This is a genomic window from Enterococcus sp. DIV1316a, assembly GCF_050536915.1.
In the GTDB taxonomy this organism is placed as follows: domain Bacteria; phylum Bacillota; class Bacilli; order Lactobacillales; family Enterococcaceae; genus Enterococcus; species Enterococcus faecalis.
The window spans coordinates 2,478,015-2,675,000 of record NZ_CP172913.1 but is presented as its reverse complement, the minus strand read 5'-3'; the positions used below and the strand labels follow the sequence as shown (position 1 = coordinate 2,675,000).

Below are 196,986 nucleotides of genomic sequence, written 5' to 3'. Positions count from 1 at the left end.
CTTTTTGTTCTAAACATTCGATTAGATTCAATGGGTTCACCTCTCTGTGGTACTTTGTTTCGCTTTCAGTATACCTTAAGCGTATGAATTATGAAACATAGTTACAGAATCAGTTAGTCGTATTTACATCAGAAAGCGGTTTCTTTATGATGAGGATATCACAAAGGATTAAGGAGAGAAGTGAAATGGATAAGTTAACAAACTGGGTGGAGCAAACCGTAGTGCCTAAAGTTTCAAGGATTACAAGTTTACGTTATTTTCAAGCCTTAAGAAATGGTTTTTTTGCAATTATGCCGTTAACAATTATTGGGTCGATTTTTATGTTGATTACAGATTTTCCAGTAGCAGGGTATGGCGATTTTATGGCTGGAATTTTTGGTGCAGGTTGGGCGGATATGATTTCACCCGCTTATCGAGCAACTTTCAATATGATGGGAATTATTTTTGCTGGGACGATGTCCTATAAATTGGCGGAAAGTTACGAAATGGACCGTTTAACTTCATTAATTTTAGGAATTGTTGCTTACGTAGTCGTTTTACCGAAAACGGTGACCACTGAATCAGGCGAAGTTGTGACGAAAGTTTTATCGTTTGATTGGTTAGGAACGCAAGGGGTGATTACGGCCATTATTATGTCAATTCTTTCGGTTGAGTTGACTCGTTTCTGTATTAAGAAAAAATTAGTCATCAAAATGCCTGACAGCGTGCCTTCTATGGTGAGCCAAGCTTTTAGTGCATTGATTCCTGGGATTTTTGTGGTAGCGGTGGCTTTATTGATTAATGGGATTGGGCTTTCGTTTGCGGATTCCTTCCCGCAATTAATTTATGCGGTGATTCAAGCGCCACTGCAAGGTTTAATCGGAACCCCTTTTGCAATTATTATTGTGGCTGGCTTAAATGGATTGTTCTGGTGGTTTGGGATTCATCCAACTGTCATCAATTCCATGCTATATCCTATTTTATATGCGAATGCAGACAAAAACCAAAGCTTAGCGGAATTAGGACAATTAACTGCTCAAAATGGAAACTTTGGCACGGTCCAAATGCTCGATCAATTTGCTACAATTGGAGGCGCTGGTTGCACGATTGGCTTGGCTATTGCAATGGCCATCGTCGGACATTCATCTAGAATGAAAGCCATGTCGAAAATTTCGTTTGTTCCAGCATTTTTCAACATTAATGAACCCTTGATTTTTGGACTCCCAGTTTATTTTTAACCCTTTATTATTGATTCCGATTGCGGTCGCGCCGATTGTATCGGTCTTGATTGCCTTTCTGTCAATGAAAATTGGGTTCATGCCAATGTTTACAAACATTCAAGCACCATGGGCTACGCCCTTTCTGTTTTCGGGCTTTTTAGTGGGAAAATGGCAAGGTGCAGTGACGCAAGTTTTAGCTGTTGCCGCTAGTGTCGTTATTTATTATCCATTTGTAAAAGCCTTAGATCGACAATATCAAAAAGAAGAAGCCCATGAAGTACCAGAAACATTGTAGAGAAAGAGGAGTGAAGGAAATGCATGTTGAGAATGATAAAAATATTTGCTGTGAAGTGGAAAAAGGAATGGAAAAAATGTATCATCCGATGGTGCCCGAGTTGGTTCAAACCTCTTCCTTTTATTTTCCAACTTACGAAGAATTTATGGCAGCGAGTATAGATGAAAAAAATAATTATGTTTACACACGTGGCACCAACCCCACAACAGAAATTTTAGAGAAAAAAATTGCTCGTTTGGAACGTGGAGAAAAATGTAAAGTTTTTGCCTCAGGAATGGGCGCTATTTCGGCAACGCTGTTTACGTTGCTCCAACAAGGTGATCATGTTTTAATGGTCAACACAATTTATGGAGAATCTGTTTCGTTTATGCAATATTTAGAGAAATTTGGCGTATCCTTGACCAAAGTAGACGTTGCAGAAACAGAAGAACTTTTTCAATTTGTTCAGGAAAACACCAAAGTCATTTACTTTGAAAGTCCGTCCTCACAAAAGTTTGAACTGCTAGATTTAGAAAAAATAACTGCGTTAGCACAAAAAATTGGCGCATACACTGTCATTGATAACACGTGGGCGTCACCGTTATTTCAGCATCCTTTATGCCATAATGTGGACCTGGTGATTCATTCTTGTTCCAAATATATTGGTGGTCATTCGGACATTGTAGCAGGGGCTGTCATTGGCAAAGCAGCGCTTGTGGATCAAATTTTTGAACATGGTCATCAAGCTTTAGGAGCAGTCAATAGTCCCTTCAATTCTTGGTTAGCGTTACGTGGTATTCGTACCATGCCTGTTCGGTTGGCGCATCAGTCTCAAGCCATCCAAACGGTGCTGTCGGCTTTGCAAAAGGATCCGCGAATCAGTCGCTTATATCATCCTTTTGTAGGAAATCAACAACAACAAGCGTTAGCAGAAAAATATTTGACAGGTTATGGCTCATTGTTTGCGATTGATTTAAAAGATACCGATTTTGAACGTTTGAAAACATTTGTGAACGCATTGACGCTGGTCACAATTGGGGTCAGTTGGGGTGGCTTTGAAAGTTTGGCCTTGCCTGTATTCAAAGGTAATAACTTGGCGGCTGTTCAGAAAAGAGGCTTGTCGCCAGCGCACATTCGCATGTACGTTGGTTTGGAAGAGCCAACATCTATTATCGAAGATATTCAACAAGCCTTGGATCAAGCCTATGGCGAAGAATCGCTTTTGTGAGACATTAAGATAATCAGCTGAACAAAAGCAACTCCTTCGGAAATAAGCCGAAATTCTCCAAAAATTAAAGAACAATTTTCGGAAATTTCTTCTTATTTCTTGGAGCTAAACACTTTTGTCTCAGCCTCTGTGATTCAATAACATATTTTCAATTTTAGGAGGGGAACTTAAGTCAGTTTGACTGAGGTTGCTCCTCCTGTTTTGCATTTTTTTATTAAAGTCAAAGCGTTCCTCTTTATTTAATAGGCAAAGTTCGATATAATAATGGTCAATATTAGTCAAGAGAGAAGAAGGATGGAAGACTATGAGTAATCAAAATACGTCAGATTTAATCGAGGCTTATTTAAAAAAGATTTTAGAAGAAAGTAATAAAATTGAAATCCGTCGGGCGGAAATGGCTAATTTATTTAATTGCGTTCCTTCACAAATTAACTATGTAATTAATACACGTTTTACCATCCAACGAGGCTACGCAGTTGAAAGTAAACGTGGTGGAGGCGGCTATATTCGCATTGTCAAAGTACAAATTTCAGATAACGATCAATTACTAAAACAAATGGATCAATTGATTGGCGCAACCTTAACAGAAAAAGATGCGCTAACATTTATTCAAACATTGTATGAAGAAGAAGTGATTACGAAAAAGGAAGGCAATTTAATGCTAGCTGCTTTAAGTAAAAGCACATTGAATGGTCTGGGAAATCACGAAGATTTTCTAAGAGCTCAAATAATGCGTTCATTTTTAGAGCGCTTGAGCTATGAGGAGGAATAACTATGGATGAACTATTTACAGAAAGTGCGAAAGCCGTACTGGCGATTGCCCAAGAAGAAGCGAAGTATTTTCGTCACCAATCCGTCGGTTCTGAGCATTTATTATTAGCACTCGTTTTAGAACCGAATGGGATTGCCGGAAAAACATTACGACAATTGAATACTGACACAGAAGACATCCGTGAAGAAATTGAGCATTTAAGTGGCTATGGCACCATGCAAAGTCCAATGGGGAATAACAACTTATACTTGCCTTATTCACCAAGAGCCAAACAAATCTTTGCCTATGCTGGAGATGAAGCGAAACGCTTAGGGGCTCAAAAGATTGGTACCGAGCATTTATTATTAGGCTTGTTAAGAGACGAAGAAATTTTAGCGTCTAGAATTTTAGTGAATTTGGGATTAAGCTTATCCAAAATGCGTCAATTATTATTGAAAAAAATGGGCGTTTCCGAACCCAATGGCGCACAACGTCGTCGGAATGGTCAAAGTAAAAATGCGCCACAAGGGACGCCAACATTGGATTCTTTAGCAAGAGATTTAACCAAGTTAGCACGAGAACAAAGCTTGGATCCAGTAGTTGGTCGCGGTACCGAAGTCCGTCGTTTGATCCAAATTTTGAGTCGCCGTACCAAAAACAATCCTGTCTTAGTCGGTGAACCAGGTGTTGGGAAAACAGCGATAGCAGAAGGGTTAGCCCAGAAAATTGTCAACCGGGAAGTCCCTGAAGATATGCAAGGCAAACGTTTAATGATGCTAGACATGGGTGCCTTGGTTGCTGGAACCAAATATCGAGGTGAGTTCGAAGATCGCTTGAAAAAAGTTGTCGATGAAATCTATCAAGATGGACAAGTCATTTTATTTATCGACGAATTGCATACCTTGATCGGTGCTGGCGGTGCAGAAGGGGCGATTGATGCTTCAAATATTTTAAAACCTGCTTTAGCACGTGGCGAGTTGCAAACAATTGGTGCGACAACTCTGGATGAATACCAAAAATATATTGAAAAAGATGCCGCTTTGGAACGTCGTTTTGCCCGTATTCAAGTAGCAGAACCAACCCCAGAAGAAGCAGAAGAAATTCTAAAAGGCTTGCGTTCCCGCTATGAAAAACATCATGGCGTAGAAATTACAGATGAAGCTCTACATGCAGCGGTTCAATTATCGATTCGCTATTTAAATGACCGCCAATTACCAGATAAAGCAATTGATTTAATGGACGAATCTGCAGCAAAAGTTCGTTTAGATAAGGCAGATCAACCTTCAGAAATTAATGAATTGCGTACCGAAATTTCTCAATTAATTACGGAAAAAGAAGAGGCCATTCAAAACCAATCATTTGAAAGTGCTGCTCGGATTCGTCAAAAAGAAAAACAAGTGATGGAAAAACTAGAAGAATTGATTGCAGTGAAAGAAAAAAGTCTGTCTGGTTACAGTACACAAGTAACAGAAGAAGACGTGGCTGGGGTTGTTTCACAATGGACAGGCGTTCCTTTGCAGCAGCTAGAGAAGAAAGAAAGCGAACGATTGATGGAATTAGAAACCATTTTACATCAACGGGTCGTTGGCCAAAATGAAGCAGTTGAAGCTGTTTCACGCGCTATCCGTCGTGCGCGTAGTGGCTTGAAAGACCCAGCAAGACCGATTGGTTCCTTCATGTTCTTAGGACCAACAGGGGTTGGGAAAACAGAACTTGCCAAAGCCTTAGCCGAAGCGATGTTTGGCAGCGAAGAAGCTTTGATTCGCGTGGACATGTCTGAGTTTATGGAAAAATACAGTACTAGCCGTTTAATCGGTTCTCCTCCAGGTTATGTCGGCTACGAAGAAGGCGGCCAACTAACTGAAAAAATTCGTCAACGTCCTTATTCCGTTATTTTGCTAGATGAAGTAGAAAAAGCCCATCCAGATGTCTTTAATATTTTATTACAAGTCTTAGATGATGGCCATTTAACGGATGCCAAAGGACGAAAAGTCGATTTCCGTAACACGATTTTAATCATGACCTCCAACTTAGGAGCAACAGCGATTCGTGAAGAAAAACATGTGGGCTTCAATGTGAAAGACATTTCTAAAAATCATGAATTAATGCAAAAACGAATCATGGAAGAATTGAAAAAAGCCTTCCGTCCAGAATTCTTAAACCGAATTGATGAAACGGTTGTATTCCATTCCTTGAAACAAGAGGAAATTCATGAAATCGTAAAAATTATGAGTCAATCTGTCGTGAAACGGATGGCCGAACAAGAGGTTAAAGTGAAAATCACACCAGCTGCAATTGAAGTTATTGGTAAAGTCGGGTTTGATCCAGAATATGGCGCACGTCCAATTCGTCGGGCCTTGCAAAAAGAAGTGGAAGATCGTTTAAGTGAAGCCCTTCTTTCTGGTCAAATTCAGTTAGGGGATAAAGTAACTTTAGGCGCTAGCAAAGGCAAAATTACGTTAAATGTGCGGGCACCAAAAGCACCAAAAACAGAAGCGAAAGAATTACAAACTGTATAGATGAGATGCGAAGTCTGGTATAAAAACCATTTAGGGTTTTTATACCAGGCTTTTCTATTTTCCAGTGGCGATTTCTTTTTGAGAATTGCCAGATTGATTTTTCTGTGCTACGTTAATAAGGAGGGGTGATGGAATGGAACAATCTTTTTTTCGAGAATTACTACATTATCAACGTCCAAAGGATAATCCTTTTCGACTAGTGTTTGCTGGCTTGGTTATGTTCAGCATTCTTTTTTTGGGCTATATCAATCATCAATTATTGATTTCAAGCTTTGGCTCGTTAGGTATTTTTACTTTTTTATATTATCAGCCGTTACCATTCAAACAGTTAATGACTCGTTTATCTGTGGTCGGTAGTTACCTTTTTTTAGGAAATTTGTTAGGCATGTTATCGACCCATATTGCATGGCTCATTCCAATTGTTGTTGCCCTGGTCGGTTTTGGTGGCCGCTTTTTCTTTGAAGTCTACGATATTTCAAAACCAGGGGCCTTCTTTGGTGTGATGGTGACAGCGATGGGTGCCAGTACGAGTATTCCGTTAGCAAAAATTCCGTTCATGAGTGGCTGTATGTTATTAGGTATTGGCTTTTCTATTTTGTTTGCACTAGTGTTGCATTTTACAGAGAAGGAAATCAGTGCCCCGCTAGCTAAGCGATCATTACGGGAACGAATTTATCGGCATCCAGAAGCGCCATTAGATAGCATATATTATAGCTTTGTCTTATTTTTTGCTGTATATATCAGCGAAAGTTTACATTTACAGAATCCGTATTGGTTAGTCGTTTCCTGTGCATCCATTTTACAAGGAGACAATTTACGTGCGATTAAGCAGCGAAATATTCAGCGAATTTTTGGCACAACGATTGGATTGGTTATTTCCGCTTTTCTGCTTAATTTAGCTTTGACAACTTTTGAATCGATTGTCGTGATTACAATCTTATTTGTGACCGTTGAGTATTTTATTCGTCGTAATTATGGATTGGCGCAATTTTTCACAACGCCTATGGCTCTGATGCTTTCATTGCTCGTTCGTCAGCAGTACGTGATAACGTTGATTCAATTCCGCTTTTTGGGGATTGTTTTAGGCAGCTTGTTAGGCTTAGCGGCAGCGTGGCTATTCACCGTTGTAGTAACGTTTTATGAACGAAAATATCACTTGAACGAGTGACCAAAGAACAGATGACCAGTAATTAAAAAAAGAGCATTTGGTAGGTAAGCGGATGGCGCTTCTCTACCAAGATTTTTTTCGGAAACATTGTGAAAAATGTACGTTTAATACAGATAGGCTCTTTTAAAGTTTGTGAACGTATGATACTATTAAACGGTCATAAAGAAGGAGGCTATATTTATGATTGAACTGATTGCAACTGCAGAATCTGTTGAGCAGGCTGTAGAATTACTCGCAACAGGTGTGGATACATTATATATTGGAGAAGAAACATTCGGGTTGCGTTTGCCCGTATCTTTTACACGAGATGAACAACGCGAGATTGTGAAACGTGCACATGAAATGGGCAAACAAGTGCTAGTTGCAGTAAATGGCATTATGCACCCTGAAAAAATGAAATTAGTCCCAGAGTATCTGACATTTTTAAAAGAAATCAACGTCGATAAAATTACTTTGGGTGATCCAGGTATTGTGTTTATTATGCAACGAGATGGATTAGAAATTCCTTACGTTTATGATGGTGAAACCTTAGTAACGAGCTCACGTCAAATCAATTTTTGGAGTAAACGAGGAGCCATCGGAGCTGTCCTAGCTCGGGAAGTACCTTTTGAAGAAATGGTCGCAATGGAAGAAAACTTAGCAGTTCCAGCTGAAATTCTTGTCTATGGGGCGACCTGTATTCATCAATCGAAACGCCCATTAATTCAAAATTACTACAATTACACAAAGAACGACAAAGGGGTTACGAAAGACGAAGGGCTGTTTATTTCTGAACCCAAAAAACCAGAAACCCACTATTCCATTTATGAAGATAGTCATGGTACGCATATTTTTGCCAATAACGATGTGAACTTGATGAATGAGTTAACAAACTTGTATGACCATCACTATCGCACATGGAAGCTCGATGGCCTTTACACACCAGGTGAAAATTTTGTCGCGATTGCTCGCTTATTTGCTGAAGCGAAAGCAGCACTTGAAGCGGGAACTTGGTCAGAAGATCAAGCAGCTCATGCAACAGCTGAAATTGAAAAATTACATCCAACAGGTCGTGGCTTAGACAATGGTTTCTTTGATTTAAGTGCCGATGCAATAAAATAAATTGATTCATTTAAGGGGAAGAAGAACATGAAAGTAATGACAGAACGAACATTGAAGCGTCCCGAGGTGTTGGCTCCAGCCGGGACGCTAGAAAAACTAAAAGTCGCAATTCGTTACGGTGCCGATGCCGTTTATATCGGAGGGAATGCCTACGGTCTGCGTAGCCGCGCAGGAAATTTCACGCCAGAAGAAATGGCGGAAGGCGTAGCCTTTGCCCGCGAACATAATGCGAAAGTTTATGTCGCTGCCAATATGGTCACTCATGAAGGAAACCAGGAAGGGGCAGGAGCGTTTTTCAGAGAATTGCGAGACATCGGAATTTCAGCTGTGATTGTTTCCGATCCAGCTTTAATCGAAATTTGTGCGACAGAAGCACCAGGTTTACCCATCCATTTATCGACACAAGCTTCAGCAACTAACTATGAAACATTAGAATTTTGGAAAAATGAAGGCTTAGAACGTGTGGTTTTAGCGCGCGAAGTTTCAATGGAGGAAGTTGCAGTGATTCGTGAAAATACGGACATTGAAATTGAAGCCTTTATTCATGGAGCAATGTGTATTTCTTATTCAGGTCGTTGTACTTTATCCAACCATATGTCGATGCGGGATGCCAATCGTGGCGGTTGCTCTCAATCTTGTCGTTGGAAATATGAGTTATTTGATATGCCTTTTGGGACAGAACGTCGGAGCAAAACCAGCGAAGGGGAAGTTGAAGAAGAGTTTTCAATGAGCGCCGTAGATATGTCTATGATTGAACATATTCCAGAATTAATTGAAAATGGTGTCGATAGTTTTAAAATTGAAGGCCGCATGAAATCCATTCACTATGTTTCGACAGTCGCTAATGTGTATAAAAAAGCCGTCGATTCTTACATGGAAGACCCTGAAAACTATGTCTGCCAACAAGAGTGGATTGATGAATTATGGAAAGTAGCACAACGTGAATTAGCAACTGGTTTTTATTACAATACACCAAGTGAAGATGAACAATTATTCGGCGAACGTCGTAAAATTCCACAATATAAATTTGTTGGTGAAGTGATTGCGTACAACGAAAAGACGCAAGTCGCAACGATTCGTCAACGGAACCTTTTCAGTGTCGGCGATGAAATTGAATTTTATGGTCCCGGGTTTACCCATTTCCACCAAACCGTTAAAGAGATGTATAATGAAGACGGTGAAGCGATCGATCGGGCACCTAATCCCATGATGTTATTAACAATGGAAGTGACGCAACCTGTTGCAGTCGGCGATATGATTCGTAAGAAAAAATAAACCAGCCAAAAGGAGGAGTAAATATGAGTGTCCGCGTGAATGATTTATTAAAATTACCGTCTTTGCGAGAAGCAACGGTACTTTCTGGTAAAAACCAATTGGACACATCTGTTGCTTCTCTTTCTTTTTTAGAAGTCTCTGATATGTCTTTGTTTTCGGAAAAACTTCACAAAACAAATGAATACCATGCTGGCGAAATTTTGATTGGTTCATTTTGTGCCATTCGTCATGATGTGGTGAAGCAATGCGAAACGATTCGGCATCTCCATGAATTAGGCGAAGTAGGCCTAATCTTGTACTACGTTGGGATTATCGTACCGAAAGTTGCAGAGGAAGTGATTCAATTAGCGGATTCTTTAGGTTTTATTTTAATCCAAATGCCTAAAAATGATCCCACATTACGCTACAACGAAGTCATTTATGAAGTCATGAAATTGTTAGTCAATAAAAATAAAATGGCTTCTTTTGCAACGGACCTCTTGGAAAAAGTTTCCCTTTTGCCTGAACAAAACCGCAGTGTGGAAATGACCTTGAAAATCCTATCCGATTTTTTAAAAGTCAACATTGCGTTAACCACATATACCAATGAAATCATCAGCACCATCAATTGGCCGCGAAGCACGAAATTGCCCTTAACCAAGTTACTTTATCAATCACAAGAGAAAGTAGCGCTGGGAGAAACGACCTACTTCATTACCTCGCAAAAACTTCCTCAGAAAGATGGACAAACATTGAAGCTTTACTTCATTCGAGAAGAAGAGCAGTTAACCTCTTTTGAGATGAATCAAGCGGTGGAAGTCGTTCAGATGGCTCTGAATTTATGGGGGAAAAACTATGACGAAGTCAGTGAGTATGCCTTAGTCCAAGCAATCATTAACGATGAAAGTGATAAGATGTACCAATTAGCCAAAAAATTAATGATTGATATTTCTTCTGTCGAAACGATGTGGCTTTTGCCTATTTGGCAACAAGGACAAGAAATCCACGCTATTCAGCAAGATTTGAAAGATTTCCTACGTTACTATTACCAAACAACGATTGTCCAGCAAACAGAAAATTATCTGATTGTTCTCTTAGGTAATTATTTACACAAACAGCCTGAAGCCACGATTAGTAAAGAATACTTGCAAGCCACAGACTATCAGGACTATTTAGGTGAAATCATCCTTTGTCCGAAAGTTCGTAACACGACTGAAGTGCGTGTCAGCTACCAAACCGCTAATCAAGTCGCGCCGTTTTTAAAGCGTGTCTATCCACAAAGAAAAGTGTTATCAATCGCGGAAATTCGTACAGTTCAACAAATGATGACGTGTCTCCAAGCAGGAGAAGAAGCAATCCAACAACGCTTAGCAGTTATCCAACCTCTCTTAAAAGAATCAGAGCAGTTAATGACATTAGGAACGTTTTTACTAGATGCAAGTAGTGATTTTAAAGAATGCGGCGAACGCCTATTTGTTCATAAAAATACGGTCAAATATCGTATCAGTAAAATTAATGAAGCGCTAGGCTATGATATGACTAACGCCGCCGAAGCCTATGAAGTCTATTTGGCGATGATCTTATATCGCTTGGTCACGAATGAATGAAAAAAGCAGACAGCGGTCGGGACAGAAGTGTTTAACTCCGAGAACCACGTAGGTACTGTTCAACACTCTCAAAGGCTCAAATACATCGAGTAATCGCAGATGTCATCTATTTGCTTTGCAAATGGTGTTTCTCAGCAATAAGAAGGAATTTCCGAAAATTGTCATAAAACACAACGAGGTACGAGTTGATGTTGCATGATACCTACCCGGTGTTCTTTAATTTTTGGAGACCAAGTAGGTATTGTTCATCATCGAATCACTACGTTCTTCGTGATTCTCAACAATTTCGGCTTATTGTTTTCTCGCCAAAGGCTCGTCACAGTTTTATCCTTGTAAGTTCCGAAGGACCTTCACCAAGTAGGTACGATGATTTCATCTGTTCATGCTTCACAGTGAAACATCGCAACTCTTAGAGTTGTAGCTCTTTTGAAGGCTGTACTGTGACGAGACGCATGTCGAGAAAATACCTTAGAAGTTGTTGAGATCGGAGCAACGCATAGTGTTGCTTCTGTTTCCGCCGTTTATCAATTTTTAAGCCTGGGACAAAAATCCAAAGTGATTTTTGTCCCAGGCTCTTGTCTGCTTTTTTATTTTAAGCCAAAACTTCCTCGATATTTTTTTCAATTTGAAAAAGACCTATGACTGATTTTTCGTTATAATTGAAAAAATAATTAAGGAGGAATGAGAATGAAATTAAAAAACGAGCAACAACAATCGTGGCTTAGCTTAGCATTTGTTTGGGCGGGCGCAATGATTAGCGTGCCAGGATTAATTATTGGAGGAACGTTAGTTGCAGGCATGCCTTTATGGGAAGCTTTGTTAACAGGATTTATTGGTTACGGTATTATTGTTATTTTAATGATTTTACAAGGAATTCAAAGTTCCGACTTACAAGAACCTTCTGTCAAAGTCGCTTCTCAAGTGTTTGGCATTCAAGGTTCGCAAAAGATCATTTCTATTATTCTAGCGATTGCTTGCTTAGGTTGGTTTGGTTTGCAAGCCAATGTCAGCGGCGGCGCCTTCACGAACTTTTTAAAAATTTACGGCATTGATTTACCTGTGTCGCTTTCTTCCTTAATCTGGGGAATTATCATGCTTATTTCGGCTCTTTATGGCATAAAAATATTGAAAATTCTGAATTATTTTGCGGTTCCTGTGTTAGTTCTGGTTTGTCTTTATGGCTTGGTGGCTTCGTTAAGAAACAACGGTTGGGAAGCTGTTAGTCAATATACACCTCAAACAGCAGGAAGCTTTATGTCAGGTCTTTCAATGACTGTCGGTTCTTTTGCATTAGGCGCAGTAATTGCTGGAGATTACTCTCAATATGTTTCTTCTCGTAAAGATGTGGTTAAAGCGGCCACATTAGGGATTTTACCGACAGGCTTGTTGATGATTGGCGTTGGTGCGGTCTTGACCATTGCTTCGAACACCGCAGATATCACGGAAGTTTTTATGAATCTCGGTTTTCCAGTTTTAGGAATTATTGCGCTAATTTTAGCAACTTGGACCACGAATGCCGTGAATGCTTTTTCTGGCGGACTGGCCTTGATTAATGTCTTTGATATTCCAAAAGAAAAAGAAAAAGTCGCTGTCGGTGCGGCCGGCGCCATTGGAACCTTATTAGCAGTTGTGGGGATTTTAAATTACTTTACACCGATTATGTCTGTCCTTTCTGCGATGGTGCCACCAGTGGCTGGTGTAATGATTGCTGCCTATTGGTTGATTAACAAAGGCGATCGAACCAAATGGCAGCCAACGCCTGGCGTGAATAAATTAGGTGTTTTTTCATGGCTAATTGGTGCTGCAGTGGGGGGCATTCCGGTGATTATGAGTTTCTTTCCCAATGCCCCTCAATTGCCTAACCAACCGCTAATTGGCATTGTTTTATCGTTTGTTATTTATTATTTCGGTGCAAAACGTCAACAGACGAACACCGAATCATTAGAAATGGAATGAAGAAGAGGAGTGTCGGAGAATGCGTTATTTAGATGCAGAAGCAATTGAGAATATAGCTACAGGAGCAGCTTTTTTAGGGACAGGAGGTGGCGGTGATCCCTACATTGGTAAAATGATGGCTTTGTCCGCCATCGAAGAAAACGGACCTGTCAAACTGGTTTCTCCAGAAGAAATTGCCGCGGAGGATTTTTTCCTACCCGCCGCAATGATGGGTGCCCCATCTGTCGCAATTGAAAAATTTCCCAAAGGCGACGAATTCGTCCGTGTCTTTGAGAAGTTAGGAAAATATTTAGACCAAGAAACGATTGCGGGAACCTTTCCAATGGAAGCTGGGGGCGTCAATTCAATGATTCCAATTGTTGTTGCAGCGAAGCTAGGCATTCCCTTGGTGGATTGTGATGGTATGGGTCGGGCCTTTCCAGAATTGCCTATGGTAACGTTCCATTTGAATGGGATGTCAGCGACCCCTATGGCAATTACCGATGAAAAAGGAAATATTGGCATTATGGAAACGATTGATAATACTTGGACAGAACGTCTTGCTCGTGTTCAAACGGTTGAAATGGGCGCCAGTGCTTTAGTGAGCATTTATCCCGCGACAGGCAAACAATTACAAGACTATGGTATTCACAACATCGTGACATTATCAGAAGAAATTGGCAAAGTGATTCGAGGTACCTATGCAGATGAACAAGAAAAACGCCAAGCATTAGTAGAAGTTACGGATGGCTTTGAATTGTTCCAAGGAAAAATTCTAGATGTAGAACGAGAAGTAAAAGGTGGCTTCAATTTGGGACGTGTCAAATTGAGTGGCTTAAACAGTGATGCTGGTTCAGAAGCAGTCGTCCATTTTCAAAATGAAAATTTAATTGCCGAGAAAGATGGTCAGGTGATTGCGATGACGCCTGATTTGATTTGTATGGTAGATTTAGAAACTTTAACGCCTGTGACAACAGAAAGCTTGAAATACGGCAAACGTGTCCAAGTAATGGGCTTGAAAGCGAATGCCGCTTGGCGAACGAAAAAAGGTATCGAAACAGTGGGTCCTCGGTATTTCGGCTACGAAATGGATTATCAACCACTAGAAAACTTAGTAGCGAAGGAGGACAAATAAATGTATAAAATCGGTATCGATGTCGGCGGCACAAATACAGATGCTGTTATTTTAGATCATCAATTAAACTTGATTCATTCAGTGAAAGTTCCAACAACCGATGATATTCAAACAGGGATTGCCGGCGCCTTAAATAAAGTCTTGGCAGAATCAGCAGTGGACCCAACCAAAGTCACACATGCAATGTTGGGCACGACCCAATGTACGAATGCCATTGTTGAGCGAAAAAAATTAGCAAAAGTTGGGGTCCTTCGTTTGGGCTATCCAGCAACCGCTTCGGTCTTGCCTTACACAGCTTGGCCCAAGGATTTAGTGGCCACTCTTTCAGAAACGTATGCTTTAGCACATGGCGGCTACGAATATGATGGACAACCATTGACTGCACTGGACGAAGAAGAATTACGTGGGATTTTGGCCTCTTGGCGAGGAGAAGTAGAGGCAATCGCAGTAATTGGCGTTTTTTCTTCTTTAAAAAATGACCAAGAATTGTTTGTCCAAGCACTTGCGAAGGAAGTGTTAGGGGCAGATGTTCCTGTATCTTGCTCCTCAATGATTGGGTCTGTCGGTTTAATTGAACGGGAAAATGCGACAATTTTGAATGCTGCGTTGCACAAAGTAATTAAAGTGACCAGCGAAGGCTTTGAACAAGCCTTAGAACAAGAAAAAATTCATCACGCCCAAGTGTACTTATGTCAAAATGATGGTACGTTAATGTCGTTAACGTATGCCAAACAGTTTCCTATTTTAACCATTGCTTGTGGACCAACAAATAGTATTCGTGGCGCTTCTTACTTAGCTGGTTTGAAAGATGCGGTTGTTTTAGATGTTGGTGGCACAACGTCAGACATTGGCGTGTTAGTGGATGGCTTTCCAAGAGAATCTTCACTGGCCGTTGATGTTGGCGGGGTACGGACCAATTTTAGAATGCCAGATATCGTGTCAATCGGTGTCGGCGGCGGCAGTCTAGTGCGTGAACAACCAGATGGTTCTGTGACAGTTGGCCCCGATAGTGTCGGCTACCGTATTACACAAGAGGCCCTTGTTTTTGGCGGCACACAATTAACGACCACTGATATCGCGGTTCGCTTAGGCCATGCCCAAGTCGGTGATCCTAGCAAAGTGGCTCATTTAGACCAAACGTTTGCGGAAAAAGTGTACCAAAAAATTGGCGAATTGGTCAGTGAAGCGATTGATCGCATGAAGACCAGTTCCGCAGACGTGACGGTCGTTTTAGTTGGTGGTGGGAGTATTATCATCCCCGAAGAATTGACAGGCGTTAAAGCGCTAATTCGCAACGAAAACGGAGCAGTGGCGAATGCCATCGGTGCCTCTATCGCTCAGATTAGCGGACAATACGAACAAATTTATGTTTATTCAAAAATCCAACGAGACGCGGCGTTGACTGATGCCCAAGAAAAAGCCGTCCAACAAGCTGAACTTGCGGGTGCAGTCCCTGGCACAATCGAGTTAGTCGAGGTGGAAGAAACACCACTCGCCTATCATCCAGAAAATGCAACCCGCTTACGAGTAAAAGTGGTTGGGAATATGTATTGAGGACCAGTGCAAAGCAAAAGTTATAAGAAGAGTTATTTGAAATATGAGGTCGGGCTAGGGCTGTCGATTGAAGTTTTATCCTGAAGAGTACAGAAGAAGCTATATCTGTCTCGCCGTTTATTTTAAAATTCAGAGTTAGGAAGGTAAGTCGAAATGACTTACCTTCCTAAGTTCATTTTTTTGTGTTGACATATTTTTTTAGAAAAGGCAAAATGTTAACATGGTATGTTGTTGGGGTGTTATGAAAAAAGGAGAGAAAATAATGAGTATTTTAAAAGAACATTTAAAAAGAAATTGTGATGCACGAATGGTTGGTGTTTTATCGTTAAGCATAAGAGAAGCATATCGCTACTTAATGGAGCTAACAGAAAGAGAATCTATTTTTCAACGAGCAGAAATGAAAAAAGTTTGGGGACACGTTCGGCATGGATTGGTTGATGTTGGTTTAAAACAAGTGTTAACTTCATCAGCAATCCCACATGAAATAGCTGACAAAGCTAGTAGTCGATATGTCAATGGTCATACGTACTTAATGATTGAAACCAAAGGCGCAATTTTAACGCCAGCGAAAGTTTTATCAGAAGCTTCAGTTCCTAAAAAGGCATTATTTAGAAATCGTGGGAGCTTATTAAATAAGCAGTATAATTTATTTGACAAACCAGAAGATTTAAATGAGTATTATGATGCCAATCAACCGCCATTCTTATTACTAACTTATGGCGGATCGAATCATCAATTACGTTTTGTTCGATTAGGGTTACCAGATATTGGAGTTGGTCGTTGGATTGACCAAATTGATATTACGCAGGCACCAGTTCTTTTAAAAAATCCAGAGGAAGTTCGTAAGGACCTACATTTGACTTTTACGTCAACCGCTGACGAACTGATAAGGAGAGGACTAGAAAATGAACGAGAGGTTGATTTTTAATCCAAAGCAATTAACTTCGGCTCGCATTGCACGAGGATTAACAATGAAAGAATTAGCCGAGAAAGCAGAGCTATCTAGGCAAATGATTTCGAATTACGAATCGGGAAAAACAATTCCTAAAGCAGATAGCATATTAAAACTAATTTCTGTTTTACAATTTCCCCGTAGTTTCTTTTCAGCAGATACATTTGAATTGTATTCAGGCGCAACTTTTTTTAGAAGCCGAAGTGCGGCAACGAAGAAAGTAAGAGATATGCAAAAAGAGCGGTTAAAATATGTGCAAGAAGTGTATAAAGTATTAGCAACATATGTGAACTTTCCCAAAGTTTGTTTACCAGAATTAATTGAAAAGAGTATTTATGAAATCACAGAAGAAGAAATTGTGAAAAAGGCTGAGGAATTACGGAAAATTTGGGGCTTAGACTTGATTTCGCCAGTCCCTAATCTCATTCAGTTGGCTGAACAAAATGGTGTGATTATTTCAGAAGCCAACATGTCCAATCCAACACTAGATGCGGTTTCGCGTTGGATGATTGGTCGGCCGTTTATTATGCTCACAGATAATCATGAATCTGCTGTCCGTCGTCGTTTTAACGTGGCGCATGAACTAGGACATATTTTATTACACAACGGTGTTGAAAGTATTCATGAGTATTCGCAAACAGAATTAAAGAACATTATTGAGTATCAAGCAAATCTATTTGCTGCGCATTTTCTCCTTCCTTCAGCGGCTTTTTCTGATTCGCTCTTGTCTATTTCGTTAGAATACTATATTGATTTGAAAAAGTATTGGAAAGTTTCTCTTCAATCAATGATTCAAAAAACATACACATTAGCGTTAATTAATGATGATCAACGTCTCTATTTAAATAAAAGAATTGCTAAAAATAAATGGAAAACGAAAGAGCCTTACGATGAACAACTGACTATCGAACAGCCAGAAGTTTTCCAAAAAGTTTATCACATGATTTTAGAGCACCAAGTCATTCCTGCAAGTCAACTAAATCAAGCTTTTAAATTACCTAAAGAAGAAATAGAAAAGATATTAGGAACAGCTATTCAAACGGAGCAGGACAAAACAGAAATTGTTCTTGAATTATTACGTTCTAACGAGTAATCAAAAAGAAGGAGGAATAACTATGGCTAAATTATTCGCCTACCAAATTGGTCAAAACCCTCGTATTCAAACGGACCTTTTGGTAGATCCTCAGCTGTTTGAAGATGAGCATGGCTGTATGGGTGCAGTGGGCTTCGGGTTAGCAGATTGTGTTCAAACCGGAATGTTTACAGATATTGAAGTGATAAAACGGTATCTTCACGAAGCAACCTACGTTTTTATTAATGGTGACTTTGACCGACTAAGTTATTTAGAAATTGGGATTGCACTTTCCTTAGGCAAAACACTTTACGTCATTACAATGAACCCAAACGTAACGAAAGAAGATTTAGGAATTCCCTTCGACAATGCTACGATTGAATTCCTTTCCCCCAGTGCTTTTACGGAACGAATCCATAAAACAGAAGCAGCAGAAAACTAAACAAAAGTAAGTAATACGACTGTCTTTTTTTGCTATTTTTTGCGATAATAAGGGAGAAAGTTCAAATTGAAAGGGAGCAGAATAAATGAAAACCTATGATTATATTGTTATTGGTGGCGGTAGTGGCGGGATTGCTTCTGCTAACCGCGCAGGAATGCACGGAGCCAACGTCCTTTTAATTGAGGGCAACGAAATTGGTGGGACCTGTGTCAACGTTGGTTGTGTGCCTAAAAAAGTCATGTGGCAAGCCAGCAGCATGATGGAAATGATGGAAAGAGACACAGCAGGCTACGGGTTTGATGTTGAAATCAAAAATTTTAGCTTTAAACAATTAGTTGAAAATCGTGAAAAATATATTGACTTCTTACATGGTGCGTATAATCGTGGTTTAGACAGTAACAACATTGAACGTATCCATGGTTACGCTACGTTTACTGGGGAGCAAACAATTGAAGTCAATGGGACAGAATATACGGCGCCGCACATTCTAATTGCGACAGGTGGTCGTCCGAAAAAACTAGGTATTCCAGGAGAAGAATATGCCTTAGATTCAAACGGCTTCTTTGCATTAGAAGAAATGCCAAAACGTGTGGTCTTTGTCGGTGCGGGTTACATCGCAGCCGAATTAGCAGGAACCTTACATGGCTTAGGCGCAGAAACACATTGGGCCTTCCGTCATGAACGACCATTACGAAGCTTTGATGACATGCTTTCTGAAAAAGTCGTAGAACGCTATCAAGAAATGGGCATGCAAATTCATCCGAATGCAACACCAGCTAAAATTGAAAAAACGGCGCAGAATGAGTACGTTATTACATTTGAAAATGGTGAATCAATCACGACAGATGCCGTGATTTTCGGGACAGGCCGTCAGCCGAACACGGATCAATTAGGCTTAGAAAATACGAAAGTAGCACTTGATGAAAAAGGCTACGTCAAAGTAGATAAATTCCAAAATACCACGCAAAATGGCATCTACGCAGTCGGCGATGTCATTGGTAAAATCGACTTAACGCCAGTCGCGATTGCCGCTGGTCGGCGCCTGTCTGAACGCTTATTTAACGGACAAACCGATTTATATTTGGATTATAACTTGGTACCAACGGTGGTCTTTACCCATCCACCAGTTGCGACAATTGGTTTGACGGAAAAAGCAGCGCTTGAAGAATATGGTGAAGACCAAGTGAAAATCTATCGCTCTAGCTTTACGCCAATGTATTTCGCTTTAGGAGAATACCGTCAAAAATGCGACATGAAATTAATCTGTGTCGGCAAAGAAGAAAAAATTGTCGGTTTGCATGGCATCGGCATCGGTGTTGACGAAATGCTACAAGGCTTTGCAGTCGCTATTAAAATGGGCGCGACCAAAGCTGATTTTGATAATACTGTTGCGATTCATCCAACAGGATCAGAAGAATTTGTAACAATGCGATAAAAGGCGAATAAACCCCAAAAAAGAGCGTTGCATCAGCAACGCTCTTTTTTGAATACACGAGTTATATTATTTGATTCGTAAAAAGTAATTTTTTATATCATACCAATAACCACTTTTCCATCTTTTAACTACTGACTTTTCCAAGAAATATGCTATGATTAAAAAAATCAGCAAAACAGAGGGTAGGGAGTTAGAGGATGGATAAAATTAGAATTAACAACTTGAAATTTTTCACAAAAAATGGTGTTTTGGCAGAAGAAAAACGTCTAGGACAGCAAGTAGAAATCGACCTTGAAATGCAGTTGTCGCTAGCCGAAGCAGGGCGAACAGATGATGTCACTCAAACTGTCAATTATGCCGAAGTGAATGAATTGATTGCCCAACGAGTAAACAATCACTCGTACGATTTAATCGAAGGGTTAGCGAGTGCTATTTTAGATGATATTTCCGCAGATTATCAAGAACAATTGAACAAAATTATCATTAAAATTAGAAAATATAGTGTGCCGATGCCCGGCCTTTTTGACAATATTGAAATTGAAATGGAGCGAGAAGTATAGATGATTGGCTATGTAGCATTAGGTAGTAACGTCGGCGATCCATACGCAAATTTAGTGAAAGCCCGCAATTATTTAAACGAAGACCCGCAGATTCAGGTCGTGGCTTCTTCAAAACTTTATGAAACGGATCCTTACGGCTATACAGACCAAGATGATTTTTTGAACGCCGTATTGAAAATTGATACTAGCTATACCGCTGAAGAGTTATTGGCTGTTACCCAAGGGATTGAGCAAGCAATGAAACGTAAAAAATTAATTCACTGGGGTCCGCGGATTATTGATATTGATATTTTATTATTAGGGGGGCAGTCAGTCACGTTGCCCCACTTACAAGTTCCTCATCAAGAATTAACAAAACGGTCATTTGTTTTGATTCCCTTAAGTGATGTTTACGCAGAGGAACAACTATTGGGCGCGCCAATAGCTACGTGGATTCAGCGCAGTGGCAATCAAGAAGAAGTGCGAGTAAGCGAAAAGGAATGGTAGAGATGGAGCAGGAAAAACAAGCGCAAATTGAGCAGGCAGTTACCACAATCTTAGAAGCAGTGGGGGAAGATACTCAACGGGCAGGACTCATTGATACACCCAAACGCGTAGCTAAAATGTATGCAGAAGTTTTTAGTGGATTAACCGAACCTGAATTTGACGATTATAAATTATTTGATAGCTTAAATGAAGGCGAAATGGTTCTAGTAAAAGATATTGCCTTTTATTCAATGTGTGAACACCATTTATTGCCATTTTATGGAAAAGTACATGTCGCTTATCTGCCAGAAGGTGGCAAAGTATTGGGACTAAGCAAGTTACCAAGATTAGTAGAACATTGTGCCAAACGTCCCACAGTTCAAGAAGATTTAACAGTGACAATTGCCCGCAAACTCCAAGAAAATATTCCCGTCAAAGGCATTGCAGTAGCCATTGAAGCGGAACATATGTGTATGACGATGCGCGGCGTGAAAACACCACAAAGTAGCACCAAAACATTTCAATTTACCGGACTATTTAAAGAACAAGAGTGGAAAAATCAATTTTTAATGGAGATACGTTAGAAAATGGAAATCATTGTTGGCACGAATAACCAAGGTAAGTTAAAAGAAATGCAATCAGGACTTAAGGACCCCGCTATTCAACTTGTCTCTTATCGAAAGTATACAACCAGTCAAGAACAACCTGCAGAAACTGGCACTACGTATGCTGAAAATGCTTATCTAAAAGCTCGCTTTTTCCAACAATTAATTGGCCGCCCAGTGTTAGGTGATGATGGCGGCTTAACGTTAACTGCTTTTCCTGATTTATTAGGTATTCATACAAGCCGCTTTTTCCATTCAGCCAATCCGGAAGAACAGAACCGCGAACTGTTGCACTTATTTGAAGGGCAACAGTCGACCCGAGAGTTAACCTTATCAGCCACGTTGGTCTATGTACTCGATGACGACAAACTGTTGCAAACGGAAGCCACTTTGACTGGTGAATTAGTTGAACCGCGCGGTACAGGTGGTTATGGCTTTGATCCGATTATTTATTTACCAGATCGAGGCAAAACCTTAGCGGAGTTGTCCACGAGTGAACGAATGAAGATAAGTCCTAGAATGCGGGCTTTACGAAAGATGATTCAGCAGATAAAGGAGCAATGTGACAATGATTGATTTAAAAAAGAATTACCAAATTATGGGGATTGTCAACACGACCCCCGACTCTTTTTCTGATGGCGGTAGCTACACAACGGTCGACGTGGCCTATCAACATGCGCTTCATCTACTAGAAGCGGGGGCCGATATTTTAGACATTGGCGGCCAATCCACACGTCCTGGCTACGAAGAAGTTTCTCCACAAGTTGAGACAGACCGAGTATTACCGTTAATTAAAAAAATACGTGAGACTTCTCTAGCGCCGATTTCTGTGGATACCTACTATCCCGAAGTAGCAGAAGCCGCGATCCAAGCTGGTGCCACAATGATTAATGACATCAAAGGATTAGACACTCCGGGGATGGCAGAAGTCCTCGCACAATATCCTGAAGTCCAAGTTGTGATTATGCATTCCAGAAAACACCAATCCCTTTCTTTAAAAGAAGAGTTGCACCAATTTTATACAGAAAAAATTGAACAATGCCAAAAATATGGGCTTTCCTTAGAAAAAATTTGTTTCGATCCAGGGATTGGCTTTCATAAAACTGTCGCAGAAAACCTTCAACTGTTAAAAGATCCTAACGCCTTTCGCTACCAAGATTATCCGTTACTATACGGCGTTTCTCGCAAACGAACCATTGGCGCTTTAACGAACGAACCAGAACCAGCCAACCGTGATTTTGGCTCAGCCGCTGCTTCCTTGTATGCAGCACAACAAGGCGTAGAAATTTTACGTGTTCATAATGTCCAAGGCTTAAAACAAACATTTGATGTCTGGCGAGCATTGTCGGAGAAGGAGTAAAGGCGGAGCAATAGACTAAACAGACCGACCATCAAAAAAGATGGTCGGTCTGTTTAGTCTAAAAAATTTTAGTTGGCTGAATCGTTTTATCCCAGTAAACGGTGCGCGATTTTTATTACAAAAGAAAGCGGCTGTTGAATAATCAGGAAAGTAAGCGTATTCTAGGAAGGTACAAATATGTTATACTACACAAGTAGGAAGTTTATGACGGTGGCAATTTCTCAAAAAAAGGGGGACTGCCAATGTTTTTGCTTGTTTGCTCTTTCCCTAGAAAGGAATAGTAGTGACTGTCTTTGAAGCATTGATGCTTGCGATTGCTTTCGCAACATTAATTGTCAAAATCAGTAATAAAAACGACAAAAAATAAACCCGTCATAACTTTTAGCGAAGATTGACGGGTTTATTAACCAATAAATTAAAGCTACCGTCTTAAACGGTCTACCCGAGAGCGTATGTCTAGTACGCTCTCTTCGTGTTTATTATAGCAAGTTGAAACGGAAAAGTCGAATAGTAAATAAAAAAGAAAGCGTATTCTAGGAAGGTGCAAATGTGTTATACTACACAAGTAGGAAGTTTATGACGGTGGCAATTTCTCAAAAAAGGGGGACTGCCAATGTTTTTGCTTGTTTGCTCTTTCCCTAGAAAGGAATAGTAGTGACTGTCTTTGAAGCATTGATGCTTGCGATTGCTTTCGCAACATTAATTGTCAAAATCAGTAATAAAAACGACAAAAAATAAACCCGTCATAATCTTTAGCAAGGATTGACGGGTTTATTTATCCACAATTAAAGCTACCGTCTTAAACGGTCTACCCGAGAGCGTATATCTAGTACGCTCTCTTCGTGTTTATTATAGCAAGTTGAAACGGAAAAGTCGAATAGTAAATCATATATGCGTGTTCAGTTGAAGCCGAATTAAACAGCAAAAGAAAAGTTTTGTAAAAACTTTTGAGCAATTTCGTAAAATGTTTCTTCGTCTAACGTATCTACATATTTTATTCTGCGTTGTGCCTGTTCTGTATAGTCGAGTGAATAGACTTGGAGCGTATTCACTTTACTTACTGCATTATCGGAGGTATGAAGTTTTTCGCTATAAATAGGGACAAGAAAAGGACGTTCCTTATCCAACGAGGTTATTGGACAGACAATAACTAAATTTGTTGAAATATTGTAACTGTCTTTGCTCATTACGAGAGCAGGTCGTCGTTTTCTGATTTCATAACCTTTAGAAGGCGCAAAGTCGATAATAACAATATCTCTTTGAGTTGGTTTATAGCCCATCAACTTCTCCTCCGCTAGGTGAATAATCAATCGCTAATTCAGGAAGATAAAACTCTCCTTCAGCAGTATTTTCAAAAAAATCTTCTACTTTTGGAATCAATGCGATGGAGCCATTATTTTTGCGAAGAATAACAAATTCTTCCCCTTCTTTAACTCCTAAAGTAGCAGGAATTGTTATAACTAATGAGTTTCCTTGTTTTCTTGTTTTTGTTGATGTCATAGCTAACACCTCCATTTTTTAATTAGTATAACATGTATTCACTAGGTAATACAAATTAGAGATGGAATGAAGCAACAAAAGTAGTTAAGTTGTATAAGTAACAACATTAATTGTCAAAATCAGTAATAAAAACGACAAAAAATAAACCCGTCATAACCTTTAGCGAAGATTGACGGGTTTATTTCCGTATTAAAATCAAGCTACCGTCTTAAACGGTCTACCCGAGAGCGTATGTCTAGTACGCTCTCTTCGTGTTTATTATACCAAGGTATCACCTAAAAAGCTAGCCGCTAAATCCTCAATAGGATCCAGCGGCTTTTTTAATTTTCTCTTGTCAAAATCGTTTGTGTAATTTCATACAATTGTTCTTTCGCTTGGGCCTTTGTTTCAGGAAGTTTGCTGATTTCTTTCAGCGCTTTTTCTGTGTAATGAGTGGCTAATTGTTGGGCCTTTTCTACGCCACCTAGTTCATGGACAAGACGATAAATTTCCTGTGTTTCTTCATCGGTCAAGGTTTCTTTTTTCATTAAAAGTGGCAACAAGACTTCACGATTGGCTTCAAGTGCATAAATCAAGGGCAAAGAATACACGCCTTGACGTACGTCTTCTAAGACGGGTTTGCCGATGGCATCGGCAGTTTGTGTATAGTCCAAAATATCATCAATAATTTGAAAAGCCAGCCCGATATTTTCGCCGATTTCACCACAACGTTTAGCAAAACGTTGGGAGGTGCCACTTTCATAGGCACCGACAAAACAACTTAGCGCAAACAATTCCGCTGTTTTCCCAGAAATGTTTTTTAAATATTGGTCAATCGTTACCTCGAAATTATAGCGATTGTCCATTTGACCAAGCTCACCAGTCAGGACTTTTTCCATACTGCGCGAATTTAATTGAATGCTTTTTAATGAAGAAGAATAATCAGATAAGAGCTTGAAACAGCAAACAAAAAGATAATCGCCTGTATACACGGCTGTGCTATTTCCAAAGCGCGAACGCAATGTTGGCAAGCCACGACGCGTATCAGCTTCATCGACAATATCGTCGTGAACTAACGTGGCGGTATGCAGTAATTCAATGGAAGCCGCTAACGCTGTCGCCTTTTTAGGGTCCCGCTGTTCACCAAAATAAGAGAACAACAGTTGGTAGGCTGGACGTAGCAATTTGCCGCCAGAATGAATCATGTCATGGACAGCAGCTTGAATCTCTTGATTATCGATTTGAACCGCTTGTTCCATCAAGCGAAGAGTAGTTGTTAATTCTTTTGATAACGTAGGATAGGTATTCCACATAGGATGTATATTCATAAGATGACTCCTTTAATTGTGGCGGACAGGTTTTCAATTAGAAAAATTGACTCCACTTATGTTTCGTTGTTTGTTCATAATTCAGTTGGAATTTTCGTAACGTCTGGACATGTTGTAGTAAATAATTAGCGGCAATCCCAATGGCAATCCCCGAGAGTAACCCAAACAGAGATAAAAATGGTAAGTACAGCATCGGCGCCCACGAATGAGCAAAGAAAGAGGTCGTTAGCAACTGACCAACGTTGTGTAAGAAACCACCAACGGCACTAATCCCAATAATGCTGACCCGTTTTGGCCCCAGCTGCTTGACAAGCAACATGCCGAAATAACTTAATAAGGCACCACTGGCACTATAGAAAAAGGTCGAAAGTGTGCCGCCCAGTAATGTCGTTAAAATCAAACGTAAACAGACCAAGAAAAAACTATCACGCTTACGCATGGTGAAAATCGCAATAATGGTAATTAAATTTGCTAGACCGAGCTTTGCCCCAGGAGCAAATGCGAAAGGGTAAGGAATCATATTTTCGATTAAACCAATAATGACCCCTTGGGCAACGAGCATAGCAATATAAATATTCTTGTGTAATTTGCTCATAGTTGTCGTGCTTAATAAATTAAGCTACCGTCTTCACTCCCATCAGAAGCTTCCACGGTGATAAACAAATTGTGGGGTAGACAGGCAATCGGGGTTTCACCAGGTTTTGAAATCCAGCCTCGTCGAACATCCACTAAGTCAGCACAGTTGGCTTCCTTCACGCGGATACGATCACCATCTACTTCAATCAGGTTGTAATCACCGTCTTTTGCTTCGTATTTATATGTATAATGCGGGCCGTCCTTTTTTAAGTCAAAGACTTTGATTACTTTGTTGTCTACTTTCAAGACTGCTTGATACGTAGCCGCTTCTTGACCACGGTTTTGCATGGCAAAAACAACAAGGGGCAGAAAAGAACCAAGAACTAAAATAGCAATAATAATAACGTCCCATGTTTTCAAGCGACTTTTCTTAATGAATTCTTTGATCGTCATTTTCTTCTCTCTCCTTTGGTGTTTTTTTCTTGTCTATCATAACATAATGAACGGAAAAGAAGTATTCTTTTCCAGTTGAGCCACCATATTATATAAAAGAAAATATGTGGGACAAAAGTCATGCTTGACTGCTGTCCCACATACTAAATCCTATGATAGTCAGCTGGAGACATGTGTCTCAGCTTTTGCTCGTAGTTGTCAATCGATTATCGATTGCTTACTTACCGCCGTATCTAGCTTTCGGGGTACCATACCACGCTTTACCAAGTTTGCGTTGAATCCATGGAATTACCCAGCGGTCTAAACCGACAGCACGGCCTGAACCGTTCATCAAAGCAAAAGCGACAAAGATAAACCAGATATTTACCCAATAGAACATGCCAGATAAACAGAAGGCAATTGTTAAACCAATTGTAGCAGCACTTGATAACCAAGTGAATAAACCAGCAATCAATGCTAAAGCAATACATACTTCAACGATTGTCATGAATTTTTGCATGAACAAAGCAACTTCTTGGTTTGGCATCATAAATTTCATTACGCTTTCGAACCATTTAGGCATGTGATCAAACACTTGCATTGGTGTTTCGCCGTAAGCGTAGCTTAAACCAAAGTGCGCTGCTTGTGTTGCCGCATCGGCACCACCGCTTGCCGCCGCATCCGCCGCACCACTTGCAGCAGTTGTTGCTGTTTCAGTTGCTTGAGAAGCACCTGTTGTTACTTGTTCTTGTAACCAAGGGAATGGGAAAACGACTTTATCTGTGAACCAAGAACCATCACCAAACCAAGTGCTTGGTTTCAAGTAATCGCCGTTGCCGACAATTTTCTTCATTGATTCGACTAACCAAACCATACCATAGAAGACACGTAGCGGAACACTCCACAAGACATTGCCATAACGAGACGTATGTCCGCGAGCAACAGAACGATCATCTTTAATATGGAAGATTTCGTGCATAATGTATTGGAACATGTAGTAACCAGAACGAATATCAAAGAAGTATTTCAAGTTAACGATATGTTTCATAATGATGGCTAAGAAACCACTCAAATGAATTTTATCGAATAAGTTGGCAACGCCCCATTTCGCGCCGATGGAAACCATGAATCCTTGGTAGTTTCCTTTAAAGGCGTGTTTTTCGCCACCTTTAATATCTGCAACGATGTTGGCAGCCGCAGTATGACCTGTTTGTTCAGCTGCTTGAACAATTTGAGGAGTTGGTGTATTTGGTGTTTCTTCGTAATAAACCAAGTCACCAATGATATAAATGTTTTTGTCTTCGTAGCCTTTAGCTTGCATGTATTCATTCGCAACTAAACGACTACCACGGGCTGCTTCTAAACCAAAGTCAGCGGCATCAGAAGTTGCTTTCACACCAGCTGTCCAGATTAACGTATGCGTTGGTACTTCAGAACCATCTTTTAATTTAATGTGATCTGCTGCAACTTCAACGATTGGTGAGTTCAATAATAATTGAACATTTTTCTTTTCTAGATAACGTTCTGCTTTGGCAGCATCGTTACGAGATAACATGTTTAAGATGGTTGGCATTGCTTCAACAACCATTAATGTAATTTCGTCTGGATCAATTTTGGCATCTTTCGCTAAACGATCTTTCCAGTCGATTAATTCGCCGACCATTTCGATCCCAGTAAAACCAGAACCACAGACAACGAATGTTAACATTGCTTTGCGTACTTCAGCATCTGGTTCGATGGCTGCTTTAGCAACGGTTGCTTCAATGTGATGACGAATTTTCACTGCATCATCAAATGACCATAAGGTGAAACCATTTTCTTTCACGCCTGGTGTTCCAAAGTCGTTTGGTTCGCCACCCATACCCAGAATTAACTGGTCAAATGGATAAGAACCTGCTAAAGTTTTCACAACTTTATTTTCTTTGTCGATCCCAGTAACAGTATCTGTTACCAATTTTACGTTTTTCTTGCGTGAGAACAAACGTTGTAAGTCGTATTGAATTGCTTCTGGTTCAACACGTCCGCCTGCTACTTCATGCAATTCGGTCATCATAGTGTGGTAAGAATGGCGATCAATCAATGTGATTGTTACGTCCGTATCTTTTTTAAATTTCTTTGCTAGAAATTTAGTAGCTGAAACGCCAGCATACCCAGCACCTACAACGACAATATTTTGCTTTGTCATTGACAATCCGCTCCTTAATATTGTAAGTAGTAAAATAGTGATAATGATTAATAAGTACACAATCGACTAACATTATATAAGTATTTCACGAATTTGTCTAATATAAATTTTAATTGTCAACAAATTTACTCCAACGATGAGTTTTTGATGAAAAAAAGACCGAAATGTAAATATTTTTAGGGGATGGTCTTGACAACGTTTTTAAAACCATTATAATGTGTAATGTATCACAAACTTTTGATGTTTGTGAAAATCATGAAAGAAAAGGTGACTATCAATGAAAGTGAATAAATTTGTTAAAGGTTTTGCGGCAATTGCATTATTTAGTTTAGTATTAGCAGGCTGTGGCGCAGACAAGAAAGACAACACAACGAACTCTTCTAGCGCAGCATCTTCAGAAACGAAAAAATCAACTGAATCATCAGCACCAGCGAAAAAAGTTGCCGGTGGCGATTTAAAAGATGGTACGTATAAATTAGAAGAAAAAAATGAAAAAAATGGTTACCGTGCAGTCTTTGAAATGACTGTAAAAGACGGCAAAATCACTGAATCTAAATATGACAACATCAATGCTGACGGCAAATCTAAAACAGAAGACACTAAGTATGAAGAAAGCATGAAAGCAAAATCTGGTGTTGGACCAAAAGAATACATCAAACAATTAAACGATTCTTTTGTTAAAGCACAAAGCGCAAGCGGTGTGGAAGTAGTAACTGGTGCGACTCATTCATCTGAATCATTCCAAAACTACGCACAACAATTAATCCAAGCAGCACAAGCTGGTAACACAGACACAATCGAAATCGACAATGGGGCAACATTGAAAGATGGTACGTACTCATTGAAAGAAAAAAATGACTCAAACGGCTACCACACAACATTCTCAATGACTGTGAAAGATGGTAAAGTGACTGAATCTAACTACGATAACGTGAACGCTGACGGCAAATCTAAAAAAGATGACACTGAATACGAAAGCAAAATGAAAGACGTTGCTGGCGTTGGACCAAAAGAATATATCGAAACATTAAACAAAGAATTTGTTAAAGCAATGGGCGAAGAAGACGGCTCACCTGCAGGTGTTGAAGTGGTAACTGGTGCAACACACAGCACACATTCATTCATCAACTACGCACAACAATTAGTGAACGCTGCTGAAAAAGGCGACACAACTGAAATCGTTGTTGACAACATCGTAACAAAATAAGTAATAATAAATGAATCGTGAAGTAGTTCCTGAAACGCTTTTCAGCAATTACTTGACACCATTGAGGGGTTGGGAAAAAGTCGGTTGGCTGACTTTCCCGCCCCTTTTTCTTCGCTAGTTCTGTCCATCATTTCACAAATTTTTTCACAGAAATTTGTGAATTTCCAAGAGAAAGACTTTTCATTTTTTCCAAAAAAGGCTACTATGCAAGAGAACTTATTTTTTAATTAAAGAAGGAAAGAAGAGGGAATCCTATGAAAAAGAAACTTCTGCTCATGATGAGTGTTCTAGCAGTGCTGTTTGTGGCAGCTGCTTGTTCCTCAAAACCAGAAGCGAAAATTAATACAGAACCATACTCTGACCGTCAAACAATGCTTGGTACCTACGTTCAAATTCGCATCTACGATGATGGCAAAGAAGACGTCTTACCGAAAGCCTTTGCCCGCGTCAAAGAACTAGGCGATAAAATCACGGTCAACCAACCAGGTTCAGAAATTGATGAAATCAACCAAGAAGCAGGCGTAAAACCAGTCAAAGTCTCAGATGACCTGTATCCTTTGTTGAAAAAAGCCTATGAATACAGCAAAGACTCCCGCGGCGGCTTCGACATGGCAATTGGCCCAATCACTTCTATGTGGCACATTGGCTTCGATGATGCCCGCAAACCAAGCCAAGCCGAAATTGATCAAGCCTTGAAACTCGTTGATTACACGAAAGTCAAATTCAACGACAAAGAGCAAACCGTTTACCTTGAAGAAAAAGGCATGCAATTGGATTTAGGCGCAATTGCCAAAGGCTTCATCACCGACGAAGTCGTGAAAGTCCTCAAAGACAACGGCGTCACCACCGCTATCGTCGATTTAGGCGGGAATGTTTACGTCTTAGGACACAGCCCACGTGGCAAAGACATGGACTGGACAGTCGGCATTCAAGATCCGAATAAAGCCCGCAACACAGTCTTAGGTCAAGTCAAAGAAAGCAACAAAACCTTAGTCACATCAGGAATTTATGAACGCTACTTAAAAGTCGATGGTAAAACGTACCACCATCTCTTCGATCGTGAAACTGGCTATCCGTTTGATAACGACATCGCGGGTGTCACCATTATCACCGACAAATCCATCGATGGTGATGGTCTCTCAACAGCCGTCTTCTCAATGGGCGTCAAAAAAGGACTAGAATATGTCGAAAGTCTGAAAGGAACCGATGCCATTTTCGTCACAAAAGACGACAAAGTCTACATCAGCAAAGATATCGAAGGCAACTTTGAAATCGGCAAAGACTCTGGCTATACGATGGGGAATCGGGCCGATTTGAAATAAGGAGCGACTAAAAATGTCTTTAAATGTGTTTTTAAAAGTAGTGGAAATTCAGACGAAGCTTGCCAGTCTCTTTCCCTTCATTATCGGGGTCTTGTTTTCAATGACCTATTTCGGGGAAGTTCAGTGGAGCAACACGCTGGTTTTCTTCATTGGCATGGTGGTCTTTGATATGGCCACCACCGCCATTAATAATTACATGGACTTCAAAAAAGCCAAATCTGACGTCTATAAATATGAAGAAAATATTATCGGACAATCAGGCGTTTCACCACAACTAGTTCGCAACATGATTTTCGCCATGATTGCCTTCACTGCCGTTGTGGGTGCGTACTTAACGGTTCAAACCGGCTGGCTCTTCCTCGTATTAGGGGGGATTTGCTGCTTCATCGGGATTTTCTACACGTATGGACCGATTCCGTTATCCCGCATGCCCTTAGGGGAAATTTTCAGTGGCTTCACGATGGGCTTAGGCATCTTCGTCTTAGCCGTTTACTTGAACGTCGTCACCAATCCGCCGTTTTACTTAACGGTCGATTTTGCTAGCGGCGCCTTTCGCTTAGACGGCAATCTCTGGGCGGTGCTTGCGATTGTTGTGGCGTCCTTGCCCTTGGTCTGTTCGATTGCTAACATCATGCTCGCCAACAATTTACGGGACTTAGACACGGATATTGAGAACCACCGTTATACATTAGTCTATTATATCGGGCGCCCAGCAGGGATTGTGCTGTTTCAAGTGTTAGCGCTAGCTGGGTATCTGGTGATTTTATTCGGCTTCATTAGTGGTATTTATCAATGGCCAGTGTTAATTACATTTGCTACTTTGCCTGTCATTTGGAAAAATATTCAAACGTTTAAACAAGAATTGCCGCAGCCGAAAAGTTTCCGTCATTCCATTAAAAACTTAATGGTTTTCAATGGCACCTATGCCTTAGGGCTATTAATTAGTGCGTTGCTTGGCTAGATTCTTAAAAAAGTAGAAGAAAATACGAAAAAAATACTGTTTTTTTTCAAGCGACTTCTTCAAAAGTGTTACACAAAGCTCAAAAAGTTAGTATCAATTACTAACTTTTTGAGCTTTTCTCGTTAAATGGATAGAAACCTTAAACTTTTGTCGGGGATTTTTGATAAAAATTGACTAAAATCGCCTTTTTTTAGTAACGATTATTAAATAACAGGTGTTGTAAACCCTGGTATAACAAGAACTTTCAAAATTTTCGCAAGAGGTGCGAAAAAAACGTCAATTCCTAAGGGGGGGTTCTTTGTTATTATAGAGGTATGAAAAAAGGTTGTTACACATTCCTTGTATAAAAGATCAACGAATACAAGTGAATCTAAAGGAGGTTTTTAAATGAAAAAAAAGCGTTATTTAATGATTGTGTGTCTACTATCTTCTCCTAGTTTTTTTATAAATGTTGAAGCATCTGATGGTGGTTCTAGTTCGGTGGGGATTGAATTTTACCAAAATCCGAGAACACCCGCTCCTAAAGATGCCCCACCGAAAACAGATGCGCCAGCTGCTGATCCCAAGGAACCAGCTGGTCCTCCGCAAGGAGATCAACGAAGTGGTGGTTCGACACAGACCACCACAACTGGCTCGCAGCTCCCTCGTACAGGGAGCAAGAGTCAGGCAAATCTTAGCATTCTCGGCTTAGCCTTAATCGGCTTGGCGGGAATGGTACATAGAAAGAAGGGACGACATGAAGCAAACTAAGTGGCAACGATTAGCAACCATTGGCTTGTGTAGTTCTTTAGTGATTAACGCTTTTTCTGACGTGACCGCAGTTGCGGAAACAATCACGATTGAAAGTAGTCCGACAGTAGCAAGTAGCGCTAAGGAAGCAACATCAGCAAGTAGCGCAACGCCAGCAAGTACGGAAATCAGTCAAGAAACGACTGAAACGAGTCGGGAAGAAGTAACACAGGAAACAGAGAAACCAGAAGTAGTGGAAAAAATAAGTGATGATAAAGAAAAAACTGTAATTAGTGATTATCTTAATAAAGGAGCTAAAACAATTCCAGAAATTAATAAAATTTCTCCTAAGGCTACTTATAATTTTCCAAAAGTGAATTATCAGTTTGGTTTTGTTGATGAGGCAGGAAACTTAATGAACCCAGCCCCGTTTTCTATTCTCTTTGATTACGCCAGAGGGGATAGAACAACTGTGCCAGTTAAATGGACTGTTATATCTGCTAATGAAAAAGCTACCGATTCAGCAGACAATTTAAAAAATATGGTTGTTCCAGCTGTTAGTTTAGCGCAACCTGCTGGAGGAGCAATATATTCAGTACCAAGTAATTTTAGGTTAACAATACCAAAGTATTATAGTTCTATTAGTATTTATAACTCTGATGGTAAGATAAATCCTAAGTATCCAGTGCCTATAGTTAAACAATATGACAGTGGTGTAATAAATAATTGGATTGACGAATTTCATGCCTTAAATTTAACCAAGGATGAAGCCGGATACTATAAAATGTATGATACTAGCGTGGATGGACATGGTTATCCTTTATTAATGCAAAGGTATGTAACACCTCCAGGCAAGATTTCTCATAATGTCTATACATACTTTAGTGGGCCAGTATACTATCACTTAATTAACCGCAAAGTCACCGAAAACTTCGTGGACGACAACGGCACTAAAATCACGCCACCAACAGGCTTCACGCAAGGGAAACAAACCGTTATCGATAGTGACCCATACACCTTTAAACAAAGTGGCACCTTGCCAGAGACTTATAAAGCAAGCAACGGCAAAACCTATAAGTTCAAAGGTTGGTACAAAGGCAAAACCAAGCCAAACACCTTGACCGCCACCAAAGCGCCAAGCTATGCGGTGACTTATGATGATAATGATGATTTGAATGTGGTGTATGAGGAGATTGAAGCTTTTGATTTCCCAGCACTGACCTATCAATTCGGGTTCGTTGGTGAAGATGGAAAATTAGCAAATCCTGCCGATATTAATATCACCTATGATTACAAAACCAGTGCTTATAGAGGAACAGGAGGGGGAGCAGATGATACTGTTTCTTTTGGAACCATTGCCACCAATCAAAGTGCCACAACAGTAGGCAACTTAAAAAACGTTACAATGCCTGCAACATCTATAGCTCGCCCTACTGAAACAGGTTATAATGGAGATGCGTACGCTAATTTCTCAATTAAACTTCCAAGGTACTATCAATCGTTAAATCTTTATGATAAAACAGGCAAAATCAATCCAAGCTATCCATTGCCAGCATATACTAGGAAATATAGTGTCCGCTATGATGATCAGATTCTCCCAGAAGCATCGGTAATTGCTTTTTTAAGATTGACACAGAAACCAGATCAGAGTTATGCGCCATATGAGTCATATTCAGTGGTGGATCCTAGTGTAAAATATCCAGAATTTTTACAGAGAGTAATTTATAGTACTGACATGGTCTCTGGATATGCAAATTATACAACTTTCAGTAGTCCAGTTTATTATCACTTAACTAATCGCAAGGTCACTGAGAACTTCGTCGATGCCAACGGCACTAAAATCACGCCGCCAACAGGCTTTACGCAAGGAAAACAAACAGTAATTAACAGTGACCCATACACCTTTAAACAAAGTGGCACCTTGCCAGACACATACACAACAGGTGGCAAAACCTATAAGTTCAAAGGTTGGTACAAAGGTAAAACCAAGCCAAACACCTTGACCACGACTAAAGCACCAAGCTATGCGGTGACCTATGATGATAATGACGATTTGAATGTTGTGTACGAAGAAGAGACAGTCACAACATTGTATCCATCAATGAATGTAAACTTTGTAGATGAAAAGGGTGTTGGCTTCACGCCTACCTTGACTTTTGGCGGGAAATATCGAGTTCGAAGAACGAGTGATTTATTAGATATCGACTTATACGATGTAACATCAAAAAGTAAAGGGAATGGGCAATATACAATAAGCGCTAATTATGGAATGATGCCGCTGTCTCCAGAGTTGCTTAAAATTTATGGAAATAATATTGCGGTCAATGGGAGAAATCAACTGCACTTCCGCTTCAATCAATTCTCTATAACAAATCAATTGAAATATGTTGATAGTATCGCCTTGGATACGACGAAAACAACCTATAAGGTTACACGGTATGATTATACGCCGAATGCCTCGACAATCTTTGATGTGAATCAGCCACCTATAATAGAGGATGCTAACGTAGGCGGGTTAGACAAGTTCACTAGTACAAATGGCTACTTTGTTCAAGATGCTAGTACTCTTTTATATATGGATATCAGCTCATATATGAACTCAATCCGTATGTTCGGTTTCAATACAACAAATACAATTAACTCTATGGCTGTCTACACAGTCACCCGTAAACAAGTCACCGAAAACTTTGTGAACACAAGTGGCGCTAAAATCACGCCGCCAACAGGCTTTACGCAGGGGAACCAGATTCCCATGACTAGCAACACCTTCAAGTACACAGCCGCAAAAGCCTTGCCAGCAACTTATACCGCAGGTGGCAAGACCTATACTTTCCAAGGCTGGTACAAAGGTAAAACGAAGCCTAATACTTTAACAACCAGCACTACGCCAACATACAATACAACCTTTGATGGCAATGACGACATGACGGCGATGTATAAGGAAGAAGTGCCCAAAGCAAGTGTCGCTTTAACTCGCACTACCGCTGAAACCGTGACTAGCGGCGGCAATGTCACCTGGCGTGCCACAATTACCAATACAAGCCAAGCGCCACTAACCACGGCGACCATCAAGAAATCAACCGCTTGGACAACTGGCTTAGCAGCACCAACTGCCATGATTGTCACGCCAGCTGGCGGCACCGCGAAAACAGTCCCCGTCACAGCAACTACGTGGACCAATGGTGTTAGCTTAGGCACTGACATTCCCGCAGGAAAATCTGCCACGGTTCAGTTCACTACGAAAGCGACGGGAACAGCGGGGCAAGTCTTGCGCGCTGGGATTACCACCAGTGGGAATTACAGTGGTGTTTCTACTTCGGCCACCGTACGTGTGAAAGACAATGATCAAGCAATTGTGACACCAACGGCTGAAGGCTTCATCAGTGTTCCAACCTTCAATTTTGGTCAAGTTGGGGTAGCGGGAAGCACGCAACAGCACAGCTTGAAAAAAGCCGCTGATTACTATGGCAACGGCACACGCAATCCCTATCTGCGGATCAAGAAAACCCAACCGAATTGGAGCCTAACGGCGCAGCTGTCGCAACCGAAATCAGCGACAGACAGCTTGCCTACAGCGACCCGCTTATTATTAGGGGCGGCTCCTGTTTCGAGTTTCTCAAATTACAACCAACCTACCGAGTTGAAAAATGCGGTCGGTACTACGAGTGCCATTAGCTTGAATGCCAACAACACGGCCACTAGGATTATTGCCAACCAGCAATTCACTGGGAGTAATATTTATCAGTTGGACTTCACCTTCAACAATGTCAAACTTGAAGTGCCAGCCAACCAAGGGGTCAAGGGGCAACAATACCAAGCCGCAATTACGTGGAACCTAGTTACAGGTCCTTAAAATAGTTAAGTTATCATGAGGAAAGCTCAAAATGTTAGTGGTTGATACTAACATTTTGAGCTTTTTCTTATAAAAATTAAGGGGTTTGGCTGAGAATCAGAAGCAAAATGGCAGATTTTCTTGGTTTTTCGCGCATTTTTCTAGTAAAAAAGGACTCTTCTACCTTGGTATAATAGGAATCGTCGGAAAAGTCACTTAGCTGTAGCAAAATTTGAAATTTCAAGTCCGCCTTTTTTTGATAGAATGGAGAAAATTAAAAGCTGTACATAAACCAATACATAAAGAAAGAGAATAGCATGAATCAAAATGGTACATAGAAAGAAGGGACAACATGAAGAGAATTAACTGGCAACGCTTAGCAACCATTGGCTTGTGTAGTTCTTTAGTGATTAACGCCTTTTCTGGCGTGACCGCAGTTGCGGAAACAGTCACGAGTGAAAGTAGTCCGACAGTAGCAAGTAGCACAACGCAAGAAAGTACGGAAAGCAGTCAAGAAACGACTGAAACGAGTCGGGAAGAAGTAACACAGGAAACAGAGAAACAAGCAGAAATACCAGAGGTGAAAACTGAAACAACAGAATCGGTACCAGAAAATAGTAGTGAAAATGACCGACAAAAGAGTATTTCGCCACGTTGGGTGCCGAATGATCAAGTGATTTATCCGAGAATGATTTTTGGCTTTACTGATGAAACAGGAAAAGCTTTTGCTGATGAAAACTTAACGTTATCAGGGACGTATTATAAATTAGCTCGCCACACGGCAACTAGTCAGTGGCGACCATACGCTGATAGATATCCAATTGTTTCTTCTAATGCAGGCGGTGGCCAATATCGAGTAGCTGTCAATGCAACGATTCCTATGCCGTACGATTTTCTCACAAATTTACCAGCAGGTTACACTCATAATTTGTACGCAATTGAACAATTAAAGATTGATAACACATTAAAGTATGTCGACAGTATTGTTGCCCCGCCTGGTAGTATAAACATGACCAGATACAGTGAGCAACAAACATCTGAAGCAGCTCAATTTGGTAATTATGTTAAACAGAATTTGACTCAGAGGGATAGAATATTTTCTAAAAATAGTGCAAATATCTTTTCTCTAAATTCATTAGCTTTGGCTCCAGAAATTACTGACGTATTAACGATGCTTCGCACAGATTCTGTAGAACGTGGGCCAATATTAGTAGGTTTTGATGGCACTACCACGTACCGAGAAACACTTAATTACGTAGTCACTCGGAAACAAGTCACCGAAAAGTTCGTAGATACTAACGGCGTAGCCATTACACCGCCAACAGGTTTTACCCAAAACAAGAAAACACCAATGACCAGCAATGACTTCACCTTCAAACAAGCTAGTACTTTGCCAGACACCTATCAAGCAGACGGCAAAACCTACAAATTCAAAGGCTGGTACAAAGGCAAAACCAAGCCAAATACCTTGACCACTACCAAAGCGCCAAGCTATGCGGTGACCTATGATGGGAATGACGATTTGACGGTGGTGTATGAGGAAGAGGCAGTCACAACGTTGTATCCATCATTAGATGTAAACTTTGTAGACGAAAAAGGGGTTGGCTTCACGCCAGCGTTAACTTTTAGCGGCAAATATCGTGTGCAAAGAACGAGTGATAGGCTTTATACAGATTTGTACGATTTAACCTCCAAAAGCAAAGGTAGCGGACAATACACACTAAGTCTTAACAATGGTACGATGCCATTATCACCAGAGCTATTGCGAGTTTATGGGAATGACAAACCAATTAATGGTACGAACAGACTTAATTTTTCTCTAGATAAACTAGCGATCAATCAACAATTAAAATATGTCAATAGTATTGAATTAGATACGGTGAAAAGTGTTATGAAAATGTATGGCTATAACTATACCAGTGGTAGCGCCACAATTATAGATCCTAATCAAGTGCCAACAGAATATAACCTGAGTGCTGGAAATATCGCCTTATTAGGCTTTGATACAGATGGGGTATATTTTTCAAAGGAAAGTAGTGGAGTATTCAATACATTGATGGGTTATGCGAGTGACGGAGGTAAGCCTCTAATTACCATGAATCTTTTTAGTGGAAATCCAGTAAATGCATCCAAATTAGTCTACACAGTCACCCGTAAACAAGTCACCGAAAACTTCGTGGACACCAACGGCACTAAAATCACGCCGCCAACAGGCTTCACGCAGGGGAACCAGATTCCCATGACGAGCAATACCTTCAAGTACACGAGCGCAAGAGCCTTACCAGCTAGTTATACAACAGGTGGTAAAACTTACATTTTCCAAGGCTGGTACAAAGGTAAAACCAAGCCCAGTACCTTAACAACCAGCACTACGCCAACATACAATACAACCTTTGATGGCAATGACGATATGACGGCAGTCTACAAAGAAGCAAACATCAGCGCTAACTTAACGATGCGTGGTGCAGTCGATGTCATTGACAATGGCGCAACCATGGAATATTGGGAAGTGCTCTTAAAAAATACTGGAGAAGCACCTTTAACTTCAGTTAAGATTAAACCAACCACTGACTGGGCGACTGGAATTAGTACGCCCACGGAACTGTTTATTTTAGGTACTGGTCAAAATACGAAAGTTCGACCAATCACGAAAGAGCAGTGGGAAGCAGGTTTTGAGATTCCTTTAGACAGTAGTCTTCCTGTGGGCGGTCAACTAACGATTAATCTCCTAGGAACAAAAGTTACTGGACAACCAAACCAAGTGCTAAAAGCCGCTGTGGAAGTCACAGGGAACTTCAACAAACTGACTGCCTCAGATACGGTCCGGATTAAAGATTTAGATCAAGAAACAAAGGAACCAACTGGGGAAGGCTTCATCAGTGTTCCAACCTTCAATTTTGGTCAGGTTGGGGTAGCGGGAAGCACGCAACAGCATGGCTTGAAAAAAGCCGCTGATTACTATGGCAACGGCACACGCAATCCCTATCTGCGGATCAAGAAAACCCAACCGAATTGGAGCTTAACGGCGCAGCTGTCACAACCGAAATCAGCGACAGACAGCTTGCCGACAACGACCCGCTTGTTGCTAGGAACGGCCGCTGCTGCCAGCTTTACCGATTACAACCAACCAACAGAAACCAAGACACCGCTTGGCAAGACTGGCACCGTGAATTTAACCGCCGACAATACCGCAACAGCGGTGGTCGCTAACCAACAGTTCACAGGTAGTGACGTTTATCAGTTGGACTTCACGTTTGCTAACATCAAACTAGAAGTGCCCGCCAATCAAGGCATGGTTGGCCAACAATACCAAGCCGCCGTTACGTGGAATTTGGTGACTGGTCCCTAACAACCTTCGGGATTATGTGGCGGACTCCTTTTATAAATAGTAAAAATATCATGAGAAAAGCTCAAAATGTTAGTATTTGATACTAATATTTTGAGCTTTTGTTTATGAAAATTAAGGAATTTGGCTGAGAATCAGTAGCAAAATGGCAGATTCTCTTGATTATCAAGCACTTTTTCGATGAAAAAGTGCTCTTCTGCCTTGGTATAATAGGAATCATTGGAAAAGGCACTTAGCTGTAGCAAAATTTAAAATTTCAAGGTCGCCTTTTTTTGATAGAATAATGGAGAAAATTAAAAGGTTTACATATAACAATTAACAATAAAACCAATACATAAAAAGGAGAATAGCATGAATCAAAAATGGCAAAAGTTACTTACAACCGCCTTGTGTTGTTCCTTATTGATAAGTTCACTCAATGGCATCTCAGTACTCGCCGAAACAATAGTTGTTGAAAATGAAACAACCACTGAAACGGGAGAAACAACGGCAAGTGAGGATACCGCTACAAGCGACTCATCGTTAAACGCTAGTCAAGAAAATGAAACAGCCAACACAGTTGCTTCATCAGAAACAACCACAGAACCAGAGACATCAGAATTACCTCAAAAGATGATAGAAGAGCCGCAACTACCATCGGCAGAGGACCAGACTGAAGCAACAGCCGATACAACGACAGCGGCTGTTGAAGCGACTCAGGAGGAGCCGACAAAGCGAGAAAATCGTGCAGTTAAAACGGCTGATATTCCTGAGAAAACCTATAAAATGGCCTTTATTGATGAAAATGGGTTGTTTATTGATCCTGCTAAAGTGACGTTCACAGCCGATGTCACGAAAGTAGAAAGAAAATCAGGTACTCAGACAAAGGTGGGAACCATTACAACTAGTAATCTAGGGAATTTCAAGATGTTGACGGTGCCGAAAGTTACACTTCCTGATGATGACGCCACAGAGGACTACGGTTTTTCGGGACTAACCAATCACAAAATTACGTTGCCAGGGCAATATACTGCCCCCAAGACAACGCCTAATAATTTTTATAAAGGACCAGACACGACAACCTTTCCTTTGGCTGTTTCCCGTCAAGTAACTATAGCTACTGGCAAGGATTATAGTACATACACAACAGGGGAACGTTTTAATATGTTTACTACGTCAACGCCTAAGCAATTTAATTTGCGAACATATTCTTGGGTCCCTGATCCTCAAAAAGTCCAATTTTCTGCTGCTTACAATATGGCCACGACTGCAGGTGAAAATAATTATTTAATAACCGATGATACGATTTATTATTATGTACCCAATAGACGAGTTAGTATTTATTATAATGACATGACATCGACAGTTTTGCCAACCTATCCGACAGGCTATAATGCAGCCCTTTCGAAAACGGTGGTTGAGTCAGACAATTTTCACTATAAAGCCCCAAAAGCATTTCCAAAAACCTATTCTTCTGGGAATCGTCACTTCCAGTTTAAAGGGTGGTATAAAGGATCCGCTCGACCAGATCCTAAAGCCGTTAAGTTGGAAACCACATTGACACCAGAATTTGATGTTACTTACGATGGTAAAGACAATGTGTATGTTTTTTATGAGGAATTAGAAGAAAAGACAACGACAATCCCGGAAATCACTTATAGCTTTGGGTTTGTAGATGAAAAAGGCGCATTAATAGCGCCAGCGAATTTCGGGATGCAGACTAATTTAACATCGATCATGAACGGAATAGCGAAACAAGTAGGAACAGCAACAGGTGTTAATAGTGGGAATCTGAAAAAATTAACCATTCCTAGTCAACAATTAACCTACACGAAAACGATAAATCCTGCCTTTTATGGTAGTACTAATTTTCGCTTAACAATCCCTAAACAATACAAACCACCAACAGTAACACCTGGGCCTCATTATACAGGCTCCAGTACAGCTTATCCTGTTGCAACAAAAAGAATGCGTTTTGTGGACAGTACGATAGCTGACATACGGGTGGAGACAGATGGCAAATATTATAGTTTATATCCTACAACGACAGCCAATCAGTATCGACTGTACTACACTTCTTGGATAGAGGATACGACCAAAACGAGATTTGATTCTATTTTGACTAGTACAAATACAGAAGTAAGTGTGCCAAATTACTATACAACCGATGATACGATGTATTATTTCTTAGAAAATCGGCGCATCACTGAAAATTTTGTAGATGAGAATGGTACGAAGATTACAGCACCGACAGGATTTACTCAGGGAAAGCAAACAGTCATTGACAGCGACACCTACCATTTTAAATTGGCGCAAGAATTACCTTATAGTTACTACGCGAATGACAAAGCCTATCGTTTTAAAGGCTGGTATAAAGGGAAAACGCAACCTCAAAATTTACAAACCACACGAGTGCCGGAATATGATGCCTCCTATGATGATAATGATGATTTAACAATTATATATGAAGAAATTAAATATGGCGGCAATACCGTGCAGTTTGGGTTTGTTGGAGAAAGTGGGCAATTACTCAATCCTGCTGACTTTAAAGTCACCACAGAGGTAGTTCAGATTATCGATGGCGTTAGCACGGTTTTAGATAATATTTCGGCAACGGATCAAACAGGAAACTTAAAAGCCATGACAATTCCACAAAAACAGTACACGTTGACGAATAGCTCGAACTTTTATGGTACAAGGAACTCGTTTATTGAGATTCCTAAATACTATAAGAACCTTTCGTTTCAAAAACCTTCTGGGTATCAAGGACAAGAGTATCCGTTAGCAGGACGAGTAGAAAGGACTTTTGCTGGTAATCCTTATACAGAAGGCGCAAATCCTGTATATTTCACAGTAACGAAGAGTCAGAACCAACGTTATAAACTCCGTGAAATATACTGGGATGATAATCCTGAAAACCTTTTCTCAAGTTTATATAAAACAACACTTATAAGAAATGATAATTCGTTAGCTGGCGTGGAAATGTTTCCTGAAAGCACGTTATATTACTATCTTGTTAATCGCCGTGTAACTGAAAATTTTGTAGATGCATCTGGAACGAAAATTACGCCGCCAACTGGGTTCACACAAGGGAAACAAACAATCATTGATAAGGATAATTTTACATTTACTCAGGCAGGTACGTTGCCTTTTATGTACAAAGTCAATAATCGGCCTTATGTCTTAAAAGGCTGGTATAAAGGCAAAGAAAAACCAGACAAACTAAATGAAATCACCAGAACAAATCGAAATATTAGTTATCCAGTGACTTATGATGACCAAGATGATATCACTATAGTATATGATGAATTTAAGACGGAAGACAAAACGATTAATTTTGGTTTTATCAATGAGACGGGTGACTATGTAGCACCAAGTAATTTCAATATCCGCACAGATATGTCTCAGGTAGTGGGTGGTTTACAAAGCAAGTTGCAAACTATTACCGCGTTACCAACTGGTGATTTTCTACAGTTAAAGCTTCCAGCTGTCAATATTGTGGGAAGTTTTACGTCGGATGAAGAGCTTTATGGAACACGTAATAGCATCGTGACAATTCCTAAGTATTATAAAACGCCGACTATAACCCCGTCGAGTAAATATAATGGTCCGAATTATTCTGGGGTTACGGGAATAATTGCGTATCATAATACGAAAAATAGTGCAGAATTTACTGAAAATCGTTTACAAGTGACACCAATTTCGGGGTCTCAAACGGATTACCGGTTTCCTGAAGTAGGGTGGCAAGGGGAACCCACTCGAACAACCTTCTCTTCTCTTTATAAAATGGATTATAATAGTACAGTGAGCGGGGTGACTGCTCACACAGAAATATACGCAACAGGGACAGTAAATTACTATTTAGAAAATCGGCGCATCACTGAAAACTTTGTAGATGAGAATGGTACGAAGATTACAGCACCGACAGGATTTACGCAAGGAAATCAGCTGGTAATGAACAGTGAAACGTATAAATATACCGCTGCAAAAGCGTTGCCGAAAACCTACCAAGTCGGAGAAAAAACCTATGTATTCAAAGGCTGGTACAAGGGGAAAGAAACAACAACACCTTTAAAAACAACAACAACACCAAGCTTTACTCCAACATTTGATGAGAATGACGACATGACCGCTGTATATCAAGAAGCGGTTCCTACAGCAGAATTAACGGTAAAAGGTTCCGCTGACATAGTCGAAAATGGCGCGACAATGGATCACTGGGAAGTGCTGTTAAAAAATACGGGAGAAGCCCCGTTGACGACCATTAAAATCAAACCAACGGCGACATGGGCCGCTGGCATCAGCCCGCCCAATACTATTTTTGTGTTAGGTACAGGGCAGAATGCTAAGGCCTATCCAGTTACGAAAGAACAGTGGGCAGCAGGTTTTTCTCTGCCATTAAATACGCCCTTACCAGCAGGCGGACAGTTACAAATGAACTTATTAGGAACCGCCGTTACAGGAAATCCTGGTCAAGTTTTAACCGCTGAAGTTGAAGTAACGGGCAACTTTGGCAGCTTAATCGCCAAAGATACGGTCCGTATTAAAGACCTAGACCAAGAAATAACTAATCCTGACGGCGACGGCTTCATTAGTACGCCAACATTTGATTTTGGCAAATTAGCGATTTCAGGAAGTAAGCAACAATATGGTTTGAAAAAAGCCGCTGATTACTACGACAACGGCACACGAAATCCCTATTTACGCCTGAATACTAGCCAAGACAACTGGAGCTTAACGGCGCAACTGTCGCAACCAAAATCAGCCACAGACAGCCTGCCGACAACGACCCGCTTGTTGCTAGGAACGGCCGCTGCTGCCAGCTTTACCGATTACAACCAATCAACAGAAACCAAGACACCGCTTGGCAAGACTGGTACCGTGAATTTAACCGCCGACAATACCGCAACAGCGGTGGTCGCGAACCAACAGTTCACAGGTAGTGACGTCTATCAGTTGGACTTCACGTTTGCTAACATCAAACTAGAAGTGCCCGCCAATCAAGGCATGTCTGGCCAACAATACCAAGCCGCCGTCACTTGGAATTTAGTGACTGGCCCATAAAAATAAAAATGCCCGAGCCTCTTATTTTTCTAAGGCTCGGGCATTTTTATTGATGGTCTTTTGATGGTCGTTGTGCTACAATGGTAATGAAAAGAGAGGTATGCGCCAACATATCTCTCTAGTGTAGAGCCGTTTCAGACGGTAGCGATTTTTAGTGATTTATAAAAAATAACCGTGCTCGCTAAAGTTGACGGTTATTTTTTATTGTTTTCTTTTACAGCCTCTAGGATTCCGAAGATTAACGTTGCGATAAAAGAACCGAAACTAATCATCAGAGCTAAAGCTTCTGCGATAGACAAAAGGCCTCTCCTTTCATAGATTTTAGTACTTACATTCATAAGCACCACCACCTTTCAGATTGGATAGCCGCCGCCATAACTTCTCTACACTTAGATTATACCATGTAAAACAAAAAAATAATTAGTTTCCAATATATTTTTTTAGGTAATTGTGCTATAATGGTAATGAAAAGAGAGCTATGCTGTAACATACCTCTCTGATGTAGAGCCGTTTAAGACGGTGACCTTTTTGATTATTTAAAAATAACCGTACTGGTCAAAGTAGACGGTTATTTTTTCTTGTCATTTTTAAGCAATTTCACAATCAGTGCAATCAAAGCAATGGTAAACATACCAAACCCTAGGATCGTCTGAATTGTTTCATATGTTGTACAGTAAACGATATTTTTATTCGTATTTTTCAGAGAAATATGCTACAATAGAGACGAAAAGAGAGGTATGCTCTAACATACCTCTCTAGTGTAGAGCCGTTTAAGACGGTGACCTTTTTAGTTACAAAAAATAACCGTACTCAGTCAAAGTAGACGGTTATTTTTTCTTGTCATTTTTAAGCAATTTCACAATCAGCGCAATCAAAGCAATGGTAAACATACCAAACCCAAGAATTGTCTGAATTGTTTCATATGCTGACAAAAGGCCTCTCCTTTCATAGATTTTAGTACTTACATTCATAAGCACCACCACCGAAAGGGAAAGTCTCTGCTCCTACGCTTCTCACTTTGTTGCGATTCTCGTCGCAAAGCGCATGTTCCTGTGCGCTTGCCGCCGCCATAACTTCTCTACGCTTAGAGTATACTATGTAAAACAAAAAATAATTAGTTTCCAATATATTTTTTAGGCAATTGTACTATAATGGTAATGAAAAGAGAGCTATGCGCTAATATACCTCTCTGATGTAGAGCCGTTACTAACGGTGACAAAAATTAATATTTTTGAAATGACCGTCTAACTAGCCAAAGTAAGCAGCGCCCCTTTCATTAAGGGGCGCTGCTTTTTAGTCGTTATTGCGATTGTTCAGTGTCTTTCGTAGAGAGGTTCATTTGTTCTTTGATAGCATTTTCGACACGTTGGCGTTCACTCTCTTCAACAAGTTGATAAGAAATACCTTCAATCCCTGTCACGCCATCGCCAGTGTAATCGTAGCCTTTTAATTGATCGGTTTCAATCGTTTTTAGTGCGGGGGTGTATTTTTTTAGCATTGCCATCATTTGGTCAAAGGATAAGTCGGTTTCGCCATGTTCGCCGATTACGTCCAGAATTTCTTGATATTTTAGCAAGCTGTTAAAAGAAAGTAGTTTGTTGGTTAATTCGATTAAAACTTCTCGTTGGCGGCGTTGACGACCATAGTCGCCTTCAGGGTCTTCGTAACGCATGCGCGCGTATTGTAAAGCTTCCCAGCCCCCTAAATGCTGTTTGCCTTTCGGATAATGAATCCCTTCAGCGTCAAAAGCAAAGGCGTTGTCAACAGTGACGCCGCCCACCGCATCGCCAAGGTCCTTCATAGCATCCATATCAATTGAAAAGTAATGATTGATTGGGATGTGCAAGACATTTTCAACCGTTTTAATTTGCATATCGGCACCACCGAAAACGTGGGCCGCATTGATTTTATTGTATTCGCCATTGGTGCCAGCCATTTCCACATAGTAGTCACGCGGGATGCTAGTGATGGTAGTTTTTTGTAATTGATTATTCACTGTAACCACCATTAAGGCGTTGGAGCGGTAATCGGTTTTGCGTTTTGAGTCATTCGCAATTCCCATAATTAAGAAACTAACCGGCTCACCTTTGGCTAAATCGGGACTCTTCGTGGAAGATTTTCTTGGTTTATACATGGTGTTCGCCGTTTTTTGCAAATTGCGATACATGCTGACGCCGTAAGCCGAAACAGAAAGTGTGCCTAAAAATAAAAGGGTTAAACTAAAGACCACGAATAAACTTTTTCTTTTACGAGAATGGCGGCGCCGGCGTTGTGTCGGTACTTCTGCATCCTCTGGTTCAGGTGCCGGCAAATAACGTTGAACAATTTGAAATGAAAAGTTGATCCAGCTATAACTTAGGAGCATCCCAGCGATGACATCACTAGGATAATGAACGCGTAAGATTAAACGACCTAACACAATCAAAACTAAATAAGTGAGTAAGAAAATTTTGATGCCTTTGGTTTTTTCGACATGAAGATAGGCCAAAATAATCAAAATCGTACAGACTAGTGCCATTGCTAATAATGAATGTCCGCTGGGAAAGCTAGCAGAGCTCCGGTCAGCTAAAGCGCCTAGGTTTGGTCGAGCCCGACCCACCACATGTTTAAAAACGCTCCCTAAGAAGCCGACAGCTAATAGGTTACTGACAGCCCAAAAGGCTAGGATTTTTTCTTTTTTGCGTAAAAGGTATACCATCAATAATAAGAAGAATAGCAGCATTGGTCCAATCGTGGCTGTTTTTGCTAACAGATTGACCGCTGTTAAAAGTGGGGCATTTAATTGCCATTTGATGTGATAGATAGCTTCGTCCATTTGTTGAAACCAATTTGGACTAGCCGCCACTAACAAAGTGAGGAAAGTAAAACCAAGCGTTGTTAGGGCATAAAGTGGAAATTTTTTATTCGATGTTTGCATGAGAATCCCTTTCTTTTTCCCTTGAAAGAGTAGACTAAGCCAGCATCGATTGTAAATAAGCGCTTGCGACTAAACAGGACACAGCAAGCCAATCGGTTCTCATCGTCTGAGCTTTAGCACTATCCAACGTAAAGATTTCTCTTAGCTATTTTTAGAAGAGCCTTAATTCGACCATTCCTGTTTTACACATTGGTGTCTTTCGACATTTCTGCGCAATAGCCTATGTTTGGATAGGAGCCTCACCTAACAAGGTTATTTTATCTAACGCTAGAAGTATAGAATTTATGCAGCGGTTCTCACAATGAAGTTTAAGAAAATTTATTGTTTTTTAAATAAATTTAAAGGTGTGGGGAAGTGAAGAAGTTAAAAAAACAGTACTTGAGCATTCTAAAAAAAGTGTACAAGGCTGTTCTCGGTTAACCGCTATAAATAGTTGGTGTTCAATAATGATAAATTAAAAAACAAACATTTTTTATAAGAGTGCTATAAGTTTTTCTCAGTAAAAAAGGCGGACAGTTGCTATTGAATTGCTAGTTCATTTAAAATAAATATGTCGACAATAATTGTGCACAAAGTTGATGGTCGCTATCGAAAAAGTAAAAATGATGTTGTGGAGATTTTACGTTTCAGTTGATTAAGATTACATGTTTTTTGAAGGGTTTTGCTTATAAGGGAGCGATATACATGAAAAAATGATGTTATTCATAATTGCAGTAGGCGCAACGATGATCAGTGTTTTTGCTTTAGGAGATGCACAGCAGAGTTATGCACACGGCTATGTTGATAGCCCAGTCAGTCGAGTCAAAAATGCGGAAGCAAACGGATTTGGATGGGGACCTGGTCAAGACAGCTCACAGCCAGAAATTATCACGACACCCCAAGGAATTGAAGCGCCAACTAAATTATTAGACACGGGTCAATTAAATGGAAGGTTGCCTTCAGCTGGATTAGCAAGCTATTCCAAACTAGATGAACAAACAGCCACTCGTTGGGTAAAAAGTAATATAACAACAGGAGAGAATAATTTTAAATGGGTGATGACGGCAAAACATAAGACCAATCGTTTTAGATACTATATGACGAAACCTGGATGGAATCCTAATGCACCATTAACGATGGACGAAATGGAACTGATTGGCATAGTAGGGCAACCAATCGGTCAAGATTTACCTCCTGGTCAAGGGTTTATGGTCAATGATACAGAAACACACAGAATAAATATTCCCGCTGATAGGAAAGGATACCATGTTATTTATGCCGTTTGGGATATCAATGACACGATTAATTCATTTTATCAAGCGATAGATGTTAATGTTCAATAATCAGGTATCAAGATAATGCGGCTGAAACAAAAGTGCTTAGCGCCAAGAACCAAGTAGGTTCTGTTCATCATCGAATCACTACGTTCTTCGTGATTCTCAACACTTGGAAGGATTAAGATATGCCGAACACTTGTGTGAGAAAGTCAATTTCGGCTTATTTCCGAAGGGGCTGCTTTTGTTCAGCTGATTATCTTCAGAAGTAGAAAGTGGGACATCAGTCAAAACGACTGATGTCCCACTTGATTTTTTCTAAACTTCCCCACTTATCCTCGACGCCATTCACCAATCTGGTCCAAACTAATTTCCCCAGAAGACAACGTTTTGGCCGTGCCATCAGGCAACTGAACAATCAATTCTCCATTTCCATTAATGGTTGTCGCAACGCCGCGGAAGTCTTGCCCGTTTTGGGTAAAAGCGACGTCTTTGCCAATCACAAAGGAGCGTTGTCGGTATTCTTCTAAAAAGTCTTTCGTTGAACGTTTGTCTAAAATTTGATAAAAATGATTCCAAATGTTGGCGACTAATTCATTTCGCGTCGCCGTCGGTTCACCATCTGGGAAAAGGGAAGTCACTTTCTGCCGAATGTCCTCAGGAAATTCGGTTTCTGTAATTGAAAAATTAATCCCCATGCCGATGATGACATTGGAAATTTGCCCTGTTTCCACATTGCTCATGGCTTCCGACAAAATCCCGCAAACTTTTTTGCCGTTTAAATAAAGATCATTGACCCATTTAATTTCTGTGTGAACGCCTGCCAGAGCATCCATTGCTCGAGCGACCGCTACGGCCATAATCACAGTATATTGAGCGATTTCTTCAAAATTTTGGTTCGGTTGAAGCACCATGCTCATGTAAATCCCTTTACCTGGCGTAGCGAAAAATGGTCGGCCGAACCTGCCCCGCGGCATTTCTTGCATGTCAGCAACAATCAATGTATTGTCGGGTGTCTGGTCTAAAATCGCCCGCTTAGCATCGGTCATGGTAGATTCAGATGTTTCTAGGACGGTAATTGTTAAAGGCGGTGTTTGTGGCCATAATGCCAACTGAATGCCTTCTGCAGAAAGGACATCTGATTTCTCAAGGCGATACCCCTTATTTTGCACGCTAGTAATTTGATAGCCATCTTTTTTCAATTCATTAATTGCTTTCCAAATAGCTGTGCGAGATAAGGACAGACGTTGTGCCATCTCTTCGCCCGAAAGGAATGCGGGCGTTTGTTTCATCAATAAAGTTAGGACTTGGCTTTTTGTCGACATATTTTTTCCTCCGATTCGTTATGCTTATTGTAGCGGAAAGGAAAAGGCTTGGTCAACTAGTGAAAAAATCCATCTTAGGATGGAGGAAAATGAAGCAGGCGTTTGCTATACTTATTTTATTGAGAAGGAGTGAGGGGAATGGAAAAGCAACAATATGTTTGTGAGAAATGTGGCAACATGCACTATGTGTCGGACCAATTTCAAGCAACAGGTGGGAACTTTGCGAAAATTTTTGATGTTCAAAATAAAAAATTTATTACAATTAGCTGTACCCAATGCGGCTACACCGAACTTTACCGCAGCCAAACAAGCGGCGGCATGAATGTCCTAGACTTTTTATTAGGTGGCGGTTAGTCAAAAACGAATGCATCTTTGCATTCGTTTTTTTTTTTTGTGAATAGAAGATAGGGGAAAATGCGTAATTATTTATTACGCATTATATAGTAAACTCAGTCACATTAAGTGTGATTTAAAATTCTTTCCATCATTGCAAAGGCATAGTATAATGAATCGAAGGGAGTGATTTCATGCTAACAACTAAATCAAGAAGACAAGGAAGCTCGGTCGTTTTAACTTTACCCACTGATAATGGTAAAAAACCAAAAGTCGACCAAGAATATATTGTGATGTATTCTGACGACGGTACAATTACATTAGTCCCTAAAATTCAGGATCCATTTAGTGAAGGCCCAGAAGGTGAGTATTATGAAAAAGATGAGTGGCATGATCTTGCACCTGAGGGGAGAGAACTTTTTTAATGAACGTTGAAAAGAAGTACATTCCCAAAAAAGGAGATATTGTATGGATTGATTTTGATCCTGCTGCAGGTAAAGAAATTCAGAAGAGACGCCCTGGTTTAGTCGTGTCAAGATATGAATTTAATCGGAAAACCATGTTTGCTGTGATTTGCCCGATTACTTCCACCATTAAAAATATTCCCACTCGATATACGTTGCCCGATGACATAGAAACCCAAGGACAAGTAGTGATCTCACAACTGAAATCTTTGGACTTCACTGAAAGAAAATTAAGTCAAATTGAGCATTTGCCATTAAAAGATATGGCGAAAATTGACCAAATAATTGAATATATTTTCTAGTTGTTGACAAAATGCGTAATTATTTATTACGCATTTTTTCATTAAAACCCTTTACAAAAAAACTCCTTTTTATGAAAAAGAAAACCTTAAAGAAACCCTTGACTTTTCTAGACAAAGGTAGTAGAATCTATAGAGCAAAAACTATCTGAAAGTGACGAAGCAGGAGCGAAATATTGTCCGTTCCGGTTTTTTATAGGAAAACAAAAGTAGAAACGCCAGAAAATTTTTCGGAAGCATGTTCTATTTTTGGTTTTTTTTTGCTTAAAAACTGCAAAAAATGCTTTTTGTTACATATATTTAATATATGTAACGTAAATGTAATTTTTCGGATCGGTGTTTTGATAGACTTATAACTAGAGGGGTGAAGAGCTTGGCTGGACACGTAGTAAAATACGGAAAGCATCGCGAACGTAGAAGTTTCGCACGTATCAGTGAAGTATTGGAATTACCAAATTTAATTGAAATCCAAACAGACTCTTATCAATGGTTTTTAGATGAGGGACTTCGTGAAATGTTTGAAGACATTTTACCAATTGATGATTTCCAAGGAAACTTATCCTTAGAATTTGTTGACTATGAATTAAAAGAACCAAAGTACACAGTAGAAGAAGCCCGCGCACATGATGCCAACTATTCTGCGCCATTACATGTAACATTACGTTTAACCAACCGTGAAACAGGTGAAATTAAATCCCAAGAAGTCTTCTTCGGCGATTTCCCATTAATGACAGAAATGGGTACCTTCATCATCAACGGGGCAGAACGTGTTATCGTTTCCCAATTAGTTCGTTCTCCAGGTGTTTACTTCCATGGAAAAGTGGACAAAAACGGCAAAGAAGGTTTTGGCTCAACAGTCATTCCTAACCGTGGTGCATGGTTAGAAATGGAAACAGATGCGAAAGACATTTCTTATGTTCGGATTGACCGCACACGTAAAATTCCTTTAACTGTGTTAGTTCGTGCTTTAGGTTTCGGTTCAGATGATACCATCTTCGAAATTTTCGGCGACAGCGAAAGCTTACGCAACACAATTGAAAAAGATTTACACAAAAACGCAAGTGATTCTCGTACAGAAGAAGGCTTGAAAGACATTTATGAACGTCTTCGCCCAGGCGAACCAAAAACAGCAGATAGCTCACGTAGCTTGTTAACTGCACGTTTCTTTGATCCAAAACGTTATGATTTGGCAAACGTTGGTCGCTACAAAGTTAACAAAAAATTAGACTTAAAAACACGTCTCTTAAACTTAACCTTAGCTGAAACGCTAGTTGATCCAGAAACTGGTGAAATCATTGTCGAAAAAGGCACGGTTTTAACACACCAAATCATGGAAACATTAGGCGAATACATTGACAACGGCTTAAACAGCGTAACTTACTATCCAAGTGAAGATGCGGTAGTAACTGAACCAATGACAATCCAAGTGATTCAAGTTCTTTCACCAAAAGATCCTGAACGTATCGTAAATGTGATTGGTAACGGCTATCCAGACGACAGCGTAAAAACAGTTCGTCCAGCAGATATCGTTGCTTCAATGAGCTACTTCTTCAACTTAATGGAAGATATCGGCAATGTCGATGACATCGACCACTTAGGTAATCGTCGTATCCGTTCAGTAGGCGAATTATTACAAAACCAATTCCGTATTGGTTTAGCCCGTATGGAACGTGTGGTTCGTGAAAGAATGTCTATTCAAGACACAGAAACATTGACACCACAACAATTAATCAACATCCGTCCAGTGGTAGCAAGTATCAAAGAATTCTTTGGTTCTTCACAGTTATCACAGTTCATGGACCAAACAAACCCATTAGGTGAGTTAACCCATAAACGTCGTCTATCAGCCTTAGGGCCTGGTGGTTTGACTCGTGACCGTGCCGGTTATGAAGTTCGTGACGTTCACTACTCTCACTATGGTCGTATGTGTCCAATTGAAACGCCTGAGGGACCAAATATCGGGTTGATCAATAGTTTATCTAGTTATGCGAAAGTGAATAAATTTGGTTTCATCGAAACGCCTTATCGCCGTGTTGATCGTGCGACAGGCCGTGTTACTGATCAAGTAGATTACTTAACAGCAGACATCGAAGACCATTATATCGTAGCGCAAGCGAACTCACTTTTAAATGAAGATGGCACATTTGCCAATGATGTTGTTATGGCGCGTCTACAAAGTGAAAACTTAGAAGTTGCCGTAGACAAAGTTGACTACATGGACGTTTCACCAAAACAAGTAGTCGCAGTCGCAACAGCATGTATTCCTTTCTTAGAAAACGATGACTCCAACCGTGCCTTGATGGGTGCCAACATGCAGCGTCAAGCGGTGCCGTTAATTCAACCACGCTCTCCGTGGGTAGGTACAGGTATGGAATATAAATCAGCCCATGACTCAGGTGCTGCTTTACTATGTAAACATGACGGTGTCGTAGAATTCGTCGATGCAAAAGAAATTCGCGTTCGTCGCGACAATGGCGCATTAGACAAATATATGGTTACAAAATTCCGTCGTTCTAACTCAGGAACAAGCTACAACCAACGCCCAATTGTTCACTTAGGTGAAAAAGTTGAAAAAGGCGATACTTTAGCGGATGGACCTTCTATGGAAGAAGGCGAAATGGCTTTAGGGCAAAACGTCTTGGTTGCCTTCATGACATGGGAAGGTTACAACTACGAGGATGCCATTATCATGAGCCGTCGTTTAGTTAAAGACGATGTCTACACTTCTGTGCATATTGAAGAATATGAATCAGAAGCACGTGATACAAAATTAGGACCTGAAGAAATTACCCGTGAAATTCCAAACGTTGGGGAAGACGCATTGAAAGACTTAGACGAAATGGGGATTATCCGCATTGGTGCTGAAGTTCAAGATGGCGACTTACTAGTTGGGAAAGTCACACCTAAAGGGGTTACAGAATTATCTGCAGAAGAACGTTTATTACACGCAATCTTCGGGGAGAAAGCCCGCGAAGTTCGTGATACGTCTCTCCGTGTACCTCACGGTGGCGGCGGTATCGTTCATGATGTGAAAATCTTTACTCGTGAAGCTGGCGATGAATTATCACCAGGTGTCAACATGTTAGTTCGTGTCTATATCGTTCAAAAACGTAAAATTCACGAAGGAGATAAAATGGCGGGACGTCACGGAAATAAAGGGGTTGTTTCCCGTATTATGCCGGAAGAAGATATGCCATTCTTACCTGACGGAACACCTGTTGATATCATGTTGAACCCATTAGGGGTACCTTCTCGTATGAATATCGGACAAGTACTTGAATTACACTTAGGTATGGCTGCTCGCCAATTAGGTATTCACGTCGCAACACCTGTTTTCGATGGGGCAACCGATGAAGACGTTTGGGAAACTGTTCGTGAAGCTGGTATGGCTAGCGATGCTAAAACAGTTCTTTACGATGGACGTACAGGTGAACCATTTGATAACCGTATTTCCGTTGGTGTCATGTATATGATTAAATTAGCCCACATGGTTGATGACAAATTGCATGCTCGTTCAATCGGACCTTACTCTCTTGTTACGCAACAACCGTTGGGTGGTAAAGCTCAATTCGGTGGACAACGTTTCGGGGAAATGGAAGTTTGGGCACTGGAAGCTTACGGTGCTGCTTACACATTACAAGAAATCTTAACTTACAAATCTGATGACGTTGTCGGACGTGTGAAAACATACGAAGCCATCGTTAAAGGTGAACCAATTCCAAAACCAGGTGTGCCTGAATCATTCCGAGTATTAGTGAAAGAATTACAATCACTTGGTTTAGACATGCGTGTCTTGGACATTGAGGAAGCTGAGATTGAGTTACGCGATATGGACGATGACGATGATGATTTAATCACCGTTGACGCACTAACCAAATTTGCGGAACAACAATCAGCGAAACAGCTGGAAAAAGAAGCAGAATCAGTCGTGAAAGAAGAAGCACAAGACGTTGTTCAAGAAATTGAAACAGCCGAAGACAGAGACTAATTTGTCGCTACCACTCTGATGAGTTGATTCAACTGCGACTTTGTTGCAACTGCGCAAGTCATTACTTGTTCCAAGTGTCGTCAGACCTTCTTTCAAGTGATGCTTGCCATTTGCTAACAAGTTGCTGACTCAGCTTCTCTAAATAAGGAAATGGAGGGAATTCCTTTTGATCGATGTAAATAAATTCGAAAGTATGCAAATAGGGCTTGCTTCACCAGAAAAGATCAGAAGCTGGTCTTATGGGGAAGTTAAAAAACCCGAAACAATTAACTACCGTACATTAAAACCCGAACGTGAAGGGTTATTCTGTGAACGCATTTTTGGTCCAACCAAAGACTGGGAATGTGCTTGTGGTAAATATAAACGTATCCGTTATAAAGGTATTGTCTGTGACCGTTGTGGCGTTGAAGTCACTCGTTCAAAAGTACGTCGTGAACGTATGGGACATATTGAATTAGCCGCACCAGTTTCACATATCTGGTACTTTAAAGGAATTCCATCTCGGATGGGTCTTGTTTTAGACATGAGCCCTCGTGCATTGGAAGAAGTCATTTATTTTGCTTCATACGTTGTCATCGAACCAGGTGACACAACATTAGAGAAAAAACAATTGTTAACGGAACGCGAATATCGTGAAAAACGTGAACAATATGGCCAAGCCTTCAAAGCTGCTATGGGTGCCGAAGCCGTGAAACAATTATTAGATAACGTCGATTTAGATGGCGAAGTTGCGCAATTAAAAGAAGAATTAAAAACAGCTTCTGGTCAAAAACGGACACGTGCCATCCGTCGTTTAGACATCTTAGAAGCCTTCCGTGCTTCTGGTAACCAACCAAGCTGGATGGTAATGGATGTTATCCCAGTTATTCCACCAGATTTACGTCCGATGGTTCAATTGGAAGGTGGTCGTTTTGCAACAAGTGACTTAAACGACTTATACCGCCGTGTTATCAACCGTAACAACCGTCTAAAACGTTTATTAGACTTAAATGCGCCAAGCATCATTGTTCAAAACGAAAAACGGATGTTACAAGAAGCGGTCGATGCTTTAATCGATAATGGTCGTCGTGGCCGTCCAGTTACTGGACCAGGTAACCGTCCATTGAAATCTCTTTCTCACATGTTGAAAGGGAAACAAGGTCGTTTCCGTCAAAACTTACTAGGTAAACGTGTTGACTATTCTGGTCGTTCCGTAATCGTCGTTGGTCCGTTCTTAAAAATGTACCAATGTGGTTTACCAAAAGAAATGGCGATTGAATTATTCAAACCATTTGTAATGCGTGAATTAGTACAACGTGAAATTGCGACAAACATTAAAAATGCGAAACGTAAAATCGAACGTGGCGAAGATGAAGTTTGGGATATCTTAGAAGAAGTTATCCAAGAACACCCAGTTTTACTTAACCGGGCACCTACGTTGCATAGATTAGGGATCCAAGCTTTCGAACCTGTTCTTGTTGAAGGTCGTGCGATCCGTCTTCACCCATTAGTTTGTGAAGCCTACAATGCCGATTTCGATGGAGACCAAATGGCGGTTCACGTGCCTCTAAATGAAGAAGCACAAGCAGAAGCTCGTATGTTAATGCTTGCTGCCCAAAATATCTTGAACCCGAAAGATGGTAAACCAGTTGTTACACCATCTCAAGATATGGTCTTAGGTAACTACTACCTAACAATGGAAGAAGAAGGCCGTGAAGGGGAAGGCATGATCTTCCGCGACATGAACGAAGCTGTTTTAGCATGGCAAAATGGCTACGTGCATTTACACTCACGGATTGGGGTTCAAACAACACTTTTAGGTGACAAACCATTTACTGATTGGCAAAAAGAACGAATCTTAATCACCACAGTTGGTAAGATCATCTTTAACGAAATCATGCCTGTTGAGTTCCCTTACTTGAACGAACCAACAGACTATAACTTAACTGTTCAAACACCAGATAAATACTTCGTAGAAGCTGGTACAGACATTCCTGCACACATTAAAGAGCAAGAATTAGTTTTACCATTCAAGAAGAAAAATCTTGGAAATATCATTGCTGAAGTCTTCAAGAGATTCCACATTACGGAAACCTCTAAAATGCTTGACCGCATGAAAGACTTAGGTTACAAACACTCAACGTATGCTGGGATGACGGTAGGGATTGCCGATATCATGGTTCTTCATGAAAAACAAGCAATCATTGATGCTGCCCACAAACAAGTTGAAACAATTACTAAACAATTCCGTCGTGGTTTAATTACTGATGACGAACGTTATGAACGTGTAATCGGCGTTTGGAACGGTGCCAAAGACGAAATCCAACAAAAACTGATCGAAAGTATGGAAGCTCGTAACCCAATCTTCATGATGTCTGACTCTGGAGCCCGTGGTAACATCTCCAACTTTACACAGTTAGCTGGTATGCGTGGTTTGATGGCCGCTCCGAATGGACGAATCATGGAATTACCAATCATCTCAAACTTCCGTGAAGGACTTTCTGTCTTAGAAATGTTTATCTCAACTCACGGGGCTCGTAAAGGGATGACCGATACGGCCTTGAAGACAGCCGATTCAGGTTACTTAACACGTCGTTTAGTTGACGTTGCCCAAGACGTAATCATTCGTGAAGACGACTGTGGCACTGACCGTGGTCTTGAAATCGAAGCCATTCGTGAAGGTAACGAAATTATCGAACCATTAGACGAACGTCTATTAGGTCGTTATACACGTAAATCAGTTGTTCATCCAGAAACTGGTGCAATCATCATTGGTGCGGATCAATTAATCACTGAAGATCTTGCAAGAGAAATCGTGGACGCTGGTATTGAAAAAGTAACCATCCGTTCTGTCTTTACATGTAACACAAAACATGGTGTATGTAAGCACTGTTACGGACGTAACTTGGCAACTGGTTCTGACGTTGAAGTCGGAGAAGCAGTTGGTACAATCGCCGCTCAATCTATCGGGGAACCTGGTACACAGTTAACCATGCGTACGTTCCATACCGGTGGGGTTGCCGGTGACGATATCACTCAAGGTTTACCTCGTATCCAAGAAATCTTTGAAGCACGTAATCCGAAAGGACAAGCAGTGATTACAGAAGTAACCGGTGAAGTTATCGATATTTCTGAAGATCCTGCCACACGTCAAAAAGAAGTAACCATCAAAGGAAAAACAGATACACGTACCTATACTGTCCCTTACACTGCACGTATGAAAGTTGCTGAAGGCGACATCATCCACCGTGGTGCACCGTTGACAGAAGGTTCAATTGATCCAAAACAATTATTACAAGTTCGTGATGTTTTATCTGTTGAAAACTACCTATTACGTGAAGTACAACGTGTTTACCGTATGCAAGGGGTAGAAATCGGCGACAAACATATCGAAGTAATGGTTCGTCAAATGTTACGTAAAATCCGCGTAATGGATCCAGGTGACACTGAAATCCTTCCAGGAACATTAATGGACATCGCAGAATTTAAAGACCGTAACTACGACACATTAGTTGCTGGTGGCGTCCCTGCTACTAGTCGTCCAGTCTTACTTGGTATTACCAAAGCGTCATTGGAAACAAACAGCTTCTTATCTGCTGCATCCTTCCAAGAAACAACACGCGTGTTAACAGATGCTGCTATCCGTGGCAAAAAAGATCCATTACTTGGATTGAAAGAAAATGTTATCATTGGTAAAATCATCCCAGCTGGTACTGGTATGGCTCGTTACCGTAACATGGAACCAAAAGAAGTTGGCGTAGCTAGCGAAAACGTTTATAGTATTTCAGACATTGAAGCACAAATGGCTGCTGAAGATGCGATGAAAAACATCAATAAATAAACCCTAAAAAGCCGTAAGGAGCATGCTCCTTACGGCTTTTTTTATTTGCTATAAGCAACTGATTGTGAGTAAGCCCAAACTTAAAAAGGGGACAAAGGGAAGTGTCTGTTCAACTGGATACCCCAAAAATTTACAGCTGTAGCCATAGATTAGGCCATAACTACTGGCAAAAAATAGTAGCATCAGCAACTGAGGTACCTGTAAAAAACAGCCCCACAAACCCAGTAACAAAAGATCCCCTCGCCCCATGGCTTCCGGAAAATAATGTAAGACGGCTCGGAAAAAACAAAAACAAAAAAGACCAGTCAGTAAGTAAAACGAATGCTGACCCGCAATTTTCAGCAAGCAAAGCACAAAAAAACTAGGATAAAGAATCTTCGGTTCAACCACTAAATACCAGTAATCAATCAAGGATAATATGAAAGCGCTCGTCAGCCACCACCAGAGAATCAAAGCATCAATCGTCAGGCCAGCAAAAAAACAACTTGCGGTTAAGCCGCCCATGACAAGTTCTGCTAAAAGATAACTCTTAGCTACTGGCTGTTGACACTTTCGACAACGAAAGCGCTGCAGCAAAATCGAAACAACTGGAATTAATTCATAGAGATGTAGAGGCTGGTGGCAACCTTGACAGTGGGAAGGGGGCCACCACAAAGAACGCCCTACTGGTAAGCGCTCCGCCACTAAGCATAAAAAAGAACCGAAACAGGCACCAATCAAAAAGAGACTTAAGAAAAACATAGGTTACCTCCTTAAAAATAAACTACGCTTTTTTTAAACTTTTTCGTTTGACTAGACAAATCTTTTTTTGTTAGGAATAATAAAAGAAACAAGAAATGAGGGAATCAAATGGAAAAATTAGCGATTGGTGTCGACGTTGGCACTACGCAAGCCAAAGCAGTGGCTTTTCAAGCAAATGGCACAGTCGTAGCTTCTAGCTATGTGCGTTATCCATTAATTCAAGAGACTGAAGGAATGGCGGAGCAAGACCCAGAAACGCTGTTCCAAGCTGTGGTGAACTGTATTCGAACCGTCACACAACAAGTGAAGAATCAACCAATTGGGCTCATTTCTTTTGCTTCAGCGATGCATGGCTTAATTGCCATGGATGCGCAAGGACGCCCATTGACCCAAGTGATTACTTGGGCTGACACACGAGCATCTGATTATGCGGAAGCGTTAAAAGAAACGCCAGCGGCCCAATTGTTTTATCAATTGACAGGCATGCCAGTTCATCCAATGGCGCCTTTGTACAAGATTCGCTGGCTGCAGGAAAATCAGCCAGCCGTTGCGCAGAGCGCGGCCAAGTTTATTGGGATTAAGGACTACATTTTTTACCGTTTCTTTGGCGAATACTGGACAGATTATAGTAGTGCTTCGGGGATGGGTTTATTTAATATTCACACGCGGCAATGGGAATCGTCGATTTTAGCGTATTTATCTATTGAGGAGGAACAGTTGCCAAAAGTTGCCCCGTCAACGTTCATTTTTCCAGCGTTAGCGCCTTCTTGGAAAGAGATGCTTGGTGTTGAGGAGGAAACGGTTTTAGTTCTTGGTGGCGCGGATGGTCCATTGTCTAATTTAGGTTTGGGAGCGCTAGGAATGGGTGTAGCGACTTTGACCGTTGGTACGAGCGGCGCACTTCGGTATATTGTCGAAGAACCTTTTTTGCATCCGCAAGGTGAAACGTTTTGTTTTGCTCTAGATGAACAGCACTGGGTGATTGGTGGTGCAAGTAGTAATGGTGCAGTTGCGTTAGATTGGGCGAGCCAAACGATTTTTGCAGAAGAACGTCAGCAAGCTATCCAAAACGGGACCAATCTCTATGACCCAATTATGGCCCAAATTGCAACCGTGCCAGCTGGGGCAAATGGCTTACTGTTTCATCCTTATTTGCTTGGTGAACGAGCACCGCTGTGGAATGCAGAGGCGAGCGCAAGTTTTATTGGCTTGCGCAAAAATCACCATGCTGGACATTTAGCTCGAGCGGTGGTGGAAGGCATCTGTTTCAATTTAAAAACTATTTTAGAGGATTTGAAACAACTCGGTGGACCCGTTCAGGAGATTCGGGCGACAGGCGGCTTTGCTGATTCCCCTGTGTTCCGTCAAATCATGGCTGATGTGCTGGGAGAAACGTTATCGTTCACTGATAGCACCGAAGCTTCGGCATTAGGCGCTGTTTTGCTAGGTTGGCAAGGCTTAGGGCAGTTACCAAATTTACAAGCAGCGGCGCAACAGGTGCTGATTCATGAAACGGTCACGCCACGAGCGGATCAATTGCTAGTTTATCAAGAACTGTATCCTGTTTTTCAAGAAACCCAACAAGTTTTAGCACAAAGTTATCAAAAATTAGCAGAATTCCGAAAATAATTGATAGTAAATAGCTTTGACAAATGGCTGAGAAGTTGCTTAACTAGAAGAGAGACGAAGACTTGAGGAAATGAGGATGAGGAATGAAGAAGCAGCTATTACCACTATTTCTGTTATTCATTGGGGCGTTAGCAAGCTGCAGTGCGCCGTCTCGTTCCGGCGAAAAAGCAGCGCAACAGTTGGTAGATTACTTTATTTATCAAGAAAAGACAGCGACATTCTCTCAAACTTTTCGTGAACCGAAAGTCTTGGCGGAGCATTTGCAGACGAGCCGTCAACAGTTCCAGAAGCAATTTTTCAATAGCTTAAAAGAAATGAACGATGAAGTCACCGAGACTGAAGCCCAGAAGCTTAGCACAGAATTACTGGCTCAAGTGAAGAAAAAAGCGTCATATCAACTAGTAGCCACAAAAGAATTGAATGGGCAAGCGACAATCACTTTTCAGATTAAGGGCTTAGATTTTGTGACGGCGATTGAAGATACAACCACTGCTCTTCTTCAGCAAACGCAACAGGCAACACAAGCGCTAGACATGCAGCACACGTTAGCCGTTTTAAAAAAAGAAATCCAACAAATCAATGTCAGCCATGAGCCAGTTGAACTGCCATTAACGGTTAAGCAAGTAGAAGGACAATGGTACTTGCCGGCAGCGGAGCAACTGAGACTGAATCAGTTTTTTTTAGCTTTCGTCACAGGAAAAGAAGATACTGACCAGTTGACAGAGGCACTCGACACGATCCTCACTCAAGCGGAACAAAAAGTCGTCACTGCGGATGAAAAAACAGCGATTTCAGGAAATTAATTAGATTCTTAATTATAATTATTATAATTTGATAATAATTTTAAAAAAGAAAGGTTTTCAGTGTACTTTTTTCACAATTCATATTACACTAAGAGTGTAGAAATAATATTTAGGAGGATGACAAAGAATGAAATTTGAAAAAACAAAAGAAATTTTGAACCAACTCGTTGCAGATTTAAGCCAATTTTCCGTGGTAATTCATCAAACACATTGGTATATGCGTGGACCTGAATTTTTAACACTTCACCCACAAATGGATGAATACATGGATCAAATCAATGAGCAATTGGATGTTGTTTCAGAACGTTTAATCACATTGGACGGCTCTCCATTCTCAACATTGCGTGAATTCGCAGAAAATACAAAAATTGAAGATGAAATTGGTAACTGGGACCGCACCATTCCAGAACGTATGGAAAAATTAGTAGCAGGCTACCGTTACTTAGCAGACCTTTACGCAAAAGGAATCGAAGTTTCTGGTGAAGAAGGCGACGACTGCACACAAGACATTTTCATCGCAAACAAAACAGACATCGAAAAAAATATTTGGATGTTACAAGCCAAACTTGGCAAAGCGCCTGGTATTGACGCATAATTTAAAACAACTCCCAAAGCCGCTGACGTTGACGTTGGCGGTTTTTTTTTGTTTAAAAGGCACAAAAAAATAAGTGAAAATCTATTTTCTGAAAGCGCAGAAAAACATTGACTTTATCAGTGATTGAAGGTAAAATATTAAATGGTATTGTTTGCCCCACAATGAGCCCCGGAAACTCAAGTGTATGTCAAACATCGAAAACAAAATTGGAGGAAAGAAACGTGCGTACAACATATATGGCCAAAGCTGGCGAAGTAGAACGTAAATGGTACGTAGTAGATGCAACAGATGTTCCTTTAGGACGTCTATCAGCAGTTGTTGCTTCTGTACTACGTGGTAAAAATAAACCAACATTCACACCACATGTGGATACTGGAGATTTCGTAATCGTAATTAACGCTGATAAAGTAAAATTAACAGGTAAAAAAGCTACAGACAAAATTTACTACCGTCACTCAATGTATCCTGGAGGATTAAAATCAGTGACAGCTGGTGAATTACGCGACAAAAACTCTCGCCGTCTTATCGAAACTTCTGTAAAAGGTATGCTACCTAAAAACACTTTAGGACGTAAACAATTTACTAAATTGAACGTATACGGTGGAGCTGAGCATCCACATGCTGCACAACAACCAGAAGTATTAGATATCACGAACTTAATTTAAGGAGGGAAATTCATTGGCACAAGTACAATATAGCGGCACAGGCCGTCGTAAAAATGCAGTTGCCCGCGTACGCTTAGTACCAGGTACTGGTAAAATTACTGTAAACAAAAAAGACGTAGAAGAATATATTCCACATGCTGACTTGCGTGAAGTTATCAACCAACCATTTGGCGTAACTGAAACAAAAGGCGCTTACGATGTAATCGTAAACGTAAACGGTGGTGGCTATGCTGGACAATCAGGAGCTATCCGTCACGGAATCGCTCGTGCATTGTTACAAGTAGATCCTGACTTCCGTTCTGCTTTAAAACGCGCTGGGTTACTTACTCGTGACGCACGTATGGTTGAACGTAAAAAACCAGGTCTTAAAAAAGCCCGTAAAGCTTCACAGTTCTCAAAACGTTAATTATTTGGAGTCGTTGCGAACGTGTTCGCTTACGCAAACAATCTGGGACGAAGATTTCCTTGGAAATCGAGTGCCACTCAATTATCATTTTGAAAGACACTTTCCAAATGAGGAAACTAAAATTATAAACCGTCCATTTTGGACGGTTTTTTTAAATTAAAGATAGGTGAAAATATGATAGAATCAAAAAAATACCCAATAGTTACACCAATTATGGCATGTATTTTTATAATTGTTCAACGTGTATTATTTTCGGGTACAGCGATTCCACAATATGACCAAAATGGTACGCGTTTTTATCTTTATTCAGTAGCATTAGGATTAGTTGCAGTTGGTGGGAATTTATTGGCTTTATATATGGGGTACCACGGAAAAAAAGCAGTAGGAACCAAGCCGCTAGCTAAATTTGCAAATTTTTATTTATTATATGTTTTTGGAACACTCGTTTTAAATTTGTCTTTGGCTTCTTTTTCATTAAATATACGTGATTATTGGACGATACTCTTTCCAATTAGTCAAAATATTTTTCCATTTGCTACGGCTTACTTGCTTTTGTTTTTATTAAGCCCTTATTTATACGAGTATTTAGATCGGTTAAAGAACGAACAAATCAAATGGACCATGTCACTACTAACATTCTTTTTAATCGCTTTACCAACTTTTTTTGGAAAAGATATTTGGGGAATGGCTAGCGGTAATAGCATTTTACTTTTAATTTATTTTTACTTAGTTGGCTACGCCATTTATCGGTTTAATTTTCTTCCTCGTTATCATTTGAAATTTATTCAGGTGACTTTTGGAATAGTAATATTAGCAAGTTTAGTCTTATTAATGACACATATCTCTCTATTTTTAAACAAAGGAACAAGTACTGCTACTCGATTCAATGTTCCTTGGTCTCTTTTTTCCGTGTACTATTCGATTTCTTTATTTATATTTTTAGAAAATGTAAATAAACGATTTTCCTTATTGCGTTTAAATTTTAATGTGTTATCTACAAGTTTATTGGTTGTACAAATCTTAGTGAACTGGCCAATTGTTACACGTCTAGTTTCTGAGAAATTTGTTCAAACGGAGGTGAAATCTGGTACTGTTTGGGCAAAACAAATTATCTATTTAACTATTGCTTATTTGATAGTAGCACTTCTTTCTAGCTGTGTTGTATTACTTTTACAAAAAATTCCGCTATATCGTAAAATTGAGCAGAATTTAAGAGTAGAAAATTTTTCACAACTAAAATTGAAATTAAGTAAGCTATGGAACTGGGTCTGCGCTTACCGCAGATTATTTTATAGTGCGCTATTTTTCTACTTATTCACGATTATGCAATTGTTATTAATTGCAGATTACGGATCGAAGGATATAGCACTTCGTTCTATTTTTACTATTTTTATCTATAGACAAGCACAAGTTTTCTTAAACGTAATCGTAATCATGGCATTCTTAATGTTAGTTATTTTATTGATTAATAGATTTTGGTATGCGTTTGCGTTTACCTTAGTGATAAATCTTGTTTTAACTATCGCGACAGTTTTGAAAATTAAATATAGACTTGAACCAATTTTACCGGCGGATTTAGCTTTTTTAAACAGTATTAGTGAAATTTTAGATATGCTAAATCCTGTCATTCTTATTATTAGCGTCATTGGTTTAGTTTTAGTAGGAATTTATTCTTGGATTCTACAAAAACGTTTGGAAAGAACCTATCATCTAAAAATAAACATAAAAAAACGAGTATTAGGAATTGTCTCAATTTTAGTGTTTTTTTCAGGGGTCTTTTTCGTTAACCATCAGAACTCGCTGCCTAATTTGGTGTTTAAGCTTTTTCGTATTGATAGTCAATTTTATAATCAAAGACGTGGGACACAGATTAATGGTCCAGTCATCCAATTTTTAAGTAATATTGATGTGAAAATTATGGAGGAACCCTCTGGATACTCACAAGAGAACATTAAAAAAATTATGGCAAAGTATGATGCAGAGGCTAAAAAAATAAATTCAGAGCGTCAGGATTGGCAAAAAGAGCAAACGGTTATTTTTACTCTTAGCGAAAGCTTCAGTGATCCGTCTCGATTGAAGGATATAACTTTGAACAATAATCCATTTCCGTTTATTACACAGTTATCTAAAGAAACAACATCGGGTTTAATGCTTTCCTCAGGTTATGGTGGAGGTACAGCAAACATGGAGTGGCAATCGTTGACAGGGATGGATTTAAGTAACTTGGGGGCTACCTTGCCTGTGCCTTACACTCAGTTAGTGAACAAGCAAAAAAAGACGCCTACTTTTTTAAATTTATTTGATGAAGCTGTGGCAATTCATCCATTTTCTGCAAATACTTATAGTCGTTTAAATGTATTTGAAAAGTTTGGATTTGATAAGTTTCATTATATTGGAAGTCCAGATGGATTGAATTATACACAAAAGATTGAAGCGAATCCGTATATTTCAGATGAAGCAGCCTATCAAGAAACAGTTGATGCGATAAATGCAACGGAAGGTAAGACTCAGTTTATCCAACTATCTACAATGCAAAATCATATGCCATATAACAATTACTACAAAGAAGACACATTTGATTTCGAGGGGGCTGGTGTCTCAGAAAGCAATAGAAATCAAATGAAGACCTATCTTCAAGGTTTAAATTATACAGATCAAGCAACGCAGAAATTTATTGAAGAAATTGATAAAATTGAAAAACCAATTACAATTGTTTGGTATGGAGATCATTTACCAGGTATCTATAAGGAACAAGATTTAGCGAAGTATCCTTTGTTGTATCGAGAAACAGATTATTTCGTATATAACAATAAATATGCACAACAACAAAGAAAACTGCCAAATTATTCATTAGTATCTCCGTATATGTTTTCTTCATTGGCGCTCGAGCAAGCTAATATTAAAGTGACACCATTTTATGCCTTGTTAACAGCAGTGACAAATAATTTACCAGCTACAACAATTGACCCTAATTCTGGTAGTCAAAACGTTCAGAATGGTAAAAAAGTATTTGCTAGTGATCAAAATAAAACGACAGAAGAAAAAGATCTTACTAAGGAGCAAAAAGAGTTGCTTCATGATTATGAATTGATTCAGTATGACCTAGTCGCAGGAAAACAATATTCAGCAGATTGGGCGGAAAAAAAAGTGAATTGATTGGCAATAAAAATGTTATATAAAGAAAGTAGGGCATAAGTCGAAACGACTTATGCCCTACTAGCTATATCTTAAAATAATTAGCTGAACAAAAGCAACTTCTTCAGAAATAAGCCGAATTCTCCAAAAAATGGTATCATTAAGTAATGAAACATAGCCATAAAAAATAACGAATATCGGAGGCAGAAAATGAGTAGTGTGGTTTGTCAAAGTTGTGGGGCGAATGCGTTTAGATGGTACGATACCGCTGATCAAGTGGTGGAATGTAAGTATTGTCATTCCAAGCAAGCTTTTATAAAAGGTATGGGCGTCGAGTCAGCCATAAAAGTTGTTGGGGGAAAAGAAGAAGCGGAGACGGATTCTGAATACCAAGAACGGATTATTCATCAATTTGGCTTGAAAGATCAAGTGATTGAAGTGAAGAATTATTCATTAATCGATATTCCGTTAACATTTATTGTTTGGTTGTATTTGGATATTTTATTAGGAGCATTGTTTATCTGTGGTGGTTTTCTTTCTAAAAACTATCGAGCTTGGTACGCCAATTTACTTCGTTGGCACTTTTATGGTTGGCGTTATACAAAGTCAGCGACTGAAAAAGAGAAGGCAAGTCAACGGATTAGAGGCAGTCTGTTGATTAAATGGCTACTTCAAGAGGACCCCGACAAAACGAAAAAATTAATAATGGTTGGCGTGTCCATCCTGTTCACTGTCCTGTTCGTTTACACTACAGGAAATGGCGCTGCCTAAACGAAATATTTATTGAAACACTTTCTGTTGATAGAAAGTGTTTTTTTGTCTCGATGCATAATTGAAATTGATTAATTTAATCATTCGTATGTCATCAAAATAAGCATTGACCTGTGCTTTTACTTATGTCTATAAAATATTATAGAAGGATAGTTCAAAACATAAAATCATGTGTTTAGCCTAAATAAAATCATAATAAAAAATTACTAATGGGAATGATAGGGGAGTCGTGTTGAGCGGTATATTGAGTAGTTATATGAACAAGAAGAGTCAAGCGAAAAAACTAAAAAAATCTGGCAAAATACTTTGTCCGAGGCTAGAGATATGGAAATAAAGATTTCGTTATCTGAACAAAGAAATACTTTAGCATAGGAGGGAGCGATTGAAATGATTATCCAAAATCAGCCAATTCAACTATATGAAGGAAAATGACAAAAATCGAAAAAAACTAAATGAACTGATTTGTCAACTGAAAAAACAATTGCTAACCAAATAGCGACAAATCAAGAATTAGATCAATTAGCACGGCAAGCACAAAGAAATGCTAAAAAAGCAGAAGTTGAGGGAGGTCTAGAGACTATCAACTGTTTATCGAGTGCTTGAGCAAGCGAAAAATGATGGACAACAAGCCATCCGTCGATCGTTGTTCCAACAGGAAGAAAAGTTAGAAGAGAACAGACAAGTGTATAGAAAGAAAATGAATACATATGAAGAAGAGTGGCAGGGGTTACGACGAAAGGAGAATCAGTAAATGTTTGATGAGGTTATGGAAGATGTAGCAGAAATACTCGCACGTTTACAGGAATAACTTTTACAAATTGAAAAAAACTATCAAAAAATCAACATTAGTAACTATGTAGCAAATAGAGGCCTGCGCCGATCAAAGAAACAGTAAGAAAAAATTAAAAAGAAAGAACAAGCAAAAGTAACAGCTTTAAAATCACAAAGTCAAAAGCTGTGCGCAAGAAGAGTTGAAAAATGCGGTGACGGAGTCGGAAAGTGTATAGCATGAAAAATCGGTATTTTATATCTTTGTTTTATTTACAAAACATTTAATAACTTTAGTCGTGATTGTGTTTTAATTCACAACTTTAAGTGTTATAATTTAAATGTTATAAAATATATTTATATGAAAGGGTTATTTTATGAGAAAGAATAAAAAAATATGGGCGTTTTTAGGGATTTTATTAGTTGTTATGAGCTTTTCTTTTAAATCAGGGGTAGTAAATGCAGAAGATAAAGTAATAGGTGATGATTATCCTGCTAAATGGAAAAATCTGCCTTTAGGTGCAACTACTGATGATTGGGGTATGGCTACAAGATACTGTACTTCCTTTGTGGCAAATCGATTGAGTGTGGAAAATAAGTTTGATATTAGACGTGATGGTTTAGACTGGAATGCTAACCAATGGGGAAATAATGCTAGAAGGCAAGGCTATAAGGTAGATATGATACCCAGAAGAGGATCAGTAGCCTATTGGAACAGTATGTATCATGTAGCTTGGGTAGCGGCAGTTGATGGGGATAGAGTTTTGATTGAAGAATATAATTATGGATATACAGGAAGATATAATTCTAGATGGATTAGTAAAAACTCTGTTGATGGGTATATACATTTTAAAGATATATCCTCTTCTCCTGAAAAACAAGCTATTAATAAATATATTACTATAACTAAAGATGGACAAGATTTTTTTGAAAATATTGAGTGTACTACCAAAAAAGCAAAAACAGTTAGAGGAAGAATTTATTATGTAAAGATAGCGTACAAATTGTCTAACGGACAATTATTGTACTCTGTATATGAAGATGAAAAAGGAACAGCCTGGATTGGATATTTAAGACAAGGATCTTCAGAATTTACACAGTTAGAAACTTTTAACAGAAAAAAAGTTTCTTTAACGAATAATGCGACAACACTTTGGAAAGATTTAAATTATCAAGGGAAATTAGGGATGTCAGTAGCTGGGAATGCATACACGGTAAATCGAGTATTCTATAACTCTACCAATAATGCATCTTATCATGAATTGTATCGAGGGAACACGTTCTGTGGGTATGTGAATAGTGGGGCAGTAAAAGATATAACAACGCAAACAGTTAATAAATATAGCACTATCACAGAGGCTAATCAGGATATTTTTGGTAATATCGAATTGACAAGTACTAAAGGGAAAACAGAGAGAGGAAGAATTTATTATACTACGATAGGCTATAATTTAGGCGACGGTAGTGTTCTGTATTCATTGTACAAAGATGAGACTGCAGCAGAATGGGTAGGTTATGTAAAAGAGAATGTGTTTGAATATACACCAATAGAAACGTTTGATAAAAAACAAGTAATTTTAACAAACAGTACGACAACACTTTGGAAAGATTTAAATTATCAAGGGAAATTAGGGATGTCAGTAGCTGGGAATGCATACACGGTAAACCGAGTATTCTATAACTCTACCAATAATGCATCTTATCATGAATTGTATCGAGGAAACACATTCTGTGGGTATGTGAATAGCGGGGCAGTAAAAGATATAGTTAGTGAATCTATTAAAAAATATGTGACGGTGACAGAAGATAACCAAGAGATTTTTGGTAATTATGAACAAACAAATATCAGAGGAAAGACAGAGCGGGGAAGAATTTATTATTCTAATGTTTCTTACGATCTAGGAAATGGAACAATCTTACATTCATTGTATAGAGACGAGACAATGTCGGAATGGGTAGGTTATGTAAAAGAGAATGTGTTTGAATATACACCAATAGAAACGTTTGATAAAAAACAAGTAATTTTAACAAACAGTACGACAACACTTTGGAAAGATTTAAATTATCAAGGGAAATTAGGGATGTCAGTGGCTGGGAATGCATACACGGTAAACCGAGTATTTTATAACTCTACCAATAATGCATCTTATTATGAATTGTATCGAGGAAACACATTCTATGGGTATGTGAATAGCGGGGCAGTAAAAGATATAGTTAGTGAATCTATTAAAAAATATGTGACGGTGACAGAAGATAACCAAGAGATTTTTGGTAATTATGAACAAACAAATATCAGAGGAAAGACAGAGCGGGGAAGAATTTATTATTCTAATGTTTCTTACGATCTAGGAAATGGAACAATCTTACATTCATTGTATAGAGACGAGACAATGTCGGAATGGGTAGGTTATGTAAAAGAGAATGTGTTTGAATATACACCAATAGAAACGTTTGATAAAAAACAAGTAATTTTAACAAACAGTACGACAACACTTTGGAAAGATTTAAATTATCAAGGGAAATTAGGGATGTCAGTAGCTGGGAATGCATACACGGTAAACCGAGTATTTTATAACTCTACCAATAATGCATCTTATCATGAATTGTATCAAGGAAACACATTCTGTGGGTATGTGAATAGTGGGGCAGTAAAAGATATAGTTAGTGAATCAAAATTTAAGGAAAATCCTGATATGAATCAAACAGACGTACTGAAAACACAAGACAGTATGGATGAATTTATAGATTTTGATAATGATGGAAAAGAAAATAAGGAAAGTTTAAAAGAAGATATTACTGAAAAAAATCTGAGTTCTAAAGAAGAGAGTAACAAGGAGCAGACTGAAATATCTTACTAAACAAAAAACTAAAAAAAGCCACTTTCCTCTGGAAAGTGGCTTTTCCCATCCCCTCTCACCGAGAAGACAAAATTTCATAAATCACATAGAGTTCCCAGTTGGAAATCTCTATTCGATAAAACTGTTCTAGGGTATAGAAAATGTTTTTAGCATTTTGGAAAAATGGTTTTTGGTTAATGGTTAGTTCCTCGAGGTTAGCAGGGATTTCATAGTCTTCAACGCCGAGCATGGTCCGCTCTACCATGAGTGCGTTGTGCATCATTAAGTTAAATTTCATTTTGCCGCTGAGTGTGAGGTCGAAGCGTTTTTCAATGTTTTTTGTAACGTTTTCGACTTGTTTAATAATGACGTCAGGATTTAGAAATTCTAGTTTTTCTGACAAGCCTTCTTTCGAGAAGAAGTGAACAAATTCGTTAATCATGCTATCGATGTTATTGGGATGCATCAAGTTTTGGAAAGGTTCCATCAACTGGGTTCCTGCATCTTCGTCTAACATGTCTAAGAGGTTCACGCTAGCAACATTCGTATGATTGTCTAAGTAGGACGTCGTCAAAATGAGCGAGGTTTCTTTTAAATAATTTTCTTCGGCGTTGGCAATGTCTAACGTGTTCACCAAATCTTTGTATTTTAGGGTAATGACTTTAATATCAGTATACAAGTATTTTTGACAGATTTGTTTGATTTGCTTGGCAATATCCAGACCTGAAATACTAGAGACAATGATATTTTTTTCCACTGAAAAGCCTTCAAAGTACTGTACATCGGTTTTAAATTTTTTTTCAGCGGTTTTAGCAATACCATAGAAAAGTTGTTCGTTCATTAATTGATGACCAATTTCCAACGCATAGGCAGTGGTCAGGTTGTTGATCACCAAAAGTTCTCCAAGAATTTGCGGTTTCAAACTTTTATAAAGTTGTGTCAGGGAACCCATATCGACGAGCATAATGACGCCTTGTGATGTGTCCCGCTGAGAAAGCCACTCTTTAACTTCGGCGACGATATCTCTGACCGAAGAGGTTAAGGGCATGTTAATCGCATCAAAAATATAGGTACCACATAATTTGTTGGCAACGGCTTGAATACTTGTGGCAGTCGATTCACCATGCGCCACGAGGAGCGCTTGGTAAGGAATCGTTTCAGAAATTTCTCCGCTAAGTAATACAGATAAGAGTACCTCTGTCAAGAAACGGTATTCTTCTGGCAGCGGACTGACTAAGTTTTTCACGAGGGAAACCGTTCGCGGATAGTGTTCTTTTAACTGTGCTTGGACTGGAAGGAGCATTGTTTCGTTAAATGTTGGCGGTAAAATTTTCAGCAATTTGGCAACATCTTTCATCGGTTTTTCAGTTTGTTCAGGTTGGTTAATAATTAGTTTGTTTTTGGTTTGGACTTCCGTGACTAGGTTTTGTAAAAAATAATCATTTTCTAAGGTTATTTCATCGTCTAAACAATATTTAATGAATTGTGTCAGTTCAGTTTTTAAGTGGGCCAGTGTTTTTTCTTTTGTAAATAAGGCTTCAAATGTTGCGAAAATATCGGAAGAAAGTGTGTCTTCTTCTAACACTTCTTTGTCTAAAGGAATCGTAATCATTGGTTGAGTCGCATCGCCAATGACGACGGGTTGATTGGGCAAAGTTTTTCGTAATTGCGACGCGCAAAGGAGCTGCACTTTGTTGGATAAACTTCCCACGTTGCCAGGTTCGTCATTTTCTAATAATGCCGTAAAGATTTCTTCGTCCACGTTGATGTCTTTGGTCATTCGTTTCGCTTCTCGGTGAAATAAGTTTTTCAAAATCGCAATCCGTTCTCGAATGGGGCGCTCTTTGAAGTTCGGAAGTGAGACGATTACGGAAATTCGGCGATAAAAGGTTGGTAATAAGACTTTTTTCGGGTTTTCGGTGGTTGCAAATAGTAGCCGGACCTTGGAATGGACCATTTTTCCTTCTTCACCAATAGGGCGGAAGGTCCCTGTATCCATAAACTGAAAGAGTTTTTCTTGGTTTTCGTTGGATAATCGATGTACTTCATCTAAAAAGAGTACGGAATTATTAGCTTGGGCCAAGAGTCCTTGCTTTTCTGATTCAGCTCCAGTAAATGCGCCTTTGGTATGGCCGAAGAGAATGGATGATAGCAATTCGGGATTGTTGGCATAATCGGCACAGTTAAAGGTGTAGAATTTTTCCAGGCCAATGATTTGTTCATTTTTCAGATACTCATAAATCAGCTTTGCCAAAAAGCTTTTGCCGACACCACTGGCTCCATGGATTAATAAAGGCATACCCAATGGGGGATACAACATAGCGGCTTTGCATTGTTCGATGGCTTTTTTGGCGCTGCCTTGGCTACCGATGTATTGTCGAAACACATCGGTCGTGGGGGTTGTTGCACGGGTTAATTGCCAATAAACGGGTTTTTTTCCCGTTTGTTGGACTTCACCTTTTTCCAATAATTTATTTAAGTATAAGCTGGTTACCGAGCGGCTTAATTGAATTTTTGTGGCAATTTCTTGTGTGCTCATCGGGGTGTTGCTGGTTTCTAAAATATCAACTAAGTGTTGGTAGGTCTCCAAGCGCATGATTCATCGTCCTTCCAAAAGAGAGGTCGGGACAGGGGTTGCTTCTGTTCCCGCCGTTTATCAGCTTTTAAGCCTGAGATAAAAATCACTTTGGATTTTTGTCTCAGGCTCTAAGTGTTTAATAATTAAATGTTTATTGTTTCAATTTTAACAGATGCCTAGTAATCCTAGCAAGATGCCTAAGAACATGATACCAAACATCACCACGTTAACATTGACTTTTTTGCGTAATAGCCAGAAAGCAAGTAATGTCACGGCTAATGGTACGATACCGACGAATAGTTGATCCAAATAGTCTTGGATTTTAACTACGTCTTTGCTTCCTTTAACGGAAACTTCAAGAATCGTTTTGAATTTTACATTTGAAGCAGTCATACTGCCCATCATCATTAAGCCTAGCATACTTGATACTTTTGTGAGTATCTTCATTCCGCCTGATTCGTACATTTTTTGGATAAAACTTTCACCGATTGAATAGCCGCTATACAACGCATAATAGTGAATTAAGAACGCAGGAACGTTGTATAAAAGTAAGAAGACAATCGCCCCTAATGGCGAACCAGTGCTGGCTAATGAAATCCCAATCCCAGCAGCAATAACACGTAAGATGCCCCAGAAGAAGGAATCACCGATGCCTGAAAGTGGCCCCATTAATGAGGCTTTAACTGCTGTAATAGAGCTAGCATCAAAATTTTCGTCTTCACTGTTTTGTTTTTCCATCGAAGCAACGAGCCCCATAATGAAGTTATTGATATGCATGGTTGCGTTGAACCAAGTGGTGTGACGCACCAATGCCTCGGCCCGTTCTTCCTTGGTTTTATAAAAACGATTGATAACTGGGAGTAAAGTGTACATGACACCCACTGCGTGGTATTGTGTAGCTCCTGTCCGGCTAGCGTTCATCGTCCAAGAACGCCAGAAAACAGAGCGCATCATTTTTTTCTCTTCTTTAGATAAATTCTCTTTTAACTTCATGCGAAAAAGTCCTCCTCTTCGATTTCTTTCGCGCTGCCTTCAACCGCAGAAGACGCCGCAGGTTTTCTTTTTAGAATGTCGCGAAATTCTACATCCCGTTGGGCACTCACGACACAAATTACTGTCCCGATGACCGCTACCGCAACGGCTGGTAATTGTAGGTACGCGGTTAAAACAAAGCCTAAAATGTAAAAGACGGCTAATTTATTATCCCATAACAGTTTCATTAACATAGCAAACCCAACGGCAGGTAAAAGTCCGCCAGCTGCGCTTAAGCCGTTCATCAAATTTTGTGGAATACTTTCAACAAACAGATTTACTGGCCCGCTTCCTGCTAAAATTCCGATAAATGAAATCGAAGCGATGATTAAATAATAAATAATCCACGTTCCGTAATGCAGTGTCACAACCATTTTTTGGTTGCCTTCACGTGCTGCTTTGTCAAGAGAAGGAGCAAAGATATTCATAAAGACATTTTTTAAAAACATCACCACGAAAGCGGCTAACATCCCAATTGGTACGGCTAACGTCATGGCGGCTTTTTGTTCGACATTTGAAATAATTGCAAACGTTGTGGCTAAAGTAGTCGCAGTTACAGGTTCCGCTGCGATAACACCACCGATATTAACATTTCCTAAGAAAATTGCTTCTAAAGAGGCCCCCATTAAGACCCCTGTTTTCATGTCGCCCATTAAAATTCCTGTGACTAATCCAACGACTAAGGGACGTTCCATCATACTTTGACCAGTTAAATAATTCCCAGCAAAACAGATAAATACAGCTAAGGCTGCCATTGTTGCATGCATAAGCATTGTTCATTTCCTCCTTTTAATTGACGGCTTGTTTTAGACTTAATTTTGAGTTGGTTGGCAGTACTTGGTTATAGCTTTCCACGTGAGTCAAACTGGCTAATTCTTTGGCAGCTTCTAACTCTTCAGGGTTTAATTGGACACTTGGGAAAACCATTGTTTTGGTGGCTGGATCTGATTTATCAAAGCGGCCAGCGTTGGCAACATTCACACTTTCAATATCTGTCACGTTTTTCGCAATTTTAGTAGCATCCGCTACACTGTTCACAATTACAAAAATTCGTTTGTCTTTGCCACGAGGATCATTGAAGACATCAATCGCATCATCAACTGAGCGAATTAATAGTTTCATGCCATTAGGGACAGCCATTTTTAACGTCATTTGCATTACTTCGTTTTTGGCTGCTTCATCATTCGCTACAACTAATAAGGGGGCATTCAATTCTTTGGTCCAAACTACGGCTACTTGGCCGTGAATTAATCTGTCGTCTACTCGTACTTGTGTAATCATTTTAATTTCCTCCTAAAAAAAGTTTTCTTCTTCATTTGATGGGTTTAATTCAACGAATTGAATTTGTGCTTCAGCAATTGCTGCTTGAATATCTTCTTTGGTTAGCTTTTCGCCTTCTTTTAAGAAAATCAGCGACAAGGCAATGGCTAAGTTGGCATTGGAAATGATAAAAACATTGTCTGGTTTTGTCGTCATGACTTCTTGAACAATTTTTTGATTGACACTACCACCATATAAATCTGTTAAAATAATAGCTTGTTCTTCTGCGCCAAGGGACTGAAGAAACGTTTGAATAATTGGCGTGTAGTCCTCAGGAGTCACATAGGCATTGATGACCGCCAGCTCTTTTCCTTTGTCTGCGAGAATATCCAAGGAACTTTGGAAGCCTTTCGCTAAGTTTCCGTGACTAGCAATTAAAAATTTTCTTTTCATTCTTTTCACCTCACTTTTATATAAAGCAAGTTCTGTGCCAAAAAAAGAGAACTCTAAATCCTTGATTTGAAAGGGTTTTAACGCTCTCGAAACTGTTTAAACAGTTTCAAGTCAAAATAAACACGTTAATCGTTGGCTAGTTTGTTGTTGAAAAATAGCTAAGCAAAACTGTGAAATTTAATCAAAATAACCCCCGTTTTTATCGAGAAGTGTTACAATAATATTCATGAATATTTATACATTAAGGAGAGTTACGAATGACTGATGCTCTTGTGATACAAGATTTACGCAAAGTGTACGCTTCAGGTGTTGAAGCGTTGCGGGGGATTGATTTAACAGTCGAAGAAGGCGATTTTTATGCTCTTTTGGGACCGAATGGCGCAGGAAAATCAACGACGATTGGGATTGTGACCTCGTTAGTTAATAAGACTTCGGGGAAAGTCAAAATTTTTGGGTATGATTTAGATACGGAAATGGTGCGGGCGAAGCAACAGATTGGGTTAGTGCCGCAGGAGTTTAACTTCAATCCGTTTGAAACGGTCCAACAGATTGTGGTCAATCAAGCGGGCTATTATGGGGTGTCTCGTAAAGAAGCCATGAAACGGAGTGAAAAGTATTTAAAACAATCCAATTTATGGGAAAAACGGAACGAACGGGCTCGGATGCTTTCTGGCGGAATGAAACGTCGCTTGATGATTGCTCGCGCGCTGATGCATGAGCCGAAGTTATTGATTTTAGATGAACCAACTGCAGGTGTCGATATTGAATTACGCCGTGAAATGTGGGCCTTTTTACAAGAGTTAAATGCGCAGGGAACCACGATTATTTTGACGACCCATTACTTAGAAGAAGCTGAGATGTTGTGTCGCAACATTGGGATTATTCAGTCTGGTGAATTGATTGAAAACACCAGCATGAAGCACTTGTTAGCCAAATTACAATTTGAAACGTTTATTTTTGATTTAGCACCTTATACGCAGGCACCAGTTATTGAAGGCTATCAAAGCGTATTTGAGGACGAGTTAACGTTAGCGGTGGAAGTAGAACGAAACCAAGGAGTCAATCACTTGTTTGAACAGCTAAGTCAACAAGGAATCAAAGTATTGTCAATGCGGAATAAGTCCAACCGTTTGGAAGAGCTCTTCTTGAAGATTACCGAGGATACGTACCAAAGGGAGGATCAACATGTTTAGTCTGTATTTTACTGCTTTAAAAAGTTTAGCTGTGAAGGAAACCAACCGTTATTTACGGATTTGGGTCCAAACACTGGTACCGCCAGTAATTACGACGTCCTTATATTTTGTGATTTTTGGGAAAATGATTGGCGGGCGAATTGGCGACATGGGCGGTTTTTCTTATATGGAATTTATCGTGCCAGGTTTAATTATGATGTCAGCCATTACAAGTTCGTACGCCAATGTTTCATCTTCCTTTTTCTCACAAAAATTCCAGAAAAATATCGAAGAAATTCTCGTGGCGCCAGTTCCAACTCATGTGATTATTTGGGGATTTGTGATTGGTGGCGTTGGTCGTAGTATTTTGGTCGGTGCGTTAGTCACCATCATTTCTCTATTTTTTGTGCCATTGCACGTTGTTTCTTGGCTGATGGTCATCATGACTTTATTGATGACAGCGATTCTCTTTTCTTTAGCTGGTTTGTTAAATGGTATTTTTGCGCAATCCTATGATGATGTATCGATTGTGCCGACCTTTGTGTTACAGCCTTTAACCTATTTGGGTGGGGTTTTCTATGCCATTTCCATGTTGCCGCCATTTTGGCAAGCTGTTTCAAAAGTTAATCCGATTGTTTACATGATTTCTGGGTTCCGCTACGGTTTCCTAGGGGTTCAAGATGTGCCAATTGGTATTTCTATGACCATTTTAATCTTATTTATTGTCGTTTTATATGGCATTTGTTGGTACCTTGTAGAAACAGGGCGTGGCTTACGTAGTTAAGCCGTAAAAAGATTAAACTGTCTGAATCACTCATTCTAGCGAGCAGATTCAGACAGTTTTCTTGTTTCTAAGTATGCTTTTTTGATTCTTCGTGCATTTCCCTGTATAATAGCAATGTTTCGCACCAGAATATGTCGACAAGTTGTCGTTGAAAATAAAGAAAAAGTCAGAAACGGAGTATATGAAGATGAGCAAGAATTTTTGGGCAACATTGCCAAAGCCCTTTTTTGTTTTAGCACCAATGGAAGATGTCACTGATGTGGTCTTTCGTCATGTCGTGAAAGAAGCTGGGGCACCAGATGTGTTTTTTACAGAGTTTACTAATTCAGATAGTTATTGTCATCCTGAAGGGAAAGACAGTGTGCGCGGGCGCCTCGTTTTTACAGAAGATGAACAGCCGATGGTGGCACATATATGGGGGGATAAACCGGAATTTTTCCGTGAAATGAGTATCGGCGTAGCGGAGATGGGCTTTCAAGGGTTAGACATAAATATGGGCTGTCCTGTGCCCAACGTGGCTGAGCGTGGAAAAGGCAGCGGGTTAATTTTGCGCCCAGAAGTCGCGGCTGAATTGATTGACGCCGCCAAAGCAGGTGGCTTACCTGTTAGTGTCAAAACACGCATTGGGTTTACTGAAATGGCGGAAATGGAGGCATGGATCACGCATTTATTAGAGCAAGACATTGCGAATCTATCCATTCATTTGCGAACACGAAAAGAGATGAGCAAAGTGGATGCTCATTGGGAGGTCATTCCGCAAATTATGGCTATTCGGGACCGTGTCGCACCGCAAACGACAATTACGATTAATGGGGATATTCCCGATCGTCAAAAGGGCCTAGAATTAGCAGAACAATATGGTGTAGATGGCATCATGATTGGCCGGGGGATTTTTAAAAATCCTTATGCCTTTGAAAAAGAACCCAAAACGCATACGCCACAAGAATTGCTGGGCTTGCTACGTTTACAATTGGATTTGCAAGACAAATATGCAGAATTGGTGCCTCGTTCCATCGTTGGGCTGCATCGCTTCTTCAAAATTTATGTCAAAGGCTTTCCAGGTGCCAGTGATTTAAGAGCACAATTAATGAATACAAAATCAACGGATGAAGTGCGCCAGTTGTTAGCGACGTTTGAAGCAGAACATGGTGTGCTTGACTAAATAAAAAAAGAGAGGAGGTAGCATTAGCTAAAATGCTACCTCCTCTCTTTTGAATGCTTAATGCGCAATCATTTCTTGGGCAATTTCTTGTTTGCTTAAGTCGTTTGGATAATACGTTGGCCAGTTGTCCATTTCATTGAACAGACTTTCTTGGCTATCGCCGCCGAAGAAGATGTGGAAATGAGCGGCTTTCGTTGGTGCGATGTTGTGGTCACTAAATTGGACGTATTTAAACCGCCCAGCATTGGCATCGTCTGTTTCAAAAAGGAAACGGACGCCACGGTTGCCTTTTGCATAGTTTAAAATTTTATAACCGGCTGCTTTATAGGTGAATTTTTGTGGTTTGCCATCGACCAGAAATTCAATGGTGGAATCAGTGATGTTGATATGGTCGACATCGGTTTGATAGCCGGCATCATAGTAGGTTTTGTATTCGGCTGGTGTTTTATCTTTTTTCAGTTTCGCTTTGTAATCGAAGACTTGGTCTAATGTGCCATCTTTTAATAAAGGATAGACGGATTGCCAATTTCCAGCGTAATCTGCCAGTGTTCTCTCAGCCACCTCACTGTCTTTGAAATAGCCGTTAGCCACGGTTTTTTCTGTTTTTTCAGAGGTTTCTGGCTGAACCTCTTTCCCAGCTGTATCTGTTGTTTTTTTCAAAGCAGTTAAGTTTTCTTTCATTACAGAAAGATAATCTTCGCCATTGTCCATTTGTTTTTGTGTCAAACTTTCTAGCGGGTTTAGGACCTCCAATTGAACATTTGCTTCGTCAGCTAACGTTTTAGCAATTTTATCGTTGGCATTTTTTTCAAAATAAATATAGCGAATTTGGTTGTCTGTGACATATTTTTTCAACTCTGCCAAGCGCCCTGCAGTTGGCTCTTGTTCAGGTGTTAAACCAGCTATTGGCACTTGTTTTAAGCCGTAATCTAAGGCAAGATAACCAAATGCAGCATGTTGGGTAACAAAACTTTTTTGCTTAGCGTCTTTCAAAGCTGTTTGGAACTCTTTGTCTAAGGCCGTTAATTTTGTTAAGTATTTTTCTGCGTTTGTTTCAAATGTTTTGGCTTTTTTAGGGTAAAGTTTGACTAATTGTTCTTTGATGTTTGTGACTTCTTGGATGGCACGATGGGGCGAAACCCAAGTATGCGGGTCTAATTCATGGTGGTGTCCTTCTTCGCCATGTTCGTGGTCATGGTCGTGTCCGTCTTCGTCACTGCCAGGAAGTAAGACCATGTTTTCGGTACCTTTAATGACGTTCGGGGCTCCTTTTTTCCAGCCTTTAGCAGCTTTTGGTACCCAAGATTCCATATTTTCATTGTGGTAAACGAAAACATCCGCATCATGGATGGTAGCCATATCTTTGGCGGATGGTTCATAATCGTGAGGTTCAGAACCAGCAGGGATTAACAATTTGACGTCTCCTTCATCGCCTACAATATTTTTAGTGAAATCGTACATAGGATAAAAAGTCGTGACAATGGATAGTTTTTCTTTACCGTCAGCGGTTTTATCAGAGGTGTTTGTTTTGCCGCAAGCGCCGAAAAGGATTAGCGATAAGGCGGCTAACAGGGGAAGAGTAAATTTTTTCATAGGTGTGCTCCTTTAGTGAATTACGCAATTTTCTTTTGTTTATTGCGCTTATGTTCTTTAATGATTTTAAGTGCGCGTTTTCGTGTTTTGATGTTGGGACTTTTCAGTCGACGATAAGCGCTAGATAAGTCAGTTTTTTCCATTATATATAGGACCTCCATTTCGTAAAAAATAATTTACGGAGTAGCTATTTTGTTGAGGGTTTGAAAGGTTTCTTGAATTTTTTTTGTCTCTAATTCTTTGCCAATCAGAACAATTGTCGTTTCTTGAGGGGGTTGATTCGTCATTTGAAAGGCCACTTGCTGGTTGACGCCTTGCATGGCAATGGCCAAGTCATGCTCCTGTAAGGCGAGAATCCCTTTGAAACGGTATAACTTTTCCTGATGTGTATACATTAACCAATCAAGCCAACGAGTGAAAAGAGGTTCGTTGAGGGCTGAGGACGCCGTTAGCGTGAGGGAGTGAAAGGTATGGTGATGATGCTCGTGGGCGTGCTCATGCGGGGAATGAGTCATTTCGTGTTCTGTAAGTGTTGCCGTAAACTTATTTAATTGAAAAAAGTCACTAGCCAAAAGAGGCTCGTTGGCTTGAAAGGATAAAATATCAGCAAAAGGATTAATGGTACGAAGGGTTTCTTGGAACGTTGGTAGCTGAGTGATGTCTGCTGGTTCCTTGACAGAAAAAAAGAGGCGATCTGCTAAGGCCAGTTGTTTGATGGCTTCGGCTTCTTGAAGCTGCTGTTGCCAATGATGCCCATCAACGACCGTTAAGAGACTGTCTATATAGAAATGATTTTTGATATGCGGGGTCGTTAAAATTGTTTGAATGATTGGTTGCGGATCAGCAATGCCCGTTGTTTCTAAAATGACTTGGGCAATGGGTTGTTGTTCTTCTTGGTACACTTCTAAGATTGCTGATAAAGAGGCAAGAAGATCTCCTCGTAAGCTGCAACACATGCAACCGTTATTTAATTGAATAATTCGTTCCGTGGTTTGTAAAAGTAATGCGTGGTCAACGCCTGTTTGACCAAATTCATTTTCAATAATAATAATTTCTTCTTTAGGAAACGGTGATTGCGCAAGCGCATGGTTAATTAAGGTTGTTTTTCCTGCGCCTAAAAAGCCAGAAACAATGGTGATTGGAATGCCCATCAAGTTTTCCTCCTGTTATTTGACTTCAGTGAAAAGTGCGCGGCGCCGTAGTTTTGGTGAATATTTTTTCAGCTGTAATTTTTCTGGTGTATTTCGTTTGTTTTTACTTGTTAAGTAAAGGCGCTCGCCAGTTTCAGCGCAAGCTAACGTAATGGTTTGGCGCATAGTGCCGTCCTCCAATTTGATTTTTTTAATTGCGTATAAAAGATAAAGGGGGCTGCGAGGTCAGCCCAAATGCGACTGTCCTCGCTAGTTGTCTTTATCGAAATAATGAGTTACCAGCTTGCTTTTTTGACGCCAGGAATCAAGCCTTGGTGAGCCAATTCACGGAAACGAATCCGAGACATGCCAAATTTACGCATGTAGCCACGTGGGCGCCCATCTGTTTGATCGCGGAGTTTTAAGCGACTTGGATGAGCATCTTTTGGCAATTTGCTAAGACCTTCATAATCGCCAGCTTCTTTTAAGGCTTGGCGAATAGGCGCATATTTTGCAATCATTGCTTGTTGTTTTTTTGCTTTAGCAATTTTTGATTTTTTAGCCATAAGGCACTTCCTTTCTTTTTGGATTTATAAAATCTAAATCGTAATGGTTACGATTTGAACGGAAGTATATTATCAGGTGTTACGTTGTTTGTCAAGTGAGAATTTTGTTTTTTTTAGGACTTGCTAAGTTGAGAAGTTAGAAATGTTTGTTTTAGCGCTGTTTTGTAGTATCTTTTAAGAAAGAGTAAAAAGGAGTGAAGATGGCAATGGTAGAACGTTTGACGATTATTCGTGGTGTGGAAAAATTTGAATTACAAACGAAAACAGCGCGCTGGGTGTTAGCAAAAGAAGAGGGATATTCGCCAGTTCAAATGCTCGTTTCGGCAATTGGCGCTTGTGGGGGGTACGTGTATCAATCCGTTTTGGAAAATTCGCACATTCCCTTTGAGTTTGAAAAAATAGAAGTCACGTATTCAAGAGAAGTAGAGAGACGCGCACAACCATTAAAACAGGTGACGATTATCTTTTATGTGTCTGTTCCAGAAGCCTTTCAAGAACGGGCGACACGGTGTTTGAAGCTTGTCTCCCCAAACTGTCCAGTGATTCAATCATTGGCTGAAAGAATTACTGTCGAAGAAACAGTTGTATTTAAAAAGTAAACTATTAGAGACATTATCGTTACGAGCGCTTTTCCCTTTTTGGATGCCTCGTTTCTGAGAATGTCTTTTTTTAGAGGAGCGTGGGGAAATAGCTGTAGAAACAGAAAATTTTTAATTCATTTGTACAAAATAATACAGACAAAAAACAGATAGTGTTTTTTTCACAAATAAAAAGGTTGCTTTTTTTTCTGTTTTAGTAGATGATGTAAGTAGTTACATCTCTGATATAACGCTGTTTTTTGAAACGTGTGTTATTTTTTAATTCGTAATAGTTTTTTTAAATCGTTTCACAGAATTACTTTAATTGTTATACAGTTTTTTTAGTTGTTATAGTTTGTTTGTCGGCCTTTAGGAGGTAATCATGATTGAGTTAGTGAATGTGTCGAAAGTCTATCAAGAGACACACGCGTTAAAAAATATTCACTTTTCTGTCCAACCAGGAGAAATCGTTGGGATTGTTGGGAAAAGTGGCTCTGGCAAGTCCACGTTGTTACGTTTGTTGAATTTAATGGAACAACCGAGTGAAGGGGAGATTCGTATTGATGGCAGAAATGTTCAAACCTTCTCTAAAAAAGAAGTTCGCCAGCAGCAACAACAAATGGGGATGGTGTTTCAGCATTACAATTTGTTAGAAAATTTGAAAATTTATGATAATGTTGCGTTGCCTTTGAAACTTTTAAAAGAGAAACAGCCTGAAAAAATTGAGCGTTTATTAACGTTTGTTGATATGGCCCATAAGGCAGAAGCGTATCCTGCTCAGCTTTCTGGTGGAGAAAAACAGCGTGTCTCTATTGCTCGAGCGTTGAGCCGTAATCCAAAATGGTTATTATGTGACGAGGCAACGAGTTCATTAGATGAAGAAAATACAGAAAGTGTCGTTCGACTATTACATAAGACGCATCAGGAATTCCGACCGACTATTTTCTTTGTTAGTCACGAATTAGAAACCGTGAAGCGCTTATGTAATCGTATCTTAGTGATGGAAAAAGGTCAGTTAATTGGCGAATTTCTGAATAATCCTCAGCAATATGAGGAAGAACCGCTTTCCTATTTAGAAAAAGTGGAAAGGAGTTTGCGTCCATGACTTTTTCAGAAACCTTTGCCGAATATTGGCCATCTATGCTGATTGGTTTAAAAGAAACAGGGATTATGATGTCGATTTCGATGGCTATCTGTTTGCTTGTTGGCTTGCCTTTAGGCTTAGGACTATTTTTGGCTAATCCGAAAGTCAAAGGGCATCAACCTTGGCTGTACTGGGTTTTAAATTTCATTGTAACTGTTATTCGCTCGTTTCCTTATTTATTATTTGTGATTGCGTTGATTCCAGTTACTCGTTCTGTTTTAGGAAAGGCGTTTGGCCCAATTCCTTCATCTGTGCCATTGAGTATTGTTGCGATCGCGATTTTTGCTCGCTTGGTTGAACAAGTGCTGTTGGATGTTCCAGAAGAAATTTATTTTTTAGCTAATTCGTTAGGTACCTCGAAAGTCCAATACATTTGGCACTTTTTATTGGTGGAAGCACGTAGCGGATTGGTCCTTGCTTACACAACCACGACAGTGAGTATGGTTTCATATTCCACGGTGATGGGTGTTGTTGGTGGCGGCGGGATTGGCGATTTTGCAGTTCGTGTCGGCTATCAACGGTATGAATACGGTATTATGTATGTTGCCATTGTGATTATGATTGCACTGGTCTTCATTTTACAAATGCTTGGGAACTTCATTGCCCAAAAACTAGACAAAAGAAAGTAGGAGGACAAAAGAATGAAGAAGTTTTATTTAGCAACATTCGCTGTTATTGCAACAGTTATTTTAGCTGCCTGTGGGGGAAATAAACAAGCAGACCAGAAAGAAGACAAGGAGATTACCGTTGCCGTGCAATTGGAATCTTCAAAAGATATCTTGGAGATTGCCAAGAAAGAAGCTGAGAAAAAAGGGTACAAAATTAACATTATGGAAGTGAGCGACAATGTTGCCTACAACGATGCCGTGCAACATGACGAAGCGGATGCTAATTTTGCGCAACATCAACCCTTCATGGAAATGTTTAACAAAGAGAAAAAAGCTGATTTAGTGGCTGTGCAACCGATTTATTATTTTGCTGGTGGTTTCTATTCAAAAGAATACCAAGATGCGAAAGATTTACCTGAAAATGCCAAAGTGGGGATTCCTAGCGATCCAACCAATGAAGGTCGTGCTTTAGCAATTTTAAATGCAAACGGCGTGATTAAATTAAAAGAAGGTGTCGGCTTTAACGGCACGGTGGCAGATGTCGTGGAAAATCCTAAAAACATCACTTTTGAAAGCATTGATTTACTGAATTTAGCTAAAGCCTATGATGAAAAAGACATCGCTATGGTGTTCTGCTACCCAGCCTACTTAGAACCTGCTGGTTTAACAACGAAAGATGCGATTTTGTTAGAAGATGAAGAAGCAAGTAAACATTACGCATTGCAAGTTGTGACACGTAAAGGCGAAAAAGATAGCGAAAAAATCAAGGTTTTAAAAGAAGCGATGACAACAAAAGAAGTTGCTGAATACATCAAGAAAAATTCTAAAGGTGCCAATATTCCTGCGTTTTAATGAATAGAAAAAATGAAGCTTCTTTTTTGAGAAGCTTCATTTTTTTCTTTTCCTTGATTTATAGTATAGTTAATAGGAAGGAGGTGCCGGTGTGGTCGAATTATTTATTTTAATGATGGAACGGGTAGGCTTAATTATTTTACTGGCCTTTCTTTTAGTGAATGTGCCTTATTTTAAGCGTGTTTTATTAAGTCGTGAAAAAATGTCTTCAAAAGTTCAATTGATTTTGATTTTTGGTTTATTTGCTATTATTTCTAATTTTACAGGTATCGAAATCGCTAAGAATCAGATTGTTCCCAATAATTTACTAACCTATTTAAGCAGCAATGCTTCCATTGCGAATACGCGTACGTTAGTAATTGGCGTTTCTGGATTAGTGGGTGGTCCGATTGTCGGCAGTGCGGTTGGTTTAATTGCTGGCTTTCATCGGGTTATTCAAGGCGGGGGGCATAGTTTCTTTTATGTGCCTGCTTCTTTAATTGTTGGCTTAATTGCCGGTTTTTTAGGGAGCCGCATGGCAAAGCAAACCGTTTTTCCGTCTGCCGGCTTTTCTGCCATTGTCGGAGCGTGCATGGAAATGATTCAGATGATTTTTATTTTCTTTTTCAGCGGTGATCTATCGGATGGGGCCACGTTGGTTCGTTTTATTGCGCTGCCGATGATTTTGTTAAATAGCGTAGGAACGTTCATTTTTATGTCGATTCTAACGACGACATTGAAACAAGAAGAGCAGGCCAAAGCGGTTCAGACGCACGATGTTTTGGAATTAGCAGCGGAAACACTGCCATATTTTCGAGAAGGCCTCAATAAAAATTCCAGCAAAAAAGTTGCGGAGATTATTAAGCATTATACAAAAGTCAGTGCGATTAGCATGACAAACAGTCATCAAATTTTAGCTCATGTTGGCGCAGGAAGCGATCATCATATTCCAGAGCTAGAAGTCATTACAGAGCTTTCTCGGGAAGTGTTACGGACGGGCCGAATGACCATCGCACATGCCAAAGAAGAAGTCGGTTGTTCGGACCCTAATTGTCCGTTGCAAGCGGCGATTGTGATTCCATTATTTTCCCATCAGCAAATTGTTGGCACCTTAAAAATGTATTTTACGGATCCAGCGCAGTTAACGCATGTCGAGGAACAGTTAGCAGAAGGTCTTGGGACAATTTTTTCTTCACAAATTGAATTAGGGGAAGCGGAAGTACAATCAAAATTACTTAAAGAAGCTGAAATTAAATCCTTGCAAGCGCAAGTGAACCCGCATTTCTTCTTTAATGCCATCAATACTATTTCCGCATTAATGCGGAAAGACAGTGAAAAAGCGCGGAAACTATTGCTCCAATTAAGCAAATACTTTCGAGGTAACTTGCAGGGAGCCGTGCAAACTACGATCCCAGTTTCACAAGAACTAGAACAAGTAAAAGCCTATTTGTCATTAGAACAAGCACGGTTTCCGAATCGTTATCAAGTAACATTTGACGTGGAAGAAGCGGTTGCTTCAGAAAAAGTACCGCCGTATGCGATTCAGGTGTTAGTGGAAAATACCATCAAGCATGCATTTGGCAGCCGGAAGGAGAACAATCAAGTTCGGGTAGTGGTCAAAGCAAAACAACATAAATTACATGTGGATGTGTATGACAATGGGCAAGGGATTCCTGAAGAACGCCGCTTGCTATTAGGAAAGACGACAGTGACTTCGGAAAAAGGCACCGGCACGGCACTGGAAAACTTGTCCCGCAGAATGGCGAACCTTTATGGATCAGAAGGTTGTTTTTTAATTGAAAATTTAGAGACAGGCGGGAGCCATGTTCATTTAGAAATCCCGATGGAACAGGAGGAATTAGATGCACGTATTAATCGTTGATGATGAGCCCTTAGCACGAGAAGAATTGAGCTATCTTGTTTCCCAACATCCGCAAGTGACGAGCGTTGCAGAAGCGGATTCTGTGGCGGAGGCAATGGAAGAGATGATGGATCAAAAGCCAGATCTGTTATTTTTAGATATTCATTTGACTGATGAAAGCGGGTTTGATTTAGCGGAAAAATTAACCCATCTTAAAAAAGCGCCCTACTTGGTCTTTGCAACCGCCTATGATCAATATGCGTTAAAGGCCTTTCAAGTGAATGCAAAAGATTATATTTTGAAACCTTTTGAAGAAGAAAAAATAACACAAGTCATTGAAAAAGCATCGAAAGAAATGGCTCAAGCTGTCCCAGAAAACACTGCCGAAAAAGGACCAAAATCTGAAGCAATACCTATTCAAGGGGAAGACCGCATTTATCTTGTGGCGCCAGAAGATATTTACCTCGTTTCTGTCGAAGAACGGCAACTGAGCATTTTTGTAGATCAACAGGTCTATAAGATGACAGGGACCCTCAACAGTATCGAACAGAAATTACCTGCCACGCTCTTTATTAAAACGCACCGAAGTTTCATCTTGAATCGAACAAAAATTCAAGAAATCCAGCCGTGGTTTAATAACACGTTGCAAGTAATTTTAACCAACGGCTCAAAAGTACCTGTTAGCCGTTCATACGTCAAAGAATTTAAAGAAAAACTTGGCTTAAGTTAAAAAATCACCACTTGAAATGTCGAATGCATTTCAAGTGGTGATTTTTGCATTTGGTGAAGAAATTCTGGCATTTCATGAAAAAAAGCCCTTAAAAAAACGTTTTCTTTATATACTTAACCCATAGAAAACAGACAAAAGGGAGCGAAGAAGAATGGAAAAGAAAGTATATTCATTTTTACAACAAGCAGCAGTTTTTGCCATTATTATGTTAATCGCCAACGGCTTGGCGTTCATTTCTCCAATACCAATGCCTGCTTCAGTAATTGGCATGGTGTTATTGTTCATTGGTTTATGTACAAAAGTTGTTAAATTGGAGCAAGTGGAAGGGCTAGGTAATAGCTTATCAACGGTTATTACATTTTTATTTGTTCCTTCAGGGATTTCCTTAGTTAATTCTTTAGGGATTATGCAACAATTTGGCGTTCAAATTGTTTTTGTTATTTTAGTAGCAACATTAGCGTTACTAGCAACGACTGGTTGGACGGGCGCCTTTTTATTGCATATGAAAGATGCTCGAAAAGAAAAAGAACCCGCAGCAACGAAGAAAGCGAAAGGAGAGGTTCGCGCATGAATCCGTATGTTGGCATTATTATTTCATTAGCTGTATTTGGCATAGGTACTTGGTTGTTTAAAAAAAGTAAAGGTTTCTTCTTATTTACGCCATTATTCGTTGCGATGATTTTAGGCGTTGTCGTTTTAAAAGTAACAGGAATTAGTTACGAGCAATACAATGAAGGTGGCAAATATATCAGCTTCTTTCTAGAACCTGCGACAGTAGCGTTTGCGATTCCTTTATATAAAAAGAGAGACGTGTTGAAAAAATATTGGTTAGAAATTTTAACGGCGTTAACAATTGGTTCTTTTGGTTCGCTAGTGGCTGTTTATTTTGCAGGAAAAGTGATTGGCATGGATAATCATTTAGTGGCCTCAATCTTACCACAAGCAGCTACAACAGCGATTGCCGTACCTATTTCTCAAACTGTTGGCGGCATTGCTTCTATTACGGCGTTTACCGTAATCTTCAATGGTGTACTAACCTATGCCTTGGGTCGAATTGCATTGAAATGGTTTAAGATTAACAATCCAATCGCCAAAGGTTTAGCTTTAGGTGCGGCCGGACATGCCCTAGGTGTGGCAGTTGGCATGGAAATGGGCGAAACAGAGGCTGCTATGGCTAGTATTTCTGTCGTAGTGGTTGGCGTAGTTACTGTTTTAGTAGTTCCTTTCTTTGCAACGGTCATTGGTCTATAAAAAAGTAGGCTTCCCCACTTTTTTATGAGTAGCTAATTTCTATCAGCTAGCAGTCTCTGCTTATTCTGTTCCCGCCGTTTATCAATTTTTAAGCCTGGGACAAAAATCCAAAGTGATTTTTGTCCCAGGCTCTTTTGTGTTGTTTACACGATTTTTTGAGTATAGATAGGGCGCGTGGAAGGATTGACCAGTCTTTTTATAGAATGGTTGCTCCTAAAGTTTGTTTAAAGTGGCGTAACGCCCATTCGTGTCCTTGTTCATCAAAACTAGCAACGGCGCGTTCAGGAATCATTAATTGATAGCCTAAATTATAGGCATCAACAGCCGTATGCAACACGCAAATATCTGTACAAACACCAGTTAAACAAAGCTCTGTAATTCCTCGTTCTCGTAACCGAATGTCCAAATCCGTGCCACTAAAAGCAGAATAGTGCCGTTTGTCCATCCAATAAACGCTTGCCTCATTTTTGTGAGCTTGATAAAAATCAGCTAGCGAGCCAAACAGATTACGCCCGTCAGTTCCTAAGACATTGTGGGGCGGGAAAAGTTTATTTTCAGGATGATAGCGATCTAGGGGGTCATGCCCATCAATGGCAAAAACCACAAAATCGCCATTGTCAAAATAGTGCTTTGTTTGTTGAACAAGGGCCGTTTCAATAGCTTGTCCAGCGGCACCAGTGGTTAGTTTTCCGTCTGTGGCGACAAAATCATTCGTATAATCAATGGAAATCAGAGCTTTCATTTGGCAACCTCCTAAAGGTTAAAGTCATTTTGTTCATTTTACAGCTTTTAAGAAAGCATTTCAAATGATAAAAGTACATCAAATTCTAAAAAAGCTGTTTCAAAATAAACGCTTTGGCTAAAAAACATGCTATAATTTTGCTACAAATTAAAGCAGGTGAATAGAGTGAAAAGAAAAATCGTACGTTTTATCCTTTGGTTGTTAGGAATCATTGTGGTTATTTGCTTAGGCGTGTTTCTCGCCTTTCAATTATCCCCTAAGCCAGGCGCTTGGGTCATCAACCAGTTATTCGCAGGCGAAGTTGAAATAAAAGATTCAGCTTCCTATGATAAAGCATTGCCCAATGTTCAATTGCAAGAAAATCAAACATACCCTTCTTCAAGAAAAAAGAATACCTTTGATTTGTATTATCCCCAAACGTCAAAACAAGCGGTACCAGTCGTTTTATGGGTCCATGGTGGTGGCTATGTGGGAGGAGATAAGTCTGGGATGAAAGAGTTTGCGACACGTTTAGTGGCTGATTCCTCAGTTGCCTTTATTTCAATGAATTATGAATTAGCACCAGACGCACCTTATCCAAGCCAGCTCCAGCAGGTCGATGAACTTGTTCAATTTTTATTAGAAAAGAAACAAGCATATCCCATGTTAGATTTATCTAAGCTTTTTATTGGCGGGGACAGTGCGGGTGCACAGATTGCTCTACAATATGCAACAGTTCAAACCAATGCCAACTATGCCAAAGAACTAGGGATGACTGCAGCATTGCCGGCTAGCCATTTAAAAGGCACGCTCTCGTATTGTGGTCCGGTGGATTTGAAACAAATGGCCAACCAACAAAGTGATAATCGTTTTATGAAATTTTTCGTTAAAACAGTGGCTTGGTCCTTGCTCGGCACTAAAGACTGGCAGACGAGTGCAGAACTGCAAGAAGTGAGTTTAGTGGATAAAGCCACCAAAGAATTTCCCCCGACGTATCTAACAGATGGCAATAGCTTTTCATTCCAAGAGCAAGGACTAGCCTTGGTTCAGCGGTTAAAAACTTTAAATGTTCCAGTTTCAGCTCTCTTTTTCAAAGATAAGAAAGCAACGATCACCCACGAATATCAATTCGACTATCAAACAAAAGAAGCTAAACAATGTTACCAAGAAACAGTCCAGTTTGTGAATACGTATAAATAAACAGAGGCCTTAGAAATATTTCTAAGGCCTCTGTTTATTTATTTTTGTCATTTTTTTAGCTGAGAAATATGTATAAATTAAACAAAAATGTTTATTTAATGATGTTTACATGAGAAAAAATCCGTGCTATACTACGAACTCGTTTGTTAATTTTAATGTTAAAAACAACGTTTTTGTTATTTTTGTGAACAAATTAACATTTTTATCTTACAAAAACAGCAAAAAATTCGTTTAGTTAACAAAAAGAAAATTAAAAAATAAATTTTTTTTTTGAAATTAAGAAAATATCTTTAAAAAAATCAGAAGAAAACTTCGTATACTTGAGCCATAGGTTGGTTGTGGAAAGTTTACTTCGAGGGAGGAGTGATGAAGTTAATGAAAAAGAAAATCGCTGTTTTATTGGCAACTTGTTTACTTGTACAACCATTTTTATCTGTTTCAGCGTGGGCGATTGAAGGGGAGCAACAAACAGAACGTACGCAGACACAGCCAAAAACAGCAGAAACCAGTACAAGTGAAGCAACAAAAGAAAGCAGCGCACATTCTATAGAACAGTCATCAATGACGGAATCTAGTGCTATCACAGAAAAAGTAACCACCTCTTCCACAGAAACAAAACCAAGCGAAGAGCAGAAGCAAATCACGTTGACCTTTGAAACAACGGATCAAGCTTTGTTTCTAAATGATGCCAAAAGTTATCAAGTGGTAAAAGAAAAAAATCAGCCACTTCGGACAGAAGAATTACCAAAATGGGCGAATAGTGAGGAAAATGCGACTTTCGTTGGCTGGTCTTATCAAGGCAAAACATATACAAATGAAGAACTTCTTCAATTAGAGTTTTCAGAAGATACACAACTTACGGCTGTCTTTAAACAGAAACTGACACGCATGGCCAGAGCTGTTTCAGTTGATCAGTCCATTGCGGACACAATTGCCCCTGCGGATAAAACAAAAGTGATTGTTGTGCCAAGTCCTGCAGGAGATGGAGCAGCGTACAAAGAATATGCATCGACAGAGGCTGGCTTGAAAGAAGCCTTGTTTGATTTGTATCAACAGGGGAACAATGGCGATTTCACTCTTTATATAGGAAACAATATTACGACGAGTGCGGCGACCACCGCTAAAGTGATTCCTGACACCGTTACGGCAAGTAATATGACCTTTTACGCCTTGCAAGGCAAGGTCAATCATTTAGTGATTACTGGAAACAGCGCGGATCCGATTAGTATGGATACAACTTTACCTACAGGTTCCAAAACATTGGCACTAGGAATTGTTCACTTCGGTACAGATATTACTTTAAGAAATATTTCTTACACAGGATCACAAATGTATTTAAACGGTCATAGTTTGTCCTTGAATGGTGGTTCTATCGGGAATGGTTTCTCTGTGTTTGGCGGAACGGATTCAGGCGATGTTACAGGAAATCCTGTGATTACAGTAAATAGCACAGGTTCAGGTACGTGGTATTTTTATGGCGGAAATAATAATGGTGGAACTTTAAAAGGAAACCCAACGTTGCTCATTAATAACACGGTCTCCGGAATCAATACGCTATCAGGCGGTGCAAATCTAGGTACAGTCGATGGGAATGTAACCGTTTCTGTTAAACGAATCAATGGTGCTCTTTCTAATTATTATGGTGCAGGAATTGGTACAGCAGCAAACCCAATTTCTGTGACCGGGAGTGTTTCCAATGAGTTAGACATTGCAGCGGAAGCAAATAGTTCTTTTAGGATGTCCACTTACTATGGTGGCGCACTTTATGGAAACATTAATGGTACCATTAAAAATTCATTATCTGGATATGGCGGTTGGAGTTCAAGAGGGCCTTATGTTGGTGGTTCAGGTCGTGGGAATATTGGAACAAATCGTGGAACAAATGCAATTTCCACAACCCTCGATGCAAGTAATTATACAACCTATGGACCAAGTATTATTGGAGCCAATCGTTATAACGGCACAATAACAGGAAATATTGAAAATACGGTTATTGGTGGAACAACAGCTGCTCAAGGCGGTATAGGTAATTTTGATGGTGGTAGTGGAACGGAAGCTGATCGATTATCAAAAGCAGCACTAGGGGCTTCCAATGAAGGTATCTATGATGCTTATACATCAGAGCAACGGGCAAAATTAGCTTTTGATAGTGCAACTTATAAAATTTTAGGAAATATTCACTCACATCTTGTTAAAGGTTCATTTGGTAATGCGGATCTGTGGCGAACAACCGCAGCTGGTGTAGGTGGTTACGTAGAAGGTAAGGCAACTATAGAAGTTGGAACACAAACAGGCGATGGCACAGCTGGCGGCGATGGCTTGGTTTATAAAGGAAGTCGTCCAACTGACACGAATTATTCTTCTAGTAGAAATAATTTAGCGAATGCGAAAGATTTTGATATTGCTGGCGGTGGTCTTGTCATTGGCCGAGATGCTTGGACTATCTACATTCGCGGTGAGTCAAATACAGTAATTAATAATGCTGTAGCTCGACGAACATACGGTGGTTTATTTTCTGGCGTTGTTGAAGGGAACACCTCTAATACATTGAATGGAGGTATTGTCGATACCTTAGAAGGAAGTGGTTATGAAGGCGGTCGAGTTTATGGAAATGCCCAAGCAACTGTCAGGAATGGTCAAGTTGACTGGTTCTTATCTGGTGGTGGCTGGAATGATAAAAAAATTGTCGGGAATGTTGGAGTAACCGTTTATGATGGTGTCATTAATGCCTCAATGGGAGCATCTTATGGTGCTTCAAGTGATCATACTGTTACTGGAAATTCTAATAATATTGTTTACGGTGGCGACTTTTCTGGTACTCCTCGTGAAGGAACGAATGGTTTTTCTGGCGGAATAACAAATGTTGGTTCTTTGTTAGGAAACGCAAATTTGACCATTGATTTAAGAAACTACAATCGCGAGTTTAAATTGCCTTCGGGAACGTCTATTTCAGGAGGTGTTCCTTATAACGGAACAACTAATTTAGGAACAGATGATTCTAATACAATTACGCTAAATATCTATACAAAACCAGGTTCAGATGTTTTGAATGGTGCAGCTATATACGGAGATGGCGCGCGGACGTCCTCATATACAAAAAGTGGCAAAATTATTATGAATATTCAAGCAACAGGTTCAAGTATTGGTAACTTATATGCAACAAATTATGGTAATGCCCCTACGACAGGGCTGTTACGTGATGTCGAGATAAATTTACAAGGTGCCAAAACAATCAATGGATTATCTGGTGGAAATGCAACAGATAGTTTCACCAATACCATTGTTTCTAAAAATGCTCAGAAAGTTGTCATTAACATTGGCGAGAACGTTGACGGCACCAATAACTATCAAACAGAACCACTGAATGCGACAGGCTTAGGCGTTGTCAACTTTACGGAATTAAATGTCACCAATGGCATTAAATTAATGGCTAATGGTGGGAACATCAAAAATGGCGTTTCTGCTACTGCCGCGAACCACAGTACGACTTACAATGAATTCGGATCAATTCATCTATCTAAAAACGCTGGAATTGGGATCACCAACACGGCCAATTTAATTTCAGCTAGCAAACTAACGGTTCAGGATCATGCAACATTAGAAACAATTCCTGGTACAGGTAAAGTAAACATTGCGGATTTTGAAGCTGTCGATCCAACAAAAGATGAACTTTTATGGATCAAACCAACGACAGATACAACTGCTTTGGTGGATAGCACAGGGACTTGGTTTGGAAATGTCAAAGCCTATCAGGTCTTGACGATTAATCCAACGGTCAATAATGCTACAAAACTTATGCCAACAACGTTTCATGGGATTGAAAAAGCGACTGGAAAAACATTTATTGGCGATAACGATGTGACCAAGGGCGCCAATGGCTATGGAATAGCAATTCCTGGCTCTATCATCGATTATGAAGTGGAAACGCCTGGAATTGTGGCAGGTGCAGGTACTATTTCTCATGATGTAAAAGAGGTCAAAGCTGGCAATGCGCCGTTAACCTTACAAGCGTGGGGCACAGAAGTAGCTGGACAAAAAGTTCAAAAAGGACGTTTGATGATTCCGACCTCAAGTGCTTTAACACCAACCCTAAGCTTCCTTCCTGACGAAGTAACAGGTTCTTGGTTGCACCAAGGAACGGTTAAGTCTAGTGAAGTTGGGAGCGCGATAGAGCAAATTCCAGAGCAAAAAGATACCACCCCGCTTTCATGGAAAGCGACGAATATGAACTACAGTTATCAGGTGAAAGTTCAATTTTCAAATAAAGTGGAACTTTCGGGGCAATCGGTGATTGTCACAGAAGATGAGGCAGCGCAACTAACGACTGTTGATAAAGTAATAGAAATGCTTGGCGCAAAAGGTCGGCCGTTTTTCAAGACCTCATTAAAAGAGACGGATTTACCACAAATTCAAGCGCCGTTAGCAGAAAAAACTGTATCGCGGACACATGATATTCAATTAGAAGCAGGGACGTCAGGAGATAATTTGCAAAACAAAACGGTTCATTTAGTTGTTGTGAAAAATGAAAGTGTCCTTGCCAAAGATCGTTCGTTTGCTTTGTATGCGACAAGTGCGCATTTGAAATTAAAAGAAGCAAATGGCTTAACGAATTCAGACGAGTTGGCACAATGGACACAAGCAACGGTGATTTTCGCAGATGGTCGGGCCAATCAAACACCAAGTCTTGATGCCGCAACCTTCCAAGCCATTCAGCAAGCGAAACCAGAAGAATTAGCCAAAACGGTGCCAGCCAATTATCAATTTACAGAAGCTGGTGAAACGTTAAATAAAAAAGTCAATGTGTCTATTTCAGGTGAATTAACGTTAGAAAAAGTACCTAAAACAATTGATTTTGGCAAACAAAAAATTTCTGCCAAGCCAGAAGTTTACTGGCCAACTCTTTCAGATGATTTAGTCGTTCAAGACACACGCGGGACAGAAAGTACGCCTTGGAAACTGAATGTTCAGGTAACGAATCCCTTAACGAACGGCACAGATCAATTGGAAGATTTGTCATTGGTTACAGACAAAGGAGAATTTTTACTCAATAAGGGAGATACGGTTGTTACAGAAAATGAAGGCTCCGGTTCAGGTAGTTATACAATTAACCAAGGTTGGGGTGCGGCAAACCAACGGGGACTTAAACTATCTGTGCCAGTCGAGAAACAAAAAGTTGGCGAATTCAAAGGGACATTGTCATGGTCATTAGTCATGGCACCATAACAAGGAGGAGAGAAGTGAGATGAAAAAATACCTTTTGCTTAGTTGTTTTTTAGGTCTTTTCAGCTTCTGTCATTCAGACACTGCGTTTGGGGAAGCAGCTTATGAAAATAGTGGTGTTGTCTCCTTTTATGGAACGTATGAATATCCCACAGAAGAGTCGACAACAGCGACTAGTAATTCTTCCACAACGACCGAACCCACCAAGCCAGCTGACGGAGGCGCTTCATCCGTCCTTTCTTCTGGCGTATATGGGTCGCGACAAGGAAGATTACCAGCGACAGGTACCACCAATCAAGCACCATTTATTTATTTGGGAATCAGCCTTATCACTATAGGTATATTATTTATTAAAAGGAGAAGAGAAGATGAAAAAAACAGTATTAGCAGTAGTAGGGATTGTAGGATTTAGCGGTGTCCTAGCGACACAACAAGCATTTGCGGAAGACATTAACGTGAACTATACAAGTAATGGCGCCATTACATTTGAACCAGATACAGATCCAACGAAGCCAGTTAACCCAACCAATCCAGATGAAAAAGTTGAACCAGAAGATCCAACTGACCCAACTGGACCAAAACCAGGGACTGCAGGCCCCTTATCAATTGACTATGCTTCAAGCTTTCAATTTGGCGCCCAAAAAATCACTTCCGATACGAAAGATTATTACGCACAAATTCAAACATTTAAAGATGGAACAACAGGTCCCAACTATGTTCAGGTAACGGATAAACGTGGGACACAAGAAGGCTGGACGTTAAGCGCTGTACAAAATGCGCAATTCAAAACAGCCCAAAATGAAGAATTAGTGGGGGCCGCTTTATCGATTGCCAATGCAGGTGTGACATCGATTGTTGATGCCGCATACGCGCCAACACCAACAGCAGCACATACCTTTGTTCCTGGAACAGAAGTAGAATTAGTCAAAGCAGAAGATGGCAAAGGAATGGGGACTTGGGTCTATCGTTTTGGGAAAGATGCGACAGAAGGTGCTACTGCCGTGAAATTAAATGTCCCAGGTAAAGCGATTAAATTAGCAAAAGAATATCGTACGACCTTAACATGGACATTGAAATCTGTACCAACGAATGTTGGAGGCTAAGTAAATGAAAAAAACAGTCGTCTACTCCTTGTTATTCGGAACAATGTTGCTTGGCGCCACTGTTCCTGCTGAAGCGGCGACGGTCGTTTTTGATAGCGAACAGTCGATTGTTTTTACCCCAAGCACAGATGGGACGGATCCAGTAAATCCAGAAAATCCCGATCCAGAAAAACCAGTTCGACCAGTCGATCCAACGAATCCTGATGGACCTAATCCAGGTACCCCTGGGCCACTTTCCATCGATTATGCCTCAAGTTTGGATTTTGGGAGTAATGAGATATCGAATAAGGATCAAACGTATTTTGCCAGAGCGCAAACCTATAAAAATCCAGATGGTTCAGCAAGTGAATTGGCAACTGCTAATTATGTACAAGTAAGTGATTTACGGGGAACCAATGCTGGCTGGGTTTTAAAAGTGAAACAAAATGGTCAATTTCGTAATGCAGAAACATTACACAAAGAATTAACAGGCGCCATCGTTGCCTTTACTGAGCCCAGTGTGCGCTCAAATGCGACGGACGTATTGCCGCCAACTGCTACCGCAAACATTCAATTAGATGCTGCGGGCGCAGAAACTGTTGTCATGCAAGCCCCAGAAAAGACCGGCGCCGGAACGTGGATCACGCTGTGGGGGCAAGCAGAAAAAGTGACCGAAAAAAATCAACAAGGACAGCAAGTAAATGCCACGATCACACGGGCAATCTCACTAACTGTTCCCGGGAAAACCCCTAAGGATGCAGTACAATATAAAACAACATTGACTTGGCTACTTTCAGATGTACCAGTAAATAATGGAGGGAAATAAATGAAAAAGACAAAAGTAATGACATTGATGGCAACCACAACTTTAGGCGCATTGGCACTTGTACCAATGAGTGCATTAGCAGTCGACGGTGGTGAATACCAAACAAACGGAGCGATTCAATTTGCACCAAATACGAACCCAACGAATCCAGTTGATCCGACGAATCCAGATCCGGATAAACCAATTACGCCAGTTGATCCAACTGATCCGACAGGGCCTAAGCCAGGGACAGCAGGTCCGTTATCCATTGACTATGCATCTAGCTTATCTTTTGGGGAACAAACGATTACCTCAAAAAATATGACCTACTATGCAGAAACACAAAAATACAAAGATAATGCTGGTGCCGACCAAGAAGGCCCGAACTTTGTTCAAGTCTCAGATAATCGTGGGACTGAAACAGGTTGGACGTTAAAAGTAAAACAAAATGGTCAATTCAAAACTGAAGCCAACCAAGAACTAACAGCGGCCAAAGTAACTTTAAGCAACGGACGCGTGGTTTCAGCTTCACAATCTGCAAAACCAACGACAGCGCCAGCTACGATTGAATTAAACCCAACTGGGGCTGAATCAGTGGTCATGGCTGCTGGCGATAAAGAAGGTGCGGGTACGTACTTAATGAGCTGGGGCGATAGTGTAGATACCGCTAAAACAAGTATTTCCTTAGAAGTACCTGGTTCAACCACAAAATATGCGAAAAAATACACGACAACTTTTACTTGGACTTTGACAGATACACCTGCTAACACAGGAAACTAAGAACGACAGCATACACGCAAGATCGGGATATAAGTCAAAAATTTTTGGCTTATCTTTCGGTCTTTTGGTGCTTATAATACAACAAAGAATGACAGACATAGGAGAATGAATATGAACAGATGGAAAGTATATGCAACGGTAATCGCTTGTATGTTATTTGGCTGGATTGGCGTGGAGGCGCACGCTTCTGAATTTAATTTTGCGGTCACACCAACAATTCCCGAAAATCAAGTGGACAAATCAAAAACCTACTTTGACTTAAAAATGGCGCCTGGTGCCAAACAAACCGTAGAAATTCAGTTACGTAATGATACAGATGAAGACATTACCATTGAAAATACAGTGAACTCAGCGACAACGAATTTAAATGGCGTAGTAGAATATGGCCAAAACGGGATCAAACCTGACAAAACTTTACGCTTTAACTTAAAAGATTATGTGGAAGCACCGAAAGAAATCATCTTGCCGAAGCATTCCCAAAAGACCTTACCTTTAACCATCACGATGCCTAAAGATTCTTTTGATGGCGTGATGGCTGGCGGTATAACACTCAAAGAGAAAAAGAAAGAAACCACGACTTCTGCGGATCAATCAAAAGGGTTAGCTATTAATAATGAATACTCCTATGTTGTGGCTATTATTCTTCAGCAAAATGAGACAAAGGTTCAACCAGATTTAAAATTACTGGGGGTTAAACCAGGCCAAGTCAACGCGCGAAACGTCATCAATGTTTCTTTACAAAACCCACAAGCGGCCTATTTAAACCAATTACATTTAATCAACACTGTTTCAAAAGGAGGCGAAACGCTTTACCAATCCGATACTGAGGATATGCAAGTGGCGCCAAACTCTAACTTTAGTTACCCAATTTCTTTAAAAGGGGAACGATTAACGCCAGGAAAATATGTCTTGAAATCAACGGCCTATGGTGTAAAAGATGAAAAGGGCACCTATCAAGTCAAAGGCGCCAATGGTGAAGAACGGTACCTGTACAAATGGGAATTTACAAAAGAATTTACTATTTCTGGGGACGTCGCTAAAGAATTAAATGAAAAAGACGTAACCATTAAAGGAACCAATTGGTGGTTGTATCTACTGATTGCATTCATCATTCTAGCGCTGCTCTTATTGATTTTCTTCTTGTATCGTAAAAAGAAAAAAGAGGAAGAACAACAATCTGAGTAATAAAAAGGGCTATCTATTGACAAAAAGGGTTTTCCTTGTAAAAGTAAAGGTACTTTTACAAGGAATTGCTTCCCATAAAGTAGAGGTAGAGAGAGTGAGAAGCCATGAGAAAAAAGTATCTTTTTTTATTTAGTTCTTTGCTAATTTTTACGGCTGTCGAAATAGAACCAATTCAAACATTGGCGACACCTATTTATAATCCCTTAGAACCAACGGAAGAAATTCAACCAAAACCAGAATCAATCACCCCTCAGGAAAAGTCAGAACCGGAACAACCTGCGCCAACCCCTCCGGAAGATCAAAAAACTACGGTTCCTTCTGAAGAAAAAAAGCCTTCACCCAAGAAAAAAGACAAACCTGTGGAGAAACCGGCAATGTCAAAAGAAAAAAAGAAACAAACAAAAGAAACAACGGCTCATCCCTTACAAGTGAATAAAGATTTTGTCTTTCCTAACGGACTTGGTGCAGGCGGCGATGAAGAATCTGAAAGCTATTTAGCAGCGGTTGGGTACTTTCTTTCAGGAAATGGATTGTATGGGAAAAAAATGGATGTGAGAGAAGTCTATGATATTGATGATGTTTTTAAATAAAGTGGATAAAAGAAAAATCGCCTTATTTCAGTTACTGGAAAATGCACCGATGTTAACAGAGTCAAAAGAAACCGTAATGCAGGAGTTAGAATTATCTGAATTTATCGTGAACAAAACGGTCGCTGAATTAAATGCCGATTTTATTGAATTTGGTTTATCAGAGGATTTTCAAATTGTGAGCGATGGTATTTTCTTAACGCTTAATGAATCAGGAACGGAAACTTCCGCTACTTTGATTGATTGCTATATTAAAGAGTCGTTACGTTTTGCTATGTTTCAAGATTTCTTTTTTCAGCGTTTTGATTCTGTAAATGAGTTTGCTTTAGAACACTTTGTTAGTCACACATTGGCTTATAAGGAGTTCAAGGAATTAAAGAAAATGCTGGAAAATTATCAAATTACAATTAATAAAGAATTTCACTTGGTGGGAAATGAAACCAATTTACGCGAAGTCACAACACTGGTTTTTTTACAATTATACCAACGTGATTTTTCATTGTACGGTAAAAAAGTTTTAGAGCAGATTCGGAACTTTGAGCTATTTTTTTCTGAGAAGGTACATCTTAATCAGCGTGCGGGCTATGCACAAGCTAAATGTTTTCATTTTTTGGCGGTTTCTTTAGTACGAACGCAGCAACAGTTTTATGTAGAGAAAAAAGTAGATTCGCAAGTGTTAAAACAATTAGCCGGTGACAATCAGCAGAATGTTTTCAATTGGTTAGAGAGTCTTCAAGACCCAGAACCACAACGAACAAACGAAGGCAATTATTTACTCTTATTTTTAATTGCTGAAGAGTGGCTTCAAGTAGCTTCAGCAGCACTTTGCCAAAGATTTGCAGAAATTCAACAATTGAATCGTGACTTGTTAAGCTATTTAAAAATACAATTTCAGCTTTCTGAGGAAGTCCTGCAAGGTTTTGAACAAAAAGTAACAATCGTACATTTTAAATTGTTCCATTTTCCAATAGAAGCAAACTATAGTTATCGCAAAATGGATATAACCTACTTTGCAGAAACGTATACAGAGTATTTTTCTGCTAGTCGACAATTTATTCAAGAACAAAAAACGAATCCCGCTGTTTGGGATGCCAGACAGTTTTTATTTTATCGGTATCTGTTGTTAATGGTGGATGCGTTACCATTGAAAAAAGTTTTGGCTCCGATTACATTGTGTGTCGACTTTTCCTTTGGTGAAGCCTATAATCGTATGATACAAAAAAATATTGAAAAAATTACGGAATGGAATATCATTTTCAAAGCACATGTAGATGAAAGTGTACAATTAATTTTATCGGATATTCATTTTGTCGATTGGCCTGAGATTACTCAAATTATTTGGCTAGCGCCACCACGTCCTGTTGATTGGTCGCATTTTATTAAAACGCTGAGTGCACTAAGACCGCACTCGGGAGAAGAAAACAAGGTCGGGACAGCACCGCTTAGCTCCGAGAAATAAGAAGAAATTTCCGGAAATTGTTCTTTAATTTTTGGATAATTTCGGCTTATTTCCGAAGGAGCTGGTTCTGTTCCCGCCGTTTATCAGATTTTGAGCGTGGAGCAAAAATCCAAAGTGATTTTTGTACCACGCTTTTTCTTTTAGAATATAAAAATTAAAAATAATAAAAAAGTTGAAACTTTTTATGCTTGTGATTCGTCTATATAAGTGTACAGGAAAGGAGGTTCCAGAAATCGATGGTTTTCGATGGTTGGAAAAGAAAAAAACAAATTCGCGCGTTAGAAACGCTTGTGGATACCAAATATGAAAAAATGTATCGCATTGCCTTTAACTATACACATTCGAAAGAAGATGCCTTGGATGTGATTCAAGAAAGCTTTGAAAAGGCACTGAAGGCCATCCAAAAAGGACCCGATATTAAGGATTTTGAAGCGTGGTTCTTTCGAATTCTGCTTTCTGTAGCGACAGATTATTGGCGTAAAAAGAAACGAGAAGCTGTTCATATTGAAAAAGATGAACATGTGTTAGCTCTTTTAAATAATCCCCAACGCAGTTTTTTAGAAATTGAAGAAATTATTAATCAATTAGATAGTCCCAATCGTGAAATTATTCTATTAAAATTTTTTGAAGGATTTACGCTAAAAGAAATCGCCTTGATCCTGGATATTAACGAAAACACGATTAAAACGAAGATGTACCGCAGTTTGAATGAACTCCGAAGTCTATTGAATTAGTAAAAGAAAGGAAGCGAAAAAATAATGGAAGATTTTGTAAAAAGCGTTGTTAAAAACTTTTCAAAAGAATACCGCCAACAACCGTTGCCAACGGATCTACAAGCGGAAGTCAAAGCGCGTTTTCATAAAGAGAAAAAGCGGTACACCTGGCTTCGTTTTAGAAACCGCTCACTGCAAAGTAGTTTAGTGGTGGCTTGTGGCTTTGTCTTATCAGTCAATTTGTTTCCAGGTTTTAGTGAAGCAGCCCGCAACATTCCTGTGTTAGATAAAATTGTTCAATTAGTCACCATCAAAACGTTGACAGCGAAAAAACAGGAAAGTGAAGTAAACATCGATGTCCCTAAAATCCAAACATCCCAAGAATCTTCAGTAGCCGACACGCTCAACAAAAAATACTTGAAAGAAGCCCAAACAGAATTTCAACAAGTCAAAGGGCAATTGTTTGATGGTTCTCGTGTTTCAGTCACTGGAGATTATGAAAAAGTCGTGGACGACCGTCGCTTCCTAGTGGTCAAACGAACCTTCACAGAAATTAAAGGCAGTTCTGCGACGACAACAAAATATGACACCATCGATAAACGAGCCAATGTTGTCGTTTCACTCCCCTTAATTTTTAAAAATGATTTTTACATTGATGTCATTAGTAGTGAAATTAAACAACAAATATCAGACCAAATGAAGAACGATAGCAATAAAATATACTGGTCCGAAAAAGAGGATGCCCCCAGTGATGTTCAACCCTTCAAAAAAATTAAAAAGGACCAACCTTTCTATATCAATGAAAAACACCAATTAGTGATTGTGTTTCCTCAAGGAGAGATTGCGCCTTACTATATGGGCACCCCTGAATTTGTGATTCCTAATCAAGTCATTGAGAATGAATTGGCAGCGCCTAATTATTTAAAATAAACTCAGCAAAAAACACGCGACAGTTTTAAGAAATGTCGCGTGTTTTTTACTGACCTAACCAAGTCAGTTGCGGTTTTACTGAGAGAAGCGTACACTAGAATTAAGCATAACAAGAAAGGGCGAATGGCAATGGAAAAATCAGAAAAAATTAGTATTTTACAAGATGTGGTTAAAATTAAATCTGTAAATGGAAACGAAGAAGAAGTGGCAATCTATTTACAAAATCTTTTGAAAAAATATGAGATCCCTTCTGAACTTGTTTCTTATGCACCAAATCGTAGTAGTTTGGTTGCTTATTTAGGTGAAAACCGAGAAAAAGTCTTAGGGTTTAGTGGCCACATGGACGTGGTTTCTGAAGGGGACGAAAGTCAATGGACTTTCCCGCCATTTGCGGCCCATATTGAAGGAAATAAATTGTATGGCCGTGGCGCAACGGACATGAAAAGCGGCTTAGTCGCAATGGTTTTAGCAATGATTGAATTAAAAGAAAAGGAAGTTCCATTAAATGGAGCGGTTAAATTTTTAGGTACAGTTGGTGAAGAAGTCGGCGAGCTAGGCGCTGGCCAATTAACTGAAAAAGGCTATGCGGATGATTTAAGTGCCTTAGTCATTGGAGAACCAACCAATTATAACTTGATGTATGCGCACATGGGTTCAATTAACTATTCTGTTGTGTCACACGGAAAAGAAGCCCACAGTTCGATGCCAGAAGAAGGCATTAACGCGATTAATAATTTGAACGAATTTATTACAGAAGCAAACCAACAAATGGCGGAAGTCACAGCAAACTATGAAAATCCTGAATTAGGTCGAACGATTCACAATGTAACCGTCATTAAAGGTGGCACACAAGTGAACAGTATTCCAGGTCAAGCAGCCTTGCAAGGGAATATCCGTTCAATTCCAGAATTCAGCAACGACCAAGTCATTGCATTATTACAAAAAATTGTCGATGAATTGAACAAAAAAGAAAAACATCAGTTAGAATTAACGATTGATTACAATAAAATTCCTGTAAAAGCTGAGAAAGATTCTGCGTTAATTCAAGCCATTCAAGCCCAATTTGATCAACCATTACCATTAGTGACAAGCGCTGGGACCACAGACTTAGCTGAATTTACTAAATCAGACAATACATTTGATTGCGTTGTCTTTGGACCAGGTGTGACCACTACTGCACACCAAGTCGACGAATATGTCGAAATTGATAATTATTTAGATATGATTGATAAGTATCAAGCGATAGCAAAAAGTTATTTAAATTAAAAAAATGTCGCGCCTGAATCATAAAAATCAGGTGCGACATTTTTTATAAGGTTTATTCCACCACAGTCCATTCATTTAAGGTTTTGCCGTTCTCATCAACTAGCTCTAACCAGCTGTTTGTTCCAGCAAAATAGAGAAACAAGCCGACTTCATTAACGCTTTTTAAGACGATATCTTCCGTTGTGACAAAGTCTTTAAATTGGCCCTTGCGTTCATCACGAAGTTTTTCACCAAATCTAGCGGAGAAACCGACAGACCCGTCTTTATTTAAAGGGGCTTCGGGCATCATTGTCGCGCCAGCTTTAATAAGCATTTCATTGCGCTTTTGCCAAAAAACAGTTGCTTTGCTTTGTCGAGTATCAATATAAAAAGGAATTTGGCTGACTTCTTTTGTCCATTTGTGGCGTGCTTTGGCTGGTCTGGCTTTCTTCGGCGCCGGTTTTTTAAACAGAGAGTAGCCAAAACGTTCCAAGATAAAGGTGACTGTTTCTTTATAGTTAGTCACTGTCGCTACCGCACTTTTCGGAATTTTGACTGTCGTTGGGGTTGCTTCCAATGTTAAACCACTTTCTTTCGCATCATCTAGGAAAGCTTGCGCTAAATAGGCAAGTTCTGTGTCCCAAGTCGGTTTCAATAAAATCGAGTGATCAAAAGAAACTTCTTTATATGTAGCTTTTTCTTCAGCAAGTCCTAAAGCAACTAGTTGGTTATCTCTTAGCAAGAAAAGAATCGCTGCCTCTTTTTTCGGTAATTTAGTTGTTTGTTCAATGATTAAGTGGGCCTGATCGGCTAAATCAATGAGTGTCTTTGTTTTTTTTAGATCAACGGTTAAATGTAAGTCCATGAAGTCTGCTCCTTTATCGTTAGTTTCTTCATTGTATCATGAAACAGCGTCTTCGTCTTTTAACGAGTCAGCGACCTTACAATATTGTTTGAAACAAAAAGAAGCTTTCGTGGTATACTTACTCACATACATAATTTTTAATGAGGAAAGTAGAGGAACAAGAATGAAAACACTTGGCAATATTTTATGGTTCATCTTTGGCGGCTTTTTTGGTGGCTTATCTTGGCTATTCGCAGGCGTGATTTGGTGTATTACAATTATCGGTATTCCGATTGGTTTACAATGTTTTAAATTAGCGGGGTTGAGCTTTTGGCCGTTTAAAAAGCGAGTCGTGTATAGTGATAGCGGCGTATCTTTGGTGGTAAATATTATTTGGCTGATTATCAGTGGACTACCATTAGCAATTGGGCATTGTATTAGTGGCTTGTTGCTTTGTCTGACAATCATCGGTATTCCGTTTGGGCAACAGTCCTTTAAATTGGCGAAATTAGCGTTAATGCCGTTTGGGGCCCGTGTTGTTTCAACAACTGATTTTTATTTTGAATAGTCAGAGGTTTCTCATTGACAAATAAAACGAAACAGCGTATTCTGTAAATGTAACAAATAACGTTACATTTAGTTTGGAGTGATTAGACATGGCCATGTCAACGAAATTAAGTGTTGCGATTCATATTTTAAGTTTGATTGAAACAGGTCCTCAAGAACAAGTGACTTCTGAATACATTGCTTCGAGCGTGAATACGAATCCAGTCGTTGTTCGACGACTAATGAGCCAGTTAAAAAAAGCCGGCTTGATTCATTCCATGCGTGGAGCCAATAAAAATACCTTATTAAAGAAACCAGAAGAGATCTCACTGTATGAAATTTATACAGCGGTTGAATTGGAACGAGAGATTTTCAATATTCATCAAAATCCTAATCCAAACTGTTCCGTTGGGGCAAATATCCAATCGGTACTAGAAACTGAATTTACTAAAGTGCAACAAAAAATGGAAGAAGAATTGAAAAGCATCACCTTAGCAGATGTGATTCATGAAATAGAAGTTAAGAGAGATAAGTAATCTCTCTACTTTTAAAGTATTAAATGTAACTATTTTAGTTCTATTTAAAAATGAAAGGATGATTTACATGAAAGTAGCAGTATTAGGAGCAACAGGAAAAGAAGGACAATTACTTTTAGCAGAAGCTAAACGTCGCGGGATGGACGTGACAGCCATCGTTCGTAATGCCTCAAAAATAACAGATGGCACACCGACCATTGAAAAAGATGTTTATCAATTAACAACAGAAGATATTCAAGCGTTTGATGTATTAATTAGTGCCTTAGGATTCCCTGATGTGCAAGATTTCCCCAAATCTACCCAGCATTTGATTGAGATTTTAACCAATCAAAAAACGCGCTTGTTTGTCGTTGGGGGCGCTGGAACCTTGTATGTGGACCCAGAACACACAACTCAATTAAAAGATACACCATCATTCCCAGCAGAAATTCAGCCATTAGCTTCGGCGATGGGCGAAGCTCTAAACTTATTGAAAGAAGCTCAAAACATCCACTGGACCTATATTAGTCCTGCAGCCATGTTTGATGCTGAAGGTCCTGCGACAGGCCATTATGAAGTCGCTGGCGAAGAATTAACAACCAATAGTCAAGGTGACAGCTACATTAGTTACGCAGACTACGCCGTTGCCATGTTAGATGAAGTGGAAAGTAATGCACACCCAAATCAACGAATTAGTGTGTATCAATAAAAGAAAAAAATCATAAATAAAGAAAGAAGTGAGAGATAAAATGTTTTATCTCTCGCTTCTTTCTTTATTTACACAAAAATTAATAACATTTAGAACAAGGTGTTAAGCCTCTTGCTTGGGCATCTGCCAACGTAGTTGCCGTATAGGTTCCATTTCCACATTTGCGTGCATGGTATTTACTGCCAGTTGGTGTCACAAGAACAGTTGCGCTTGTTTCTGGACCAGCATTTGCAGCAGCAGTCTCGACTTCCGCCGGCGCCTGTGCGGCTTGTTGCGCCTCTGCTTCAGCTTGCGCTTTTGCTGCCGCTTCGGCTTGTTCTTTTTGCGCTTTTTCAGCGGCTAGTTTCTGAGCTTCTGCTTCTTTTCGTTGTTTTTCTTTGTGGGCATCTAATTGAGTTTTAACAACGGCTACCCGTTTTGTTAAAGCTTGATTTGGGGAGTTTAAAGCGTCAATTTGTTTGATCGCTTCATTATAGTAAGCTTCATTAGTTGGTTCTTGTTCAGCTTTTTCAACAGCGGCAGTTGCACTGGCGACTAATTGTTCATTTTTTTCTTTTTCAGCGATAGCGGTTTGAACAGTCGTTAATCGTTGTTGAAATCCTTCTTTGCCAACTGGGGCAGCAGCTACTAATTTTTCAGCTGCTTGATAATCGCTTTTACTTTTAGATTTTTCAGCAGTTGTAACTGCTTCATCAACAGGTACTGCTTCTTTGATTTTTTCAAGGCGATCATTGTATTCCTCGTATTCTTGACTTAATGAAGATACTAAGGTTGCGGCTTCATCATAGTTTTTCTGAGAAGGTTGTTTTTCAGCGTGAGCTAAGGCTTTTTCTGTTTTGGCCAATTCTTGCTCGGAATCTGTGATGCTCGCAATAAATTCTTTTGACGGTGTGACTTCGACTGATTTTTCAACTTTGGTATCTTTCTTCTCAGCAACAAAAGTGATTTTTTGCGTTTTTTCATCGGACAGTTTTACTTTGTAAGCAAACGTTTTGTCTTTCGTTTTTACTTCCTTGCCATTGGCCGTTAGTTTGCTGTTGCCGTCGTATTCGCCTTTGATGGTGGCTGAGCCATTGGCATCGGTTTCAACACTCTCTGCATCAAGTGAAAGCGTTGGGGAAGAATCTGTCGTGGCAACCCCACCAATAAATAGAGCGGCACTTGCTAACGCGGCATAGCCATATTGTTTTTTCGGTTGTTTCTTAATTAATGCTTTGATAGTCAGTCCCCCGCTGACAAGTAACCCTAATAGACCCAAAAGTCCTAATACTACACTCATTCATTTCTCTCCTTTCGATATAACGTTATTATACAATGTATTGTGAGAAAATGAACATTTTTTTCGTAATAATTAATAAATTTCCTGATAAAAAAATTATTTCCTGGAGCTCAAATTCTTTTGTAAAAATTTTGTTGTGCTAAAATGGAAAGTGAGTTTAACTACGTATGTTATTAGAGAAGGGGAAATCAATGAAAGCAGAAATCATTGCAGTCGGAACAGAGTTATTACTGGGACAAGTAGTGAATACCAACGCCACCTTTTTATCAGAAGAGTTAGCTGCGCTAGGCATCGATGTTTACTATCAGACCGTTGTTGGCGATAACGGCGGCCGCTTAGAAACGCTACTAACAGAAGCAGAACAAAGAAGTGATTTAATTGTCCTTTGTGGAGGGCTAGGACCTACAGAAGACGATTTAACCAAGCAAGTTGTCGCACAACATCTCCATAAATCATTAGTAGAAGATCAAGAAGGATTGAACCGCTTACACCAGTTTTTCCAACAGTCTAAGCGGCCAATGACGGAAAATAATCTACGACAAGTGTTAGCCATTGAAGGTGGACAAGTTCTTCAAAACCCGACAGGATTAGCGGTTGGTTCTTTCGTAACAGAAGGCACAACAAGCTATTTGCTCTTACCAGGGCCGCCCAATGAATTAATTCCGATGTTTCAACAAGCGGCACGACCTTTATTGATTAATGCGTTTCCACAAGAAGAACAATTGATTTCAAGAGTCTTGCGTTTTTATGGCATTGGTGAATCACAGCTGGTGACCGAGATTCAATCGTTGATTGCGCACCAAACGAATCCAACCATTGCGCCTTATGCTAAGCCTAATGAAGTGACACTTCGTTTAACAGTTAAAACAAAAGACTTAGTAGCTGGCGAAGAATTATTAACAGCGACGGAAGAAAAGGTTTTAGCTAAAGTGGGAGACTATTTTTATGGGTATGGGGATGACAATAGTTTAGCCAAGGTAACAGTGGATTTGTTATTACAAAACGGACAAACCGTCACGGCTGCTGAGAGCCTCACCGCTGGCCTATTCCAAAGTACACTGGGGGAAATTGCGGGTGCTTCGAAGATTTTTAAGGGAGGCTTCGTGACGTATTCGCAAGAAACAAAAGAGAACTTTTTAGGAATTTCTCATGAACTTTTAGAAGAACATGGCACGGTAAGTGAAGCGTGTGCCAAAGAAATGGCAGAGAAAGCGCGTCAGTTAGCTAAATCTAACTATGGTTTATCATTTACTGGGGTCGCTGGTGACCCAATCGAAGGTCAACCGACAGGCACTGTTTGGATTGGGCTGGCGGAAGAAGGCCAACCAACCGTTGCAGAATGTTTCCATTTTAACCGTGACCGAAATTATATTAGACAGAGTGCGGTTATGCGAGGATTAGATCTTTTGCGGCGCCGAATCATTAATAAAAAATAAATATGCGAATGTTTGTTCGGTTTTTTCTTGCTTTTTTGGTACAAAAGAGATATGATAGACCTACTAACAGGAAATGAAAAATAAGTTTATATAAATTAAAGGAGGATTATCCATTGGCAGATGATCGTAAAGTGGCTTTAGATGCCGCACTGAAAAAAATTGAAAAGAACTTTGGGAAAGGCTCTATTATGAAATTAGGCGAAAAAGCTGATCAAAAAATTTCAACTATCCCTAGTGGTTCTTTAGCGTTAGATGTTGCATTGGGCGTAGGTGGGTATCCACGTGGCCGAATTATTGAAGTATATGGTCCTGAGAGTTCAGGTAAAACAACTGTTTCTTTACACGCAATTGCAGAAGTGCAACGAAATGGTGGAACAGCCGCTTTTATCGATGCTGAGCATGCATTGGATCCTCAATATGCGGAGAAACTAGGCGTTAACATTGATGAATTACTTTTATCTCAACCAGATACGGGCGAGCAAGGCTTAGAGATTGCCGATGCCTTAGTTTCAAGTGGTGCGATTGACATCGTTGTCATCGACTCGGTTGCTGCGTTAGTTCCTCGTGCAGAGATTGATGGTGAGATGGGAGCGAGCCATGTCGGCTTACAAGCTCGACTAATGTCTCAAGCACTACGTAAATTATCAGGCTCAATTAATAAGACAAAAACAATTGCTATTTTCATTAACCAAATTCGTGAAAAAGTTGGCGTGATGTTCGGAAATCCTGAAACAACTCCTGGTGGACGTGCATTGAAATTCTACGCAACGGTTCGTCTAGAAGTCCGTCGTGCAGAACAGTTAAAACAAGGAACAGACATCGTCGGTAACCGCACAAAAATTAAAGTCGTTAAAAACAAAGTGGCGCCACCATTTAAAGTGGCAGAAGTTGATATCATGTATGGCCAAGGGATTTCCCAAGAAGGCGAATTACTAGATATGGCTGTGGAAAAAGACCTTATCAGTAAAAGTGGTGCTTGGTATGGCTACAAAGAAGAACGAATTGGCCAAGGCCGTGAAAATGCTAAACAATACATGGCGGATCATCCTGAAATGATGGCAGAAGTGTCTAAATTGGTCCGTGATGCATATGGCATCGGTGACGGTTCAACCATTACAGAAGAAGCAGAAGGTCAAGAAGAATTACCCTTAGATGAATAAATAACGAGTGAATACGACTCGTTAAGAAGAAGGACAACACTTACTGAACAGGACAGGTGTTGTCTTTTTTTGTTTAGAACTAAATTGTTAAATAGACTGTTGTCCATGTCCGAACCCATCCACATCAAGCAGCTTAGTCAAACAGCAGACTATGCGGCGTTTGTTCTAAAATTTAAACAATTTGTGATGGCGGAAACCTAAAAATGTGACGTTGTCTAATATTTGCTGCCCTTTCCAAAAGAAAGGGCTTTTTTAAGTTGACACCTTTCGCGACAAACATTAGAATAAAATTGTGTGTATGCACAAATATGCAAGTAGGCATATTGATAATTGATTTTAGTTTATCAAAAAACTACAAGATATGAATTAACAAAAAGATAGTATGGAGGTGGAAATATGGTTTTAAATATTCTCCTCGCTATCGTCGGTTTGATTGTCGGTCTTGGTTTAGGATTTGTTATTGCAAAGTCACGTCATGATAAAGCAATAAATGGTGCAAAAATTTCAGCGTCGAGTATTCTCGAGAACGCTCGGAAAGAATCAGAAACACTGAAAAAAGAAGCATTGCTAGAAGCTAAGGAAGAGAACCAGAAGTATCGTTCAGAAATTGAAAGTGAGTTGAAAGAAAGCAGATTAGAACTTAAATCTCAAGAAAATCGTTTAATTCAACGGGAACAAACGTTGGATCGTAAAGATGACTCTCTTGAAAAACGTGAAGGCTCACTGGAAGAAAAAGAAGAGAAACTTGGTGCTAGACAGCAATTAATTGATGAGCGAGAAAAAGAAGTAGAAAACTTAATTAATCAGCAACATCAAGAATTAGAACGAATTGCTTCCCTTTCAAAAGAAGAAGCAAAATCGATTATTATGAAGTCAACAGAAGAAGAGTTGAATCATGAACTAACCTTGATGGTCAAGGAGTCAGAACAACGTGCCAAAGAAGAATCTGATCGCAAAGCGAAGAACTTGCTTTCCCTAGCAATTCAACGTTGCGCCGCCGATTCTGTTTCTGAAACAACTGTTTCCGTGGTCACTTTACCAAATGATGAGATGAAAGGTCGCATTATTGGTCGTGAAGGACGTAATATTCGTACATTGGAAACATTAACAGGGATTGACTTAATCATTGATGATACGCCAGAAGCGGTTGTGTTATCCGGATTTGATCCAATCAGACGAGAAATCGCTCGAATGACCTTGGAAAAATTAATCCAAGATGGTCGGATTCATCCCGCTCGTATCGAAGAAATGGTAGAAAAATCACGTAAAGAAATGGATGAACGGATTCGTGAATACGGAGAACAAGCAGCCTTTGAAGTAGGTGCTCATACGTTACATCCTGATTTAATTAAAATTTTAGGCCGTTTACGTTTCAGAACAAGTTATGGTCAAAATGTCTTGAACCACTCAATCGAAGTAGCAAAACTGGCTGGCGTTTTAGCCGCCGAATTAGGCGAAGATGTTCAATTAGCCAAACGTGCAGGTTTACTACATGATATTGGGAAAGCATTGGATCATGAAATTGAAGGTTCTCACGTTGAGATTGGCGCAGAATTAGCTGCGAAATATAAAGAAAATTCAGTAGTTATTAATGCCATTGCCTCGCATCATGGTGATGTGGAAGCAACCTCAGTTATTTCTGTTTTAGTGGCAGCCGCAGATGCGTTATCTGCAGCCCGTCCAGGTGCACGTAGTGAATCGTTAGAAAACTACATTCGCCGCTTAGAAAACTTAGAAAATATTTCTAATAGTTTTGAAGGCGTTGATTCAAGTTTTGCTGTTCAAGCAGGACGTGAAGTTCGTGTCATGGTGAAACCAGAAGAAATTTCTGATTTAGAATCTGTTCGTTTAGTTCGAGACATTCGGAAGAAAATTGAAGATGACTTGGATTATCCAGGACATATCAAAGTAACGGTTATCCGTGAAACACGTGCCGTAGACTATGCGAAATAAAATAAAAAGCGAATAAGTATCGCGTGTAGTGTCTCAACGAACAATTGCAAGGATTGTTCGTTGAGACACTTTTTTTAATCTTTTAAAACCAAAACTTTCTTTTCAAAGCGAAAACAACTATAATAAACAAGAGATGTTAAAAAGAGAAGAGGAACCTTTTTGCGTATATTATTTATAGGAGATGTTGTCGGTTCTTTAGGAAGAGAAGCCTTAGCAACGTATGTCCCTAAATTAAAGAAAAAATATCGTCCACAAGTGACCATTGCCAATGGTGAAAATGCGGCATCTGGTCGGGGAATTACTGGCAAGATTTATAAGAAATTTTTGCAAGATGGTGTCGATGTTGTTACGATGGGTAACCATACGTGGGACAACAAGGATATCTTTGAATTCATTGATGATGCGAAGAAAATGGTTCGTCCAGCGAACTTTCCAGAAGATGTGCCTGGTCAAGGAATGGTTTTTGTGAAAGTCAATCAATTGGAACTAGCGGTGATTAATTTACAGGCCCGCACATTTATGGTGCCATTGGAAGATCCTTTCAAGAAAGCCGCCGAGTTAGTAGCTATCGCTCGCAAACGGACACCGCTCATTTTTGTGGATTTTCATGGCGAAACGACGAGTGAAAAACAAGCCATGAGCTGGTTTTTAGATGGCCAAGTTTCAGCCGTTGTTGGAACACATACGCATGTTCAAACAAATGATGCTCGGATTTTACCGAAAGGGACAGCCTTCTTAAGTGATGTCGGTATGACCGGTCCTTATGATGGGATTCTAGGAATGAAGCGTGAACCGATTATTGAGAAGTTTATGACAGCATTGCCGAAGCGCTTTGAGGTAGTCGAAACAGGGCGGACAATTTTATCTGCCTGTATTTTAGAGATTGATGACCAAACGGGCCAAGCGAAGATGATTGAGCCGATTCAGATTAGTGAAGATCGCCCGTTTCAAGAATAATAGAAGAAAAGTTAATCTCGGATCATTAAGAGGTTAACTTTTTCTGCTCTTATAGAAAAAGTGCCGGTGAAAGATGAAGGTGAAAAAATGGAGCCGTTGAATTTAGATGCACAAAGTAATAAAGAATTAGAAAAATTGTTACATTTAATTGGACAAGATGAAGTCATTCAGCGCTACCAAGCGATTGAAGAAAAGGTAAAGAAAAACAAAAAGCTGACAGAATTAGTGGAAGAAATTAAAGCTGCGCAAAAAGATGCGGTTCAATTTGCTCACTATGGCAAACCAACTGCTGAAAAAGAAGCCATTCAACGAGCTGATGCGAAAACAAAAGAATTTGATGAGCACCCACTCGTTGTAGCCTACCGCGAACAACTGATCGAAGCCAATGACTTAGTCCAACATGTCACGGCGCTCATTCAATACCGCGTGAACGAAGAGCTAGAGAAGGAAGGGAATTAAATGCCACAAAAGACAAAAAATACACCCATGATGGAACAATATTTATCCATTAAGGCCCAATACAAGGATGCGTTTTTATTTTATCGCTTAGGTGATTTTTATGAATTATTTTATGAAGATGCTATCAATGCAGCGCAAATCTTAGAATTGACGTTAACCAGTCGTAACCGCAATGCGGATGATCCGATTCCTATGTGTGGCGTTCCTTATCATGCCGCGCAAGGCTACATTGATACGTTGATTGAGCAAGGCTATAAAGTAGCGATTTGTGAGCAAGTGGAAGATCCAAAGACTACCAAGGGCATGGTCAAACGAGAAGTGGTCCAGTTGGTAACGCCAGGAACGGTGATGAATAGTAAAGGCTTGGAAGCCAAAGACAATAATTACTTAACCGCTGTGCTAACAGATGGTAATCAGTTCGGTTTTGCCTATGTAGATTTGAGTACAGGCGAATTAAAAACAGCAGTCTTGGCTGATGAAGAGGGCGTTTTAAACGAAGCTTCTGCGTTGCAAACAAAAGAAATGGTCCTAGGTTCAGGGATTCCTGAATCGTTAAAAGAGAACTTAAGTTTACGTTTAAACATCATCTTTTCGACACAAGAAACGGTGGAAGAAAATGCCGAGTTTAGTTTTTTAACCAATGAACTGATTAATCCATTAGAAATTGAAATTACAGGCAAATTATTATCTTATTTATCCGTTACCCAAAAGCGGAGCTTGTCCCATATTCAGAAAGCTGTGGAATATCAGCCAGATCATTTCTTGAAAATGGATCATTATTCTAAATTCAATTTAGAATTGAGTCAGTCGATTCGAACAGGACAGAAAAAAGGGACTCTATTGTGGCTATTAGATGAAACGAAAACAGCTATGGGCGGCCGTTTGTTGAAACAATGGTTGGATCGTCCGCTAATTCAGGAACGTCAAATTAAGGCGCGTCAAGAAATGGTGCAATCCTTATTAAATGCCTATTTTGAACGCTTGGATTTGCAAGCAGCATTGACGAACGTGTATGATTTAGAGCGGTTAGCAGGACGCGTGGCATTCGGCAGTGTGAATGGGCGTGATTTAATTCAATTACGGACCTCTTTAGAACAAGTACCAACGATTCGACAGTTAATTGTCGGGATCAATCAAGGGGAATGGGATGATTTGTTAGTCGACTTAAACCCTGTTGAAGATTTAGTGGCATTGATTGCGACGGCGATTAATGAAGAAGCCCCTTTACAAATTACTGAAGGAAACGTTATTAAGGACGGCTATAACGACCAATTAGATGAATACCGTGATGCCATGCGCAATGGTAAGCAATGGTTAGCGGAGTTAGAAGCGAAAGAACGCCAAGAAACAGGGATTAAAAACTTGAAGATTGGCTACAATCGTGTCTTTGGTTATTTCATTGAAATCACTAAGTCAAATTTAGCGAATTTAGAAGAAGGAAAATACGAGCGGAAGCAAACATTAGCTAATGCGGAGCGCTTTATTACGCCAGAACTAAAAGAACTAGAACGTTTAATCTTAGAAGCCGAAGAAAAATCAGTTGAACTAGAATATCAATTGTTCTTGGCCGTGAGAGAACAAGTGAAAACGAACATTGATCGGTTGCAAACACTGGCTAAAACCATTAGTGCGGTTGATGTTTTACAATCTTTTGCAACAATTAGTGAACGGTATCAATACGTTCGACCAACGTTAAGAAGTAACACGAAAAATTTGGCGATTGTCGAAGGACGACACCCAGTCGTGGAAAAAGTTTTAGGGCATCAAGAATATATTCCAAACAGTATCCGCATGAACCCAGAAACAGATATTCTCTTGATTACTGGACCAAACATGTCAGGGAAAAGTACCTACATGCGTCAATTGGCTTTGACGGTGGTCATGGCGCAAATTGGCTGTTTTGTACCAGCGGAAAGTGCTGAAATGCCAATTTTCGATCAAATTTTTACACGGATTGGGGCCTCTGATGATCTAATTGCAGGGCAAAGTACCTTTATGGTAGAAATGATGGAAGCCAACCAAGCACTGCGGCACGCCACACCTAACAGCCTAATTTTATTTGATGAATTAGGACGCGGCACGGCAACCTATGATGGAATGGCGCTAGCGCAAGCCATCATTGAATATATCCATCGTGAAGTACAAGCTAAAACGCTATTCTCTACACATTATCATGAACTAACTGTTCTAGATGAAACCTTAAAAGGCTTGAAGAATATTCACGTGGGCGCTGTCGAAAAAGATGGCGAAGTGGTCTTTCTTCATAAAATGATGGAAGGACCTGCTGATAAGAGCTATGGGATACATGTTGCTAAAATCGCTGGTTTACCAAGCCCGCTTTTAGAACGAGCAGCCACCATTTTATCCGCTTTAGAAGCGGAAGAAACAACGATTCCAAGTTCAGTTCATCATGAAGAAGTTTCAGAAGTCCATGAAGAAACCGAGCAACTTTCATTATTTAAAGAAGTTTCAACAGAAGAATTAAGTGTCATTGACACATTGAAGAAAATGAATCTATTAGAAATGACACCACTAGATGCGTTAAACATGCTTCATCAATTGCAAAAACGTATCTAATTAGGAACCGAACCGGTTAGGAGGTCGTGAAATGGGGAAAATTCAAGAACTATCCGAACAACTAGCCAACCAGATTGCTGCTGGTGAAGTTGTTGAACGTCCCGCTTCTGTCGTCAAAGAATTGGTGGAAAATGCACTGGATGCAGGAAGCACCCAAATTGATATTTTTATTGAAGAAGCTGGCTTGAAAACCATTCAAATTATTGATAATGGTGAAGGAATTGCCAAAGAAGATGTACTGAATGCCTTCAAACGCCATGCCACAAGCAAAATTCATACAAGAGATGATTTGTTCCGAATTCGCAGCTTGGGGTTCCGAGGCGAAGCCTTACCAAGTATTGCCTCAGTTTCTGAAATGATTGTCGAAACTGCCACAGCTGAGGAAGAAGAAGGCAGCTATGTGATTCTAAAAGGGGGCAAGGTCGAAGAAAACCGACCAGCAGCCCTCCGTAAAGGCACAAAAATGACCGTTTCTAATTTATTTTATAATACGCCTGCTCGTTTGAAATACGTCAAAACGATCCAAACGGAATTGGCCAATATCGGTGACATTGTCAATCGTCTGGCGTTAAGCCACCCTAAAGTCGCTTTTCGCTTAGTTCATGACGGCCACAAAATGATGAGTACAACAGGCAATGGTGATTTAAAACAAACGATTGCCGGGATTTATGGCATTAGTACCGCAAAGAAAATGTTGAAAATTGAAGGAAAAGACCTTGATTTTACTTTGACAGGGTATGTTTCATTGCCAGAAGTCACACGGGCCAGCCGCAACTATTTATCAACGATTATCAATGGTCGTTATATTAAAAATTTCGCGTTAAATAAAGCAATTGTAGCCGGCTATGGTTCGAAACTAATGGTGGGGCGTTTTCCAATTGCTGTGTTAGAAATTGAAATGGATCCGCTGTTAGTCGATGTCAATGTCCATCCTACTAAGCAAGAAGTTCGTTTAAGTAAAGAAAAAGATTTAATGGCATTAATTGAACAGGCGATTCAAGAAGTGTTGAGCCAAGAACAGTTGATTCCCAATGCGGCAGACAATTTGCGTTTTAAAAAGAAACTACCGCCAGAACCTAAAGCCGAACAAATGGAAATTCCTCTATCGACTGAACAACCTGCGGTAAAACAACGACCGGGCAGCTTAAGCTATAATTCCGCAACAGGCCGCTTCTATGCGGAACATGCGACAGACGAAACACCAGCCTCAAGCGCCCCTGAAGCTGTCAACCAGACAGAAAGAGCAGTGGACCCAATGGACGACCCATTTGCGCCGCCAGTGCCAGAATCAACGAGTGTAGCGGAAGAAACATCAGCTTACGAAACCTCTTCGGCAGCTGTTGATTCCGAAAATCATTGGGAAACAGCTAGTAATGAGCAACAGGTAATAGCCGAAGAAACGAAAATAACTGAAGTGCCTGATTCAGAACCTTCTCTGCGTTCATCAGAGGCTGCTGACGAGGTTTTCCAAGAAGAAATGAAACTTCACCCAGAATTCGATGCCAATAGCGCTACGAGTCAAAGAGAACTGAAACAAGCCCTGAACAAGTTGGAAGAAGAACGACCGACAGAACGTTTTCCTGAGCTAGAATACTTCGGTCAAATGCACGGAACTTATTTATTCGCACAAAGCAAAGATGGCCTGTTTATTATCGACCAACACGCTGCCCAAGAACGAATTAAATACGAGTACTTCCGTGAAAAAATTGGCGAAGTCAGTGATGATTTACAAGAACTATTGGTACCAATCGTTATTGATTATCCAAATAGCGATGCCTTGAAAATTAAAGAGCAGAAAGAAACCCTTGCGGAAGTCGGCATCCATTTGGAAGACTTTGGACAAAATAGTTTCATTGTGCGGGCGCACCCAACTTGGTATCCTGCAGGCGAAGAGGAAAGCATTGTTCGCGAGATGATTGACATGTTGCTAACAACTGGCTCGGTCAGCGTGAAAAAATTCCGTGAAGCAACTGCCATTATGATGAGCTGTAAGCGATCCATCAAAGCCAATCATTACCTCAACGAGCAACAAGCACGCGTGCTATTAAAAGATTTAGCCTTGTGCGAAAATCCGTTTAATTGTCCGCATGGACGTCCGGTGCTGATTCATTTTACGAATTCAGATATGGAACGAATGTTTAAACGCATTCAAGACCCCCATTAAAAAGAAACGAGGCGTCATCATTTTATGCAAATTATTTTAGCATCCCAATCTCCTCGCCGTCAGGAGTTATTAAAGCGTGTGGTTCCAACTTTTACGATTGCACCAGCCGATATCGATGAAACTGTTGGCAAAGACGGCTTACCAGCAGAATATGTGGCGCAAATGGCTGCCCAAAAAGCAGCGGCTATAGCAGAACAATCCCCCGAAGCACTAGTCATTGGCTGCGATACAATTGTGGCATTGGCGGGAGAAATCCTCGGCAAACCCACTTCTCGGGAAGACGGTTATCGCATGTTGCGCCTCCTAAGTGGCAAAACACATGACGTGTATACAAGTGTGACGTTGAAACAAGGGGAAAAAGAGCGTTCCGCGACAGTTCATTCAACCGTGACGTTTTATCCACTGACAGACACGGAAATCCATGCTTACTTAGATACCGCAGAATATGCCGACAAAGCAGGTGCTTATGGTATCCAAGGACAAGGAGCATTACTAATTGAAGCAATCGCTGGCGATTATTACGCCATTATGGGTTTACCAATTGCCAAAGTAGCCCGACTGCTAAAAGAATTCAACTAATAAAAGACAGTCCTTTTCATTCGTCAAAAAGAGAAAGGACTGTCTTTTACTATGCAAACTATTAGGTGCCTGTTTGGCAAACGTGGTATCATTGAACCCAATAAATTGAACAGAAGAAAAGGAGTGGACAGAATGACAAAACCAACAGAAGAAGAATTAAAACAAACCTTGACGGATCTTCAATATGCCGTCACACAAGAAAACGCAACAGAACGCCCTTTTTCAGGAGAATATGATGACTTTTACCAAGACGGAATCTATGTAGACATTGTTAGTGGCGAGCCGTTGTTTAGCTCCCTGGACAAATACGATGCTGGTTGTGGCTGGCCATCCTTTACCAAACCAATTGAAAAACGTGGCGTCAAAGAAAAAGCTGATTTTAGTCACGGCATGCACCGAGTAGAAGTTCGCAGTCAAGAAGCGGATTCACATTTAGGGCATGTTTTCACTGATGGCCCACTCCAAGAAGGCGGCTTACGTTATTGCATTAATGCGGCAGCTTTGAGATTTGTGCCAGTGGCAGATTTAGAAAAAGAAGGCTATGGCGAGTACCTTTCTTTATTCAAATAATCCTCATTTTTTAGACAAATACGATAAAATAGTTAGAAGAAAGCGACTTTTGATGAATATCTTGTATGAAATACAGAAAATCTCTTGATTTATTTGGCTAGGACTACTATTATTTTAGAAGGAAAGTATTGTTCAGTTTTAACGAATTGGCTGAAATAGAAAGTGGAGGTTCTAATGTCGAAACATTATTTTGATCCAAGATTGAAAATCTTTTCTTTGAACTCTAATCGTCCCTTAGCAGAAAAAATTGCGGATGCTGTGGGTGTGGAGCTAGGAAAGTGCTCTGTAACACAATTTAGTGATGGCGAAATTCAAGTGAATATTGAAGAAAGTATTCGTGGTGCACATGTTTACGTCATTCAATCAACAAGTAGCCCTGTTAACGATAACTTAATGGAACTATTAATCATGATTGATGCGTTAAAACGTGCGAGTGCTAAAACAATTAACGTGGTTATGCCTTATTATGGGTATGCACGTCAAGACCGTAAAGCACGTGCCCGGGAACCAATCACTGCTAAACTTGTTGCAAACATGATTGAAAAAGCTGGTGCAACAAGAATGTTGACATTGGACTTACATGCGGTCCAAATTCAAGGATTCTTTGATATTCCAGTGGATCATTTGATGGGTGCACCATTAATTGCCGATTACTTCATCGAACACGGCATTCAAGGCGATGACGTCGTTGTTGTTTCCCCTGACCATGGTGGTGTAACGCGTGCGCGTAAATTGGCAGAATTCTTAAAAGCACCAATTGCGATCATTGACAAACGTCGTCCAAAAGCGAACGTAGCAGAAGTAATGAATATCATTGGTCATGTGGAAGGCAAAACATGTGTCTTAATTGATGACATGATTGACACAGCGGGGACAATTTCTCTTGCTGCAAACGCATTGAAAGAAGCCGGAGCAAAAGACGTTTACGCTTCTTGTACACATCCCGTTTTATCAGGACCAGCCTTACAACGTATTGAAGATTCAGCAATTGAACGCTTAGTTGTAACAGACTCTATTTACCTATCTGATGATCGTAAAATTGCTAAAATTGACGAAGTCAGCGTTGGTGAATTAATCGGAGATGCGATTAAACGTATCCACGAAAACAAACCAGTTAGTCCGTTATTTGAAACAAAAAATAAATAATTATAAAAACCGCCCACATCATTTTTCTGATGTGGGCGGGTTTTTTTGTGTATTATAAATTATTTAATAGCAAATGAATCGCAAGAGGATACGTGAGATTGTTATTACAGAAATAATAGGTAGAGGCTAAAACCCAGCCCATTCCACAATAAAAAAGCATGGAAATTGATGGTAATAGTCCATGGCTAAGACCAAAAAAAAGACCAGAAAAAAATATTTTACATAAGACACTTCGAGAGGTGTTTTTTTCTTTGTAGATAATTTTGTCTCGATACTATAACAACCTCCTTTTCTATTTTGTCAGAATGATATGTTTACAAATTGAACTACTAATCAAGGAATAAAAAGGAAATGAAAAAATGATGCTTCCTCTATTGTGAGTTTTATTATAATTAGATAAAATATAGATGTCAAAAAGATTAAAAAGGTTGGAGCTTTAAAAATATTGGAAAGGAGTATACAAATGAAAAAGATAACTGAACGACCAATTGTCAAAATCTTAATTAAGATTTTGATGTTTGCCCTATGTTTTTATGCGGGGATAAAATTCGTTGATTTCATTTTTCCGTTAGTAGGATTTAAACAATAAGCAAAAGAAATGAACGTGGAGACAAGCACAAAGGACCGTGAACTTCGTTGCTAATAGTAAAGTATTGGTCCTTGGAAACTAAAAAGCTGTTAAAAATGACAATAAAAAATAACCGTCTACTTTGACTGAGTACGGTTATTTTTTGTAACAAAATCGGTCACCGTCTTAAACGGCTCTGCATCAGAGAGGTATGTTGAAGCATATCTCTCTTTTCATTTTCATTATAGCACATTTCCCTAAAAAAATATATTTGAAACTAATTATTTTTTAGTTTTACATGGTATAATCTAAGTGTAGAGAAGTTATGGCGGTGGCTATCTAATCTGAAAGTGAGGTGGTGCGTATGAGCGTACTTCCAAAATTTACGGAAAGGAGAGGCCTTTTGTCAGCATATGAAACAATTCAGACGATCCTAGGTTTTGGTATGTTTACCATTGCTTTGATTGCACTGATTGTGAAATTGCTTAAAAATGACAAGAAAAAATAACCGTCAACTTTGACCGAGTACGGTTATTTTTAAATAATTCAAAAAGTCACCGTCTTAAACGGCTCTGCATCAGAGAGGTATGTTGAAGCATATCTCTCTTTTCATTTTCATTATAGCACATTTCCCCGAAAAGCACGAATAAATTTAGCGTTAATCCGTGAAATCCTAAAAGCTGTTAAAGAGGAGAAAAACCTCTGGGCTTTTTCTCTTTCCCTATAGTCTGTTTAGCCCGCTTTTTTGTTAAAATTTATCGTAAACTTCAATTACTGAGGTGCTATTCAGCTCAGACTTACTTATTTTAATTACTTCATGGGATTCAGTTAAAGATTCCGATTGGCTCTTTCGTGGCTGATTTATTAACGATAATAAAGATTGTGGGACGTACTTTTTGTTATTCTCTTTACATGTTAACGCCACAATCATTTTGCCTGAGCGAATTGCTTTTTCATACTGTAAATTATAAAATTTTCCTCCATCGCATACTCGTACACCTGGAGAAATAAGCATTTCTAATAGAGGAATTACTTGTAATTTTTGGCCTGTGGTTCCATCATCTTTAGGTTTAATCCCGCGCAGTGAAACTTTATTATTTTTTAAAGCTCTGTAAAATTGAGTAGCCTTAAAACGAAATTTACAGCTCCCTTGTTTATCTATTTGATAATAGTCAACTCCGCATAAATGCATAAAATTCCCAGCTTCAAATTGAACGTTCATTTCTAACAATTTCTTTGTTTTCCGATGTTGATATGTATAAGTGAACATATGATTATTGAAGTTGGTGTCATAAATTAAGAACGCCTTTCTAATTGTGTCAAAATCTTTTTTCTCAATCATTAGTTTCTCCTATAAATAAAGAAGCCAAGCTTAGCTTGCCTTCTTTAAACTTCAAATATAATTCAGGTTTTTCTGTTGCTCACCAACTATTGGCTCTACGTCCAATTCTATATCGAGTTTTTCTGTTGCTCGCCAACTATCGGCTATTACTTCCGATTTCAGTATTGAGTTATTATGATGCCTGATCATCAAGAAACATCTACTTGTTTCTAATAAAAGTCTACCACAGAACCACGTTCAACTCAATCCTTTTTAACCAATAATGGAGTGTAATGACAATAAAAAATAACCGTCAAATTTGATCAAGTACGGTTATTTTTAATTAATCCAAAAGGTCACCGTCTCAAACGGCTCTACACTAGAGAGGTGTGTTGACGCATCTCTCTCTTTTCATCTACATTCTAGCATAGATACAATGTAGATGAAAAGAGGTGCCTGCTGCTAAAGGTTCTTGTCATTCTTTAGCGATTGAGCAGTGTATCAACGCTTAGTTCAGTCATTTCAGAAACTTGCATGTCGGCTCCGATTAAGGGTTGGCTGGCCGACAAGCCGACGGCATAGATGCCCGCGGCTTTCAAGCCGTCAATGCCTGATTGGGCATCTTCAAAGCCAATGGCGTTTTGCGGTAGCACGCCAATACTGTCAGCGGCGGATAAAAAGATTTCAGGATCAGGTTTGCCTTTGCTTAATGAGTCGGGATCGACAATTGTGGCGAAGTACGCGCGCACGCCTAATTTTTCCAAAATCAGGGGCGCGTTTTTTGAAGCCGAAGCCACGGCACAGGGGATGTGTTGTGCTTGAGCTTGCTTTAGCAATGGCACGACACCAGGTAAAACATCTTCTGTCGTTAAATGTTCTAATAATTGAACGTAGTGGTCATTTTTTTGCTGAGCTAAGGCTTCTTTTTCTGCTGGAGTAAACGCATTTTCACGGTGGCCATGGGCTAAAATGCGGTCCAAGGAATCCATCCGACTAATGCCTTTTAATGTTTCGTTGAAGGTTTCGTCAATGGGAATACCTAGCGAATCGGCCAACGCTTTCCAAGCTTGATAATGAAATTTGGCGGTGTCAGTAATGACACCATCCAAATCAAAAATAAATCCAATCGTCATTGTGGTTCGCTCCTTTATTGATAATGTACTTCTTTTGGTCGTTCGGCGGTTAACGGAATCAACGCGCCCTGAACCAATAATTGTGTGTCTTTATCTGCTGTAATCGTGACACTGGTTTGTGTTAATGAAAATTGATACGTCACGCCTTGATGAATAAACTGGAACGCCAGCGCTTGCCAATGTTCAGGTAAATTTGGACAAATTGATAACTCGTTCTGGCGCGTGTCAACGCCTGCATACGTCGCTAAAGTAACGTGGATCGTCGCAGCCATGACCCCTGTATGAATCCCTTCAGCGGTCGTGCCACCTTGAATGTCACGATAATCGGAATACAACGCTTCTTGATAAAGTTGCCAAGATAGCTCATGGAATTGCGCCATTTCTGCCAATTGGGCATGAACAATTCGTGACAAAGTCGAACCATGAGACGTCCGTTTTAGATAATACAAAAGATTTTTTTCCAAATAATCCGCAGGCAATTGATACCCTAAATCTTCTAAAATTTGATCCACCCGAGTTTTGTCTAAGTTGTAGAACAACATTAACGTGTCGGCTTGTTTCGCCACTTTGTAATCATCGGGGGATTCTCCTTCGGCTTTTAAAATTCGATCCATGCGGTAAATATTGCCGTATTTCTCTTTCATCGCCGCCCAGTCAATCTCTTTTAAGCCGAAATACCCTTCATATTGCGCAATAATACCGTCAGAATTAACTTCAATTTCCAGTGAATTTTGAATTTGCTGCATGCGGGCTAGATCAGCCGAAGTGGTCTGCGTTTTGGCAAAAAGTTGTGCCTGTTCTTCCTCAGAGAAAAGTGCCAAAATGTTGGTTAATTCTTCGAATAGCCAAACCACCATCAAATTCGTATAGGCGTTGTTTTTCAAGCCGCTTTCCGCTTGGTCTGGATAGCCCTCGTGAAACTCATCAGGTCCCATCACTTTATCAATAAAGAACCGTCCTGTTGCGTCATCTAACGTCGCAGCGCTGTTCCAAAATTGAGCGATTTCTAACAACATTTCGCCGCCATATTGTTTCATAAATTCATGATCCTGTGTACTATGCCAATACAACCAAGCATTGTAAGCAATCGCTAAGGACACATGTCGTTGCAGAATACTATGATCCTCGCCCCAATGTCCATTCAACGGATTTAAGTGAAGTTTTTGCGTGGTTTCACGCCCATCACGACCTGATTGCCACGGATACATTGCGCCACGATACTGGCTGGCCGCCGCATTTTCCTTCGCCTTCTCTAATCGGTGGTAGCGGTACAGCAACAATTGTTTCGCTGTGTCAGGATAATGTTGAATATAAAAAGGTAAAATAAAAATTTCATCCCAGAAAATATGTCCACGATACGCTTCACCATGCAAGCCTCGGGCGGTAATCGAGACGTCCAATGCTTGGGCTTGGTTACTAAAAGGCGAAGCCGAAGCCAGCAAGTGATAACTGTGAATCCGTAAAAGTTTTTGAGACATCAAATCGCCTGTCACGGTAATGTTGGCTTGTTGCCAAAGGGTTTGCCAAGCGCGGGCGCTTTCCTGAGCGGCGGCCGCAAAAGAGTCCTTCGGCGTAAACGGTACCTGCCAACTTTGTTCGGCGTGGCTGGCTTGCACAAAGACTTGTTTTTCTAGCGTATAGCGTGTTCCTTGGTGCGCCATCACGGTCACCACTTGGGCGATTTTTTCCGCTTCTTCTTGAATCGTAATCGCTTCTTTTTCAAAAAAATCACCAGTTATCAAGGCCGTTTCTCGGACGCTCAAGTTGGATTGATTGGTACAAACCTCAATCACGGTTTTGTTTTCCTGCGCGCTTAATGCTGTCACCTGAAAATGTTTGGCTGTTAAGTTGCGATACCGCGCCACGTTATAGTTGTAGACACTGCCATCCGTGACGGTTTTCAAAGTAATCGGGGCCGAAAAGTTTAACGGCTCAAACGTATATTGCAGATGATAGTCATTCGGCTGTGCCATATTGGCGATTTTTTTCGTCGTTAATTTAATTTGCTGATTGTCCGCATCTTTCAAAATCATTTCTGCGACAAACAATCCCGTTTTCAAGTTCAATTGACGGTGTAATTGTTGTAGCGTGTCTGGGGAAATCGTTAACCAGTCAGTGGCATCGCCAATTTTTAAAGCGATGTGTTGGTTGTCAGGAGCATTGACGAAATCTTCATTTTCCACTACTTGACCCGCAACTTCCGAAGCCGCTGTATTATAAAGCCCCGCAATGTAGGTCGCTGGATAATGATCATCAGAAATCGTCATCTCAGGTGTCGTGCCGCGCAAGCCTAAAAAGCCATTGCCGACAGTTAACAGGGACTCCACCGCATATTCATTTTTCCCAGGCACGTAGCCATAATAGTCCAAATGCCAAGCCAGATATTGCCGTTTTTCTTCAAATGCTGCCAGCAGATTCGGTGCCGACGCTTGTTCGGCTGCCGTTAAAAGTGGCGTGTTCAACTGTTCCGCGAATGCTTGAATCACCGCTTGCGGAACCAGCGCCAACGTTTCCTCTGGCGAAAAGAAATCCGCTGGGAAATCAGCCACAATCCCCCCCAGAATCGGCGCAGCCTCTGCCACAATCAATTGGCACAGTTCAGGAACCGTTTCTTCGATAGTCAAGGCTTCAAAAGGGAACGTTTTTTGGTGAAGCGGTTCCAATTTATGGTTAAAAAAAGTCGTCGTTAGTTGGTTCGTTGCGAATGTTAATTCTAAAATAGTCATGTTTGGCGCCTCCTTGTGAACTTGTATAGACATGTTTCGTTTGACTACAGTATAGTATGAACGAATCAGAATTACAAGGATTTTCCCTAGATTCTTGGGAAAACTTTTCCAGAAGGGGGCAGCAACCGACTGCGCTGGGTCCGAAAAAAAGGCGGTCAAGTAGTGGTTTGGCTGGGGGAGTTTGTGGCGTAAGTAAGGCAGAAAGTGCGGTGGATTTTTCTGACCAGCTCTAGGTTTTTCGGAGGGAATATGCTATGCTTTTAGAAAAGAAATTGTTGGTAGAGGAGGATCGGCATGAACAAGTTTCATGACATATTTTTAGAATTAGAACAACAAATTGTCCAAGGCGACTATCAGCCAGGCGATTTATTACCTAGTGAAAATCAATTAGTGGAAACCTACAATGTTTCCCGTGAAACAATTCGGAAAGCCTTGAATTTACTAATTAACGCTGGCTACATTCAGAAAAAACAAGGCAAAGGCTCGATTGTGCTCAACTTTAAAAAGTTTAATTTTCCTATTTCAGGGGTGACCAGTTACAAGGAGTTACAACAAACGCAACATATTGAAAGTCATACGCATGTGGTTTCCTTAGAAGAAATTCCTGTGGAGCGCAACTTGGCTCAGTTGACTGGCTGGACGGAAGGGGCCCCTGTGTGGCGCTTAGTTCGGCAACGGGAGATTGAAGGGGAAGTCGATATTTTAGATATTGATTACTTGATTAAAGAGATTGTCCCAGAACTGCCGGAGCACCGTGCCGAAGATTCGATTTTCGATTATCTGGAAAACGACCTTGGCTTGGCGATTAGTTACGCCCAGAAAGAGATTACCGTGGAACCGCTCACAGAGATGGATAAGCAGCTGATTGGTGAAGTGGAAGGCAATCATGTTGTCGTGGTCCGTAGTATCATGAACTTGGAAGATACCCGCTGTTTTGGCTATACGGAATCTCGTCACCGCTTAAACAAATTTAAGTTTGTGGAATTCGCCCGTCGCCGTAAATTGTAAGTCTTAGTGACGAACAAATATAAAAACGGCTGTCATTAAATAAAAAATTACGGTTTTTTCGCTGTAACTACGAATAAATGTATAAGATTTTAGGAGAAAACGTCACAAAGTTAGAGTTTGACCTCTACTTTGTGACGTTTTCTCGTTGTTTATTAAAGCATTTTTTCGGAAAAACCATTAAATAACAGCCAAAAATATCAATAAGTGTTGAAAAAAAGCCTTTAAACTAAGGGGAAACGTTGCTTTTAAAGGAAATGTTGTTTTTTGATAAGAACTGTTCAATATTTAAAATCACAGACAAGGGGGAATCTTGTATAATAAAGCCATAGCTTCAGCAGCGCCAAAGAAACAACTAGGGCGCACTGGGAATTCAAGATGTTAAAGGAGATGTACATATGAAAAAGAAAATAATGGCAAGTTTATTGGTTGGTAGCGCCGTAGTTGGCGCTAGTTTGGCACCACTTTCGGCACAGGCGGTGACGACAGGGAATACGCCGGTGCAGGTGGAGTTTGGTGGGGGTGTGTTGCCAGACCACGAGGATAATACTGGTGGAACTGTAGATCCAGACCCAACTAAACCAAATACAGATTTTGACTTATTAGCCATTCCAAGAAGTTTTGACTTTCCTCTTGCAAAAATTAATGATGATTTATCTGCTATCAAAGCAAATTCAATGACATACAGAGCTCTTATGGTAGGCGATGTGCGTGGTACTAAAGAAGGGTGGCATGTAACAGGTGAACTAATGAAGATGAGTAATGGAACAGATGAACTAGCGGGTGATATTAACTTTGGATTACAAGGTTACTATGCACGATATATCACTGATCTTACTCAACAACCTTATTATGGACTAGCTGCTACTTTAAATGGTGTAAGCATTGCTAATGATCCAACAGCTCCTGATTTCAGTGGAACAAGCATGAAAATTGGTGGTGGTGCTACTACATTAATGAATGCAACTGTTGGTAAAGGGCAAGGAACTTGGGCAGGACGTTTCGAAAATATGACATTAAACGTCACAACACCAATGCAAGAACTTAAAAAAGGTGCCTACACAGGTGTCATCACCTGGAACCTCGTCGCAGGACCATCAATCTAAATACAAGAAATGAAAGAATCAAGTACAGAACAGCAATCGTTACTTTTGCTGTTCTGTACTTGATAGACGAATTGAAAGCAAAGGAGCGTACATAGATGAAAAAGAAAATAATGGCAAGTTTATTGGCTGGTAGCGCCGTAGTTGGCGCAAGTTTGGCACCACTTTCAGCACAGGCGGTGACGACAGGGAATACGCCTGTGCAGGTGGAGCTTGAGGGAGGCACGTTGCCAGATGGTAGTGGCGATCCTAATACAGTTGACCCTGATCCAGAAGGTTCGAATGGTAATTTTGATTTACTGCTTATTCCAAGAGAATTTGATTTTGGAAAATTGTCAATTTCCGATGATTTAACACAACCAATTCCTAATAAAAAAGATGATGGGTTTAATGGGCATGTAGAAGCTGTTGGTGTAGGTGATTTACGGGGAACAAAAGAAGGCTGGCATCTGACTGCTCAGTCAGATGGTATGAAGCTAGGCAATGAGAGTTTAGAAGGTAATATCACAGCTAATATTACTTTGTATCCATTGATCTATGAGGTGGAAAATAATAAATATACTATTCAAGATACTAATTTGTTAGATCCACTAACGCAACCTGAAGTTATTGCTAATGGACGAGCTTGGACCCTTCCTTTAGGGGGGGGAGCTGTTCTTATGGCTAACGCTACTACAGGAAAAGGCCAAGGGTTATGGGAATTTGTAATGTTTAGTAGTTCTTTAAACATCACGACACCAGCCTACGAAATTAAAGCAGGGAACTACACAGGCAACATCACTTGGAACCTCGTCGCAGGACCATCAATCTAAGGCCAAACAAAAAAGTCATCCCCTCAGGATGACTTTTTGCTTATTTCTCTGTGAAGGTGCTGTCTGTTTTGACAGTTTCAGCAGGCGGTGTTTGCGCCGCTAGCAAGTCGCGAATTTCTTTTAAGTAATCTTCGCTCGTTGGTACCACTTCTTCTTCTGCCGCTTCTTCTTTTTTGCCACGGTTTTTCATTTTGTTGGCCGCTTTGACAATCAAGAAGAGGACGAAGGCCGTAATTAAAAATGTAATAAGTGCACTAATCACGCTACCAATATTGAATTCAACGCCTTCGACTTTATAAACAAGGGCACCCAATGCATCGTCGGCACTCTTTTTCCCAGTCGTCAAGACAAAAATCAGACTAATCAACGGGGTAATCAAGCCTTCCACCACTTGTGTCACAATCGCTGTAAACGCACTACCAATGACAACACCGACGGCTAGGTCTAAGACACTCCCGCGCATGATAAACTCTTTAAATTCTTTAATCATTCTTTTTTCCCTCCTCACTTTAAAAACAGTATACCGAATCTTCTTGAAAATTTGAACTGAAAAACTCTTATCATTCAGAAAGCACCTGAAGCTGTGTTATAATGGAGCTATTGGAAAAAACATTAAAAAATGCTTTAGAATTTACGCGATACATATATTTCACAGCATTCTTTAGGTAAGATGAAGCAAATGAAGGAGCGATGCGGCAATGTCTGTTCAATTAGTTAAAGGCGTGAATTTACACGTCATTCCTACAGAAAAATATAAAACGGTGCGTCTTTTAGTCCGCTTTAATACACGATTAAATCATGAAACCATTACAAAAAGAACGCTGTTGTCCAGTTTAATGGAAACCAACAGCTTGAATTACCCGAATCAAGTCAAGTTAAGTGAGCGTTTGGCGGAGCTTTACGGCGCCAGCTTTGGGATTGGCGTTTCCAAAAAAGGCAATCAACATTGGTTTAATATTTCTATGAACATTGTCAATGATCATTATTTACAGGATAGTCAGGTTCTCGCCGAAGCGGTGGACTTTTTGAAGGAAATTATTTTTGCCCCCAATATTCAAGCGGGCCAATTCGAGGCGGAAACCTTTCAACGGGAGAAAGAGAACTTGAAAGCGTACTTGGAAAGTATTGTGGAGGATAAGCAAACCTATGCCTCTTTGGCGCTTCAAAGTGTCTATTTTAATCAATCGGAGGATCAAAAAATCCCTAGTTTCGGGACCGTTGCGGCGTTAGCTGAGGAAACAGCGGCGTCATTAGCAGCGTATTATCAAAAAATGCTGGCGGAAGATCAAGTGGATATTTTTGTTTTAGGTGATGTCAATGAGGCGGAGCTAGTGCCGTTATTCAAGCAATTACCGTTTACGCCTCGTGAAGAAGGCAAAGCCGCGATTTTCTACAATCAACCAATTCGCAACGTGATTGAAGAGCGGACCGAGCGTGAGGTGTTAGCCCAATCGAAATTAAACTTGGCTTACAACACGGATATTTATTATGGCGATAGCTATTATTTTGCGTTGCAAGTGTTTAATGGGATTTTTGGCGGTTTCCCGCATTCTAAATTATTTATGAATGTCCGTGAAAAAGAACATTTAGCGTATTATGCTTCTAGTAGTATCGACACTTTCCGTGGCTTCATGACGGTTCAAACAGGAATCGATGGCAAAAATCGGAATCAGGTCTTGCGTTTGATTTCGACAGAATTGGAAAATATTCGCTTAGGTAAGATTAGCGAATTAGAAATTGAACAAACGAAAGCAATGCTAAAAAATCAGTATATCTTAGCGTTAGATAATGCAGGCGCGTGGCTGGAAAAAGAATACTTGAACCAATTAATGCCGCAGACGATGCTAACGGCGGAGGAATGGATTGCGCGGATTAATGCCGTGACTATTCCAGAAATCCAAGAAGTAGCCAAACGCTTGGAACTTCAAGCGATCTTCTTTTTGGAAGGAGAAACGGAAAATGATTAAAAAAGACTATGCACAAATTAAAGAAACATTGTATACAGAAACACTGGAAAATGGTTTAAAGGTTTACCTATTACCGAAAAATGATTTCCAAAAAACGTATGGCTTGTTTACGACCGATTATGGTTCCATCGACAATACGTTCGTGCCAATTGGTCAAGAGGAAATGATTGAAGTGCCTGACGGAATCGCCCACTTTTTAGAACATAAAATGTTTGAAAAAGAAGATGGCGATGTCTTCCAAAAATTTGGGCAACAAGGGGCTTCAGCGAATGCCTTTACCAGTTTTACGAAAACGAGTTATTTGTTTTCAACGACGGATCAAGTGACACAAAATCTAGAAACGTTGCTTGATTTTGTGCAATCGCCGTATTTCACGAAGGAAACGGTCGAAAAAGAAAAAGGCATCATCGGACAAGAAATTCAAATGTATTTAGATGATCCTAACTGGCGCTTGTTCTTTGGGATTTTAGGCAACCTTTATCCGAAACATCCATTGCACATTGATATTGCCGGTACAGTGGCAAGTATTGCGGAGATTACCGCAGAAGATTTGTATACATGCTACAATACGTTTTATCATCCAAGTAATATGACCTTATTCGTGGTAGGGAAAATGGACCCTGAAGCGTTAATGGCCTTCATCCGTGAAAACCAAGCGGCGAAAGAGTTTCCTGCCGCCCAACCTATTCGTCGGCATTTTCCTGAAGAAACAGCTGCTGACATTGTCAAAGAGAGCGCCATTGAAATGGCAGTCACACGGGCAAAAGTGCTTGTTGGTTTGAAAGGCTTAGATGAAGTGCCAACAACGGGTCGTGACTTAATGAAATATCAAGTCATCGTGAACTTGTTGTTACAATTATTGTTTGGTAATACCTCTCAAAACTATTTGGCTCTTTATGATGAAGGCTTGTTAGATGATAGTTTTAGTTATGACTTTAATTTAGATCGCAGTTTCCATTTTGCGGATATTGGCGGCGATAGTGAGCAACCAGAAGTCTTAGCAGAACGAATTGAAGCTATTTTATTATCTGCCACAACAAGTCCAGAATTAACGGAAGAAAATTTGTCCTTATTGAAGAAAAAAATGATTGGTAAATATTTCCAATCATTAAACTCTTTAGAGTATATCGCTAACCAATTTTCACAATCATTGTTTGGGGAAACCACGCTGTTTGATAAGATTGAAGTCATTGAAAGCATTCAATTAGCCGACGTCCGCCAAGTAGCAGAGACCTTGATTCGTGAAGAGGGATTGAGCCGTTTCTACATGTATCCTAAAGGAGAAACCGAGCAATAAACCAACTGTTTAAGAAAAAGAAAAATCTTTGAAATCTTTCAATTTTGTTATCCTCAGTTGGCTTCTTTTGTGGTATTCTTAAAGGACGGGAATGTTTTCCTTGGCAATTGAAAAAGACTGATGAGACAATCGATAAATTAACAAAATAGACTGGAGAAGATGGACGAGTGGCCAGCGTAAATATTGGAGAAACACTAAAAGAAGCAAGATTGCAGAAGAACATCTCAATTGATGAACTGCAACAAATGACAAAAATTCAAAAAAGATATTTAGAAATTATTGAACAAAACGATTTTGAGTCCTTACCAGGCACCTTTTATGTGCGGGCGTTTATCCGCCAATATGCAAGTGCGGTCGGCTTAGATGGCAATCAATTGGTAGATATCTATGATGGCAAAGAACCAGCAATTGTCGAAGAACCCAAGCCAGTGTATGAAGAGCTTGAAGGATCACGTAAGCAATTGCATGACGAAGAAAAGCAATCCAGTTGGTTACTGCGGAACTTACCAGCCATTGCCTTTTCGTTAATTGGTTTAGCCATTGCGGTCGTAGTGCTGTACATTATGTGGCAAGATCAAAAAGCCGAACCGATTATTCAAACACCGGCAACTAGTGCCAGTGTGGAAAAACCCAAAGAATCAAGTCAAGCCCCAGAAAGTAGCACACAAAGTAGTACACCGCCGTCTTCTTCAAGCGAACCAGAGAAGAAAACAGCTGTGGCTGTGGTGAGTGATGCTAACAATCAAGTGACTGCAACGGTTAAAGATGCGAATAGTCCAATCAACATTACCTTTAAAGGGACTGAAGGCTCTTGCTGGATTGGCGTGATGGTCGATGGCAACTATACGTACCAACACACCCTGCAAGCAGGAGAGACCCAAACAACAGCTTTACCTGCGAATGCCGCCAATGCAACACTGATTCTAGGCGCCTCAAATAACGTCGCCATTCAAGTCGATGGCGCCGATTTAACACTGGAAAAAACGCCAGTTTTAATTCGTAAGGATGTTACATTAGGGATTACGTATCGTTAGAAATTGTGTAAGAAGAATCTGGATAAACTGTCAAACGGCAATTATTCCAGATTCTTTTCTTTTTTTCGTGACACTGCCAGCAAGATAACGTAAAATAGAACAGGAGAAGGAAGGGGCAATTGAAGTGAATTTACCAAATAAATTAACAGTTTTAAGAATATTTATGATTCCGATTTTTATTATTATTGTGTCAGTGCCAATGGACTGGGGAACGATTAGTTTTGGCGACACAACGTTAGCCGTTACCCAATTAGTGGGCGCGATTATTTTTGCAGTTGCTAGTTTTACAGACTGGTTGGATGGCAAAATTGCCCGTGCACAAGGCTTGGTGACGAACTTCGGAAAATTTGCGGACCCATTAGCGGACAAAATGCTAGTGATGACCGCCTTTATCGTCTTAGTTGGTCAAGGCAAAGTACCCGCTTGGATTGTAGCAATTATTGTTTGTCGTGAATTGGCAGTAACTGGTTTACGGTTGTTATTAGTCGAACATGGCGAAGTAATGGCAGCAGCTTGGCCAGGAAAAGTAAAAACAGCTACCCAAATGGTTGCAATTATTTTACTATTCATTAACAACATTCCATTTTCAGCACTTCATCTACCACTAGATCAAATCATGCTATATGCCTGCTTGATTTTCACCATTTACTCTGGTGTTGATTATTTTGCTAAGAATAAAGATGTTTTTAAAGGTTCGATGTAACCATATAAAAAATTGCTTGATAAAAGCATAAATGAAAAAAGGTTCAAAGGTAAAATTGGTGAATCTTTTTTCTGTTCAGTGTGAATAGATATCTTGTTTGAATTTAGAGAACAATTGTTTGCTTTTATTTGACAAGAGACTATGATTTAGCTATAATGTGGATGAAAGAAGTCAGAAATTCTTATGGCTCATATAGAATTTCTGGAGGTAAAACTCACCTGAAAGGGTACCAGATTATCTGGAGTGATGATAGAGCCAATCATCGAAAACTTACTTTCAGTGTCACGGTGCATGACACTCCAATGATACTTCTCAATTCATAGCTGACTGTTTCAAGTCGTTATGAACAAAGGATCTAGAGGCTGATACATTTAGTAGCCAGAGGGTTGATAAACTATCAGCATATTTATTTAAAGTACGAAGGCTTAGAAGGAGCCTAGGCGAAAGCTGAAAATAATGCACCCTCTTATGAGATATTTCAACAAACGTGCTTTTTGCACGTTTGTTTTTTTTTTATCAAAATGAAAACGTAGAGGAGGGATGGAATGGGTGAAGCTAAAGTAACTAAAACTTTCCGATTAACAGAATTAGTAGCAAGTGATTTAAGTTGTAAAGATTTATTTGATGAACTTATTGCCGTTTTAGAAATTTTAGATGTAGAAGTTGTTAATAAAAAAATAGTTTATTTCTATAAAAGAAACGTGAAAAGTAAACAAGAAAAACTAGAAGTTTGTTTTACTAGAGAGAGTATTCTGCACTTAATTGGGATAAGTTATTATGATATTAATGAAAGAGAAACCTCTAAGTCAAGAACGAAAAGTAAGTATGCTATTGAATTTTATAGAGACTTTAAAAGAAATAAATTGAACTTTTCAAAATGTTGGGTAGAAAGTACAAGAAAAGTAAAAGATAAGCTTCAGGTATTGAAATACATTAAAAGCATAAAGACAGATGTGGTCAGAATAGGCGCTGACGGACAATTAAGAACAATTCCTATGACGAACACAATCAGTACGCCTAAGATTGGTTTAGGGATTGGCTTATATCATGATCATCCAGAATTCTCAATTCCTCGTTCTTGTTTAAATCTTGCTCAGGATAAAGAAGCGAAACAACATACCTCGTTTCGTAACGCCTGTCGGTGTACAAAAATTTGGATATATGAAAGAACAGAACAGGGTACTTGGAAATTAGAAGATAGGCAAGAATTTTTTAAAAAAATACAGGCAGAAAAAAGTAAGAAAAAAAGAAGAAAAAAGTAAGATTACGTCATTAACTTAGTTTGTAATTTGCTATATATCGTCAGCTAATGATGTCGTAGAATGAAAAAAGGGGTTCTCTTATACTAATTTTTGTAAAGAATTAAATTTATTTTCTATTACAAGTCCAGTATAGAACTTATTACTTACATAACAGTACTTTTAGAAAAAATCAGAAACAAAATTAAAGAGAGTAGCCCCTTTGAATTTAAAATTTAATAACTATACGTTAAGAAGTACTATCACTTTTTAATTGGACGAACATCACAATCTGAAATGATAAGAGTTGCGAAATTTGGGGGATTTCGTTTTAATGATTTGCATAAGAAACATTAAAACATAAGCTTGGTTTCATTTCTAAAAAGCATACAAAAATTTGGAAAGTAACAATTTTTCTATAAATAAACTGCCAAGTAAATGTTTAGACAGGATATGTTGCTCAACTTTTACGTTTTAAAACACCAAACAACGTTCTGTTTCTTTGAACGATCATGTGAGAAAATGGGAAACGTGATTTACCTAAACCTTGAATAGTTAAGCAAGTTGAGTGGAGATGAAACGAAAAAAATTATGAATTATGAACATTTTTTTACTTATAAAGATATCATTATTAGTTTACTAATTTTCTTTGGATTGTTGTATGTAATAAGGCTGGAAAGCGTGACTAAATATTTTTCGTTAGTAATAGTCGCCATTGTTTGGTTTAATCCAATACTAGTTCAGCTATTTGACAAGCACACGATTACTGTATCGATAGTTGTTACTCAAATGGTTATGCACTTCCTCTTTATTCCTTTATTTTTATTAACGCTATTAATTATTTCAATAACGGAAAAAGAAGATAGGTTATTTTGCCTACCCATTATATTTTCAGTCTTTCTTGTCTGTTCGGAAGCAACTTGGCTGTATGAGTATAATCTACTTTTCAGAGTAGTCGATATCTGGATGATTCTAATGATACTGTTCGTAAGGATAAAAAATATAAATCCTGAGTAGTTGCACTGAGAAAGCCAAGGATTAAAACTTCAAAGGAAAAGCCTGGGACATCAATCATTTTGGATTTTTGTTCCAGGCTTAAAAATGATAAAGGGTGGGAGCAGAAGCAACTACTAACAAATAAGACTTTTCTTTACGACAAGTAATGCGGATCGGTCTTAGTCGTGCTAATGTTATCACGGATTTTTTTCAAGGAATCGGCATTTTGATCAAAATTGTGATACATCGTATTTGTGTATAAAATATCCATTACCGTTAAGTAACTAATCCGTGAAGCCAAGGATTCCGCACGAAACAAGCCTTCTTCGGTGACGACAATAATTGCTTCGTCGGACAAGCCTGCCAACTCTGAACCGCTGTTACCAGTTAACGTAATCATTTTTGCGTTGGTTTTTTTAACTTGTCGTGCTAGGTTGATTGATTCTTTGGTTTTGCCTGAATGGGAAAAAATAAACACGCAATCTTCACTGGTTAATTTTGTGACAAAACTTAACTGCATGTGGTAATCAAAAATGTAGTTGCACCGATAGTTGGTCCGAATGAATTTATGGAAACTATCAAAAGCCACAATCGAGGAGCCACCTTGCCCAAAAAAGTGAAGCGTTTTGGCAGAGTACATCAAAGCCAACACGTTATCTAACAGCTCTTTTGTTAAGAACTGTGTGGCGTTACTGAGGGAATAAATATTGGCTTGTAAGACTTTTTTAGCAATCGTAATACTATCATCATCTGGTGAAATATCATCGGCGCCATTCACGCTATTGACGTTTTGAAAAGTCGGCTGATAATTAGAATTCCTGGCGATATCAATTTTAAATTCTTGGAACCCAGAATAGCCAATCTTTTTTACAAATTGATACACGGAAGATTGGGAGACGCCAATTTCGTTGGCCAGACTTTCTAACGTCATTTGTGTCAATAATGATTCAGAATGAACAAAGTAATCGGAAATTTTCTTTTCTGTGAGGCTCAAATTCGGTTTTTTGATCCGAATCCGTTGATCCAAATAGTGGTTTTTCATTAACACGTTCCTCCAATCTTATTTTTTTAAAAATAAAATGAATGCCTTTTCATTGTTGGTATAGACTGATTATAGTGGAAAAAGAGGACAAATACAATTTCTCTTTTTCTCCACAAAAAAGAAATTCTTTAAAAAAAGCCCCAAAAAAATAAATAATCTTTTTTCTGAAAAATGAAGGGGTCTTGAAAAGACTTCTCTCAACTAAAGAAAGTAGCCAGTAAAAAGAACGTGATACCAAGAGATTTACTTGTGTTTTTTGTATGAAAGCTCCTTAAAAATAAAAACGTTTTACCTTTTGAGTAGGCAAGATTTTTGCTAAAAAATAAAAAATATTTTTTAATTAGTGTAATCGTTTACATTATTTTTTTTATCCTTTATGATTGAAGTATCAAAAGAGGCAGGTGAAAGAAAAATGGACATTGGCTTTATTGGACTTGGGAAAATGGGTTTGAACATGGCATTAAATGTTCACGAACAAGGCTGGCCCATTATTGGCTTTGATGTGACAAAGGAAGCAAGAGCGACTGCTAGAGAGCAGGGGCTTTCCGTTGTAGATTCGTTGTCAGAATTATTGAAAGCGCTTAAAAAAAGGAAGGTGATTTTTTTAAGTACCCCCGCTGGTCAGATTACCAATCAATTAGTGGCAGAATTGGTAGAGCAATTAGCACCAGAGGATATCATTGTGGATAGTGGCAATTCAAATTTTCATGATAGTGTTGCGAATGCTCAATTTGCTAAGGAAAAAGGAATTTATTTTATTGATTGTGGTACTTCTGGTGGCATCAAAGGAGCGCGGGAAGGAGCGTGTTTAATGGTTGGCGGTGCGCCTGAAGCTGTCAAAGTGTTAACCCCATTTTTTGAAGATTTAGCTTGTGAACAAGGGTATCTTTATGCTGGGAAATCAGGAGCTGGTCACTATTTGAAAATGGTGCATAACGGGATTGAGTACGTCATGATGCAAGCCATGGGCGAAGGATTCAATTTATTAGAAGCTGCCGAATATGATTTTGCGTTGGAGAAAGTAGCCGATGTGTGGAATCACGGCTCGATTATTGAAGCTCGCTTGATGGGCTTAGCGAAAGAGGTTTTTGCGGAAAATCCTACGTTAGCCAATCTAGAAGGGAAAGTGGCAGCAAATGGCGAAGCCAAATGGATGATTGAAGAAGCATTGCGTTTGGAGATGCCCGTCCCAACTACGGCGTTGTCCTTATTTACTCGAAATGAAAGTATGCTAGCAAATCATTTTTCAAACAAAGTGGTCGCTTCTTTGCGACAAGGATTTGGCGGGCATGAAGTCGTAAAAAGTCAGTAAAGGAGTTTAGTCATGTTAAAAAAACAAAAAATTGCCATAGTGAATTCCAGTAGTTTTGGTCAAATTTTTCCTGAACACTTGACGCGCTTAGAAAAAATAGGCACCGTGAAGCATTTTACAGTCGACAGTGAAATTGGTGGCAAAGAGTTAGCGGAACGTTTACAAGGATATACGATTATTATTGCTAGCGTGACGCCATTTTTCACGAAAGAATTTTTTGAACATAAAGATGAATTGTTGCTGATTTCTCGCCATGGCATTGGGTATAACAACATCGATTTAGACGCTGCAAAACAGCACGACACAATTGTTTCCATCATCCCAGCTTTAGTAGAACGAGATGCCGTGGCGGAAAACAATGTCACAAATTTACTAGCTGTTTTACGGCAAACCGTGGCTGCAGATGCCAGCGTTAAAGCGGATCAATGGGAAAAACGAGCGAATTTTGTCGGTCGGACGTTATTTAACAAAACTGTGGGTGTCATTGGTGTTGGGAACACAGGAAGTTGTGTCGTTGAGACGTTACGAAACGGATTTCGCTGTGACGTGTTAGCGTATGATCCCTATAAATCCGCCACTTATCTGCAAAGTTATGGAGCCAAAAAAGTAGACTTAGATACGTTGCTAGCTTCAGCTGACATCATTTGTTTATGTGCCAATTTAACTGAAGAAAGTTATCACATGATTGGCTCGGCGGAAATTGCCAAGATGAAAGACGGCGTCTATCTTTCCAATAGCGCACGAGGCGCCTTGATTGATGAAGAAGCCATGATTGTCGGCTTACAATCGGGCAAAATTGCTGGGCTTGGGACAGATGTTTTAGAAGAGGAACCAGGTCGGAAAAATCATCCTTATCTTGCGTTTGAAAATGTAGTAATGACGCCGCACACCTCCGCTTATACCATGGAATGCCTGCAAGCGATGGGAGAAAAATGCGTGCAAGATGTGGAAGACGTGGTGCAAGGTATTTTACCTCAACGGGCAGTGCAAGAAGTCAGTCGTTACGTTAGTTAAGAAGGAGGAGGAGCATGTTAACTGATTTAAAAGTGAAAGTTGGACCGCAATTTTATCGTTACCACGAAGGCGCCTTAGCTTCGGTGCCGTCACTTTTCAAGGAATATCACGCCCAACGAATTTTGGTGGTGCATGGCACCGTATCCTTTGAAAAAGCTCAGCCATTTTTGCCATTCTTGGCAGATTCAGAGTATCAATTCTTCTATCACACTTACACAGGAGAATGTAGTTATTTTGGCGCCGAACAAATTTCACAGCAAATAAAGGAACACCAGATTGACTTTCTTCTGGGAGTCGGCGGCGGTAAGTTAGCCGATTTAGTGGGCTACAGCGCCCATTTAAACAATCTGAATTTTGGCTTGGTCCCCACTTTGGCTAGTAACTGTGCGCCGTGGACACCGTTAGCTGTGATGTATCAAGAAAATGGCGCGGCCGAAGGCAAAACGGAACATTTCTTTCGCCAAGCTGCGTTTTTAATCACTGATCCTAAGTTGCTTCTTGATGCACCCCGTGATTATTTTGTCGCTGGTTTAGCTGATACGTTAGCGAAATGGTATGAATCAGAGACCATTTTACGCCAAGCCCATTTGCAAGGGGAACCCTTTTTACAATTAGCGGGAGCGACCGCCAAGCTTTCGCAAGAAGCGATTATGCGGGACTCAAAATCAGCCTTAGCAGCGATGGACGAGGGCAAACTCACGCCTGAATTTGTCCATCTTTCAGAAATTGTTTTCGCTGTTTCTGGATTAGTCGGCGGCTTCGGCGACAAATACGCCCGCAATGCAGCAGCACACGCCATGCATGATGCTATGAGTAAATTTTTACCAAAAAGTCATGACTATTTACATGGCGAAAAAGTAGCTTACGGCATCTTCTATCAATTAGCATTGGAAAAAAGGTGGGCCATCATAGACGCATTAATCCCCTTTTATCAAGAGCTAAACTTGCCCATGTCGTTACGACAAATGGGCCTTTACCCAGAAGAAGAAGCAGTACTCGATGCAATGGTTCAATTTATTGATTCAAAAGAAAAGGTTCATTTAATTCCTATTGAGATTTCGGAAGAACGTTTACGTCAAGGGATTGAAGAGCTAGAAAAGTATATCCAAAACCAAGGATAAGAAGGAGGAACTATGGAAACGTTAAGTGTTTTACAAAGTTTGATAATGGCGCTTTGGGTGGCAGCAATTATGTCCAGATGGCTTGGAGGAGGAGCAACGTTAACGTTGCGTTTCTCGCCCTTAATGACAGGGTTAGTAGCAGGTTTAGTGATGGGCGATGTCCCGAAAGCGATGATTGTCACCGCAGCATTACAAATGATTTACATGGGTGTTTTTTCACCAGGTGGCTCTATGCCAGCAGAACCATCAATTGCGGCAGCGATTGCTGTGCCAGTTGCGTTGCTAGGGAATTTGAAGCCGGAAGCGGCTATTGCCGTAGCGGTTCCTGTCGGTCTTTTAGGAAGTTATTTATATCAATTCCGTTTCTTTATTAACACGTTTTTAGGGAAGTATACCGATCGTGCGGTGGCTGAACTAAATTCTAAAAAAATTGCCCGCTCAATTATCTGGTATCCAACGATTGCCTCATTTATTTTATTCGTTCCATTAGTCTTTTTTGCTCTTTATTTAGGGGCACCAGTCATTGCCGATATTATTAAAGCATTAGAAGGAACCGTTGTGATTCACGTGTTAGAAGTAGTCGGTGGTGGTTTAGCCGCAATTGGGATTGCGACAACGGTCTATGTCATTGGTCGAAAAGATTTCTTGGTTTTCTTTTTCCTTGCATACTTCATGAGTATCGTCTTTAAGTCATTGGAAATTACCATGGTAACGTATGCCATCTTTGGCGTAATTATTGCGTTAATTTTTGTGCAAGTCCAAAAAGGCAAACCTGTAGCAGAAAGTGCTGGTTCCGCCAGTGCCACCACTGATTTTGATGATGATGACGATTACGATGACGGGTTTTAAAAGAAAAAGGAGGAACTGAAATGACGGAAACAACAGAAAAAGTCGTGCCGAAAACAACGAATTTAGCACCAGAAGAAATTACCAATAAAGATGTTACAAAAGCCTATCTCCGTTGGCATTTTGCCAATGAAATTCCCCATTCCTTTGAACGTTACTTGGCGCCTTCGTTATTGTACGCAATGATGCCACTTTTAAAGAAATTATATAAAGACGATGAACAATTAAAAGCCGCTTATATGCGTCAACTGCTGTTTTTCAATACGCAATTAAGTTGGGGCGGCGGGGTCATTACTGGGCTGATGGCTTCCATGGAACAAGAGCGGGCCAAAGAAGAACATGAAGGCCGCGAAATCATGATGCAAGATGATTTAATGTATAACACCAAAGCTGGCTTGATGGGCGCGTTAGCGGGGATTGGTGATGCGATTGACTCAGGTACGGTTCAATATATTTTTATTGCGATTGCGGTGCCGTGGGCGCAACAAGGTAGCGCATTAGGTGCGATTTTCCCCTTTGTCGCGTTTGCCCTTTATCAAGTACTGTTAGGTGTGTTCTTTGCGAGACAATCCTTTAAAATGGGGCGGAATGCCACAGGCTTAATGCAAAGTGCTGGGATTCAAAAAGCCATTGAAATGTTATCTGTTTTAGGGTTGTTCATGATGGGGATTTTAGCTGGTAATTATGTCAAAGTTTCTTCAACTCTTCAATTTAAACTTTCTGGCCGTGAGTTTGTGGTCCAAGATATCCTTGATCAGATTGTCCCAGGACTCTTGCCGCTAGCTGTCGTAATGGGCGTGTATTGGTTCTATACGAAAAAAGGCTTGAAAGTTACGCAAGCATTATTGTGGTTAACAGGTATTTTAATTGTCTTAGCAACAGTCGGTATTTTATAAAAAGAAAAGGACGTGAATCAGATGGGCGTAGTAAATTTAGCAAGAGTAGATGAACGATTAATTCATGGACAAGTGATGGTGACCTTGTCCCAAAAAAGTGGCGTTAATTCCATTTTCGTTGTCGATGAAGTGGTGGCAAAGGATAAATTTATGCGTGATTTATACAAAAGTGCAGGCAGTCGGACAGGACAAAAAACCATTGTCATTACGCCGGAAAAAGCTAAATTTTATTGGGATGAATACCAATTCAAAGAGTACAACTGTATTTTAATCGCTAAAACCGTCTCTGTAATTTATGACTTAGTAAAACACGGAGTCCCTATGAAGGAGTTAAACATCGGCGGTATTGCACAGAAGAATCCAGAAAAAGATTTATTAGTAACCAAATCAGTTTATTTAAACAAAGAAGATGCCGAAAAATTAAAAGAACTACATGAGGTGTATGGCGTAGAAGATATTTATTTCCAAGCAACGCCTTCTGCACCAAAAACTAGTTTAAAAGAGGTTTTAGGCAAATTTAATTTATAGAAAAGGACAGTCGCTTGAGTCATTGCATGACTGTTTGAAGTAATGACTCAAGCCACTGAACTGAAGGAGGAACTTTTATGTTAGGGATTGTGATTGCTACACACGGTGCACTAAGTGACGGTGCGAAAGACGCAGCTACCGTGATTATGGGCGCAACCGAAAATATCGAAACCGTTAATCTAAATAGTGGAGACGATGTCCAAGCACTAGGCGGACAAATTAAAACAGCGATTGAGAACGTCCAACAAGGGGATGGCGTGTTGGTCATGGTTGACTTATTAAGTGCGAGTCCTTACAATCAGGCAGTTTTGGTGATTAACGAACTCGAACCAGCACTACAAAAGAAAATCTTTGTGGTGAGTGGTACCAACCTACCAATGGTCTTAGAAGCGATAAACCATCAATTATTGGGCACACCGATTGCTGAAGCGGCGCAAGCGATTGTTGCGCAAGGCAAAGAAAGTGTGCAAGCATGGGATATTTCTATGACTTCCTTTGAGGATGAAGAGGATGAGGACGATGATTTTTAAGAATGTAGTAAAGGGTGAAAGCAATGAAATGGGGATTTAGATGGTACGGAGCGGCAGGCGATGCCATTCCGTTAAAACATATTCGACAGATTCCAGGAATTACTGGTGTTGTCGGTACCTTGTTAAATAAACTACCAGGTGATGTTTGGACAGTAGCCGAAATTCAGGCACTTAAACAATCGGTGGAACAAGAAGGATTAGCACTTTTAGGAATTGAAAGTGTTGCTATTCATGATGCCATTAAAGCGGGAACGGATCAACGAGACCACTATATTGATAATTATCGCCAAACGTTGCGTAACTTGGGGAAATGTGGAATTTCCTTAGTGTGCTACAGCTTCAAACCTATTTTTGGTTGGGCTAAAACGGACTTGGCGTATGAGAATGAAGATGGTAGCTTATCGTTGTTATTTGATCAAGCTGTGGTAGAGAACATGGAGGCAGAAGACATGTATCAATTAATTCACAGTCAGTCAAAAGGATTCCGGTTACCAGGTTGGGAAGAGGAGCGTTTGCAACAATTTCAAGAATTGAAAGCCATGTATGCCGGCGTAACAGAAGAAGATTTGGTCGAAAATTTGCGCTACTTTTTAGAACGTGTGATTCCTGTCTGTGAAGAAGAAAATATCAAAATGGGGATTCACCCCGATGATCCACCTTGGGAAATTTTTGGTTTGCCAAGAATCACTAAAAATTTAGCGGATTTAAAACGGATCCTTTCCTTGGTGGACTCACCAGCAAATGGGATTACATTTTGTACAGGTTCCCTCGGTGCGGACCCGACGAATGATTTGCCTACTATGATTCGTGAAATAGGTCACAGAATTAATTTTGTTCATTTCCGCAATGTGAAGTATTTAGGTGAGCATCGTTTTGAAGAAACGGCGCATCCGAGTGTCGCTGGTTCGTTAGATATGGCGGAATTAATGCAAGCACTGGTAGACGTAGGGTATGAAGGTGTTATTCGTCCTGACCATGGGCGGGCAATTTGGGATGAAAAAGCGATGCCTGGTTATGGTTTATATGATCGAGCAATGGGGTTGACCTATATTCAAGGACTGTACGAAGCAACCAAAGCCAAACAAAATAGGAAGTGACAGAATGGAAACAAAAGTTGAAAAAAATCAACTGTATCAACAATTAGCGACATGTAAACTTTTACCACTATACACTGCAACAGATTTACGCTATTTGCCACAAGTAGAATCAGTCTTAGTAGAAAACGAATTACCGTTTATTGAAGTCACTTTTCGGAGTCAGCTGGCCTTGCCTGCCATCAAACAACTTGCTGCTTCAGGGAATTTAATAGTAGGCGCAGGAACTGTTCGAACCTTGAAAGAAGCCCAAGAGGCAGTAGCGAACGGTGCACAGTTCATTGTTTCCCCAGCGATTGTTCCAGAAGTCATTGATTTTTGTCTGGCAAACGAGGTGCCTATTTTTCCAGGAACAGCTACGCCTGGGGAGATTCAGCGAGCGCTGGCGTATGGCTTACGAGTGGTTAAATTTTTCCCAGCCGATATTTACGGCGGGTTAAAAGCCATCAAAAGTTTAAGCGGTCCGTTTTATGATGTTCAATTTTTACCAACTGGTGGGATTGATGAAACAAACTTTATAGAGTATGTGGAAGCCAAAGAAGTATTAGCAGTGGGCGGCTCCTTTATTTTATCGGAAAAGATGCTTCAAGAAGATGAAGCTTCGGCACGCCAGCATGTTCAATCTTTACTTACGAAAATCAAAGAACGACAAGCAAAATAAAAAGATGAGGTCGGGACAGAAGCGTTTAACTCCGAGAAATAAGAAGGAATTTCCGAAAATTGTTCTGTAATTTTTGGAGAATTTCGGCTTATTTCCGAAGGAGTTGCTTCTGTTCCCGCCGTTTATAAGTTTTTGAGCGTGGAGCAAAAATCCAAAGTGATTTTTGTCCCACGCTCTCTTTTTTTTCTGTCCAAATGTTACTGACATTATTTTAGTTTTCATTTTGTAAAAATAGTATAGGAGAAAAGCAATCAGTTATGTATAATTAGTGAAAGAAGGTTGCGTGAAGTAAAAATAAAAAGGAGAGCAAAGGATGTTAAAAATTGTAGAAGTGTTCTGGCAAAACTTTTTAGATAAACATGAATTAGATATGTTGATGCCCGATGTGTGGATGTTTGGTGATGGCTCTTCTGAGATGGGTAATCGTTTGGGTCAATTGGTTGTTTCTGGTCGTAAGACAGCGACATGTTCTTCTTTAGATATTTATAAGATGGAAGAAGAACAACTCCCTAAAGCTGGTCAATACGACATAATTTTAGATGGTCAGTCTCAACCGCTGGCTATTATTCGAACAACCAAAGTTGAAATTATGCCCATGAACAAGGTCTCAGAATCTTTTGCGCAAGCGGAAGGTGAAGGAGATTTGACGTTGGATTATTGGTATGAAGAGCATGCGCGGTTCTTTAAAGAAGAACTGGCCCCCTATCAGTTACAATTTTATCCCGATATGCTGTTAGTTTGCCAAAGTTTTGAAGTAGTGGATCTTTATACAGAAAAAGAATAGACAGAGAAGCGGTGACTGACACGATTGAAACGAGCAGTTGTCGCTTTTTTTACTGATTTTTTGAAAAAGTTGCGTATGTTTATATAGACAGGGTGATAGAAAAGAGATGTGTATTTTAAGTGTCGAGGAAAAGATGGTACAATAACCTAAGGAATACTAACAAGGAGTGAATGTTATGAAAGAAGAATTTTCATATGAAATTTTAGAAGAAGTCGCTGTGTTATCTGAGAATGCTCGTGGCTGGCGTAAAGAATTGAATTTAATTAGTTGGAATGGTCGTCCACCAAAATTTGATTTGCGTGAGTGGGCCCCTGATCACGAAAAAATGGGTAAAGGCATCACCTTAACCAACGAAGAATTTGCTGAATTAAGCAAAACAATTAAATCCATGTAAAAGGAGCACCCTGTCAATGAAAAGTATGACTGGATTTGGAAAAAAGACCATTCAAAATGAAAATTATCAATTGGATGTTGAAGTCAAAAGTGTCAACCAACGGTTTTTAGATATTCAATTGCGTATGCCAAAGGAACTGAATGCCTATGAACTGGTGATTCGGCAAGTAATCAAACGCACGTTAAAACGTGGACGTGTGGAAGTCTATGTAAATCTCCAAAAAATCGGCAACAATCAAAAAGAAGTGCGCGTGCAGTGGGACTTAATTGATCAATTATTAACTTCGGTAGATCAACATTTAAAGGAAAACTATCCGGAAGCAACGTTTGATGCAGGGGACACGGTCAACCATTTATTAAAGCAAAATGATTTTGTCGAAATAGTGGAAGCAGAAATCGTTGATCAGACATTTGAACCATTTCTTGTTCAAGCATTTGAAGCAGCCATCGCTAGTCTTGACCAAAGCCGTGTGCAAGAAGGAACGCAAATTAAACAAGTCCTGCTTGACTACGTAGCAGTGTTGACCCAATCAATTCAAGAGCTGCAAGCGTTTGTGGGCGTTTTTGAACAAGAATACCGTCAACGTTTTGAAGCGAAATTAAACGAATGGTTAGGTAGCCAAGTGGATGAAACACGCTTATTAACAGAAATGGCCATTTTATTGGAAAAAGGCGATATTCATGAAGAATTGGATCGTTTGGATATCCATATTGATAAGTTGCATCAGTTGCTTGACGAAACAGAACCAGTGGGCCGAGAACTAGATTTCTTAATTCAAGAAATGAACCGTGAAGTCAATACGATTGGTTCGAAATCAAGTCCAATTGAAATAAAAAATAGTGTCGTTCAAATGAAAACAACCTTAGAAAAGATTCGTGAACAAATTCAAAATGTCGAATAGAGAAAATGGTTTCGTGTTTTTCCAGAAAACGCTATAATATAGAAGTAACGAATAAATGACAGAGGTGAAAGCAATGACTAAATTTTATGATGTAACCTTTCAAGAATTAAGTGGTCGTTCTGTGGTAAAAACAGAAGTCGCTTCAGACAGAGAACCATTTGACGTCTGGCAAGATGCTTGTGCAAGCTATTCTGAAACAGAATTAAATATCCAAATTAACGACGACACGTTTGTTACTTTGAATCGTCACTTTGTTGTTCGCATTGACGTGAAAGAAGTTGACGGCCCTGTCGACAAACAAGTTCGTCGTCGCGATGAATTGATGAACGTGGTCAATACGCTTTCTAATATGGGCTTATAAAAAATACCACCAAGCATTTCACGCTTGGTGGTATTTTTTTTTAATTAGAATAAAAGAAACAAGCCAACGGCGCATAGGAAAGAAAGAACTGCGGCACTTAAAAAGATTGTCCGCATGGATGCAGTTTTACTGCTTTCTTTGCCGTGTTTTTTCTGACGTTCTAAACGTTTTTGAAGCTGACGGGTAATTACTGAGAAGATTAGCCCGAAAAGGACTAAAACACTTGTGGCAATCGATTTGGGAATAAAATGATTCGGTTCTGCAACGGTGGTATCCCCAGAATGTTCGTTTGATTCTTCCGCAGCTTCAGCTGTTGTTTGTTTTGGCTTAACTTCTTGGTAAGCCACTTTAGGCGCTTGAACAGTACTATTTAACAATGTCAAAGGCGTGTCGACTTGCACCTGCCCTGCTACTAATTTAAAAGTAGGCTGACTGCCTTTGGGAACGACACCGTATAAATCGTTAGCCAAAGTGACTTTTTTGTGATCAATGGTTTGTGGTCCTTTGTCTAAAAGTTTTTTGCGTTCGTATGTCGTATAGGCATAGTCCAGCAAAGCATTCCCAGCCACATGCCGTTCGTATTCACCATCTTGGTTTTGCCAATTACCAACGCCTAAAATGACTTCAATTAAACGGAAATCTCCTTGTTTGACAGTCGCAATATAGTTAAAGCCGCCTGTTGGACTAGAGCCTGTTTTTAAACCATCCACGCCTTGATAACCATACTTAGCGCCTGGTAAAGAATAATTGTACGCTTCAAACGTTTCCTCGTAAGGCGTGCCGACCATTGTTTTCACCACTGGTTTATTGGTGATTTCTAAAATTTCTGGATAATTTTTCAGAAAATGATAGGTTAGTGAAGCTAAATCTCTAGCTGTAGAGACGTTATCGCCATTTGGGTCAATTCCTTGCATTTGATACAGGCCGTTAAAGGCACTTGCTTGCGCTCCACTGCAGTTGTAATAGGTAGTATTTGTCATCCCTAGTTCAGCCGCTTTTTGATTCATTAAATGAACAAAGTCAGTAGGCTGGTTCCCTGAAATTAAATTTGCCAACATGAGAGTCGCCACATTAGAAGAGGGGACAGCAATCATTTTTAACAGTTCACGGACTGGATAAGCCACACCTAACGTAATTTTGTTATTACTAATGGCATATATTTTAGAAATATCGACATCTTTTTGCGTAGCAGTCACAGTCGTATCCATTGTAAATTTTCCTTGCTCCATTGCTTCAAAGGCCAAGTACATGGTCATCACTTTGGCAATACTGGCAGGATTCCACGCTAAATCTGGTTGCTGCGACCAGAGAATTTCTCCAGAATCAGCATCAACAACGATGGCTGCTTTGGGAATGCCATCCGCTTTCAGAGTCGTCCCCATTTTTTTAGCAATCGCGGTAATATCTTCTTCTGCATGAGTCACAGTAGGTTGGGCAAAAAAGGCCCCACAACTGACAACTAAGCCTAGCAGAAACAATGTAAATGGTTTAATTCGTGCGATGTTTCTCAGTCCTTTCTTATTCACGTTTTTTTCATCCTAAAGGAGTCATCACTTCATTTTACTTAAAAAATGGCTGCCTGTATAGGAATTCTAGGTAATTTGTTTAAAAAAAGAACAAGTTATGAAAGCCAAATTAAAGAAGAAATGTTATTTTTTCAGTGAATCTCCAAGAAAGTCTTGAAAATTGCAGAAAAAAAGTGCAAAATAGAACTAATACTGTGAAATTATGTTTTGAAAGGAAGTCGTTATGTCAGAGCGCGGGTTATTAATCGTATTGTCAGGTCCTTCAGGAGTGGGGAAAGGGACTGTAAGAAAGGCTATTTTCGACAGTGAAGAAAATGATTTTCAATATTCAATCTCAATGACCACTCGGAAACAGCGAGAAGGCGAAGTGGATGGAGTAGATTACTATTTCCGTTCAAGAGAAGAATTTGAAGCGATGATTGAAGCTGGAGAAATGTTGGAATATGCGGAATATGTTGGTAACTATTATGGGACACCATTAACGTATGTTAACCAGACGCTAGATGAAGGCAAAGACGTCTTTTTAGAAATCGAAGTCCAAGGGGCTAAACAAGTCAAAGACAAAGTGCCTGATGGCGTATTTATCTTTTTGACACCCCCCGATTTAGCGGAATTAAAATCAAGAATTATTGGCCGCGGAACAGACGAAATGTCTGTGATTGAAGAACGAATGGCTGTGGCCAGAGAAGAAATCGAAATGATGGCGCTGTATGATTATGCGGTAGTGAATGATGAAGTTCCTTTAGCCGTGCAACGAATTAAAGACATTATCGCGAGTGAGCACTTCCGTGTTGACCGTGTAATTGGAAAATATATTAAAATGTTAGAGGAGATGTAGCCTTATGATGTTAAAACCGTCAATTGACTCATTATTAAAAGAAGTCCCTTCAAAATATTCTTTGGTTATTTTAGCAAGCAAACGTGCGCATGAATTAGATGGAGGCGTTCAACCAACCGTTGAATCCTTTGATTCTGTAAAAAGTGTGGGTCGTGCGTTAGAAGAAATCGAAGCAGGAACAGTGATCAGTGATCCAAATCCTGAAGAAAAACGCGAACGTCTACGCATTGAACGTGAAGAACGCAAACGCCAACGTGAACAAGAACAAAAAGAATTAGAAAACCGTTTACGTGACGAAAAAAATTAATTGAATGATTGTCAACGAATGGAGAAAGCCGTCTGTCTATTTCAGAGGCTTTCTCTTCGTTTATTCTGAAAGGTGCCAGCGAGACACACAAGACAAATCAGTCAATCTTTAGTACAATAGGCAAAGAGAATTTACATAAAAAGGAGGACGCACCATGCAAAAAGTAGCCAAAGTTATTGTGGATGTACCAACGATGCAAACCGATCAACCATTCACTTATTTAGTTCCTGAAAATTTAAATGAGCAATTGGCTGTCGGCATGCGTGTAGAAGTGCCTTTTGGTAACGGTAATCGGCATGTTCAAGGGTTTGTTCTAGCCATTGAACCAATGGCTGCAACGGTTCTTGACGAAACCAATGTTCAGTTGAAAGAACTAGTGGCGGTGTTGGATTTAAAACCTGTCTTAAATACAGAAATGTTGGCTTTAGCTGATTATATGAAGGAAAAAACGTTTGCTTTTAAAATCACTTGTTTGCAAACCATGTTGCCTAGCGTAATGCGTGCCGATTACCAAAAATATATTTATTTAACGGATGAGCTTTCTGAAGAATTACAAGATCAGTTATTTTATGGTTTAGAGGAAATTTCGTGGGACCAAGCGCAAGAACGTGGGATTTTGCCTCAACTAATGGCGTTGCGTAAACAGCAAAAAGTCGATATTCGCTACGAAGTTACGACGAGAAATAAAGTCAAAATGGTCCGCTTCATTCAAGCCGCTAAGGAATTTGAACAACTAGAGGAAATTCGTTTGGGGTTACGCAAGGGAGCTAAGAAGAAAGAGCAACTTCTTTACTATTTACAACGCTTGGGCACTGAAAAAGTCACCGCTGTGAAGGAAATGAAAGAATTAGGTTTCAGTACCGCGCTTTTAAATGAAGCGGCCAAAAACGGCTGGTTAACGTTCATTGAAAAAGAAGCGTATCGTGATCCGTTTGCTAATCAGACGTTTGAAAAAACGACTGCGTTATCTTTGAATGCAGAACAACAGGTGGCTGTGGAAACAATCTTACAATCGGTCCAAGAACAGCAAAGCCAAACCTACTTATTGGAAGGTATTACAGGAAGTGGGAAAACAGAAGTTTATCTACAGGTCATTGCAGAAGTTCTTAACCAAGGCAAAACAGCCATTATGCTTGTCCCTGAAATTTCTTTAACTCCGCAAATGGTGCAACGCTTTAAAAGTCGCTTTGGCGAACATGTTGCTGTAATGCACAGTGGCTTATCGCAAGGTGAAAAATACGATGAGTGGCGGAAGATTGAACGAGGAGAAGCGGAAGTGGTGGTTGGCGCGCGTTCAGCCATTTTTGCGCCAATCGAAAACATCGGCGTGATCATTGTTGATGAAGAACACGAGGCAAGTTATAAACAAGAAGAAACCCCGCGCTACCACGCGAGAGATTTAGCGATTTGGCGTTCGGAGTACCATCATTGCCCTGTTGTTTTAGGTAGTGCCACGCCGTCCTTGGAATCACGTGCTCGCGCACAAAAAAATGTTTATCAGCGGTTACGATTAACACAGCGTGCCAATCAAGCGGCAACCTTGCCCACGATTGATGTAGTGGATATGCGGAAAGAAGTAGAAAATGGCAATGTCTCTTCTTTTTCCATGTCGTTGCAAGAAAAACTCCAAGAACGCTTAGAGAAAAACGAACAAAGTGTTCTCCTACTTAATCGCCGTGGCTATTCGTCATTTGTGATGTGTCGCGATTGTGGCTATGTGTTGCCGTGTCCGAATTGTGATATTTCCTTAACTTTGCATATGGATAGTAAAACAATGAAATGTCATTATTGTGGGCATGAAGAACGGATTCCTTATCGCTGTCCTAACTGTGGCCAAGATAAAATTCGCTACTACGGAACAGGCACACAAAAAGTAGAAGAAGAATTACAAACGTTATTACCAGAAAGTCGTATTCTCCGAATGGATGTTGATACGACCCGTCGCAAAGGTGCGCATGAAAAAATTTTGCGAACATTTGGTGAAGGACAAGCGGATATCTTATTAGGCACACAAATGATTGCCAAAGGACTGGACTTTCCAAATGTGACGTTAGTCGGTGTCTTAAATGCTGATACCGCCTTGAATTTACCCGATTTTCGTTCCAGTGAACGGACCTTCCAGTTATTGACACAGGTCAGTGGCCGAGCTGGTCGTGCTGAAAAACCGGGAGAAGTCATCATTCAATCTTTTAACCCCGAGCATTATGCGATACAATTGGCAAAAGCCCAAGATTATGAAGATTTTTATACAAAAGAAATGTATATTCGTCATCGTGGGGATTATCCGCCGTACTATTTTACGGTCCAAATTACGGCTAGCCATCCTGAAGAAAATGAAGCAGCGAAACAAATGTTTCAAATCGCGACGAAATTAAAACAAGGCTTATCGCCGCAAGCTATTTTGTTGGGACCAACGCCTAACGCAATTATGCGTGTCAATAATCGATACTTTTATCAAGTGATTATCAAGTATAAACAAGAACCAATGCTTCAACCATTATTGAAAGAAATTTTAACCGATACACAACGAGCAACGGCTCGTGGTTTAAAGCTTTCCATTGATGCAGAACCCATGAATTTTATTTAAAAAATACAGCTTTGAAAGGAGCACTTATGCGCTATCCAGTTGTGATTCACCCGAACGAACACTTAAAAATGAAGGCTCAACCTGTGACGATTATTACCGATGAAATTGTGCAGTTACTAGAGGATATGTATGAAACAATGCTGGCCCATGATGGGATTGGCTTAGCAGCCCCGCAAATTGGGAAAAATTTGCAAATGGCAGTGATTGAAATCGATGAAGAATCTGGTCATTTTGAACTAATTAATCCAGTGATTATTGAAAAAAAGGGAACCAGTATTGATGTGGAAGGCTGTTTAAGTATTCCAGAAACATATGGAACCGTTGAACGAGCAGATGAAGTGACTGTCCGTTATTTTGACCGTGAAGGTGAAGAAATGGAAGTTACGGCTTACGGCTATTTAGCTCGAGCTTTTCAACACGAAATTGATCATTTGAATGGCGAGTTATTTATCGATAAAATGATTGAGAAAATTGCACCAGAAGATTTAGAAGCGTATATGGAGGAACATTTTGATGACTAAAATTGTATTTATGGGCACACCAGCCTTTTCTGTTCCGATTTTAGAAAGTTTAATCGAGGCAGGCTATGACGTTCAAGCGGTTGTCACGCAACCAGATCGACCAGTTGGCCGAAAAAAAGTGATTACCCCAACGCCTGTCAAAGAAGCAGCTTTAAAACATAACATATTAGTCTTACAGCCAGAGAAAATTTCAGGTTCTCCTGAAATGGAAAAAGTGATTGACTTAGCACCAGATTTAATTGTGACAGCAGCCTTTGGGCAATTTTTACCAGAGAAAATTTTAAAAGCGCCCAAACTAGGTGCGATTAATGTCCATGCCTCACTTTTACCAAAATATCGTGGCGGCGCACCTGTACATTACTCGATTATTGAAGGAGAAAAAGAAACAGGCGTCACGATTATGGAAATGGTGAAAAAAATGGATGCTGGCGCGATTTTAGCGCAACGTGCAATTCCGATTACGAAACAAGACGATGTAGGCACCATGTTTGAAAAATTAAGCATTCTAGGAAAAGAACTTTTATTAGAGACGTTACCTAAGCTAATTGCTGGCGAAATCACGCCTATTCCACAAGTGGAAGAAGAGGCTACTTTTTCACCAAATATTACCCGGGAACAAGAACGAATTGACTGGCAAAAAACTGCTGAGGCAATTGATAACCAAGTGCGTGGTATGCGTCCTTGGCCAACAGCGTTCACAACCTATCAAGGGACCAACTGGAAAATTTGGGCAGTGACACCACTGACTGAAACAACAACTAGCGCCCCAGGAACGATTATCCAGCGTAGTAAAAAAGCGCTATGGATTGCTTGTGGTGAAGGGACAGTCCTTCAAATTGATCGCCTGCAACCAGCAGGTAAAGGTCAATTAACGATTCAAGAATTTTTAAATGGCGTTGGTCAAAATGTCGCAGAAAAAGATAAGGTGGACTAACAAAAATGGCTGAAAAAATCCCCAAGAAATTAAAACGTTCTGTTCGATACGTTGCTTTAGAAACCATCGAACGTGTGGATAAAGGTGGGGCGTACTCCAATCTTTTACTTAATGAAATGATGACAAAATCAGAACTAAGCGAGAAAGATGGCCGCTTGTTTACAGAACTTGTCTACGGCACAATTAGTCGCAAATTATTGTTGGAATACTACTTAACACCATTTGTTAAGAAACCGCAAAAAGTCGATAATTGGGTGAAAAATTTATTGATTTTATCGTTATATCAATTACTTTATTTAGATAAAGTGCCTGATCATGCAGTCATTAATGAAGCGGTTGAAATTGGCAAACGTCGTGGCAATCCTGGGATTGGTAAATTCGTGAATGGCGTGCTGCGGGCGTTCCAACGAAATGGAGCACCTAGTTTGGCCGCAATTAGCGATCCAGTTGATCGTTTAGCAACGGAAATTAGTATGCCACGTTGGTTAACAGAAAAATTACTTGCCCAATTAGGCGAAGAAGAAACACGGCAGTTGGGTTTGTCATTATTTGAAAAAAGCCATGCGAGTGGCCGAGTAAACACACGGTTTATTTCACGAGAAGAAGCGCTGGAAGAATTACAAGAAACAGGGATTGCCGCGAAGGAAAGTCAACTTTCCCCTTATGGTGTTGTCGCTGAAAAAGGCTACTTAGCTGGCAGTGAACTGTTTATTAACGGTTGTTTAACCATTCAAGATGAAAGCTCTATGCTCGTGGCTCCAGCGATGCAAATTGAACCGCATCATCGTGTCTTGGATGCTTGTGCGGCTCCTGGTGGCAAAACGACTCATATCGCAACTTTTTTAGAGGCTGAAGCAGGTGGTCGTGTGACCTCTTTAGATATTCATGCGCACAAAATTAAGCTAATTAATGAAAATGCGCAACGCCTCCATGTGGCGGATGTCGTCCAAGCAGAAAAGCTTGATGCGCGACAAGTGGCAGAAGAATTTCCCGCAGAAACCTTTGATCGGATTTTAGTTGATGCGCCATGTTCAGGCTTAGGGCTAATGCGCCGTAAACCAGACATTAAATACCATAAAACGGCCAATGATTTTCAAAATTTACCTAAAATTCAGTTAGAAATCTTAGAAAGTGTTGCCCCAACACTAAAACAATGGGGTATAATGGTCTATAGCACTTGTACTATTACGCCAGAAGAAAATCAGGAAGTGGTGGCAGCCTTTTTAGCCAAACACCCTGAATTTGAAAAAATTGAAATTGTTGCAAATGAAAACGTCCAAGCAGTAGTAAAAGAGCAAGAACTGGTTCTGTATCCCCATCAATACATGACAGATGGCTTCTTTATTTGCTGTATGCGGAAAGTTAGTTCAAATGAGGTGAAATAATTTGGAAATCAACGTTCAATCAGATGTCGGTCGCAAAAGAAATACGAACCAAGATTATGCCAACGTTTTTGAGAACCAACAACACATAACCTTTGCTGTTTTAGCAGATGGCATGGGTGGTCACCAAGCAGGTGATGTCGCTAGCCAAATGGCAGTCAATAATTTAGGTGAGAGTTGGTCCAATGCGTCTGTCGACTCAGCTGAAAAATCTGCACAGTGGTTAATTCAAGCAATTCAAAAGGAAAATGAAAAAATTTATGAACGCGGACAATCGAAACCAGAGTATTTAGGAATGGGGACAACCGTGGTTGGTGCCATCCTTTTACCAGATTCATTTGTCTTAGCAAATGTGGGGGACAGTCGTGCTTATTTAGTTCGTGACCAACACATGTTACAATTAACAGAAGATCATTCTTTAGTGAATGAACTAGTAAAATCAGGGGAGATTACTCGTGAGATGGCTGCAAATCATCCACGAAAAAATGTCCTAACACGTTCTTTGGGAATGCCTGGCACTGTCGAAGTCGATGTAACCAATCATGAATGGCTGCCTAATGACTATTTACTGTTATGTTCGGACGGTTTAACCAATATGGTTCCTGAGACAAAAATTTTAGAAATTTTAGAGACGTCAGATCCCTTAGAATCCAAATTAAGCCAACTCGTTGCCCAAGCAAATGAAGCGGGTGGTTTAGATAACATTACCGTGTTAGTGATACACTTTGACGAACAGAAGGAGGAAAACCAATGATAGAAATCGGCAAGAAGCTGAATGGTCGATATCACATTATTGGCAGCATCGGAAGCGGCGGCATGGCCAACGTTTATTTAGCACACGATTTAATTTTAGACCGAGACGTTGCAGTAAAAGTCTTGCGCTTTGACTTCCAAAACGATCAAGCCGCCATCCGACGTTTTCAGCGTGAAGCACTAGCCGCAACTGAGCTGGTTCACCCGAATATCGTCAGTGTGTACGATGTAGGCGAAGAAGATGGACTACAATATTTAGTCATGGAATATGTGAAAGGAATGGACTTAAAACGTTACATCCAAACGCATTTCCCAATTCCTTATTCCACAGTTGTGGACATTACGCAACAAATTTTATCTGCTGTCGCAATGGCACATGAACATAGAATTATTCACCGGGATTTAAAACCGCAAAACATTCTGATTGACGAACACGGCACAGTCAAAATTACTGACTTTGGGATTGCGATTGCCTTGTCAGAAACGTCAATTACGCAAACGAACACAATGTTAGGTTCGGTGCATTACTTATCGCCAGAACAAGCGCGCGGAAGCATGGCGACCAACCAATCAGATATTTACGCTGTGGGAATTATTCTCTATGAAATGCTAACAGGGAATGTACCTTTTGATGGTGAATCAGCCGTAACGATTGCCTTAAAACATTTCCAAGAAGAAATTCCTTCTGTCAAAATGTTTGATCCAGGAATTCCTCAATCATTGGAAAATGTGGTTCGTCATGCAACCGCAAAAGACCCAAGCGATCGCTACAAAACAGCGAATGAGATGGCAGAAGACTTATACACGTCCTTGTCAGCCAGTCGTTTAAACGAACCTGCGTGGAAACCAACGGCTTTATTAGGAGAAACGAAAGTATTAACTCCGATTCCCGAAGACATCGCTGAACCGGAAGAGACAACGCCTGTCGAAGTCCCAGAAGATATCGCAGATGACATTTTAGCTGAACAACCACCGAAGAAAAACCGCAAAAAATTGTGGATTGGCTTAGCAATTGCGGCATTAATTGCTTTAGCAATAGGTGGCTTAGCCTTTGCAATGTCGGGTGGTAAAGACGTTGAAGTTCCTGATGTTACAAATGAAACGAAAGCGGACGCTTCACAAGCGCTACAAAGTGCCGGGCTGAAAGTCGATAGTGAAACCAAAAAAATTCCCGATGATAAGATTGAAGAAGGCAAGGTGGTCAAAACAGACCCCGAAGCAAAATCATCTGTGAAAAAAGGCCGATCTGTTACTTTATATATCAGCTCTGGAACAGAAAAAATTGAGATGGCCGATTATACAAACGAATCGTATGAATCTGCTGTCGAAGCCTTGAAAAAACTAGGGTTTTCAGAAGACCAAATTACAACGAAAAAAGAATACAGTGATTCTGTGTCTACAGATAACATTATTAAACAAAAACCAGCTGCAGGTAAAAAAGTTGATCCGAAAAAAGACAAAGTCACTTTAACGGTCAGTGAAGGACCAGAAGCGGTTACTTTGCCTAGTTACGCCGGTTATTCTTACACAAATGCAGTAAATGCACTGGCACAGTTAGGCATTTCTGAATCTCAAATTACGCGTGTCGACCAAGCAAGCGATACGGTAGAACCAGGTTTAGTCATTACGCAAGACCCCGCACCAGGTGGCACCGTGACACCTAAAAATGGCCAAGTGACGTTATATGTAAGTAAAGGTAGCGACAAAGTGACACTTTCTGATTATAGCGGAATTTCTTACGATAATGCGGTAAGTCGCTTAATTGCTTTAGGTATTCCAGAATCTCAAATTAAACGAGTGGACGAAGAAAGCGACAAAGTTGAAAAAGATACCGTGATTAGTCAAGAACCAGCTTCTGGTACCGCTGTTGATCCGAAAAATGACACGATTACTTTACATGTCAGCAAAGGCAGCGACTCAGTAACTGTTCCTGATATTTCAGGTTATTCGCCAAAAGCTGCAGAAGACAGCATCAATAACGCTGGCCTTAAAATCAATGAACAAGGATTATCTGGCTCTGGCGATGGCCAAGTCGTTGAACGAACTAGCCCATCCGCTGGCAGCAAAGTCAAAAAAGGCGACTCTGTTACAGTTTATTATTCAAAAGCAAATGATTCAAAAAGCACCACTAGTGAAAGTAGTACGAGTAATTAAGACAAGAGGTTGGGACAGGAGTGTTTAGCTTCAAGAACCAAGTAGGTACTGTTTAACATCTATTTGCTTTTCAAATAGTGTTTCTCAGCAATAAGAAGAAGCTGCTCCTGTCCCGCCGTTTATCTTAAGGTTTAAGTCTAGGAAGGTAAGTCATTTCGACTTATGTCCTAGGCTCTTTTTAATTAATAGAATCGAGAGGCTCCCTTGATTTCTCTGCCACTATCCTGTATATTCGAAAGTAGTTAGGAGTGGTTTATCTGAAAGGTCAAATCAGAAAAGCGTTAAGCGGTTTTTATTATGTATACGCAGATGGAGAAACATATCAAACAAGAGCGCGAGGGAATTTTCGTAATCGAAAAATTACGCCACTCGTGGGAGATGAAGTACTTTTTGAAAGCGATAATTTAACAGATGGTTATGTGTTGGAAATTTTACCAAGACGAAATGAATTAGTGCGCCCGCCTGTTGCAAATGTGGATCTAGGTGTGGTTGTCATGAGTATGGTTTCGCCAAATTTTTCGTTTAATTTGTTGGATCGTTTCTTAGTCAGCTTAGAGTATAAGGATATAGAACCAGTTATTTATTTAACGAAAGTTGATCTATTAGATGAGCCGCAACGTCAAGAAGTCACTGAAATTAAACAGATTTATGAAGCGTTAGGTTATGCGGTGATCGCTTCGGAAGACGTAGAAGCCACCAAAGAATTAGAACGCTTTTTCCCAGAACGGTTGACTGTTTTTATGGGACAATCAGGCGCTGGAAAATCAACATTGTTGAATCAAATTTCACCAGAATTACAACTAGCAACTGCGGAAATTTCCCAATCTTTAGGACGGGGCAAACATACGACCCGTCACGTGGAATTGATTCCGTTATACGACGGTTTGGTTGCTGATACACCAGGATTTAGTGCCATCGATTTCTTGGAGATGGAAGCAGTGGAATTACCAAAGCAATTTCCTGAATTTGTTGCCGCGGCCTCTCGCTGTAAGTTTCGTGAATGTATGCACCACAAAGAACCTGGTTGTGAAGTGAAACGTCAAGTGGAAGCGGGAACCATTGCGACGAGTCGTTACGAAAATTATTTACAGTTTTTAATGGAAATCGAGAATCGACGACCTGTTTATAAGAAAAAATCATAGCAAATATAAAGGGAGCGAGCCAAATGAAACTAGCACCATCCATTTTAAGTGCCGATTTTGCCAATTTAGAAAGAGATATCCGTTTAGTAGAAGAATTAGGAGCAGATTATATTCATGTTGATGTTATGGACGGTCAATTTGTGCCCAACATTACCTTAGGACCGAATATCGTTTCAGCGATTCGTCCAGTGACAAAACTACCATTGGATGTTCATTTGATGATTGTACAACCTGAAAACTATATCAATGCCTTTGCGGAAGCCGGTGCGGATATTATTACCGTCCATCAAGAAGCAACACCCCATATTCATCGTGCCTTACAAATGATTAAAAATGCGGGTGTGAAAGCTGGCGTAACCATCAATCCTGGGACACCACTTTCGATGATTGAAAATGTATTAGACTTAGCAGACCAAGTCTTGGTAATGACTGTCAATCCAGGTTTTGGCGGACAATCATTTATTGAAAACTCACTAGAAAAAATTGCTCAATTAAAAGAATGGAAAGAAACAAAAGGATACACCTATGAAATTGAAGTCGATGGCGGGATTGTTCCTGAAACTGCCGCACGTTGTAAAGAAGCCGGTGCGGAAGTGTTTGTTGCAGGCTCCTACATTTATAATGCTGAAAATCCTCAAGAACGAATCGATGCACTGAGAGCAGTGCTAGACAAATGAGTCGTGTCTTACTGGTAGCTGGCGGTAATCCAAGTGATTGGCCAACCTTTGAACCAGCTACGTATGATTATTTCGTAGGTATTGATCGCGGCTGTCTCCATTTATTAGAGGCCGATTTACCGTTACAATTAGCGGTGGGCGATTTTGATTCATTATCACGAGAAGAATACCATTTTGTCCAAGAAACTGCCGAAACACTCATTCAAGCACCTGCTGAAAAAGATGATACAGACACACAATTAGCGCTTCAAGAAGCTTTACAACGATTTCCACAAGCAGAGATGACGATTATCGGTGCGACAGGGGGCAGAATTGACCACCTGTTAGCCAATCTTTGGTTACCCTTTGAACCACGATTTCAAGGCGTACTTCGTCAAATCCGTCTATGCGATCGTCAAAATAGCATCCAGTATTACGCCCCTGGTTCGTATATCGTACCAAAAGAGCCAGATAAAGAATATCTGGCCTACTGCTGTTTGACGCCTGTAGAAAACTTGACGCTACGACGCAGTAAATATTTATTAACCAATCAAGATGTTCCTTACCCAACATCGTATGCAAGTAATGAATTTATCGAAGAAGCCGCTGCTTTTTCCTTCGATGCAGGGATGATTGCGGTTATTCAAAGTAAAGATAAGTAAAAAGAGGTTGGGCCTTCATCAAAGTGATGAAGGTCCAACTTCTTTTTTTTTTGCAATAAAAAAAGCCGAACAACGAACGTCCAGCTTTGCTTATTTAAGTTTATTAAACACGTTCGATTTTACCAGATTTCAAAGCACGAGTTGACACCCAAACTTTTTTAGGTTTACCATCGATTAATACGCGAACTTTTTGTAAGTTAGGTTTCACAGTGCGTTTTGTTGAGTTCATCGCATGTGAACGGTTATTACCACTTGAAGTCTTACGACCAGTGAAGTAACATACTTTTGCCATTTTAAGTTTCCTCCTTTGCCTTGATCTTGGAGCGATAATATTCAGCTCATACTAACTTAATTTATCATATTAGGCACTGATTTGCAAGAAGATTTTTAGTGACTAACAACAAAAGTAGCTTGTCAGGTGATAGTTTTTCATTGTCTGATTTTAAATACTTAATAAATCCATGCACAAACGTAAGACGATAAAGATGAAAATTTAAGAGTTCAAGAAAAAAATGTAGTGTTCCGTGTTTGATTAATATAATTAAAGTACTTAGATAAATGAAAAAGGAGGAAAATATGAGCTTAGAAATTAAAAAGTTGAAAAAGAAAATGAATGAGCAGGAAATTATTAAAGGAATCAATTTGACTATTCCAGAAGGCGAAATTTACGGCTTCTTAGGCGCAAACGGTGCAGGTAAAACTACTATTTTCCGCCATATTTTAGGCATCTACTCTCCTGATGAAGGGGAAATAACATGGCAGGGACGTAAAGTTGATCGCTTTGATGCTAAAGAGGTCGGTTATCTTCCAGAAGAGCGTGGACTATATCCGAAAAGAACGGTGAGACAACAATTAACTTTCTTTGGGAAGCTCCGTAAAATGAAAAAGAAAGAAATTGAAAAAAGTATCCTCTTTTGGATGGATTTTTTTAAGATACAAAAGAACGTAGATCGAAAAATTAGTGAATTGTCAAAAGGGAATCAACAAAAGATTCAATTTATTGCATCGATCATTCATGGACCCAAGCTTGTCATTTTGGATGAACCATTCTCTGGGCTAGACCCGATTAATGCGAATCAACTAAAAGAAGCAATTCTTTTTTTGAAGGAAAATAGTGCTACGATCATTTTCAGCTCTCATCAAATGGCAAACGTAGAAGAAATCTGTGAAAACATTTGTATGATGAAAAAGGGTGAGGTTCTTGTAGAAGGAAATTTAAAAGAAATCAAAGATGAAACGGATAAAAGAAAAGTGATTGTTCAGGCTGATTTTGACAGAGAAATATTAAAACAAGATTTTGAAATAGAATCGTATAAAGAAGAAAATGATGTTATTTCTTTTTATGTAAAAGATGAATGTACTGCGAAGAAAATTCAAAAATTTATTTTTCAATCAGAAAATATTCAGCAATTCAGAATTGAGCCAATTTCGTTAAATGATATTTTTCTAGAAAGAGTGGGTAAGTAAAGTGAAAAATATAGTGACGATTGCTTTAGAAACATACAAACAAAAAGTCGTGTCAAAAGTGTTTGTTATTATACTGTTGGTTTTGATGGTAGGGATATTTTTGGGAATGAATTATGAAGGGATTCTAAAAAAAGAGGAACCAAGCAAAGAAACCATCCTTGTTGTTTCAAATAATCAAGAAACTGTTACTATGCTGAAAGAAGTTGGTAAAGGTACCAATCTGAACTTTGTTGACGGCGGTCAAAAGTTATCAGATGCTGAGAAAGAGCTGAAAGATAGAGCGAGTAAAACCATTTTGAAAATTGAAAAGAGTAGCGCTGGTCTATACGAAGGAAAAATTTATTACGAAGGAGCTCTCCAATATAATGTGTCTGAACAATTACAAAGTCTTGTAACCACTGTAAATCAATCGATTAAATTAAATCAATTAAATATTGATGCGGCGCAACAACAGTTTTTGAATGAAAGCACACGTTTATCCTTAGAATCTTTAGCTGGAAATCAAGATAATTCGGTTCAAACATTAATACTAGTTTATATTGTTGGCTTTATTCTCTACATTGCAGTTATGCTCTTTTCTACAATGGTTGCTCAAGACATTGCGGTGGAAAAGAGTTCAAGAGTTATGGAAATTTTACTCACAACAATTACACCAGTTCAGCATTTAATTGGTAAAATTGTTGGCATTGGGCTAGTTGGGGTAACGCAAGCAGCAGCAATTTTTGGGGCTGCGTATGCATCTTATGGAATTTTTGGAGATAGTACAGGAGTATTTGACTTTTTGAGTGAAGGCAAAAATAGTCAAGCAATCATCTTAGCTGTCATATGTTTCGTTTTAGGTTATTTGCTATATTCTGTTACGGCTGCTATTTTAGGTTCTGTTGTTTCCTCTGTTCAGGAAGTTCAACAGTTGATGTATATTTTGATTATTCCTTTATTTATTGCGATGTTTATGGTAATGATTCTTGCAGCTGGATTAGGAAGTAACCAAGCGACTATCATTTCATCTTATATACCGTATCTATCACCGATAGTCATGTACGCACGTTATATGCTGGGGGATGCATCGTTAAATGCTTTTGCTGTAGCGATGGGAATTAATCTGGTTTTTACTGCGATTTTAGCGTTTCTAGGGAAGAGTGTTTATCAAGGGGGCGTGTTTATTTATAGTGGAGATAAACTTATAAATGTTTTCAAAAAAGCGTTTAAATCTGGGAAATATTATGTTAGATGAGTATAAAAAGTCTTGTCGCAACTCTCATGTATAAAACATTTATTTTGATAAATAAAAAAGTAATTGAAATTGTACACTCAGTATAGCGAGTGTACAATTTTTGTTTATAGCGTAATAGTCGGGCACCGAAATCTACTTTTTCTCAGTTTCACTTGTAAAGAAAGCTTGAATTGTCTTTTATTAGAGTATATACTTTTTTTATTAACTGAAATATAAGGAGGTTTTAATTTGGCGAGGTTTGTTTTTATTCTAAGTAATATCACGGCAGTGGTTCAAGTGTTCTTTAATTATCTAAAGTCAAAAGTAGTAAGGCTTAATAAAAAAATTACTTTACATAGTATTTTCGGATTGATGGTTATTGCAATTTTGAATGGCAAAATAATTTCTGCTATAGGAATGTATGGATTTGCTTGGATTTATTTGAGTATAATAATTTTAGGTTATTTTTTTATCTCTAAAAGCCTTATTAAAGTTTTAGGTATAAATTCTTATATCGTCATTATTTCAGCTATAAGTGGTCAGTTTGTATCCTTTATAAAGGAAAAAATATTTGGCGCAGAATTAATTTTTTCAAGTAATTTAACCATGTTTTTACATAGTACATTTCGGCTAGCACTATCAGTAATTCTGACGATATTAATGATAAAGGGGATAAAAAAACTAGAAAAAAAGTTTTCTATTATCAATGAGTGTCTTCTGCTTTTTAATTTGATAGGAATCGGCACAATGATTATCTACTATACCAGCCTGGTTTTAGGAAAATATTTGGGGAATAACAAGGAAATAATTGTAGTAAATTCCATCTTTCTCACGCTCTATTTAGTCGTTTCATTAATTTCTTTTATTGTGTATCTTAGTTCGCTCAAAAATAAATATGATATTCAACAGAAGGAAACAGAATATTTAGAAAATCAGAGATATATGGAGGCAATGGAGAAACAATTCAAGGAGATTCGGAAGTTTCGGCATGATTATAAAAATATCCTAAATTCATTAGAAGATTTTATTGTAAGTGGAGATTACGAGAGTCTTAATGACTATTATTTCAGTAAAATAAAGAAAGCATCAAAATGCATTGATCAAAATGGGTTCAAGTTAGAAGCGATTGGAAACATTCGAGTAAGAGAAGTTAAAAGTCTCCTTGTGTCTAAGTTGATTTCAACGCAAGAAAAAGGAATGGATGTACAGTTAGAAGTGACTGAACCAATTGAAGAATTAGCCATTGATTCAATTTCTTTGGTTAGAATACTAGGTATTTTTTTAGATAACTCTATAGAAGAAATCGAATTTTTAGGTGAGGGTAAGCTTGTAATCGCTGTATATAAAGATGCCTCTGCTGTACATATTATTATCCAAAATTCATGTAGGAAAAATTTACCAAAATTCCATCTACTTAAGCAACGCGGTTTTTCATTAAAAGGCACTGATAGAGGAATGGGATTGAGTAATGTTCAAGAATTGCTTCAATCCCTAAATAATGTTCAACTAGCTACCTCCATCAGTGATGGATGGTTTACTCAAAAATTGACGATTGAAAACAATAGGAGGTGCGAATAAGGTGATTTCTATTATTATTTGCGAAGATGATTGGCGACAACGACAAATGTTGGAAACCTATGTTAAAAATTACATAATGATGGAAAGTCTTGATATGGAACTGGTTTTTTCAACAGGAAATCCGTTAGAAGTACTTGAATTTGTCAAAAGTCAGTCTAGAATAATTGGGTTATATTTTCTAGATGTTGATTTACAACATGAAATGTCAGGATTAACCTTAGCAGCTAAAATCAGAGACTACGATAATTTAGGTAAAATCGTTTTTGTCACAACACATGGGGAACTGTCCTATCTGACGTTTACGTATAAAGTGGAAGCGCTGGACTATATCATTAAAGACAACAAAGAACATCTACAGCAGAAAATCTGTGAAAATATTCAATTGGCTCATGAACGTATAACTAGTGAACGTGGAGATACAAAAAAATTATTTAAATTTAAGGACGGCGATACCATTCGGTCTGTAGATATGGCAACAATCATTTTTTTTGAATCTTCTTCCGTATCGCATAAAATCGTTTTACATCTTGAAAACGGAGAAATTGAATTTTATGGTTCCTTAAAGGAGATTGAAGAACAGTCTAATGACTTTTATCGTTGTCACAAATCATATTTAATCAACCGCAAGCATATAAGTAAAGTTATAAAAAGCGAACGGATTGTCGAAATGAGTAATGGAGAAAGATGTTTAGTCTCAGTGAGAGCCATGAAAAACCTCTAAAATCAGCAGACAAGATTCAATGAACCAAGTCGAATCTTGTCTTTTTCTGCATTGACAATGCACGACAAACGTTGTAAATTGTACAAATGTTGGTAATTATGAGGAAGGGTCTATAATATCTGACGAACTTCCTTTTAATTAAAGGCTGGATATGATAAAATGTTATGGAAGAAAATAGGGCGAATGTGCTCTTATAAGGAGGCTTTCATCAATGGCTGTAAAAATTCAAACACCCGCAGGTACCATTGAGATTACCAATGATGTGATCGCTACAGTAGTTGGCGGAGCTGCGACAGATATTTACGGAATTGTCGGAATGGCAAGCAAAAATCAAATTAAAGATAACTTAAACGATATTTTACGTCGTGAGAATTACTCACGTGGTGTCGTTGTTCGTCAAGAAGACAACGGAATCGCAGTGGATGTCTACACGATTGTTAGTTATGGTACAAAAATTTCTGAAGTTTCTCGTAACGTCCAAGAAAAAGTAAAATATAATCTTGAAACATTATTAGGTGTCACTGCGAATTCAGTTAACGTTTTTGTTCAAGGAGTTCGTGTATTACCGGATTAGAGGTAGTGTACTGTCAACGATGCAATTGCACAAGGAAGTCGTGTGTTGCCGTTAGCGGTAAATCTGAAGGAGGATTTTTTAGGTGAATGTAACAGAAATCAGCGCAGGTCAGTTCCAGGAAATGGTCCAGGCAGGTGCGACTCGTCTGCACACAAATGCAGAATATGTCAACTCATTAAACGTTTTCCCTGTACCCGATGGTGATACAGGAACAAATATGAACTTATCAATGACCAGTGGTGCAAAGGCTGTGGCCGATTCTCGCTCTGAAAAAGTAGGAGAATTAGCAGGTGCGTTATCCAAAGGGTTATTAATGGGTGCTCGTGGAAATTCTGGGGTTATTTTATCTCAATTATTCCGCGGCTTCTCAAAACAAATTCCTGAGGTTACAACATTAAATGCCAAAGACTTGGCCGCTGCATTTACACATGGTGTAGAAACAGCGTATAAAGCAGTGATGAAACCCGTTGAAGGAACAATCTTAACTGTTTCTCGTGAAGCGGCGCGTTCTGGTGAACGTAAAGCGAAAGAAACAGATGACTGTATCGAAGTTATGACAGCTGTTGTAGCAGGTGCTAAACGTGCCTTAGCGAAAACACCTGATTTATTACCTGTCCTAAAAGAAGTCGGCGTTGTAGATAGTGGGGGTCAAGGACTACTATTTATCTATGAAGGATTTTTAGAAGCGCTTAGTGGTGAATTTTTACCAACTGAAACCTATGAACCAAGTCCTGCCGAAATGGACGAAATGGTTAATGCTGAACATCACCGTGGTGTTAGTGGTCACGTTGCGACAGAAGACATTAAATTTGGCTATTGTACAGAAATTATGGTTCGTATCGGCGAAGGCCCAACCGTGGACAGCGCTTTTGATTATGAAACATTCAGAAACTACTTAAATGAACTAGGCGATTCTCTATTAGTCGTTAACGATGACGAAATTATCAAAGTTCACGTGCACACTGAGCATCCAGGTGAAGTGATGAACTACGGCCAAAAATTTGGTTCGTTAGTAAAAATAAAAGTAGACAATATGCGTTTACAACATGAAACGTTAGTTGAACGCGATGCTCAGCAAGAAGCGTTGACTGAAAAAGTTCGCGTACCGTTTGCTGTGATTGCTATTGCAGCCGGTGAAGGCGTTCAAGAATTATTCCGAAGTTTAGGTGCAAGCTACATTATTAGTGGTGGCCAAACAATGAACCCAAGTACGGAAGATATTTTAAAAGCAGTCAAAGAAGTGAATGCAGAGCAAGTCATTATCTTACCAAATAACAAAAACATCTTTATGGCAGCTGATCAAGCAGCAGAAGTTGCCGATGTACCAGTAGCGGTTGTTCCATCTAAAACCATTTCTCAAGGAATGACAGCAATGTTAGCTTTCAATGATCAACAATCATTAGAAGAAAACAAAGCAAGTATGACGGAAATGTTAGACAGCGTTGTGAGTGGTCAAGTAACCACAGCTGTTCGTGACACAACCATTGATGACGTTGAAATTAAAAAAGATGACTTCTTAGGAATGATTGATGGTAAAATCGTCGTTTCTGAAGCAGATCGTTTTAATGCATCATTAGACACGTTGAACCGCATGATTGATGAAGACACTGAAATCGTGACAATTATTGTCGGCGAAGATGGTTCGGTTGAAGAAGCTGAAAAGCTAATCGCTATTTTAGTTTCTGAAAACGATGAACTAGAAACAGAACTTCATGAAGGTGGACAACCTGTGTATCCATACTTATTCTCAGCAGAATAGGTTTTCGTGATGAAAAAATAAAAACGAATAAAGCCTGGAACAAAAATCACTTTGGATTTTTGTTCCAGGCTTAAAAATTGATAAACGGCGGGAACAGAAGCAACTCCTTCGGAAATAAGCCGAAATTCTCCAAAAATTATAGAACAATTTTCGGAAATTCCTTCTTATTTCTCGGAGTTAAACACTTCTGTCCCGACCTCGATTTAATGAATGATCCATTTTTTTGCGTATATTAATGAGGAGGGGATTTTATGGACATCACAGATTTAGTCAGCGTATTGCCCGGTGTTGGCCCAAAACGTGCTGAAAATTTACAAGAACTGGGGATTGCTACAATTGAAGACTTATTGACGTATTATCCCTTCCGCTACGATGATATCCAAGAAAAGGATTTAAGCGAGATTCAGGATCAGGAAAAAGTTACGCTAAAAGGGCTAGTGGTTTCGGAAGCAGTCGTTAGTCGGTACGGTTATAAGAAGAGCCGGTTAACGTTTCGAATGATGCAAGAACATGCGGTCATTAATGTTTCCTTCTTCAATCAACCTTTTTTAAAAGACAAAGTAGTTCTTTCCGAAGAAATTGCTGTTTATGGCAAATGGGACGCCAAGAGAAAATCATTAAATGGCATGAAAATCTTAGCTTCTAAAGGAGACAATGAAGATTTCGCCCCCATTTATCATGTGAATAAAAAAGTCCGCCAAAGCACGTTGGTTCAGTTAATCCGCACTGCTTTTGAAGAGTATGGTTCACTGGTTGAAGAGATTTTACCGAATGATTTATTAGAAAAGTACCGCTTGATGCCTAGAAAAGAAGCAATGTGGGCGATGCATTTTCCCAGTAATCCAGAAGAAAGCCATCAAGCTAAACGACGAGTAGTCTTTGAAGAGTTTTTCCTTTTCCAACTTAAAATGCAAGGATTGAAGAAACAAGAAAAAGCGGAAAAAAATGGTTTAGCTATTCAATATGACGTGGATCGCTTAAAAACGTTCACCCAAGGACTGCCTTTTGAATTGACAGGCGCCCAAAAAAAAGTGACCAATGAAATTTGTCGAGACTTGCGAAGTCCGAAGCATATGCAACGATTGCTTCAAGGTGACGTGGGGAGTGGGAAAACGGTAGTGGCTGCGATTGCGCTATACGCCACCATGACCGCTGGCTTTCAAGGGGCGTTAATGGTTCCGACTGAAATTTTAGCGCAACAACACATGGAAAGCTTACAGCAGTTGTTTGATCCATTAGAAGTGCGAACGGCCTTATTAACAGGTTCCACCAAAACGAAAGAACGTCGTCTAATTCTCGAAGAACTGGCCAATGGCGAGATTGACATTGTGGTAGGGACCCATGCTTTGATACAACAAGATGTCAGTTTCCATCAATTAGGTTTGGTAATCACCGATGAGCAACATCGTTTTGGTGTGAATCAGAGAAAAATATTAAGAGAAAAAGGCTTAAAACCAGATGTTCTATTTATGACGGCCACTCCGATTCCTCGAACGCTGGCCATTACAGCCTATGGCGAAATGGATGTATCAATCATTGATGAAATGCCAGCTGGACGGATTCCAATCGAAACACGTTGGATTCGGCCGCCGCAGTTAGATACTGTTTTAGAATGGATGGAAAAAGAGCTAGCTCGAGGACATCAGGCCTATATTATTTGTCCCTTGATTGAAGAATCCGAAGCCTTAGATGTGAAAAACGCAACAGAAATTTTTGAACATATGCAAAGCTTTTATTCCCCAAGATATCAAGTGGGATTGCTACACGGTAAAATGAAAAATCAAGAAAAAGATGACATTATGCAGGAGTTCAAAGACAATCAGCTGCAATTATTGGTTTCTACCACCGTTATTGAAGTTGGCGTGAATGTACCAAATGCCACAGTGATGTTAATTATGGATGCGGACCGGTTTGGGTTAGCACAATTACATCAGTTACGGGGACGTGTGGGGCGTGGCTCCAGTGCTTCTTATTGTATTTTAGTGGCCAATCCGAAAAATGAAATGGGCGTTGAGCGTATGAAAATCATGACAGAAACCACCAATGGTTTTGTCTTGAGTGAGCGTGATTTGGAACTTCGCGGACCTGGGGAAGTGTTCGGTGCACGGCAATCAGGGGTGCCTCAATTTGCGGTAGGAGATATCGTGACGGACTTTAACATTTTAGAAGTTGCGCGCCAAGAAGCAAGTTCCCTATGGCAAGTGAAAGAATGGTGGCAATATCCTGCTTATCAAGGCTTAGCCAATCGAGTGAAACCCCAAGATGAGGCGGCCCAATTTTTCGATTAGAAGAGGTAATTTTTGAAGCCAGAAAGTAAAAGCCAATGCGTATTTCTTTGAAAAAAATATGTTATACTTGTTAGGAAACAAAAAAGTAGGAGGGAATCACTCATGAAAATTGCTGTAGATGCAATGGGTGGAGATAACGCCCCACAAGCAATTGTTGAAGGGGTTATGCTAGCCAAACAAGACTTCCCAGACATTGAATTTCAATTATATGGAAAAGAAGCCGAAATAAAAAAATACATCACCGATGAAAAAAACATTACGATTATTCATACCGATGAAAAAATTGCTAGTGACGATGAGCCAGTTAAAGCAATCCGTCGTAAGAAAACTGCTTCCATGGTTTTAGCAGCGCAAGCAGTTAAAAATGGGGAAGCCGATGCGATTTTTTCTGCAGGCAACACCGGAGCGCTATTAGCAGCGGGTCTGTTCATTGTCGGCCGCATCAAAAATGTGGAACGTCCCGGTTTGATGTCAACTTTACCTGTCATGGGAGAACCAGACAAAGGGTTTGACATGTTAGATTTAGGAGCCAATGCAGACAATAAACCAGAACATTTGGTTCAGTATGCCGTTTTAGGTTCATTCTATGCTGAAAAAGTTCGGAACGTTCAGAATCCTCGTGTCGGTCTATTAAATAATGGAACTGAGGAAACAAAGGGCAGTGAATTAACGAAAAAAGCCTTCGAATTGTTAGCAGCAGATGAAACGATTAATTTTGTCGGAAACGTTGAAGCACGAGAATTATTAAATGGCGTAGCTGACGTGGTGGTGACAGATGGCTTCACAGGAAATGCCGTTTTAAAATCCATCGAAGGCACAGCTATGAACATGATGAGTTTGCTGAAAACAGCGATTCTTTCTGAAGGTGTCAAAGGAAAAATGGGCGCCTTATTATTAAAGAATGCGTTGCGTGGCATGAAAGACGAAATGGACTACTCAAAACATGGGGGGGCGGTTTTATTTGGCTTAAAAGCGCCAGTCATTAAAACGCATGGGGCCACGGGTCCTGATGCCGTCCGCTACACCATTCGTCAAATTCATACAATGTTAGAAACCCAAGTTGTCCCACAATTAGTGGAATATTATGAAGGCAAAGCAGAGTAATTTGCAATTGTCTTGACATCAGTTTGTTACTCAAATGAAAAAAAGATGGACAAATACCCAAATTGTGAGTACAATGTATCTTAGCGTTTTAGTAAAAGAAAGAACCTTTTTTCAAAAGCAGTGGAGGTGAATACAGTTGACTCGTGAAGAAGTACTTCAAAAAGTAGCGAAGATTATCTCAAACCACTTTGATATTGAAGCGGATCAAGTAACAGATCAATTAAACATTAAAGATGATTTGAACGCTGACTCAATTAGCGTAATGGAGTTTGTTTTAGAACTTGAAGATGAATTTGGAACAGAGATTTCAGATGAAGATGCAGAAAAAATTGAAACAGTTGGTGCCGCTGTAGATTATATTGTGAGTAATTCATAAAAAATAATAAGACAAAGTCGATTGACATTCGTGTTGATCGACTTTTTTTGCGTACATAATGGTTATTTTATTAAGCAATAAGGCTATTTTTACACATATTTTTGTAAAAAAAATCATACATGTAAAAAAATAACTGCGAAAAAAGTTATTTTATCTTGCTTTTTATGGAATAATTCTATAAAATTATGAAAAAACAATGAGCTGTAAATTAACATTGATAAAAATTAGAAAGTGCTATCATTAAATATTAGTTAATTTATATAATGTTTTTGAAAGGACGTAAGGGGTGCGTATGGATGCAAGGAAATGAACAATTACTAGAGGTTTCAGGATTAGAAACAGCATTTAGAATCAAAGATGATTATTATAATGCCGTCGATGATGTTTCATTTGAATTGAAGAAAAATGAGATTCTGGCAATCGTCGGAGAATCTGGTTGTGGAAAAAGTACCTTAGCAACAACGATTATGGGCTTACATGATCCCAATCATACCAAAATTACTGGGGAAATTTTATACAACAATTTAAACTTAACTACGTTTAATGAAACATTGTACAACAAAGTCAGAGGAAACGATATTGGGATGATTTTCCAAGATCCGTTGTCTGCACTGAATCCGCTTATGCGAATTGAAGACCAAATTAAAGAAAGTCTCACGTATCATACCAAAATGACCGCACAACAAAAACAAGCACGGGCCATTGAACTGTTAGATCAAGTGGGGATTCCCAACCCAGAGCGTGTCGGGAAACAGTATCCTCATGAATTGTCTGGCGGCATGCGTCAACGGGTGATTATCGCCATTGCAATCGCGTGTAAACCACCGATTTTAATTGCAGATGAACCCACAACGGCCTTAGACGTTACCATTCAGGCACAAATTCTCGATTTGTTAAAAGATTTACAAGAAGAAACAGGGAGTGGCATTATTTTAATTACCCATGACTTAGGTGTAGTTGCGGAAATGGCTGATCGTGTAGCGGTTATGTATGCGGGTCAGTTTGTAGAAGTAGCCACTGCTGAAGAATTGTTTAGTCATCCAAAACATCCATATACACGTTCCTTACTTCAGTCCATTCCCCAAGAGAATTCCGATGAAGAAGAACTTCATGTGATTGAAGGGATTGTTCCTTCGTTAACCAAATTACCTAGAAAAGGTTGTCGGTTTGCCCCACGAATTCCTTGGATTGATGCATCGGAACATGAAGAAAATCCAACATTACATGAAGTTGCACCGAATCATTTTGTTCGTTGTACATGTTATAAACATTTTCATTTTAGAGACGGGGAAGGGGAAGCGTAATGACAGAAATTATTCAAATTAAAGATTTAAAAGTTCATTATCCAATTCGCAGCGGCTTCTTCAATCGAATCACTGATCATGTTTTGGCGGTTGATGGTGTGGATTTCATGATTGAACAAGGTAAAACGTATGGGTTAGTTGGTGAATCGGGTTCTGGAAAATCAACGACAGGAAAAGCAATTATTGGTTTAGAAAAAATTACAAATGGTGAAATTATTTATCAAGGACAAGATGTAACCAAGCCGCGAAGTCGAAAAGCGATCGGATACAACAAAGATGTCCAAATGATTTTCCAAGATTCGATGTCAAGTTTAAACCCTAAAAAACGAGTACTAGATATTATCGCCGAACCAATTCGAAATTTTGAACGGTTAAGTGACCAAGAAGAAAAGAAAAAAGTCAAAAGTTTGTTGGATATTGTGGGGATGCCAGAAGATGCGTTGTACAAATATCCTCATGAATTTTCTGGTGGACAACGCCAACGTTTAGGCGTCGCCCGAGCGGTGGCTACCAGCCCCAAATTAATTATTGCAGATGAACCTGTTTCAGCACTGGACTTATCTGTGCAAGCACAGGTATTGAATTTTATGAAGAACATTCAACAGGAATATGGGTTAAGTTACTTATTTATTTCCCATGATTTGGGCGTAGTTAAACATATGTGTGACAACATTGCCATTATGTACAAAGGCCGTTTTGTAGAAATCGGTACACGCCAAGATATTTACACTAATCCACAACACATTTATACCAAACGCTTACTTTCAGCAATTCCTAAAATTGACGTAGCGAACCGAGAAGCTCACAAAGAAGAACGAAGAAGAGTTGAGCAAGAGTATCGGGAAAATCATAAAGACTATTATGATGAAAATGGGCGGGTTTATAACTTACATGCGATTAGTCCAACCCACCAAGTAGCGTTAAAAAATGGAGGTGCTGAATAATGTGGAAAACAATTTTACGCCGTTTGTTATTGATGATTCCGCAAGTGATTATTTTAAGTGTCTTGATTTTCCTGTTGGCTAAAATGATGCCAGGTGATCCGTTTACAGGATTGATTAATCCGAACCAAGACCCGAAAGTGATTGAAGCCATGCGTGAAGCTGCCGGGTTAAATGATCCTTGGTACGAACAATATTTCCGTTGGATTGGCAATGCCTTACATGGAGATTTTGGGCATAGTTTTATCTTTAAATTACCTGTGTCCACGCTCATTGCTGGTCGGGTGGGGAATACGATTGCATTGGCCGCTGTATCAGTCATAATCACGTATTTAATCGCCATTCCTTTCGGTTTAATTGCTGGCCGTTACCAAAATTCATGGTTTGACAAAATGGTGGTTATCTATAACTTCTTCAGTTTTGCCGTGCCATTATTCATCTTTGCCTTGATTATGCTCTTTATTTTTGGGTATCGCTTAGACTGGTTCCCAACGAGTGGAACCGTGACTGTTGGTTTGGCTGAGGGAACATGGCCGTATTATTTAGATAAACTGAAGCATTTAATTTTACCAGGGGTCACTCAAGCGTTGCTAGGGACAGCGGTCACTATTCAATATTTGCGCAGTGAAGTGATTGATGTTAAAAACATGGACTTTGTTCGTACTGCTCGTTCAAAAGGAGTGCCAACGAATAAAATTTTTAATCGACACATTTTTAGAAATGCAGCATTACCAATTGCCTCTCAATTAGGTTATGAAATTACTGCTTTGATTGCCGGATCAGTCGTTATTGAAAAGATTTTTGCTTTCCCAGGAATTGGAAAATTATTTATTGATAGTATCATTCAACGTGACTATTCCGTTATTACCGCTCTCGTGTTGATTTTGGGATTGGCAACCCTTATCGGAACCTTAATTTCTGATATTGTAATGAGTATTGTTGATCCAAGAATTCGAATTCAGTAGAAAAAACACGAAGAAAGGGTGATAAAAATGGAATTGACAGAAGAAAAAAGAGAAGAAGTCTTACAAGAAAGTATTCCACCAATGGGCTTTCGGATGATTGCGCGAGAATTCGTCAAAGAAAAAATGGCGATGTTTTCTTTAATCCTTTTGGTCATTATCTTATTAGCCGTTTTTATCGGTTCGTTAGTGTTAGACCAAAGTGCCGTTATGCATGTAAGTATTTTAGATAAATATGCGGAACCAGGTACCGTTACAATGAATGGCACCAAGTTCATTTTAGGTGCCGATGAAGGGGGTCGTGATGTTTTAGGACAATTGATTATCGGGGCTAGGAACTCGATTTTAATCGGTTTTGCCATTACGATTATTACGTCTATTATCGGGGTCGGTTTAGGGATTATTTCCGGTTATTATGGAGGCATGATTGATAATATTTTGATGCGTATCGTGGATTTTATTATGATTTTGCCAATTATGTTAATTATTATTGTGTTCGTTTCCGTGATTCCTAAATATAGTATCTGGTCCTTTATTTGGATTATGTGTGCGTTTTATTGGGTTGGAAAAGCGCGGTTGTTCCGCAGTAAAACGTTATCTGAAGGGCGCCGAGATTACGTTAGTGCCTCTAAGACAATGGGAACAAGCGATTTTAAAATTATGTTTCGAGAAATTATGCCGAATTTAAGTTCATTAATTATTACGAACTTAACGATTAATTTCGCGGCCAATATCGGGATCGAAACAACGTTAACTTTCTTAGGCTTCGGGTTACCACAAAGTGTCCCAAGTTTAGGAACCTTAATTGGCTACGCCAGCAGTGGGGATGTATTAGTCAATAAACAATGGGTTTGGTTACCTGCATCAATTCTAATTTTAGTCTTGATGTTAAGTATAAACTATGTTGGACAAGCATTTAAGCGCTCAGCAGATGCACGACAACGATTAGGCTAATTAGCCAAAAAATGAGGGAGGAAAAGAGATGAACAAGAAACGGATTTTAGGTGCAATCACGTTAGCTTCTGTGTTAGTATTCGGGTTAGCTGCATGTGGTGGCGGCAATAAAGGCGGGGGCAATAAAGCAACGGAAACAGAAGACATTTCAAAAATGCCAATCGCTGTTAAAAATGATAAAAAAGCAATTGATGGCGGGACATTAGATGTCGCTGTAGTTATGGATACACAATTCCAAGGACTTTTCCAGCAAGAATTTTATCAAGACAACTATGATGCACAATACATGCTTCCAACAGTACAGCCATTATTTAACAATGATGCAGACTTTAAGATTGTCGATGGGGGTCCTGCGGATCTGAAATTAGATGAAGATGCCAATACAGCAACCATAAAATTACGTGACAATTTGAAATGGTCTGACGGTAAAGATGTGACGGCAGATGACGTGATTTTCTCTTATGAAGTCATTGGTCATAAAGACTATACAGGGATTCGTTATGATGATAACTTTACGAATATTGTTGGCATGGAAGACTACCATGATGGTAAATCGCCAACCATTTCTGGCATAGAAAAAGTCAATGATAAAGAAGTTAAAATCACTTATAAAGAAGTTCACCCAGGAATGCAACAATTAGGTGGCGGTGTTTGGGGTTCAGTTTTACCAAAACATGCCTTTGAAGGAATTGCTGTTAAAGACATGGAATCAAGCGATGCAGTTCGTAAAAACCCTGTGACTATTGGACCATACTACATGAGTAATATTGTGACAGGTGAATCTGTTGAATACCTACCAAATGAGCATTACTACGGTGGCAAACCTAAATTAGATAAATTAGTGTTCAAATCTGTTCCTTCTGCGAGCATTGTAGAAGCGATGAAAGCGAAACAATACGATATTGCATTATCAATGCCAACAGATACGTATCCAACATACAAAGATACTGAAGGGTATCAAATCTTAGGACGTCCCGAACAAGCCTACACGTATATTGGCTTTAAAATGGGCACGTTTGACAAAGAAACAAATACAGTGAAATACAATCCAAAAGCTAAAATGGCAGATAAAAGCTTACGTCAAGCCATGGGCTATGCAATTGACAATGATGCAGTCGGCCAAAAATTCTACAACGGCTTACGAACAGGGGCAACAACGTTAATCCCACCAGTCTTCAAGAGCTTGCATGATAGCGAAGCGAAAGGCTATACGCTTGATTTAGACAAAGCGAAAAAATTATTAGACGATGCTGGTTATAAAGACGTAGACGGCGATGGCATTCGCGAAGACAAAGAAGGCAAACCACTAGAAATCAAGTTTGCTTCAATGTCAGGCGGCGAAACTGCACAACCACTTGCTGATTACTATGTCCAACAATGGAAAGAAATTGGCTTAAACGTAACGTATACAACAGGACGCTTAATTGATTTCCAAGCCTTCTATGATAAATTGAAAAATGATGACCCAGAAGTAGATATCTATCAAGGCGCGTGGGGCACAGGTTCAGATCCTTCACCAACCGGCTTATATGGTCCAAACTCAGCCTTTAACTATACACGTTTTGAGTCAGAAGAAAATACTAAATTACTTGATGCGATTGATTCAAAAGCATCATTTGATGAAGAAAAACGTAAAAAAGCCTTCTACGATTGGCAAGAGTATGCCATTGATGAAGCGTTTGTAATCCCAACGCTTTACAGAAATGAAGTCTTGCCTGTCAACGACCGTGTAGTTGACTTTACTTGGGCAGTTGATACGAAAGATAATCCATGGGCAACAGTGGGTGTCACTGCGGAAAAACGTTAAACAACGTTCCGCTGATTTAATAGAGATAGAACGAGGTCGGGACAAAAGTGTTTAACTCCGAGAAATAAGGAGGAGTTGCTTCTGTTCCCGCCGTTTATCAGTTTTTGAGCGTGGCGCAAAAATCCAAAGTGGTTTTTGTCCCACGCTCTTTCTATCTCTTACGTAAACAAACGCTTTCATCTCAGTCATAGCTCTATTTATTTATTTTTTTCTAAAAAATAATGAGAACACAGTGAATAACAGGCTTTTTCTGAATAGAACCATTTAAAAAAAGTGAAAAAAAAAGTATAATGAAACAAGGTGTAAATAAATGTAAAGGAATGTGGAGAATGGACAATCAGTTAACAACAGAGTTAAAAGAACGTTACGGCATTGTTTTCCATGATGTCAATCTATTAGAGCAAGCTTTTACTCATTCATCCTATGTGAATGAGCATCGCTATTTAAAATTATCCGATAATGAACGTCTTGAATTTTTAGGAGATGCAGTTTTAGAATTAATTGTTTCACAATATTTGTATTTAAAATTCCCAGAACTTCCAGAAGGAAAATTAACGAAGATGCGCGCAGCCATCGTTCGGGAAGATAGTTTAGCCAAATTTGCGAAAGAATGTCACTTCGACAACTACATTTTATTAGGTAAAGGAGAAGAAGCATCGGGCGGACGAACACGTGCATCATTATTATGTGACTTATTTGAAGCCTTTTTAGGTGCCCTCTACTTAGACCAAAAAGTTGGCGCAGCCAAGAAATTTATTGAAGACGTTATTTTTCCGAAAATTGATGCCGGTGCTTTTTCACATGAGATGGATCACAAAACACAATTACAAGAAGTTTTACAACGCAAAGGCGATGTTTCAATTGAATATCGCTTAATTAAAGAAGAAGGCCCTGCTCATGACCGCACCTTTTTCACTGAAGTTTACATGAATGGTGAACTCATTGGGTTAGGCCAAGGAAAATCGAAGAAGTTAGCTGAACAGGATGCCGCTGAGCGGGCACTGAAAAGTATTCCTCAGTAAGGCTGGAAGGAGCAATATTCGTGTATTTAAAACGAATTGAAATTACAGGATTTAAATCATTTGCAGATAAAACCATTATTGAATTTGAAGATGATGTGACAGCAGTGGTTGGTCCGAATGGAAGTGGGAAAAGTAATATCACGGAAGCCGTTCGCTGGGTATTAGGTGAACAATCTGCGAAAAACCTTCGCGGTGGCAAAATGAACGACATTATCTTTGCCGGTTCGGAAGGTCGTAAGCCGCTAAATATTGCGGAAGTTACCGTGACGTTAGACAACAGCGACCATTATTTAGCATTGGATTATAGTGAGATTAGTGTCACCCGTCGTTTAAAACGAACGGGCGAAAGTGACTTTTTTATTAATAAACAAGCGTGCCGTTTAAAAGATATTCAAGATTTATTTATGGATTCAGGGTTAGGCAAAGAATCTTTTTCAATTATTTCGCAAGGGAAAGTTGAAGCGATTTTTAATAGTAAACCTGAAGACCGTCGTGGGATCTTTGAAGAAGCAGCGGGCGTTTTAAAATACAAACAACGAAAGAAAAAGGCTGAACAAAAGCTTTTCGAAACTGAGGACAACTTAAGCCGTGTCCAAGATATCATTTACGAGTTGGAAGACCAATTAGTTCCTCTAGCCGCCCAAGCAGATGCGGCTAAAAAGTATTTAGCTTTGAAAGAAGAACTTACCGAAATTGATGTCAATTTAACTGTGACCGAAATTCAAGAAGCAAAAGCTATTTGGGAAACGAAAACGCAAGAATTAACAGCCATTGAAGAAAAGTTAGCTGGCGCAAGTAAACAAGTCCATGACCTAGAAGGCAAATTGGTACGTTTACGCAGCAAGCGCAATCGTTTAGATGAACAAATTGAAACGGAACAACAACAATTATTACAAGTGACAGAAGCGTTGAAACAAGCAGAAGGACAAAAAAATGTTTTAATTGAACGTTCTAAACACACCTCCCAAACGGCAAGCGAATACGAAGAGACATTGGCAGAAACGGCCGAAAAAATTGTTCGTTATCGAGAAGAATTGCAGACGCTGGAAACAGCAATCGCAGAAAAAACGGCACAACGTCAGACGTTAAAAGAAGCATTGGTTTTGGCAACGAAAGATGTGGAAAAATATAGTAAGTCTTCTAAAGAATTGATGGAGGAATTGCGCAGTCAGTATGTGGAAGTCATGCAAGAACAAGCCAATACAGCCAATGACTTAAAATATTTAGAACGACAATATCAACAAGAAACAGCTAAAAATCAACAATCGCTAGCAAAACACGAAGCGCTAGAAGAACAGATGGTTGAAGCTCTCGCAATGAAAGAGACGCTAGAAAAAGAGCAAAAAGTTGCAAAACAAGGCTTACAAGAACAGTTGGAAGAATACACTGCGTTGAAAGCAACGCTTGAAGCTAAGCGTGAACGATTAGCACAGCGTCAAAACGATATGTACCAAGCGATGAATCAAGTGCAACAAGCGAAGGCACGCCAAAAAAGTTTGCAAGAAATTCAAGAAAATTACGCTGGCTTCTATCAAGGCGTGAAAGCTGTATTGCGTCACAAAAACCAATTGACTGGGATTGTTGGCGCAGTGGCTGAGTTAATTGAAGTGCCTAAAGAATATACGTTGGCGATTGAAACGGCCCTAGGTGGTGCGGCGCAACATATTGTTGTGGAAAATGAGAAAGATGGTCGAGCAGGCATCACCTTCTTAAAACAACAACACAGTGGCCGAGCAACCTTTTTACCATTGACCACCATTAAGCCACGCTCTGTATCGGCGATGGTTCAGAATCGTTTGGCTGGTGCACCGGGCTTCGTGGGGATTGCCAGTGAATTAGTTCGTTATCCAGAACAAGTACAAACCGTTATTCAAAATCTCTTAGGCGTCACGATTTTAGCGGCAGATTTAACGAGTGCCAACCAGTTAGCAAAATTAGTCAATTACCAATATCGCGTTGTCTCATTGGAAGGCGATGTGATGAATCCTGGCGGTTCGATGACTGGGGGAGCCAATAAACGTGGCAACCAAGGAAGCCTATTTTCACAAGCGCAAGAACTTCAAACAATTACTGAACAAATGACTCAATTAGAAACACAACTAAGAAGTGTAGAACAAGAAGTCCAAGCGCTCTCGCAAGAAGTGAAAACAGCCACGGAACGTGCAGAAATGTTGCGCTCTGCTGGTGAACAAAATCGCTTAAAACAACAAGAAATTGACAATAAATTAGCCAATCAAACAGAAACGATTACTCGTTTAACAAAAGAAAAACGCTTGTTTGAATATGAATCACGGGAATTGCATCAATTCTTAACTGAATATCAAACGAAAAAAGCTACATTGACAGAGCAACAAGCAAGCTTAACGGCAACGAAAGAACGTTTAGATGCTGAAATGAAACAAGTGGAACAAGAAGCTAGCCAAATGGAAACCTTTAAAGCCCAAGCGCAAGAACGCTTGACGACAGTTCAAGCAGAACAAGCAGTAGCGGCGGAACAATGTGCCCATTTTGCTCGTCAAAAGCAAGACAAACAAGAACAATTGGACGAATTGTTGATTCGAGAAACGGCCATCCGTCAACAGCTACAACAATTAAGTAGCCATTCTAGCGATCACCAGTTAACCGAAGAAGGCTTAGCGGCACAAGTCGCGCAATTAGCGGAGAAACAAACAGCGTTGCAAACGTCTTTACAAACGGCACGCAGTCAACGACAAGCGTTGCAAGAAGAAGTAGACGAGTTAGATACAAAATTAGCGGAAGAAAACAAACGCCAACAACAGTATTTAGCAGATAAAACACAAATCGAAGTCCTAAAAAATCGTGCAGAAATGCAATTAGATAGCTCGTTAAGTTACTTACAGGAAGAATACAGCTTAACCTTTGAAGCTGCCTATGAAGCGTATTTCCCAATCGATGATTTAGCGCAAGCGCAGCAAACAGTGAAACGCCTAAAACAAGAAATTGAGCGGTTAGGACCTGTTAACTTAAGTGCCATCGAGCAATTTGAACAAGTCGATGAACGCCATCAATTTTTAGTCAGTCAACGTGATGATTTATTAAATGCGAAAGAACAATTATTTGAAACCATGGATGAAATGGACCAAGAAGTGAAAGAACGGTTTAAAGAAGTCTTTGAAGCAATTCGTGGCCAGTTCAAAGTGGTATTTCCTAATATGTTTGGTGGCGGACGGGCAGAGCTGGTGCTAACCAACCCAGAGGATCTCTTGAATACAGGGATTGAGATTGAGGCGCAACCACCAGGGAAAAAATTACAACATTTAAGTTTGTTGTCTGGAGGCGAACGGGCATTAACGGCGATTGCGTTACTCTTTTCAATTATTCGTGTTCGACCCGTTCCGTTCTGTATTTTAGATGAAGTAGAAGCAGCTTTAGATGAAGCCAACGTTGCTCGTTTTGGCCATTATTTAAGCGAATTTGAAGATGGCACACAGTTTATTGTGGTGACGCATCGTAAAGGGACAATGGAAGCCGCAGATGTTTTATATGGCGTGACTATGCAAGAATCTGGGGTTTCAAAAATCGTTTCAGTTCGCTTGGAAGAGGTCAAAGAAGGTGGCGCAATTGAAAAAAGCAATTAGCCGGAAGCAAGGAGGAGCGAACGTTTGATAAAATTAGTTGCTATTGATTTAGATGGAACATTATTAAATAGCCAAAAAGAGATTTCTTTACGGAATAAACAAGCACTGATGGCTGCGAAACAAGCAGGCGTGAAAGTTGTTATCTGCACAGGTCGACCTTTGGCAGCTATTGGTCCTTACTTAGAAGAATTAGGTTTACAAGAGGAAGGCGATTATAGCATTACTTTTAACGGCGGGTTGGTTCAAAAAAATGATACAGGGGCCATTATTGAGAAAACATTGATGCCCTTGGAAGCGATTCATGAGCTGTACCAATTAGCAACCACACTCAACATGCCGTTTGATGTCTTATCCGATGAGGTCGTGATGCAATTGCCTTCTGCACCTAATTATCCTTCAATTTATAGTTCTCTAAACAAATTATTAACCTTTGAGTCCTACAAATTAGAAGAGTTAACCCCGAATCGAATTTATAATAAAGTTGTTGTTGCGATTGATGAAGCGTATTTAAATGAACGCATCAAGGAAATTCCAGCCTCTTTTTATGAGCGTTTTGAAATTATTAAAACGCGAAATAACTTATTAGAATTTATGCCAAAAGGGATTACGAAAGCCTATGGTATTTCCTTGTTAGCCAAAGATTTAGGAATCCGTGCAGAAGAAATCATGACCTTAGGGGACGAAGAAAATGATTTACCGATGATTGAATACGCTGGCTTAGGTGTCGCCATGACAAATGCGATTCCATTAGTTAAAGAAGCCGCAGATGTCGTTACAGACACGAATGACCAAGATGGCGTTGCCAAAGCGGTCGAAAAATATATTTTAACGCCGTTGGAAGGAGGCCAATAAGAATGGGATTTTTTGATAAAATTAAAAAAGCTTTTTCCGCTGAAAAAAAGGAAGAAGAAAAACAAGAGATTGTTGAAGAAACAGTAGACGAAACACCTAGTGATGAATCAGCGCCTGCTGAATCAAAAGAAACCGCAGCAGAAGAGGCGCAAACAACGCCAGAAACGGCAGCGGAAGAAGTCGCAGAAACAGCCGATTTAACAGATAACGCTGAAATGGAAAAATTAGCTGGCGTAGAAGAAGCATTAGAAGAAGAGCCAGAAGAAATCCTGACAGAGGAAACACAAGAAGTTGTTGTGGAAGCGCCTGAGGAAGAAAGTAGTGTCGTAACTCCGTTGGCAGAACCAACAGACACGCAGGTTTCAGAAGAAATTGAAGAGTCGAAAGAAGAACAAGTCCAAGAAAAATATGAAAAAGGTTTGGAAAAAACACGTAAGACATTTGGTCAACGGTTGAACGAATTGTTTGCTAATTTCCGGAGCGTTGATGAAGATTTCTTTGAAGAATTAGAAGAAACGTTAATTGGTGCAGACGTAGGCTTTGATACATCCTTAAAAATTACAGAAGCCTTGCGACAAGAAGTGAAACTGCGAAATGTGAAAAAACCAGCTCAAGTTCAAAATACCATCATTGAAAAAATGGTTGATTTGTATGAAGAAGCAGGAATTAATGAAAATAATGCGATTAACTTACAGCCAAATGGCTTAACCGTGATTTTATTTGTTGGTGTTAATGGAGTTGGTAAAACAACCAGCATTGGTAAATTAGCCCATCAATACAAGTTGGAAGGAAAGAAAGTTTTAATGGCCGCTGCCGATACGTTCCGAGCGGGCGCCATCGATCAATTAGTTGTTTGGGGTGAACGGGCTAGCGTTGAAGTTGTGCGTGGGAATGCTGGCGGCGATCCAGCAGCGGTCGTTTTCGATGCAGTGGAACGTGCCAAAGCAGAACAGGCCGATGTTTTGCTAGTGGATACAGCAGGTCGTTTACAAAATAAAGTCAACTTAATGAAAGAATTAGAAAAAATCAAACGAGTCATCCAACGAGAAATTCCAGATGCGCCTCACGAAGTTCTCTTAGTCGTGGACGCAACTACTGGGCAAAATGCGATGACACAAGCCAAACAGTTCAAAGAAACAACCGATGTCACTGGCTTAGTTTTAACCAAACTAGACGGAACAGCCAAAGGTGGTATTGTCATTGCTATTCGGAATGAATTACACTTGCCAGTGAAATTAGTTGGTCTAGGTGAAGGCATTAACGATTTAGAACCATTTAATGCCAACGATTTCGCAATGGGCTTATTTAAAGGCTTATTAAAAGATGTTTAGTTGTAGAAAATAACAGGTTTGGGAAGAACGTGGGACAGGAGTATTTAGCTTCAAGAATGAAGAAGCTACTCCTGTCCCGCCGTTTATTTTAGGATTGGGACGGATGTTCTAAGTTCTTCCTAAATCGTTTCTGAAAAAATGAAGGAGTGAGGGAGAAGATGACAGAACAAATGTGGATTGAGAAGTTAGGATTAGAAGCGCATCCTGAGGGCGGTTATTTTAAACAAACCAATAAAAGTGAACAATTGATTCCAACCAAACGAGGCGAACGGGCGTTGCATACAGCGATTTTGTTTCTATTAAATACAGAAAGTCCGTCACATTTTCATCGTTTAAAAGCGGATGAATTATGGTTTTTTCACGATGGTCAGCCATTAACCGTTCACTGTATTTTTCCTGATGGAACGTATCAAGCTGTTCAGTTAGGGAAAGACTTAGTTCAAGGACAACAGCTTTCGTTCTCAGTTCCTGCCGGCACAATCTTTGGCTCTACAGTAGCGACAGGATTTGCGTTAGTCAGTTGTGTGGTTACACCAGGCTTTGAGTTTGAAGACTTCGAGTTATTTACTCAAGCGGAATTGTTAAACGATTATCCACAACATAGTGAAATCATTCAGCACTTGGCTTATCGAGAATTACCTTAAGAAAACGTTTTAGTAACATTTCTTTTATGAATATGCTAGTATAAATCAAACAAGATTGTTGATTTTGTCGCAACGCACACTTAGCTGTCGTAGATGATTAAAAGAAAGGGATGAATCACATGGGCACAATGGTTTTTGTTAACTTCCCAGTAGCGGATGTCCAACGTTCTACAGCCTTTTATGAAAAACTTGGATTCAAAAAGAACGAGGAATTTTCAACAGAGGAAGCTAGTTCGATGATGTGGGATGATCAATTTTGGATTATGTTGTTGAACCATGACTTTTATGGAAAATTTATCCAAGAAAAGCAAATTATTGATGCGCAAACAACCAGTGGGGCATTAATTTCCTTTAGTTTAGAGAGTGCCGAAGCCGTAAAACAGTTTGGCGAAACCGCCAAAGCTAACGGAGGCAACTGCTACCGAGTTGATATGGGAATACCAGAAGAGCAAATGTATGGCTTAGAAGTGCAAGATTTGGATGGCAATAGCTTAGAACCTGTCTGGATGAAGATGTAAAAAGAGCCGCAAAATCTCTACAGATTTTGCGGCTCTTTTCCTACAAAAAACTATTGTAAATTATTGGCATTAGTAGCTTCAACACCATAAGAATCAGCTACTTTTTTCAAGCTAAATCCTTTCCCGTAGACTTCACTTGCACTCATTGAAATCAAAAAGGCTTCTTCATCAATCTCAAGAATGGCTTCTTTTAAGCGGGGAAAATCTTTTTCACGAATGACAGTCATTAAGAGCATGCCTTTCGCGTTTCGATAACCGCCTTCGATTGGCACCAAGGTCACACCTTTATCTAGTTCACGTAATAAGCGTTCTTGAATAGCGACATATTTTGGTGAAATAATCATCACATTCTTCGAGCGAACCAGACCAACTTGAATCATGTCAACGACACGACCAATTGTAAATAAACAAATTAAAGAGAATAACACAATATCTGCATTAAAAGCATACATTGCTGATAAAATGACTAAACCATCGACGAATAAAATAGCAATACCTAAGGAAACTTTGAAGTATTTATTGACAATTTGTGAAATGATTGCTGTCCCACCAGTTGAAGCATTGCCACGGAAAACCAAGCCTAGGCCAGCACCTGTAATAATACCGCCAAATAATGCTGCTAGAAAAATATTATGTGTTAAAACAGGCATCCCTGAAGTAATTCCTACAAAAAATGGATAAATAAGACTGCCATAAATGGTTTTGACACCGACCTCTTTCCCAAGAAGTAGGAAACAAAGCACTAAAAGAGGAATATTGATGGCGTAAAGAACAATGGCGGGACTAATCCCGAAAACATAATTAATAACAATACTAATGCCATTGGCTCCGCCTGCGACAAGTTTATTTGGCAATAATACCGCATTGATTGAAATGGCCAAAATGAATGCACCGACTGTTACATAGGCGGTGTCTTTTAAACGTTGGGCTGTAAAAAATTTGTTCATAAAATACCTCCAATTATTTATTAGTTTAGTGAATGATGACATAAAAAAAGACAGAACATGAGAGACAAGCCTAATCGACTTATGTCCCACACTCTAAATCTTCAACTAATCAACTGAACACTTTTTCCTTATACTAACATGAAATACGACAAGAAAACATAGTGAACAAACAATTTTTTGGAAAAGAGGTCGGGACAGAACCGTTTAGCTCCGAGAACCAAGTAGGTACTGATTAACATCTATTTGCTTTGCAAATAGTGTTTCTCAGCAATAAGAAGGAATTTCCGAAAATTGTCATAAAACACAACGAGGTACGAGTTGATGTTGCATGATACCTACCCGGTGCTCTTTAATTTTTGGAGACCAAGTAGGTATTGTTCATCATCGAATCACTACGTTCTTCGTGATTCTCAACACTTGGAAGGATTAAGATACGCCGAACACTTGTGTGAGAAAGTCAATTTCGGCTTATTTCCGAAGGAGTTGGTTCTGTTCCCGCCGTTTATCAGATTTTGAGCCCGGAACAAAAATCCAAAGTGATTTTTGTCACAGGCTCAAAAAAGTCAAAAAGCGGCCAGCCCAAATAGCTTCATGATGTTGGATAATTTGTGCCGCGGTTAAATGTCCATTATCCAAGGTGGAAGTGGTTTTCGGTGTCATCAAACACGTATAGCCTAAACCATGAGCCATCCGAATTGTAGTGTCCACACAAAACTCGGTTTGGACACCAGCGATTTCTAACGTTTGAATGTCGTGTTCCGTCAATAAATCATTTAAATTTGTTTGGTAAAAGGCATTCGCATGCGTTTTGCGGATGAAAAAATCTGTGGGCTGTGCATCCAGCTTTTCAAAAAGTTGCCAAGAGTCTGAGCCAAAAGGTAATTCGATTTCTTCATGTTGAACAAAAATAATGGGCGCATGGTGTTGGCGGTAGACAGCAATACGCTGATTGACTTTATCCAACACTGCTGGTAGACGGTACAATTGCTGCGTCGGACTTTCGATGCCTTTTTGAAAGTCAATTAAAAGTAATGCACGATTTTTCATGAGCAATCCCCATTTTCTATAAACTAGTTGTTTTCAGTCTAACGGAAAAAGGCGCTCTCTAAAAGTGTCTCGAAAATTCCCAAGTGAACGTTCAAAAAAACAGCATATTTACTCATTTTCCTATATAATAGTAAGAGAAACAGATAGTTTGTAGAAAGAAAGGCGACAAGATGAATTATAGAGAATTAATGCAAAAGAAAAATGTTCGTCCTTACGTATTGATGGCTCGTTTTGGTTTAGAAAAAGAAAACCAACGTAGTACACGAGAAGGGCTTTTAGCGACAACTGATCATCCCACGGTTTTTGGTAACCGTTCTTATCATCCATATATTCAAACAGATTTTAGTGAAACACAATTAGAACTAATCACGCCTGTAGCAAATAGCGGCACAGAAATGCTTCGTTTTTTAGATGCCATTCACGATGTGGCTCGTCGTTCGATTCCAGAAGATGAAATGCTGTGGCCATTAAGTATGCCGCCACAATTACCAACAAAAGATGAAGAGATTAAAATCGCTAAATTAGATCAATATGATGCGGTGTTATATCGTCGTTATTTGGCAAAAGAGTATGGCAAACGAAAACAAATGGTCAGCGGAATTCATTTTAATTTTGAATATGACCAAGCCCTGATTCAGCAATTATATGATGAACAATCCGAAGTGACAGATTGCAAACAATTTAAAACGAAAGTATACATGAAAGTTGCCCGTAACTTTTTACGTTATCGTTGGTTAATTACGTATCTTTTTGGGGCTTCGCCAGTTAGTGAAGACGGCTACTTTAGGGTCTATGACGACCAACCGCAAGAACCTATTCGCAGTATTCGGAATAGTACGTATGGCTACAGAAATCATGACAATGTGAAAGTATCGTATGCCTCATTGGAACGCTATTTAGAAGATATTCATCGCATGGTGGAAAATGGTTTACTTTCTGAAGAAAAAGAATTTTATGCGCCTGTGCGCTTACGTGGCGGGAAACAAATGTCTGATCTGCCTAAAACAGGTATTCGCTATATCGAGTTGCGTAATTTAGACTTAAATCCTTTTTCACGTTTAGGCATTGTGGAAGATACCGTGGATTTCTTACATTATTTCATGTTGTATTTATTGTGGACAGATGAAAAAGAAGAAGCGGATGAATGGGTAAAAACTGGCGATATTTTTAATGAACAAGTGGCTCTTGGTCATCCTCATGAAACGATTAAGTTAATTGCAGAAGGCGATCGGATTTTTTCAGAAATGATTGATATGTTAGATGCTCTAGGCATTCGTAAAGGCAAAGAAGTTGTCGGTAAGTATTATCAACAACTGCGGAATCCACAAGACACCGTTTCTGGCAAAATGTGGACGATTATTCAAGAAAACTCCAACAGTGAACTGGGAAATATTTTTGGAAACCAATATCAAAGTATGGCCTTTGAACGCCCTTATCAATTAGCTGGTTTCCGTGAGATGGAATTATCCACACAAATTTTCTTATTTGATGCGATTCAAAAAGGTTTGGAAATCGAAATTTTAGATGAACAAGAGCAATTTTTGAAACTGCAACATGGCGAGCACATTGAATACGTCAAAAATGCCAACATGACTAGCAAAGATAACTACGTGGTACCATTGATTATGGAAAACAAAACCGTGACAAAGAAAATTTTGTCTGCAGCAGGGTTCCATGTGCCTGGCGGTGAAGAATTTTCATCTTTTATTGAGGCACAAGAAGCACATTTACGCTATGCCAATAAAGCGTTTGTCGTGAAACCAAAATCAACGAATTACGGTTTAGGAATTACGATTTTTAAAGAAGGAGCTTCGTTGGAAGACTTTACGGAAGCGTTACGGATTGCTTTTAAAGAGGACACAGCGGTTTTAATTGAAGAGTTTTTACCTGGAACAGAATATCGGTTCTTTGTGTTAGATAATGATGTAAAAGCCATCATGTTGCGCGTGCCAGCCAATGTTACCGGAGATGGCAAACACACTGTAGAAGAATTGGTGGCCGCTAAAAATAGTGATCCATTGCGGGGGACCAATCACCGTGCACCACTAGAATTAATCCAGTTAAATGATTTAGAAAAACTAATGTTGAAAGAACAAGGTTTAACTATCTATTCTGTGCCAGAAAAAGAGCAAATCGTGTACTTGCGAGAAAATTCTAATGTTAGCACGGGCGGGGATTCGATTGATATGACTGATGTCATTGATGATAGTTATAAACAAATCGCCATTGAGGCCGTAGCTGCTTTAGGAGCCAAAATTTGCGGTATTGATTTAATCATTCCTGACAAAGACGTAAAAGGCACACGTGATAGCTTAACGTACGGGATTATCGAAGCGAACTTTAATCCAGCCATGCACATGCATGTGTATCCATACGCTGGACAGGGTAGACGCTTGACAATGGACGTTTTAAAACTTTTATACCCAGAAGTGGTTCAATAAAAAAAGAATACCGCCAAAAAATTCATGATAGATTTTTTGGCGGTATTCTTTATAAAAACGTTTTCTTGGTGAACCCAATAGGTTATACTAAAACTATTACCAATGAAAGTTGTATGACGGTGGCTCTGAGTTAGAGAGGCAGGTGATGCCTATGTGTATCCGATGCACTTTAACGAAAGGAGCATTTTTTTGTCAATCGAAGCGGCATTGGAATTGATGATTAGTTTTGCAGCGTTTGTTGCACTACTGATTTTCGGTATCCTTGAAGCAACGAAAAACGATAAAAAATAACCGTTCATAAGCTTAGACGGCTGAACGGTTAAAGAACAACAAAAACTTAACTCAGTAAGCCACCAGTTCTTATAACTGGTGTTGGTATAAAGGAGAGGTATGTAGTAGCATATCTCTCTTTTCATTTTCATAATAGCATAATTCTATTTAAAATGGAAGCGCTCATAACTTATATCATTTTATAGAAAATTCCTATAAAAACGTTTTCTTGGTGAACCCAATAGGTTATACTAAAACTATTACCAATGAAAGTTGTATGACGGTGGCTCTGAGTTAGAGAGGCAGGTGATGCCTATGTGTATCCGATGCACTTTAACGAAAGGAGCGTTTTTTGTCAATCGAAGCGGCATTGGAATTGATGATTAGTTTTGCAGCGTTTGTTGCACTACTGATTTTCGGTATCCTTGAAGCAACGAAAAACGATAAAAAATAACCGTTCATAAGCTTGACAGGCCGAACGGTTAAACAGTAATAAAAACTTAACTCAGTAAGCCACCAGTTCTTATAACTGGCGCTGGTATAAAAGAGAGGTATGTACCCGCATACCTCTCTTTTTCATTTTCATAATAGCATAATTCTATTATAAATGGAAGCGCTCATAACTTTCCTTGAGCTTTTTATGAGTGAAATAGTTTTTGCCAAAAGCCTTTTTTAGCTGTTGGCTCTTCTTTTGGCGTTTCTGTTGCTTGAGGATATTTTTCTGTAACGTCAATCACAGGTTCATCGACTGCATGTTTTTCAGCTAACAGTAAGCCGAGAGAGTCAGGGTTGTTCTCCACAAAATTGTTAACAATCTTAAAGTTTGCGCCATGCTGATTTAATAATTTAATATAGGTACTTTGCAGGTCAGAAGAGATTTCGCCATTTAAAAGTACTGTAACTTCAGGATGCTTCGCTAATTCTTCTAATAAATGTTTTTGGTTCTGTGCATCTTTCATTTCAGCGACGGTCATGGAGAGACGGCAGCGTTCACGAAATGTGCCCATGTATTTGTGTTGTTCTTCAGGATTAACGAGGGGCGTACCGTACATTCCTTTATCCAGACGTTGTTGTAAGTCATCATTCGCCATTCAGTAACACTCCTTTCCTAACGTTTCCCTCCATTATAGCATATCTTAGATAAGTCGTTGGTCAGTCGGCTTGAGAAGAAGTTTTTAATAAAGGAAAAAAAGTGGTTGCATTTGTGATGGTTTTCTCATACACTGTAATTAAGAATGAGAATCATTCTCAATTAAATAAAAATGGAGTTTTCTCATGAAAAAGATTGGTTTGTTTGTTCTACTATTACTTTTCAGTTTATTGTCATTAGTGATAGGGGTGAAGGACATTGCACTTTCTCAGTTGTTTCAATTAGATGCGCAGCAACAATTTGTTTTATTTATCACCCGTGTTCCCCGCACGTTGAGTTTAATCATTGCTGGTAGTACGATGAGTATTTCTGGATTGATTATGCAGCAACTCACACAAAATAAATTTGTCGCTCCTAGTGTCGCTGGAACAACCGATAGTGCAAGGTTGGGTATTTTAGTCGCAATGTTATTTTTCCCAACAGCTCCGTTTCTCTATCGAACGGCAATTGCTTTTATTTTTGCGCTAAGCGGGACCTTATTATTCTTAGCGCTCATTCGATTATTACCAAGTAAGAATCAAGTGATGGTCCCTTTGGTGGGCGTGATGTTTGGTAACATTCTAGGCTCAATTGCCACATTTTTTGCCTATCAATACCAATTGGTTCAAAATATGTCTGCTTGGTTACAAGGAAATTTTTCCACAGTTATGAAAGGGAATTATGAATGGTTATTCTTAATGATTCCTTTGTGGTTTGTTATTTATTTATTTGCTTATCATTTCACTGTCGTTGGTATGGGTGAAGCATTTGCAAATAGTCTTGGCGTCCATTACCAGCGAATTCAGTTTTTAGGTTTGACGCTGGTTGCTTTAGCAAGTGCCATCGTTTTATTGATGGTGGGGAATATTCCGTTTTTAGGGGTTGTGATTCCTAATCTCGTGTCTTTACGTTATGGCGATCATATGAAAAATACCTTGTGGTTAACTGGGATTTGCGGGAGTTTGTTCTTGTTAATCTGTGATATTTTAGCACGAGTATTGATTGCCCCCTATGAAATTCCTGTCAGCGTGGTTGTCGGAACATTAGGGAGCATTTTGTTCATTTTATTATTACTAAGGGGGCGCAAACAATGAAACGGCCTTTAAAAAAATGGCTTTCATTACTTTTGCTTTTAGCTGCCGTAGTAATTGTGAGTCTTTGTTATTTAACTTATAACACGTATGGCAATTGGTCCTTTGCTTTGGCGTTACGAGGCAAAAAGTTATTGGCTTTTATTTTTGTTGGAATCGCTGCGGCTTTTTCAACTATTAGTTTTCAAACGGTCACGCAAAATCATTTCCTAACGCCAAACATTTTAGGGATGGATTCCTTGTATGTCTTTGTGCAGACGGTGTTATTTTTTCTTTTAGGAGGCGCACAAGCGTTAGGTCAAGTAAGTCTTGGCTCGTTTTTGATGAACGTCTTTTTAATGGTGTTTTTAAGTACTAGTTTATCGTATTTTCTATTACGCAAAAATCAATCCGATTTATTTTTATTATTGATGATTGGCATGATTTTAGGTACTTTTTTCAGTAGTATTAGTACGTTTTTACAAGTGATTATGGATCCTAACGAATACGACTTACTCCAAGGAAAGTTGTTTGCCAGTTTTGGTAACGTCAATAGTCAGTATCTCATTTTCGTTGGTGTGGCGGTACTCATAATTTGTGGGATACTTTGGCGGGAAAGTTACCGTTTAGACGTTTTACATTTAGGGAACCATCAAGCCCAGAATTTGGGGATTGCTGTGAATCAGTTTCAATTAGTGTTGTTGTGTTTGATCAGTAGTCTGGTCGGCTTATCAACAGCATTAGTGGGACCGATTACATTTTTAGGTTTTATCGTGGCCAATATGAGTTATCAATTCATGAAAACCTATCGCCACCGAGAACTGTTTGTGGCAGGGAGTTTAATAGCAGTCTTTTTATTG

Annotated in this window: 172 protein-coding genes, 1 pseudogene and 1 riboswitch (2 of these 174 running past the window's edge); of the genes and pseudogenes, 136 read left to right on the top strand and 37 right to left on the bottom strand. The window is 39.6% G+C overall.

All coding sequences use genetic code 11. From position 1 onward, the window contains the following. Nucleotides 1–40, bottom strand: the 5' end (the start) of a protein-coding gene (locus tag IGL56_RS12655; RefSeq protein WP_430599799.1) for a MurR/RpiR family transcriptional regulator. It extends 818 nt beyond the left edge of the window; 40 of the gene's 858 nt are visible here — the first part of the coding sequence; the start codon lies at nt 38–40; its stop codon lies beyond the left edge, outside the window. 145 nt (nt 41–185) lie between these two features. Between IGL56_RS12655 and IGL56_RS12650 the strand changes: the two are divergent. The 20 genes and pseudogenes from IGL56_RS12650 to folP all read left to right on the top strand — a co-directional run bounded on the left by IGL56_RS12650 (nt 186) and on the right by folP (nt 22,616). Further along, nucleotides 186–1,494 (top strand): annotated as a pseudogene (locus IGL56_RS12650) (PTS sugar transporter subunit IIC). Then, nucleotides 1,472–2,701, top strand: coding sequence for an aminotransferase class I/II-fold pyridoxal phosphate-dependent enzyme (locus IGL56_RS12645; protein ID WP_002385118.1), 1,230 nt, complete (start codon nt 1,472–1,474; stop codon nt 2,699–2,701). The pseudogene IGL56_RS12650 and the gene IGL56_RS12645 overlap by 23 nt, the downstream one beginning before the upstream one ends. Before the next feature lie 304 nt (nt 2,702–3,005). Further along, complete coding sequence (locus IGL56_RS12640) at nt 3,006–3,473, top strand: CtsR family transcriptional regulator (protein WP_002354715.1); 468 nt, start codon at nt 3,006–3,008, stop codon at nt 3,471–3,473. A 2-nt stretch (nt 3,474–3,475) separates the two neighbouring features. After that, nucleotides 3,476–5,971, top strand: coding sequence for an ATP-dependent Clp protease ATP-binding subunit (locus tag IGL56_RS12635; protein WP_002354718.1), 2,496 nt, complete (start codon nt 3,476–3,478; stop codon nt 5,969–5,971). A gap of 133 nt (nt 5,972–6,104) precedes the next feature. Then, nucleotides 6,105–7,139 carry an FUSC family protein gene (locus IGL56_RS12630; RefSeq protein WP_263306709.1) on the top strand — a complete coding sequence of 345 codons (1,035 nt, stop codon included), beginning with the start codon at nt 6,105–6,107 and terminating at the stop codon, nt 7,137–7,139. A 180-nt stretch (nt 7,140–7,319) separates the two neighbouring features. After that, a complete protein-coding gene (locus IGL56_RS12625; protein WP_002354722.1) occupies nt 7,320–8,240 on the top strand; it encodes a peptidase U32 family protein in 921 nt (306 codons plus the stop codon). A gap of 27 nt (nt 8,241–8,267) precedes the next feature. Further along, nucleotides 8,268–9,515: a peptidase U32 family protein gene (locus IGL56_RS12620; protein WP_010816068.1), complete on the top strand. Its 1,248-nt coding sequence runs from the start codon at nt 8,268–8,270 to the stop codon at nt 9,513–9,515. 23 nt (nt 9,516–9,538) lie between these two features. Next, nucleotides 9,539–11,101 carry a PucR family transcriptional regulator gene (locus tag IGL56_RS12615; protein ID WP_002354724.1) on the top strand — a complete coding sequence of 521 codons (1,563 nt, stop codon included), beginning with the start codon at nt 9,539–9,541 and terminating at the stop codon, nt 11,099–11,101. 681 nt (nt 11,102–11,782) lie between these two features. Next, nucleotides 11,783–13,057 carry a cytosine permease gene (locus IGL56_RS12610; protein WP_002354725.1) on the top strand — a complete coding sequence of 425 codons (1,275 nt, stop codon included), beginning with the start codon at nt 11,783–11,785 and terminating at the stop codon, nt 13,055–13,057. A 19-nt stretch (nt 13,058–13,076) separates the two neighbouring features. Further along, the gene (locus IGL56_RS12605; RefSeq protein ID WP_002354727.1) at nt 13,077–14,171 is read left to right on the top strand and encodes a DUF917 domain-containing protein; all 1,095 of its coding nucleotides are present in this window, start codon (nt 13,077–13,079) and stop codon (nt 14,169–14,171) included. Continuing rightward, entirely contained in the window at nt 14,172–15,725 is a 1,554-nt protein-coding gene (locus IGL56_RS12600; protein WP_002378874.1) for a hydantoinase/oxoprolinase N-terminal domain-containing protein, read from the top strand. It abuts the gene before it with no gap. A 262-nt stretch (nt 15,726–15,987) separates the two neighbouring features. Continuing rightward, nucleotides 15,988–16,653 (top strand): hypothetical protein, encoded by a 666-nt coding sequence (locus IGL56_RS12595; protein ID WP_002354729.1) that lies wholly within the window; start codon nt 15,988–15,990, stop codon nt 16,651–16,653. Next, the gene (locus tag IGL56_RS12590; RefSeq protein WP_002370166.1) at nt 16,631–17,770 is read left to right on the top strand and encodes a helix-turn-helix domain-containing protein; all 1,140 of its coding nucleotides are present in this window, start codon (nt 16,631–16,633) and stop codon (nt 17,768–17,770) included. The genes IGL56_RS12595 and IGL56_RS12590 overlap by 23 nt, the downstream gene beginning before the upstream one ends. Nucleotides 17,771–17,792: 22 nt before the next feature. Then, entirely contained in the window at nt 17,793–18,191 is a 399-nt protein-coding gene (locus IGL56_RS12585; protein WP_002354731.1) for a hypothetical protein, read from the top strand. Nucleotides 18,192–18,276: 85 nt separating this feature from the next. Beyond that, the gene (gene gor, locus IGL56_RS12580; protein WP_002354732.1) at nt 18,277–19,626 is read left to right on the top strand and encodes a glutathione-disulfide reductase; all 1,350 of its coding nucleotides are present in this window, start codon (nt 18,277–18,279) and stop codon (nt 19,624–19,626) included. 197 nt (nt 19,627–19,823) lie between these two features. Next, nucleotides 19,824–20,186: a dihydroneopterin aldolase gene (gene folB / locus IGL56_RS12575; RefSeq protein WP_002354733.1), complete on the top strand. Its 363-nt coding sequence runs from the start codon at nt 19,824–19,826 to the stop codon at nt 20,184–20,186. Beyond that, nucleotides 20,187–20,672, top strand: coding sequence for a 2-amino-4-hydroxy-6-hydroxymethyldihydropteridine diphosphokinase (folK, locus tag IGL56_RS12570; protein ID WP_002354734.1), 486 nt, complete (start codon nt 20,187–20,189; stop codon nt 20,670–20,672). Beyond that, nucleotides 20,666–21,235 (top strand): GTP cyclohydrolase I FolE, encoded by a 570-nt coding sequence (gene folE, locus IGL56_RS12565; protein ID WP_002383148.1) that lies wholly within the window; start codon nt 20,666–20,668, stop codon nt 21,233–21,235. The genes folK and folE overlap by 7 nt, the downstream gene beginning before the upstream one ends. Before the next feature lie 3 nt (nt 21,236–21,238). After that, nucleotides 21,239–21,832, top strand: a complete 594-nt coding sequence (locus IGL56_RS12560) for a non-canonical purine NTP pyrophosphatase (protein ID WP_002354736.1) — start codon at nt 21,239–21,241, stop codon at nt 21,830–21,832. Then, on the top strand, nt 21,825–22,616 hold the full coding sequence (gene folP, locus IGL56_RS12555; protein ID WP_010816067.1) for a dihydropteroate synthase: 792 nt from the start codon (nt 21,825–21,827) through the stop codon (nt 22,614–22,616). The genes IGL56_RS12560 and folP overlap by 8 nt, the downstream gene beginning before the upstream one ends. Before the next feature lie 914 nt (nt 22,617–23,530). Here the strand turns inward: folP and IGL56_RS12550 are convergent. The 6 genes from IGL56_RS12550 to IGL56_RS12525 all read right to left on the bottom strand — a co-directional run bounded on the left by IGL56_RS12550 (nt 23,531) and on the right by IGL56_RS12525 (nt 28,616). Then, nucleotides 23,531–23,896 (bottom strand): type II toxin-antitoxin system PemK/MazF family toxin, encoded by a 366-nt coding sequence (locus IGL56_RS12550; RefSeq protein WP_002370162.1) that lies wholly within the window; start codon nt 23,894–23,896, stop codon nt 23,531–23,533. Then, on the bottom strand, nt 23,886–24,131 hold the full coding sequence (gene mazE, locus IGL56_RS12545; protein ID WP_002385128.1) for a type II toxin-antitoxin system PemI/MazE family antitoxin: 246 nt from the start codon (nt 24,129–24,131) through the stop codon (nt 23,886–23,888). Before mazE (IGL56_RS12545) ends, IGL56_RS12550 begins: the two co-directional genes overlap by 11 nt. 305 nt (nt 24,132–24,436) lie before the next feature. Next, nucleotides 24,437–25,423, bottom strand: coding sequence for a polyprenyl synthetase family protein (locus tag IGL56_RS12540; RefSeq protein WP_002354740.1), 987 nt, complete (start codon nt 25,421–25,423; stop codon nt 24,437–24,439). Nucleotides 25,424–25,460: 37 nt separating this feature from the next. After that, nucleotides 25,461–26,018: a Gx transporter family protein gene (locus tag IGL56_RS12535; protein ID WP_002354743.1), complete on the bottom strand. Its 558-nt coding sequence runs from the start codon at nt 26,016–26,018 to the stop codon at nt 25,461–25,463. A gap of 11 nt (nt 26,019–26,029) precedes the next feature. Beyond that, nucleotides 26,030–26,452: a NusG domain II-containing protein gene (locus tag IGL56_RS12530; RefSeq protein WP_002354745.1), complete on the bottom strand. Its 423-nt coding sequence runs from the start codon at nt 26,450–26,452 to the stop codon at nt 26,030–26,032. 217 nt (nt 26,453–26,669) lie between these two features. Then, nucleotides 26,670–28,616, bottom strand: a complete 1,947-nt coding sequence (locus IGL56_RS12525) for an NAD(P)/FAD-dependent oxidoreductase (RefSeq protein ID WP_002354747.1) — start codon at nt 28,614–28,616, stop codon at nt 26,670–26,672. Between the two features lie 277 nt (nt 28,617–28,893). Here IGL56_RS12525 and pplA point away from each other — a divergent pair, with 277 nt between their 5' ends. The 7 genes from pplA to IGL56_RS12490 all read left to right on the top strand — a co-directional run bounded on the left by pplA (nt 28,894) and on the right by IGL56_RS12490 (nt 45,056). After that, entirely contained in the window at nt 28,894–29,823 is a 930-nt protein-coding gene (pplA, locus tag IGL56_RS12520; RefSeq protein WP_002368513.1) for an extracellular electron transfer flavoprotein PplA, read from the top strand. A gap of 254 nt (nt 29,824–30,077) precedes the next feature. Then, on the top strand, nt 30,078–31,145 hold the full coding sequence (locus tag IGL56_RS12515; RefSeq protein ID WP_263306710.1) for an FAD:protein FMN transferase: 1,068 nt from the start codon (nt 30,078–30,080) through the stop codon (nt 31,143–31,145). Nucleotides 31,146–31,158: 13 nt separating this feature from the next. Next, nucleotides 31,159–32,106 (top strand): 1,4-dihydroxy-2-naphthoate polyprenyltransferase, encoded by a 948-nt coding sequence (gene menA / locus IGL56_RS12510; protein WP_002354752.1) that lies wholly within the window; start codon nt 31,159–31,161, stop codon nt 32,104–32,106. Between the two features lie 387 nt (nt 32,107–32,493). After that, nucleotides 32,494–32,856, top strand: coding sequence for an LPXTG cell wall anchor domain-containing protein (locus tag IGL56_RS12505; protein WP_002370158.1), 363 nt, complete (start codon nt 32,494–32,496; stop codon nt 32,854–32,856). Then, a complete protein-coding gene (locus IGL56_RS12500) occupies nt 32,843–36,688 on the top strand; it encodes a WxL domain-containing protein (RefSeq protein ID WP_065813725.1) in 3,846 nt (1,281 codons plus the stop codon). The genes IGL56_RS12505 and IGL56_RS12500 overlap by 14 nt, the downstream gene beginning before the upstream one ends. A 331-nt stretch (nt 36,689–37,019) precedes the next feature. Beyond that, complete coding sequence (locus tag IGL56_RS12495; RefSeq protein WP_002354756.1) at nt 37,020–40,016, top strand: WxL domain-containing protein; 2,997 nt, start codon at nt 37,020–37,022, stop codon at nt 40,014–40,016. 348 nt (nt 40,017–40,364) lie between these two features. Beyond that, a complete protein-coding gene (locus IGL56_RS12490) occupies nt 40,365–45,056 on the top strand; it encodes a WxL domain-containing protein (RefSeq protein ID WP_010783624.1) in 4,692 nt (1,563 codons plus the stop codon). Nucleotides 45,057–45,250: 194 nt separating this feature from the next. On the opposite strand, the gene IGL56_RS12485 is transcribed toward IGL56_RS12490, so the two are convergent. From IGL56_RS12485 to IGL56_RS12470, 4 genes are all read right to left on the bottom strand, one after another. Continuing rightward, the gene (locus IGL56_RS12485) at nt 45,251–45,394 is read right to left on the bottom strand and encodes a putative holin-like toxin (protein ID WP_002381035.1); all 144 of its coding nucleotides are present in this window, start codon (nt 45,392–45,394) and stop codon (nt 45,251–45,253) included. A 230-nt stretch (nt 45,395–45,624) separates the two neighbouring features. Further along, the gene (locus tag IGL56_RS12480; RefSeq protein WP_154064723.1) at nt 45,625–45,738 is read right to left on the bottom strand and encodes a putative holin-like toxin; all 114 of its coding nucleotides are present in this window, start codon (nt 45,736–45,738) and stop codon (nt 45,625–45,627) included. 145 nt (nt 45,739–45,883) lie between these two features. Further along, a complete protein-coding gene (gene pepG1, locus IGL56_RS12475) occupies nt 45,884–46,027 on the bottom strand; it encodes a type I toxin-antitoxin system toxin PepG1 (RefSeq protein ID WP_002392818.1) in 144 nt (47 codons plus the stop codon). Between the two features lie 329 nt (nt 46,028–46,356). After that, entirely contained in the window at nt 46,357–47,973 is a 1,617-nt protein-coding gene (locus IGL56_RS12470; RefSeq protein ID WP_002381036.1) for a phosphatase PAP2/LCP family protein, read from the bottom strand. Nucleotides 47,974–48,064: 91 nt separating this feature from the next. Continuing rightward, a riboswitch (M-box (ykoK) riboswitch) is annotated at nt 48,065–48,231 on the bottom strand. Nucleotides 48,232–48,665: 434 nt separating this feature from the next. Here IGL56_RS12470 and IGL56_RS12465 point away from each other — a divergent pair. Continuing rightward, nucleotides 48,666–49,295: a lytic polysaccharide monooxygenase gene (locus IGL56_RS12465; RefSeq protein ID WP_002354763.1), complete on the top strand. Its 630-nt coding sequence runs from the start codon at nt 48,666–48,668 to the stop codon at nt 49,293–49,295. Between the two features lie 263 nt (nt 49,296–49,558). Here the strand turns inward: IGL56_RS12465 and IGL56_RS12460 are convergent, their stop codons facing one another. After that, a complete protein-coding gene (locus tag IGL56_RS12460) occupies nt 49,559–50,551 on the bottom strand; it encodes a biotin--[acetyl-CoA-carboxylase] ligase (RefSeq protein WP_002354765.1) in 993 nt (330 codons plus the stop codon). 138 nt (nt 50,552–50,689) lie between these two features. Here IGL56_RS12460 and IGL56_RS12455 point away from each other — a divergent pair, with 138 nt between their 5' ends. The 5 genes from IGL56_RS12455 (at nt 50,690) to rpoC (ending at nt 59,455) form a co-directional block, all read left to right on the top strand. Continuing rightward, entirely contained in the window at nt 50,690–50,905 is a 216-nt protein-coding gene (locus tag IGL56_RS12455; protein ID WP_002354768.1) for a zinc ribbon domain-containing protein, read from the top strand. Nucleotides 50,906–51,078: 173 nt separating this feature from the next. Further along, a complete protein-coding gene (mazE, locus tag IGL56_RS12450; RefSeq protein ID WP_002354773.1) occupies nt 51,079–51,309 on the top strand; it encodes a type II toxin-antitoxin system PemI/MazE family antitoxin in 231 nt (76 codons plus the stop codon). After that, a complete protein-coding gene (locus IGL56_RS12445; protein ID WP_002354774.1) occupies nt 51,309–51,650 on the top strand; it encodes a type II toxin-antitoxin system PemK/MazF family toxin in 342 nt (113 codons plus the stop codon). The genes mazE (IGL56_RS12450) and IGL56_RS12445 overlap by 1 nt, the downstream gene beginning before the upstream one ends. Nucleotides 51,651–52,020: 370 nt before the next feature. Continuing rightward, nucleotides 52,021–55,635 (top strand): DNA-directed RNA polymerase subunit beta, encoded by a 3,615-nt coding sequence (gene rpoB, locus IGL56_RS12440; RefSeq protein ID WP_002389470.1) that lies wholly within the window; start codon nt 52,021–52,023, stop codon nt 55,633–55,635. Nucleotides 55,636–55,801: 166 nt separating this feature from the next. Next, nucleotides 55,802–59,455 (top strand): DNA-directed RNA polymerase subunit beta', encoded by a 3,654-nt coding sequence (gene rpoC, locus IGL56_RS12435; RefSeq protein ID WP_002354777.1) that lies wholly within the window; start codon nt 55,802–55,804, stop codon nt 59,453–59,455. A gap of 48 nt (nt 59,456–59,503) precedes the next feature. On the opposite strand, the gene IGL56_RS12430 is transcribed toward rpoC, so the two are convergent. Further along, nucleotides 59,504–60,196 carry a prepilin peptidase gene (locus IGL56_RS12430; RefSeq protein WP_002354778.1) on the bottom strand — a complete coding sequence of 231 codons (693 nt, stop codon included), beginning with the start codon at nt 60,194–60,196 and terminating at the stop codon, nt 59,504–59,506. 108 nt (nt 60,197–60,304) lie between these two features. On the opposite strand from IGL56_RS12430, the gene IGL56_RS12425 reads away from it, so the two are divergent. The 8 genes from IGL56_RS12425 (at nt 60,305) to IGL56_RS12390 (ending at nt 71,826) form a co-directional block, all read left to right on the top strand. After that, the gene (locus IGL56_RS12425; RefSeq protein ID WP_002354779.1) at nt 60,305–61,825 is read left to right on the top strand and encodes a gluconokinase; all 1,521 of its coding nucleotides are present in this window, start codon (nt 60,305–60,307) and stop codon (nt 61,823–61,825) included. 83 nt (nt 61,826–61,908) lie between these two features. Continuing rightward, entirely contained in the window at nt 61,909–62,628 is a 720-nt protein-coding gene (locus IGL56_RS12420) for a DUF5105 domain-containing protein (protein WP_002354781.1), read from the top strand. A 127-nt stretch (nt 62,629–62,755) separates the two neighbouring features. Further along, on the top strand, nt 62,756–63,223 hold the full coding sequence (locus IGL56_RS12415) for a Dps family protein (protein ID WP_002354782.1): 468 nt from the start codon (nt 62,756–62,758) through the stop codon (nt 63,221–63,223). Between the two features lie 236 nt (nt 63,224–63,459). Then, on the top strand, nt 63,460–63,888 hold the full coding sequence (gene rplM, locus IGL56_RS12410) for a 50S ribosomal protein L13 (RefSeq protein ID WP_048670019.1): 429 nt from the start codon (nt 63,460–63,462) through the stop codon (nt 63,886–63,888). 13 nt (nt 63,889–63,901) lie between these two features. Further along, complete coding sequence (gene rpsI / locus IGL56_RS12405) at nt 63,902–64,294, top strand: 30S ribosomal protein S9 (RefSeq protein ID WP_002354786.1); 393 nt, start codon at nt 63,902–63,904, stop codon at nt 64,292–64,294. A 138-nt stretch (nt 64,295–64,432) separates the two neighbouring features. Continuing rightward, entirely contained in the window at nt 64,433–67,450 is a 3,018-nt protein-coding gene (locus IGL56_RS12400; RefSeq protein ID WP_002392820.1) for an LTA synthase family protein, read from the top strand. A gap of 189 nt (nt 67,451–67,639) precedes the next feature. After that, nucleotides 67,640–68,200, top strand: a complete 561-nt coding sequence (locus IGL56_RS12395) for a hypothetical protein (RefSeq protein WP_002354788.1) — start codon at nt 67,640–67,642, stop codon at nt 68,198–68,200. 1,145 nt (nt 68,201–69,345) lie between these two features. Then, nucleotides 69,346–71,826 (top strand): CHAP domain-containing protein, encoded by a 2,481-nt coding sequence (locus IGL56_RS12390; protein ID WP_014525058.1) that lies wholly within the window; start codon nt 69,346–69,348, stop codon nt 71,824–71,826. A 55-nt stretch (nt 71,827–71,881) separates the two neighbouring features. On the opposite strand, the gene IGL56_RS12385 is transcribed toward IGL56_RS12390, so the two are convergent. From IGL56_RS12385 to IGL56_RS12365, 5 genes are all read right to left on the bottom strand, one after another. Next, nucleotides 71,882–74,401, bottom strand: a complete 2,520-nt coding sequence (locus IGL56_RS12385) for a sigma 54-interacting transcriptional regulator (protein WP_002354793.1) — start codon at nt 74,399–74,401, stop codon at nt 71,882–71,884. A gap of 147 nt (nt 74,402–74,548) precedes the next feature. Further along, a complete protein-coding gene (locus tag IGL56_RS12380; RefSeq protein WP_002354796.1) occupies nt 74,549–75,376 on the bottom strand; it encodes a PTS system mannose/fructose/sorbose family transporter subunit IID in 828 nt (275 codons plus the stop codon). Then, on the bottom strand, nt 75,373–76,188 hold the full coding sequence (locus IGL56_RS12375) for a PTS mannose/fructose/sorbose/N-acetylgalactosamine transporter subunit IIC (protein WP_002365419.1): 816 nt from the start codon (nt 76,186–76,188) through the stop codon (nt 75,373–75,375). The genes IGL56_RS12380 and IGL56_RS12375 overlap by 4 nt, the downstream gene beginning before the upstream one ends. A gap of 16 nt (nt 76,189–76,204) precedes the next feature. Further along, nucleotides 76,205–76,696 (bottom strand): PTS system mannose/fructose/N-acetylgalactosamine-transporter subunit IIB, encoded by a 492-nt coding sequence (locus IGL56_RS12370; RefSeq protein ID WP_002354800.1) that lies wholly within the window; start codon nt 76,694–76,696, stop codon nt 76,205–76,207. A 12-nt stretch (nt 76,697–76,708) separates the two neighbouring features. Further along, nucleotides 76,709–77,128 (bottom strand): PTS sugar transporter subunit IIA, encoded by a 420-nt coding sequence (locus IGL56_RS12365; protein ID WP_002354802.1) that lies wholly within the window; start codon nt 77,126–77,128, stop codon nt 76,709–76,711. A 257-nt stretch (nt 77,129–77,385) separates the two neighbouring features. Between IGL56_RS12365 and IGL56_RS12360 the strand changes: the two genes are divergently transcribed. The 3 genes from IGL56_RS12360 (at nt 77,386) to IGL56_RS12350 (ending at nt 80,246) form a co-directional block, all read left to right on the top strand. After that, nucleotides 77,386–78,321 carry an ABC transporter ATP-binding protein gene (locus IGL56_RS12360; protein ID WP_002354809.1) on the top strand — a complete coding sequence of 312 codons (936 nt, stop codon included), beginning with the start codon at nt 77,386–77,388 and terminating at the stop codon, nt 78,319–78,321. Continuing rightward, nucleotides 78,314–79,084: an ABC transporter permease gene (locus IGL56_RS12355; RefSeq protein WP_002354811.1), complete on the top strand. Its 771-nt coding sequence runs from the start codon at nt 78,314–78,316 to the stop codon at nt 79,082–79,084. Before IGL56_RS12360 ends, IGL56_RS12355 begins: the two co-directional genes overlap by 8 nt. Before the next feature lie 187 nt (nt 79,085–79,271). Next, a complete protein-coding gene (locus IGL56_RS12350) occupies nt 79,272–80,246 on the top strand; it encodes a tRNA dihydrouridine synthase (protein WP_002413934.1) in 975 nt (324 codons plus the stop codon). Between the two features lie 57 nt (nt 80,247–80,303). On the opposite strand, the gene IGL56_RS12345 is transcribed toward IGL56_RS12350, so the two are convergent. The 5 genes from IGL56_RS12345 to rpsN form a co-directional block, all read right to left on the bottom strand. Next, nucleotides 80,304–81,839 carry a zinc ABC transporter substrate-binding protein AdcA gene (locus IGL56_RS12345; protein WP_002392710.1) on the bottom strand — a complete coding sequence of 512 codons (1,536 nt, stop codon included), beginning with the start codon at nt 81,837–81,839 and terminating at the stop codon, nt 80,304–80,306. 20 nt (nt 81,840–81,859) lie between these two features. Further along, complete coding sequence (locus IGL56_RS12340; RefSeq protein WP_002383181.1) at nt 81,860–81,982, bottom strand: putative metal homeostasis protein; 123 nt, start codon at nt 81,980–81,982, stop codon at nt 81,860–81,862. Between the two features lie 33 nt (nt 81,983–82,015). Continuing rightward, a complete protein-coding gene (locus IGL56_RS12335) occupies nt 82,016–82,990 on the bottom strand; it encodes a CobW family GTP-binding protein (RefSeq protein WP_002392709.1) in 975 nt (324 codons plus the stop codon). A 15-nt stretch (nt 82,991–83,005) separates the two neighbouring features. Beyond that, nucleotides 83,006–83,155 carry a 50S ribosomal protein L33 gene (rpmG, locus tag IGL56_RS12330; RefSeq protein WP_002354818.1) on the bottom strand — a complete coding sequence of 50 codons (150 nt, stop codon included), beginning with the start codon at nt 83,153–83,155 and terminating at the stop codon, nt 83,006–83,008. A 110-nt stretch (nt 83,156–83,265) separates the two neighbouring features. Continuing rightward, complete coding sequence (gene rpsN / locus IGL56_RS12325) at nt 83,266–83,535, bottom strand: 30S ribosomal protein S14 (protein ID WP_002354822.1); 270 nt, start codon at nt 83,533–83,535, stop codon at nt 83,266–83,268. 200 nt (nt 83,536–83,735) lie between these two features. Between rpsN and IGL56_RS12320 the strand changes: the two genes are divergently transcribed. The 8 genes from IGL56_RS12320 to lrgB all read left to right on the top strand — a co-directional run bounded on the left by IGL56_RS12320 (nt 83,736) and on the right by lrgB (nt 90,538). Next, the gene (locus tag IGL56_RS12320) at nt 83,736–84,134 is read left to right on the top strand and encodes an OsmC family protein (RefSeq protein WP_002392708.1); all 399 of its coding nucleotides are present in this window, start codon (nt 83,736–83,738) and stop codon (nt 84,132–84,134) included. Between the two features lie 361 nt (nt 84,135–84,495). Next, nucleotides 84,496–85,218 carry a methionine ABC transporter ATP-binding protein gene (locus IGL56_RS12315; protein ID WP_002354824.1) on the top strand — a complete coding sequence of 241 codons (723 nt, stop codon included), beginning with the start codon at nt 84,496–84,498 and terminating at the stop codon, nt 85,216–85,218. Beyond that, complete coding sequence (locus IGL56_RS12310; RefSeq protein ID WP_002354825.1) at nt 85,215–85,886, top strand: methionine ABC transporter permease; 672 nt, start codon at nt 85,215–85,217, stop codon at nt 85,884–85,886. Before IGL56_RS12315 ends, IGL56_RS12310 begins: the two co-directional genes overlap by 4 nt. Nucleotides 85,887–85,898: 12 nt before the next feature. After that, nucleotides 85,899–86,717: a MetQ/NlpA family ABC transporter substrate-binding protein gene (locus IGL56_RS12305; RefSeq protein WP_002354826.1), complete on the top strand. Its 819-nt coding sequence runs from the start codon at nt 85,899–85,901 to the stop codon at nt 86,715–86,717. Nucleotides 86,718–86,808: 91 nt separating this feature from the next. Beyond that, complete coding sequence (locus tag IGL56_RS12300; RefSeq protein WP_002354827.1) at nt 86,809–88,578, top strand: sensor histidine kinase; 1,770 nt, start codon at nt 86,809–86,811, stop codon at nt 88,576–88,578. Next, complete coding sequence (locus tag IGL56_RS12295; protein WP_002354828.1) at nt 88,559–89,287, top strand: LytR/AlgR family response regulator transcription factor; 729 nt, start codon at nt 88,559–88,561, stop codon at nt 89,285–89,287. The genes IGL56_RS12300 and IGL56_RS12295 overlap by 20 nt, the downstream gene beginning before the upstream one ends. A gap of 151 nt (nt 89,288–89,438) precedes the next feature. Further along, nucleotides 89,439–89,858, top strand: coding sequence for an antiholin-like murein hydrolase modulator LrgA (lrgA, locus tag IGL56_RS12290; protein ID WP_002354829.1), 420 nt, complete (start codon nt 89,439–89,441; stop codon nt 89,856–89,858). Next, nucleotides 89,855–90,538, top strand: a complete 684-nt coding sequence (gene lrgB, locus IGL56_RS12285) for an antiholin-like protein LrgB (protein ID WP_002354830.1) — start codon at nt 89,855–89,857, stop codon at nt 90,536–90,538. Before lrgA ends, lrgB begins: the two co-directional genes overlap by 4 nt. Nucleotides 90,539–90,734: 196 nt before the next feature. Here the strand turns inward: lrgB and IGL56_RS12280 are convergent, their stop codons facing one another. Then, nucleotides 90,735–91,280 carry a cysteine hydrolase family protein gene (locus IGL56_RS12280; RefSeq protein WP_002354831.1) on the bottom strand — a complete coding sequence of 182 codons (546 nt, stop codon included), beginning with the start codon at nt 91,278–91,280 and terminating at the stop codon, nt 90,735–90,737. A gap of 165 nt (nt 91,281–91,445) precedes the next feature. Here IGL56_RS12280 and IGL56_RS12275 point away from each other — a divergent pair, with 165 nt between their 5' ends. From IGL56_RS12275 to IGL56_RS12220, 12 genes are all read left to right on the top strand, one after another. Continuing rightward, nucleotides 91,446–92,459: an alpha/beta hydrolase gene (locus IGL56_RS12275; protein WP_002392705.1), complete on the top strand. Its 1,014-nt coding sequence runs from the start codon at nt 91,446–91,448 to the stop codon at nt 92,457–92,459. A gap of 366 nt (nt 92,460–92,825) precedes the next feature. Continuing rightward, complete coding sequence (locus IGL56_RS12270) at nt 92,826–97,682, top strand: hypothetical protein (protein WP_002392704.1); 4,857 nt, start codon at nt 92,826–92,828, stop codon at nt 97,680–97,682. 19 nt (nt 97,683–97,701) lie between these two features. After that, a complete protein-coding gene (locus IGL56_RS12265) occupies nt 97,702–98,091 on the top strand; it encodes an LPXTG cell wall anchor domain-containing protein (protein ID WP_002354835.1) in 390 nt (129 codons plus the stop codon). Next, nucleotides 98,048–98,782 carry a WxL domain-containing protein gene (locus IGL56_RS12260; RefSeq protein WP_002354838.1) on the top strand — a complete coding sequence of 245 codons (735 nt, stop codon included), beginning with the start codon at nt 98,048–98,050 and terminating at the stop codon, nt 98,780–98,782. The genes IGL56_RS12265 and IGL56_RS12260 overlap by 44 nt, the downstream gene beginning before the upstream one ends. Nucleotides 98,783–98,786: 4 nt before the next feature. Then, nucleotides 98,787–99,587, top strand: coding sequence for a WxL domain-containing protein (locus IGL56_RS12255; protein WP_002392703.1), 801 nt, complete (start codon nt 98,787–98,789; stop codon nt 99,585–99,587). Continuing rightward, the gene (locus IGL56_RS12250; protein ID WP_002385163.1) at nt 99,588–100,346 is read left to right on the top strand and encodes a WxL domain-containing protein; all 759 of its coding nucleotides are present in this window, start codon (nt 99,588–99,590) and stop codon (nt 100,344–100,346) included. A 105-nt stretch (nt 100,347–100,451) separates the two neighbouring features. Continuing rightward, nucleotides 100,452–101,531: a DUF916 and DUF3324 domain-containing protein gene (locus IGL56_RS12245; protein ID WP_002360976.1), complete on the top strand. Its 1,080-nt coding sequence runs from the start codon at nt 100,452–100,454 to the stop codon at nt 101,529–101,531. A gap of 104 nt (nt 101,532–101,635) precedes the next feature. Continuing rightward, complete coding sequence (locus IGL56_RS12240) at nt 101,636–102,121, top strand: hypothetical protein (protein ID WP_002354843.1); 486 nt, start codon at nt 101,636–101,638, stop codon at nt 102,119–102,121. Next, nucleotides 102,096–103,577, top strand: coding sequence for a helix-turn-helix domain-containing protein (locus IGL56_RS12235; protein ID WP_181034698.1), 1,482 nt, complete (start codon nt 102,096–102,098; stop codon nt 103,575–103,577). The genes IGL56_RS12240 and IGL56_RS12235 overlap by 26 nt, the downstream gene beginning before the upstream one ends. A gap of 236 nt (nt 103,578–103,813) precedes the next feature. Continuing rightward, nucleotides 103,814–104,311 carry an RNA polymerase sigma factor gene (locus IGL56_RS12230; protein WP_002354845.1) on the top strand — a complete coding sequence of 166 codons (498 nt, stop codon included), beginning with the start codon at nt 103,814–103,816 and terminating at the stop codon, nt 104,309–104,311. Between the two features lie 24 nt (nt 104,312–104,335). Then, nucleotides 104,336–105,220, top strand: a complete 885-nt coding sequence (locus IGL56_RS12225) for an RsiV family protein (protein WP_002354846.1) — start codon at nt 104,336–104,338, stop codon at nt 105,218–105,220. Between the two features lie 129 nt (nt 105,221–105,349). Beyond that, entirely contained in the window at nt 105,350–106,486 is a 1,137-nt protein-coding gene (locus IGL56_RS12220) for an ArgE/DapE family deacylase (protein WP_002367472.1), read from the top strand. 52 nt (nt 106,487–106,538) lie between these two features. Here the strand turns inward: IGL56_RS12220 and IGL56_RS12215 are convergent, their stop codons facing one another. After that, the gene (locus IGL56_RS12215; protein WP_002367471.1) at nt 106,539–107,330 is read right to left on the bottom strand and encodes a hypothetical protein; all 792 of its coding nucleotides are present in this window, start codon (nt 107,328–107,330) and stop codon (nt 106,539–106,541) included. Nucleotides 107,331–107,493: 163 nt separating this feature from the next. Here IGL56_RS12215 and IGL56_RS12210 point away from each other — a divergent pair, with 163 nt between their 5' ends. From IGL56_RS12210 to IGL56_RS12200, 3 genes are all read left to right on the top strand, one after another. Beyond that, a complete protein-coding gene (locus IGL56_RS12210; protein ID WP_002354850.1) occupies nt 107,494–107,877 on the top strand; it encodes a YccF domain-containing protein in 384 nt (127 codons plus the stop codon). 88 nt (nt 107,878–107,965) lie between these two features. Further along, nucleotides 107,966–108,391, top strand: a complete 426-nt coding sequence (locus IGL56_RS12205; protein WP_002383201.1) for an Rrf2 family transcriptional regulator — start codon at nt 107,966–107,968, stop codon at nt 108,389–108,391. A gap of 58 nt (nt 108,392–108,449) precedes the next feature. Further along, nucleotides 108,450–109,079 carry an NAD(P)-dependent oxidoreductase gene (locus IGL56_RS12200; RefSeq protein ID WP_002354854.1) on the top strand — a complete coding sequence of 210 codons (630 nt, stop codon included), beginning with the start codon at nt 108,450–108,452 and terminating at the stop codon, nt 109,077–109,079. Between the two features lie 79 nt (nt 109,080–109,158). On the opposite strand, the gene IGL56_RS12195 is transcribed toward IGL56_RS12200, so the two are convergent. Continuing rightward, nucleotides 109,159–110,358 (bottom strand): hypothetical protein, encoded by a 1,200-nt coding sequence (locus IGL56_RS12195; RefSeq protein WP_002354856.1) that lies wholly within the window; start codon nt 110,356–110,358, stop codon nt 109,159–109,161. A 191-nt stretch (nt 110,359–110,549) separates the two neighbouring features. Here IGL56_RS12195 and IGL56_RS12190 point away from each other — a divergent pair, with 191 nt between their 5' ends. From IGL56_RS12190 to IGL56_RS12145, 10 genes are all read left to right on the top strand, one after another. After that, entirely contained in the window at nt 110,550–111,794 is a 1,245-nt protein-coding gene (locus IGL56_RS12190) for a competence/damage-inducible protein A (protein WP_002354857.1), read from the top strand. Nucleotides 111,795–111,907: 113 nt separating this feature from the next. Continuing rightward, entirely contained in the window at nt 111,908–112,954 is a 1,047-nt protein-coding gene (gene recA, locus IGL56_RS12185; RefSeq protein WP_002354860.1) for a recombinase RecA, read from the top strand. A gap of 396 nt (nt 112,955–113,350) precedes the next feature. After that, nucleotides 113,351–114,907, top strand: a complete 1,557-nt coding sequence (gene rny, locus IGL56_RS12180) for a ribonuclease Y (RefSeq protein ID WP_002354863.1) — start codon at nt 113,351–113,353, stop codon at nt 114,905–114,907. A 159-nt stretch (nt 114,908–115,066) separates the two neighbouring features. Further along, nucleotides 115,067–115,864, top strand: a complete 798-nt coding sequence (locus tag IGL56_RS12175; RefSeq protein ID WP_002354864.1) for a TIGR00282 family metallophosphoesterase — start codon at nt 115,067–115,069, stop codon at nt 115,862–115,864. A gap of 87 nt (nt 115,865–115,951) precedes the next feature. Further along, on the top strand, nt 115,952–116,323 hold the full coding sequence (locus IGL56_RS12170; protein ID WP_002354866.1) for a RicAFT regulatory complex protein RicA family protein: 372 nt from the start codon (nt 115,952–115,954) through the stop codon (nt 116,321–116,323). Then, a complete protein-coding gene (mutS, locus tag IGL56_RS12165; protein WP_002354867.1) occupies nt 116,324–118,900 on the top strand; it encodes a DNA mismatch repair protein MutS in 2,577 nt (858 codons plus the stop codon). 31 nt (nt 118,901–118,931) lie between these two features. Next, nucleotides 118,932–121,064 (top strand): DNA mismatch repair endonuclease MutL, encoded by a 2,133-nt coding sequence (gene mutL / locus IGL56_RS12160; protein ID WP_430599791.1) that lies wholly within the window; start codon nt 118,932–118,934, stop codon nt 121,062–121,064. 24 nt (nt 121,065–121,088) lie between these two features. Further along, a complete protein-coding gene (locus IGL56_RS12155) occupies nt 121,089–121,643 on the top strand; it encodes a Maf family protein (RefSeq protein ID WP_002354869.1) in 555 nt (184 codons plus the stop codon). A gap of 132 nt (nt 121,644–121,775) precedes the next feature. Next, on the top strand, nt 121,776–122,213 hold the full coding sequence (msrB, locus tag IGL56_RS12150) for a peptide-methionine (R)-S-oxide reductase MsrB (RefSeq protein ID WP_002354871.1): 438 nt from the start codon (nt 121,776–121,778) through the stop codon (nt 122,211–122,213). A 174-nt stretch (nt 122,214–122,387) separates the two neighbouring features. Further along, a complete protein-coding gene (locus tag IGL56_RS12145; protein WP_002381060.1) occupies nt 122,388–123,359 on the top strand; it encodes a ribose-phosphate diphosphokinase in 972 nt (323 codons plus the stop codon). A gap of 52 nt (nt 123,360–123,411) precedes the next feature. On the opposite strand, the gene IGL56_RS12140 is transcribed toward IGL56_RS12145, so the two are convergent. Further along, nucleotides 123,412–123,618, bottom strand: a complete 207-nt coding sequence (locus tag IGL56_RS12140; RefSeq protein WP_224561207.1) for a CPBP family intramembrane glutamic endopeptidase — start codon at nt 123,616–123,618, stop codon at nt 123,412–123,414. 204 nt (nt 123,619–123,822) lie between these two features. Here IGL56_RS12140 and IGL56_RS12135 point away from each other — a divergent pair, with 204 nt between their 5' ends. Both IGL56_RS12135 and pepG1 (IGL56_RS12130) read left to right on the top strand, forming a co-directional pair. Further along, nucleotides 123,823–123,948 carry a hypothetical protein gene (locus IGL56_RS12135; protein ID WP_002383214.1) on the top strand — a complete coding sequence of 42 codons (126 nt, stop codon included), beginning with the start codon at nt 123,823–123,825 and terminating at the stop codon, nt 123,946–123,948. 343 nt (nt 123,949–124,291) lie between these two features. After that, nucleotides 124,292–124,435, top strand: a complete 144-nt coding sequence (pepG1, locus tag IGL56_RS12130) for a type I toxin-antitoxin system toxin PepG1 (protein WP_002367458.1) — start codon at nt 124,292–124,294, stop codon at nt 124,433–124,435. Nucleotides 124,436–124,675: 240 nt separating this feature from the next. Here the strand turns inward: pepG1 (IGL56_RS12130) and IGL56_RS12125 are convergent, their stop codons facing one another. From IGL56_RS12125 to IGL56_RS12115, 3 genes are all read right to left on the bottom strand, one after another. Then, nucleotides 124,676–125,269, bottom strand: a complete 594-nt coding sequence (locus IGL56_RS12125) for a PBECR4 domain-containing protein (RefSeq protein WP_065813773.1) — start codon at nt 125,267–125,269, stop codon at nt 124,676–124,678. A gap of 461 nt (nt 125,270–125,730) precedes the next feature. Continuing rightward, nucleotides 125,731–126,381, bottom strand: coding sequence for a beta-phosphoglucomutase (gene pgmB / locus IGL56_RS12120; RefSeq protein ID WP_231428268.1), 651 nt, complete (start codon nt 126,379–126,381; stop codon nt 125,731–125,733). A 14-nt stretch (nt 126,382–126,395) separates the two neighbouring features. After that, nucleotides 126,396–129,140: a glycoside hydrolase family 65 protein gene (locus tag IGL56_RS12115; protein ID WP_025189125.1), complete on the bottom strand. Its 2,745-nt coding sequence runs from the start codon at nt 129,138–129,140 to the stop codon at nt 126,396–126,398. Nucleotides 129,141–129,401: 261 nt separating this feature from the next. On the opposite strand from IGL56_RS12115, the gene treR reads away from it, so the two are divergent. From treR to IGL56_RS12100, 3 genes are all read left to right on the top strand, one after another. Further along, the gene (treR, locus tag IGL56_RS12110; RefSeq protein ID WP_065813775.1) at nt 129,402–130,115 is read left to right on the top strand and encodes a trehalose operon repressor; all 714 of its coding nucleotides are present in this window, start codon (nt 129,402–129,404) and stop codon (nt 130,113–130,115) included. Between the two features lie 395 nt (nt 130,116–130,510). After that, nucleotides 130,511–131,218 carry a WxL domain-containing protein gene (locus IGL56_RS12105; protein ID WP_010816061.1) on the top strand — a complete coding sequence of 236 codons (708 nt, stop codon included), beginning with the start codon at nt 130,511–130,513 and terminating at the stop codon, nt 131,216–131,218. 95 nt (nt 131,219–131,313) lie between these two features. After that, nucleotides 131,314–132,027, top strand: coding sequence for a WxL domain-containing protein (locus IGL56_RS12100; RefSeq protein WP_065813776.1), 714 nt, complete (start codon nt 131,314–131,316; stop codon nt 132,025–132,027). Between the two features lie 40 nt (nt 132,028–132,067). On the opposite strand, the gene mscL is transcribed toward IGL56_RS12100, so the two are convergent. Beyond that, nucleotides 132,068–132,517, bottom strand: coding sequence for a large conductance mechanosensitive channel protein MscL (gene mscL, locus IGL56_RS12095; RefSeq protein WP_002354883.1), 450 nt, complete (start codon nt 132,515–132,517; stop codon nt 132,068–132,070). A gap of 208 nt (nt 132,518–132,725) precedes the next feature. On the opposite strand from mscL, the gene yfmF reads away from it, so the two are divergent. From yfmF to IGL56_RS12070, 5 genes are all read left to right on the top strand, one after another. Further along, nucleotides 132,726–133,994: an EF-P 5-aminopentanol modification-associated protein YfmF gene (gene yfmF / locus IGL56_RS12090; RefSeq protein WP_016622583.1), complete on the top strand. Its 1,269-nt coding sequence runs from the start codon at nt 132,726–132,728 to the stop codon at nt 133,992–133,994. Continuing rightward, entirely contained in the window at nt 133,987–135,291 is a 1,305-nt protein-coding gene (gene yfmH / locus IGL56_RS12085) for an EF-P 5-aminopentanol modification-associated protein YfmH (protein WP_010816057.1), read from the top strand. The genes yfmF and yfmH overlap by 8 nt, the downstream gene beginning before the upstream one ends. Before the next feature lie 167 nt (nt 135,292–135,458). After that, complete coding sequence (locus IGL56_RS12080; RefSeq protein WP_002359020.1) at nt 135,459–136,325, top strand: RodZ domain-containing protein; 867 nt, start codon at nt 135,459–135,461, stop codon at nt 136,323–136,325. 124 nt (nt 136,326–136,449) lie between these two features. Further along, complete coding sequence (pgsA, locus tag IGL56_RS12075) at nt 136,450–137,028, top strand: CDP-diacylglycerol--glycerol-3-phosphate 3-phosphatidyltransferase (protein ID WP_002365382.1); 579 nt, start codon at nt 136,450–136,452, stop codon at nt 137,026–137,028. A 545-nt stretch (nt 137,029–137,573) separates the two neighbouring features. Further along, complete coding sequence (locus IGL56_RS12070; protein WP_002354895.1) at nt 137,574–138,290, top strand: PBECR4 domain-containing protein; 717 nt, start codon at nt 137,574–137,576, stop codon at nt 138,288–138,290. 1,126 nt (nt 138,291–139,416) lie between these two features. Here IGL56_RS12070 and IGL56_RS12065 read toward each other — a convergent pair. Further along, complete coding sequence (locus IGL56_RS12065; RefSeq protein WP_002383224.1) at nt 139,417–140,304, bottom strand: MurR/RpiR family transcriptional regulator; 888 nt, start codon at nt 140,302–140,304, stop codon at nt 139,417–139,419. 376 nt (nt 140,305–140,680) lie between these two features. On the opposite strand from IGL56_RS12065, the gene gnd reads away from it, so the two are divergent. The 13 genes from gnd (at nt 140,681) to IGL56_RS12000 (ending at nt 150,746) form a co-directional block, all read left to right on the top strand. Continuing rightward, nucleotides 140,681–141,616 carry a phosphogluconate dehydrogenase (NAD(+)-dependent, decarboxylating) gene (gene gnd / locus IGL56_RS12060; RefSeq protein ID WP_002354899.1) on the top strand — a complete coding sequence of 312 codons (936 nt, stop codon included), beginning with the start codon at nt 140,681–140,683 and terminating at the stop codon, nt 141,614–141,616. Nucleotides 141,617–141,628: 12 nt separating this feature from the next. Further along, nucleotides 141,629–142,630 (top strand): D-isomer specific 2-hydroxyacid dehydrogenase family protein, encoded by a 1,002-nt coding sequence (locus tag IGL56_RS12055; protein WP_002354900.1) that lies wholly within the window; start codon nt 141,629–141,631, stop codon nt 142,628–142,630. Nucleotides 142,631–142,644: 14 nt separating this feature from the next. Then, nucleotides 142,645–143,751, top strand: coding sequence for an iron-containing alcohol dehydrogenase family protein (locus IGL56_RS12050; protein WP_002354901.1), 1,107 nt, complete (start codon nt 142,645–142,647; stop codon nt 143,749–143,751). Nucleotides 143,752–143,763: 12 nt separating this feature from the next. Next, nucleotides 143,764–144,600, top strand: a complete 837-nt coding sequence (locus tag IGL56_RS12045) for a PTS mannose/fructose/sorbose/N-acetylgalactosamine transporter subunit IIC (RefSeq protein WP_002354902.1) — start codon at nt 143,764–143,766, stop codon at nt 144,598–144,600. A 20-nt stretch (nt 144,601–144,620) separates the two neighbouring features. Next, nucleotides 144,621–145,493 carry a PTS system mannose/fructose/sorbose family transporter subunit IID gene (locus tag IGL56_RS12040; RefSeq protein ID WP_002354903.1) on the top strand — a complete coding sequence of 291 codons (873 nt, stop codon included), beginning with the start codon at nt 144,621–144,623 and terminating at the stop codon, nt 145,491–145,493. Nucleotides 145,494–145,514: 21 nt separating this feature from the next. Beyond that, nucleotides 145,515–146,021 carry a PTS system mannose/fructose/N-acetylgalactosamine-transporter subunit IIB gene (locus IGL56_RS12035; RefSeq protein ID WP_002354904.1) on the top strand — a complete coding sequence of 169 codons (507 nt, stop codon included), beginning with the start codon at nt 145,515–145,517 and terminating at the stop codon, nt 146,019–146,021. A gap of 77 nt (nt 146,022–146,098) precedes the next feature. After that, nucleotides 146,099–146,551, top strand: a complete 453-nt coding sequence (locus IGL56_RS12030) for a PTS sugar transporter subunit IIA (protein ID WP_002354905.1) — start codon at nt 146,099–146,101, stop codon at nt 146,549–146,551. 23 nt (nt 146,552–146,574) lie between these two features. Further along, nucleotides 146,575–147,648, top strand: coding sequence for a mannonate dehydratase (gene uxuA, locus IGL56_RS12025; protein WP_002392691.1), 1,074 nt, complete (start codon nt 146,575–146,577; stop codon nt 147,646–147,648). Between the two features lie 4 nt (nt 147,649–147,652). Then, nucleotides 147,653–148,306, top strand: a complete 654-nt coding sequence (locus tag IGL56_RS12020) for a bifunctional 4-hydroxy-2-oxoglutarate aldolase/2-dehydro-3-deoxy-phosphogluconate aldolase (protein ID WP_002354907.1) — start codon at nt 147,653–147,655, stop codon at nt 148,304–148,306. Between the two features lie 313 nt (nt 148,307–148,619). Continuing rightward, complete coding sequence (locus IGL56_RS12015; RefSeq protein ID WP_430599790.1) at nt 148,620–149,090, top strand: ASCH domain-containing protein; 471 nt, start codon at nt 148,620–148,622, stop codon at nt 149,088–149,090. A 175-nt stretch (nt 149,091–149,265) separates the two neighbouring features. After that, the gene (locus IGL56_RS12010) at nt 149,266–149,484 is read left to right on the top strand and encodes a YdbC family protein (RefSeq protein ID WP_002381076.1); all 219 of its coding nucleotides are present in this window, start codon (nt 149,266–149,268) and stop codon (nt 149,482–149,484) included. A gap of 16 nt (nt 149,485–149,500) precedes the next feature. Beyond that, complete coding sequence (locus IGL56_RS12005) at nt 149,501–150,385, top strand: YicC/YloC family endoribonuclease (protein WP_002359037.1); 885 nt, start codon at nt 149,501–149,503, stop codon at nt 150,383–150,385. A gap of 55 nt (nt 150,386–150,440) precedes the next feature. Then, nucleotides 150,441–150,746: a hypothetical protein gene (locus IGL56_RS12000; RefSeq protein WP_002392689.1), complete on the top strand. Its 306-nt coding sequence runs from the start codon at nt 150,441–150,443 to the stop codon at nt 150,744–150,746. A 44-nt stretch (nt 150,747–150,790) separates the two neighbouring features. On the opposite strand, the gene IGL56_RS11995 is transcribed toward IGL56_RS12000, so the two are convergent. After that, nucleotides 150,791–152,272 carry a DUF1958 domain-containing protein gene (locus IGL56_RS11995; protein WP_002386255.1) on the bottom strand — a complete coding sequence of 494 codons (1,482 nt, stop codon included), beginning with the start codon at nt 152,270–152,272 and terminating at the stop codon, nt 150,791–150,793. A gap of 223 nt (nt 152,273–152,495) precedes the next feature. On the opposite strand from IGL56_RS11995, the gene gmk reads away from it, so the two are divergent. The 11 genes from gmk to IGL56_RS11940 all read left to right on the top strand — a co-directional run bounded on the left by gmk (nt 152,496) and on the right by IGL56_RS11940 (nt 164,208). After that, nucleotides 152,496–153,110 (top strand): guanylate kinase, encoded by a 615-nt coding sequence (gene gmk, locus IGL56_RS11990; protein ID WP_002354915.1) that lies wholly within the window; start codon nt 152,496–152,498, stop codon nt 153,108–153,110. 4 nt (nt 153,111–153,114) lie between these two features. After that, entirely contained in the window at nt 153,115–153,417 is a 303-nt protein-coding gene (rpoZ, locus tag IGL56_RS11985) for a DNA-directed RNA polymerase subunit omega (RefSeq protein ID WP_010816056.1), read from the top strand. Nucleotides 153,418–153,571: 154 nt separating this feature from the next. After that, the gene (gene priA, locus IGL56_RS11980) at nt 153,572–156,004 is read left to right on the top strand and encodes a primosomal protein N' (protein ID WP_002392688.1); all 2,433 of its coding nucleotides are present in this window, start codon (nt 153,572–153,574) and stop codon (nt 156,002–156,004) included. 26 nt (nt 156,005–156,030) lie between these two features. Then, nucleotides 156,031–156,525 (top strand): peptide deformylase, encoded by a 495-nt coding sequence (gene def, locus IGL56_RS11975; protein ID WP_002389420.1) that lies wholly within the window; start codon nt 156,031–156,033, stop codon nt 156,523–156,525. Next, nucleotides 156,518–157,459 carry a methionyl-tRNA formyltransferase gene (gene fmt / locus IGL56_RS11970; protein ID WP_002392687.1) on the top strand — a complete coding sequence of 314 codons (942 nt, stop codon included), beginning with the start codon at nt 156,518–156,520 and terminating at the stop codon, nt 157,457–157,459. Before def ends, fmt begins: the two co-directional genes overlap by 8 nt. 5 nt (nt 157,460–157,464) lie before the next feature. Then, nucleotides 157,465–158,844, top strand: coding sequence for a 16S rRNA (cytosine(967)-C(5))-methyltransferase RsmB (rsmB, locus tag IGL56_RS11965; RefSeq protein WP_002354921.1), 1,380 nt, complete (start codon nt 157,465–157,467; stop codon nt 158,842–158,844). 1 nt (nt 158,845) lies between these two features. Continuing rightward, the gene (locus IGL56_RS11960) at nt 158,846–159,595 is read left to right on the top strand and encodes a Stp1/IreP family PP2C-type Ser/Thr phosphatase (RefSeq protein ID WP_002354922.1); all 750 of its coding nucleotides are present in this window, start codon (nt 158,846–158,848) and stop codon (nt 159,593–159,595) included. Then, nucleotides 159,592–161,748, top strand: a complete 2,157-nt coding sequence (gene ireK / locus IGL56_RS11955) for a serine/threonine protein kinase IreK (protein WP_430599788.1) — start codon at nt 159,592–159,594, stop codon at nt 161,746–161,748. The genes IGL56_RS11960 and ireK overlap by 4 nt, the downstream gene beginning before the upstream one ends. A gap of 248 nt (nt 161,749–161,996) precedes the next feature. Then, nucleotides 161,997–162,890 carry a ribosome small subunit-dependent GTPase A gene (gene rsgA, locus IGL56_RS11950; protein WP_002354924.1) on the top strand — a complete coding sequence of 298 codons (894 nt, stop codon included), beginning with the start codon at nt 161,997–161,999 and terminating at the stop codon, nt 162,888–162,890. A 23-nt stretch (nt 162,891–162,913) separates the two neighbouring features. Further along, nucleotides 162,914–163,567, top strand: a complete 654-nt coding sequence (gene rpe / locus IGL56_RS11945; protein ID WP_002354925.1) for a ribulose-phosphate 3-epimerase — start codon at nt 162,914–162,916, stop codon at nt 163,565–163,567. After that, nucleotides 163,564–164,208 (top strand): thiamine diphosphokinase, encoded by a 645-nt coding sequence (locus tag IGL56_RS11940; RefSeq protein WP_002354926.1) that lies wholly within the window; start codon nt 163,564–163,566, stop codon nt 164,206–164,208. The genes rpe and IGL56_RS11940 overlap by 4 nt, the downstream gene beginning before the upstream one ends. Nucleotides 164,209–164,311: 103 nt before the next feature. Here the strand turns inward: IGL56_RS11940 and rpmB are convergent, their stop codons facing one another. Beyond that, nucleotides 164,312–164,500: a 50S ribosomal protein L28 gene (rpmB, locus tag IGL56_RS11935; RefSeq protein ID WP_002354928.1), complete on the bottom strand. Its 189-nt coding sequence runs from the start codon at nt 164,498–164,500 to the stop codon at nt 164,312–164,314. 284 nt (nt 164,501–164,784) lie between these two features. On the opposite strand from rpmB, the gene IGL56_RS11930 reads away from it, so the two are divergent. The 20 genes from IGL56_RS11930 to IGL56_RS11835 all read left to right on the top strand — a co-directional run bounded on the left by IGL56_RS11930 (nt 164,785) and on the right by IGL56_RS11835 (nt 189,222). Further along, nucleotides 164,785–165,675 carry an ABC transporter ATP-binding protein gene (locus IGL56_RS11930; RefSeq protein WP_002354929.1) on the top strand — a complete coding sequence of 297 codons (891 nt, stop codon included), beginning with the start codon at nt 164,785–164,787 and terminating at the stop codon, nt 165,673–165,675. Nucleotide 165,676: 1 nt separating this feature from the next. Further along, nucleotides 165,677–166,909 carry an ABC transporter permease gene (locus IGL56_RS11925; protein ID WP_086328933.1) on the top strand — a complete coding sequence of 411 codons (1,233 nt, stop codon included), beginning with the start codon at nt 165,677–165,679 and terminating at the stop codon, nt 166,907–166,909. 228 nt (nt 166,910–167,137) lie between these two features. Further along, nucleotides 167,138–168,466 carry a sensor histidine kinase gene (locus IGL56_RS11920; RefSeq protein ID WP_002392685.1) on the top strand — a complete coding sequence of 443 codons (1,329 nt, stop codon included), beginning with the start codon at nt 167,138–167,140 and terminating at the stop codon, nt 168,464–168,466. A 1-nt stretch (nt 168,467) separates the two neighbouring features. Further along, entirely contained in the window at nt 168,468–169,187 is a 720-nt protein-coding gene (locus IGL56_RS11915; RefSeq protein WP_002413786.1) for a LytR/AlgR family response regulator transcription factor, read from the top strand. A gap of 211 nt (nt 169,188–169,398) precedes the next feature. Then, the gene (locus IGL56_RS11910; protein WP_002354933.1) at nt 169,399–169,761 is read left to right on the top strand and encodes an Asp23/Gls24 family envelope stress response protein; all 363 of its coding nucleotides are present in this window, start codon (nt 169,399–169,401) and stop codon (nt 169,759–169,761) included. An 82-nt stretch (nt 169,762–169,843) separates the two neighbouring features. Further along, nucleotides 169,844–171,520 (top strand): DAK2 domain-containing protein, encoded by a 1,677-nt coding sequence (locus IGL56_RS11905; protein ID WP_002354936.1) that lies wholly within the window; start codon nt 169,844–169,846, stop codon nt 171,518–171,520. Nucleotides 171,521–171,771: 251 nt separating this feature from the next. Then, complete coding sequence (gene recG, locus IGL56_RS11900; RefSeq protein ID WP_002354937.1) at nt 171,772–173,808, top strand: ATP-dependent DNA helicase RecG; 2,037 nt, start codon at nt 171,772–171,774, stop codon at nt 173,806–173,808. Between the two features lie 102 nt (nt 173,809–173,910). Further along, the gene (gene plsX / locus IGL56_RS11895; protein WP_002354938.1) at nt 173,911–174,912 is read left to right on the top strand and encodes a phosphate acyltransferase PlsX; all 1,002 of its coding nucleotides are present in this window, start codon (nt 173,911–173,913) and stop codon (nt 174,910–174,912) included. Between the two features lie 136 nt (nt 174,913–175,048). Continuing rightward, on the top strand, nt 175,049–175,288 hold the full coding sequence (gene acpP / locus IGL56_RS11890; protein WP_002354939.1) for an acyl carrier protein: 240 nt from the start codon (nt 175,049–175,051) through the stop codon (nt 175,286–175,288). Between the two features lie 263 nt (nt 175,289–175,551). Beyond that, on the top strand, nt 175,552–176,592 hold the full coding sequence (gene opp2D / locus IGL56_RS11885; protein WP_002365359.1) for an oligopeptide ABC transporter ATP-binding protein Opp2D: 1,041 nt from the start codon (nt 175,552–175,554) through the stop codon (nt 176,590–176,592). Continuing rightward, nucleotides 176,592–177,536 (top strand): oligopeptide ABC transporter ATP-binding protein Opp2F, encoded by a 945-nt coding sequence (opp2F, locus tag IGL56_RS11880; RefSeq protein ID WP_002354942.1) that lies wholly within the window; start codon nt 176,592–176,594, stop codon nt 177,534–177,536. The genes opp2D and opp2F overlap by 1 nt, the downstream gene beginning before the upstream one ends. Next, complete coding sequence (gene opp2B, locus IGL56_RS11875) at nt 177,536–178,498, top strand: oligopeptide ABC transporter permease Opp2B (protein WP_002354943.1); 963 nt, start codon at nt 177,536–177,538, stop codon at nt 178,496–178,498. The genes opp2F and opp2B overlap by 1 nt, the downstream gene beginning before the upstream one ends. A 27-nt stretch (nt 178,499–178,525) precedes the next feature. Then, nucleotides 178,526–179,449, top strand: coding sequence for an oligopeptide ABC transporter permease Opp2C (gene opp2C / locus IGL56_RS11870; protein WP_002365358.1), 924 nt, complete (start codon nt 178,526–178,528; stop codon nt 179,447–179,449). A 28-nt stretch (nt 179,450–179,477) separates the two neighbouring features. Further along, nucleotides 179,478–181,256, top strand: a complete 1,779-nt coding sequence (gene opp2A / locus IGL56_RS11865) for an oligopeptide ABC transporter substrate-binding protein Opp2A (RefSeq protein WP_002354945.1) — start codon at nt 179,478–179,480, stop codon at nt 181,254–181,256. 329 nt (nt 181,257–181,585) lie between these two features. Beyond that, nucleotides 181,586–182,278, top strand: a complete 693-nt coding sequence (rnc, locus tag IGL56_RS11860; RefSeq protein ID WP_002354946.1) for a ribonuclease III — start codon at nt 181,586–181,588, stop codon at nt 182,276–182,278. A gap of 20 nt (nt 182,279–182,298) precedes the next feature. Further along, nucleotides 182,299–185,877 (top strand): chromosome segregation protein SMC, encoded by a 3,579-nt coding sequence (gene smc, locus IGL56_RS11855; protein WP_002354947.1) that lies wholly within the window; start codon nt 182,299–182,301, stop codon nt 185,875–185,877. A gap of 24 nt (nt 185,878–185,901) precedes the next feature. Next, complete coding sequence (locus tag IGL56_RS11850) at nt 185,902–186,729, top strand: Cof-type HAD-IIB family hydrolase (RefSeq protein ID WP_010816054.1); 828 nt, start codon at nt 185,902–185,904, stop codon at nt 186,727–186,729. A gap of 2 nt (nt 186,730–186,731) precedes the next feature. Continuing rightward, nucleotides 186,732–188,060 carry a signal recognition particle-docking protein FtsY gene (gene ftsY / locus IGL56_RS11845; protein WP_002391397.1) on the top strand — a complete coding sequence of 443 codons (1,329 nt, stop codon included), beginning with the start codon at nt 186,732–186,734 and terminating at the stop codon, nt 188,058–188,060. A 158-nt stretch (nt 188,061–188,218) separates the two neighbouring features. Then, a complete protein-coding gene (locus IGL56_RS11840; protein WP_002381091.1) occupies nt 188,219–188,704 on the top strand; it encodes a cupin domain-containing protein in 486 nt (161 codons plus the stop codon). Nucleotides 188,705–188,823: 119 nt separating this feature from the next. Further along, the gene (locus IGL56_RS11835) at nt 188,824–189,222 is read left to right on the top strand and encodes a VOC family protein (RefSeq protein ID WP_002354951.1); all 399 of its coding nucleotides are present in this window, start codon (nt 188,824–188,826) and stop codon (nt 189,220–189,222) included. A gap of 50 nt (nt 189,223–189,272) precedes the next feature. Here the strand turns inward: IGL56_RS11835 and IGL56_RS11830 are convergent, their stop codons facing one another. Continuing rightward, nucleotides 189,273–190,169, bottom strand: coding sequence for a YitT family protein (locus tag IGL56_RS11830; protein ID WP_002354953.1), 897 nt, complete (start codon nt 190,167–190,169; stop codon nt 189,273–189,275). A gap of 546 nt (nt 190,170–190,715) precedes the next feature. Then, a complete protein-coding gene (locus IGL56_RS11825; RefSeq protein WP_002354954.1) occupies nt 190,716–191,216 on the bottom strand; it encodes a cysteine hydrolase family protein in 501 nt (166 codons plus the stop codon). Nucleotides 191,217–191,386: 170 nt separating this feature from the next. Between IGL56_RS11825 and gshAB the strand changes: the two genes are divergently transcribed. The 3 genes from gshAB (at nt 191,387) to IGL56_RS11810 (ending at nt 194,381) form a co-directional block, all read left to right on the top strand. Then, complete coding sequence (gshAB, locus tag IGL56_RS11820; protein WP_002354955.1) at nt 191,387–193,657, top strand: bifunctional glutamate--cysteine ligase/glutathione synthetase; 2,271 nt, start codon at nt 191,387–191,389, stop codon at nt 193,655–193,657. Between the two features lie 189 nt (nt 193,658–193,846). After that, entirely contained in the window at nt 193,847–193,948 is a 102-nt protein-coding gene (locus IGL56_RS11815; protein ID WP_075551663.1) for a putative holin-like toxin, read from the top strand. 331 nt (nt 193,949–194,279) lie between these two features. After that, entirely contained in the window at nt 194,280–194,381 is a 102-nt protein-coding gene (locus tag IGL56_RS11810) for a putative holin-like toxin (protein WP_075551663.1), read from the top strand. A 184-nt stretch (nt 194,382–194,565) separates the two neighbouring features. Here IGL56_RS11810 and IGL56_RS11805 read toward each other — a convergent pair whose 3' ends face one another. Beyond that, nucleotides 194,566–195,018 carry a YueI family protein gene (locus IGL56_RS11805; RefSeq protein WP_002354958.1) on the bottom strand — a complete coding sequence of 151 codons (453 nt, stop codon included), beginning with the start codon at nt 195,016–195,018 and terminating at the stop codon, nt 194,566–194,568. A 184-nt stretch (nt 195,019–195,202) separates the two neighbouring features. Between IGL56_RS11805 and IGL56_RS11800 the strand changes: the two genes are divergently transcribed. Further along, nucleotides 195,203–196,150, top strand: a complete 948-nt coding sequence (locus IGL56_RS11800; RefSeq protein ID WP_430599787.1) for an ABC transporter permease — start codon at nt 195,203–195,205, stop codon at nt 196,148–196,150. Continuing rightward, nucleotides 196,147–196,986, top strand: partial view of an iron chelate uptake ABC transporter family permease subunit gene (locus IGL56_RS11795; protein WP_002354961.1) — the 5' portion only. The gene runs 126 nt beyond the window's last position; the window shows 840 of its 966 coding nt (coding positions 1–840); its start codon is at nt 196,147–196,149; its stop codon lies off the right edge, out of view. The genes IGL56_RS11800 and IGL56_RS11795 overlap by 4 nt, the downstream gene beginning before the upstream one ends.

Coding starts and splice junctions, on each gene's coding strand:
- IGL56_RS12645 (WP_002385118.1), top strand. CDS start 1,472: ATGAAGTACCAGAAACATTGTAGAGAAAGAGGAGTGAAGGAAATGCAT.
- IGL56_RS12640 (WP_002354715.1), top strand. CDS start 3,006: ATGAGTAATCAAAATACGTCAGATTTAATCGAGGCTTATTTAAAAAAG.
- IGL56_RS12635 (WP_002354718.1), top strand. CDS start 3,476: ATGGATGAACTATTTACAGAAAGTGCGAAAGCCGTACTGGCGATTGCC.
- IGL56_RS12630 (WP_263306709.1), top strand. CDS start 6,105: ATGGAACAATCTTTTTTTCGAGAATTACTACATTATCAACGTCCAAAG.
- IGL56_RS12625 (WP_002354722.1), top strand. CDS start 7,320: ATGATTGAACTGATTGCAACTGCAGAATCTGTTGAGCAGGCTGTAGAA.
- IGL56_RS12620 (WP_010816068.1), top strand. CDS start 8,268: ATGAAAGTAATGACAGAACGAACATTGAAGCGTCCCGAGGTGTTGGCT.
- IGL56_RS12615 (WP_002354724.1), top strand. CDS start 9,539: ATGAGTGTCCGCGTGAATGATTTATTAAAATTACCGTCTTTGCGAGAA.
- IGL56_RS12610 (WP_002354725.1), top strand. CDS start 11,783: ATGAGAATGAAATTAAAAAACGAGCAACAACAATCGTGGCTTAGCTTA.
- IGL56_RS12605 (WP_002354727.1), top strand. CDS start 13,077: ATGCGTTATTTAGATGCAGAAGCAATTGAGAATATAGCTACAGGAGCA.
- IGL56_RS12600 (WP_002378874.1), top strand. CDS start 14,172: ATGTATAAAATCGGTATCGATGTCGGCGGCACAAATACAGATGCTGTT.
- IGL56_RS12595 (WP_002354729.1), top strand. CDS start 15,988: ATGAGTATTTTAAAAGAACATTTAAAAAGAAATTGTGATGCACGAATG.
- IGL56_RS12590 (WP_002370166.1), top strand. CDS start 16,631: ATGAACGAGAGGTTGATTTTTAATCCAAAGCAATTAACTTCGGCTCGC.
- IGL56_RS12585 (WP_002354731.1), top strand. CDS start 17,793: ATGGCTAAATTATTCGCCTACCAAATTGGTCAAAACCCTCGTATTCAA.
- gor (WP_002354732.1), top strand. CDS start 18,277: ATGAAAACCTATGATTATATTGTTATTGGTGGCGGTAGTGGCGGGATT.
- folB (WP_002354733.1), top strand. CDS start 19,824: ATGGATAAAATTAGAATTAACAACTTGAAATTTTTCACAAAAAATGGT.
- folK (WP_002354734.1), top strand. CDS start 20,187: ATGATTGGCTATGTAGCATTAGGTAGTAACGTCGGCGATCCATACGCA.
- folE (WP_002383148.1), top strand. CDS start 20,666: ATGGTAGAGATGGAGCAGGAAAAACAAGCGCAAATTGAGCAGGCAGTT.
- IGL56_RS12560 (WP_002354736.1), top strand. CDS start 21,239: ATGGAAATCATTGTTGGCACGAATAACCAAGGTAAGTTAAAAGAAATG.
- folP (WP_010816067.1), top strand. CDS start 21,825: ATGATTGATTTAAAAAAGAATTACCAAATTATGGGGATTGTCAACACG.
- IGL56_RS12550 (WP_002370162.1), bottom strand. CDS start 23,896: ATGGGCTATAAACCAACTCAAAGAGATATTGTTATTATCGACTTTGCG.
- mazE (WP_002385128.1), bottom strand. CDS start 24,131: ATGGAGGTGTTAGCTATGACATCAACAAAAACAAGAAAACAAGGAAAC.
- IGL56_RS12540 (WP_002354740.1), bottom strand. CDS start 25,423: ATGAATATACATCCTATGTGGAATACCTATCCTACGTTATCAAAAGAA.
- IGL56_RS12535 (WP_002354743.1), bottom strand. CDS start 26,018: ATGAGCAAATTACACAAGAATATTTATATTGCTATGCTCGTTGCCCAA.
- IGL56_RS12530 (WP_002354745.1), bottom strand. CDS start 26,452: ATGACGATCAAAGAATTCATTAAGAAAAGTCGCTTGAAAACATGGGAC.
- IGL56_RS12525 (WP_002354747.1), bottom strand. CDS start 28,616: ATGACAAAGCAAAATATTGTCGTTGTAGGTGCTGGGTATGCTGGCGTT.
- pplA (WP_002368513.1), top strand. CDS start 28,894: ATGAAAGTGAATAAATTTGTTAAAGGTTTTGCGGCAATTGCATTATTT.
- IGL56_RS12515 (WP_263306710.1), top strand. CDS start 30,078: ATGAAAAAGAAACTTCTGCTCATGATGAGTGTTCTAGCAGTGCTGTTT.
- menA (WP_002354752.1), top strand. CDS start 31,159: ATGTCTTTAAATGTGTTTTTAAAAGTAGTGGAAATTCAGACGAAGCTT.
- IGL56_RS12505 (WP_002370158.1), top strand. CDS start 32,494: ATGAAAAAAAAGCGTTATTTAATGATTGTGTGTCTACTATCTTCTCCT.
- IGL56_RS12500 (WP_065813725.1), top strand. CDS start 32,843: ATGAAGCAAACTAAGTGGCAACGATTAGCAACCATTGGCTTGTGTAGT.
- IGL56_RS12495 (WP_002354756.1), top strand. CDS start 37,020: ATGAAGAGAATTAACTGGCAACGCTTAGCAACCATTGGCTTGTGTAGT.
- IGL56_RS12490 (WP_010783624.1), top strand. CDS start 40,365: ATGAATCAAAAATGGCAAAAGTTACTTACAACCGCCTTGTGTTGTTCC.
- IGL56_RS12485 (WP_002381035.1), bottom strand. CDS start 45,394: ATGAATGTAAGTACTAAAATCTATGAAAGGAGAGGCCTTTTGTCTATC.
- pepG1 (WP_002392818.1), bottom strand. CDS start 46,027: ATGAATGTAAGTACTAAAATCTATGAAAGGAGAGGCCTTTTGTCAGCA.
- IGL56_RS12470 (WP_002381036.1), bottom strand. CDS start 47,973: ATGCAAACATCGAATAAAAAATTTCCACTTTATGCCCTAACAACGCTT.
- IGL56_RS12465 (WP_002354763.1), top strand. CDS start 48,666: ATGATGTTATTCATAATTGCAGTAGGCGCAACGATGATCAGTGTTTTT.
- IGL56_RS12460 (WP_002354765.1), bottom strand. CDS start 50,551: ATGTCGACAAAAAGCCAAGTCCTAACTTTATTGATGAAACAAACGCCC.
- IGL56_RS12455 (WP_002354768.1), top strand. CDS start 50,690: ATGGAAAAGCAACAATATGTTTGTGAGAAATGTGGCAACATGCACTAT.
- mazE (WP_002354773.1), top strand. CDS start 51,079: ATGCTAACAACTAAATCAAGAAGACAAGGAAGCTCGGTCGTTTTAACT.
- IGL56_RS12445 (WP_002354774.1), top strand. CDS start 51,309: ATGAACGTTGAAAAGAAGTACATTCCCAAAAAAGGAGATATTGTATGG.
- IGL56_RS12430 (WP_002354778.1), bottom strand. CDS start 60,196: ATGTTTTTCTTAAGTCTCTTTTTGATTGGTGCCTGTTTCGGTTCTTTT.
- IGL56_RS12425 (WP_002354779.1), top strand. CDS start 60,305: ATGGAAAAATTAGCGATTGGTGTCGACGTTGGCACTACGCAAGCCAAA.
- IGL56_RS12420 (WP_002354781.1), top strand. CDS start 61,909: ATGAAGAAGCAGCTATTACCACTATTTCTGTTATTCATTGGGGCGTTA.
- IGL56_RS12415 (WP_002354782.1), top strand. CDS start 62,756: ATGAAATTTGAAAAAACAAAAGAAATTTTGAACCAACTCGTTGCAGAT.
- rplM (WP_048670019.1), top strand. CDS start 63,460: ATGGCCAAAGCTGGCGAAGTAGAACGTAAATGGTACGTAGTAGATGCA.
- IGL56_RS12395 (WP_002354788.1), top strand. CDS start 67,640: ATGAGTAGTGTGGTTTGTCAAAGTTGTGGGGCGAATGCGTTTAGATGG.
- IGL56_RS12390 (WP_014525058.1), top strand. CDS start 69,346: ATGAGAAAGAATAAAAAAATATGGGCGTTTTTAGGGATTTTATTAGTT.
- IGL56_RS12385 (WP_002354793.1), bottom strand. CDS start 74,401: ATGCGCTTGGAGACCTACCAACACTTAGTTGATATTTTAGAAACCAGC.
- IGL56_RS12380 (WP_002354796.1), bottom strand. CDS start 75,376: ATGAAGTTAAAAGAGAATTTATCTAAAGAAGAGAAAAAAATGATGCGC.
- IGL56_RS12375 (WP_002365419.1), bottom strand. CDS start 76,188: ATGCTTATGCATGCAACAATGGCAGCCTTAGCTGTATTTATCTGTTTT.
- IGL56_RS12370 (WP_002354800.1), bottom strand. CDS start 76,696: ATGATTACACAAGTACGAGTAGACGACAGATTAATTCACGGCCAAGTA.
- IGL56_RS12365 (WP_002354802.1), bottom strand. CDS start 77,128: ATGAAAAGAAAATTTTTAATTGCTAGTCACGGAAACTTAGCGAAAGGC.
- IGL56_RS12360 (WP_002354809.1), top strand. CDS start 77,386: ATGACTGATGCTCTTGTGATACAAGATTTACGCAAAGTGTACGCTTCA.
- IGL56_RS12355 (WP_002354811.1), top strand. CDS start 78,314: ATGTTTAGTCTGTATTTTACTGCTTTAAAAAGTTTAGCTGTGAAGGAA.
- IGL56_RS12350 (WP_002413934.1), top strand. CDS start 79,272: ATGAGCAAGAATTTTTGGGCAACATTGCCAAAGCCCTTTTTTGTTTTA.
- IGL56_RS12345 (WP_002392710.1), bottom strand. CDS start 81,839: ATGAAAAAATTTACTCTTCCCCTGTTAGCCGCCTTATCGCTAATCCTT.
- IGL56_RS12340 (WP_002383181.1), bottom strand. CDS start 81,982: ATGGAAAAAACTGACTTATCTAGCGCTTATCGTCGACTGAAAAGTCCC.
- IGL56_RS12335 (WP_002392709.1), bottom strand. CDS start 82,990: ATGGGCATTCCAATCACCATTGTTTCTGGCTTTTTAGGCGCAGGAAAA.
- rpmG (WP_002354818.1), bottom strand. CDS start 83,155: ATGCGCCAAACCATTACGTTAGCTTGCGCTGAAACTGGCGAGCGCCTT.
- rpsN (WP_002354822.1), bottom strand. CDS start 83,535: ATGGCTAAAAAATCAAAAATTGCTAAAGCAAAAAAACAACAAGCAATG.
- IGL56_RS12320 (WP_002392708.1), top strand. CDS start 83,736: ATGGCAATGGTAGAACGTTTGACGATTATTCGTGGTGTGGAAAAATTT.
- IGL56_RS12315 (WP_002354824.1), top strand. CDS start 84,496: ATGATTGAGTTAGTGAATGTGTCGAAAGTCTATCAAGAGACACACGCG.
- IGL56_RS12310 (WP_002354825.1), top strand. CDS start 85,215: ATGACTTTTTCAGAAACCTTTGCCGAATATTGGCCATCTATGCTGATT.
- IGL56_RS12305 (WP_002354826.1), top strand. CDS start 85,899: ATGAAGAAGTTTTATTTAGCAACATTCGCTGTTATTGCAACAGTTATT.
- IGL56_RS12295 (WP_002354828.1), top strand. CDS start 88,559: ATGCACGTATTAATCGTTGATGATGAGCCCTTAGCACGAGAAGAATTG.
- lrgA (WP_002354829.1), top strand. CDS start 89,439: ATGGAAAAGAAAGTATATTCATTTTTACAACAAGCAGCAGTTTTTGCC.
- lrgB (WP_002354830.1), top strand. CDS start 89,855: ATGAATCCGTATGTTGGCATTATTATTTCATTAGCTGTATTTGGCATA.
- IGL56_RS12280 (WP_002354831.1), bottom strand. CDS start 91,280: ATGAAAGCTCTGATTTCCATTGATTATACGAATGATTTTGTCGCCACA.
- IGL56_RS12270 (WP_002392704.1), top strand. CDS start 92,826: ATGAAGTTAATGAAAAAGAAAATCGCTGTTTTATTGGCAACTTGTTTA.
- IGL56_RS12265 (WP_002354835.1), top strand. CDS start 97,702: ATGAAAAAATACCTTTTGCTTAGTTGTTTTTTAGGTCTTTTCAGCTTC.
- IGL56_RS12260 (WP_002354838.1), top strand. CDS start 98,048: ATGAAAAAAACAGTATTAGCAGTAGTAGGGATTGTAGGATTTAGCGGT.
- IGL56_RS12255 (WP_002392703.1), top strand. CDS start 98,787: ATGAAAAAAACAGTCGTCTACTCCTTGTTATTCGGAACAATGTTGCTT.
- IGL56_RS12250 (WP_002385163.1), top strand. CDS start 99,588: ATGAAAAAGACAAAAGTAATGACATTGATGGCAACCACAACTTTAGGC.
- IGL56_RS12245 (WP_002360976.1), top strand. CDS start 100,452: ATGAATATGAACAGATGGAAAGTATATGCAACGGTAATCGCTTGTATG.
- IGL56_RS12240 (WP_002354843.1), top strand. CDS start 101,636: ATGAGAAAAAAGTATCTTTTTTTATTTAGTTCTTTGCTAATTTTTACG.
- IGL56_RS12235 (WP_181034698.1), top strand. CDS start 102,096: ATGATATTGATGATGTTTTTAAATAAAGTGGATAAAAGAAAAATCGCC.
- IGL56_RS12230 (WP_002354845.1), top strand. CDS start 103,814: ATGGTTTTCGATGGTTGGAAAAGAAAAAAACAAATTCGCGCGTTAGAA.
- IGL56_RS12225 (WP_002354846.1), top strand. CDS start 104,336: ATGGAAGATTTTGTAAAAAGCGTTGTTAAAAACTTTTCAAAAGAATAC.
- IGL56_RS12220 (WP_002367472.1), top strand. CDS start 105,350: ATGGAAAAATCAGAAAAAATTAGTATTTTACAAGATGTGGTTAAAATT.
- IGL56_RS12215 (WP_002367471.1), bottom strand. CDS start 107,330: ATGGACTTACATTTAACCGTTGATCTAAAAAAAACAAAGACACTCATT.
- IGL56_RS12210 (WP_002354850.1), top strand. CDS start 107,494: ATGAAAACACTTGGCAATATTTTATGGTTCATCTTTGGCGGCTTTTTT.
- IGL56_RS12205 (WP_002383201.1), top strand. CDS start 107,966: ATGGCCATGTCAACGAAATTAAGTGTTGCGATTCATATTTTAAGTTTG.
- IGL56_RS12200 (WP_002354854.1), top strand. CDS start 108,450: ATGATTTACATGAAAGTAGCAGTATTAGGAGCAACAGGAAAAGAAGGA.
- IGL56_RS12195 (WP_002354856.1), bottom strand. CDS start 110,358: ATGAGTGTAGTATTAGGACTTTTGGGTCTATTAGGGTTACTTGTCAGC.
- IGL56_RS12190 (WP_002354857.1), top strand. CDS start 110,550: ATGAAAGCAGAAATCATTGCAGTCGGAACAGAGTTATTACTGGGACAA.
- rny (WP_002354863.1), top strand. CDS start 113,351: ATGGTTTTAAATATTCTCCTCGCTATCGTCGGTTTGATTGTCGGTCTT.
- IGL56_RS12170 (WP_002354866.1), top strand. CDS start 115,952: ATGGAGCCGTTGAATTTAGATGCACAAAGTAATAAAGAATTAGAAAAA.
- mutS (WP_002354867.1), top strand. CDS start 116,324: ATGCCACAAAAGACAAAAAATACACCCATGATGGAACAATATTTATCC.
- mutL (WP_430599791.1), top strand. CDS start 118,932: ATGGGGAAAATTCAAGAACTATCCGAACAACTAGCCAACCAGATTGCT.
- IGL56_RS12155 (WP_002354869.1), top strand. CDS start 121,089: ATGCAAATTATTTTAGCATCCCAATCTCCTCGCCGTCAGGAGTTATTA.
- msrB (WP_002354871.1), top strand. CDS start 121,776: ATGACAAAACCAACAGAAGAAGAATTAAAACAAACCTTGACGGATCTT.
- IGL56_RS12145 (WP_002381060.1), top strand. CDS start 122,388: ATGTCGAAACATTATTTTGATCCAAGATTGAAAATCTTTTCTTTGAAC.
- IGL56_RS12135 (WP_002383214.1), top strand. CDS start 123,823: ATGAAAAAGATAACTGAACGACCAATTGTCAAAATCTTAATTAAGATT.
- pepG1 (WP_002367458.1), top strand. CDS start 124,292: ATGAGCGTACTTCCAAAATTTACGGAAAGGAGAGGCCTTTTGTCAGCA.
- IGL56_RS12125 (WP_065813773.1), bottom strand. CDS start 125,269: ATGATTGAGAAAAAAGATTTTGACACAATTAGAAAGGCGTTCTTAATT.
- pgmB (WP_231428268.1), bottom strand. CDS start 126,381: ATGACGATTGGATTTATTTTTGATTTGGATGGTGTCATTACTGACACC.
- IGL56_RS12115 (WP_025189125.1), bottom strand. CDS start 129,140: ATGTCTATACAAGTTCACAAGGAGGCGCCAAACATGACTATTTTAGAA.
- treR (WP_065813775.1), top strand. CDS start 129,402: ATGAACAAGTTTCATGACATATTTTTAGAATTAGAACAACAAATTGTC.
- IGL56_RS12105 (WP_010816061.1), top strand. CDS start 130,511: ATGAAAAAGAAAATAATGGCAAGTTTATTGGTTGGTAGCGCCGTAGTT.
- IGL56_RS12100 (WP_065813776.1), top strand. CDS start 131,314: ATGAAAAAGAAAATAATGGCAAGTTTATTGGCTGGTAGCGCCGTAGTT.
- mscL (WP_002354883.1), bottom strand. CDS start 132,517: ATGATTAAAGAATTTAAAGAGTTTATCATGCGCGGGAGTGTCTTAGAC.
- yfmF (WP_016622583.1), top strand. CDS start 132,726: ATGTCTGTTCAATTAGTTAAAGGCGTGAATTTACACGTCATTCCTACA.
- yfmH (WP_010816057.1), top strand. CDS start 133,987: ATGATTAAAAAAGACTATGCACAAATTAAAGAAACATTGTATACAGAA.
- IGL56_RS12070 (WP_002354895.1), top strand. CDS start 137,574: ATGGGTGAAGCTAAAGTAACTAAAACTTTCCGATTAACAGAATTAGTA.
- IGL56_RS12065 (WP_002383224.1), bottom strand. CDS start 140,304: ATGAAAAACCACTATTTGGATCAACGGATTCGGATCAAAAAACCGAAT.
- gnd (WP_002354899.1), top strand. CDS start 140,681: ATGATTGAAGTATCAAAAGAGGCAGGTGAAAGAAAAATGGACATTGGC.
- IGL56_RS12055 (WP_002354900.1), top strand. CDS start 141,629: ATGTTAAAAAAACAAAAAATTGCCATAGTGAATTCCAGTAGTTTTGGT.
- IGL56_RS12050 (WP_002354901.1), top strand. CDS start 142,645: ATGTTAACTGATTTAAAAGTGAAAGTTGGACCGCAATTTTATCGTTAC.
- IGL56_RS12045 (WP_002354902.1), top strand. CDS start 143,764: ATGGAAACGTTAAGTGTTTTACAAAGTTTGATAATGGCGCTTTGGGTG.
- IGL56_RS12040 (WP_002354903.1), top strand. CDS start 144,621: ATGACGGAAACAACAGAAAAAGTCGTGCCGAAAACAACGAATTTAGCA.
- IGL56_RS12035 (WP_002354904.1), top strand. CDS start 145,515: ATGGGCGTAGTAAATTTAGCAAGAGTAGATGAACGATTAATTCATGGA.
- IGL56_RS12030 (WP_002354905.1), top strand. CDS start 146,099: ATGTTAGGGATTGTGATTGCTACACACGGTGCACTAAGTGACGGTGCG.
- uxuA (WP_002392691.1), top strand. CDS start 146,575: ATGAAATGGGGATTTAGATGGTACGGAGCGGCAGGCGATGCCATTCCG.
- IGL56_RS12020 (WP_002354907.1), top strand. CDS start 147,653: ATGGAAACAAAAGTTGAAAAAAATCAACTGTATCAACAATTAGCGACA.
- IGL56_RS12015 (WP_430599790.1), top strand. CDS start 148,620: ATGTTAAAAATTGTAGAAGTGTTCTGGCAAAACTTTTTAGATAAACAT.
- IGL56_RS12010 (WP_002381076.1), top strand. CDS start 149,266: ATGAAAGAAGAATTTTCATATGAAATTTTAGAAGAAGTCGCTGTGTTA.
- IGL56_RS12005 (WP_002359037.1), top strand. CDS start 149,501: ATGAAAAGTATGACTGGATTTGGAAAAAAGACCATTCAAAATGAAAAT.
- IGL56_RS12000 (WP_002392689.1), top strand. CDS start 150,441: ATGACAGAGGTGAAAGCAATGACTAAATTTTATGATGTAACCTTTCAA.
- gmk (WP_002354915.1), top strand. CDS start 152,496: ATGTCAGAGCGCGGGTTATTAATCGTATTGTCAGGTCCTTCAGGAGTG.
- rpoZ (WP_010816056.1), top strand. CDS start 153,115: ATGATGTTAAAACCGTCAATTGACTCATTATTAAAAGAAGTCCCTTCA.
- priA (WP_002392688.1), top strand. CDS start 153,572: ATGCAAAAAGTAGCCAAAGTTATTGTGGATGTACCAACGATGCAAACC.
- def (WP_002389420.1), top strand. CDS start 156,031: ATGCGCTATCCAGTTGTGATTCACCCGAACGAACACTTAAAAATGAAG.
- fmt (WP_002392687.1), top strand. CDS start 156,518: ATGACTAAAATTGTATTTATGGGCACACCAGCCTTTTCTGTTCCGATT.
- rsmB (WP_002354921.1), top strand. CDS start 157,465: ATGGCTGAAAAAATCCCCAAGAAATTAAAACGTTCTGTTCGATACGTT.
- ireK (WP_430599788.1), top strand. CDS start 159,592: ATGATAGAAATCGGCAAGAAGCTGAATGGTCGATATCACATTATTGGC.
- rpe (WP_002354925.1), top strand. CDS start 162,914: ATGAAACTAGCACCATCCATTTTAAGTGCCGATTTTGCCAATTTAGAA.
- IGL56_RS11940 (WP_002354926.1), top strand. CDS start 163,564: ATGAGTCGTGTCTTACTGGTAGCTGGCGGTAATCCAAGTGATTGGCCA.
- rpmB (WP_002354928.1), bottom strand. CDS start 164,500: ATGGCAAAAGTATGTTACTTCACTGGTCGTAAGACTTCAAGTGGTAAT.
- IGL56_RS11930 (WP_002354929.1), top strand. CDS start 164,785: ATGAGCTTAGAAATTAAAAAGTTGAAAAAGAAAATGAATGAGCAGGAA.
- IGL56_RS11910 (WP_002354933.1), top strand. CDS start 169,399: ATGGCTGTAAAAATTCAAACACCCGCAGGTACCATTGAGATTACCAAT.
- recG (WP_002354937.1), top strand. CDS start 171,772: ATGGACATCACAGATTTAGTCAGCGTATTGCCCGGTGTTGGCCCAAAA.
- plsX (WP_002354938.1), top strand. CDS start 173,911: ATGAAAATTGCTGTAGATGCAATGGGTGGAGATAACGCCCCACAAGCA.
- opp2D (WP_002365359.1), top strand. CDS start 175,552: ATGTTTTTGAAAGGACGTAAGGGGTGCGTATGGATGCAAGGAAATGAA.
- opp2F (WP_002354942.1), top strand. CDS start 176,592: ATGACAGAAATTATTCAAATTAAAGATTTAAAAGTTCATTATCCAATT.
- opp2B (WP_002354943.1), top strand. CDS start 177,536: ATGTGGAAAACAATTTTACGCCGTTTGTTATTGATGATTCCGCAAGTG.
- opp2C (WP_002365358.1), top strand. CDS start 178,526: ATGGAATTGACAGAAGAAAAAAGAGAAGAAGTCTTACAAGAAAGTATT.
- opp2A (WP_002354945.1), top strand. CDS start 179,478: ATGAACAAGAAACGGATTTTAGGTGCAATCACGTTAGCTTCTGTGTTA.
- rnc (WP_002354946.1), top strand. CDS start 181,586: ATGGACAATCAGTTAACAACAGAGTTAAAAGAACGTTACGGCATTGTT.
- ftsY (WP_002391397.1), top strand. CDS start 186,732: ATGGGATTTTTTGATAAAATTAAAAAAGCTTTTTCCGCTGAAAAAAAG.
- IGL56_RS11840 (WP_002381091.1), top strand. CDS start 188,219: ATGACAGAACAAATGTGGATTGAGAAGTTAGGATTAGAAGCGCATCCT.
- IGL56_RS11835 (WP_002354951.1), top strand. CDS start 188,824: ATGGGCACAATGGTTTTTGTTAACTTCCCAGTAGCGGATGTCCAACGT.
- IGL56_RS11830 (WP_002354953.1), bottom strand. CDS start 190,169: ATGAACAAATTTTTTACAGCCCAACGTTTAAAAGACACCGCCTATGTA.
- IGL56_RS11825 (WP_002354954.1), bottom strand. CDS start 191,216: ATGAAAAATCGTGCATTACTTTTAATTGACTTTCAAAAAGGCATCGAA.
- gshAB (WP_002354955.1), top strand. CDS start 191,387: ATGAATTATAGAGAATTAATGCAAAAGAAAAATGTTCGTCCTTACGTA.
- IGL56_RS11805 (WP_002354958.1), bottom strand. CDS start 195,018: ATGGCGAATGATGACTTACAACAACGTCTGGATAAAGGAATGTACGGT.
- IGL56_RS11800 (WP_430599787.1), top strand. CDS start 195,203: ATGAAAAAGATTGGTTTGTTTGTTCTACTATTACTTTTCAGTTTATTG.